At 44.4% G+C, this 230,686-nt stretch carries 202 protein-coding genes, 4 tRNA genes, 4 pseudogenes and 2 riboswitches (2 of these 212 only partly in view); of the genes and pseudogenes, 132 read left to right on the top strand and 78 right to left on the bottom strand.

The genetic code is table 11. The features are described from left to right. The 10 genes from KO533_RS03415 to KO533_RS03370 form a co-directional block, all read left to right on the top strand. Positions 1-711 carry the 3' portion of a DNA polymerase II gene (locus KO533_RS03415; protein ID WP_219252866.1) on the top strand. 1,737 nt of this gene lie to the left of the window's left edge, so the window shows 711 of its 2,448 coding nt (coding positions 1,738-2,448); its start codon lies beyond the left edge, outside the window; it ends in the stop codon at positions 709-711. 222 nt (positions 712-933) lie between these two features. Next, on the top strand, positions 934-2,145 hold the full coding sequence (locus KO533_RS03410) for a porin (RefSeq protein WP_113938841.1): 1,212 nt from the start codon (positions 934-936) through the stop codon (positions 2,143-2,145). A 270-nt stretch (positions 2,146-2,415) separates the two neighbouring features. After that, entirely contained in the window at positions 2,416-5,052 is a 2,637-nt protein-coding gene (locus tag KO533_RS03405; RefSeq protein ID WP_028760444.1) for a TonB-dependent receptor, read from the top strand. 820 nt (positions 5,053-5,872) lie between these two features. Then, entirely contained in the window at positions 5,873-8,863 is a 2,991-nt protein-coding gene (locus tag KO533_RS03400; RefSeq protein WP_219252863.1) for a TonB-dependent receptor, read from the top strand. A gap of 1,138 nt (positions 8,864-10,001) precedes the next feature. Next, entirely contained in the window at positions 10,002-10,784 is a 783-nt protein-coding gene (locus tag KO533_RS03395; RefSeq protein WP_113938838.1) for a DUF3450 domain-containing protein, read from the top strand. After that, positions 10,784-12,139 carry a MotA/TolQ/ExbB proton channel family protein gene (locus KO533_RS03390; RefSeq protein ID WP_173496514.1) on the top strand — a complete coding sequence of 452 codons (1,356 nt, stop codon included), beginning with the start codon at positions 10,784-10,786 and terminating at the stop codon, positions 12,137-12,139. Before KO533_RS03395 ends, KO533_RS03390 begins: the two co-directional genes overlap by 1 nt. Continuing rightward, positions 12,139-12,666, top strand: coding sequence for a MotA/TolQ/ExbB proton channel family protein (locus tag KO533_RS03385; RefSeq protein WP_113938836.1), 528 nt, complete (start codon positions 12,139-12,141; stop codon positions 12,664-12,666). Before KO533_RS03390 ends, KO533_RS03385 begins: the two co-directional genes overlap by 1 nt. Before the next feature lie 13 nt (positions 12,667-12,679). Continuing rightward, entirely contained in the window at positions 12,680-13,084 is a 405-nt protein-coding gene (locus KO533_RS03380; protein ID WP_037428129.1) for a biopolymer transporter ExbD, read from the top strand. A gap of 1 nt (position 13,085) precedes the next feature. Continuing rightward, a complete protein-coding gene (locus tag KO533_RS03375; protein ID WP_131524316.1) occupies positions 13,086-13,709 on the top strand; it encodes an energy transducer TonB in 624 nt (207 codons plus the stop codon). Then, the gene (locus KO533_RS03370) at positions 13,709-14,956 is read left to right on the top strand and encodes a tetratricopeptide repeat protein (protein WP_219252164.1); all 1,248 of its coding nucleotides are present in this window, start codon (positions 13,709-13,711) and stop codon (positions 14,954-14,956) included. Before KO533_RS03375 ends, KO533_RS03370 begins: the two co-directional genes overlap by 1 nt. Positions 14,957-15,026: 70 nt before the next feature. Here KO533_RS03370 and KO533_RS03365 read toward each other — a convergent pair whose 3' ends face one another. Beyond that, positions 15,027-15,536 carry a diguanylate cyclase gene (locus KO533_RS03365; protein ID WP_219252163.1) on the bottom strand — a complete coding sequence of 170 codons (510 nt, stop codon included), beginning with the start codon at positions 15,534-15,536 and terminating at the stop codon, positions 15,027-15,029. Positions 15,537-15,615: 79 nt separating this feature from the next. Here KO533_RS03365 and KO533_RS03360 point away from each other — a divergent pair, with 79 nt between their 5' ends. From KO533_RS03360 to KO533_RS03340, 5 genes are all read left to right on the top strand, one after another. Continuing rightward, the gene (locus KO533_RS03360) at positions 15,616-17,445 is read left to right on the top strand and encodes a DUF885 domain-containing protein (protein ID WP_219252862.1); all 1,830 of its coding nucleotides are present in this window, start codon (positions 15,616-15,618) and stop codon (positions 17,443-17,445) included. Between the two features lie 171 nt (positions 17,446-17,616). Next, the gene (locus KO533_RS03355; RefSeq protein WP_028760433.1) at positions 17,617-17,895 is read left to right on the top strand and encodes a peptidylprolyl isomerase; all 279 of its coding nucleotides are present in this window, start codon (positions 17,617-17,619) and stop codon (positions 17,893-17,895) included. An 83-nt stretch (positions 17,896-17,978) separates the two neighbouring features. Beyond that, the gene (locus tag KO533_RS03350; RefSeq protein ID WP_219252860.1) at positions 17,979-18,515 is read left to right on the top strand and encodes a GNAT family N-acetyltransferase; all 537 of its coding nucleotides are present in this window, start codon (positions 17,979-17,981) and stop codon (positions 18,513-18,515) included. A gap of 74 nt (positions 18,516-18,589) precedes the next feature. Continuing rightward, entirely contained in the window at positions 18,590-18,820 is a 231-nt protein-coding gene (locus tag KO533_RS03345) for an RNA-binding S4 domain-containing protein (protein ID WP_028760431.1), read from the top strand. 22 nt (positions 18,821-18,842) lie between these two features. Next, on the top strand, positions 18,843-19,238 hold the full coding sequence (locus tag KO533_RS03340) for a ribonuclease E inhibitor RraB (protein WP_105252914.1): 396 nt from the start codon (positions 18,843-18,845) through the stop codon (positions 19,236-19,238). Between the two features lie 153 nt (positions 19,239-19,391). Here KO533_RS03340 and KO533_RS03335 read toward each other — a convergent pair whose 3' ends face one another. After that, positions 19,392-20,279: a LysR family transcriptional regulator gene (locus KO533_RS03335; RefSeq protein ID WP_168823676.1), complete on the bottom strand. Its 888-nt coding sequence runs from the start codon at positions 20,277-20,279 to the stop codon at positions 19,392-19,394. 156 nt (positions 20,280-20,435) lie between these two features. Between KO533_RS03335 and KO533_RS03330 the strand changes: the two genes are divergently transcribed. The 4 genes from KO533_RS03330 to KO533_RS03315 all read left to right on the top strand — a co-directional run bounded on the left by KO533_RS03330 (position 20,436) and on the right by KO533_RS03315 (position 27,356). After that, positions 20,436-21,209, top strand: a complete 774-nt coding sequence (locus tag KO533_RS03330; RefSeq protein ID WP_219252858.1) for a TSUP family transporter — start codon at positions 20,436-20,438, stop codon at positions 21,207-21,209. A gap of 382 nt (positions 21,210-21,591) precedes the next feature. Beyond that, entirely contained in the window at positions 21,592-22,737 is a 1,146-nt protein-coding gene (locus KO533_RS03325; protein WP_219252856.1) for an exonuclease SbcCD subunit D, read from the top strand. Continuing rightward, positions 22,734-25,790 (top strand): SMC family ATPase, encoded by a 3,057-nt coding sequence (locus KO533_RS03320; protein ID WP_219252854.1) that lies wholly within the window; start codon positions 22,734-22,736, stop codon positions 25,788-25,790. Before KO533_RS03325 ends, KO533_RS03320 begins: the two co-directional genes overlap by 4 nt. 264 nt (positions 25,791-26,054) lie before the next feature. After that, a complete protein-coding gene (locus KO533_RS03315; protein WP_028760425.1) occupies positions 26,055-27,356 on the top strand; it encodes a peptidoglycan DD-metalloendopeptidase family protein in 1,302 nt (433 codons plus the stop codon). Positions 27,357-27,728: 372 nt separating this feature from the next. Here the strand turns inward: KO533_RS03315 and KO533_RS03310 are convergent, their stop codons facing one another. From KO533_RS03310 to KO533_RS03295, 4 genes are all read right to left on the bottom strand, one after another. Beyond that, positions 27,729-28,184 (bottom strand): hypothetical protein, encoded by a 456-nt coding sequence (locus tag KO533_RS03310; protein WP_028760424.1) that lies wholly within the window; start codon positions 28,182-28,184, stop codon positions 27,729-27,731. 90 nt (positions 28,185-28,274) lie between these two features. Continuing rightward, positions 28,275-28,799, bottom strand: a complete 525-nt coding sequence (locus KO533_RS03305) for a M48 family metallopeptidase (RefSeq protein ID WP_219252852.1) — start codon at positions 28,797-28,799, stop codon at positions 28,275-28,277. Between the two features lie 48 nt (positions 28,800-28,847). Continuing rightward, on the bottom strand, positions 28,848-29,285 hold the full coding sequence (locus tag KO533_RS03300) for a DUF3010 family protein (protein ID WP_028760422.1): 438 nt from the start codon (positions 29,283-29,285) through the stop codon (positions 28,848-28,850). 203 nt (positions 29,286-29,488) lie between these two features. Beyond that, the gene (locus tag KO533_RS03295; protein WP_173496518.1) at positions 29,489-30,844 is read right to left on the bottom strand and encodes a DEAD/DEAH box helicase; all 1,356 of its coding nucleotides are present in this window, start codon (positions 30,842-30,844) and stop codon (positions 29,489-29,491) included. A gap of 250 nt (positions 30,845-31,094) precedes the next feature. Between KO533_RS03295 and rssA the strand changes: the two genes are divergently transcribed. Continuing rightward, complete coding sequence (rssA, locus tag KO533_RS03290; protein WP_219252851.1) at positions 31,095-32,042, top strand: patatin-like phospholipase RssA; 948 nt, start codon at positions 31,095-31,097, stop codon at positions 32,040-32,042. Between the two features lie 135 nt (positions 32,043-32,177). On the opposite strand, the gene KO533_RS03285 is transcribed toward rssA, so the two are convergent. Beyond that, positions 32,178-33,188, bottom strand: a complete 1,011-nt coding sequence (locus tag KO533_RS03285; RefSeq protein ID WP_219252848.1) for an NADP-dependent oxidoreductase — start codon at positions 33,186-33,188, stop codon at positions 32,178-32,180. A 146-nt stretch (positions 33,189-33,334) separates the two neighbouring features. Here KO533_RS03285 and KO533_RS03280 point away from each other — a divergent pair, with 146 nt between their 5' ends. From KO533_RS03280 to KO533_RS03250, 7 genes are all read left to right on the top strand, one after another. Then, positions 33,335-33,823, top strand: coding sequence for a MarR family transcriptional regulator (locus KO533_RS03280; RefSeq protein ID WP_105252906.1), 489 nt, complete (start codon positions 33,335-33,337; stop codon positions 33,821-33,823). Positions 33,824-33,942: 119 nt separating this feature from the next. Then, positions 33,943-34,632, top strand: a complete 690-nt coding sequence (locus KO533_RS03275; RefSeq protein WP_173245565.1) for a hypothetical protein — start codon at positions 33,943-33,945, stop codon at positions 34,630-34,632. 261 nt (positions 34,633-34,893) lie between these two features. Next, positions 34,894-37,011: an anaerobic ribonucleoside-triphosphate reductase gene (gene nrdD / locus KO533_RS03270; RefSeq protein ID WP_219252846.1), complete on the top strand. Its 2,118-nt coding sequence runs from the start codon at positions 34,894-34,896 to the stop codon at positions 37,009-37,011. Between the two features lie 113 nt (positions 37,012-37,124). Next, positions 37,125-37,586 (top strand): anaerobic ribonucleoside-triphosphate reductase-activating protein, encoded by a 462-nt coding sequence (gene nrdG / locus KO533_RS03265; RefSeq protein WP_105252903.1) that lies wholly within the window; start codon positions 37,125-37,127, stop codon positions 37,584-37,586. Between the two features lie 114 nt (positions 37,587-37,700). Next, positions 37,701-38,057 carry a YibL family ribosome-associated protein gene (locus KO533_RS03260; RefSeq protein WP_028760414.1) on the top strand — a complete coding sequence of 119 codons (357 nt, stop codon included), beginning with the start codon at positions 37,701-37,703 and terminating at the stop codon, positions 38,055-38,057. Positions 38,058-38,329: 272 nt separating this feature from the next. After that, entirely contained in the window at positions 38,330-38,944 is a 615-nt protein-coding gene (gene ribA / locus KO533_RS03255; protein WP_006087423.1) for a GTP cyclohydrolase II, read from the top strand. 57 nt (positions 38,945-39,001) lie between these two features. Further along, on the top strand, positions 39,002-39,946 hold the full coding sequence (locus tag KO533_RS03250) for a hypothetical protein (RefSeq protein WP_219252845.1): 945 nt from the start codon (positions 39,002-39,004) through the stop codon (positions 39,944-39,946). 52 nt (positions 39,947-39,998) lie between these two features. On the opposite strand, the gene KO533_RS03245 is transcribed toward KO533_RS03250, so the two are convergent. The 5 genes from KO533_RS03245 to KO533_RS03225 form a co-directional block, all read right to left on the bottom strand. After that, complete coding sequence (locus KO533_RS03245) at positions 39,999-40,454, bottom strand: FlxA-like family protein (protein ID WP_173245551.1); 456 nt, start codon at positions 40,452-40,454, stop codon at positions 39,999-40,001. A 169-nt stretch (positions 40,455-40,623) separates the two neighbouring features. Further along, the gene (locus KO533_RS03240) at positions 40,624-41,007 is read right to left on the bottom strand and encodes a VF530 family protein (RefSeq protein ID WP_219252843.1); all 384 of its coding nucleotides are present in this window, start codon (positions 41,005-41,007) and stop codon (positions 40,624-40,626) included. Between the two features lie 182 nt (positions 41,008-41,189). Next, positions 41,190-42,650 carry a carbon starvation protein A gene (locus KO533_RS03235; protein ID WP_219252841.1) on the bottom strand — a complete coding sequence of 487 codons (1,461 nt, stop codon included), beginning with the start codon at positions 42,648-42,650 and terminating at the stop codon, positions 41,190-41,192. Between the two features lie 199 nt (positions 42,651-42,849). Then, the gene (gene btsR / locus KO533_RS03230) at positions 42,850-43,560 is read right to left on the bottom strand and encodes a two-component system response regulator BtsR (protein ID WP_219252839.1); all 711 of its coding nucleotides are present in this window, start codon (positions 43,558-43,560) and stop codon (positions 42,850-42,852) included. Beyond that, on the bottom strand, positions 43,557-45,254 hold the full coding sequence (locus KO533_RS03225) for a sensor histidine kinase (RefSeq protein WP_028760408.1): 1,698 nt from the start codon (positions 45,252-45,254) through the stop codon (positions 43,557-43,559). The genes btsR and KO533_RS03225 overlap by 4 nt, the downstream gene beginning before the upstream one ends. 128 nt (positions 45,255-45,382) lie before the next feature. On the opposite strand from KO533_RS03225, the pseudogene KO533_RS03220 reads away from it, so the two are divergent. Further along, positions 45,383-45,625, top strand: a pseudogene (locus KO533_RS03220) (YecH family metal-binding protein). A 358-nt stretch (positions 45,626-45,983) separates the two neighbouring features. Here KO533_RS03220 and KO533_RS03215 read toward each other — a convergent pair. From KO533_RS03215 to KO533_RS03195, 5 genes are all read right to left on the bottom strand, one after another. Next, complete coding sequence (locus KO533_RS03215) at positions 45,984-46,328, bottom strand: replication protein RepA (RefSeq protein ID WP_219252837.1); 345 nt, start codon at positions 46,326-46,328, stop codon at positions 45,984-45,986. Next, positions 46,315-46,983 carry an AAA family ATPase gene (locus KO533_RS03210; RefSeq protein ID WP_028760405.1) on the bottom strand — a complete coding sequence of 223 codons (669 nt, stop codon included), beginning with the start codon at positions 46,981-46,983 and terminating at the stop codon, positions 46,315-46,317. The genes KO533_RS03215 and KO533_RS03210 overlap by 14 nt, the downstream gene beginning before the upstream one ends. 76 nt (positions 46,984-47,059) lie before the next feature. Next, positions 47,060-47,362 carry a PilZ domain-containing protein gene (locus KO533_RS03205; RefSeq protein ID WP_173245538.1) on the bottom strand — a complete coding sequence of 101 codons (303 nt, stop codon included), beginning with the start codon at positions 47,360-47,362 and terminating at the stop codon, positions 47,060-47,062. A gap of 158 nt (positions 47,363-47,520) precedes the next feature. Further along, positions 47,521-47,925 (bottom strand): phosphate-starvation-inducible PsiE family protein, encoded by a 405-nt coding sequence (locus KO533_RS03200; RefSeq protein WP_028760403.1) that lies wholly within the window; start codon positions 47,923-47,925, stop codon positions 47,521-47,523. Positions 47,926-48,182: 257 nt separating this feature from the next. Further along, positions 48,183-48,692: a DUF2062 domain-containing protein gene (locus tag KO533_RS03195; RefSeq protein ID WP_028760402.1), complete on the bottom strand. Its 510-nt coding sequence runs from the start codon at positions 48,690-48,692 to the stop codon at positions 48,183-48,185. 32 nt (positions 48,693-48,724) lie between these two features. Between KO533_RS03195 and KO533_RS03190 the strand changes: the two genes are divergently transcribed. From KO533_RS03190 to KO533_RS03175, 4 genes are read left to right on the top strand one after another with little or no spacing between them, the layout of a single operon-like run. Beyond that, on the top strand, positions 48,725-51,043 hold the full coding sequence (locus tag KO533_RS03190) for a DNA internalization-related competence protein ComEC/Rec2 (RefSeq protein WP_173245535.1): 2,319 nt from the start codon (positions 48,725-48,727) through the stop codon (positions 51,041-51,043). Between the two features lie 32 nt (positions 51,044-51,075). After that, entirely contained in the window at positions 51,076-52,884 is a 1,809-nt protein-coding gene (gene msbA / locus KO533_RS03185; RefSeq protein WP_219252834.1) for a lipid A export permease/ATP-binding protein MsbA, read from the top strand. Further along, the gene (gene lpxK / locus KO533_RS03180) at positions 52,885-53,904 is read left to right on the top strand and encodes a tetraacyldisaccharide 4'-kinase (protein ID WP_219252832.1); all 1,020 of its coding nucleotides are present in this window, start codon (positions 52,885-52,887) and stop codon (positions 53,902-53,904) included. Continuing rightward, complete coding sequence (locus KO533_RS03175; protein WP_006081200.1) at positions 53,891-54,070, top strand: Trm112 family protein; 180 nt, start codon at positions 53,891-53,893, stop codon at positions 54,068-54,070. The genes lpxK and KO533_RS03175 overlap by 14 nt, the downstream gene beginning before the upstream one ends. 137 nt (positions 54,071-54,207) lie before the next feature. Here the strand turns inward: KO533_RS03175 and KO533_RS03170 are convergent, their stop codons facing one another. After that, positions 54,208-54,669 carry a hypothetical protein gene (locus KO533_RS03170; protein ID WP_028760398.1) on the bottom strand — a complete coding sequence of 154 codons (462 nt, stop codon included), beginning with the start codon at positions 54,667-54,669 and terminating at the stop codon, positions 54,208-54,210. 131 nt (positions 54,670-54,800) lie between these two features. Between KO533_RS03170 and KO533_RS03165 the strand changes: the two genes are divergently transcribed. Continuing rightward, positions 54,801-55,490, top strand: a complete 690-nt coding sequence (locus KO533_RS03165) for an energy-coupling factor ABC transporter permease (RefSeq protein WP_219252830.1) — start codon at positions 54,801-54,803, stop codon at positions 55,488-55,490. Between the two features lie 162 nt (positions 55,491-55,652). On the opposite strand, the gene KO533_RS03160 is transcribed toward KO533_RS03165, so the two are convergent. The 3 genes from KO533_RS03160 to KO533_RS03150 form a co-directional block, all read right to left on the bottom strand. Further along, entirely contained in the window at positions 55,653-56,009 is a 357-nt protein-coding gene (locus KO533_RS03160; protein WP_028760396.1) for a glutathione S-transferase N-terminal domain-containing protein, read from the bottom strand. Between the two features lie 302 nt (positions 56,010-56,311). Continuing rightward, positions 56,312-59,692, bottom strand: coding sequence for a DUF748 domain-containing protein (locus tag KO533_RS03155; protein ID WP_219252828.1), 3,381 nt, complete (start codon positions 59,690-59,692; stop codon positions 56,312-56,314). A gap of 223 nt (positions 59,693-59,915) precedes the next feature. After that, positions 59,916-60,326, bottom strand: coding sequence for a VOC family protein (locus KO533_RS03150; RefSeq protein WP_219252826.1), 411 nt, complete (start codon positions 60,324-60,326; stop codon positions 59,916-59,918). Positions 60,327-60,761: 435 nt separating this feature from the next. Between KO533_RS03150 and KO533_RS03145 the strand changes: the two genes are divergently transcribed. The 3 genes from KO533_RS03145 (at position 60,762) to KO533_RS03135 (ending at position 62,127) form a co-directional block, all read left to right on the top strand. Beyond that, entirely contained in the window at positions 60,762-61,466 is a 705-nt protein-coding gene (locus tag KO533_RS03145) for a DUF445 domain-containing protein (protein WP_105253144.1), read from the top strand. A 102-nt stretch (positions 61,467-61,568) separates the two neighbouring features. Beyond that, on the top strand, positions 61,569-61,919 hold the full coding sequence (locus tag KO533_RS03140) for a VOC family protein (RefSeq protein ID WP_105252887.1): 351 nt from the start codon (positions 61,569-61,571) through the stop codon (positions 61,917-61,919). Further along, positions 61,894-62,127 carry a DUF1289 domain-containing protein gene (locus KO533_RS03135; RefSeq protein ID WP_028760391.1) on the top strand — a complete coding sequence of 78 codons (234 nt, stop codon included), beginning with the start codon at positions 61,894-61,896 and terminating at the stop codon, positions 62,125-62,127. Before KO533_RS03140 ends, KO533_RS03135 begins: the two co-directional genes overlap by 26 nt. A gap of 125 nt (positions 62,128-62,252) precedes the next feature. On the opposite strand, the gene cdd is transcribed toward KO533_RS03135, so the two are convergent. Next, positions 62,253-63,143 carry a cytidine deaminase gene (cdd, locus tag KO533_RS03130; RefSeq protein WP_219252824.1) on the bottom strand — a complete coding sequence of 297 codons (891 nt, stop codon included), beginning with the start codon at positions 63,141-63,143 and terminating at the stop codon, positions 62,253-62,255. Positions 63,144-63,354: 211 nt separating this feature from the next. Next, entirely contained in the window at positions 63,355-64,773 is a 1,419-nt protein-coding gene (gene sbcB / locus KO533_RS03125) for an exodeoxyribonuclease I (RefSeq protein WP_131524342.1), read from the bottom strand. Between the two features lie 176 nt (positions 64,774-64,949). Between sbcB and KO533_RS03120 the strand changes: the two genes are divergently transcribed. The 4 genes from KO533_RS03120 to KO533_RS03105 all read left to right on the top strand — a co-directional run bounded on the left by KO533_RS03120 (position 64,950) and on the right by KO533_RS03105 (position 68,466). Further along, entirely contained in the window at positions 64,950-65,825 is an 876-nt protein-coding gene (locus KO533_RS03120) for an integrase family protein (protein WP_251071094.1), read from the top strand. Positions 65,826-66,389: 564 nt separating this feature from the next. Beyond that, a complete protein-coding gene (locus KO533_RS03115) occupies positions 66,390-67,004 on the top strand; it encodes a hypothetical protein (protein WP_219252823.1) in 615 nt (204 codons plus the stop codon). Positions 67,005-67,348: 344 nt separating this feature from the next. Next, positions 67,349-68,224 carry a hypothetical protein gene (locus KO533_RS03110; RefSeq protein WP_219252821.1) on the top strand — a complete coding sequence of 292 codons (876 nt, stop codon included), beginning with the start codon at positions 67,349-67,351 and terminating at the stop codon, positions 68,222-68,224. A gap of 65 nt (positions 68,225-68,289) precedes the next feature. After that, a complete protein-coding gene (locus KO533_RS03105; RefSeq protein WP_173496526.1) occupies positions 68,290-68,466 on the top strand; it encodes a hypothetical protein in 177 nt (58 codons plus the stop codon). 70 nt (positions 68,467-68,536) lie between these two features. Here the strand turns inward: KO533_RS03105 and KO533_RS03100 are convergent, their stop codons facing one another. Together KO533_RS03100 and KO533_RS22740 are read right to left on the bottom strand one after the other, a co-directional pair. Further along, positions 68,537-68,752, bottom strand: coding sequence for a helix-turn-helix domain-containing protein (locus KO533_RS03100; protein WP_173245503.1), 216 nt, complete (start codon positions 68,750-68,752; stop codon positions 68,537-68,539). Further along, the gene (locus tag KO533_RS22740) at positions 68,749-68,874 is read right to left on the bottom strand and encodes a hypothetical protein (RefSeq protein ID WP_275956776.1); all 126 of its coding nucleotides are present in this window, start codon (positions 68,872-68,874) and stop codon (positions 68,749-68,751) included. The genes KO533_RS03100 and KO533_RS22740 overlap by 4 nt, the downstream gene beginning before the upstream one ends. Positions 68,875-69,046: 172 nt before the next feature. Between KO533_RS22740 and KO533_RS03095 the strand changes: the two are divergent. The 3 genes and pseudogenes from KO533_RS03095 to KO533_RS03085 form a co-directional block, all read left to right on the top strand. Continuing rightward, positions 69,047-69,253, top strand: a pseudogene (locus KO533_RS03095) (integrase); the annotation flags it as partial. 54 nt (positions 69,254-69,307) lie between these two features. After that, entirely contained in the window at positions 69,308-69,523 is a 216-nt protein-coding gene (locus KO533_RS03090; RefSeq protein ID WP_168823718.1) for a helix-turn-helix transcriptional regulator, read from the top strand. Between the two features lie 19 nt (positions 69,524-69,542). Then, positions 69,543-69,873 (top strand): annotated as a pseudogene (locus tag KO533_RS03085) (hypothetical protein). Between the two features lie 196 nt (positions 69,874-70,069). Here KO533_RS03085 and KO533_RS03080 read toward each other — a convergent pair. The 3 genes from KO533_RS03080 to KO533_RS03070 all read right to left on the bottom strand — a co-directional run bounded on the left by KO533_RS03080 (position 70,070) and on the right by KO533_RS03070 (position 73,519). Continuing rightward, on the bottom strand, positions 70,070-71,791 hold the full coding sequence (locus KO533_RS03080; RefSeq protein ID WP_219252819.1) for a potassium/proton antiporter: 1,722 nt from the start codon (positions 71,789-71,791) through the stop codon (positions 70,070-70,072). Between the two features lie 241 nt (positions 71,792-72,032). Next, a complete protein-coding gene (locus KO533_RS03075; protein WP_251073341.1) occupies positions 72,033-72,425 on the bottom strand; it encodes a diguanylate cyclase in 393 nt (130 codons plus the stop codon). A 92-nt stretch (positions 72,426-72,517) separates the two neighbouring features. After that, a complete protein-coding gene (locus tag KO533_RS03070; RefSeq protein ID WP_219252818.1) occupies positions 72,518-73,519 on the bottom strand; it encodes a hypothetical protein in 1,002 nt (333 codons plus the stop codon). A 92-nt stretch (positions 73,520-73,611) separates the two neighbouring features. After that, a riboswitch (yybP-ykoY riboswitch) is annotated at positions 73,612-73,723 on the bottom strand. Positions 73,724-74,274: 551 nt separating this feature from the next. Between KO533_RS03070 and KO533_RS03065 the strand changes: the two genes are divergently transcribed. Continuing rightward, positions 74,275-75,015: a carbonic anhydrase gene (locus tag KO533_RS03065; protein WP_219252817.1), complete on the top strand. Its 741-nt coding sequence runs from the start codon at positions 74,275-74,277 to the stop codon at positions 75,013-75,015. A gap of 984 nt (positions 75,016-75,999) precedes the next feature. Beyond that, positions 76,000-76,188, top strand: coding sequence for an Arm DNA-binding domain-containing protein (locus tag KO533_RS22830; RefSeq protein ID WP_346014696.1), 189 nt, complete (start codon positions 76,000-76,002; stop codon positions 76,186-76,188). Positions 76,189-76,523: 335 nt separating this feature from the next. Here the strand turns inward: KO533_RS22830 and KO533_RS03055 are convergent, their stop codons facing one another. Beyond that, on the bottom strand, positions 76,524-76,985 hold the full coding sequence (locus KO533_RS03055) for a Fur family transcriptional regulator (RefSeq protein ID WP_219252816.1): 462 nt from the start codon (positions 76,983-76,985) through the stop codon (positions 76,524-76,526). A gap of 211 nt (positions 76,986-77,196) precedes the next feature. On the opposite strand from KO533_RS03055, the gene KO533_RS03050 reads away from it, so the two are divergent. Beyond that, positions 77,197-79,461, top strand: coding sequence for a TonB-dependent receptor (locus tag KO533_RS03050; protein WP_219252814.1), 2,265 nt, complete (start codon positions 77,197-77,199; stop codon positions 79,459-79,461). Positions 79,462-79,634: 173 nt separating this feature from the next. On the opposite strand, the gene KO533_RS03045 is transcribed toward KO533_RS03050, so the two are convergent. Next, complete coding sequence (locus tag KO533_RS03045; protein WP_219252812.1) at positions 79,635-80,558, bottom strand: hypothetical protein; 924 nt, start codon at positions 80,556-80,558, stop codon at positions 79,635-79,637. Between the two features lie 452 nt (positions 80,559-81,010). Here KO533_RS03045 and KO533_RS03040 point away from each other — a divergent pair, with 452 nt between their 5' ends. From KO533_RS03040 to KO533_RS03025, 4 genes are all read left to right on the top strand, one after another. Beyond that, positions 81,011-81,418 carry a DUF1398 family protein gene (locus tag KO533_RS03040; protein ID WP_028760378.1) on the top strand — a complete coding sequence of 136 codons (408 nt, stop codon included), beginning with the start codon at positions 81,011-81,013 and terminating at the stop codon, positions 81,416-81,418. Between the two features lie 288 nt (positions 81,419-81,706). Then, positions 81,707-82,534: a hypothetical protein gene (locus tag KO533_RS03035; protein ID WP_028760377.1), complete on the top strand. Its 828-nt coding sequence runs from the start codon at positions 81,707-81,709 to the stop codon at positions 82,532-82,534. A gap of 39 nt (positions 82,535-82,573) precedes the next feature. Further along, the gene (rlmA, locus tag KO533_RS03030; protein ID WP_219234557.1) at positions 82,574-83,389 is read left to right on the top strand and encodes a 23S rRNA (guanine(745)-N(1))-methyltransferase; all 816 of its coding nucleotides are present in this window, start codon (positions 82,574-82,576) and stop codon (positions 83,387-83,389) included. A gap of 307 nt (positions 83,390-83,696) precedes the next feature. Continuing rightward, positions 83,697-83,906, top strand: a complete 210-nt coding sequence (locus KO533_RS03025; protein ID WP_011789734.1) for a cold-shock protein — start codon at positions 83,697-83,699, stop codon at positions 83,904-83,906. A gap of 1,005 nt (positions 83,907-84,911) precedes the next feature. Here the strand turns inward: KO533_RS03025 and rne are convergent. Continuing rightward, positions 84,912-88,352, bottom strand: a complete 3,441-nt coding sequence (gene rne, locus KO533_RS03020; RefSeq protein ID WP_219252810.1) for a ribonuclease E — start codon at positions 88,350-88,352, stop codon at positions 84,912-84,914. 542 nt (positions 88,353-88,894) lie between these two features. Here rne and rluC point away from each other — a divergent pair. Both rluC and KO533_RS03010 read left to right on the top strand, forming a co-directional pair. Continuing rightward, complete coding sequence (rluC, locus tag KO533_RS03015) at positions 88,895-89,854, top strand: 23S rRNA pseudouridine(955/2504/2580) synthase RluC (RefSeq protein WP_219252808.1); 960 nt, start codon at positions 88,895-88,897, stop codon at positions 89,852-89,854. Between the two features lie 22 nt (positions 89,855-89,876). Continuing rightward, positions 89,877-90,596, top strand: coding sequence for an HAD-IA family hydrolase (locus KO533_RS03010; protein WP_219252807.1), 720 nt, complete (start codon positions 89,877-89,879; stop codon positions 90,594-90,596). Between the two features lie 172 nt (positions 90,597-90,768). Here the strand turns inward: KO533_RS03010 and KO533_RS03005 are convergent, their stop codons facing one another. Further along, positions 90,769-91,353, bottom strand: a complete 585-nt coding sequence (locus tag KO533_RS03005; protein WP_219252805.1) for a nucleoside triphosphate pyrophosphatase — start codon at positions 91,351-91,353, stop codon at positions 90,769-90,771. Positions 91,354-91,615: 262 nt separating this feature from the next. On the opposite strand from KO533_RS03005, the gene yceD reads away from it, so the two are divergent. The 11 genes from yceD (at position 91,616) to KO533_RS02950 (ending at position 100,200) form a co-directional block, all read left to right on the top strand. Next, positions 91,616-92,140: a 23S rRNA accumulation protein YceD gene (gene yceD, locus KO533_RS03000; protein ID WP_028760371.1), complete on the top strand. Its 525-nt coding sequence runs from the start codon at positions 91,616-91,618 to the stop codon at positions 92,138-92,140. A 16-nt stretch (positions 92,141-92,156) separates the two neighbouring features. After that, entirely contained in the window at positions 92,157-92,327 is a 171-nt protein-coding gene (gene rpmF / locus KO533_RS02995) for a 50S ribosomal protein L32 (protein WP_006081226.1), read from the top strand. Positions 92,328-92,342: 15 nt separating this feature from the next. Next, a complete protein-coding gene (gene plsX / locus KO533_RS02990) occupies positions 92,343-93,371 on the top strand; it encodes a phosphate acyltransferase PlsX (protein WP_028760370.1) in 1,029 nt (342 codons plus the stop codon). Between the two features lie 9 nt (positions 93,372-93,380). Continuing rightward, positions 93,381-94,340, top strand: a complete 960-nt coding sequence (locus tag KO533_RS02985) for a beta-ketoacyl-ACP synthase III (protein WP_028760369.1) — start codon at positions 93,381-93,383, stop codon at positions 94,338-94,340. Between the two features lie 62 nt (positions 94,341-94,402). After that, positions 94,403-95,329 (top strand): ACP S-malonyltransferase, encoded by a 927-nt coding sequence (gene fabD, locus KO533_RS02980; RefSeq protein WP_173245461.1) that lies wholly within the window; start codon positions 94,403-94,405, stop codon positions 95,327-95,329. Positions 95,330-95,338: 9 nt separating this feature from the next. After that, positions 95,339-96,085 (top strand): 3-oxoacyl-ACP reductase FabG, encoded by a 747-nt coding sequence (fabG, locus tag KO533_RS02975; protein ID WP_006081230.1) that lies wholly within the window; start codon positions 95,339-95,341, stop codon positions 96,083-96,085. Between the two features lie 164 nt (positions 96,086-96,249). Next, on the top strand, positions 96,250-96,483 hold the full coding sequence (gene acpP, locus KO533_RS02970) for an acyl carrier protein (RefSeq protein WP_006081231.1): 234 nt from the start codon (positions 96,250-96,252) through the stop codon (positions 96,481-96,483). Positions 96,484-96,719: 236 nt separating this feature from the next. After that, positions 96,720-97,958, top strand: a complete 1,239-nt coding sequence (gene fabF / locus KO533_RS02965) for a beta-ketoacyl-ACP synthase II (RefSeq protein ID WP_006087466.1) — start codon at positions 96,720-96,722, stop codon at positions 97,956-97,958. 232 nt (positions 97,959-98,190) lie between these two features. Further along, complete coding sequence (locus KO533_RS02960; RefSeq protein WP_168823881.1) at positions 98,191-98,559, top strand: hypothetical protein; 369 nt, start codon at positions 98,191-98,193, stop codon at positions 98,557-98,559. 117 nt (positions 98,560-98,676) lie between these two features. Beyond that, on the top strand, positions 98,677-99,156 hold the full coding sequence (locus KO533_RS02955; RefSeq protein ID WP_219252803.1) for an acyl-CoA thioesterase: 480 nt from the start codon (positions 98,677-98,679) through the stop codon (positions 99,154-99,156). A gap of 168 nt (positions 99,157-99,324) precedes the next feature. Then, entirely contained in the window at positions 99,325-100,200 is an 876-nt protein-coding gene (locus KO533_RS02950; RefSeq protein WP_105252854.1) for an NAD(P)-dependent oxidoreductase, read from the top strand. A 182-nt stretch (positions 100,201-100,382) separates the two neighbouring features. Here KO533_RS02950 and KO533_RS02945 read toward each other — a convergent pair whose 3' ends face one another. Continuing rightward, entirely contained in the window at positions 100,383-101,231 is an 849-nt protein-coding gene (locus tag KO533_RS02945) for a D-hexose-6-phosphate mutarotase (protein ID WP_219252801.1), read from the bottom strand. 246 nt (positions 101,232-101,477) lie between these two features. Between KO533_RS02945 and KO533_RS02940 the strand changes: the two genes are divergently transcribed. From KO533_RS02940 to KO533_RS02930, 3 genes are all read left to right on the top strand, one after another. Further along, entirely contained in the window at positions 101,478-103,268 is a 1,791-nt protein-coding gene (locus tag KO533_RS02940) for an acyl-CoA dehydrogenase C-terminal domain-containing protein (RefSeq protein WP_219252799.1), read from the top strand. A 396-nt stretch (positions 103,269-103,664) separates the two neighbouring features. Then, a complete protein-coding gene (locus KO533_RS02935) occupies positions 103,665-105,911 on the top strand; it encodes a TonB-dependent receptor (RefSeq protein ID WP_219252914.1) in 2,247 nt (748 codons plus the stop codon). Between the two features lie 242 nt (positions 105,912-106,153). Then, a complete protein-coding gene (locus KO533_RS02930) occupies positions 106,154-107,248 on the top strand; it encodes a patatin family protein (protein WP_219252798.1) in 1,095 nt (364 codons plus the stop codon). 192 nt (positions 107,249-107,440) lie between these two features. On the opposite strand, the gene asnB is transcribed toward KO533_RS02930, so the two are convergent. From asnB to purM, 7 genes and pseudogenes are all read right to left on the bottom strand, one after another. After that, on the bottom strand, positions 107,441-109,105 hold the full coding sequence (gene asnB / locus KO533_RS02925; protein WP_219252797.1) for an asparagine synthase B: 1,665 nt from the start codon (positions 109,103-109,105) through the stop codon (positions 107,441-107,443). Between the two features lie 589 nt (positions 109,106-109,694). Then, the gene (locus tag KO533_RS02920; RefSeq protein WP_219252796.1) at positions 109,695-111,371 is read right to left on the bottom strand and encodes a M28 family metallopeptidase; all 1,677 of its coding nucleotides are present in this window, start codon (positions 111,369-111,371) and stop codon (positions 109,695-109,697) included. A 343-nt stretch (positions 111,372-111,714) separates the two neighbouring features. Continuing rightward, complete coding sequence (locus tag KO533_RS02915; RefSeq protein WP_219252795.1) at positions 111,715-112,623, bottom strand: hypothetical protein; 909 nt, start codon at positions 112,621-112,623, stop codon at positions 111,715-111,717. A gap of 59 nt (positions 112,624-112,682) precedes the next feature. After that, positions 112,683-112,916, bottom strand: a pseudogene (locus KO533_RS02910) (hypothetical protein); the annotation flags it as partial. Positions 112,917-112,949: 33 nt separating this feature from the next. Then, complete coding sequence (locus tag KO533_RS02905; RefSeq protein WP_028760358.1) at positions 112,950-113,696, bottom strand: HAD-IIA family hydrolase; 747 nt, start codon at positions 113,694-113,696, stop codon at positions 112,950-112,952. Positions 113,697-113,855: 159 nt separating this feature from the next. Continuing rightward, positions 113,856-114,500 (bottom strand): phosphoribosylglycinamide formyltransferase, encoded by a 645-nt coding sequence (purN, locus tag KO533_RS02900; protein WP_028760357.1) that lies wholly within the window; start codon positions 114,498-114,500, stop codon positions 113,856-113,858. After that, positions 114,500-115,537 (bottom strand): phosphoribosylformylglycinamidine cyclo-ligase, encoded by a 1,038-nt coding sequence (purM, locus tag KO533_RS02895; RefSeq protein WP_113938786.1) that lies wholly within the window; start codon positions 115,535-115,537, stop codon positions 114,500-114,502. The genes purN and purM overlap by 1 nt, the downstream gene beginning before the upstream one ends. A 330-nt stretch (positions 115,538-115,867) precedes the next feature. On the opposite strand from purM, the gene upp reads away from it, so the two are divergent. Next, the gene (gene upp / locus KO533_RS02890; protein ID WP_011789711.1) at positions 115,868-116,494 is read left to right on the top strand and encodes a uracil phosphoribosyltransferase; all 627 of its coding nucleotides are present in this window, start codon (positions 115,868-115,870) and stop codon (positions 116,492-116,494) included. A 255-nt stretch (positions 116,495-116,749) separates the two neighbouring features. After that, positions 116,750-118,165: a GGDEF domain-containing protein gene (locus tag KO533_RS02885; protein WP_219252792.1), complete on the top strand. Its 1,416-nt coding sequence runs from the start codon at positions 116,750-116,752 to the stop codon at positions 118,163-118,165. A gap of 153 nt (positions 118,166-118,318) precedes the next feature. Here the strand turns inward: KO533_RS02885 and KO533_RS02880 are convergent, their stop codons facing one another. Beyond that, positions 118,319-119,638: a Na+/H+ antiporter family protein gene (locus KO533_RS02880; protein WP_028760354.1), complete on the bottom strand. Its 1,320-nt coding sequence runs from the start codon at positions 119,636-119,638 to the stop codon at positions 118,319-118,321. A 385-nt stretch (positions 119,639-120,023) separates the two neighbouring features. Here KO533_RS02880 and KO533_RS02875 point away from each other — a divergent pair, with 385 nt between their 5' ends. Then, positions 120,024-120,629 carry a peroxiredoxin C gene (locus tag KO533_RS02875; RefSeq protein WP_006081247.1) on the top strand — a complete coding sequence of 202 codons (606 nt, stop codon included), beginning with the start codon at positions 120,024-120,026 and terminating at the stop codon, positions 120,627-120,629. 101 nt (positions 120,630-120,730) lie between these two features. On the opposite strand, the gene rnt is transcribed toward KO533_RS02875, so the two are convergent. After that, the gene (gene rnt, locus KO533_RS02870) at positions 120,731-121,399 is read right to left on the bottom strand and encodes a ribonuclease T (RefSeq protein ID WP_028760353.1); all 669 of its coding nucleotides are present in this window, start codon (positions 121,397-121,399) and stop codon (positions 120,731-120,733) included. 141 nt (positions 121,400-121,540) lie between these two features. On the opposite strand from rnt, the gene motY reads away from it, so the two are divergent. The 13 genes from motY to KO533_RS02805 all read left to right on the top strand — a co-directional run bounded on the left by motY (position 121,541) and on the right by KO533_RS02805 (position 131,393). Beyond that, positions 121,541-122,410, top strand: coding sequence for a flagellar protein MotY (motY, locus tag KO533_RS02865; RefSeq protein ID WP_028760352.1), 870 nt, complete (start codon positions 121,541-121,543; stop codon positions 122,408-122,410). Positions 122,411-123,169: 759 nt separating this feature from the next. Continuing rightward, complete coding sequence (locus tag KO533_RS02860) at positions 123,170-125,353, top strand: prolyl oligopeptidase family serine peptidase (RefSeq protein WP_219252789.1); 2,184 nt, start codon at positions 123,170-123,172, stop codon at positions 125,351-125,353. A 171-nt stretch (positions 125,354-125,524) separates the two neighbouring features. Then, positions 125,525-125,926 (top strand): tol-pal system-associated acyl-CoA thioesterase, encoded by a 402-nt coding sequence (ybgC, locus tag KO533_RS02855; protein WP_006081251.1) that lies wholly within the window; start codon positions 125,525-125,527, stop codon positions 125,924-125,926. Then, positions 125,916-126,602 carry a protein TolQ gene (tolQ, locus tag KO533_RS02850; RefSeq protein ID WP_028760350.1) on the top strand — a complete coding sequence of 229 codons (687 nt, stop codon included), beginning with the start codon at positions 125,916-125,918 and terminating at the stop codon, positions 126,600-126,602. Before ybgC ends, tolQ begins: the two co-directional genes overlap by 11 nt. Next, positions 126,602-127,036: a protein TolR gene (gene tolR, locus KO533_RS02845; protein ID WP_028760349.1), complete on the top strand. Its 435-nt coding sequence runs from the start codon at positions 126,602-126,604 to the stop codon at positions 127,034-127,036. The genes tolQ and tolR overlap by 1 nt, the downstream gene beginning before the upstream one ends. After that, the gene (gene tolA / locus KO533_RS02840; protein WP_219252787.1) at positions 127,037-128,104 is read left to right on the top strand and encodes a cell envelope integrity protein TolA; all 1,068 of its coding nucleotides are present in this window, start codon (positions 127,037-127,039) and stop codon (positions 128,102-128,104) included. Positions 128,105-128,113: 9 nt separating this feature from the next. Beyond that, complete coding sequence (tolB, locus tag KO533_RS02835; RefSeq protein ID WP_028760347.1) at positions 128,114-129,442, top strand: Tol-Pal system beta propeller repeat protein TolB; 1,329 nt, start codon at positions 128,114-128,116, stop codon at positions 129,440-129,442. 46 nt (positions 129,443-129,488) lie between these two features. Then, positions 129,489-130,022: a peptidoglycan-associated lipoprotein Pal gene (pal, locus tag KO533_RS02830; protein ID WP_028760346.1), complete on the top strand. Its 534-nt coding sequence runs from the start codon at positions 129,489-129,491 to the stop codon at positions 130,020-130,022. 24 nt (positions 130,023-130,046) lie between these two features. Beyond that, positions 130,047-130,793, top strand: coding sequence for a tol-pal system protein YbgF (ybgF, locus tag KO533_RS02825; RefSeq protein ID WP_028760345.1), 747 nt, complete (start codon positions 130,047-130,049; stop codon positions 130,791-130,793). Between the two features lie 142 nt (positions 130,794-130,935). Beyond that, positions 130,936-131,011, top strand: a tRNA-Lys gene (locus tag KO533_RS02820). 58 nt (positions 131,012-131,069) lie between these two features. Further along, positions 131,070-131,145: transfer RNA gene (locus KO533_RS02815), tRNA-Lys, on the top strand. A gap of 37 nt (positions 131,146-131,182) precedes the next feature. Then, positions 131,183-131,258: transfer RNA gene (locus KO533_RS02810), tRNA-Lys, on the top strand. A 59-nt stretch (positions 131,259-131,317) separates the two neighbouring features. Then, a tRNA-Lys gene (locus tag KO533_RS02805) sits at positions 131,318-131,393 on the top strand. Positions 131,394-131,770: 377 nt separating this feature from the next. Here the strand turns inward: KO533_RS02805 and KO533_RS02800 are convergent. The 3 genes from KO533_RS02800 to acs all read right to left on the bottom strand — a co-directional run bounded on the left by KO533_RS02800 (position 131,771) and on the right by acs (position 136,021). Continuing rightward, positions 131,771-132,031 carry a GrxA family glutaredoxin gene (locus KO533_RS02800; protein WP_028760344.1) on the bottom strand — a complete coding sequence of 87 codons (261 nt, stop codon included), beginning with the start codon at positions 132,029-132,031 and terminating at the stop codon, positions 131,771-131,773. 60 nt (positions 132,032-132,091) lie between these two features. Next, positions 132,092-133,846, bottom strand: a complete 1,755-nt coding sequence (locus KO533_RS02795; protein WP_219252785.1) for a DEAD/DEAH box helicase — start codon at positions 133,844-133,846, stop codon at positions 132,092-132,094. Positions 133,847-134,068: 222 nt separating this feature from the next. Further along, positions 134,069-136,021: an acetate--CoA ligase gene (gene acs, locus KO533_RS02790; RefSeq protein WP_219252783.1), complete on the bottom strand. Its 1,953-nt coding sequence runs from the start codon at positions 136,019-136,021 to the stop codon at positions 134,069-134,071. 174 nt (positions 136,022-136,195) lie between these two features. Here acs and KO533_RS02785 point away from each other — a divergent pair, with 174 nt between their 5' ends. Then, a complete protein-coding gene (locus tag KO533_RS02785) occupies positions 136,196-139,636 on the top strand; it encodes a PAS domain-containing hybrid sensor histidine kinase/response regulator (RefSeq protein WP_219252782.1) in 3,441 nt (1,146 codons plus the stop codon). Positions 139,637-139,777: 141 nt separating this feature from the next. On the opposite strand, the gene KO533_RS02780 is transcribed toward KO533_RS02785, so the two are convergent. After that, complete coding sequence (locus KO533_RS02780; RefSeq protein ID WP_219252780.1) at positions 139,778-141,379, bottom strand: methyl-accepting chemotaxis protein; 1,602 nt, start codon at positions 141,377-141,379, stop codon at positions 139,778-139,780. Between the two features lie 379 nt (positions 141,380-141,758). Further along, complete coding sequence (gene bioA / locus KO533_RS02775; RefSeq protein ID WP_219252779.1) at positions 141,759-143,114, bottom strand: adenosylmethionine--8-amino-7-oxononanoate transaminase; 1,356 nt, start codon at positions 143,112-143,114, stop codon at positions 141,759-141,761. Positions 143,115-143,236: 122 nt separating this feature from the next. On the opposite strand from bioA, the gene bioB reads away from it, so the two are divergent. The 4 genes from bioB (at position 143,237) to bioD (ending at position 147,605) form a co-directional block, all read left to right on the top strand. Continuing rightward, the gene (bioB, locus tag KO533_RS02770; RefSeq protein ID WP_028760338.1) at positions 143,237-144,289 is read left to right on the top strand and encodes a biotin synthase BioB; all 1,053 of its coding nucleotides are present in this window, start codon (positions 143,237-143,239) and stop codon (positions 144,287-144,289) included. Positions 144,290-144,441: 152 nt separating this feature from the next. Continuing rightward, on the top strand, positions 144,442-145,674 hold the full coding sequence (locus KO533_RS02765; protein WP_219252778.1) for an 8-amino-7-oxononanoate synthase: 1,233 nt from the start codon (positions 144,442-144,444) through the stop codon (positions 145,672-145,674). Between the two features lie 64 nt (positions 145,675-145,738). After that, the gene (locus KO533_RS02760) at positions 145,739-146,698 is read left to right on the top strand and encodes a methyltransferase domain-containing protein (RefSeq protein WP_219252777.1); all 960 of its coding nucleotides are present in this window, start codon (positions 145,739-145,741) and stop codon (positions 146,696-146,698) included. A 166-nt stretch (positions 146,699-146,864) separates the two neighbouring features. Continuing rightward, positions 146,865-147,605 carry a dethiobiotin synthase gene (bioD, locus tag KO533_RS02755; protein WP_105252838.1) on the top strand — a complete coding sequence of 247 codons (741 nt, stop codon included), beginning with the start codon at positions 146,865-146,867 and terminating at the stop codon, positions 147,603-147,605. A 152-nt stretch (positions 147,606-147,757) separates the two neighbouring features. Here the strand turns inward: bioD and KO533_RS02750 are convergent, their stop codons facing one another. The 5 genes from KO533_RS02750 to KO533_RS02730 all read right to left on the bottom strand — a co-directional run bounded on the left by KO533_RS02750 (position 147,758) and on the right by KO533_RS02730 (position 151,942). Continuing rightward, on the bottom strand, positions 147,758-148,039 hold the full coding sequence (locus KO533_RS02750) for an HU family DNA-binding protein (protein ID WP_219252776.1): 282 nt from the start codon (positions 148,037-148,039) through the stop codon (positions 147,758-147,760). Positions 148,040-148,379: 340 nt separating this feature from the next. After that, positions 148,380-149,291, bottom strand: coding sequence for an ABC transporter ATP-binding protein (locus KO533_RS02745; protein ID WP_219252775.1), 912 nt, complete (start codon positions 149,289-149,291; stop codon positions 148,380-148,382). Next, positions 149,288-150,118, bottom strand: a complete 831-nt coding sequence (locus KO533_RS02740) for an ABC transporter permease subunit (RefSeq protein ID WP_113938767.1) — start codon at positions 150,116-150,118, stop codon at positions 149,288-149,290. Before KO533_RS02740 ends, KO533_RS02745 begins: the two co-directional genes overlap by 4 nt. Before the next feature lie 176 nt (positions 150,119-150,294). Then, entirely contained in the window at positions 150,295-150,966 is a 672-nt protein-coding gene (locus KO533_RS02735; protein WP_113938766.1) for a DUF480 domain-containing protein, read from the bottom strand. A 133-nt stretch (positions 150,967-151,099) separates the two neighbouring features. Further along, positions 151,100-151,942: a S1-like domain-containing RNA-binding protein gene (locus KO533_RS02730; RefSeq protein WP_105252833.1), complete on the bottom strand. Its 843-nt coding sequence runs from the start codon at positions 151,940-151,942 to the stop codon at positions 151,100-151,102. A 598-nt stretch (positions 151,943-152,540) separates the two neighbouring features. Between KO533_RS02730 and KO533_RS02725 the strand changes: the two genes are divergently transcribed. The 8 genes from KO533_RS02725 (at position 152,541) to KO533_RS02690 (ending at position 159,434) form a co-directional block, all read left to right on the top strand. Next, positions 152,541-152,693: a hypothetical protein gene (locus KO533_RS02725; RefSeq protein WP_011846564.1), complete on the top strand. Its 153-nt coding sequence runs from the start codon at positions 152,541-152,543 to the stop codon at positions 152,691-152,693. Between the two features lie 487 nt (positions 152,694-153,180). Next, positions 153,181-155,094 carry a biosynthetic arginine decarboxylase gene (gene speA / locus KO533_RS02720; RefSeq protein WP_028760330.1) on the top strand — a complete coding sequence of 638 codons (1,914 nt, stop codon included), beginning with the start codon at positions 153,181-153,183 and terminating at the stop codon, positions 155,092-155,094. Between the two features lie 159 nt (positions 155,095-155,253). Beyond that, positions 155,254-156,195: an adenosylmethionine decarboxylase gene (locus KO533_RS02715; RefSeq protein WP_219252912.1), complete on the top strand. Its 942-nt coding sequence runs from the start codon at positions 155,254-155,256 to the stop codon at positions 156,193-156,195. Positions 156,196-156,223: 28 nt separating this feature from the next. Next, positions 156,224-156,862: a pyridoxamine 5'-phosphate oxidase gene (gene pdxH / locus KO533_RS02710; protein ID WP_219252774.1), complete on the top strand. Its 639-nt coding sequence runs from the start codon at positions 156,224-156,226 to the stop codon at positions 156,860-156,862. A gap of 68 nt (positions 156,863-156,930) precedes the next feature. Beyond that, positions 156,931-157,383: a YaiI/YqxD family protein gene (locus KO533_RS02705; protein WP_006081277.1), complete on the top strand. Its 453-nt coding sequence runs from the start codon at positions 156,931-156,933 to the stop codon at positions 157,381-157,383. A 155-nt stretch (positions 157,384-157,538) separates the two neighbouring features. Beyond that, positions 157,539-158,114 (top strand): YceI family protein, encoded by a 576-nt coding sequence (locus KO533_RS02700; RefSeq protein WP_028760327.1) that lies wholly within the window; start codon positions 157,539-157,541, stop codon positions 158,112-158,114. A 176-nt stretch (positions 158,115-158,290) separates the two neighbouring features. Continuing rightward, the gene (locus tag KO533_RS02695) at positions 158,291-158,647 is read left to right on the top strand and encodes a DUF3802 family protein (protein WP_113938764.1); all 357 of its coding nucleotides are present in this window, start codon (positions 158,291-158,293) and stop codon (positions 158,645-158,647) included. A gap of 424 nt (positions 158,648-159,071) precedes the next feature. Beyond that, positions 159,072-159,434 (top strand): STAS/SEC14 domain-containing protein, encoded by a 363-nt coding sequence (locus KO533_RS02690; RefSeq protein WP_028760325.1) that lies wholly within the window; start codon positions 159,072-159,074, stop codon positions 159,432-159,434. 11 nt (positions 159,435-159,445) lie between these two features. On the opposite strand, the gene KO533_RS02685 is transcribed toward KO533_RS02690, so the two are convergent. The 3 genes from KO533_RS02685 to nhaB all read right to left on the bottom strand — a co-directional run bounded on the left by KO533_RS02685 (position 159,446) and on the right by nhaB (position 164,455). Continuing rightward, positions 159,446-162,076: a PAS domain-containing protein gene (locus tag KO533_RS02685; RefSeq protein ID WP_219252772.1), complete on the bottom strand. Its 2,631-nt coding sequence runs from the start codon at positions 162,074-162,076 to the stop codon at positions 159,446-159,448. A gap of 160 nt (positions 162,077-162,236) precedes the next feature. Continuing rightward, entirely contained in the window at positions 162,237-162,764 is a 528-nt protein-coding gene (gene dsbB, locus KO533_RS02680) for a disulfide bond formation protein DsbB (RefSeq protein ID WP_028760323.1), read from the bottom strand. Between the two features lie 89 nt (positions 162,765-162,853). Beyond that, positions 162,854-164,455, bottom strand: coding sequence for a sodium/proton antiporter NhaB (nhaB, locus tag KO533_RS02675; RefSeq protein WP_028760322.1), 1,602 nt, complete (start codon positions 164,453-164,455; stop codon positions 162,854-162,856). A 301-nt stretch (positions 164,456-164,756) separates the two neighbouring features. On the opposite strand from nhaB, the gene fadR reads away from it, so the two are divergent. Further along, positions 164,757-165,473, top strand: a complete 717-nt coding sequence (fadR, locus tag KO533_RS02670) for a fatty acid metabolism transcriptional regulator FadR (RefSeq protein WP_028760321.1) — start codon at positions 164,757-164,759, stop codon at positions 165,471-165,473. A gap of 84 nt (positions 165,474-165,557) precedes the next feature. On the opposite strand, the gene KO533_RS02665 is transcribed toward fadR, so the two are convergent. The 4 genes from KO533_RS02665 to sodB all read right to left on the bottom strand — a co-directional run bounded on the left by KO533_RS02665 (position 165,558) and on the right by sodB (position 171,234). Further along, complete coding sequence (locus tag KO533_RS02665; protein WP_198572694.1) at positions 165,558-167,084, bottom strand: SpoVR family protein; 1,527 nt, start codon at positions 167,082-167,084, stop codon at positions 165,558-165,560. A gap of 9 nt (positions 167,085-167,093) precedes the next feature. Continuing rightward, on the bottom strand, positions 167,094-168,362 hold the full coding sequence (locus KO533_RS02660) for a YeaH/YhbH family protein (protein WP_006081286.1): 1,269 nt from the start codon (positions 168,360-168,362) through the stop codon (positions 167,094-167,096). Between the two features lie 66 nt (positions 168,363-168,428). Further along, on the bottom strand, positions 168,429-170,363 hold the full coding sequence (locus KO533_RS02655; protein ID WP_131523897.1) for a PrkA family serine protein kinase: 1,935 nt from the start codon (positions 170,361-170,363) through the stop codon (positions 168,429-168,431). A gap of 286 nt (positions 170,364-170,649) precedes the next feature. After that, positions 170,650-171,234: a superoxide dismutase [Fe] gene (sodB, locus tag KO533_RS02650; RefSeq protein WP_028760317.1), complete on the bottom strand. Its 585-nt coding sequence runs from the start codon at positions 171,232-171,234 to the stop codon at positions 170,650-170,652. Positions 171,235-171,459: 225 nt separating this feature from the next. Between sodB and grxD the strand changes: the two genes are divergently transcribed. Continuing rightward, positions 171,460-171,792 (top strand): Grx4 family monothiol glutaredoxin, encoded by a 333-nt coding sequence (gene grxD, locus KO533_RS02645; protein ID WP_011846572.1) that lies wholly within the window; start codon positions 171,460-171,462, stop codon positions 171,790-171,792. A gap of 161 nt (positions 171,793-171,953) precedes the next feature. On the opposite strand, the gene KO533_RS02640 is transcribed toward grxD, so the two are convergent. After that, complete coding sequence (locus KO533_RS02640; protein ID WP_219252770.1) at positions 171,954-173,204, bottom strand: uracil-xanthine permease family protein; 1,251 nt, start codon at positions 173,202-173,204, stop codon at positions 171,954-171,956. 215 nt (positions 173,205-173,419) lie between these two features. Here KO533_RS02640 and KO533_RS02635 point away from each other — a divergent pair, with 215 nt between their 5' ends. After that, entirely contained in the window at positions 173,420-174,511 is a 1,092-nt protein-coding gene (locus KO533_RS02635) for a DUF2066 domain-containing protein (protein WP_105252829.1), read from the top strand. 62 nt (positions 174,512-174,573) lie between these two features. Further along, complete coding sequence (hda, locus tag KO533_RS02630; protein WP_168823935.1) at positions 174,574-175,284, top strand: DnaA inactivator Hda; 711 nt, start codon at positions 174,574-174,576, stop codon at positions 175,282-175,284. Between the two features lie 118 nt (positions 175,285-175,402). Here hda and KO533_RS02625 read toward each other — a convergent pair whose 3' ends face one another. The 4 genes from KO533_RS02625 to KO533_RS02610 form a co-directional block, all read right to left on the bottom strand. Next, a complete protein-coding gene (locus tag KO533_RS02625; RefSeq protein WP_219252768.1) occupies positions 175,403-177,358 on the bottom strand; it encodes a hypothetical protein in 1,956 nt (651 codons plus the stop codon). Positions 177,359-177,660: 302 nt separating this feature from the next. Then, complete coding sequence (locus tag KO533_RS02620; protein ID WP_028760312.1) at positions 177,661-178,035, bottom strand: DUF2069 domain-containing protein; 375 nt, start codon at positions 178,033-178,035, stop codon at positions 177,661-177,663. 52 nt (positions 178,036-178,087) lie between these two features. After that, positions 178,088-178,438, bottom strand: coding sequence for an arsenate reductase (glutaredoxin) (arsC, locus tag KO533_RS02615; RefSeq protein WP_105252827.1), 351 nt, complete (start codon positions 178,436-178,438; stop codon positions 178,088-178,090). Between the two features lie 128 nt (positions 178,439-178,566). Continuing rightward, a complete protein-coding gene (locus KO533_RS02610) occupies positions 178,567-180,036 on the bottom strand; it encodes a M48 family metalloprotease (RefSeq protein WP_105252826.1) in 1,470 nt (489 codons plus the stop codon). A gap of 111 nt (positions 180,037-180,147) precedes the next feature. On the opposite strand from KO533_RS02610, the gene KO533_RS02605 reads away from it, so the two are divergent. From KO533_RS02605 to KO533_RS02595, 3 genes are all read left to right on the top strand, one after another. Then, positions 180,148-180,381 (top strand): sulfurtransferase TusA family protein, encoded by a 234-nt coding sequence (locus KO533_RS02605; protein ID WP_219252765.1) that lies wholly within the window; start codon positions 180,148-180,150, stop codon positions 180,379-180,381. Between the two features lie 225 nt (positions 180,382-180,606). Continuing rightward, positions 180,607-181,689: an AI-2E family transporter gene (locus KO533_RS02600; protein ID WP_028760308.1), complete on the top strand. Its 1,083-nt coding sequence runs from the start codon at positions 180,607-180,609 to the stop codon at positions 181,687-181,689. Between the two features lie 510 nt (positions 181,690-182,199). Beyond that, positions 182,200-182,550: a cytochrome c3 family protein gene (locus KO533_RS02595; RefSeq protein ID WP_105252823.1), complete on the top strand. Its 351-nt coding sequence runs from the start codon at positions 182,200-182,202 to the stop codon at positions 182,548-182,550. Positions 182,551-182,647: 97 nt separating this feature from the next. Here KO533_RS02595 and KO533_RS02590 read toward each other — a convergent pair whose 3' ends face one another. Next, entirely contained in the window at positions 182,648-183,394 is a 747-nt protein-coding gene (locus KO533_RS02590; protein ID WP_105252822.1) for a cytochrome b/b6 domain-containing protein, read from the bottom strand. A 297-nt stretch (positions 183,395-183,691) separates the two neighbouring features. On the opposite strand from KO533_RS02590, the gene KO533_RS02585 reads away from it, so the two are divergent. Continuing rightward, positions 183,692-184,327: a LuxR C-terminal-related transcriptional regulator gene (locus tag KO533_RS02585; RefSeq protein WP_028760305.1), complete on the top strand. Its 636-nt coding sequence runs from the start codon at positions 183,692-183,694 to the stop codon at positions 184,325-184,327. Positions 184,328-184,445: 118 nt separating this feature from the next. Here the strand turns inward: KO533_RS02585 and KO533_RS02580 are convergent, their stop codons facing one another. Then, a complete protein-coding gene (locus tag KO533_RS02580) occupies positions 184,446-186,212 on the bottom strand; it encodes a PDZ domain-containing protein (RefSeq protein ID WP_219252763.1) in 1,767 nt (588 codons plus the stop codon). A gap of 144 nt (positions 186,213-186,356) precedes the next feature. Here KO533_RS02580 and hinT point away from each other — a divergent pair, with 144 nt between their 5' ends. The 6 genes from hinT to tsgA all read left to right on the top strand — a co-directional run bounded on the left by hinT (position 186,357) and on the right by tsgA (position 190,517). Further along, positions 186,357-186,713 (top strand): purine nucleoside phosphoramidase, encoded by a 357-nt coding sequence (gene hinT / locus KO533_RS02575; protein ID WP_006081303.1) that lies wholly within the window; start codon positions 186,357-186,359, stop codon positions 186,711-186,713. Then, positions 186,710-187,237, top strand: a complete 528-nt coding sequence (locus tag KO533_RS02570; RefSeq protein WP_028760303.1) for a PaaI family thioesterase — start codon at positions 186,710-186,712, stop codon at positions 187,235-187,237. Before hinT ends, KO533_RS02570 begins: the two co-directional genes overlap by 4 nt. Continuing rightward, positions 187,224-187,721, top strand: coding sequence for a PaaI family thioesterase (locus KO533_RS02565; RefSeq protein ID WP_168823948.1), 498 nt, complete (start codon positions 187,224-187,226; stop codon positions 187,719-187,721). Before KO533_RS02570 ends, KO533_RS02565 begins: the two co-directional genes overlap by 14 nt. Positions 187,722-187,890: 169 nt before the next feature. Then, the gene (locus KO533_RS02560) at positions 187,891-188,286 is read left to right on the top strand and encodes a YcfL family protein (protein ID WP_028760301.1); all 396 of its coding nucleotides are present in this window, start codon (positions 187,891-187,893) and stop codon (positions 188,284-188,286) included. A gap of 300 nt (positions 188,287-188,586) precedes the next feature. Then, the gene (gene deoD, locus KO533_RS02555; RefSeq protein ID WP_219252761.1) at positions 188,587-189,291 is read left to right on the top strand and encodes a purine-nucleoside phosphorylase; all 705 of its coding nucleotides are present in this window, start codon (positions 188,587-188,589) and stop codon (positions 189,289-189,291) included. Between the two features lie 50 nt (positions 189,292-189,341). Then, the gene (tsgA, locus tag KO533_RS02550) at positions 189,342-190,517 is read left to right on the top strand and encodes an MFS transporter TsgA (RefSeq protein WP_219252759.1); all 1,176 of its coding nucleotides are present in this window, start codon (positions 189,342-189,344) and stop codon (positions 190,515-190,517) included. A 67-nt stretch (positions 190,518-190,584) separates the two neighbouring features. Here tsgA and KO533_RS02545 read toward each other — a convergent pair whose 3' ends face one another. Beyond that, entirely contained in the window at positions 190,585-191,265 is a 681-nt protein-coding gene (locus tag KO533_RS02545) for a Crp/Fnr family transcriptional regulator (RefSeq protein ID WP_012196926.1), read from the bottom strand. A 197-nt stretch (positions 191,266-191,462) separates the two neighbouring features. Further along, positions 191,463-191,601, top strand: a riboswitch (TPP riboswitch). A 54-nt stretch (positions 191,602-191,655) separates the two neighbouring features. On the opposite strand from KO533_RS02545, the gene KO533_RS02540 reads away from it, so the two are divergent. The 13 genes from KO533_RS02540 (at position 191,656) to KO533_RS02480 (ending at position 202,510) form a co-directional block, all read left to right on the top strand. Further along, positions 191,656-193,875 (top strand): TonB-dependent receptor, encoded by a 2,220-nt coding sequence (locus KO533_RS02540; RefSeq protein WP_219252750.1) that lies wholly within the window; start codon positions 191,656-191,658, stop codon positions 193,873-193,875. 97 nt (positions 193,876-193,972) lie between these two features. Continuing rightward, positions 193,973-194,233, top strand: coding sequence for a hypothetical protein (locus tag KO533_RS02535; RefSeq protein ID WP_028760297.1), 261 nt, complete (start codon positions 193,973-193,975; stop codon positions 194,231-194,233). Between the two features lie 46 nt (positions 194,234-194,279). Continuing rightward, positions 194,280-194,933 carry a nicotinamide riboside transporter PnuC gene (pnuC, locus tag KO533_RS02530; RefSeq protein ID WP_028760296.1) on the top strand — a complete coding sequence of 218 codons (654 nt, stop codon included), beginning with the start codon at positions 194,280-194,282 and terminating at the stop codon, positions 194,931-194,933. Then, a complete protein-coding gene (locus KO533_RS02525) occupies positions 194,933-196,045 on the top strand; it encodes a phosphotransferase (protein ID WP_219252748.1) in 1,113 nt (370 codons plus the stop codon). The genes pnuC and KO533_RS02525 overlap by 1 nt, the downstream gene beginning before the upstream one ends. A gap of 193 nt (positions 196,046-196,238) precedes the next feature. After that, positions 196,239-197,096, top strand: coding sequence for a DUF6279 family lipoprotein (locus KO533_RS02520; protein ID WP_219252746.1), 858 nt, complete (start codon positions 196,239-196,241; stop codon positions 197,094-197,096). An 81-nt stretch (positions 197,097-197,177) separates the two neighbouring features. Then, positions 197,178-197,771 (top strand): DoxX family protein, encoded by a 594-nt coding sequence (locus KO533_RS02515; protein ID WP_219252743.1) that lies wholly within the window; start codon positions 197,178-197,180, stop codon positions 197,769-197,771. A 186-nt stretch (positions 197,772-197,957) separates the two neighbouring features. Next, positions 197,958-198,506 carry an NAD(P)H nitroreductase gene (locus tag KO533_RS02510; protein WP_113938744.1) on the top strand — a complete coding sequence of 183 codons (549 nt, stop codon included), beginning with the start codon at positions 197,958-197,960 and terminating at the stop codon, positions 198,504-198,506. Positions 198,507-198,534: 28 nt separating this feature from the next. Further along, positions 198,535-199,032, top strand: a complete 498-nt coding sequence (locus tag KO533_RS02505) for a GNAT family N-acetyltransferase (RefSeq protein WP_131525839.1) — start codon at positions 198,535-198,537, stop codon at positions 199,030-199,032. A 193-nt stretch (positions 199,033-199,225) separates the two neighbouring features. Beyond that, positions 199,226-199,849 (top strand): 2OG-Fe(II) oxygenase, encoded by a 624-nt coding sequence (locus KO533_RS02500; protein ID WP_105252810.1) that lies wholly within the window; start codon positions 199,226-199,228, stop codon positions 199,847-199,849. Positions 199,850-200,259: 410 nt separating this feature from the next. Continuing rightward, complete coding sequence (locus tag KO533_RS02495) at positions 200,260-200,865, top strand: GNAT family protein (RefSeq protein WP_219252740.1); 606 nt, start codon at positions 200,260-200,262, stop codon at positions 200,863-200,865. 19 nt (positions 200,866-200,884) lie between these two features. After that, the gene (locus KO533_RS02490; RefSeq protein ID WP_219252738.1) at positions 200,885-201,349 is read left to right on the top strand and encodes a GNAT family N-acetyltransferase; all 465 of its coding nucleotides are present in this window, start codon (positions 200,885-200,887) and stop codon (positions 201,347-201,349) included. Positions 201,350-201,381: 32 nt separating this feature from the next. After that, complete coding sequence (locus KO533_RS02485; RefSeq protein WP_105252762.1) at positions 201,382-201,786, top strand: hypothetical protein; 405 nt, start codon at positions 201,382-201,384, stop codon at positions 201,784-201,786. 328 nt (positions 201,787-202,114) lie between these two features. Then, positions 202,115-202,510, top strand: coding sequence for a hypothetical protein (locus tag KO533_RS02480; RefSeq protein ID WP_105252761.1), 396 nt, complete (start codon positions 202,115-202,117; stop codon positions 202,508-202,510). 65 nt (positions 202,511-202,575) lie between these two features. Here the strand turns inward: KO533_RS02480 and KO533_RS02475 are convergent, their stop codons facing one another. Further along, the gene (locus tag KO533_RS02475; RefSeq protein ID WP_219252736.1) at positions 202,576-203,391 is read right to left on the bottom strand and encodes a transporter substrate-binding domain-containing protein; all 816 of its coding nucleotides are present in this window, start codon (positions 203,389-203,391) and stop codon (positions 202,576-202,578) included. A gap of 137 nt (positions 203,392-203,528) precedes the next feature. Between KO533_RS02475 and KO533_RS02470 the strand changes: the two genes are divergently transcribed. From KO533_RS02470 to KO533_RS02455, 4 genes are all read left to right on the top strand, one after another. Further along, on the top strand, positions 203,529-204,626 hold the full coding sequence (locus KO533_RS02470) for a DUF2157 domain-containing protein (RefSeq protein WP_219252733.1): 1,098 nt from the start codon (positions 203,529-203,531) through the stop codon (positions 204,624-204,626). After that, the gene (locus KO533_RS02465) at positions 204,613-205,776 is read left to right on the top strand and encodes a DUF4401 domain-containing protein (protein ID WP_219252731.1); all 1,164 of its coding nucleotides are present in this window, start codon (positions 204,613-204,615) and stop codon (positions 205,774-205,776) included. The genes KO533_RS02470 and KO533_RS02465 overlap by 14 nt, the downstream gene beginning before the upstream one ends. Beyond that, positions 205,776-206,291, top strand: coding sequence for a GDYXXLXY domain-containing protein (locus tag KO533_RS02460; protein ID WP_105252757.1), 516 nt, complete (start codon positions 205,776-205,778; stop codon positions 206,289-206,291). Before KO533_RS02465 ends, KO533_RS02460 begins: the two co-directional genes overlap by 1 nt. 292 nt (positions 206,292-206,583) lie before the next feature. Next, the gene (locus KO533_RS02455) at positions 206,584-209,418 is read left to right on the top strand and encodes an ExeM/NucH family extracellular endonuclease (RefSeq protein WP_219252727.1); all 2,835 of its coding nucleotides are present in this window, start codon (positions 206,584-206,586) and stop codon (positions 209,416-209,418) included. Between the two features lie 694 nt (positions 209,419-210,112). Here the strand turns inward: KO533_RS02455 and KO533_RS02450 are convergent. Continuing rightward, positions 210,113-210,355 carry a thioredoxin family protein gene (locus tag KO533_RS02450; protein WP_219252911.1) on the bottom strand — a complete coding sequence of 81 codons (243 nt, stop codon included), beginning with the start codon at positions 210,353-210,355 and terminating at the stop codon, positions 210,113-210,115. Between the two features lie 744 nt (positions 210,356-211,099). Between KO533_RS02450 and KO533_RS02445 the strand changes: the two genes are divergently transcribed. After that, the gene (locus KO533_RS02445) at positions 211,100-212,416 is read left to right on the top strand and encodes a hemolysin family protein (RefSeq protein WP_131525558.1); all 1,317 of its coding nucleotides are present in this window, start codon (positions 211,100-211,102) and stop codon (positions 212,414-212,416) included. A 703-nt stretch (positions 212,417-213,119) separates the two neighbouring features. Next, positions 213,120-213,512, top strand: a complete 393-nt coding sequence (locus KO533_RS02440; RefSeq protein ID WP_173245331.1) for a DUF6678 family protein — start codon at positions 213,120-213,122, stop codon at positions 213,510-213,512. Between the two features lie 197 nt (positions 213,513-213,709). Here the strand turns inward: KO533_RS02440 and KO533_RS02435 are convergent, their stop codons facing one another. From KO533_RS02435 to ppk1, 6 genes are all read right to left on the bottom strand, one after another. After that, complete coding sequence (locus KO533_RS02435; protein WP_219252725.1) at positions 213,710-214,606, bottom strand: hypothetical protein; 897 nt, start codon at positions 214,604-214,606, stop codon at positions 213,710-213,712. Positions 214,607-214,617: 11 nt separating this feature from the next. Beyond that, on the bottom strand, positions 214,618-215,376 hold the full coding sequence (locus tag KO533_RS02430) for a hypothetical protein (RefSeq protein ID WP_173245325.1): 759 nt from the start codon (positions 215,374-215,376) through the stop codon (positions 214,618-214,620). Next, complete coding sequence (locus KO533_RS02425) at positions 215,376-215,903, bottom strand: hypothetical protein (protein ID WP_115015148.1); 528 nt, start codon at positions 215,901-215,903, stop codon at positions 215,376-215,378. Before KO533_RS02425 ends, KO533_RS02430 begins: the two co-directional genes overlap by 1 nt. Positions 215,904-215,926: 23 nt before the next feature. Further along, a complete protein-coding gene (locus KO533_RS02420; RefSeq protein ID WP_006081330.1) occupies positions 215,927-216,211 on the bottom strand; it encodes a J domain-containing protein in 285 nt (94 codons plus the stop codon). 403 nt (positions 216,212-216,614) lie between these two features. Continuing rightward, positions 216,615-218,159, bottom strand: coding sequence for an exopolyphosphatase (ppx, locus tag KO533_RS02415; protein ID WP_028760274.1), 1,545 nt, complete (start codon positions 218,157-218,159; stop codon positions 216,615-216,617). A gap of 42 nt (positions 218,160-218,201) precedes the next feature. Next, positions 218,202-220,373 carry a polyphosphate kinase 1 gene (ppk1, locus tag KO533_RS02410; RefSeq protein ID WP_028760273.1) on the bottom strand — a complete coding sequence of 724 codons (2,172 nt, stop codon included), beginning with the start codon at positions 220,371-220,373 and terminating at the stop codon, positions 218,202-218,204. 376 nt (positions 220,374-220,749) lie between these two features. On the opposite strand from ppk1, the gene yegD reads away from it, so the two are divergent. Together yegD and KO533_RS02400 are read left to right on the top strand one after the other, a co-directional pair. Next, entirely contained in the window at positions 220,750-222,216 is a 1,467-nt protein-coding gene (gene yegD, locus KO533_RS02405) for a molecular chaperone (RefSeq protein ID WP_219252722.1), read from the top strand. A 45-nt stretch (positions 222,217-222,261) separates the two neighbouring features. Beyond that, on the top strand, positions 222,262-222,750 hold the full coding sequence (locus KO533_RS02400) for a CreA family protein (protein WP_113941505.1): 489 nt from the start codon (positions 222,262-222,264) through the stop codon (positions 222,748-222,750). A gap of 156 nt (positions 222,751-222,906) precedes the next feature. On the opposite strand, the gene KO533_RS02395 is transcribed toward KO533_RS02400, so the two are convergent. The 3 genes from KO533_RS02395 to pdsR all read right to left on the bottom strand — a co-directional run bounded on the left by KO533_RS02395 (position 222,907) and on the right by pdsR (position 227,279). Further along, entirely contained in the window at positions 222,907-224,106 is a 1,200-nt protein-coding gene (locus KO533_RS02395) for a cystathionine beta-lyase (RefSeq protein ID WP_219252720.1), read from the bottom strand. Between the two features lie 229 nt (positions 224,107-224,335). Further along, on the bottom strand, positions 224,336-226,495 hold the full coding sequence (gene pdsS, locus KO533_RS02390; protein ID WP_028760269.1) for a proteobacterial dedicated sortase system histidine kinase: 2,160 nt from the start codon (positions 226,493-226,495) through the stop codon (positions 224,336-224,338). 91 nt (positions 226,496-226,586) lie between these two features. Then, complete coding sequence (gene pdsR, locus KO533_RS02385) at positions 226,587-227,279, bottom strand: proteobacterial dedicated sortase system response regulator (RefSeq protein ID WP_006081337.1); 693 nt, start codon at positions 227,277-227,279, stop codon at positions 226,587-226,589. A 258-nt stretch (positions 227,280-227,537) separates the two neighbouring features. Here pdsR and pdsO point away from each other — a divergent pair, with 258 nt between their 5' ends. Continuing rightward, positions 227,538-228,368, top strand: a complete 831-nt coding sequence (gene pdsO / locus KO533_RS02380) for a sortase-associated OmpA-like protein PdsO (RefSeq protein ID WP_219252717.1) — start codon at positions 227,538-227,540, stop codon at positions 228,366-228,368. 87 nt (positions 228,369-228,455) lie between these two features. Next, positions 228,456-230,686, top strand: the 5' portion of a protein-coding gene (locus KO533_RS02375; protein ID WP_219252716.1) for a marine proteobacterial sortase target protein. It continues 76 nt past the right edge of the window; the window shows 2,231 of its 2,307 coding nt (coding positions 1-2,231); its start codon is at positions 228,456-228,458; its stop codon lies off the right edge, out of view.

The following is a 230,686-nucleotide window of genomic DNA, read 5'->3' as shown; positions in this document are numbered from 1 at the left end:
GATTCGACCTTTGTCTGGCTTGGCAGCGAGCCAGATCTCTCAGACATTAACGCCTTAGGTAACACTCTGGCGCGGGAAATTAATGCTAAGTGGCAGGCTAAGATCGGTGAAGATCATCAAGTTGAGAGTTTTCTCGAGTTACAGTTTGAACGCCACTATGAGCAGTTTTTTATGCCGACCTTAAGAAGGTCGTTAGAAGGCAGTAAAAAACGTTATGTTGGCGCGTGGCGTAATGCGAGCGATGAACTTGAGCTTACTTTTAAAGGTATGGAGCAAGTGCGCAGTGATTGGAGCCCTTTAGCGCGCAAAGTTCAAGAGTCACTCTATGAACGGATGTTTAACCAAAGGGATATCAGTGTTTATTTGGCCAGTGTGTTTGAAAAGCTGCTTGATGGTGAGTTGGATGATGATTTGGTATTTCGCAAACGTATGCGACGCAATATTGAAGATTACACGGCTAAATCTTCTCCCCATGTTAAAGTCGCTCAACAATTATGCGACTTAACAGGAGATGCCTCTTTTGGCAAGCGTGGGGCGCAGATTGATTATCTGATTACTGTAAATGGACCGGAATCCTTACTGTACAGAACGTCACCAATTGATTACCAATACTACATTGATAAGCAAATTGGCCCTATTGCCGAGCCTGTTTTTTCGATAATGAAACTAAACTACATGGATATTGCGTCAAAGCAGTTGCTGTTAATATAGTGTTTTTAATGTTCTTTATGTGTTGCGCAGGGTGGCGAATGTAGCGTTTTAACCTGTTTTGTAGAGGTTAACTGGTTTGTTTTTGTGATGTTAATCGACATATTCTTTAGGTTTAGCTTTGAGGGAATATTGAAAGTTTGCTACCCTTTAAGAGGAAATTGTAAGGAAATATAACAACGGAATGACGTTGACAGAACATAAACAAAAAAGGTTAAGCACCAAATGAACAAGACGTTAGTAGCAACTGCGCTTGCAGCAATTTTTTTAGTTCCATCAGTCTCAGCTATCGAGATCTATAAAGATAATAAAAATGCCGTAGAAATCGGTGGTTTTATTGATGCACGCGTGATCAACACTCAAGGGGAAACAGAGGTTGTTAACGGCGCATCTCGCATTAATTTTGGTTTTAATCGTGAGTTGACTGACGGTTGGAAAGCATTTGCTAAATTGGAATGGGGTGTGAACCCTGTAGGTAGTAGCGACATCGTCTATAACAATCGCTTCGAATCTGTTCAAGAAGAGTTCTTTTATAACCGTTTAGGTTACGCTGGTCTGTCCCATGACACTTATGGAACACTGACTATTGGTAAGCAGTGGGGCGCTTGGTACGATGTCGTTTACAACACTAACTACGGTTTTGTGTGGGACGGTAACACTGCAGGTGTTTACACTTATAATAAAGATGATGGCGCGGTAAACGGTGTTGGTCGTGGTGATAAAACAGTTCAATATCGCAATGCATTTGGCGATGTAAGCTTTGCAGTTCAAGCACAGTTGAAAAACAGCAGCTTCTATACCTGTGATACAACGGATGATATTTCACAAGCTCAGTGTCAAGAGAACTGGGAAAGCGGTGATAAAGCTGCTCAACAAGTAGAATACAATTATACTTATGGTGGCGCGCTGACCTATAAAGCCACTGATATGCTGACCTTAACTGCGGGTGTTAACCGCGGTGAGTTTGATGTGAGTTTTGGTAACGGCGAACAAACCACAGCGGTTGATCTTATCTACGGTGCGGGTATCACTTGGGGTAACTTCGATAGCAATGGCTTATACGCTGCTGCAAACGTTAACAGACAAGAAAATCATGACACAGACAATATTGGTCGTTTGATTAAAGACGCCTATGGTATTGAAAGTTTAGTTTCATACAAGTTTGACAATGGGTTACGTCCATTCATTTCTTACAACGTGCTTGATGCCGGTAAAGACTACGTCATTCAACCTAACTTTAATGCCGATCCTAACGATGAGTTCAAACGTCAGTTTGTCGTGGTTGGTTTGCATTTTGTATGGGACCCAAACACAGTGCTTTACGTAGAAGCACGTAAAGATTACAGCGATTTTACCAGTGCAGATAAAGAACAAGAAGCTAGAATGGCGCTTTCAGAATCTGACGGGGTTGCCATCGGTATCCGTTACACACTTTAAGTTTCCAGTTTCTATATAGTAGAAACCACTGTTTTAACAAAAAGCCAGTCAGTAATGACTGGCTTTTTTGTTTTTAACGATAAGTCAATTTGTAATAAAAATACATTGTGCATTATTTGTTTGTATTTGGTTATCTTTTTGTTGATTAAATGTCTCTCATATGATTTTATGCTCCCGCAGCACTTCGGAATGTTTAAGGTGCTCTTGTTTAAAACTGCTTATTAAATAAGCAAATTATAATAAAAACATGATTTTCCCGGGAGATTGACAATGCATAAAAAAAACTTGATAGCAAAATCTGTGCGCTTTGCACTGATTAGCGGTGTGACTGCTACGGTATTAAATGTACCTTTTACATTTGCAGATGATAAAGATGGAGCAAAAGTTGAGCGTATAGCTGTAACTGGTTCGCGAATTAAACGCGCAGATATGGAAACGGCTAGCCCTGTTAGCGTGATTGATGCTTCAGCCATTATTTCCTCTGGTGCAATATCGATTGATGATGTTTTGCAGAAAATGACTTCGGCTGGCGGTGCTATGACTAACGCTGGCATAAATAATGGTTCTGGTGGTAATTCTCGCATAAACCTCAGAGGATTAGGCACTAACCGTACTCTAGTTTTGGTTAATGGTCGTCGAATGATTGCTTCTGGTACAGGAGCTGCTTCTACTGTTGACCTTAATACGATTCCAGTTTCTATGATCCAAAGAGTTGAAGTACTTAAAGATGGTGCTTCTGCGGTTTATGGTACAGATGCTATTGCTGGTGTGGTTAACGTAATTTTGAAAAGAGACTTTGAAGGTTTTGAAGTCAACGCCCAAACCGGCATTTCTGGAGAAGGTGATGCTGACGAGTCTACGATTGATATGACTTTGGGTAACACCTTTGATAAAGGCAATGTCGTTATAGGCGCACAGTATACAAAGCGTGGCGAGGCAAGCCAAGCTGATCGTGATTTTTCTGATTGCCCTGTAACAGAAACTAAGCCTGATGCAAGTGGTAAAATTAGCTTGTTTTGCGGTGGTAGTGGTTATTCTCAAGGTGGTCATATTTGGGGCGATACTGCAGATCTAAGTGGTAGAGGTGGTACTTACCATGATTATGTTACTGCAAATGATGCATATAACTATGCGAAAGATAGTTATCTATCGACGCCAATGGAACGCTTGAATCTCACGGCTGCTGGAACCTATGAGCTGACAGATACAACTCGTTTCTTTACTGAGGCTATGTATTCAAAGCGTTGGTCAAATCAACAAATGGCTCCTCAACCAATTTGGAACAGCGATGCATGGGTTTATAATCCTATTTCAGCTGGTGGTTGGATGACCGATGACCTGCTGCCATGGGTTAAGCCTGGAGAGGAACTCTCTTATGGTCGTCGCATGGTTGAGTCCGGTACCCGTGACTTTAGTCAAGTTGTAGACACTATTCGTATTGTTTTAGGCGTAGAAGGTGAATTTGATAATGGCTGGAGTTGGGATGCCTCTTATAATAAAGGTCGCAACGACTCTGTCGATACTCTGGCAAATCTACATAATTTAGGTTCAATTAATGCAGCAGTTTTAAAGGGGGAGTTTGATCCTTTTTTACAGTCTTCATGGGAAGGTGAGAGCATCACTCCATTCATTTATACCGAAGTAAATAGTGGTGGAAGTGAGTTAGATATTATTGCTGCAACCTTATCGGGTGATATTGTTGAGTTACCAGCGGGTATGATGGGCTTTGCTGCTGGATACGAGAATCGTAAAGAAGCTGCAAAGTTTACACCAGATTCATTAACAGCACAGGGGTTAGCTAATGATCCTAGGGTAGAACCTACCGGTGGTGATTTTAGCGTTAATGAAATTTATGCTGAATTGGCTATCCCATTGTTAAGTGGGTTACCACTAGTGGAACAACTCGATCTAAGTGCTGCAATGCGTTATTTTGATTACAGCACGTTTGGTGATGACACTACATGGAAACTAGGCTTAACTTGGCGAGTATATGATGACCTTATGTTCCGTGGGGGGTTGTCTACTGCATTCCGTGCTCCAACTGTTGATGAGTTATATGGTGGTAAGTCACCATCCTTCGAACAAATTGTTCATCCTGCAACAGAACAAGACCAAGCTGAAGTCACTGTTGGCGGTAATGGGTTATTAACCCCAGAAGAAGCCGACATTACGACGATAGGTTTAGTTTATTCACCAAGCTTCGTAGATGGTCTGTCTATGACTGTTGATTACTACGATATTGAATTAACAAACACTATAACTTCTGTTGACAACAATTATATTGCTAACCAATGTTTAGATGCTGCAGGTAATAAGATCAATACTGATACTGTATTGTGTCAATCTTCTAATATTCAGATTGATAACAGTGGTCGTATTAAGTTTGACAATGGTCTACAAAATATCGGTGCGACGAACACTGCGGGTTATGACATTAATGTTGCTTATGCATTTTCAGCTCTGGGATTGGATTGGAAAGCAGGTTGGGATACATCAATTCTGACCGAATATGAAGAATTCGATCCTGATGGTGTTGCTGTGGATTATCGTGGTTACATTACCGGCGGTACGGGAGCATATGCTAAATTCAAGAGTAATATGAACATCACTGCTAGTGCAGATGACTGGAGCTTTACTTATGAAGCTCGTTATATTGATGGGATGGACTCATTTGCTTGTAAAGGCAAAGAATCTAGTTGTTATGCGCCAACGGTAGGGAGTGTTATATACCATGATCTATCAGGATCTTATGATTTAACTCAAAATATTCGCCTATCAGGTGGTATCAATAACCTGTTCGATAAAGAGCCTCCCTATTACACAGGTAATAATGACTCAAACACAGATCCATATACTTATGAAATGTTAGGTCGTTATTTCTTTGTTCGTGCGAGTATGAAGTTCTAAATCCTCGTTAGCGGGAGTCATTATTCTGTTCCAGCTTTAATAATAAAAACCCTGAGGCAACTTGGGGTTTTTTATCATCAGAATGAAAAAATGGAAAACTAACTGGTAATAGCGTAATGGTCATTTAGATTAAGTCATTTATTTCAATGATTTGGTCACCTTAAATAACGAGTTCTTCTCAAATGGAAGGTAATTAAATTTTTTATTGTTATCTGTTCGACACATTTTCAGAACTCGTCAGTTCTGCCCGTGCACGTTAAATATTACAGACGTCTTTGGTCATTGTTCTTATTGGCAATCAAGGACAAGTCAAATCCAGTCAAATATCGGTATTAAAATCACTTTGGTTAAAAGTGCATGTTTAAGCAGAATTGAGGTTGTTTGTTGAAAATTATTCCCATGTTGTAATGATCTCCCCATTTTTTGCTGAACAAAATTTAGCCATAAAATGTCAGGTTTTTTGAGCACTTATACTTAAAAGTGGTTTTAAGTGTTAATTTTTTGCAAGTATTTGTGTTTGAGTTGTTTTTCAATTTGATAATGGGTAACTCTCCATCACTATAAAATAAATGCTTAAATTTCAAGCTATTATGATTTTTATTCAATTTGGCACTAGACAAAGCTTATGGCTAATCATCAGTTTTAAACTATTCACAAACAGCCGATGGCTGTGTTATTTCCGTTTCAATTGTTGATTAAGTGTTTTAAATGTGATTTTATTGGGATGATTTAGATTGTTGTGTTGCGTTTGCGTGTGACCTGTCGTGTGATGACGATGGGAATATTATAATAAAGACATACTTATATAGGGAGATTGACAATGTATAAGAACAGCTTTTTAAGCCATTCAATAAAGTACGCATTAGTTGGTAGTGCAGCTGTTGCTGCTCTAAGCACATTTTCTGTTGCTGCAGCAGAAGGTGATGCAGTTGTTGCGGAAAAAACAATTGAGAAAATTGAAGTAACAGGATCTCGCATTCGTTCAACAGACTTGCAAGGTTTCTCACCTGTGCAGGTTATTGGCGCAGATGAGATTGACACTTCGAGTGTTGCTAACGTTCAAGAATTGCTGCTTAAAAACCCAGCATTTGGTGCCCCCGCGCTTAGCCGTACTAACTCTAACTTTTTAACCTCAGGTTCTGGAGTTGCTACTGTTGACTTACGTAATCTAGGAACAGCTCGTACCTTGGTCTTGGTTAATGGACGTCGCTTTGTGTCTGGCGTACCAGGTGATACTGCTGTTGACTTAAATACAATTCCAACACAATTCATTGAGCGTGTTGAGATTATGACGGGCGGCGCTTCAGCCGTTTATGGTTCAGACGCTGTGGCTGGCGTAGTTAACATCATCTATAAAAAAGAATTTGAAGGTATTGAATTTGATGTTCAAAAAGGTCAAAGCGCCGAAGGTGATAGCGAAGATGATCAAATTCAATTTACTATGGGTACATCATCTGCTAACGGTAAAGGTAACATCATGGTGCATGGTGCTTACACTAACCAAGGGGCCGTCTACTCACGCGATCGTGATCGCTCGGCAATCGATCAAATTTCTTTAGGTGCAGCCGTGACAGGTTTGCCTGAGGATATGTTTACACCGTATCAACCTTTCTACTCAAGCTTTGCGCCACAAGGTCGTTTTGTTGTGGGTAAAGGTGCGGATGCTAAACCATATACTTATGATAAGAACGGTAACTTTATCTCTGGTTTCTCAACCAATGGAACAGATACCCGTGAAGCTGACGGCTATAACCGCAACGCTATACGTACAATTGCGGTACCGACGGAGCGCTACCTTTTTGCGGCGACAGGTAAGTATGAGTTTGCGGATGGATGGAACGCTACACTTGAAGGAACCTATGCGTCAACGCAAACACAAAGCCAGTTAGAACCCTTTGCACTGTCTTCTGTTGATATTTTTAAAGGTTCTGGTGGACAGCTTCCTGTAGAGTTTGAACAATTTATTGAAAGTGCGACTAATCCCGGTGAATATGAGCGTACTTTAGTTCGCAACTCTGTGATACCTGATGAGCTTTATAACTTAGCTACAGATACAAATGGTGATGGTTTAAGGGATATCTCTTTCACTCGCCGTATGTCTGATATAGCTAACCGTGGTAGCAGAGCTGACCGTGATACATTCCGTATTATGACTAGTATTGATGGCGAATTAGCTGACGGCTGGTTTTTAGATACTTATTTCTCATACGGTCAAAGTAAAGAAGGACAAACTGGTACTGGGCAAGTTAACGTACTGAATTTTAAATCTGCGTTAGAAGCTGTTACTGATGAATATGGTAACAAAGTATGTCGTGATGCTACTGCTCGCGCTCAAGGTTGTGTGCCGATCAATATATTTGGCGCAGGCACTGTGTCACCTGAAGCCGCTAATTATGTGAATGCACCTAGCTCGTTAAACACACTTGCAACACAAACAGTTGCAGGTATGAATATCTCTGGTGATGTCTTTGAATTACCTGCTGGTTTCGTCGGTGTTGCAGTGGGGGCCGAGTACCGTGAGGAATATGCTCGTAGTGAATTTGATGCGTTACAACAAGCTGGCTTAAATGCGGGTAATGCTATACCAAGCACTGAGGGCGAGTTTGATGTGATGGAATATTTCACTGAGGTGAATGTGCCATTGATTGCTGATGCATTTATGGCTAAGCAGTTAAATTTACGTGGTGCAGTACGTTTCTCTGATTATTCTACCGTAGGCAATACTGAAAGCTGGAACGTTGCTCTTGATTGGGCACCTATTGATGAGCTTCGTTTTAGGGCAATTCGTGCGATATCAACTAGAGCACCAAACATAAATGAGCTGTATTCACCACCAAGCCAAACTTTCCCACCTGGTTTAACTGATCCTTGTCAGGGGGTGACAGCAACAACAACAGGCGCGCAAGCTGAGGCATGCCGAACAGATGCTGGTGTGATGGCAAACATTGCTCAAAATGGGGCATTCACTTTAAATCAATCAGATATTCAAGGTATTAGTGGTTTTAACCGTGGTAACCCAGATTTAGACGCTGAAAAAGGTAAGTCATGGACTTATGGTGTAACCTACTCACCTGATGGTATTGCGGTATTAGAGGACTTTGATTTTAATATTGATTATTTCGACATTGAAATTGAAGACGCTATAGTTAGTACTGACCGTCAGTACATTTTGGATCAATGTTACGGAGGTAATGCTGCATTATGTAGTTTTGTTACCCGTCGACAAGCACCTGAAGGCCCGAACAGCGCTGGTTCTTTAGAGTATATTGACTCTGCTGTAACCAACAGCGGTGGTTATGCTACATCGGGTGTTGACTATGTCATAACTTACGCTAAAGATTTAGAAGATTATGGTTTAGTCGGTCAAACCAATGCACGTCTAGCATATACCCATGTGATTACAGGTTATGAAATACCGTTGCCAGGTGCTGAGCCCGATAATTTTAATGGGGAAATTAATGCTCCACAAGATAAGTTTTACTTATCACTAGGCTATGAAATTGGTGATTTCAATATTGTTTGGAATACGACCTATATTGGTGAGTCATTCTTAGATGATTCATTCCTGTCAGGCTACGACTTAGCTCCCGAGTCTGTTGGTGTTGGTTCTGTTACTTACCATGACTTAAATGTAGCATATCGTCCATTTGATATGGCTGAGTTTTATGTTGGTATTAATAACTTATTCGACCAAGATCCTCCACCAATTATCAGTGGATTGCCAGAAAGTAGCACTGGTGTAGAAACTGCAGCGAGTACTTATGATCCAATTGGTCGTCGTTACTATGCGGGTGTAAGATTTAAGTTTTAGTTGGTATAAAGCCCTCTGGATGCCTAGAGGGCTTTTTCATATTTACGGTATTTAATTTGGTTTTGTCTGCTAGCGGGTTAGTTAACATCAGTTCTAAATGGGTATTTTCTTTTCTAGTTGATTGATTTTTATGCCCACCTTTTTAGCCTGGAAGTCATAAGCAACTGGATCTGCGATGAAGTTCACTAAAACTCAGGCCGCTGCATCGCCTTGGATGTGTTACCTGAGAAATATTTTTCAGTTAGTCAGAAACGTTATTGATCATAAATCGGTTACGCAACATCAAGTCCAAGCATTCTTATCCTGAGTTTAAGTTAGTTAAGTTATTAAAAGCGATGCCAGTTGGCTTGAATTAGCTGTTAAACAAAGACTCATGGCGCTAAAGTTGTTCATAACAGCTTAAGAATGCCGGTATCGCTGGTGAATTAAGGAAGTGCTTCTGGCAGATAAATTCAGTTAAATAGGTTTTGAAATTGCTATATTCAGACTGATGTAAGGCCACAGCTAGGGAGTGATGACTTTATTGCAATTGGGTTTTGTTCGCTTTTATCCGCAGTTCGGATGAGTCAAATTAATGAAAGCTTCCTCTAAATTATCCATTCTAAATTCTTCTACTATTAACATTTCTCGAAAAAACGGGGTCTTCGATTTCTTTAATACTGTTTCACTCCTAATCCTTAAGTAAATTTTATTGAGAGGAGTAGGATATGAGTAAAGAGCATCTATTTGAGTCGTCTTTATGTTAAAAAATGTTAATTTTAATAAACAGGACACACAAAGTTGGTCGTTAGCTATCATTATGATTTTATAGGGTTTAAATTAATTTATTGTTTTTTGGAACAAAAAGTAATAACCCTAAAGATTCATTTCTGCCTAAAAAAACACCTTTCGTAAAAAATTTCATTATTAACGCTTCTTTACACTAGTTTTTAGTCGTCTGAAATGTTGACACAGGTCAACATTTTGTGAAATGATGCCAGCGGGTCTATGCCTGTAAGGGCGTAGGAAAGGGAAGAAAAAACTAAGAATCACAAGAGAAAGACGAACTTACAGAAATTTTTTCGGCAAGTATTTACTCCTTGTCGTTATGTTGCTGGTAAGTTAAACCTTTTTATTCACTTCAAATTGGTTGGGAACTATGTCCAAGGTAAGCAATAGAACAAAAATCGCTACTGCACTTGTTGGCGTGCTGGCATTAGCGAGCAGCAACTTAGTAGTTGCAGATCCTCTTACCGACGTGCAGAAAGCGGATAGTATGATCCATGCTGATGCTGCTGCGTCGCAAAAGAACGTTGATAAGTATTTCGATCAAGCACAAGACATGCTTTTTGAGTATGGTTCTGTCGCAGATGAGCGCGAATCACTGAAATCATATAACGATTACGTTGCAAGCTTAGTCGCTGATCAACAAAAGACAATGGATTCAGTGCAGGGTGACATCAATGGTGTTGATAAACTTCGCCAAGGTGTTGTGCCATTAATGTTTAAAATGGTTGAGTCATTAGAACAGTTTGTTCAATTAGATTTACCTTTTAATTCTGAAATACGCACTAATCGTGTTAATGAACTGAAAAAACTTCTTAATACTGCCGAAGTCACACTAGCAGAAAAATACCGTCTAATTCTTGATGCTTATAGTATTGAGCGTGAATACGGTAGTGCTGTTGCCGTTAACCAAGGTAAGTTAAACCTAGATGGTAAAGAAGTGTTGGTTGACTTCTTTAACTTAGGTCGTGTTGCTCTTTATGCACAGAGTTTAGATCAAAAGACTGGCTGGATGTACAACCCAGAATCTAAGGGTTGGGATAAGTTAGATGACAGCTATTTGCGTGAACTGACCAAAGGTATCCGCATTGCCCGTAAACAAGGCGCTCTAGATCTATTCGCGTTACCAATTCCTGCTGCGGAGACTGCACAATAATGAAGAAGTTAATTACTACAGCTGTGTTGGCTGCAAGTTTCTCTTTAACTGCTGGTATGGCGAGCGCTGCTGATGCGCCTAAGTCAATTGACCAATTATTGCAACAAGTTAAAGTTGAACGCGCTGCAGAAGGTAAAGTCAACAGTAAGCGTGAGCAAGAATTCCAAGCAGAACGTGGCGACAAAGCTGCATTATTAAAGCGTGAAAAAGATGCTTTAGCTGCTGAAAAGCAACGTGGTAAAGATTTAAACCAAGCGTTCTTAGATAACGAGCGTAAAATTGCTCAGTTAGAAGAGGATCTAAAAACGGCTCAAGGTGACTTGGGTGAAATGTTTGGTGTAGTTAAAGGTGAAGCCGGTGATTTCGCTGGTAAACTGGCAAGTTCTAACATCAGTGCTCAATTCCCAAATCGCGATAAATTTATCGCTGATTTAGGTGCCCGTAAGCAATTGCCCAAAATTGAAGAGTTAGAACAATTTTGGCAAGAGCAGCTATTTGAAATGGCACAATCTGGCAAAGTGGTTAAGTTTGAAGGTTCTGTTACCGAAATTGATGGTAACGTGAAAACGACGACTATTCATCGTATTGGTGCTTATAACTTAACGGCTGACGGTAAATACGTTGTATATAACCCTGAATTAGGTTTAATTCAGCAGTTATCTCAACAACCTGAAGGCTATCAAGTTAGCGCTGTTGCTAAATGGGAAGAAACGGCTTCTGGTACAGCACCTTTCTATATTGACCCTGCACGTGGCGTACTGTTAAACATCTTTACGAACAAAGCTAGCATGGAAGATCGTATCGAGTCAGGCGGTACCATTGGTTATATTATTCTGATATTACTTGCTATTGGTTTATTAATTGCGGTTGAGCGTTTCATTGTGCTGGCAGCTATCGGTGCAAAAGTTAAACGCCAAGCTAAGAATGTTGATAATCCAGGTAACAATGCCCTTGGTCGTATCTTGAAGGTTTACCATGAAAACAAAGATGTTGATGTTGAAACATTAGAGTTGAAACTGGATGAAGCTATTCTGAAAGAAACGCCTGCATTAGAAGCTCGAATTTCAATTTTGAAAGTCATTGCAGCTATCGGCCCAATGTTAGGTCTGCTAGGTACAGTAACTGGTATGATTGCGACCTTCCAAAGTATCCAACTGTTCGGTACTGGCGATCCTAAACTGATGGCGGGTGGTATCTCTATGGCTCTGGTTACTACAGTACAAGGTCTGGTTGCAGCTCTGCCACTGATGTTACTACATGCAATACTCGTTGCGCGTAGCAAATCAATCACCCAAATTTTGGAAGAGCAAAGTGCGGGCATTATCGCTGCACATGCTGAGAAGAGGGCTAACTAATGATGCTATACCTGATGGACATATGGGATTCCGTCAGGGGCTTCATGGCCGCTGGAGGAAACGTCCTTTGGTTGGTTGCGTTTGTATTGTTCTTCATGTGGGTATTGATGCTTGAGCGTTATTGGTATCTTAATTGGATATCACCAAAGCAACATAAAGCTATCATATCTGCGTGGGATGCTAGAGAGGAAACAACCTCTTGGTACGCACACCGTATCCGTGAAGCTTGGCTGTCCCAAGCGAAGCAAGATTTGAATGCACGTATGCTGATGATTAAAACCTTAGTAGCTATTTGTCCTATGATAGGTTTGTTAGGTACCGTAACCGGTATGATTTCAGTGTTTGATGTGATGGCAGTTCAGGGGACGAGTAATGCTCGTTTAATGGCGGCTGGTATTTCAATGGCGACTATGCCCACGATGGCGGGGATGGTTGCAGCATTATCGGGAGTATTCTTTAGTACTCGTCTGGATGTAAAAATGAAAATCAGTTTAGAAAAGCTAAAAGACAGCATGCCGCACCACTAGAGAGAGATTGAACATGGCACGTAAAAAGCATTCCAGTGTAGACGAGGAAGCGCAAATTGATATGACACCGATGCTCGACATCGTGTTTATCATGTTGATCTTCTTCATTGTAACAACGTCATTTGTGAAACCTTCTGGTTTGGATTATAACAAACCAAAAGCTTCACAAGCGACTTCAAAGCCTTCGGCTAACATCTTTATCGGCGTCAGTAAAACAGGCGTGATCATGATGGAAAACCGTCAGGTTGATATCGAACGTGTAACGGCAAACGTTGAGCGCATGCTGGCTGAAGCTCCTGAAGCTGCTGTATTGATTCAGGCTGATAAAGACGCAATGCACGGCTTAGTTGTTAAAGTTCTAGACCAAGTCAAAGCGGCTGGTATAGATAAAATTTCGGTATCTGCGGGGAACGATTAATATGCTAAGAGCACTAGTATCGATCATTATTGGTGCTGCTGTGACTTTTGGTCTGTTCGCTTTTATGGCGTTCTTGGTCGGTGGCGGCGCACAGCGCGGCGAAACATCGGCCGAGACCCCTGTAATTGAAATCACTATGGATAGACAGGATTCAAAAGCACAGAATAAGCCAAGGGTAGTGCCTAAGCCGCCGCCACCGCCAGAACAGCCACAGAAGCCTGAGGCAACGCCGCCAGAATCTTCGAGCAATATTGACACAGCAATGTCGTTCAATATGGGGGGTGTAGAAGCTGGTGGTCCAAGTACCGGTTTTAAATTAGGCAATATGATGACTCGCGATGGTGATGCTACACCTATCGTTCGTATCGAACCTCAGTATCCAATTGCTGCGGCGCGTGATGGTAAAGAAGGTTGGGTACAACTTCGTTTTACCATTAACGAACTCGGTGGTATCGACGACGTTGAAGTTATTCAAGCAGAACCAAAACGCTTATTTGATAAAGAAGCTATTCGTGCACTGAAGAAGTGGAAGTACAAGCCTAAGATTGTTGATGGCAAGCCATTGAAACAACCTGGTATGACAGTACAACTAGACTTCACCTTAGATAAAGGAGGCAACCAATAATGCGTAATGTTAATAAAATCGCAGTTCTATTATTGCTTTCTGTTTGTGGAGGTTCATTAACTCTTTCATCTGCAGTCGCAGAAGAAAAGTGTGCTATCGACAAACGTCAATCTAAAGCCGTGGGCGAAGGTGCGGCGAAGAAAGTTCAGAAGTCATTTGAAGCTTATACCAATGGTCAGGTCGATGAAGCTATTGCTATTTTGCTAGAGGCAAATGCCAAGAACGACTTCGATAAAGCCTATGTTGCACGTATGTTGGGTAACTTTTATGCCGAGAAAGGCAAAATGGATACCGCGATCAAGTACCTAAAGCAAGCTGTTGAAGCTGATATTTTAGGTGGTACAGATCATGCAGCAACTATGCGTCTTTATGCTGATTTGCTATTACAAGAGAAAAAGTTTAAGGAAGCGATTCCTTATTATTACAAGTGGATGGAATTTACTTGTAAATCTGATTCTCAAATGTATCGCCGTATTGGTATTGCGCATTCAGAACTTAAACAGTGGGATAAAGTGATTGAAGTGGCCGACAAAGGTCTTTCATTAGCTGAATCTCCTGACAAAGGTCTGTATCAAATGAAACTGACAGCTTACTTCAATCAGAAGAAGTATAAGAAAGCTGTTGGCGTGTTAGAAGTCATGGTGCCTTTATTCCCGGATGATGGCAGATTGTGGGTTCAATTAGCACAGTTTTATTTGATGGTTGAAGACTATGACAAGTCTCTTGCAACTTACGATTTGGCTTATAGAAATGGTTTCTTAGATAGCGCGGGCAACATTACGCGTTTAGCGCAGTTAATGGCACAAAAAGGTGCTCCTTATCAAGCCGCTAAAATTTATCAGAAACATATGAAATCAGGCATGATCGCTGAGGACGCTAAGTCTTTAGAGATTTTGGCGGGTTTCTATCAAAATGCGAAAGAGTTTAAGCAAGCTGCTGAGTATTATGGTAAAGCTGCAGCCATCACCAATGATGGCAAGACTTACTTGAAACAAGGTCGCTTATTAAACTTGAATGAACAATATACAGCTGCGATTCCTGTGCTTGAAAAAGCCATATCAATGGGTATTGATCATCCTGGTGAAGCAAACTTCGAATTAGCTTTGGCTCATTTAAGTTTGAAACAGTATAAGTCGGCTTATAACCGTGCAGTGTTAGCTGCTAATGATAAGAAGACACAGAAGAGTGCAAATAGCTATATCTCTTATATTAAAGAGAAAGCACGTATGCATAATATCACGCTGTAATTACTTCGCAGTTTAGTGTTTGAATCGAAAGCCCCGCAAGGGGCTTTTTCTTTGGTATCAATAAGCCTATTTACTGTAAGCGGATTAAGACTTGGGATTGATCATGATTTTTTTCAAGTTGTTGTGAAAGTTGGCTGACATTACTGAAGAGTGACTCTATTTTACTTTCCTGTGTAGGTAGGCAAATACAGGCAGCCAGTTTATAGTCGATTGTCAGTTTATGATGTTTACCAAAATCTTGATTAAAGTCAGATATTTGTTGTTCTATTCGCTTTAACACTACTTCCGTCCCCACCTCATCTATATTGAACAAACCCAACGCAAAGTGATTGTGATCTAGTCTAGCAATCATATCAGTTGCTCTTAATAGCGCTTCTTGCACTTGTTTGGTAAAGAATTCGAGTAAATGGGGTTGTTTGACGGTTTCATGAATGTGAGGGCACAGATACAATAGTGCCAAGCTTTGGTGGTCTCTCATGTGACGATGCCATTCTCGGTTGAATACTTCCATGAAATAGGTTTGGTTATAGACTCCAGTTTCAGGATCCCTGAAACCTGAGTTGCGGAACGAGTAGATCATAGATTAACTCCGATAGCAGACCTTGCACTAAGTATAGAAACAGTTCTGCAATAGCGGGCCAAAAAGGAGAAATATTAAAATGAAATTGGGTTTATTGGCAGGTTCGATAGCGTTAATCCTCACCCTTCAAGGTTGTTCTAAGCCTGAAGCCACTGCAGTTCAAGAAAATAGCTCGGCTAATACGACAGCTGTGCAGGGCGAAACTCAAACGGCAGAGCAGCGTTACTTAGCGCTTGTGGATGCTTATTTTAAAGATTACCTAAAGCTTGAGCCCATCTACGCCACTTTTGTCGGCGTTAATGACTATAACGCCGATTTCGGCGGAGATTTAACTGAGGATTACCTTAAGGCTCGTCATGATCTTAACACTCACTATTTAGCTCAGGTGCGTGCGATAGATCCAAAGCAACTGCCTGCGGATCTACAGTTGAGTTATGACCTGTTCGTCTATGACCGTGATATGGCGTTAGTAGACGAAACTTTCCCTTCACGCTTTATGCCGATAAGCCAGTTCTATAGCACTGTCATTACTATGGTGCAGCTGGGAAGTGGCGAAAGTGCACAACCTTTTAAGACTGTCCAAGATTACCGTAATTGGGAACAGAGAGTCGATGGTTTCATCAAGTGGGTCGCACTTGCTGAAAATCGTATGAATCAAGGCATTGAAAGTAAAGTGGTACTACCTCGAGTGTTGGTAGAGCGCATTATTCCTCAGTTAGATGCTATGTTAACGACGGATGCGACTCAGAGCATTTTTTACTCGCCAATCCAGCATTTTCCCGAAAGTTTTTCAGAGCAAGATAAAGCGGAATTGACCACCCGTTATCAAGCCATGATAGCCGAGCGTATCGTGCCAGCGTTAACGAACTTACGCGATTACTTTAAGCAAACCTATTTACCTAAATCGCGGGCGACTGATGGTTGGTCAGGTTTGCCTAACGGTAAAGCTTGGTATCAGCATCTGGCGAACTCTCATACGACCACCACTATGTCTGTAGATGAAATTCATCAAATTGGTTTAGGTGAAGTGGCGCGAATTTTATCTGAGATGGATAAGGTGCGTGAGCAGGTTGGTTTTAAGGGTGATTTGAAGGCGTTTTTTGCATCTTTATCTTCAGATCCGCAGTATTTCTATAGCGATCGCCAAGGCTTGATTGATGGCTATATGGTATTAAAAGATAAAATCAATCATGTATTGCCTAACTACTTTAATGTGATGCCAAAGGCTGATTACGTGGTTAAGCCGGTTGAAAGTTTTAGAGAACAATCAGCAGCGGGTGCCTCTTATGAAGCGCCTGCGGTGGATGGTAGCCGTCCAGGGGTGTTTTATATCAACACTTATAACCTCAAAGCACAGCCTAAGTGGGGGATGACGACCTTATCTTTGCACGAAGCCGCTCCTGGGCATCACTTTCAAATCGCGATCAAACAAGAGCTGACTGGTGTGCCTGAGTTCCAGCGTTTTAGCGGTTATACCGCTTTCGAGGAAGGTTGGGCACTTTATGCTGAATACTTAGGTATTGAGATGGGGCTATTTACCGACCCTTACCAGTATTTTGGTAAGCTTTCCGATGAAATGCTGCGTGCAATGCGCTTAGTGGTTGATACTGGCCTTCATTCTAAAGGTTGGAGTCGTGAACAGGCGATTCAGTACATGAAAGACAACTCGCCTATGGCTGAGAGTGACATAGTCGCTGAAGTGGAGCGCTATATGGCGATCCCTGGTCAAGCTTTGTCTTACAAGGTCGGTCAGTTGAAGATTTTGGCACTGCGTGCCCGCGCAGAAAAAGCCTTGGGTGATAAATTTGATTTAAAAGCATTCCACGATCAAATCCTCACCTCAGGTTCATTACCCATGGCGGTCATGGAAAACAAGATCGATCGTTGGATTGCGTCGAAACAAGCTTAGCCGTGTAAGGTGCCGTTACTTGACTTTGTTGTCAGTGACGGCATTTTAAGACTTTTTTATTCAACAGAAAGTTTTTATACTGTTGATTCAAAACCTGTTAAAACGAATGTTTTAGTGGGAACTCAATGATATTTGGGGCAAATGTCTCATGATCCTTACAGGAGTTTTACTATGGTCCAGGCAACAGCAAGACATTTGTTAGTCAGCAGTGAAGAGCAGTGTCAAGCGCTGAAACAGCAAATAATGGAAGGCGCAGATTTTGCTCAAATTGCTCGCGCGCACTCTTCTTGCCCATCAGGTGCCCAAGGCGGCGAATTGGGGTCATTTGGTCCTGGCATGATGGTCAGAGAGTTTGATGAAGTTGTTTTTAGTGCACCATTAAACGAAGTACAAGGCCCCGTGAAAACGCAATTTGGCTTTCATTTACTTGAAGTGACCAGCCGCGCGTAAGTTTTGCCGCTTATCTAATACAGCTTGTTTGATACGGCAGCGTTTGCTGCCGTTTTGTTTTATATGCTCATCACGGAGTCACTATGCTGGAACTCTACACTGATAGATTGAAACTCAGGAGCTTACAAGATAGTGATTGGGAACATTTTTATGCACTGCATAACGATCCTGAGATTAATCGTTTTGTACGCGTTCCAGAGTCGCAAGAGGTGATCCGCAGTAAGTTTCAGCAGCGTTCCGATACTTGGTTCTACGGTTCTGGCGATTGGCTGACCTTAGTGATTGAGACCGTTGATACTGGGCAGTTTATCGGTTTAACGGGCCTCTATTGTCAAAGTTTCGAGGAACAGCGTGCCGAAGTGGGTTATTTACTGGTGGCCGAGGGGCACGGTAAAGGTTATGCGACTGAGAGTTTAATGGCGGTCATTGATTGGGCCTGTTTAAGTTTTAATGTACATAAATTTGTTGGGCATTGTGCTAAAGATAATCACGCATCGGCACGAGTACTCGAAAAGTGTGGCTTTCGGCTTGAAGGTTTACTCAGGCAGCAATTCAAAATAGGTGAAAACTGGCTCGATGAATCAGCCTTTGGCCTACTCGCCGATGAAAGACGTCTCTAGCCAAATTATCTTCAGCGAATTTTGTACTGTGCTGGTATAATGCCGCAGGTTTATTTTTAGAAGGCGTGTATTAAGTGGCGCAAATTAATCAATTGGCTTTGCATTCTGGCGAAGATTTCATTGAATTGTACAAAGTATTAAAAGTGCAAGGCATGAGCAATGCGGGTGGTGAAGCCAAACATTTTATCGACGAAGGTCAAGTCACTGTGAATGGTGAAGTTGAAACTCGTAAACGTAAAAAAATTATCGCGGGCGACATCGTCAGCTTTAATGGTGAATCAGTTCAAATCATTGCGGCAGAATAAGCCTGAAACAGTGGAGCAAGAAATGCAATTTCCAGATGATGACAATGGTAAAATGCTGGCCGCAATGGCTGAAGCGGGAATCGATTTAACTAAAGAGTTAGATGTTGATTTCTTTTTGGTTTTTGATGACCAACGCGATGCTGAAACTGCGTTAGAAGAATTAACAAATTCTGACTTGGAAGGCGAGCTTGAGCTGAATCTGAATGATGAGCTTGGTAAGTGGGAAATCATTGTTTGTCTCAATATGGTGCCTGAGTACGATACATTGGTTGAACAAGAAGTCATGCTAAATGATTTTGCTGCCGAATTCGGCGGCATGACCGACGGTTGGGGCGTAATGCAACATCAAGACGGTGACGATGAGTTTATGGACGATGATGACCATGACCATGTTCACGGTGAGCATTGCAATCACTAATTCTGATGCGCTTTAAGCCTTGAATCTAATAAACCACCTTTTGGGTGGTTTTTTATTGGTGTTTTTCTGCGCTCAGTTAGTGATCTCAATAGCCTCGTTTGGCATTTATAGCGTTACTGTGCCTCGTTTGAACTGAGATACGTTTAATGCAGATTAATGACGATAGGGCGCAAAAATCTCTAATAACCAGTCGATAAAAGCTTGAGCTTTTAACGGCAGGCTTGGGGATTTTGGGGTGAGTAAATAATATCGATAGGGACTGGTGAAGGGGGCGTCGAAGGGGATGACTAAGCTGCCGTTTGCCAGTTGTTCTTCGATGAAGAATCGCGGAATAAGTGCTGCGCCCATGCCACTCGCAGCCGCTTGACTCAACATATAAAAATGCTCGACACCAAAGGTTTGTGCTTGGGTGAGTGTTAAACCCACCTTTTCCGCCCAATACTCCCAAAGTTCGGGTCTTGTGGTGTGTTTCAGTAACGTGACGTGATTAATGTCCTCGATATTTTGCAGCTTAGGCGCTAACGAAGGCGCGCAAACTAAGCATAAATCCTCATCCATCAGCTTGATATAATTCGCGCCCTTAGGGATAACTGTGCTACTACGGATCGCAATATCATAACGACCTTGGCTAAAATCCACGGCAAAGTCGCCAATGGATAAGTCGACATACAAGTGTGGATGGCGGGATTTAAACTGCTCCATTCTTGGAATGAGCCAATTGATGGTTAAGCTTGGCAGCACATTAATAGCTAAGGTTTGCGGTTTAGTGGGCTGACGGCGCAAGTCACTGGTAGCACTAGATAGTGTTTGCAGAGCGGCTTGAACATGGGGTAAATAGCGTTTGGCTTCATCGGTTAAACCGACTTTTTTGTGTAAGCGTACAAAGAGCGCAAAACCTAAATAATCCTCCAATACTCTGATTTGTTTGCTGACTGCGCCATGGGTGACATGCAACTCCTTACTGGCTAATGTCATGCTCTGTAAACGTGCTGCGGCTTCGAAGGCACGGAGAGAATTGAGGGGCGGTAGTTCGGCAAACATTTTATTTCCTACTGCTGGAAAATCAGAACAGGACTCGGGATTTTGTGTGAGTTTATCTCACGCTGTGCCGACAATAACTCCTTTGCGTTTATTTGGCAAACGCAGTCTAATGTTCGGCAATCACTCTCTTTTTTATCAGAAGAATAATAAATCATCATGGAATTTGAACTGACTCTACAAATCGCAGCGATACTTTTTGCCGTCGCTATGGTGGCTGGTTTTATTGACTCAATCGCCGGTGGCGGAGGCTTGCTGACCATTCCTGCACTTATGTGGGCAGGCTTGCCGCCTGCGGTTGCCTTAGGGACAAATAAGCTGCAGGCCTGTGGCGGCAGTTTTTTTGCGAGTTTGTACTTTGTCCGTAAAGGGCTAGTTGATCTTAAATCCGTTAAGTTAGCCTTGATTTGTGCATTTATCGGTGCGGCATTAGGTACGATTCTAGTTCAACTCGTCGATACTGATGTGCTGGAGTTGATGTTACCTTTTTTGATTTTGGCTATTGGTTGTTACTTTTTATTTTCGAAAAAGATTTCTGAAGATGATAAACATCAAGTGCTGACACCTACCGCATTTGCCTTTACTGCGGTATTGGGCGTGGGATTGTACGATGGCTTTTTTGGCCCTGGTACTGGGAGCTTTTTTGCGCTGGCCTTTGTATCGCTAGCGGGGTTTGGTTTGGCGAAAGCAACTGCCCACGCAAAACTACTTAATTTCTCCACTAACATTGCTTCGCTGATCTTCTTTGCCTTGGGCGGAAAAGTGATTTGGTTATTAGGATTAGTCATGCTGGCAGGGCAAGCGATTGGTGCAACCTTGGGTTCTCGTCTCGTGGTCACTAAAGGTACAAAGATTATCAAGCCATTGGTGGTGACTATGTCCCTTGCTATGAGTTTTAAACTTTTGGCGAGCCAATATAATTTATTTTTGTAAACTATTTGATATTAAGCATTTTATAAAACTCACTCATCAATAGACGCTCTTTAAGCTGCGCATGAGTGTATCTTAGTGGCGTCCATCTTGGCTCAAAAGTTAAGCCGAGGTGGATATCACCCAAAAGATCCGCTAAATGACGACTTAAAACGTCTCATCCTACTTTGAGTTAGGTGTACTCTTTCAAGTTTTTTGAATAGTATTACCTGTCATTTTTAATACACTTTTTAGGCTTCTTATTGTTTTGGTGTGTATTTTAAATATTGTGTACATATTTAATCCGATTGATATAAGTGCAGTGTCTATCTTGCCAATCTTATTTGCATCGACGGGCGGCATGTGCGCTCGGGTTTAGCGCCACCACTTCTTTAAAAGAGCGATTATGAAATTTATCCACACCTCGGACTGGCACATAGGTCGTCAATTACACAATCAATCACTACTGGATGATCAAGCCTTTGTGCTCGAGCAAATTATTGCTCTAGCGGATGAACACAAGGTGGATGCCGTGATTGTGGCGGGGGATATTTATGACAGATCGATTCCGCCTGCGAATGCGGTTGCGCTGTTAGATGATGTGCTTAACCGCTTAGTGCATGATTTAGGCCTGCAAGTCATTATAATTGCAGGTAACCACGATGGTCACGAGCGCTTAGGTTTTGCAGCAAAACAAATGGCGGCAAGTGGGTTACATATTATTGGCCCTTTGAGTGCTGATATTCATCCCATTACTTTGTCGAGTTCAAGCGGTGATGTGGTGTTTTATCCCTTGCCCTATGCCGAACCTGCCACAGTGCGCCAAGTTTTTGAGTGTGAGGCGGCAAGCCATGAGGCCGCAATGACGCTATTGCTTGAACAAGTACGCCAGCACGATAGCCAAGGTTTGCCGAAAGTGGTAATAAGCCATTGTTTTTTGGATGGTGGTAGCGAGTCAGAATCTGAGCGGCCATTGAGCATTGGTGGCGCCGATAAAATATCGCCAACGCTATTTACTGAGTTTGATTATGTCGCCCTTGGGCATTTGCACGGACCGCAATACAAAGGTGCAGAGCATGTGCGCTACTCAGGATCGATTTTGAAGTATTCCTTTAGCGAACAACATCAACATAAGTCGGTGACCTTAGTCGAACTTAGTGCAAAAACGCCAGCAAATATCCGCTTATTGCCATTAACGTCGATACGCGATGTCCGTATCTTAGAAGGGGAGTTAGCCACATTACTCGCCCAAGGTAAAACGGATATCAAGCGTGAGGACTACCTTATGGTCAGACTCCTTGATAAACATGCCATTTTAGATGCTATGGGTAAATTGAGAGCCGTTTACCCTAATGTGCTGCATTTAGAGCGGACTGGTCTGATGGCGGGGCAGCAACAAGTCACCTTGAGCCGAGATCATATCAAAAAAGGCGAGATGGACATGTTCCGTGACTTTTTCTCTCAAGTGTCCGGCGAGTCATTAACACAAGCACAGCAAGACGTGATGGATGAACTCCTGACTAAGCTACACAATGAGGAGCGCCAAGCATGAGACCACTTAGCCTTTCCATGTCAGCCTTTGGCCCCTTTGCATCGACTCAAGAACTTGATTTTACGGCCTTAGGGACTAATCCGTTATTTTTGATTAATGGACCCACTGGTGCGGGTAAGACGACCTTGCTCGATGGTATTTGCTTTGCTCTCTATGGCAAAACCACAGGTAATGAGCGTGAAGGCAGCCAGATGCGCTGCGATATGGCCGATGATAGTCTGCTAACAGAAGTCACTTTTAGTTTTCAGTTGGGTAATAGCAGTTATCGTATTCGCCGTGTGCCAGAACAAGACAGGGTTAAAAAAAGCGGTGACGGCTCAACGGTGCAGAAGCCCGAAGCACAGTTATACAAGATAGACGCCGAGGGTAATGAAAGTTTGCTTGTTGCGAGCAAAGTCTCTGAGGCAACTGCTGAGATTGAAGCTTTAACTGGCCTCGATGTGGAGCAGTTTCGCCAAGTGATGGTGTTGCCACAGGGAAAGTTTCGCGAATTGTTAATGGCAGACTCTAAAGCCAGAGAACTGATATTTAGTCAGCTATTTCAAACGCATATATACCGACGTATTGAAGATTCCTTAAAAAGTAAGGCTGCAGATATCCGCGCCTTAGTGAAAGATCAACGCAGCCGCCGTGATGGCATCTTACAAAGTGCGGGTTTAGCATCCGATGACGAGCTTCGCTGTGAATTAGCCAAGCTTACGCCAGAACTTGAAACAGCCCAAAGTGCGAAAGAACAGGCATTACAGCAGCAACAATGGGTGATAAAAACCAGCGATGCCGCCCAGCATTTATTGGCCGAATTTGCGCAGTTTGATGCCTTAACTCAAACGGTTGCTGCGCTTGATGCACAGCAAGAAAACATGGCTGCGCAAACCTATAAACTGAATTTGGCTAAACAGGCGCAGCACTTGGCACCCATGCTTGAGGTGTTTGTGGCCCGTGAGCAGGAAGCCAAGGCGGCAAGTATCGCACTTGATCATGCGAAAACAGCATTAATCCATGCTAAACAAGCCTTCGATAACGCAGAGCTTAAGGCTGCTGATTTGCCCGTGTTGGAAGCGTCGTTACTCGAACAGGAACAGGTTAAACAGCAACTGAATGCGTTAGGGCCGCAGCTTAGGGAATTGGATAGGCTTAATAAAACCCTTGAACAAGAGCAAGCGCAGCTCATTAGCGCGAAAACACAACTTCAGAACAGCAAAAATGAGTTAACCACCGTAGTCCAAAAACGCCGTGAATTAGAATCCGCTCTGCCGCAACTACAGGCCAACAGCGAAACTCGCCTCTCATTGCAACAAGCGCATCAGCAGCAACAGCAGTTATTGTCTACCTATCAGCAATGGCAACAAGTGGCGGCAAGGGTATCGTCGACACAGGCAAAACTTGTTGAGGCTAAAGTCAAAGGGCAACAACTCAGTGCTCAGCATCAGCAAGCACAGGTTGTATATAAAGCCTTATTGTTGACTTGGCATCAAGGACAGGCCGCTATTTTAGCGCGGCAATTACAGCAAGATGAACCTTGCCCTGTTTGTGGCAGCCAAACACATCCACAGCCAGCACAAAGCCAAGAGCCACTCCCAAGTGATGAAGCGCTGCAATTAGCACTTGAGGCTGAAACGAATGCTCAAGAAATCCTGAGCAAAGCCAGAGCGGAATATCGTGGGCTACAAACGCAGTTAGAAACCTTGCAACAGCAAGCACAAGATCTCGCGGTCCAATTGGGCACTGCGGTTGATATTCCTTTAGACGAACATACACATACCTTGTCGCAATACGCTTTCTCACTCACTCAAGCGGAGCAAGCCCATCAGCAGTTACAGCTGTTACAGCAAGAGATTGCATTGTTGCACGCACAGGAAACGCATCTACAACAAAAGCTAGAGCAAGGACAAACACACGACAGTGCACTGCAATCTAAAGTGGATATATTGCAGGGGCAGTTAGCGCACATGCAGCAAAGTGTTCCATCTGCGCTTGTAACGCTTGAGGCCTTAACTGCAGCAATCGCGCAAAATCAGCAAAGTATCAGCCAAATTAAGCAACAGATCACTAGTGTTAGGGATCTCCAACAACAGACTGGCCAATCTTTTGTTGCGGCTAAAGCGGCACTTAATGGTGCTGAAAATGCTGCTGAGGCGGCATTAGCCCAGCAAACGCGTGCACAGCAGCAACTCAATCAGCAATTAGTCGCAGCAGGTTTTGCCGATCAACAGGCCTTATTTGAGGCCATGCTCGATGAAGAACAACAGCGTGCATTAGCCAGCGAAATTGAGGCTTACCAGCAGCGCAGTGCTTTGACCAAGGCACAGTGCGAGCAGTTAGCGCTTAAGCTTAAGGATAAAGTACTACCCGATAGCATTAAGCTGGCTGCTGAGCTTGAGTTCGCGCAGCAAGCATTACACGCTGCCGAGCAGGCATGGCAGTTGCTTCACACTCGCACAGTATTACTGATGCAAACCCAAACCCAGCTGAGTATTGCCGATGCAAAAGCTAAGGTTTTGGAAGATGAATATGCGGTTATCGGCACCCTTGCAGATGTCGCTAATGGAAATACAGGTAATAAGATCAGTCTGCAACGTTTTGTGTTAAGCGTACTGCTTGACGATGTGTTGTTAGAGGCAAGCCACAGGCTACACCTAATGAGCAAAGGGCGTTATCGTTTACTACGTAAGGAAGATAGGGCCAAGGGCAACAAAGCTTCTGGGCTCGAATTAGAAGTAGAAGATGCTTATACCTCCAAAGTGCGTCCTGTGGCTACCTTAAGCGGTGGTGAAAGTTTTATGGCAGCATTATCTATGGCGTTAGGCCTATCAGATGTAGTGCAAGCCTATGCAGGTGGTATTAAACTCGATACTTTATTTATCGATGAAGGCTTTGGCAGTTTAGATCAAGATTCTTTAGAACTGGCCATTCGGACCCTGATGGATTTGCAATCCTCTGGCCGCATGATAGGGGTGATCTCGCACGTGTCGGAAATGAAAGAGCAGATAAATACCCGCATCGACATCAATAAAACCTCACATGGGAGCGAAATGACGATAGTTTTGCCTTAGTTGCTCTTTCTCACAGAGTGCGATAAATAACAAATTGTTTTATAAGTGTTATTTATTGTATCTCCAGTGTGTTTAACATTCGGATAATACACGCAAAGTGAGTTGGAAATGCCAACTAGCGCATGTTTTTCATTAATGGTGCAACAAAAGAGTGAAATAGCGTTTGTCATAATCGGTTTTTTGATATAAGTTGGGAAAAATTCGGGCTTCCCTCAAAGGGACTGGTCAAAAATAGAACGCAAAGTTAACGAAAGGTGAAAAGCGTTGCAAACAGGCAAACCCAACTTTATCAACTTATCGCAAACCCGTTTGCAGAACTTATCATCGACCCAAAAGAACATTCTATTAATGGGTAGTTTGTTGATGGGTGCTGCTATGTTGATGCCGAATAATAACCATGTTACGCCAACTGCTCAGCGTATCCCTGTTGTTCTCGATATTGAAAATATTCTCCCTCAAGTTTCTGAACCTGAAGTCCTAGATCAAGCTGCACTCATTAATAATGCTCCCCAGTTTGAGCGAATTATCGTTTCCGGTGATACCTTAAGTGGGTTATTTTCCAAGGCGGGTGTTGATCAGCAGACTATGTATAAGGTTTTAGAAGCTGATTTAAACATTTTGGCACTTGATACCTTGTTACCTGGTAACAGAATGCAATTTTGGCTTGATAGTGAAGGTCAGTTACAAAAATTAGAACTTTATTTTAACGCTGCCCGCCAAGTGGTTTTTACGCGTTATGAAGACGGTAGTTTTAATGTTGAAGAAGTGAACGTTGAAGGTGTTTGGCAAAATCGAATTTTGACTGGCGATATTAAAGGTTCTTTCTACGTTTCAGCCCAAAAAATGGGCTTAGCCGCTGCAGATATTCAGCGAATTGAAGATTTACTCAAAGAAAAATTGAATTTTGCCCGTGATTTACGAGCTGGCGACAAATTCTCAGTTTTGGTAAATGATCAATATGTTGAAGGTGAACCGACGGGAAGTAGCCAAATTTTAGGCGTCAGTATTAAAAGTGGCCGTTCTGAAATTAGTGCATATCAATATTCTGATGGTAGTTATTATGATGCTAAAGGTCAGAGTTTAGTTCGGGCATTCCAACGTTATCCGTTAGCTAAACAACCGCGTATGAGTTCACGTTTTAACAGCCATCGCAAACACCCAATCACAGGGCGTATTTCTCCCCATAATGGAACAGACTTTTCTGTGCCGATCGGGACTAAAGTTGTTGCACCTGGTGATGGAATTGTCAGTTTAGTGACGGACCATCAGTTTGCTGGTAAGTATATTGTGATTGAACATGGTGGTAAGTACCGTACCCGTTACCTACATTTGTCTAAGGCGTTAGTGCGTAAAGGTCAACGTGTAACTCGCGGTCAAGTGATTGCTTTATCTGGTAATACAGGTCGTTCGACTGGCCCGCATTTGCATTATGAATTCCATATCAATGGTAAACCTGTTGATCCGTTGAAAGCCGATATTCCTATGTCGAGCAAGTTAGCGAATCAAGATTTACGCACATTCACTAATATGGTGAAGAGTCGTGAAGCTATAATGAACTTAGGTTAGCCAAACCTAAGCTAATAGAATTTATAGTATCAAAGTTTGAATAAACAATAGCACTGGCTTTCTAGAAGAGTTTATCAATGCCGATGAAATGAAAGTTTCATCGGCATTTTTGTTTCCAAAATGCTTATTGTGGTAGACATTTTCCTGCTATCACGAGTACTGTTCGAGTTGTATAAAAGCTTAAAATTTGTTCGATTCGAAGTCGTGGCGATAAAACATAAGGGGATAAAATAGATAGGATCTTCAGTTAGAAGTGTTATAGCGAGTCATTCAAAAGGTTGTGAAGAGGAAAATTGTGCGGCTGAAGAGCTTATAACGTTTTTTATTAAGGACTGAACAGAGAACCAAATATGCAGTGCTAAATTGTGCCTATCAGCTTGCGTGGCGCCTTTGCATCACTTTTAATGCGCACTTGCACAATTTACCTTTTAATGCGGGACAGCCACCACAGGGTGATTTTTTAAAAGGACGTAATGCAAAGCTGTGTTCCGTGGGTAAAGGAGAAAGTCGAGTAATAATAGTCGATGAAAATGTCGCATCATTTGCGGCAATAAACTTAGCTTTCGCGAGTTTTAATTGTTTTTTGAGTGTTGATTTATTGCTATGGGCAAATTCTTGCTGAGCAATATGCTTAGAGAGTAATTGGGTGAGGTGCTTTCGTTGAGCCTTTTTATTCGTCAAAGATTTATCAGTCTGCGCGCGTAGATGTGATGAGGATGTAATAGCGTTCCCTGTGTTTGAAACAGATTTAACCTGTGTTTTGAGTAGCTTTTTAGCTTGCTTTTTACACCACTTGCTTAAGAGTTTGTCAATATTCTGTTTCGTCATTGTCATTACAGTATTTTGCTGCGCTAGATACTATAACATTCTAAATGAAAACTATTATCAGTCAAGTTTTGGACGAAAAATATACGAAGGTCAGGTGTCGACTTTATCTGTAGAATAAGGGGATATGTTAGCGTCGATACAAGTCAATAATAAGCGCAAATCAAATTCAAACTGGTGATAATCCGGCTCCATATGAGTACACAAATTATAGAAAGCTTTGTTGTGATCTTTTTCTTTTAAATGGGCTAATTCGTGTACAACGACCATACGCAATAAGGGTTCAGGTACACGCTTCAAACGTGAAGATATGCGAATTTCGTTCTTAGCTTTGATTTTATTGCCTTGAACTCGCGCGACATAGGAATGTAAGCCAAGTGCATGATGACTAATGTTAATTTTGTCATCAAAGATCACTTTCGAGAGTGGTGACGACTGGCGTAAAAATTGGTTTTTAATCGCTTGAGTATAGTCGTACAGCGCTTTATCGCTACGAACGCTATGTATGACAGGATGACGTTTCAGCAATAGCTTGGGTAATGTGCCAGCATCGAGATGTTGCTGTACCTGCTGCTGAATATCAAGGCTGTAACCGTTTAAGTACTTTAATGGATTCATAGAGGATTTAGCTCCGAATGACTTCGGAGCCTGAGTTCATCACATTACTTAGACTTTGCCAAAAATTCGGCGATTTTGATGGGCATAAGCGGCTTCGAAAGCTAACTGCTGTACTTTTTTAAGATCTAAACTATCGAAATCAACTTGGGGTGGATTGCGCTTGTTTTGCTCTTTGATAGTGACAGGAGACAATAGACTGACGGGTAATTCCCCTAATTGAATGGCTGCTTCAAGTTTAAAACTTGTCGCTGAACCCGCGAGTTTACCTTTTTGCTCACGTTCTATGATGACAACTTCATCAACGCGATAATCTTGCATAAGCTTATGAAAAGCGAAGTGAAACTCACGAATAGCTTCTGTGGTAGCAGATTGGGAAACGGTGAAAGACACCTTACGGCATTCTGGCACATTGAAGGTTTCACCTTCATAGCTCAATAAACTGATAATGGCTTCGCCACCTTTTAATTCAACACCACAAACTCTCATGTTACACCTTCAAAATATCGATAATAGCGCTATTGTAGCTGGAAATGACATGAGGATCAGTGTTTACCATGCGCTTTTGATTCGCTTGGCGACAGACTGATAATTTTAGTATGTCAATTTCCAGTATTAGATCATGCCTATGTGATTTGTATCAGAGATAATATCTGATGTTAAATCCACCGGCCTTTATGCATAAATTAGTTTTAAACTTCTTCAGTATCATTGTCTTGCAGTAATTGTGCCGCAGCAGGTTTTCTACGCATAGGAGCATCGCCGACATCCACGCCCGTGATGAAACGCTTATCCCGCGACGGTGCTGGTGTGGTTGCTTTGGTTCTTTTGCTCTTACCTTTAGCAAGCTCCGCTTTAGCAACACGTTTTACTGGCGTCTGTTTAGCTTTGCTTTTTAGACCACTAAATTTAGCTTCTAGGCCTGGAATTGTGCTGATCTCAAAGGTTTTTCTGAGGAAGACTTGGACTTTCTTAAAGTTGTCCCAATCTTTTGGCCCGACGAGCGATATCGCATCACCTTTTGCGCCTGCACGACCAGTACGGCCGATACGATGCACGTATTCTTCGGCAAATTTAGGCATGTCGAAGTTAACGACCAAGGACACATTGAGCAAATCCAGGCCGCGAGAGGCGACATCGGTTGTCACTAGTACTTGTTGTTGGCCACGGGCAAATTGGTCCATGATTTGGTTTCGTGCGGCCTGCTTTAAATCACCGCTGAGTGCGGCGGTTGCAAAACCTTGCGTGGTTAATTTAGCGGCTAAGCGCTCAGTATCTGGACGCGTCGCGGTAAAAATAATCACTTGTTTATGGGTTTCATCTTTGAGCAAACGGGCTAATAACGCTTCTTTATGGTCTAAGTGGTCACATAAAAAGATACGTTGATGAATATCGTTATGCTCAGAGTGAGCCGCGCCAATCGCCACGTGCGCTGGATTTTTTAGTAATGTTGCTGCGATATCATTGATTTCGTCGTGATCTAACGTGGCAGAAAACATCAGCGTTTGACGGCGTTTATGATCGGCTGCATCGTTGATGGCTTTTAACTGCGGGGCAAAGCCTAAATCTAACATGCGGTCGGCTTCATCGAGGACTAATAACTCTAAGCCATTGAGAAAAAGATGCTTCTGTTCTAAATGATCGGCGATACGGCCTGGAGTCGCGACAATAAAATGCGGTTCTTTCGCTAAGGCTTTGGCTTGGTCATTAAAGTTTTCACCGCCCAGTACGCTGATGGCCTTGTATTGGGTGTTGGCGACAAGGAGGCGAAGCTGACTATAAACCTGATGTGCTAGTTCGCGAGTCGGTAATAAAATCAAGACTCTAGGATCACGTTTCGACAGTGAGCGGGTAGAAATGACTCTTTGCAATGCGGGTAACAAAAACGCTAAGGTTTTACCTGAGCCCGTTTTTGATGACGCCATTAAATCTTTACCTGCCAATGCGATAGGCAGTGCTTGTTCCTGGATGGCGGTGGGTTCTGTGATCCCCATATGTTTTATGCTTTGAAGCAGACGCTGGTCCAGAGAAAAATCGGTAAATTGCAAAGGTATATCCCCTAAATCTTAGTAAGGGCAGATTATAGCCTTAATCGCCCTTGCTCAGCTATCCACATCGGTGATTATCTCTGCTTCATGCACGGATTGATGTAGAAAGTGTGCCATTTATGCTCTGTTGATTGTATTTATTTACATTGGTATTACAACCTCTTAATTGTGTCGTTTTTACCGATTGACAGTGGATATGGCAGGATTTTACGTTATCGTGTACTGCATTGAGTTACAGGAGAAATGATTTATGGCTAACGGAACAACCCCTTTGGTAGGTATTGCCTTGGGTAGTGGGGCGGCGAAAGGTTGGGCACATATAGGTGTATTGAATGGTTTAGCTGCCATGGGTATTAAGCCCGATAAAGTGGCTGGATGTTCGGTAGGGGCTTTAGTGGGGGCCGCTTACGCCCATGATCATTTACCCGAGTTAGAAAAATGGGTGCGCGGTTTTTCTAGTTGGGACGTGCTTGGCTTGATGGATATTCGATGGCGTAAGGGCGGGCTTATCGGCGGAGACAAGGTGTTCGATGTGCTGCATGCACGTATAGGAGATGTGAATATTGAGAATCTCAATCGTCCCTTTGCAGCCGTCGCGACTGACTTATACTCTGGTCAGGAAATTTGGTTTACTGAAGGGGATTTACGGCAAGCGGTACGGGCCTCTTGCTCCATGCCGGGGATTTTAGCTCCTGTCAGACAAGGAGAACGCTGGTTAGTTGATGGTGCTGTGGTGAATCCTGTTCCTGTTTCGGTCAGCCGCGCCATGGGCGTTGATGTGGTGATTGCAGTGGATTTATATGGCTATCATTCTGGGCGTATCCAAGTGTTACCCGTGAATATGACCAGCCAAAGGACTGTCCAAGCTGAAATGGATATGCCAGCGCGACAAGAAACGGGCTTTATGGATTTATTCGCCCGTGGCCGAGATTATGTCAGCAACCTAACCGATAAGTTTTCACTCGGCACTAAATCGAATCCGGGGATGATTGCTGTGATGTCGCAATCTATGGGTATTTTAGAGCAAAGGCATAAACGGGCGCGGTTGATGGGCGATCCACCAGATATTTGTATTGTGCCAGAGGTGGGAAATATCGGCACTATGGAGTTTCACCGTGCTGATGAGGCGATTGCCGCCGGCGAAGCTGCGGTGGAGAAAGTCGCCCACTTGATTGAAGCTGCGCTCTGGAAAGGCTGATGATGCAAAATGTAGAGTCAAAAGCTTTCATATAGATAGCGTTTGATTGCAAGATAAACAAAAGTCGGTATCACTTTTGCGATACCGACTATTTGCTATCTCATATTGAGATGTTTATACCGCTTTGTTGGTGACTTAGGCTAGTTTGACCAACATTTTACCGCGATTCTTACCTTCAAATAGACCGATAAAAGCATCAGGTGCTTGTTCAAGCCCTTGATAAATTGTTTGTTCTGCTTTTACTTTGCCTTCCGCTAACCATTGAGTCATTTTTGCGGTGAACTCAGGATAATGCGCCCAATGTTCGGATACGATAAAGCCTTCTAACTTGAGTTTTCGCATTACAATTAGGGCTAAGTTGTCAGGGCCAGGTGTTGGAGTTGTGTTGTTATATTGTGAAATCATACCACAAACAGCGATACGTCCATGATCTTTCATATTGCTCAGCGCTGCGGCTAAATGCTCACCACCGACGTTCTCAAAATACACGTCAACCCCTTCTGGAGCTGCTTTTGTCAACGCTTGGGTAAGATTGCCACAAGTCTTGTAATTGATGACCGCATCAACACCATAACTTTTTAATAATTCAGCTTTTTCATCTGAACCGACAGAGGCTATTACACGAGCACCTATTAGTTTACCAATTTGGCAGGCTACGCTACCTACTGCGCCAGAGGCTGCGGAAACGAACAGTGTCTCACCCGCTTTTAAATCTGTAATGCGAGTCAGTCCTGTCCAAGCTGTCATGCCTGGCATTCCGAGTACGCCGAGGAAATGTGAATTATCAAGCGTAGTTAGTGGTAAAGCTGTCAGTCCTGCGGTATCTGTGACTGCGTGTTCACGCCAACCTAGCATGCTGCTGACTTTAGTACCAACCGGGAACTCGGTGTTTTTTGACGCGATAACTTCACCAATCGCACCGCCTTCTAAGACTTGATTTAAGGCGAAGGGCGGAACATAACTCTTGCGATCAACCATGCGCCCGCGCATGTAAGGGTCAACCGACATCCATAGATTTTTAATCAGCACTTGTCCATCAGCGAGCGGTGCTAACGCTTTATTTACTAAAGTAAAGTTCTGTGCCGTAGGCATGCCTTCTGGGCGACTAGCTAGATGGATTTCACGGGTTTCTGTCATACTCTTCATAAAAACTCACCTTTTGTTTGTGCGCAAACTAATGATGTTAACTCTACGTGGCTTTAAGATTGAATGCAAATAGTTTGCGCGCAAACTAGATGGGGTGGGACAGATCGGATAAGATAGCGTTATGTTTAAATGACAGGCGCTTAAACGTGCAGAATTGCTTACCTCAACCTGAGCTAGACGCTACAAAACAGACTCATAGCCAAGCTTCTAGCGATCCACTCTGTTTATCCGATAATGTTTGTTTCGCGTTATATTCTGCGAGCAATGCATTAGTGCGTGCTTATCGGCCTCTACTCGAGGCATACGAGTTAACTTTCCCTCAATATTTAGTGATGCAAACCCTGTGGCGTCAAAACGGCTGCAGCCAAACCCAGCTATCAATGGCGACTAAACTCGATATGGGAACCCTAACGCCAATAGTCAAGCGGTTAGAGTTGAAGGGGTTGATTACGCGATTAGCCTGCGTTGAAGATGAGCGGAAAAAACTGATCACTCTGACAAGTCAAGGAGAGGGTATCAGGCACGAAGCTCTTGCCTTGAAGCAAACCTTGCTTGATAAAGTGCAGATGGACGCTGAGGCACTCGATTTACTAAGGCGGCAATGTCTTGCCTTGATCGAAGATATTCAGTCCTAGATATAAGTTGGTTTATGCATAGTGATGCTATTAACTCAGGGGTTGCACTGATTAATACTTGATTGGCTTAGTTTTTGCTTTAAAACCGTCATTGAGTCTTAGACGCCGAATTTTTGACGATGAATTCTATTTTAAATGCCTTTAATCTTAATCGCAGCAGTGCCAGTATCGCCGATGCCTATGGTGCCAATAGCCAAAAGACGAGCACGGCTAAAACCGATACTACGACAGAAACGAATAAAACGCAGACGGATGCTACCAAACCCGATAAAGGTAAAACCGATGAGATAGCGCTGTCGCCACGGGCGCAACGCGCACAGAAAATTCAATCGATGGCGAAGGATTTTTTTGCCGATGGTCAATTTGGCGTCGCCGATATTCCTGCATTGGTGTCGCGCTTACAAAAGGATGGCATTTTATCGGATGTGCAACTCGAGCGTTTATCGAAAAACGGTATTACAGTGCCGAGCACAACAACGCCGACTAAACAATCGTTGCAAGATTTTTTAGATGATGAAATAAAATCATTAGCTAAAAAATCACCCAATAATCCTCTTATCAATACCTTAGTAGATGCTAAGAACGTCTTAACCAATATGGATGATGCTCAGTCGCCGGTGCTAGCCCAGAAGGCCACGAAAGTCCTTAGCCAATTGACGGATTATTTGAATTCTGAACCTCCGCTTACGGATGCTCAAAAGCAGCAGTGGCAGGGGCTAAAATCTATGATGCAACTCGCTTCATCTATGGGGGCACATCAATCTGCATCGGGCCAACTCAGTAGTTATCTTGCGCTTGCTAAACGTTAATTCACATCCATAGTGCGTGATAAACACAAATTGTCACGCATTCAACTAGCTGGGTTTAATCAGCAGGTCAAGGCGCAATTTTCAGATAATTGGGCCTAGCTGCAGTTCTTGTTTGTTCTTTTATTTCATCCTAAAAACTATGATCTGGATCATGGACTCCTTACCGTCATTGTAGCCTAATGCTCTACATATTGTGTTTTGTGCTTTTAAAATCACTAGATGTAGTGTTAATTTTTAGGCGAGATGGAGAGGAACTGAACAATGCCAGTCGTAATTAAGCGTGATGGTTGCCGCACACCTTTTGATGAAACAAGGATACGGGATGCAGTGAATGCCGCTGCAAACTCAGTTGGAATAGAGGATGGCGACTATGCAGCGACAGTGGCAGCGTGTATCAGTCAGAGCGTCGCGCCATTAGCAGAAGTCGATATCCACCATCTACAAGATGCGGTTGAGAATTTACTGATGGAAGGGCCGTACAAGTCCCTGGCGCGGGTGTATATCGAATACCGTCACGACAGAGATGTGTGCCGTGAAGCGACCAGTAAACTCAACCTCGAAATCCGTGGTTTAGTTGAGCAAAGCAATGCGGCTTTACTCAATGAAAATGCTAATAAAGATTCAAAAGTCATTCCTACTCAGCGGGATTTACTCGCGGGCATAGTCGCGAAACATTACGCCAAGAGTCATATTTTGCCAAAGGATGTGGTCGCTGCCCATGAAGCGGGCGAGATCCATTACCACGACCTAGATTACTCGCCGTTTTTCCCGATGTTTAACTGCATGTTGATTGATTTAGCTGGCATGTTGACCCACGGCTTTAAAATGGGTAATGCCGAAATTGAAACCCCTAAGTCTATTTCAACAGCGACAGCGGTGACCGCGCAGATCATTGCCCAAGTGGCGAGCCATATCTATGGCGGCACTACTATCAACCGTATCGATGAAGTGTTAGCGCCATTTGTCGCTAAGAGCTACGACAAGCATTACCAAATTGCACTGAATTGGAAGATCACCGACGCCAAAGCCTTTGCCACGGCGCAAACTGAAAAAGAATGTCACGATGCATTCCAGTCTTTGGAATATGAGGTCAATACCTTACACACTGCCAATGGCCAAACACCGTTCGTGACCTTCGGGTTTGGTTTAGGCACGTCATGGGAATCACGCTTAATTCAGCAATCAATGCTCAAAGTGCGGATGGCGGGATTGGGTAAAAATCGCAAGACTGCAGTATTCCCTAAGCTAGTGTTTGCGATTCGTGATGGTATTAATCATAAAGCGGGCGATTGCAATTACGATGTAAAACAGATGGCGCTCAAATGCGCGACAATGCGTATGTATCCCGACATCCTCAATTACGAGCAAGTCGAGAAAGTTACCGGTTCATTTAAAACCCCAATGGGCTGCCGTAGCTTTTTAGGCACCTATGAAGAAAATGGCGAGCTTGTGCATGAAGGGCGTAATAATTTGGGAGTGGTCAGTTTAAACCTGCCGCGGATTGCCTTAGAAGCCAATGGCGATGAGGCTGAATTTTATCGCATTTTAGATGACAGATTAGTAATAGCCCGTAAAGCACTGGATACCCGTATTGAGCGACTGAACGGTGTTAAAGCCCGCGTGGCACCTATCCTCTATATGGAAGGCGCCTGTGGTGTACGTTTACGGGCTGATGATGATGTGGCGCAAATCTTTAAAAATGGCCGCGCATCAATTTCACTCGGTTACATTGGCTTGCATGAAACTATGAATGCACTCTATGGTCCCCAAACCCATGTCTTTGATGATGCACAATTAAGGGAAAAAGCCGTTGCTATTGTAGCTTATCTTAAAGCGGCTACCGATGCGTGGAAGGCCGAAACAGGTTATGGCTTTAGTCTGTATAGCACGCCAAGTGAGAGTCTCTGCAGCCGTTTTTGTAAACTGGATGCGAAGCAATTTGGCCTAGTCACAGGGGTGACGGACAAGGGCTATTACACTAATAGTTTCCACCTTGATGTGGAAAAAAGCGTAAATCCTTACGATAAAATTGATTTTGAACAGCCATATCCCGCTATCGCGAACGGTGGTTTTATTTGTTACGGCGAATATCCCAATATGCAGCATAACCTCGAAGCGCTGGAAAACGTCTGGGATTATAGCTACAGCCGCGTGCCTTACTATGGCACTAACACACCAATTGATGAATGCTATGACTGTGGCTTTACCGGCGAATTTAGTTGTACCAGTAAAGGGTTCACTTGCCCTAAGTGTGGCAATCATGAGCCTAGTCGGGTTTCAGTGACGCGCCGTGTGTGCGGTTACTTAGGCAGTCCTGATGCGCGGCCCTTTAATTATGGCAAGCAAGAAGAAGTAAAACGCAGGATCAAACACTTGTAACACTATTACCTTATTCTGCCTGTTAGACTTATTCCGTGGCATCACGTGGCATCAATGGTGCCATGGGGTAAATACCAATGTTAAAAGATGAAATGCACTGTGAGTGACCATCAATGAATTACCATCAGTATTTCCCTATCGATGTGGTCAATGGCCCAGGTACCCGTGCGACCTTGTTTGTCTCTGGCTGTGAGCACCAGTGCCGCGGTTGTTACAACCAAAGCACGTGGGATCCCCGTTCTGGGCATGTGTTTGATAGGACGATGGAAGATAGGATTATTGCCGATCTCAATGATCAGCGGATTGTGCGCCGTGGTTTATCGCTTTCGGGCGGAGATCCTTTATTGCCTGTCAATCTCAGTGCCATTTTGACGCTCGTCAAACGAGTCAAGGCTGAGTGTAAGGGGAAGGATATTTGGCTGTGGACAGGTTATGTGCTCGATGAGTTGAGTGATGAACAGCGCGCCGTGTTGGCCTATATTGATGTGCTGGTGGACGGAAAATTTGAACAAAGTCTTGCCGATCCGAGTCTTGTCTTTCGCGGTAGCAGCAATCAGATCATTCGTTTGTTATAAAAGCGGTAACGAGGATCTGTAACTTGCTGCTATAATCTCAGGCCTTGACACAGACGCTAGCATAATCAGGCTAAGATTTTACTGTGGCTAACTTAGGTAATTTAAGGTAACAGAATGAATTTAAAGCAAGAACTGCAGCAGCTTAACGATAAATTAGATAAATTTCGTCGTAAACTTGCTGCGGCTGAACAAAGAGGCGATGACGTCATTATTGCCCAGTTCAAACGCGAAATCGCTGCGGTCACTAAGCAAATCGGCAGTGTGAAAGGGCAACAAACCCGCTTATTGAATAAGCAAGGGTCAGATATCAAAGGTTTGCCTTTCCATCGTGCTTTGACAAAAGCGGAACAAGCGGACATGGGCAAACTGAAAAAGTCTGTCAAAGGGCTTGTGGTAATCCACCCTATGACGGCTATCGGCCGTGAAATGGGGCTAACGGAAGTTACTGGATACGCTCCCGCAAAATTTTAATGTGGGATAGGATGTCACTGGCACGGGATCGAGTGTCGATCGCGTGTTTGTGCTCCTTGTATTTATGCACTGCTTCGTTTTAATCCATTCCTTCGTGCTGCCCATCGAAAAGACATTCATGTTTGGTTTAGTTGATTAAAACACTAAAGTATTTCTGGATTGTTCGAAAACACTTTAGAATAGTGCGCTTAGTTGGCTAAGTGCCTAATCCTCGTTTTGTTTCTAGGGATCTTATTCGTCTCATGGAATGAGAGTTGTCGTTAAGGTTAAGTATGTCGATAAAATATGTCGCGACGTCAAAGTTACCCACTCCTTGGGGCGTGTTTGCCATGCATGGTTTTGAAGATACCGAATCAGGTAAAGAGCATGTTGCGCTCACATTCGGTACTCTCAGTGCGGATGAACCTGTGTTGGGCCGTATTCATTCCGAGTGTTTAACCGGCGATGCTTTATTTAGCTTGCGTTGTGACTGTGGTTTTCAGTTACAAGCTGCCATGCAAAATATTGCGGAAACGGGCAGTGGCTTTATCCTCTATTTACGCCAAGAAGGCCGTGGCATTGGTTTGCTGAATAAAATTCGCGCCTATGAGCTGCAAGATAAAGGCGCCAACACGGTTGAAGCCAACGAGCAACTCGGTTTCGAAGCGGATATGCGTAAATACGACATGATCAAGCCTATGCTGGAACAGATAGGGGTGAAGCATGTGCGTTTGATGACCAATAATCCGCGTAAAGTGAAAGCGATGAAGGAGTTTGGCATCGAAGTGGTTGAGCGCGTACCACTGCAAGTTGGTAAAAATCGTTATAACGAAGCGTACTTAAAAACTAAATCCACTGAGCTTGGACACATGATGTCTGAATATCATTTTATGGATGAAAATAAGTAATTTTGTCATCATGATGAGTCAACCGATTGAGTTAAAAATGAGGAAGGTTTAAGTCAATTGAGCCATTTTTTCAGTCGGTTGCTATTAAGCTTGTCGCTAATGTGCTTGGCATTACTGAGCGTTATTCCTACCACCTTTGCCGATAGTGTCTCTGCTACAAATACATTCGTATCTGCATCTCAAGCGGATTATTCCGACTTTTCTATCAATCATGCACCTAATAATGCTAATGGTAGTAATCCGATAGAAACTAGCACTAATCCAAATTCCGTTTACGCCTTTGGTAGTTATCTTGGCACTGGCGTTTACCGCGCTGCAAACCAAAATGCGACCGTCGTTAGTATTCCGTTAACTTTTGATTTGAAGAAAGATAGTGGTAGCCAAACTTGGTTACGTTTACCTATCTCCTTTGGCTTTTTTGATTATTTAGCCAAAGATATCACTGAAGGCGAGTTACCGTCGTCGATAGGTACTATGACAGTTACCCCAGGTTTTGAGCATCATTGGCAGGCGAACGAAAATACTCGAATGGAAGGGTATTTAGATATCGGTTTTGGCACTAACTTCGATAAAAACGATAACGTTGCTATTATCGCCTCAGGGATCAGTAGCTTGTATGACTTTACCTTAGCAGGGCAGGATGCTGTGTGGGTATCGAGATTACGCTTTGCAGGGTACAGCGAGCACTATGGTAAGTTTTCGGATCAATTTGCAGTACTACAAACAGGTGTTGATTTAGGGTTAGCACCACGCTGGCAATGGTGGGATCTGCAGGTGCAACCAAGGATCTTTGCTGTAGGCTATTGGTATTTCAATGAACTTAGATTTATTAGCGAGATAGAGCAAGATACCATAGTTTCAGGCAGTTATGAGGCCGGTTTTTCCCTCGCGTTTTCTAAGCCGTTAGGCGGTGAATTATTGAGTGTTGATCGCATCGGATTCAGTTATCGTCGTGGCGATGGGCTCAATGTTTGGCGTTTAATGTTTAGCTTTCCTATCTAGGTTATCATCCATTACGGGCTGTATTACAAAGACTATTGGTCAGTTATCTTGTCTAAGCTGACTTTTGCGCGTCGCGCATCTTCTTATCAGTCAAGGTTGCTATTTGACTACTTAGCTGCATTATTTGTTCTTGGATTAGCTTACGTTGTTGCTCTGCAACCTCAGAGTCATCTCCTTTAAGTTTGGCCAGCATTTTTTGTAGTGCTTTGATCTGCTCTTTTATTTTCTGGATTTGTTGGTCGATTAACGTCATGGGCTCTTCTGACGCATCATTTTCTGTTCCATCTTTTTTGGCTGCAGCATTGTCTCTTAAAGGGGCACCTACATCTGCGGACAATGCGGCGCGGCCGGCTGAAGAAATGGAGACTGTGTCTTGAGTATCCTGCGCATCTGCTGTCGATTCATTAGTCGCCGTTTTTGTTGTGGCAGGAGTTGCTGCGATATATGCGCCCGATACCGGAGTGAAAGTTGAGCCGATTGTGGCACTGTTTATTCCATTAATGCTCATTCCATACTCCATTAGATGCAAACTGTGTTGATACTCAAATCGCTATCGGCCATTAATTGGAAAACTGAAGCTAATTTTTGGCTTATTTGGCAAAAAGCGCGATATTGCTGATGACAATACAGCCCTCAAGTGAGGACTGTTCACGTTTTATGGCTGCAGAGGGCGAAGATTAACTGTTACCCCAAATATGACTATTTACTTTGTCATCTGTGCTAGGTTTATCGCTTTTAACAGACTTGTCAGGGGGAGTTTGATTGGTTTTCTTCGTCGCAATTTTTGCCGCAGGCTTCTTAGCCGCTTGACTAGAGTCTGCTTTGGGTGGCGGCAAGGGTAATTTATTGGCTCTTAAATAAAGATATTCGACTTTATCCCGCGCCCACTCTGTTTTTCTCAAAAAACGTAAACTGGATTTGATGCTGGGATCGTGGGTAAAACAGCGGATATTAATTCTTTCCCCTAATTCTTCCCAGCCGTATTTCTCGACTAAATAAGTGATGATCGTTTCCAGTTTAATGCCGTGGAGCGGGTTATTCGATTGATTCATATTATGCATGTTGCAATGTGCTATGGCGGGAGTATAGCAGTTTTGTATGCCTGATACAGTGTGGAATGGTATCGAGTCAAGCTTGAATACCTTGCTAGCTTAAACCTGTGATAGCTGTTATTGGTGGAGCAGTATGATCAAAACAGGCGCAATAAAGCGCCTGTTTTAGGTTGGTCATTTGGACTGTTTGACTAGTCTTTGACTGGCTCTTTAAGCTCAGTTTCAACCGGTAAATCAATTTCGCCTTTACCTTTGGTTTTCACAATCAAGAGTGCTGTAATCACTAAGGTTGTGACTATGCCCGCTATGGTTGATACCGTCATAGGTAAACCTGCGCCTAAGGTTGACGAGTTCAGTAGGAAGGTGATTACCACAGTGGTCATAAACATCGCTGGAATTGTCGCAATCCAATGCAGTTTGTTATGTCGTAGCAGGTAAGCCGAAGCCGTCCACAGCATTAATACTGCAGTGGCTTGGTTTGCTACACCGAAGTAGCGCCAAATCACACCAAAGTCCACTTGGGTCAATATGCCGCCGATAACAAATAGTGGGAGAGCTAACACTAAGCGCTTTGGTAGTGAGATTTGTGGCATATTGAAAAATTCAGCCAGAATCAAACGTGCAGAGCGGAAAGCCGTATCGCCTGAGGTAATCGGCAGAATAATCACCCCTAGGATAGCCATAAAGCCACCGATAGCGCCTAACAGACCGGTAGAGGCCTCATAGACGACGTTGGCAGGGTTACCTGACATACCCGCACTCAACCCTTCTACTCCGCCAAAGTAAGACAACGCGATGGCACACCAAAGCAATGCGATTATGCCTTCGCCAATCATGGCGCCAAAGAAGACGAAGCGACCATTTGTCTCGTTTTCAACGCAGCGGGCCATTAACGGTGATTGAGTAGCATGGAAACCCGATACCGCGCCACAGGCAATAGTGATGAATAGGGCAGGCCAAAGTGGCATGTCGTTCGGATTTAAGTTTTGGAAGAAATCGCCCGCTTGTACGTTAGGCAGTAAGGTATGCTCGCTTGATAGCATAATTGCGAAAGCTAAACCAAACGACATGAAGAACAATAAAGCGCCAAAGAAGGGGTACAGACGACCGATAATTTTATCGACAGGTACCACAGTTGCAATCAGGTAATAGACGAAGATTATACCAACGAAGATACTGACATCCCAACCAGTAAGCTTGCCAAGTAAGCCAGCAGGCGCAGAGATAAAGACCACACCGACGAGCAGTAACAGCACAATAGCAAACACGTTCATGAAGTGTTTGGCGCTCTTACCTAAATACTTACCCGCAAGGTTTGGCACGGATTGACCGCCATTGCGCACTGACAACATACCGGAGAAGTAGTCATGTACTGCACCTGCAAAGATACAGCCAACCACAATCCACAACATGGCTGCAGGACCATAGAGTGCACCTAAGATAGGACCAAAGATTGGGCCTACGCCTGCAATGTTTAATAATTGAATTAGATAGACTTTGCCTTTAGACATAGGCACAAAGTCGACGCCATCAGTTTGACTGAAAGCGGGTGTTTGACGATTAGCGTTAATGCCGAAGACTTTCTCGACAAAGGCGCCGTAGATAAAGTAGCCGCCGATCAGTAGACCGACACAGAGTAGGAACCACATCATTTTTGTTATCTCCCCATTTGAGTTCTGGCGAGTGTAAACAAGTTGTTGATATAAAACTTTGTAATCTCAATGAGTGGTCGAAAATGCAGTGTGAGCGGCAATAGGCGAGCTTAAGTGGTTACCATTGTATGTTAACGGTGAGTGTTGTTGGCCATCTTATGGCTAAAAATACGTCGCTAAGATGACTTTTTAATTGTGTTTATTGAAAGCCAAATAGCTGTTTAAGGCTTTTAAGATAGCGGCGTGATACGGGGACTTTATCGCCTAAATGAGTGGTGACTTCAGCCCCTGTATCTAACAGCTCAATTTCAGCAATCGCCTTAGGTGAAATCAAATACTGCCGATGGCAGCGCACCAGTGGGGTTTTTTCTTCGAACACTTTCAAGGTCAACTGGGTATGGACTTTGCCTTTCGTGCTGGCCACATGGATGCCGCTTAAGTCACTGAACACATATTCCACATCTTGGATTGCAATGACTTTGAGTTTATTGCCGCTGTAACAGGGAATATGTTCAAGATTCTTTGGGGTAATGGAGTCCATAGCCTGAGGCGTTAGATTTTTACGCACACGAGTGAGGGTTTTACTGAGTCTGTCGGCATCTATGGGTTTGAGTAAATAATCGAAGGCATGATTGTCGAAGGCTTTGACGGCAAATTCGTCGTAGGCGGTGACAAACACGATTTTCGGCATGTCATCGGGGTCGAGCATTGCAATAAGTTCCATGCCCGAAATGCGTGGCATTTGGATATCAAGAAAGATTAACTGAGGTTTTTCTTTGGTTATGCTCTGTAATGCCTCAATAGCATTGGCGCATTGACCGACGATTTGGATGTCGTGTTCTTGCCCCAAAAGGTCAGCTAATTCTTCACGAGCAAACAGCTCATCATCGACAATTAAACAAGTGATCACGTGCGGTTATCCATATTTGATGTTTCAGGGCTTTCTATGGGCAATCTTATGGTGACACGAGTCAATTGATCGGGCTCGCACTCCACTGTCACGCCGTATTGTTCGCCAAAAATATTCTGAATTCGCTTATGCACTAAGTTCATCCCTAGGCCTTCTGAGCCCTCTATGGGCTGATACAACCCGGCATTGTCTGTGACTTCTAGCTCCAGCACATCATTTTCGAGCTTGCCAGTTACTTTAATCTGCCCTTGCTCAATCATGTGCGAAGTGCCGTGCTTTACGGCATTCTCAATAATTGGCTGCAGGGTAAAGGCGGGGACTTTACAGTGGTAGAGTGATTCAGGTATCGCGATACTGACTTGTAATTTATCAATAAAACGCGCTTTTTCAATGGTGAGATAGGACGCTATGTGATCTAGCTCATCCCCAAGCGTCACTAAGCCTGTCGTTCGCTTTAAATTGATCCGTAAAAATTGCGATAACTGCTGCAGTAGCTGCTTAGACATATCAGGATCACGTTTGATAATCGCGCTAATGGTATTCAGTGCATTAAATAAAAAGTGCGGATTGACCTGAGCCTGTAGCAATTTAAGTTCGGCTTGAGTCAGTAGATTTTGCTGTTGCTCAAACCGGCCATAAAGAATTTGGTTTGATAATAGGCGGGCAATACCTTCACCTAAAGTACGGTTGATATTCAAAAAAAGTTTATTCTTAGGCTCATAGAGTTTAATCGTGCCAATGACTTCAGTATCACTGCGCAGCGGGATCACTAGACTTGACCCTAGACGGCAATGAGAAGAAATAGAGCATGCATAGGGCGTTTCAACGCCATCGGCGAACATGACCTTATTTTGATTGATGGCTTCTAAGGTGATTTTAGATGAAATCGGTGTACCAGGGAGATGGTGATCGGCGCCTATGCCAATAAAGGCTAACAGTTTTTCCCTGTCCGTGATGGCCACAGCACCCACATTGGTTTCTTCGATGACGATTTGGGCGACATGACTACTACTTTCTTCGTTAAATCCTTTGGATAGTAATCCGACACTGCGTTCGGCAATTTTTAATGCCTTAGTCGAAAAGCTCGATGAGAGTTTATCAAACATGGTTTTTTGGTCACGGATCATGCTCATAAAGAGTGCAGCTCCCACGGAGTTCACTAACAACATGGGCGGCGCGATTTGACGTACTAATTCCCATGCATCATCGAAGGGGCGTGCGACCAAAAGTATGATGCTCATTTGCATCATTTCAGCATAAAAAGTCACTAGGCAAACGAGTAATGGATTGTAGATGAGCTCACTTTTATCTGCGCGTCTTAAGTAGAAGCTTATCATCCCAGCGGATAAGCCTTCTAAGGTGGTGGAGATGGCGCAGGCTATATCAGTAAAGCCGCCCATACTGTAGCGGTGTAGCCCACCAGTCAGCCCCACCAGAAAACCAGTAACCGGTCCTCCTAATAATCCGCCTAAAACGGCGCCCATAGCACGAGTGTTGGCAATCGCTCCTGAGGTTTGCTCACCAAAATAAGTGGCCATGATGCAGAAACTCGAAAAAATCAGATACATAAAAATCTTATGTGGCAGACGAGGAGACGTTTCGGCAAACAGTTTAAACAGTGGCGTTTTACTGACTAAGTAAACGATCACTAAGTACAGCGACATCTGTTGGGTCAGTAATAGGATCAAAGACATAATGGCTCACATTATCGTCACAGATGTCGGCGCAGTCGTCCCCATTTGAAAGTTTGTGCGCGAGATCAGGGTTCGAATTTAACCGTTAGGATATAAAGAACAATAATATTGCATCTTTAGGAGGACATATGTCCAATTCTGTTCACGGTCATGATGTTATGGCGCTGATGGTAGCTCAAGGGGCCGCTATTATAAAGCCTGAATTAATTTCCATGATGGAGTAAAAGTTTGGCTCGGCGGCTCGATACCATACTTGTAGTGCAACTGATTTGAGTGCCGAAGCATTAATTGAGTTACTCATAGGTAAAGGTAAGTTTTACGAAACGTCCCAAGGTATACAACTTGTAGCAGGGCGAAAGTGTGAGCATTAATACCAATCGTATTAACTATCTGTTTATTCAGCGGGAATTTAACTCGCTTTAGACAAGGCGAAGGCTTGAAGGCATAGCGGTGCTCTGTCCAAAGCATTAAACGCTGTATAAGCGTGTTGCCATGCAGTGAATATCAGCCGTCCTTCGGGAGCCACAGGCATTCCACTCCGGTGTTGCATTACTTAAAAGGGAATGACCATTTCTGCGTCAATGCGTCTTGGATTGAGATGCCGGTGAGGCTCTGAACTGACTAACTATTTAATGTGATTGGTATAATACACAGTGACAATAGCGTGTACTCATTTTATTTCGTTGATTAGTTTTTAGCCACTTAGACGTGTAATCGTTTTGTTGAAGCTCAGGTTTCATCGTGGCGCTTATTTGCAATTTGCTCCTGCTGTGCGGGAGTGAGTAGGGTAAACTCATTGATCAAAATACGCAGTAATCGAGATTTTGCAATATTGGTGGATTTCGATAGGGCGTCAAGCTGAGAAATACTGTTTTCAGTGAGGGTAAAGGTCGCGTGGCGATAAATCTTAGTCGATTTTTTATCTAAGCCCTTAACTATGGTGTGTGTGGTGGGCGCAGCTAATAAACTCGCCTTACCTAAGGCGTAGTTATTGGCATCTTCAATGAAATCATCGACAGAAACCGGCTTGATGATTTGCTTAGGTTTCTTACGTTTAAGATCAGTTAAGCTCATAGCTATTTTCTGGTGGCATTGCGAATAACTCATCCGCTATGGCGCGGATCTCATCAGCTGCTTTCCCATCGGGTTCTATTTCGACGACTGAAGAGCCTCTTTCTTCACTGTCATCATAAATATTTCGACAAAATGTAACTGAATTTAGCACCCTTAGTCCAAAGGATTGCACCACATCTTTGGCTTCTAAAATGCGTTTAAACTGTGTAGGAAGCGCTGGACATTGGGTTAGCACTATAGTCGCGATCATTTTAGGATTCACCATTTTACAAGTGCTTAGCATGTCTTCCATGTGGGGTAATGTTTTGAGATCGCGTCTTTTGGGTCTGAGGGGGATCACAACATAAGTCGCTACCGACATAGCTGCGCGCATGGCTAAGTTATCTTGGCCACCACAATCTACAATTACGTAGTCAAAACGCTCATTGAGGCTGAGTAAATCATTACGAATCTTGCCGTAAAGTTGGATGCAATTAATACTTGGGAGGCTTGGATCATTATTTCTTGCTTGGATCCAATCTGAAGTCGTGCGTTGGGGATCACAATCGACCATGAGGACGTTTGCCTGAAATTTTTGCTTAATATAAACGGCAAGATTTTGAGCGAGACAACTTTTTCCGCTACCACCTTTTTCACCACCTACCAGCAAGATCATACAGACGCCCCTTAATGAATTGTTCAATTCATTAAGTGTAGAACAGAGCCATTAAAGCTGCGAAATTTAAGTTAAATTAAAGCAGTTGCATAGCAATATGGTAGCTTTGGTCATGGCATCTCGCGCAACGGCAGACTTGTCCTTTAACAGTATTTTGTTGGGTTGAATTGGGATTAAAGGTCACTTCGATGAGTTCGCCCAGTGCAAACGGATTTTTATAATCGAATAAAATGCCGCGTCTTGCTAAGTCGATACATACACCTTCATCAGTTTGCCTCATGCCTTGAGTGTCGATCCAATTCAAGACCACGCGCTCTGCTTCCATGTCGACTCGCAGTGATGTGCGTTTTTCTTCAAAACCAGTAGTATGGTCACCCATAACTCAATTGCCCCGTAAATTATTGATCTCAGTAAAACTAGCATAATTGCTTTTTGGCAGAATACCAATGTGAAAGCTAGGTCTTTGATAATAGTTTTAAAACGAGAACAGCAGGTGCCATTGATTTAGGTTTCAATAGCACCAACTCAGGTATTTGATTAATTGTCGTATTCTTGATTTTTTGGATAAGGCATTTTTAATTGGCCCCAACGAATCACAATCACGGTTGCCGCTAAAATTAGCGTCGATAATGATATTGCTGCGATACGCCAGTCTTCCATGCTCTTCATATCTAAGATTAGGTAACGGGCCAAGGCGACAATCGCAATATAAAGCGGCATACGTACTGGTAACTTACCGGATTCATAGTAGTTAGCCACCATGGCTAATACTTCTAAGAAAATAAATAACAAGAGTAAATCAGCCAGTGCGACCATACGTACAGAGATGATATGCACAATTTCTTGGCCTATTGCGACAACGGTGGCAATGGCAATAATAAATAGGACTAAGTGTTCAACGGCTTTAAGGCTTTTAGAACCATATTGATGATAAAAAGGCATGGATATTCCCTACTTGATGTTTTTATAAATAGTAACAGCAAAAATCTATTTTTAGGGAAAAGCTAGGCGCCGCTGTGTGATTTAATTCACAGATATGTACGATCTTAAATTCGGCGCAAAGTGGAGTTAACGTGCTTGTATGTAGAAGGTGATTCACATGATGAACAAAAGGGAAGCGAGAGCGAATGTGTTAATCCGCTTATGCTGTTATCTCGACTCAATCGTTGTACCAACATAAGCGGTTTGAATATAAGAGATTATTTATTCTTGCGTTTCTGCCACTTAAACATAATTGAATATTTCCACAGATTATTAATCAGCAAATAACCAACAGCGGAAAAAACCACTCCTAGCACGAGACACCCGAGTAAGAATGCCGGACCTATGGTCGCAAGCGATGCTTCAATCCATTGCCAACTTGCTTCGAAGGCAAAATCTTGCGGAGCATGGCCGAGTATTTTAGCACCGAGTAAATACGCACCATAAAACATCACTGGCATAGTTAAGGGATTGGTTATCCATACTAATGCAACTGAAACAGGAATATTAACGTTAAATAGAATGGCAAAAGCCGCTGCAACAACCATCTGAAATGGCATGGGGATCCAAGCGACAAATAACCCTACGGCAAATGCGCCTGGGGCGGATTTTCGATTAAGTGCCCATAGATTGGGATTATGTAACAAGCGTCCGAACATGCGTAAGTGTTTATGCTCACGCAAGGTTTCAGGCTTAGGCATAAATCTTTTAATTAATTTTTTTGGCATATGCTGAAATTGCTGTCTTAACTTAATTCACTATGAATCGATTCATGTTTGGCTTTAGTGCCATCTTATTATCAGCGATGTTATGGCCTTCGCTGCCGCCAGTCAGTTACATACCCTACCTTGTTGTTGGGGCGTTAATCTTACACCGAAAAATCCCTGTCTGTGCAGGAGGGCTCTTTGCGGTAGCATGGCTAACTGGTTTTTGCTTAGGATTATCTAGGCAGGATTTGCCAGTGTTACAACAACCTATACAGGTAAGGGGCGAAATCATATCACTAGTTAGTCGAAACAGCGACTGGCTAAGTTTGGATATATCGCTCATTAAACCAAATTTAATCTTAGGGCCAAACGCAAAATTGCGACTCACGTGGAAAGATCCGCCAGAAGTCGATGTGGGTCAGGTTTGGCTGTTTACCTTGACACCTAAGAGCATTGCTAGCGTGCTAAATCAAGGCGGCTACAACGAACAAAAACAATTAATCAGTCAACATGTGGTCGGTAAAGGGCGAGTGATTGAGGCGCAGTTACTTGCGGTTTCGCCTTCATTGCGTAATGACCTCATAAGCGCATTGACACCTGAATTAGCCTCTTTACCTCAAGGTGACATTTTACTCGCCTTGCTTTTGGGGGATAAGCATTTGATCTCACAAGCTCGTTGGCAAGCACTAAGGCAGACTGGCACTGGCCATTTAGTGGCGATTTCCGGTTTGCACCTCTCCGTTGTCGCGGCATGGGTATACGCTTGCCTTTTGTTTGGATTGAGTCGTTTGGTGTCACATCAGAGTCGACGTAATATGACTTTTGCGTTAGTCGCGGCAGGTATAGGCGCAGCATTTTATGCCTATCTTGCAGGTTTTGGTGTATCGACTCAGCGTGCACTCGTGATGATTTTACTGTTAATGCTACTGAGTTTATTAAAGCGATTTTCTACTGCGTGGGAGCGCTTGCTGTTTGCATTGTTTGTCGTATTGTTACTCGACCCGCTTGCTTGTTTAAGTGCGGGATTTTGGCTGTCGTTTTGTGCTTTAGGGGTGATTTTATATACCTTAGTCATCCAGCCCAAAGAGTTCACGGCTGTGTCGACTCGAAGGACGCGTGTAGGCGCGGGGCTTTTACAATTTTGGGCCATCCAGTGGCGCTTGAGCCTTGGGCTTGGATTACTGCAAGGAGCACTCTTTGGTGGTGTGAGTTTACACAGCTTGTGGATGAATATCCTAGCTGTGCCATGGTTTAGTTTTGTTGTTATCCCATTAGCTATGGCGGGATTTATATGCTGGTGGGTTGGTACTGCGTTTGGGTTCTCTTGGTTAGGACTGCTTCGCCTAAGTGATTGGAGTTTATCACCCTATGCGCAGTTGCTAGACATAAGCCAGCAATTGCCAGCCCATTGGTTAGCGCTTTCAGATACGATATTAGCCTTGGGGTTATCTGCGTTCATCGGTGGTGTGTTATGGCGCTATGTGCCTAAAAATAAAAATTATACTGCTTGGTTAAGCCTGCTGAGTTTACTGTTTATTCCCGCTTTGCTTTTCTGTATTACGCTGTGGTCACCCGTTCAAAATAATCGATGGGCTATGCATTTACTGGATGTGGGCCAAGGTTTAGCTGTGGTTATTGAAAAGAATGGTAGAGGGCTGGTCTACGACACAGGTGCCGCCTTTGGTGATGACTTCAGTTATGCGGAGCGGGTGATATTACCTTTCCTAAAAGCCAAAGGCATTCAAGATATTGATTATATTGTTATCAGCCATAGCGATAACGATCATGCAGGTGGTGCCCCTGTTTTGATTGAGGCTTACCCTAAGGCTTTAGTGATCACAGACATGGCTGGCTTTAGTGGCCAAGATTGCCGCCCAAGGCAGATTCAATGGCAAGGGCTGAGCTTGAATTTGCTTTCTCCGCCTCAAGCGTTAGTGGGTAATAATGGTTCCTGTGTTATACGCATTGATGATGACAGGCAGAGTCTACTGCTTACGGGGGATATCGAAAAGCAAATCGAAACTTCGCTATTAAGTCGTGCCTTAAGTGGTGAGTATGAGTTACAAAGTGAAGTGCTCGTTGCGCCCCACCACGGCAGTAAAACCTCGTCAACTGAAGCCTTTATTGATGCTGTGGCCCCCAAGTTAGTCTTGTTTCCTGCTGGTTTTGCTAATCGCTGGGGGTTTCCAAAATCCACAGTGGTTGAACGGTATCAGCAACGGGAGATTATGGGCCTAACTACAGGTATAGAAGGGCAGATTAGTGTGATTTTTCAGCAGTCTGAGCGAGAGGTTAAGACCTATCGTGGTGATTTAGCGCCATTTTGGTACAACTCTCTGTTTAGATTTGGTGACTTGATTAATCCAGAGTAGAATGCCTACTTTGCCATAATTTAGTGTTATCAATGACAACATCTCCTAAAGACGAAATGTGGACAGTTTTCAAACGATTACTGGGCTATATAAAACAGATGAAAGGCATGTTTATGCTTTCAGTTGCGGGATTAATTATTTATGGTCTCGTCGATGCCGCCTTTATCGCTTTCATCGGCCCCTTTATTGATAAGGGTTTCTCCGGCGGCGCACCTGCTGCGGTGACCAACGGCATCGCATTGCCAACCAGTGAAGGTTTCCACGCGAACAACGACGTGCTAATGATGGCGCCGCTTGTGGTTATCGTCATGTTTTCCCTGCGCGGTTTTGCCAACTTTGTCTCGACCTACGGCATTTCATACATGAGTGCGCGTTTGATCATGGACATGCGTCAGCAAGTGTTTGAGCATTATCTGAGCCTGCCTGTCAGTTATATGGATAAGGAAAATACCGGTAACTTGATCTCAAAAGTGACTTTTGATACTGAGCAAATCGCTCGAGCATCGGGAAGTGCTTTGATTTCCATCGTCCGCGATAGTGTGACTGTGTTTGGTATGTTGGTGCTGATGTTCTATAACTCTTGGAAGCTATCCCTCTGTATTCTTGTGATTGGTCCTATCATGGGCATGGTCATTGCGGTGGTTAGTCGTCGTTTCCGCAAGGTCTCTAAGCAAATTCAAACCGCTATGGGCGGGGTGAGTGCGACTACGGAGCAAATGATTAAAGGCCATAAAAACGTATTGGCCTTTGGTGGACAGGAAACCGAAGCAACCCGTTTTGCTAAAGTAAACGATCAAAACCGCCATCAAAATATGAAGTTAGCTGTGGCACAAGCCATTAGTCAGCCTCTGATCATGATTATTGGTTCATTCGCCTTAGCCTTTGTACTTTATGCGGCAAGCTTAGACAGCATGAAAGCCGATCTTACCGCGGGTACTTTCGCGACGATTCTTGGTGCCATGATGGCCATGTTACAGCCAATCAAAAACTTAACCCGAGTGAATGCCGAATTTCAACGGGGTATTGCGGCTTGTACCACAGTGTTTGAATTACTGGATACGCTGCCTGAGTCAGATACGGGAACTTATACTGTTGAGCGTGCTAAGGGTCATCTACGTTTTGATAATGTGTGTTTTACCTATGACAGCCAAGATCGTCGTGCTCTTGAGAATGTCGATTTTGAAGTCAAACCCGGGCAAACCTTAGCCTTAGTTGGACGTTCTGGCTCAGGTAAGTCGACTATTGCGAGTTTAGTGACCCGTTTTTATACGGGCCTTGAATCCGGCGATATTCTGCTTGATGACGTCAGCATCTACGATTACTCGCTAAAATCGCTGCGTAATCAAGTGGCACTGGTATCGCAACAGGTGACCTTGTTCAATGACACGATAGCCAATAACATCGCTTACGCCTACCCAGGTGAAGCCACTCGTGAGCAGATCATTGAAGCTGCGACCTTGGCCTATGCGATGGAGTTTATTGATCAGCTGCCCCAAGGCCTTGATACCCAAGTGGGTGAGAATGGCGTGTTATTGTCCGGTGGTCAAAGACAGCGGATTGCGATTGCACGCGCTATGTTGCGTGATGCGCCTGTGTTGATCCTCGATGAAGCGACCTCAGCACTGGATACTGAGTCAGAAAAAGCCATTCAAAAAGGGTTAGATAACCTCAGACAAAACCGCACATCTGTAGTGATCGCCCACAGGTTGTCGACCATCGAGAGTGCCGATCAGATTTTAGTAGTCGATCAGGGGCGTATTGTCGAGCGCGGGACGCACCAAACACTATTGGAATTAGATGGCATGTACGCCAAATTATACCAAATGCAATTTGGTAGTTAGATGCAGGCCTTAGTGAATAAAATTTGGTATCAGGGTCATCCACTGCGATGGCTCTTGTTACCTTTATCTGGCTTATTCGCGGTTATCACTTATGTGCGCCGCGCTTTGTTTCACCTCGGGATGAAATCACAAACTGCAATGCCTGTACCTGTCATCGTCGTCGGTAATATTACCGTCGGTGGCAGCGGTAAGACGCCAACTGTGATTTATCTGATTGAATTACTGCGCCAACATGGATTTCACCCCGGTGTGATCAGTCGTGGTTACGGTGTTGATATTCAAGGTGTTAAATCGGTTTGCTTAGGTGCAAGTGCGGCAGAGGTGGGTGATGAACCTGCCATGATAGTGGCGCGTACTCAAGTGCCTATGGTGGTTGGCGCTAAACGGGTCGATGCGGCTAATGCGCTTATTGCTGAGTTTGGTGTCGATGTCATCATCTGTGACGATGGCCTACAGCATTATGCTCTGGCACGCGATATTGAGCTGGTGGTGATTGATGGTCAGCGCGGTTTAGGTAATGGCTTGCTATTGCCAGCAGGTCCATTGCGTGAAGGTGCGTGGCGTCTCGATACCGTGGATTTTATTGTCAGTAATGGCGGCTCAGCGGCAAAAGGGCAGTTCGAAATGCAACTGACACCTACGGCAGTGAAGCCTGTTAAATGTGATGCGACATCTGGTGAATATACTTTCGATAAGTCTCAGCCGCTCGTTGCGATGGCGGGCATAGGTAATCCAGCGCGTTTCTTTGAATCGTTGCGCGCACAAGGCTATCAACTGGCCTTCTGCCATGGTTTTGATGACCATCAGGCCTACGATAAAACCCAGTTAGGTGATTTAGCCCAAGGCTTGCCACTGTTGATGACTGAAAAAGATGCGGTTAAATGTCGCGATTTTGCACAAGAAAACTGGTGGTATTTGGCGGTCGATGCCAAGCTATCCCCACAATTTGATGAACAGCTGCTCGCACGTCTTCGTGAAGTGGCTGCAGCTAAACAAGGAAACTTCCATGGCATTCGATAAAAAATTGTTAGATATAGTGGCTTGCCCTGTGTGTAAGGGTAAACTTGAGTACGATAAAACGACGCAGCAGTTGATTTGTAAGGCAGATAAGCTTGCTTATCCGATCACTGAAGGTATCCCTGTGTTATTGGAAAATCGTGCTGTGCCACTGACCGAATCAGTCTAGTGTGATGTGAATGCGCGTATTGTCTCATACGCGCATGCTTGCTTTTTATTCTGCTTATTATCGTTTTAGCTATTTTTAGCCGATTTCAGTTTTTTGTATTAGCAACTGTGCATGTTTCTTCATTACTTTGAGTTTAGTTAATAGCTCATAAATTTTTGTTTATCAGCATTGGTTGCACCCTCTTGGCACTCACCGCGGATTTCTCCTCGACCGGGCTCGATAATTCGGCTTAATTCAATATAACCTTCGCGGCAATAACCCGTCATTTCAAGGGTTTTGATTAAACCTAAATCAACCTGTCTCCCCCAAATTTCTAATGAGTCCTGTAGATCTTGCATCGCGCGACGTTGCTCACGGGGATCTTGCATATTACGTATGCGTGCCTCGTGTGGAAAAGGGCGCTCTGTATCATTCATTGTCGACTTTTCATCGACCAGACGCGCTTTGTAGCTGAAGAGTTTAAGGCCATCGCTTTTAATATCTGTCGTCAACTTATCCCGTAATTTTCCGGCGAGTTCACTCGGGTCAATTGGCGCACTGCTGCAGGCGATGAGCGAGAAACAACTTAAGATGGCAAGGCTGAGATATCGAAACGGCATAATCAAATTTAACTCTTAGTTATTAACTGACAGAAGAATACCTTAATATGGCCCTAAAGTTCATGGATTTATGGCATTCTCATAGGCCGAGTACGCGCCGATAGGTGTAATGGATTAAGGATGGGCGAGTAATGTGGGCGTTTTGGTCGAATAAATGGGCGCAAATCGAATGGGATATGAGCCTGACTCAAGGTATATGCCTTATGTTCTTGGCGTTATGGATCTACGCCATATGGCCAAAAGAAGAGTTAGTGCAGCTCCGGCGGGATAAACATCTCCAATTACGTTTGTTGCTGACGTTGGTGGGGATCAATGCGCTGTGGTCGCTAAATGCCAGTATTCAAACAGGGTTGCATCTGCATTTTCTGGGAGTTGTCACTTGTATGCTGATGTTCGGCTGGCGTCTTGCGACCCTAGTGTTGCTGTTGCCGAGCGCTTTTTTTAGTCTTTTTGTATTAAAGCAGCCCGCTGATTTTGGTGCTTTTAGTCTGTTTGCTATGGCTGTGCCGCTGTTTCTGTGTTTTATCCTATACAGTCGCAGTTACCATTTATTTCCTAAACATATTTTTGTATTCATCTTCGTCGGTGGTTTTATCAATGCTGGCCTCTCAACTGTGTTTCATCAATTGAGTTGGGCTATATGGTTGTGGTCTGCAGCGGATTACGATTGGAATGTGTTAGTGGACGACTACCTGATGCTCATCCCTTTGCTGGCATTCCCTGAGGCATTGCTTAATGGCATGGCAGTGACGCTATTGGTGGTGTATCAGCCCCAGTGGTTATTTGATTATTCTGACCGTGAATATTTGTGGCGTAAGTAAATGTGATAAAAGAATGTGGTAAAACAACGCAATAAAAGAACTGCGCCCGAAACCTTGTCATTCCAACGTAAAGCTCCTTTGTAAGGAGCCCATTGAACAGACGATTGAAAAGGTTACTGGACGCTCTTATTTGTATATTTGCGCTGACCGTTGCGCCGTGATTTAGGCGAAGCGTTGGTCTAAGTAGTTAATGATTTCTTTTGATTCATATAACCACTGTACTTGACCGTTTTCTTCAATCCGCAGACAAGGCACTTGCTGTTTGCCGCCTTGAGCGATGAGTTCATCTTTATGCGGCGCTTTTTTAGCGTCGTGGGTCACTATGTTGAGTCCTTGGCGACGCATTGCACGGCGGACTTTTACACAAAATGGGCATGCAGGATATTGATACAGGGCTAATGCTTGAGTTTGAGCATCAATTTTTTGTTGCTCAGCCAGTGGACGTTGGCGCTTCTTAGGGCTAAATACGAAGTTTAAAAACAGAATAATCCTGCCTAAAATCCAGCGAATGATAAACATGTTATTGACCTTAATGATAATTTTTGTGGAAGAACATTTGTGCGTTATGGCGCCACAGAAAGTGTGCGGCGAGTCTGAGAGCCAGTCGTTTAAAAACTGTGATCTCAGTTGTATAAAGGTCGCAGAGTGTAACCTATGGCACCAAGCACGGCCAACATTTTAGAGTGAATTAACAGATAGATGATTTGATTGTAGAAGAATGGTTTTTTGATTGGTTATGACGCTTAGCCATAAGGTAAAAGCCCGCTAAAGTCGAACTTTAGCGGGCTTAGTTTTATATAAAAAGCAGTTAATTGGCTAAGTTATTGAGCATCAATGGTAAGGCTCACTTGGGCTGCATTCTGGGTTAAACTCACTCGGCTTTCGAGCAAGAAGATCCGCTCTGGGGCTATTTCTTTCACGTCCACAAGGTAAGCTTTAACGGCTTTGGCTCTTTCTTGGGCCAAATTACCCAACATGCCATCGTTAACATTCTGCGCTTTTACCGACAGATTATATAAAGCGATATGCCAGCGGGTGGTGATTTCGTCATCGGAAAGCTGCGCGTTTTTGGCCTCTGCGATAACAGTGTCTTTGATTTGGGCAGGATCGGCTTTAACTTCTTGTTCATAAAGCTTTACTAGCGCATCGGCAAGCGGCCCTTGGGTCGGGAATTGGCTCGGACTTAAATCATCAGGTAACGCACTAAATTCAATATTGGCTAATTTAGCCAATTTACGCTTCATGATGCGCTCAGCAATGGCTTGGCTGTCATTGATGGCATCGACTTCCCCTTCAACGCTGAGCTTGAGCATAGGTCTGTCGAGTAAGGCGCTAGCGAGTTTGTCTAAACTTTTTTGCTCATCTTCACTTAGGCTGAATTTGCCTGCGGCAAAGCTGATCTTATCTAAGGTTTCGTCAGAACCTATTAGTCCTGCTAAGAAAGTGAAGGGCGCAGTGACGGCTTTAGTGATCACATTGGTAATCGCCGTCATTATGATGCTGCCGACACTAAAGCTGGGTGAGTCTAAATCGCCTGAGACCTCCATACCTAAATCAATCACGCCGTTACGGTCCTGCAGCAGGGCAATCGCGAGCGTGATGGGTAAGCTAGTGGCAAGGTCACTGTCACTGGGTTTACCAAGTTTCAGTTGGTCTATGACCAGATGGTTACTGCCCTTGAGCTTGTTCTTATCGAGTTGATAGTTCAGCGATAGTGATAGCTGCCCTTTATCTATGTAGTAACCCGCATAGGTGCCTGAGTAAGGATTGACTGAGGTTAACTCAACGCTCTTAAAGACTAAGTCGAGATCTAAATATGGCATATCTAGCAAAGGGTTAATATCGCCTTTTAGAGTTACAGGCGCATACTTGTCTATCTTACCTTTGATATCAACCGAGGCCTTAGTCCCTGGCGTGGACGACAGGTGAGTGATATTGCCTTCAAGCAGCTCAATTCCCGAAGCAAAATTCGGAGTCAGTGAGTTATCGGCAAAGTAAGCCGAGCCTTGGCTAAAGCTAATTTTTTGAATATCGAGGCTTAACTCAGGCGTTGTCTTGCTTGCCGTTTGCAGCTCGGTTTGCTTAGCACTGGCTGTGGTTGTGTTTTTAGTTGTCTTGCTCTTTGCAGCCGGAGCCTCAACGATAAGATCGCTGATATTAGTGGTTCTATCTTTGGCTATCACCACTTTGGCGTAGGGTTGATTAAAGGCTAAGTGATCAATTTTGATTTGATTTTTCTGTTGGTCAAAATCCAGTTGATTGATATTCATCTTTTGCCATTTGACCAGCGGAGCATTACGCAATTTGTCATGAATAGCTAAATCATCGAGCTCAACACTACCACCGTAAATGGCTTTGCCTTTAGCATCGGCGGTCAGCTTGCCTGCTGAGCTTAATAGACCGCTCTTGAGCTGGATATTTACGTAGGGCGCTAAATAGGGCTGAAATTGGGTTAATGCTAGCTTATCGAGTTGGATATTGGCATCTATGGTTTCGCCCGTCACATCGACTTGGCCTTGAGAGCTCAAAGTACCTTGATCATTGAGGCTGAGTTGTAGCTCATATTCAATCGGAGCGGTTAAGGTACTCGTTATGACCTTAGTTGAAAAATTAAGCGGATACACTCGCCATTGCTGCGGCGTTGCCGTTAGCTTTTGTTCCGATAGATTAAGGTCATAGTTTTCAATATTGAGCGCATCAAGTTGCACTAACCAAGTGTCTTTTGAAGGTGTCTTAGGCGCTTGCTTGACTGGCTGTTGAGGATTTATCTCTGAAGCGATGTCTGCAGCGGTTTCTTTAGTGGCATCAGCTGTAATGTTTGCGGCGGACTCAGTATTTTTCTCCGTTTTATTGTTCTCGCTGGCCGTGGCTAATTCGCTTTCTGTTGGTTTGTCTGCGCTATCGCTTGCATCAGTGGCAGTCTCTGCTAGTTGACGTTTTTCTTCGACTTGCGCAACTTGTACGCGTTCTAGCGATTTAGCATCGGTTGGTTTAGCAACCGGCTGCGTAGTCGTTGTGGAGGCGCTTAACGATTTAGGCATGAATAAGCCAACAAGATCGAGCCCGTCTTGGTTCAAAATGGCACTCATTGTTAGGCCATCGCTGTGGAGTTTGTTGATATGCACTTTCTGCTGCTTCAAGTTGGCTGAAATGCCGTCGAGGGCAAACATGGGGAGCTTGACCACTGAGCGATCTTTGTCGTTAACGTTAAGTTTTTCAACAATAAACTGGCCATTGTTGCTGATGACTTGTAACTCGCCATTCTCGGCAAGATCCACTTGATACTGAGTTTTAATACTGAGCTCGCCATCCGTGAGGACGGGATTAAATTGATCGTCGATAAATCGCCATAGTGGTGTCAGTTTCAGTTTGGCGACTTGGATGTCACCCGCAACTTTTAGCGGGAACAATTGGAATTGCCCCTGCAAACTGATTTCACCAGCATGATCATCACTGAGTTGTATCGCATAGTGATTGTGCTTGATAGGCACAATGGGTGAGTCAGACGTTGATTGGGCGTTTGGTGTCGTATTATCAACTTTGTTTACTTTTATGGCTGGTGTTATCGATGCCGATGATGCCGCCATCAAATATTCAGTATCAAGGGAACTGAGTTTTAGATTGATATTGGGGTAGTTCACTTGAGCATGGGTAATTTTGTCATCGAAGTTAAATTGTCCCGCATCCAACACAAATTGGCTGAGCAGGACACGAATGGGTGAGCTGGCTTCTGTGGGAACTGTTTCTGTGCTCGTGGATGAATGCCCGTTCAGGGTCTGCAGAATATCGTCGAAGTTGAATCCAGCTTTCCCTTTTTTCTCCACGCGAATGATATGTGCGTAGGGCGCTTGTATGTGTATGTTTTCGATAACGGCGGCGCGATTAAAAACAGATCGCCAAAAGTGTATTTCGAATTGGACTTGTGCAATACCAGCAAAAGGTTTGTCGTCTTTTTCTTTAATGGCCAGTTGGTCGATTTCGACTCTGAAATTAAAGGGGTTAATGCGTATATCACCGAGGGTGACGGGACGACCGAGCAGAGTTGAGAGTTTTTCTGGTGCCAGCGTGGTTATCGCATAGGGGAGGATTAAACCTAATGTGCAGACATAGCTAAGGTAGACTGCTGTTAGGTAAATAATCACTCGCAGGTATCTTGGGAGGGCAAAAAAAGAGTGTCTGAATTGCGATAACTGGGTCAGCATTAATATCAAGGCTCCAATGCATAAGACAGGGAAAAACTTCCATAAGTACGGACATTCTAGCGAATAATGCTAATGTTTCCAGAAATTATTTATATTTTTACCAATGAAATCTTGGTATTACACAGACAATAACGTCTTCTGATCTAAGACATTCCTGAGTGGTAACCTATCATCTACATTGATAACTACATGTGTTTCAGCCTATGGCTAATGTTTTGAGTCGTCAATACTCGCTATGTTGGACGCCATTATTGCAGCGATTTAAATAACTAATCGCTGCAATAATGGCGCCTTGTGGATCTTTTATCCAACAAAAACGGCCTACTTCGGGTATATCTTCAGGACCAAACAGAATATCCCCGCCAAGTTTTTTTGCGCTGATAGCGACTTGATCGACATCGTTAACGGTAATGTAGCCAGTCCAATGTGAGGGAAGCATTGGGAGCAAACTATCGGTGATCCCCCCAATGCTGACGCCCTGATTTTCAATAATATGATAATTGCCGTGGGGCATTTTGACGGTTTTAAAGTGCCAGCCAAAAATCTCAGCATAGAAGTGCATAGCTTCTTCGGTATTATTGGTTGTCAATTCATGCCAACTTAACGCCCCTGCAGTGTTAAAAGCCGATTCCATAAGCGCATCCTTTATTCTATTTTGGGTAAATTTTGTGTATTGAGCCGAGGTTAACTGTCAGTGTTCAGTACCGTCTGTATTTTGAGCCATATTTTTTGTACGTTATCTTGATTGAGTGTAGTTGAGGCAAGTTGATAATTCACAGACGGTAAATTAAAATTTTTGCGTTTTTTAGGTCGGCAAACATTAAATTAACTTAATGTTCTACAAGGAGATTCACTTTATTTGGTGCTGGCTAATCAGCTTCTTGTGGCTCAGTGGCGCTGCGGCTTAGTTGATGGGCTTCATCTTGCCCCTCGCGCCAAGACTTAGCACTGAAAACAGATTTTAAAACGGGTTTGTTTACTGTGGTTTGAGTGTTAGACCTGACTCCCGTTAACTTGTTAATATAGGCGAGTTTTGCATCTTATCGATGCCACCTTAGGGGATATGAGATTGAATAAGAGTTTAGTGACGAATTTATTGGCGGCTGCTTTGGTCGTTGTGGGTTACCTGATGAATTCGGCAATTGTCCTGAATGTCGGATTATTTGCTTTATCGGGTGCAATTACCAACTGGGTTGCAGTTTATATGTTGTTTGAGAAAGTCCCCGGACTCTATGGTTCGGGAGTTGTGCCTTCTCGTTTTGAAGAGTTTAAGGCGGGTATTGCTCATTTGATGATGAAACAGTTTTTTACCACTGAAAATATCGACCGATTCCTATCTGAAAAAGAAGGGCTGAGTAAAATAGACTTGGCGCCAGTGATTGAAAAGGTTGATTTAGCGCCTTCTTTTGATGCGTTAATTAGCACAGTCGCCCAATCTTCCTTTGGCGGCATGTTGTCTATGTTTGGTGGCACAGATGCCTTATTGCCGTTAAAAGAGCCGTTTATTGTGAAGATGAAAGCTTCTTTAGTTGAAATGGCACAAAGCGATGCATTTCACGAGTTGCTGAAACAAGAAATTGAACAGCCAAATGTGATGGCCGATCTGCAAACTAAAATTGCTAACATAGTGGAGCAAAGATTAAACGAGTTAACACCGCAAATGGTGAAACAAATCGTTCAGGACATGATCCAAACGCACTTAGGTTGGTTAGTGATTTGGGGCGGCGTGTTTGGCGGTCTGATTGGACTTGCCGCAGCCTTAATCCAAGGTTAACCTGAGTTAAAGCCGCGAATAGAATGGGAGCTTTGGCTCCCATTTTTAATGACGCATTTTATGTCCATCATTTTGTGTCCTGATTAAATAGCAAGGAAGTCTATGAACCGTCACCACAGTATCAATTATTTGGAAATCCCAAGTCGCGACATTGCGAGTTCTAAGGCTTTTTTTAGCCAAGTTTTTGGATGGACCTATGTCGATTATGGCCCTGAATACAGTTGCTTTATGGATGTCGGCATTACTGGGGGATTCTATCAAGCCGATGTGAATTTCACCCTCGCAAAAGGTTGCCCGCTGATTGTGATCTACAGCCAGAACTTAGAATTGACTCTGACGGCTGTCGTAACAGCTGGTGGCATTATCACAGCTGACATCTTTAGTTTTCCGGGAGGCCGTCGATTCCATTTTGTTGAACCTTGTGGCAATGAATATGCCGTCTGGTCAGAATGATCCTAATGTCACTCCTTGTATTCGAAATTGTTGTTTAGATCAGCAAGATATTTGTTTAGGTTGTTTCAGGCATCTTGATGAAATTTTAGCGTGGCGCGTTATGTCGGAAGTGGAGCGGCAAGCTTGTTTTATTAGGATGGAGGAGCGTAAGGGGGAGTATCTGGCTAAGTTCAATGACGTGGTTAGTAGAAGACAGGATGGAGTATGATTAGCCGTCAGAATTGCTTACGATAATTGATTTTTAAGCTTTAAGTGGATAATCGAACGGCGAAATACGCATTAACGTATTTCGCCGTTGGCATTTTGAAACACCCTTGGCATTTGAAGCAGGAGTTACACTGGATCTACCACTATGTGCTCAAGTTCGATGGCGGCAACGGTATGGAGCGCATCCATAGTCGCGCCAACTAAGCTGATTTTTCCTTGAGATGACTCAATTAAAACCGCACGGCTGATATCGCTAAACTCACGATTGTGGCGTGCAAGGTTTGATAAGGCCATCTGCATAGGCAGCATAGAAGGATTGAATGCCGCATTTTCTGCGTAGCGACCACAATAGGTTGCACCATCGTGAGTTTCTAATACCACAGCGGCATAACTTTGGGTGTAAGGTGCATAGCTTAAACCTGCATGATCTAAGCCTTCTATGATCATAGGATCGGCACTATCTAGTGCAAATTCAGTTTGTTGCTTGGCCATTAAGGGCGAAGTGACATTTAAGTCTTTTGGCCCAAAAGCATAGGGTAAATAATAGGCCAGAGGATGGCTTTCCTGTGCGGGTAGATGAATGCTGATCTTGCTCCCTTCAACCAGTTCATTCATAAACTGACGACAATGACCGCAAGGACTGGCATTAACTATGATATCAATAATTTGGCTTTCACCACTGAGCCATGCGTGGCTGATAGCGCTTTGTTCTGCATGGACAGAATGAAATAACGCTTCACCGGGTAATTCTAAGTTGGCACCCATGTAGATATCGCCACTTTTACCTTTGGCTATCGCGCCGACATAAAACTCACTGATAGGCGGTTTGGCCAATGCCGCTGCTATCGGCAGTAATGCTAATAACACTTCTGCTTCGGTCATTTTGCTTGCACTTGTTAGCGTAGCAAGTTGCTGCGCATCAATGTGTCCAGCAAAATTCTGGTGCAACATTGGGATAAGTGCATCGGCTAACGGCGTTGGCAGTTGGGTTATGCTACGAATGAATCTATCTTGCATTTCCCTATTCCTTATTTGTTAAGTTCATGGAAGAACATTCTAGTAATTTTGTTACAGCATAAATGCGAGTTAGCTCGCGTTTATACGCTGTCAATGTCAGTGCTATCGAGAGTGATAAACTTATGTTACTCACGTATAGAGTGAGACTATTGGTGCACAAAAATAAGCTTAAGACTATAAAACAAAAGACTTAAGCTTGAATTTACACAACTTAAAGTTCACGCAAATAATGACAAAGGGCAGCAAGTAGCTTTTGCTTAGTCTCATCCGCTTGTGTTTCTTGTAGCAAATTTTCTAATTTAAGTACGTAGTCTTGATCGGCTAAGCGACTTTGACAGAATTCACGCCAGCGCTGCGACTCTGTATCATCGAGTAGTTCAGGGTAATTACGGGCGCGGTAACGAAACAGCATCTCAGGAATACGTGGATCATCAAACTGCAAATCTAACGCCGCTAGATTTTGCGGTAGGGTATGACGGATGATTTCCATTTTTGCTTTATCAGCTTGGCTAAAGAACCCACCAGAATACAGCATCAAATCGGGATCTGTGGTCGCTCTGCTGTCATCGTGCTCAAATAATAGCGCCAGTTTTTCGCGTAATTCTGGGTGACGTTTTAGGCGTTTATACTGCTCTCTGGCAAATTCTTTATCTATGCCTAAACGAGCGGCATGCTCATCACTGAGGATTTTTGCCGAGGTGATAAAAGGGCACTTATTAAGATGAATTTGTTTTACTGCGATAGGTAATTCATCTTCGGCAAGATCAGCCCTTGACGTATACATGCGCGTTTTAATTTGCTCGACATCTAGCTCGAATAGCGGCGTTAAATCCATGGCTAAATTAACGCAAATAACGGCATTTTTGTTAGTAGGATGGTGCGCTACGGGTGAGATCAACGTTGCACAACCATTGCGCGCACTAATTTTAGAGCTCACATGGACCAAAGGCTGCATATTGAGCACATCGATTTGATCGCTAACCGCTTGCTTACGGCGCAGGTCAAAATAGTACTGATATAACTTAGGCTGTTTCTCGCGAATGAGTTTTGCCATAGCGATGGTCGCATACACATCAGACATAGCATCATGGGCTTTCTCATGGCTTAAACCATTCGCTTGGGTCAGATGTTCTAGCTTAAAACTCGGAGAGCCATCTTCCTTTGTCGGCCAGTTAATACCTTCGGGCCTAAATGCATAACAAGCGCGCACTAAATCAATGATATCCCAACGAGAGTTGCCATTTTGCCATTCACGGGCATAGGGATCGATAAAGTTCCGATAAAAGCCATAACGGGTCACTTCATCGTCAAAACGCAGTGAGTTATAACCTGCAACACAAGTGTTTGGTTGGCTAAATAGCGCTTGAATTCGTCCCATAAACTCAGTTTCAGGGATGCCTTTTAAATTAGCTAACTGTGGAGTGATCCCTGTGATTAATATTGCTTCCGGAGACGGCAAATAATCAGTGGCTTGCTTACAATAGAATGTCTCAGGCTCGCCGATGATATTGAGATCTAAATCCGTGCGAATACCAGCAAATTGCGAGGGTCTGTCTTTCGCTGGGTTCGCTCCAAATGTTTCGTAGTCGTGCCAAAAAATCGACCCTGCTTTATCGTCTTTCATCTTCATTTATTTTCGTTCTCTAAAGCATGTAACTTCATGTTATCAGTAGTTAAATTGCTTTAATTGGATTCGTTGTCATTCACATCAATTTAGTATGCAGCTCTTCGATGTGAGTACATAATCTGTATATATTGGGTTCTGCGTCAGATTAGCTAAAATCACATGTACACAGGGTAATTAAAATGTCTTTATCTGACAATTGGTTACGTGCAATAAACGGCAATCCATATTTAGAGAAACCAGAGCTTGCAGACCGCGACGGCTTAAGCGTTCGTATTACCCCTGCAGGGACTATAACATGGCAGTATCGATTTAGGATTGATAATCAACATGGACGCTTAACCCTTGGTCGTTATCCTGATTTGAAACTAGCTGACGCAAGGAAACTGATCTCTGAGTTACGGAACTCAGTGGCAAATAATATAGATCCACGTGTGTTTTGGAAACAGTGCAACACATTTGTGGGCCAGACAACACTGAGGGATTGCTGTGAACAGTTTTTATCGGCGCGAAGTGCAGCACTTAAGCCGGGCACTGTTGCTACGTACCAATCCTGCTTTAGAGCACATCTCTATGATGCCTTTGCTGATCGTAAAGTCGAAAGTATCACACTCGGCGAGTGGATAGATTTTTTCGATAAAAAGGCAATTCATAGTCGAGTCACCGCAGGCGCGATACTCAAACAGTTAAAGACGGTACTTAGCTGGTCCGTTCGCCGGCAAATGATATCGCTTGTTGATGTCCTTCAATTACGAGTCAGTGATGTGGGTTCTGCGCCCGAAGTCGGTTCGCGAGTACTCACCATTCTAGAGTGTGGCAAAATCATCCGTGAGCTTGATAAATGCCGCGCGACCAAAGCCGTAACCAATGCCATCAAGGCATGTTTACTAACAGGGGCGCGGATATCAGAAATATTAAAATCCAAACGGGCTGATTTTGATCTTGAGTCGATGGTCTGGACCTTCCCGATAAATAATAGCAAAACTAATTTGCCAATCCGAAGGCCAATCAGTCCCGCCTTACTCGAACATATTGCAAGAACAGTGGAACCTCTATAACTCACTATGGAGTTTTCCCGCAGCAAACGATCTTAAGCGCCCAGGCAACATCGCTTCAGAAAATAAGCTGATCCGCGAGATCAAACTAAGACTAGAAATCCCTGACTGACGTATTCAGGATTTTAGACGCACATTATCGACCAGAATGTTAGAAGCTGGGGTGTTGCCCCAGGTGACAGAGAAGATGTTAGGCTATCTATTAGGCGGGGTGATGGCGGTGTACAACAAACATGATTGGTTAGATGATCAAGCTGAGGCCTATGAAAAATGGACAAATAAGCTGAGATTGGAAGCTCTGGGTGATAGCAAAATAGTCGTGTTAGAAAGAAGGGGTTAGGCATGTTTGTCGCTGACAGCAGAAAATGGTGAGCTTATTCAGTATGTAAATCAGTTGCGTTGCAGTGCAGCAGAAACACCTCTTTGTAATTAGGTGCATTGGAGCTCAATTCGGCACAAGGTAAACTGTTATCTATTCAATATCAGCTTTATTTATGGTTTAGTCATTTCAACTCAATTAATCATACACTTGGCACAGTGTTCGGATTAACGTTAAGCAAGGACGTCATGGAACTAAAATTTTTAATCACGCGGGAACAATTAATCACAATCGCGGAAAGAATAGATTCAGCACGCATTGCAAACCATGCGCGATTAGCTAAGCGGATGCATGCCTTTATCGTGCGTGCATTACTCCTATGGATCCCGTTATTATCCCCGTTGCTATTGTTTTATTTTTTCGCAGAAAGTCACACCCCAGAGACATATATCGCAATCGCAATATGTGCAATTGCTTACCTTATTGTGTGGCAATTAGTATTAAAAAACATCGCCGAAAATCAAGCTAACAAATTTGCAGGCAAGATAACCACTCTGGATCGAACGATTGAAAACACAACCTTACAGAGCCTTGCGAGCCTAGAAGGGTGCCATACAGTGACCGCCACAGCCTCGACGCTAACGTTTGTGCCCCCTAGCGGTAAATCCATCACCATACCGTGGAAAAAGTTTTGTGCTTTCAAGCAAGACGATGATTTTTATTATCTTACCATCTGTAATCTGATGATGTTTAAAGCCACTTATTTAATAGCCAAAAACGGTGACACAACAGAAACCGCAGGCTATCAAGCAGGTTTAGAGTACATAACGTCTCGGCTGCAGCCCGATAAAATGGGACGGTAAAACATCAAAATATCGCATGAATGATTCAATCAGTTCACTATTGCCACTAACGCGATTGTTGTTGAACATCCAGCGAAGCGAGCCTTTGTTAAAAGTCACATTTGAACTAACCTTAAAAATGATGAACTGATCGCTACAGCCTTCTTTTAGGGGCTGCTAGATGCAGTTTTTCAGCTCATTAAAACGCTATGTTATCAATGACGATGTATAGCTTTGTTAGTTAACTAAAAAGGACTTTTGTTATGAGCACGTTTAACACTTCTGCCTCAAATAGTGATCCAATATTCCCCTCAACATTTCCTGTCATGATCAGATCCAATCAATTTCCACAATGCTTATTGAGAATGTCTGGACAGGATTCACCACAGTTCAATGGTAATGGCTTTGGTACCGTTAATTGTCAGGCAGACCAAAATGATCCAGATAAAAACCCATGGGAAATTTTTAACGCTATTCGTAACGGCGATGGCACAGTCTCCTTTGAGTCTATGGCGTTTCCGAGTAACTATTTACGAATGGCGGGTGAAGCTTCGCCAGTTTTTAATGGGAATGGATTTGGAACCGTTAACTGCCAAGCATCGATTGGTCCTTGGGAAAAGTTCAATGTTGCAGTGCTTAGCGACAGCGCCAGTGGGGTCTTAACCTCCATAGCGTCAAATGCGTTTCCAAGTAACTATCTTCGTATGGCCGGAGAGCAATCGCCCTCGTTTACTGCTGCAGGGTTTGGCACCGTAAATTGCCAAGCTTCTGTCGGACCTTATGAGCAATTTCATCTAGGTGCAGTCCTTAAAGAGTCAGTTGAGACTCTTGGACAGTGGTTCCCAGACTCACAGCCTACACCTGCTCAGATAGAGAAGCTTGTGGCAGCCATTATCACAGGCCAACAGCCAAGTAATGTCGAAATGCAAGCGGCCACTGAAATGCAAAGTTTTTTAACGTTAACTGAGAACGAAAGTGTAGCAATAGAAGCAATTGATTTAGAGGCAATTTCACCTTGCACTAAATCAATCGCAACATTCTGTATTGATGTGTTATTGCTTGCTCTGCAACTTGCAAGCATACGCATTATGCGAACTGACAGCATGGTAAAAGCGGCAGTACAGGCGCTGGGGGCTGAAGCTGTAGGCTTGGAGAAACTGATCACTGGTATAAGCAGTGCTTCTACCACGTTAAAAAAGGCGACATTGATATTTCAGTTCATCTCACAACTATTCAAATAGGATTTATTAAAGGCGTCATTAAAACAATCGTCAGTGGCCTAAGCTGGTTTGGAGCCATAGTCGCGGTGGTATCATTCATCGCTACAGTCGTCGCATGGATATCAACCGATGGTGTCTTGTTAATTGCCCAAATAGTACTGGTCGGCACAGGACTCGCTGCTATCATCGCTGATGCTGTAGCAGTAGGCACTAACTGCGGTAGTAAAGGCTGTAATGTCGAAGGCGATGAGTTTATGGCCTAATAGTCAATCGATAAAGGTCTAAAAATAAAGCCCCAAAAATGGGGCTTTATCTTAAGGCTTAAAAATTAATTCAAGCAGCTACTTGCTGTTTTTCATCCCACTTATCGAGCGACGCTTTTAAGTAATGGCGGCCATTATGGATAGGAGCAGGGAAACCGTCGTTTCTTCGCCACTTCCAAAGCGTTGCTGATGAGCTAATCCGGTAGCGTGTCATGACTTCCTTAGTGGTAAGAAAGAGCGGCACTTGCATTTGCTGATCCACGGTCGGTTGGGTCGAAATCATCATTTACCTTCCTTTGCCAATTCCTCGGTGAGTCGTTTTAAAAATTGTTGGCAGCTGCCGGCTTGTTTGCGGGGCAGGGTATACCACTGGCGCAAAGTGTCTTTGATGACTGCAGATTGCTTCATGCCGATTCTCCTTGGTGCTGTTAAACGCCGTGAAGGTGAGAGCAGGGCGCAGTGATAACAGTCGCTGTTTAAAGGCTTCGGCCTTAGCATTGTGCTGCGCAATGTCAGCTTACTTTTGTGAATGGCCCGCCGCGTTGCAATAAAACGCCTCGCCGATGCAGATCACCGCTTCAATGTCCGTCGTATGAGCGTTTTGTTCCCTTACGATGTAGGGCCGGTGAGCATTCGCACTGCGCAATATTGGAGTGAAACGATTCGGTTTAAGGCATTTACCTCCCACACACACTTAATCACACTGGGGTTTGATGATGTGGCGCCCGAGATTATGCGCCAATCGACCACTGAGACGGACGAGCCAATGTTAGTGGGGTGGTTATGACAATGACAATAACAAATAGCACAACTGGGTTATGGACTTCACGCAGGAGGATTTATGGCTAGTCGCGCCGCGGATTTACTGAAAGTAGGGCGCCGTTTACGGGGCATGACCCAAGACGAAGTGGCTGAGATTTACGGCATCAGTCGCAGCACTTATCAACGTTGGGAAAATGGCCGCACTAATGCGCCCTATGACGATGTGACATCGATATGCATTGATGTGTTTAAGCTTTCGGTTAAGAAGATAAATGAGGTAGCTAATGGCCTTTAGCGATGACCCCGAGTAGAGGATGAACATTAAGGCGTTACGGTTAGGGTTATATCGCTGGGGCTGTTATTGGGTGTACCAAGAATTGGGCAAGGTTTTTTCAAACCGCTGCGCCAGCGACCGTTTAGGCGAAGCCTTGGGCGGTGGCAACTTAAAGCATGAACTCAACGTGCCTGCCCACGTCGCCCATTTTGACCACCTCGTTGAACAGTTATCGATTAACTGCAAACGTGCTATTCGCGCCCATTACTTGTGTAAAGAGCAGTGGGCTTTAATGGGATTTGACCGCAAAAAGTCTTATATCTTCTGGCTAAGATAAAGCCGAAATGGCACTGCTAGATAGGATGAATTAGAAGGAACGCCCTCTTACGAGGGCTGGCGGGTTAGCCGGTTGTCCACCAAGACTGCTAACCCGTTGACTGGATTTTATCAAAGGTTCGGACAGATACCTATGCGAAATCATTAGCCATCAAATGATGCGCTGAGCTTAGGTGTGATCTCTATATTGATCACAATGAAACTAGGCTTTTACAAATCATTGTTTTGGTATCAGTTTTCATTGGCTGAGTTCGGTACGATACCCACCGTCGCAATCCTCGATCCCACCATCTCACGAACATGCAATATTACTTCCCCAAAATCTTTACTTGCACCTAAGGTCGGCTCGTCAGTCAAGCTCTGACGTAGCACTTCATCTAATGACAAATTATCATTAGCAGAGAGTTCAATACCGTAGGAGTGCTTTAAATCTGCTACTTTGGTGTAGCCTTTCAACTTCAATTCACTCGTAGGTAATTCATAATGATTGGCTTCTGCAACACCAGAGCAAACCAGATCAACAAACTCACGCACATCGGGTTTCATCACAATAAATAAATGATCGCCAGCATACAGGAGGGTTGATCCCCTAGGTGGAATTACATTGTTTCCTCTGGTTATCATCGCCACTACTGTACCGTCAGGTAAAGCCATTTGGGATAAACGGCGACCAGAAGCGCGTGAGGTATCGCCCAATTGATACTCGACAATGTCAGCATCCACATCGCCTAAAGCAGTAATTTCCAGTGTCGCTGCAGGTGTCGCAGGAGGCGGTTCCGTAAGTCCTAAAGCGCGTGCAACCCAGGGTAATGTTGACCCCTGTATTGTCGCTGAAATTAACACGACGAAAAACACTACGCTAAAAATAAGACTGGCACCAGGCAGACCATAAATCAGCGGATATATAGCCAGAATAATAGGCACCGAACCACGTAACCCAACCCAGGATACTAGGGTAATTTCACGCGCATTAAAGCCAAAAATCTTCAGTACAGGGATTACCGACAAGGGGCGCGCGATTAAGGTCAGGACGATTGCAATCATCAGTCCTTCCTGCCAGACATCCAGCAAAGACGAAGGATTAATCAGCAAGCCTAAAAAAACAAACATAACAATCTGGCCTAACCATGCCAAACCATCGTGAAATAAAAAGGTACTGCGCTGAAAAACAAAACGACTATTCCCTATCACCACACCAGCGATAAAAATAGCTAAAAAGCCGCTGCCGCCAAGATTAGCTGCTACGCCAAAGGACAGTAAACCAAATGCCGCGACCATCACAGGATATAATCCAGAGGTCGTCAGATGGATACGATTAATAATACGTACTGATAACCAGCCTGCCGCTAAACCCACTGCGGAGCCGATACCCATTTGCTGGATAAACAGCATCAATAATCCAGTCCCTGGTTCAAGCCCTTTGACCATGACCTCCAATAAGCCAACTGTTAAAAAAATTGCCATAGGATCGTTAGTCGCACTTTCAATTTCTAATGTGGCTTTAAGGCGTGGGTTGATATGAATACCTGCATTACGCAGTAATGAGAAAACGGCGGCGGCATCGGTTGAACCAACAATGGCACCAATCACTAAACCGTAAAGTAAGGAAACATCTAGAATATAAGCAGCTGCAGCACCAGTGATCATCGCAGTCACCAATACGCCTAAAGTCGCCAACACAGAAGCAGGCTTCCACACTTGCTTAATCGACGCGATGGGTGTTTGCAAACCACCATCAAACAAAATAATGGCTAAAGCTAAAGACCCAAGCGCGTGAGCAATTTGTGCATTATCAAAAACAATACCTCCAGGGCCATCCTCACCAGCTAACATGCCCACCATGAGAAAGAGCACCAGTACGGGTAAACCCAATCTCGCAGATAATTTACTGGATAAAATACCAAGAATAATCAAAATCGCGGCGAGGAGAATAATTTGATCGATCACAAACATAAATAGTTTCTCTTTAATTAATGTAGGGAAATTAAACCACTACAGAGCTTTCAATGACTGCGCCAGCTCTGAAAATATACTTCACTAAGCCTGATTGTCAGTTAGAAATCGTCAAATGCATGATGCATTTTGGTCTTGTAGTCAATGATTCTATTTATCCAAACACTACATGATTCATCTCACATTTCAACTTTGATAATTTCAAAAATCAAAATTTACGATTGGCACTCAATAATGATGTTTACCGTAGCAAGCTGGCCCTGCTGACTTGATTACGTCCATACTTTTTAGCTACGTATGATTGCTTATCTGCGGATTCGATAAGCGTTTGCCATTTCAAATGCCGATAAGGTTGAATACGCGCAACGTCAGTTAATGGTGACCGCTTGGAAACTAGAATAAATGTAAAGCTAGCACTGCGTTGACGATGAGTTATGTTCATCGCGCCTAAATGCTGAGTGTCCGGTAATAGACAAATAAATTTCTCACCACCATAGTGCGCAACCAAATCGTTCGGGCGGTGTATCGCTGTGCGTAGTGCTTTTGTGACGAGATATATACATTGATCATCACTACTGATGGTCACAAGGATCGCTGAAAAGTTTAATTCATTTAAATCAATTTTTTGCAACATTTACAAAATTTAACATTACACTCTTGGCGTGTTGGGCAAATTTAGCCAAATAGGAACGCCGTACCACACGGCGTTCTCTGACACTTTGCTCCTTAGAGAGGGAAGTAGAACGCAATCAGCAAGGCAAATACGCCGTACAATGAGCTTACTGCGACCAATGCACGCGCATCGACAACGCCTCGTCGAAATAGCTGCCACAGAAAAATAATAGCCAAAGCAGTAATGACTCCTGCCGCCATCAGTGGGCCATCAAAAAGCCATGGCGTAAAGAAGATACCCAACGCACTGGGAATCGTTGCCTGAATCATCATGGCACCAGAAATATTGGCCAATGCCAAGCGTTCCTTTCCTTGCCGTATCCATATAAGTGTGTTCATCATCTCGGGCAGCTCCGTCGCCACTGGACTCAGCAGCAATGCTACAAAGTGTGGTGACCATTGTAGCGCTGTGCCAATGGCCTCAAGTTGACCTACAAATATATGGGATGCAATGCCTATGACGATCAGGGACAACACGGCTTGCAGCGCCGCCCATTTTAACGATGGCTCCGTCACGGAAGGTTGAATTTTGAGAGGTTCAATCTCTTCTTCAGGCGCTGTGTCGCTCTCCTGAATTTCACGCCAGACATAGATTGCGTAGGCTACGAGAAACAAGACACCCAGCCACGGCTTGATGGCAAAGGCGATTAGGCCAAGTGCCACTTTCACTACAAACACTGCGAGAAAGGCGAGCTGGTCGTGACTCATACGGGCGTGATCGGCACGTACATGATACGTTTCCCGTTGAAGGCGGCGATGGTGGTAAATCAGTGCCAAGCCGACCACTGCATAGGCTAAGGTTGCGAGCACGAGCGGACCGCCCATGGCTGCGCCGACGCCAATGTCCTTTTGCTCTGGTGTTTTGCCGAAGACAACGGCAATGAAGGTCACCGCCGTTTCAGGTAGTGCTGTACCGAAGGCAGCAAGTACTGAACCCACTGCAGTCGCGCCAAGATTCAAACGGCGGCCGAACCATTCGATGCCGTTGACGAAGTATTCGCAGGCCAAATAAATGGTACCTGCCGAGAGGAAAAACAGAGTAAGAGTAAGGATCATGTGAGCAATCCGGCCGGGCGAGCAATAATCCAATGGCACGACAACACTGCTCGCCCGGCTGGGAAAGCGTATTGCGGCCAAAGGTCTCGCCTGGCTCTCCGCATTCGCAGAGGCTGACCACGCCATGAGGTGTTAGACCTCAATTTTGTTGACGTGGACTCCTTAGTGGGAGGCTAAGGATGGCTACTCCCCAATGACAATGGGGCATTTTACCGTTCTTGCAGGTAAATGTCGCCATTAGGTTTTAGTGTGCTCATAATTTCAAACTCTGTGTATTGTATTGATTTTGCGTTGTTATTTTGTTTTTCTGCTCAGAAGTTGAAAATAGTAGGTATACGGGAAACAATAACTTTGACAGATCTATTTTGTGATCCTTTGATCTTTGCTTTATGCGCCCTTTCTCTTAGCTTTGTTAGACTTATGGTAGTTGAGCTGCGAAATTATAGGCAGCATATGAAGAAATTTTCGATAATCGTATTCATACAAATTTTGGAATATTTCGTTTATCAGGAATGTTACAGGCATCAGTGGAAGAACCTAGGTGTGGCGGCTCGCAATCGAAATCCCTCGGGCTAGCTATCCATTGCTTCTGGCTCACAATAACTGCAAATGAAAAACGCCATACTTGTAACCCTGCCGCCCGTATTTAATCGCGTTGACTGGGTCTCCACTATCATTAGGTTGAAGCTGTGATTTGTTTAACAGTACTATCGCAACAACCTTTGTTAACTCAACAAACTGGACTGCAGAACATTATGAAAAATAACCAACCGGCTCAACCCTCACGCCGGACAATCCTGAAACAAACACTTGCTGTCTCGGCCCTTTCGGTGACTGGGCTGGCGGCCTTATCGGTGCCCTCTATCTCCTTTGCGGCATCCCTCAGTAAAGATGAACGTGATGGTATGACACCTGAGGCTGTGATTGAACATTTTAAGCAGGGCAATCTGCGCTTCCGGGAGAATCGCACGGCGAAACATGATTATTTGGCGCAGAAACGCAACAGTATCACGGGTCAGTATCCTGCTGCAGTGATCCTTAGCTGCATTGACTCACGTGCGCCAGCGGAAATTGTGCTGGATGCGGGGATCGGCGAAACGTTCAATTCCCGTGTTGCGGGTAATATCAGTAATCGCGATATATTGGGCAGTATGGAATTCGCCTGTGCTCTTGCTGGTGCGAAATTGGTGCTGGTTATGGGGCATACCCGCTGTGGTGCGATACGTGGCGCTATTGATAATGCAGAACTAGGTAACCTGACGGGCCTGCTGAATGAAATTAAACCTGCTATTGAAAAAACAGAGTACACCGGAGAGCGTAAAGGGAGTAATTACGATTTTGTCGATGCTGTGGCAAGGAAGAATGTTGAACTGACTATCGAGAATATCCGCAAAAACAGCCCGGTACTGAAACAGCTGGAAGACCAGAATAAAATTAAAATCGTTGGTAGTATGTATCACCTTACTGGCGGTAAGATTGAGTTTTTCGAGGTATAACTGCAACAGAAGTCCGTAGCCCAAAAGTCAGCCTTGCACTCTACTAAGAGATTATTAAATTTTATCTCTGATGCTAATGTATGTTTTGAGTATACCTAAAGCATACATCCAAATGAGACGGTTTTTCTGTCTCATTTGGATGTTATGTTTTCCTCATCTAAAGCCTAACGAGACATTTTTAATAACAATGGCCTTTTACGGTTATGCTCGGGTTTGAAGCAAAGATCAGGAGCTCGCTTTGCTGACGCAAACTCTGCGCGACAGAACACTATTGTGAACTGAACACTGCATTGAAATTAAGCACTACCAATAAAGCTGACCGTCATCTGTCTATCACTTAATGTGAGCTCAGTAAGATTTTATTGTCACTTAATCTGAGCCGAAGATTGCGCTAATTGCGAGCACAAGGGATTTCGATTGTGAGCCGTTACACCTAGGATTTGTTATCTACTTGCAGAGCTTATGAGCACTGATGGTTGGTCTGAGCTTAATTTAGAATTAGAACACTCTGCTAAAGTAATCAGAAGTATTGAGCCGGAAGTTCTTAAGCACTTGTCATACAAACCACTTTTTAATAGATAAACATAATTAGACAACATTTTTTTGCAATTAAAAATAGTATCGAATTTAGAAGTGATTTTGTTGTTTAGCAGCTGTGATATTGGAAGGTTCTTAAACGAAGTGTGTACATATATTTATTATAAATCAATGGTTAATCTTACATGGTTCCGTAGTCGTGCTAAAATATTGACCCAGCTTTATCATCTTTCATCTTCATTTATTTTCGTTCTCTAAAGAATTTAACATGATGTTATTGAAAGTTAAATAGCTTTACTGGGATTCGTTGTCATTCACATCAATTTAGTTTGCTACAACTTAGATGTGAGTACATATCTGTATATATTGGGTTCTGCGTCAGATTAGCTAAAATCACATGTACACAGAGTAATAAAAATGCCTTTATCTGACAATTAGTTACGTGCAATAAACGGCAAGCCATATTTAGGGAAACCAGAGCTTGCAGACCGCAACGGCTTAAGCGTTCGTATTACCCCTGCAGGGACTATAACATGGCAGTATCGATTTAGGATTGATAATCCATCAGGGTGTTTAACCTTTGGTCTCTACCCGGATTTAGGACTTGCTGACGCACGTAAGCTGGTCCCTGTGTGACTAAATTCATGGGTAAATATTATAGATCCCTATGCGTTTTGGAAACCGCTTAACACATTCGAAGGCCGATCAGTTCCGCTTTACTCGAGATATTATAAGAACAGTGGAACTTATATCACTCGCCATGGCGCTTTCCCACGGCAAGCGACCGGGTAATGTTGCTTTCATTAATGAGCTGGTCCGCGATATTAAACCAAGACTGGCATATCCACGATTTTAGACGGACATTATCGACCAGAATGTCGGAGGCTGGGGGATTTATAGCGTTACTGTGAGTATGGGATAAGTTCAGCAACCATGATAAATAGCGTTCCAAATTAGTTAATGTACATAACTTAACTATTATGTTGCTGCTGACATTCATGACACCATCCCGCTAATTCAAGCTGTGGGCTCGATAAGGTAAATTCTGCTTGGCTAACATTCAACTGTAACTGTTCAACAAGAGCAGTGGGCAATGCTATCTCCGTGACTTTTTGACAAGTATTACAAATTAAAAATTGATTGTGAATGTGATGATCGCATACATGATGGCAGGCAATATACTTATTCACCGTTAATAACTTATGCACTAATTGTTCCTGTACTAAGAAATCCAACATGCGATAGATAGACATTATGGGTAAACTCTCGCCCAAACTTTGTTTTAACACATCGGCAATTTCATAGGCAGACAAAGGAACATCATGTTCCTGTAATACGATAAGTACTGTTTTGCGCTTACTGGTAAGATTGATGCCTTTTTCTTCACACTTTTTCACTACTTCACGCAGTAAATCAAGATTTTTTCCCGTCATAGAACTGCCAATTTTTTTGAAATGATCATACTTGCACAGTTTACCTGATCCACCCCTTCTAATGACAATCTTTGTTAGCAATCATCAGTCACCATACCGAGTGTTGTTCTGATTGCCATTTACAATCAGTAACTTAATTTACTTTCATTTATATTGAACCCGATTGATACATAATGATACGTTATAACATATCATTTTTAGCAGTAATCATATGGAGACGACCCACAAAATGAACTTCCACAAATACCTTCTGTTATTAGGTGTTGGCACTTTAGCTGTTTCAGCAGAACCTATTGAACGTATCAATGTCACTGGGCATGCTTTAGAAAAACCACTAAGTCAAAGAATACAAGCCAGTAAAATCGAACTCAGCGGCGATGAACTTAATAATCGTAAAGCCGATACCTTAGGAGAAACTTTAAGCCAATTACCGGGGGTAGACAGTGGTTTTTTTGGTAGCTCATCGGGTAGGCCACAAATCCGTGGATTTGGTGGAAACAGGGTTAAAATGTTGCTCAATGGAACTCAAGTTGAGGATATGTCGTCGGTGAGTGAGGATCAATACATCCCCATCGAGCCCTTTCTTGCTGACAGTATCTTGGTCATTAAAGGTCCTACAGCTGTTATTGCCTATGGTGGGCAAGCGATGGCAGGTATTGTTGATCTCCAAGATGGTCGTATTCCATTGAGCCCAATCAATGGGTTTAACAGTCGCGCTGAAGTGAAAGCTGGCTTCAATAGTACAAGTACCGCACTGGCAAAACTTACCGCAGGGAATGAATCTTTTAACTTTGCGCTGAATATGATCAACAAAGACCGTGGTGACTATGATATCCCTGGATATTCTAAAGACAGCGATTGTAAAACGTGGTCAAAAGTCGTAGGTGCCGCACAGTTTGCCGATCTATGCCAAATCAAATATGCGCAACCTGTGTGGCAGATGAACAATCAATTAAAACGCTATGAAGATGCTACACCTTTAGAACAACAAATTATCACCGACTACTCAATAGATAGTAATGGCACTGTACTTAACAGCAGCCACCACACATCATCATTCTCGGCAGGCGGAAGCTACACTGGCCAACAACGTCTTTTGGGTTTGGCTTATGGTTATACGGACACTCATCGCGGTATTCCGGGATTTATGCGTCGTGGCAGCAGCGCACCAGTGGATTTTGATCAACGGGGTAATATTCGAATTTTCTCCCGTGGTGATCGCGTAGATATGAAGTATGTCGAAAACTGGGATGACAATTGGATAAACTCATTTAGCCTCGATGGCGCCTATTCGAATCAAGTCGATGATGAGCATATGGCAGAGGTATCCGTCAACCAATTCGAACTTACCTCTTGGGTCATTAGCCCTAAGCTCTATCATAGTTGGACATCAAACTTCGATGGTGTCTTAGGATTACAGTACGACACTAAAGCCTATAAAGGGGAGGGCTATGACAATTACATGCCTGATGTCGATAGTCAAAACTATGCAGCCTATACGCTACAAACCCTGCACTTTGGTCCGGTTACTTTTGAGTTTGGAGGTCGTTATGATGCGATTAAGCACCAAGTAAACGCAGAGGGTTACAAGGTAGGTCGAGGCTCAGGAGCGAATGTTAAAGATAGAAATTTTTATCTCCAAAGCTACTCAGGATCACTGCAATGGGACATATTGCAAAATTGGTCAACACGAGTCAATTACGTTCATGCCGAGCGTGCTCCTGAAATGAATGAGCTTTACGCCAGTAACCCACACTATGCTCTGTTAATTGAAGAACAGGGCAGCTCAAATCTTAAAAAGGAAATTAATCACTCCTTTGAAATAAATACCACCGCTAAAATCGCCGATTTACAGCTAATGGCAAGTTGGTATCAAAATCAATTCAATGATTTTATTTATCTTGGTAGTACAGGCCTTGAGCGTAACGGTACTTATGTTCGTGAATGGCGCCAAGCAGATACAAACAATCAAGGGTTAGAGGTACAAGCTATTTATACCTTCCCGTGGCAAAGGTGGGGAGTTTTTGAGCTCAGCGCATTTACTGACAGAGTGAGAAATACTCCTCGATATCAATATGATGGTAGTTACGACATCTTTAGTACTCGCCCACCTCTCGCAGGTGAGCGGGACGAATACTTTCGCCGCAGGTTAGAAGGCACTTCAATGCCTCGAACACCACAATCCAAAACAGGCACTGCACTAAATTGGCAGTATGATGCGCTTACTGTGTCCATCGATTATGTTCGCTATCATTCACAAGGTGACGTTAGCAGATTTGAGAGGCCCTCTGAATCTTATGCTTTGCTCGGAGCCAATATCACTTTAGATCAAGTCATTTCGAAAGTGCCGACTCAATTCTACCTAAGCTTAGATAATCTTACCGATGTAGATGCGCGCCCACATAACAGTTTCCTAAGGCATTTATCCCCTATGCCAGGTCGCTCAGCGGCTATTGGTGTCAGAGTGCAATTCTAAAAAGTTTCCTTCAAGGCTAATGGCCTTGAAGGTTTTCATTTGATTTCTTGATACCCAAGGCCAAAAATCTAACCTCCTTCAATTCAAGCCGCGACTTGCTGTTTTTTATCCCATTTTCCGAGAGATGTTTTTAAGTCATGACGGACCCAAAGCGTTTATCTGATGAAGCCTATTCAATGATATTTCTTACATAATATGGAAAAGTCATCCATTGGATTGAGTAAGAAATCTTTACCGACAATGGAAGTCATTTCTGATTCAGATATAAAAGGATTGTCAATTTTAAAAACTAATCGTTGATTCAATTTACTTTTTATCAAAAAATCACAATGGCGTTGATAAAATAACTGGTCAAATTGACCATTATCGATAATTCTCTGGAGGCCAATTTGTATTCGCTGAGCTAAGCGAGGTTTGTTAGGTGAAACATAATAATATGTCGCTAGCGGAATATGTAGCATGATGCTTTCATCAACAACGAGATCTGGATATTGTTGATTAAACTGCTCAACCTCTTGAAATACTTCATTCACTCCGCGGCCAAATGTTATAAACCGTCCTTTTGATAACATATTAAATAAACTGTCATATTGATTGCTTTCTATAATCTTAAATCCTGCTTGTTGCATGGCAACTTTAGTTGACCATTGGCTACCTGAACCAGTATCAAGAGCAGTTAACTGCGCTAGCGAGGTGATTTGGGCTAACCTAGGTACATTTTCCTTTTTAATAATAAAAATTCTAAATCCCTGAATGCCTTTTCTAATAGGAATTTTTATTGGAATAAGCTGTTTATTCCACTGTAGGTTAGAGGCTTCAGCAATAACATTGATGGTTTCACCCTCTTGTAATGCTCTGAAGATACGATTTCGACTCATTATTAGATCTGAGACTTGCAGTGATGCTTCACCAAAATCGGCTTTGGTTGCATCAATAACTAATTGTAAAAGGTCATAAGTATACTGATATCTGTGATCAAGCTTGGATTCTGACTGATTGATAATGAATTGATCATTAGCATAAGTGATGGGTATGTTTGCCAAGACCCACAGGGAAAGAATACAAAAAATAATGCCCAGTCGCTGTAAATTATCCATCAATAAACTCATTTCTAGAGGTTGAAATTGATTCGGTGTGCTTATTTTAGCAGTAGCCTAGATGGCTTGCGGGATAAAGAAACAGATGATAAGCGTAAATGATACATTTTTTTAGTTTGGGTTTATGTGAGTTGTAAATCAATTTAGACAGCCCAACGGTGTTGGCACTGGGTGCGAGTGGGTCGCAGAATATTTTAAAGTCCTTATGTTGTTTAGCCATAGTGTTTTTAATATGGCTTTACGTTATATATGCATAAACGTGTTTGTAGTCTGGCAACGATTTTGGGGGAAGTTTGAAGGTCGTGTTTATTGCGTTAATCATTTATGAGAACGTGCTTTGAGCGTTTAACCAGCGCTGGCGTATGCTCCAGGTTTTTACAGTGCTATCACTTTGGCTCTACTGCTGATGTTGAACATATAAATTGACCACTCAAGACCCAGAGAGGACATCAATGAACTCGGATAAAATTTTAGAATCTGCACAAGCAACCTTGTCTGGATTAATACCATTTCCTCAAATTGTCGGCAATCTTATTGCTGAAGGTGTCGAGTATTACTATGTAGACTATGCCTCGAAGTCATTTACTTTCTATAGCGCAGCAGGTACTACAGTGCAATCACCTTTCTCATTTGAGGGACTTCCATTAATTGCTGAAAATTTTAATGTGATTGAACTCAGAGCTGCCATCTTGGATAGTCAGCAGCATGGGCAAACATTTCGGCTTTTCTGCCAGCGCGCTATGAATGCAGGAGTTCAAGGTTATTTCGTGTTTTTGCGAGGTAAACGTGTAACCTATTTTGGCCGTCAAGGTGACCAGCATACCGAATGGTTTTCTGGCGCTAAGCCGAGCGATGCCTAATAACGCTGACTAGGTTCGTCACTTTCTGGGTCGGGTGCATCGTGAGTTTTACATTGGGTGAATGGTTACGTGAAGTTCATTGTATACGTCACTTACATCTTCCTGTGCTTAACGTTATAGATCACTGGAGGCATAAATATGCTACCACGCAATGTCACTACTATTTCTCGAATGCCGATTTACGGCATCATGAAAATTAAGTCATATCTTGCGATGGTAATGGTTTACGGGGTGATTTTAATTGGTATTGGACGGTACAATTGCGGTTAAATAGGAGAATAATGTCTTATGTACCATCAATTTCTAAATGAACCCATGGTGCTTGATATTGAAAAGGCATCAATACTCACATTACGGCTACCCGACGATGTGAGTGATTTTATTGTGTCACAGGCGATCAATGCCCCTTTACTAGAGATTATCGTCATAGCTGAAGCCGGAATTCAGCAAAATATAGTCATCCGCTTCCAGCCGTTTATGGGTCTTAAGGTCGAATCGTTACCGCAAAGCCCTCAGGCTTTCAATACACCAATAACCCGCAGCCTTGGGCAAGGTTTTAGGCTTTATACACGGATGGGAACAGCTGCGAAATTTTGTGCGGCAGAATTGAGGCGAGGTGTATCTTTTACCTTAGATACGACTCGTCATTTAGGTGCAGATAATGACTTAACTTTTGCCTTACAAGCCAATTCAAAGTTTGAGTTAGTTCCCTTAGAAGCGGATTTACGGGTTTTGCATGAGCCCAAAGCGTTAATGGTTGCTAAAGCACTGTTAGCAAGGCACTACGACTATGCCGCATCATCTGAATCTCTTGCAATTTACATGACCGAAATCGAGCAGGTTAGATTAGAATTGCAGTCGTTTATGCGCGGGGAGCTTGGTCAATGTCACGCCAGCCTTGCTGATGAAGTATTAAGGATCGATCCCTTGCTACTGCAGAAACAACAATGGTTATTTAGAACCTATACCCATATGTTTGAGCGACCAAACTACAGCCGCGCTGCTAATGATGTCGATAACACTGATAAGCTATTAAGAAAATTAGAGTGTTATGAATTACTCGCTTCACCGGAATTGACCCTGATGGTAGATCGATTGATGGAAGACGAAACATAAACTTTTTACCCAAATTTAGCTAAATGATAAGAGTCCATTATGTATTATTTATGTCCCCTGTGTGCCGCCCCACTGACGTTAACGGAGCGAACTTGGGGTTGTTCACAGCAACATAAGTTTGATATGGCCAAAGAAGGCTATGTCAACTTATTGCCTGTACAGAAGAAAAACTCAAAAGATCCTGGTGATAATAAACAGATGATGTTTGCTCGGCGTGAATTTTTAAACGCGGGTTACTATCAAGGTTTGAGTGATAGAGTGAATGAGCTCGCACTTGAGTTTGGTGCCGAAGCAAAACAAATCCTCGATATAGGCTGTGGGGAAGGGTACTACAGTCAACGTTTATTCCATGAGTTGAGCCAGCACCATGATTGCAATTTACAAGGTATAGATATTTCTAAGTCTGCGATTAAATATGCAGCTAAACGTTACCCTAATTTGCAATTTTGTGTCGCAAGTGCCTATGAAATGCCAATCGCATCCCAAAGTGTCGATCTTGCCATTCGTATTTATGCCCCTTCAAAAGTAGAAGAGTTACAACGGATTATGGCTGATGGAGGCTTACTGATAACGGTTTCTCCGGGACCTTTACACCACTTTGCGTTGAAACAACAAATTTATGCTGAGCCAAGATTACACCCCGTTTCCACAGCGCATATTGCTGGATTTGAGTGTCTGCATCAGGAGCGCTTAATCTCCCAGTTAGAGCTGGCAAACAGTGAACATATCGCTCATTTTTTAGAAATGACGCCCTATGCTTGGAAGTTTACTCATGCCCAAAAGCAAGCATTTGCGTTGCAAGGACTGAACTGTGAATTGGATTTCCAAATTGAGGTGCATCGGATTTCAAAGTAAGCGATAAGATTAAGCTATTGAAATAAGTTATTTAAAATGCTTAACTGTACTTGCTAAACAGCATGAACCTAGTGTTCTGCTAGCCGGTTGCAAAACCGTAAAGTAGATTTAGGCAAAATAAATAATCCAAAGTGTCGCAGTGTGTTGACTTATCTTTAGAATGGTTTATAGTCTTATCAGCTTGAAGGTTGGGCTTATATTTATGTGTTCAATACGACCAGTTCGTCCTGTAAACATAAGTAATACCGGCATTTTCCAGCTCCACCCGCCGTTAAGGCTTTAATTTTTTATTTACAGGATTTATATTATGTCTCAAGTTACTGGTGTTGTTAAGTGGTTCAACTCTGACAAAGGTTTCGGATTCATTGAGCAAGAATCTGGTCCAGATGTATTCGTACACTTCCGTGCGATTAACTCTGACGGTTTCAAAACTCTTGATGAAGGCCAAAAAGTGTCTTTCACTGTGACTCAAGGTCAAAAAGGTCCACAAGCTGAAAACGTAACTATCATTGGTTAATTTTCAGTGCTGTTAGCCTAGAGCTGATAGCAATGGATTAAAGGGCTATGGTTAATTCCGTGGCTCTTTTTATTTGTGCGAAAAATAAAATTTCATTTAGTTTAGATTGTTGAATCCAGTATAAGCGACGAGATCCACTTAACATGTCGCATTAATTTAATGCTTAAATCTGAAGTTAATCCTCTAATCTTTCTCTGTTAGAATCCAATTCTGATATCTCCAATATTTTCAATAAAACCATTTGATACACTCTCCTTATTTTTACCCCTGTAACATTCAATTCCATTATATGTTAACTCTTAACGCTTGCTCTTATCGAGTTTATTTTTTGCGTAATCTTATATTCAATGTCGAACGCGAATGTGTCTAATCATTCATTTGTTGTAAATCAGTGACTTCAGATATTGCCGAATATGATTGGTGCATTTACATTTCTTGCACTTAGTTATCCTACATATACTAAGCTGCACCTAAGGCTGAAAGCCTTGTAGTAAAGAGTTGAGGCTGGCAAAGCATTTAGTGCTTGATATTAAAGAACACTAGCTTATTTATGATGTAGTTTGGAGCCGACCAAAAAATGAATATTGCTATTGAGATGCCTTGCATTTCGTACATTTAAGCATTTCCGACGGAAGCTTTAGGTTGCTAATCCAACTTAATTATCGGCTACTTTATAGCGGAATAATGTTCTCCCTCGACTAGTTTCCCTAACTTATAAAGGAGAGGTCTACAGTTAGCACTAAATGGATTAAGTGCCCTTTCTACTGGCGGTATTGGCCTAATATTTTGTTAGCATGTTTATTGCTTCTAATGTGACGTTAGTGACAATACAAGAATACTTAAAGTTGAGAACTATATACCGAGGATCTTTTGATGGGTTATGTTATTCAAGGGACTACGATTAAGCCGAAAAATTGATAGAGCTAAATTTAAATATTGTGGAGTATTACAGTGTAAATAAAAAAGCCATGCAATTGCATGGCTTTTCTGGTTTAGCTTAAGTGATTATGGACGCGCCATATCCGACTCTGCACCATTAGCGAGTTTGATTTTGGCTGTAGACTCTTCGTTCGCAGTATTCTCATACTCTCGTCCTTTAGGGACTGCCACTTGTTCTCTCACCTCAACGACAGGCTTGGTCATATCCGAAGACACCATAGAGCCAAAGCGGCTGGCGGCTTTCGGCTTGCTGACAACAACGGCATCCGTGATTTGCGGTGTTGTTGGAGCCGTTTGTATTGTGGCTTGAGGCTTAGCGATAGCAGCCGGTCTGGCCATTGGCGCAGAGGCTGTTGCTTTCACGGCTTCTTTTACTTCAACGCTCGGTGCAACACTTGGCTCGACAAGTGTTTCTGTTTTAGCTGCTTCAGCTTTGGGTACTGCTACTGATTTAGTCACTGAGCTTTCAACTGATGGTACTGCAACGACTACGGCTTCAGCAGTAACGCTGGTCACCGGAGTTTCAACGATTGACGCAAGGTCAACTTTTACGTCAGCAGCCTTTGGCTCTTCCGCTTTCGTTTCAGTGGTTTTAGTCACAACAGGTTTAGTTTCAACTTGCTGAGTTTCAACTGCTGCAACGTCATTTGCTTGAGGCTGAGGCTCAACTTTTGCTTCTACTTTAACAACAGCAGGAGCTTCAACAGCTGGAGTTGAACTTGTTTCAGCTATTTCGACGTCAGCAGTTTTAACTGCCGGTTCAGTTACCGCTGTTGTTTGAGTTGCAACAACAGGAGTTTCCACTCGAACACTGACGATTTCGCTTGGGTACTCTTGGTCAGCACCTAATTCGTCATTAGGAACGAATTGCGCTGGCGTTGATGTACCTTGGTCATCTTCGTCGCGACGACGACGTTGACCCGCTGCACGAAGGTGGCGAGGGCTACGACGGCTACGACGTTGACCATCTCTTTGCTCGCGTTTTGATTGATCATCAGCATTAGCATTTTCGTTGTCTGCATCAACTTCGCTATCTTGCGATACAGCATCCGCTGCTACAGTATGAGCTGCTATGTCAACCAAGGAGTTTTCAGCTACGTTAACAGCATCAACAGCAGGTGTTTCTACTACAGTAGAAATTACAGTTGTCTCTTCTAGCACAATATTTTCTTGCGCTTCTTGAGCCGGTGCAGCTTCTTTACGAGGCTGGCGACGTGTTCTTGGCGCTTTAGTTTCTACTGGCGTTTGGGCAATGACTTCAGCTTTGGCATTAACACTGATAGTACTTGCCGCTGCGGCGTTAAGGGCTGCAATTTCCGCTAACACTTCTGCTGCATCTTCAGGTGCAATTGGGATCGCATTATCTGGCGTATTATGGCCATTATCGATACGCACCTTACGACGCATGTTACGGCGCTGACGACGCTCGCGGGCGACTTCTTGCTTAGGGGTATCATCTGCTTCAATGTCGGCAACAACATCTTTTGGCGCTTGTACGCGTGGCTTCGGTTCAGCTTTAGCTGGACGTTTAGCCGCTTCTTCTTTTTCGCGTACTGGACGTTCTTGTGTGCTGACTACTGCATCAGTTGGCTTTTTTGGATTGCGGCTACGCGGCTCACGAGTGCCTTCTTTTGCTTTGTCGGCATCTTGGGCATTGCGTGGGCGGCGAGTGTCATTACGACGGTTACGGCGATTTGCGTTAGCCGCACTGGTATCCGTTGCTTTAGTTTCAACAACTTTTACGGGTTCAGCTTTTTCACTTGGCGCAAACATGGCACTGATTGCACTCACAAGCTTGCTGAAGAAGCCTGGTTGTGGCGCTTCAACTTTCACCGTTGGTGATGGGGCTTGTTCTACTTTTTGTGGCGCTGCAAAACCTTTTAATGCCGGGATAGGCGCCGCAGTACGTTCCAGTTTGCGTGGCTCATACAATTTGGCTTCAGGATGCTCTATACGCTTATAGCTTGATTCACTGATTTCATCATCACTACGGTGACGGATCACGCGGTAATCAGGCGTCATCATGTGTGCGTCAGGTATCACATACACTTCGACATCGTGACGCTGTTCTGTGATGCGAATGGCTTTGCGTTTCTCGTTTAACAAGAAAGCTGCAACATCCACAGGCACAATCGCTTCGATTTGTGAGGTGTTTTCTTTGATGGCTTCTTCTTCCATCAAACGTAAAATTGACAGTGCTAAAGACTCGGTACTGCGAATCGTGCCTTGGCCATGACAGCGAGGGCAGATATGCGCTGCAGATTCTTCTAAAGAGGGACGCAGACGTTGACGCGACATTTCCATCAAACCGAAACGAGAAATGCGACCTAACTGCACGCGAGCACGATCATGGTGCACAGCATCACGTAAACGGTTTTCAACTTCACGCTGATGACGCACTGGCGTCATATCGATAAAGTCGATAACCACTAAGCCACCTAAGTCGCGGAGACGCAATTGACGGGCAATTTCATCGGCGGCTTCGAGGTTAGTGTTCAGTGCTGTTTCTTCAATATCGCCGCCTTTAGTGGCACGGGCAGAGTTGATATCGATTGAGGTTAAGGCTTCAGTTGGGTCGATAACAATCGAACCGCCAGATGGCAGACGTACTTCGCGTTGGAAGGCGGATTCAATTTGTGATTCGATTTGGAAGTGAGTGAATAATGGCACTTCAGCTTCGTACAGTTTTACGCGCTCAACGAAATCAGGGCGAACTAAGGCGATATGTTGCTTCGCTTCTTCAAAAATACGTGGATGATCGATGAGGATTTCGCCCACGTCACGGCGTAAATAGTCACGAATAGCGCGAACTATCACATTGCTTTCTTGGTGAATTAAGAAAGGTGCGCCTTTAACTTGTGAAGCTTCGGTGATCGCCGCCCAGTGGTGTTGTAGAACTTTTAAGTCCCACTTTAACTCGGCAGATTCTTTGCCTACACCCGCAGTACGCACGATAAGACCCATGCCCGCAGGCACTTCTAAGTCAGCCATCGCTTCTTTTAGCTCAGTGCGTTCATCACCTTCGATACGACGAGAAATCCCGCCAGCACGTGGGTTATTTGGCATTAATACTAAGTAAGAGCCTGCAAGGCTGATGAAGGTCGTTAAGGCTGCGCCTTTATTGCCGCGTTCTTCTTTGTCAATTTGGACAATAACTTCCTGTCCTTCACTGACCACTTCTTTGATGTTTGGGCGACCTTGGAACGAATATCCCTTCGGGAAATATTCTCTAGCGATTTCTTTCAGTGGCAAAAAGCCGTGACGATCGGCACCGTAGTCGACAAAAGCGGCTTCTAAAGACGGTTCTACTCGGGTAATTTTACCTTTGTAAATGTTTGATTTTTTTTGCTCATGACCTGGGCTTTCAATGTCTAGATCATACAGTTGTTGCCCATCAACAAGGGCAACACGCAACTCTTCTGATTGAGTTGCATTGATTAACATACGTTTCATGATGACGTCATTCTTCTTTAAATAGAGGTCATCAAACATCGCGCTTCGCTGCATTACGGGCCTAGCAGTAGGTCAACTGAGCCTCACGGCTGGTGGCTAGGCAAGAGGTGCGCATTACTGTTAGACGCAGTCGCTGCGTGTCGCATCCTATTTATGGCTTATTTTTTAATGATTACAAAAACAAGGAATTCGTTGTAAAACATCAACCAACCCCATAAATTCTTTAGTTTCGTTCCGGTAATGCCCAAGTCGAATCGGTTTGTCTGACGACAAGTTAAAATATCCTTCGAAATCGGGGAGGAAAACCTAGGGTAAACCTTATTAAAGTAAGGTGACTTTCTCGATTTAATCGTAAAAAACGCATTTGTGGTATTTTTACTCTGTATACGATTTGCAAATCAATGATTTGCTATCAAGAAAATCTTTTTTTATCCGTTAAATTTTCCGCTTGGGATCAGGGCGTTGTGAACACTTTATTCACGGCTTATCCCTAATCGCTGGTGAAATATAGCAATAATCAAAAAATTCAGCAATGGAAAGGCACAATTCTTCTCAGTTGTTGTACAATGGCGACCGTTATAATTAGATGGCGCATCATGAATATAGAATCCACCCCACAACAGGTTCAGTTGATCACGATTGATGAAGATCACCTCGAACAGCGTATCGATAACTACTTAATGACCAAGCTGAAGGGCGTGCCGAAAAGCATGATCTATCGCATTGTCCGCAAGGGCGAGGTTCGAGTGAATAAGAAACGCATCAAACCCGAGTACAAGTTGCAGATTGGCGACATAGTACGTATTCCGCCAGTCCGCGTGGCAGAGCCGGATAACCGTACCGCACCATCGGCGAACTTAAGTAAAGTCTCGCAACTCGAAGATCGTATTTTGCATGAAGACAATCATTTGATCGTGCTGAATAAACCTGCTGGCATTGCCGTGCATGGTGGTAGTGGAGTCGATTACGGTGTGATTGAAGCATTGCGTTCACTGCGTCCTCAACAAAAGTTTTTAGAGCTAGTACATCGTCTCGATAAAGATACTTCGGGTGTATTGTTGGTGGCGAAAAAGCGTAGCGCGCTTAAACATCTGCATGATCAGCTTCGGTATAAAAAGATGCAGAAAGACTATTTGGCCTTAGTTAAAGGGGAATGGTCTGCTCAAGATAAAGCCGTTAAACAGCCTTTATTGAAAATCACCCTTAAATCGGGTGAGCGCATTGTGCGTGTTAATGCTGAGGGTAAACCTTCAGAAACGCGCTTTAAAATTATGCAGCGTTACCAAGGTTGTACTTTAGTGAAGGCAAGCCCAGTCACTGGACGTACTCATCAAATTCGGGTGCATTGTCAATTTGCGGGTCATCCAATCGCCTGTGATGATAAGTACAGCGAGCAAGGGTTTGACGATAGTATGCGTTCATTAGGCTTAACTCGACTCTTTTTACATGCCGCTGAATTGATGTTCATTCATCCAGAAAATGATGAAGTAATGCGGGTTTCAGCGCCTTTAGATGAAAATTTGTCGCAATTACTCGATAAATTAAAGCGTGCGTAATCGACGGGGATAGGTTTCAAGGATGAAGATAAAGCAATACGATTTAGTGATTTTCGATTGGGATGGCACTTTGATGGATTCTATCGGTAAAATTATCACTTGTATTGAAAATATGGCTAAGGCATTGCAGTTACCTATCCCAACTGAAAGTGACATTCGCGATATTATTGGTCTTTCTATGACAGAAGCGCTGCGAGTCCTGTTCCCACAGGGACTTAATTGCAGCGCTTCTTCTGCCAATTCTCAGCATCAGCAGCATTCTAAAAATGCATTTAGCCAAGGCGAAGATGATCCATATCAGCAAATGCGCGCTGAGTTTAAAGCACAATATTTGCATTTAGACACCACGCCAACTCCCTTGTTTGTACAAACTCCAGCGTTAATTGATGACTTGCATAGCCAAGGCTATAAGTTAGCCGTCGCAACTGGTAAAGCCCGTGCAGGGCTTGATCGCGTCTTTGAGCAAACAGGCTTAGGTCGATACTTTGTTGCATCACGCTGCGCCGATGAAGTGCACAGTAAACCCCATCCTGAAATGATCTCAAGTTTGCTGAAAGAATTGAATATTGCCCCGAACCGAGCCTTAATGGTGGGTGATTCTCTTCTGGATTTGACCATGGCGGCCAATGCCGGGATTGATAGCGTTGGCGTGACCTATGGCGCCCACAGTGCTGAAAAGTTGCTGCGGGCAAAACCTATTGCCTTGATAGATTCACCAAAGCAATTACTGCAATACCTCTAACACTGCTATTTAATGCTGGAGCGGCAATACATGCCGCTGCGCATGAGACTTCCTTATCACTTTTATTTACGTCTCATCTTCTCGTCGATGAAACGGCTCAGTAGCCCGGTATTTTTGATGCGTGTCATCGATTCAATAAACTGAGCAAATAGAGCAAAGCCTTGGCAAACGTTTAAGCGAGAACGTCTACACCTTGGGCTAACAGCATTTCCGTCAGTAATATCAGTGGTAAGCCAACTAAGGTATTGGGATCGCGACCTTCGAGCGCTGTAAATAACGCGATACCTAAACCTTCGCTCTTAAAACTCCCTGCGCAATAATAAGGCTCTTCCTTTTCTATGTAGGCCACAATCTGCGCATGGCTAAGGTGCCTAAAATGAACCGTAAAGGGTTCAACCTTGGCGGCCATAGCGCCAGTTTTGGCATTATAGAGTGCAAGACCAGTATAAAAGGTGATGGCCTTGCCTGAGGCTTGAGTGAGCTGCGCGACGGCATTATTAAAATGATGGGGTTTACCGATAATCTTGTCATCAATGACGGCAACTTGATCGGAACCAATAATCAGACCATCGGGGAATTGTTCTGCTCCCGCGACGGCTTTTGCTTTGGCTAATCGCAGCACTAAAGCATGGGCCGATTCTTCGAGATACGCTGTTTCGTCAATATTAGGATTGCAGCATTCGAAGGGTAACCCGAGTTTTTGCAGTAAAGATTGTCGATATACAGACGTCGAAGCTAAGATTAATGGGGTTGGCATAATGAGATATCCGCAAAAGAGTGACTCATATTGTGACCAATCAATGCGGGAGAGTGCAAGAGTTTCGTCTTTTACGGTTTCTTTTCAATGAATGCGACTATTTTAGGCGGCTTGCGCTTGTATGCGGCCCCATGCTTGGGTACTATTTCGCTTCCGTCAATTTCAATGTTGGGGCAGGGGAAAGGCTTAAGTCGCAAACTGGGACTTAAGTTAGTATTTTTTCTTTGACTCTAGCGTTTTCAAACTATAATATGCGCGCCTTATGCAAACAGTAAAGATACCGGTTTCAATTGATCCATTTCGCGCCGCCTCGAGTCGCCTAGTTTATCAGGGCGTTGTTCCTGGTGTGCAACTGAAAAGATTAACTGAGTTATGTGCCGGCGACTGTTCCGATGTGGCAGTGTCGCTTGAATGTGGCGTAGATTTACAGGGGATAGTCTACCTGAAAGGGAAGGCTGTGACGGAGCTCACTCTGATATGTCAACGTTGCATGACGCTATTTACCACTGAGGTTACGGTCGAGTTTTGTTTTGGTCCATGTCGGACTAAGGCAGAAATCGATGAGCTCCCGGATGCGTATGACCCAATTGAGTGCAATGAAATTGGCGAAGTGCGTCTACATCAATTGATCGAAGATGAATTGATAGTCGCTATGCCGATAATCCCAATGCATCAAGAAATTGATTGCAGTGCAGGATCTAAAGACATGGTTGTAGGCGAGATAGAACCCGCTCAAGAGGAGCGTCCAAATCCGTTTGCAGTGTTAGAAAAACTGAAGAGCAAGTAATCGAGGAGACAGGCCAATGGCTGTACAACAGAACAAAAAATCACGTTCAAAGCGCGGAATGCGCCGTTCACATGACGCACTGAGCACTGCTCAGCTGTCTGTAGACGCTACCAGCGGTGAAATCCATATGCGTCACAATGTGACTGCAGATGGCTTCTATCGCGGTAAAAAGGTAATCAACAAGTAATTTGTTGGTTTCCTAATGACGAATCTGACGCTTGCGTTAGATGCAATGGGTGGTGATCATGGCCCCCACGTCACGGTGCCTGCAGCCTTGCGGGCACTACAATTACATTCTTTTCTTAAAATCATTTTAGTCGGTGACAAGACTGAAATTGATGTCTATCTACGTCAAGCCGAAGCGAGTTTACTTTCGCGCATAGAAATCATTCATACCGATGAAGTCGTTAGTATGTCCGATAGGCCTGTGCATGCCTTGCGTACACGTAAAAACAGTTCCATGCGATTGGCTATTGAGTTAGTGCGTGACGACCGCGCACAAGCGTGTGTGAGTGCCGGTAACACAGGGGCGCTGATGGCAATGGCGAAAGTATTGCTGAAGACCTTGCCTGGTGTTGATCGACCCGCCTTAGTCAGTTGTTTACCTGCGGTGACTCAAAAACCGGTTTATTTGTTGGATTTGGGCGCGAATATTTCCTGTGATTCTGAAACCTTATTTCAATTTGCCGTGATGGGCTCAGTCCTGTGCGAAGCGGTAGATAAGAAATCTCGGCCAAAAGTCGCCTTGCTCAATGTGGGCGTTGAAGAAATTAAAGGTAATGACCAAGTTCAGCAAGCCGCGCAGTTGCTGCAACACACAGAACAAATCAATTACACAGGTTTTATCGAAGGGGATGAAATCTATTCCGGTAATGTGGATGTGATTGTTTGTGATGGGTTTGTGGGTAACATCACGCTCAAGACCTCAGAAGGTATTGCCAAGTTATTAGTACATCAGTTAAAACGGGGACTAACCCAAGGTTTATTCGTTCGTTTTCTGGCTAAACTTATCGCCCCTCGTATCCAGGCGGTCCTTAGTCAGATGAACCCCGACCACTATAACGGTGCAAGTCTGATAGGATTGCGCGGAATAGTTGTAAAAAGCCATGGAAACGCGGATGAAACTGCCTATTTACAAGCAATTAGTTTGGCAGTAACGGAAGCTCAACGTCGACTCCCTGAAATGATAAAAGATCGTTTGGAGTCGATTCTTTTAGATATAAATAACTGATCCCTCCTTATGCATACAAAAATTCTCGGAACTGGTAGTTATCTACCGGTGCAGGTGCGTAGCAATCAAGATTTGGAAAAAATGGTGGAAACCACTGACCAATGGATTGTTGAACGTACAGGTATATCAGAACGTCGCATTGCGGCTTTCGATGAAACCGTTTCAACTATGGGCTACCAAGCGGCATTAAAAGCGCTAGAAATGGCTGGCATAGAAGCATCAGATTTAGACATGATCGTTTGCGGCACCACCAGTGCTCCCAATGCTTTTCCTGCTGCGGCCTGTGAAATTCAAGCCATGCTTGGCGTGCATACCATTCCAGCTTTTGATATCGCAGCGGCGTGTTCAGGCTTTGTTTATGCTTTATCTGTTGCCGATCAATTTGTAAAAACGGGCGCGGCTAAAAAAGTATTAGTGATTGGTGCCGATGTACTGTCTCGCTTATGTGAGCCAGAAGATCGTTCAACGATTATTTTATTTGGTGATGGTGCGGGCGCGGTTGTGATAGGCGCATCCGAAACGCCAGGGATCATTTCGACCCACATTTATGCCGACGGTCGCCAAGGTGACTTATTGAAATGCGCTTTCCCACCACGTAAAGGCGAAACCTCTGAAGCGGTCGGTTTTATGACCATGAAAGGCAACGATGTCTTTAAAGTGGCTGTGACTCAATTGTCCCATGTGGTGACTGAGACGTTACGCATTAACAATATCGATAAGTCAGAAATTGACTGGTTAGTGCCACATCAAGCTAACTTCCGAATTATCAATGCTACCGCTAAAAAGCTCGATATGAGTCTTGATAAAGTCGTATTGACCTTAGCTAAACACGGTAATACTTCTGCCGCGTCAGTGCCCATTGCATTGGATGAAGCCGTACGTGATGGCCGTATTCAGCGCGGACAACTACTGCTGCTTGAGGCCTTTGGTGCTGGGTTTGCGTGGGGCAGTGCGCTCATTCGTTTCTAAGTTCTACATGTGTGTTCCACATGATTTTTCAATAAATTAAGTTAGCCATAGGTAATTTGAATATGGAAAATGTTGCTTTTGTATTTCCGGGTCAAGGTTCACAAGCCCTAGGCATGTTAGCCGAGCTTGCCGAATCTCATGCTGTTGTTGGACAAACCTTTGCTGAGGCGAGTGACGTCTTAGGTTATGATCTGTGGGCATTGGTTCAGCAAGGTCCTGTTGAAAGCTTAAATGAAACCGATAAAACTCAACCAGCCCTATTAGCGGCGAGCGTGGCGATTTGGCGTACCTACGTGGCTTCAGGCAAACCTATGCCTGCTATACTCGCGGGTCACAGCTTAGGCGAGTATTCTGCTTTAGTTTGCGCCGGTGTGATGGATTTTAAAGACGCGATTAAGTTGGTGGAATTACGTGGTCAACTGATGCAGCAAGCGGTTCCAGCTGGCACGGGTGCTATGTATGCGATTATCGGTTTGGACAACGAGAGTATCGCTAATGCCTGCGCCGAAGTGGCTCAAGGTGACGTGGTGAGTCCAGTTAACTTTAACAGTCCTGGTCAAGTGGTCATTGCAGGTCAAAAAGACGCAGTTGAGCGCGCTGCAGTAGCTTGTAAAGCAGCGGGCGCTAAAATGGCGGTGGCTCTACCTGTCAGCGTGCCATCACACTGTGCATTAATGAAACCTGCGGCGGATAAACTGGCCGTGGCATTAAACGATGTACAGTTTAATACCCCAACAATTACAGTGATTAATAACGTTGATGTGGCATCACCCACCTCTGCTGATGACATTAAAGATGCGTTAGTGCGTCAGTTATATTGTCCTGTCCGCTGGAGCGAAACTGTTGAGCTAATGGCCCAAAAAGGCATTACCCAACTGGTGGAATGTGGTCCTGGTAAAGTATTGACAGGATTAGCAAAACGAATTAATAAATCACTATCAGCCCAAGCGGTTAATGATGTTGCTTCATTAGCAGCATTAACTGAGTAAGGAGTTTATATGAGTTTCAACCTGAATTTAACAGGCAAAGTGGCTTTGGTGACAGGTGCGAGCCGCGGTATTGGCCGTGCGATCGCTGAGACACTGGTCGAAGCAGGTGCAGTGGTTATTGGAACCGCAACCAGTGAGAAGGGCGCTGCGGCAATCCAAGAATATCTGGGTGACAAAGGTTTTGGTTTAGTGCTTAATGTCACAGATAGTGAATCTGTTACACATTTATTCGCCTCGATCAAAGAAAAAGCGGGTGATGTTGATATTCTAGTCAACAACGCGGGTATAACCCGTGATAATCTGCTGATGCGGATGAAAGATGATGAATGGCAGGATATTATCGACACTAACCTGACATCGTTATTTAGACTGTCAAAACCTGTGATGCGTACCATGATGAAAAAGCGCTTTGGCCGAATCATCAATATCGGTTCAGTGGTAGGCACCATGGGCAATGCAGGTCAAGTTAACTACTCGGCAGCAAAGGCGGGTTTGATTGGATTTACAAAATCTCTTGCAAGAGAGGTTGCATCTCGTCAAATTACAGTTAATGCTATCGCTCCTGGATTTATCCAGACCGATATGACAGATGAGCTGACCGAAGAGCAGCAAAAAGCTATCATGTCACAGGTTCCGATGGAACGATTAGGGCAAGCGCAAGAAATTGCCAATGCAGTGCTCTTTTTGGCCTCGGACTCAGCCGCTTACATCACAGGCGAAACTTTGCATGTGAATGGCGGCATGTACATGGTTTAAGGGCGAATGGCAGGGATTTCTGTCGCAACTGAGTAGTGATCTGTATCAATTGATAGTGAAATTTCGTGGTTAGACCACGAAAACTAAGCTTGCATTGTCAGCCAAATCTAATAAACTACTCGCAATCTTACGCAAGTGCGTAATTTGAATAGGAAAGAAAACTAATGAGCAACATCGAAGAACGTGTAAAGAAAATCATTGTAGAGCAACTGGGCGTTAAAGAAGAAGACGTTAAGCCAGCGGCATCTTTCGTTGACGATCTGGGTGCAGATTCTCTGGACACTGTTGAGTTGGTTATGGCTCTGGAAGAAGAGTTTGATACCGAGATCCCTGATGAAGAAGCTGAAAAGATCACTACTGTTCAAGCAGCGATCGACTACGTTTCTAAGAATCAGTAATTCTGAATTCTTGAAGACAGGCGGCATTTTTGCCGCCTGTTTTTGTTTTACCCCCGTCAAATTCTGCCTCCGTGCCATTCAATCGTCTCTGGATCGTGTTTTAATTGTTATCCACGAGATGCTCGCCGCAGATTGGCGAATTTTTCTAAATAAAAATTATTTAAGAAATTGTCTAATGATAGAAAACACTGTGTCCTCTATCTGAATTAACAAATTAGCATTTAAAGGTGACTGCCGTGTCTAAACGTCGTGTAGTGGTAACCGGTTTGGGGTTAGTAACTCCAGTGGGCAATACTGTCGATACTACTTGGAAGGCTTTACTTTCGGGTAAGAGTGGTATTGCACCGATAACCAAATTTGATGCCAGTGAATTTACCACTCGTTTCAGTGGTTCAGTAAAAGATTTCGATGTTGAGCAATACGTAACGAAAAAAGACGCCCGTAAGATGGACCTCTTTATTCAATACGGTATGGCGGCTGGCATCCAAGCTATCCAAGACTCAGGTCTGGACATGAGCAAAGAAAACCCTGGTCGTGTCGGTACTGCTATTGGTGCAGGTATGGGCGGTATGTGGTTGATTGAACAAGGTCACAGCGCATTGATGAATGGTGGCCCGCGTAAGGTTTCTCCTTTCTTCGTACCTAGTACCATCATCAATATGATTTCGGGCCACTTGTCGATCATGTTTGGCATGAAAGGTCCAAATTTTGCCGTGACGACCGCTTGTACTACGGGTGTGCATAATATCGGTTTCGCGGCGCGTACCATTGCCTATGGCGATGCAGACGTGATGGTTGCGGGCGGTGCTGAGGATGTCACTTCTCCTTTAGGCGTGGCAGGTTTTGGTGCAGCGAAAGCGTTATCGACACGCAATGACGATCCTACTGCGGCGAGCCGTCCATGGGATAAAGACCGTGATGGTTTTGTGATCGGTGATGGCGCTGGTGTGATGGTGATGGAAGAGTACGAACATGCAAAAGCGCGCGGTGCAACCATTTACGGCGAATTAGTCGGTTTTGGTATGAGCGGTGATGCGTTCCATATGACATCGCCTCCAAGTGACGGAGCAGGCGCTGCGGCTGCTATGGTCAATGCCATTAATGACGCTAAGTTATCACTGGAGCAAATTGGTTATATCAATGCCCACGGTACTTCGACGCCAGCGGGTGATAAAGCGGAAGCGGCAGCGGTTAAGTCAGTATTTGGCGACCACGCTTATAAAGTACTGGTTAGCTCGACTAAATCGATGACGGGTCACCTGTTAGGTGCTGCGGGTGCGGTTGAAGCGATTTTCACTTTGCTAGCACTGCGCGACCAAGCCGTACCGCCAACCATCAACTTGGATAATCCAGATGAAGGTTGTGACTTAGACTTTGTCGCCCACACAGCCCGTGACGTGAAGATGGATTACGCTCTGTGTAACTCCTTCGGTTTTGGTGGGACTAACGGTTCATTACTGTTCAAGAAAGTGTAAAACACGCATTTATGGTGTAAAAAATAGTGAAAAAATGCGCCTGAGGGCGCATTTTTTATGGGTCAAATTCATTGCTCATGTGAGTTGAACTCCGTTATCTTATGACTTTATTGTGATGGATGTCACTTTATAACTGTATGATATCCATAGTGTTAACATTTGTTCATCAAGCTTGTTTAATTCTAGTGACCACAGATAATGACAGACATATTCAATCTTAATGGAGTGTGTCATGTTAAATCCTGCGGTGATCCCGCTTGTTCCCCTCATTGGCGCATTAACTGCCAATCTGACCGAATTGATCCGTGGTGAGTTTAAAGTGTGGCATCCAAACATGGACATTGGGATCAAGACTTTTACCTTAGCAATCGCTGCTTACGTGGTGGTTTGGTTTGCCTTATTGGTGACGGCGATTAACGTCGGTGGCGATAGCAATATGTCCTCGGGCCTCGAAGTGCTGGGTTTCTTTATGTTTGGCTTAGGCGTTTACACTTTTGCTAAGGGTACGCGTTTCGTCAGTAGTGAACTTCAACTATGGATTTATCGTTTAGCGTTGCCGAGTTTATTGCTTTGCTGCGTGCTTATTAGCCACTTTGGTTAAATCGAATTTTTTGACGAGGTCAATCGTAATTATTTTTACGCTAATGGGGCTTTCTATCGTAAACTCAGCCTATTGCACGAAACATTGAGCCACAGTGGCTGAATAAGTTGAGGTTATATGGCTGGTATAGATAGACAAAGTACCCTGAGATTTTTGTCAGAGCCTGCGGATGTGAATTTTGGTGGTAAAGTTCACGGCGGTGCTGTGATGAAGTGGATCGATCTCGCAGCCTATGCCTGTGCAGCGGGCTGGAGCGGTAAATATTGTATTACTGCTTATGCGGGCGGTATTCGTTTTGTGCAACCCATTTTGGTGGGCAATATCGTTGAAGTTAGCGCAAAAGTGATTTATACGGGTAAAACTTCTATGCATATCGGTATCGATGTGCGAGCGGGCGATCCTAAAGTTTCTGAGCGTCATCTCACCACCCATTGTATTGTGATCATGGTAGCAGTTGGTGAAGATGGCCTACCTACGCCTGTGCCTGAGTGGATACCACAGACGGAACATGATATTCATTTGCGGGATTCTGCACTGCGCTTGATGGAAATGCGTAAAAAGATTGGCGCCGAAATGGAAGCCCATGTGGTGAAATAGCTCCATAAATTAAATCAGCAAAGGCGCTTAAGGCGCCTTTGTTGTTTGTAGCGAAAAGTGCGTTTATCACTCGCTCCGATTTCACTCTGACGTTACCGTTGATGAATGTTAAACTGCGGCCACTATTTTGAATCGATTCACTTTGTTTATCTATTTAAGGATCAGCTCATGGCAAAAGTTGCATTTATTGGTTTAGGCGTAATGGGATATCCCATGGCGAGGCATTTACTGAACAAAGGCCATGAGGTCACTGTTTATAATCGTACTTTTGCCAAGGCGCAAACTTGGGTCGACACCTATGGCGGTCGCTGCTGTCCAACACCAAAGGAAGCGGCAGAGGGTCAAGATATTGTGTTTACTTGCGTGGGCAATGACAACGACCTGCGGGAAGTGGTATTCGGCAGTGATGGCGTTATTCATGGGATGGAAAAGGGCACTGTGCTGGTTGACCATACTACGGCTTCGGCCGATGTTGCTCGTGAGCTTCATCAAGTGTTAGCGGAAAAGGGCATTGATTTCCTCGATGCGCCTGTGTCTGGCGGTCAAGCGGGCGCTGAAAATGGCGCCTTGACTGTGATGGTCGGCGGCGATGAAGCGGTATTTGAGCGTGTTAAACCCGTGATTGAAGCCTTTGCCCGCTGCGCCGAGCGTTTAGGTGAGGTTGGTGCAGGTCAGTTAACTAAGATGGTGAACCAAATTTGTATCGCGGGTGTGGTGCAAGGTTTGGCGGAAGCGCTGCAATTTGCCCGTAAAGCGGGACTCGATGGCGAGAAAGTCATTGAAGTGATCAGCAAAGGCGCGGCGCAAAGCTGGCAGATGGAAAATCGCTACAAGACGATGTGGGGCCAGAGCTATGATTTTGGTTTTGCCGTCGATTGGATGCGTAAAGACTTAGGCATAGCCTTAGAAGAAGCCCGCCGCAATGGTTCACATTTGCCATTGACCGCTTTGGTGGATCAATTCTATTCAGAAGTGCAGGGCATGGGCGGTAACCGTTGGGATACGTCTAGCTTGCTGGCGCGCTTAGAGAAATCGGCGAAATAAGTTTTACCTTAAGTTTCATCGTTATAAAAACTTAGGTTTCGTAGTGATAAAACTCTGGTTTCGCAGTGATAGGTTTTGCAATGATAAAAATGCCCAGTCCCGATTGCGTTGGCAAATAGGACTGGGCATTTTTGTGTGTATCGTTTTTTGACTAGGACATTAAGTGCTAGGATATTTAATCGTTAGTCTTTCCAGCGAATATGGGTCACTAAACTGTGAGTTTCACCTGGAGCAAGCACGACTTTATCTTCTAATACATTGGCCGCTTCTAGGCAGACCATGGTCAGATAATCCTCTGGATTAAATCGGCCCAGGCGTTGTGACTTTTCAATCCATGGGTTCCATAATACGGCGGATTGGCTGTTTTCACGGCTGACTTCGATTGTCCCCTGCGGCGTATGCAATAACTGCACTGGGCCGAGATCGGTATAGACACGATCTGTCTCGCGATCAAACAGCACTTCATCCGTGGTTTGCGGATAAGGCCCTTGTGCAAATTCGATGTATTTTGACCCACTAAAACCGCTGGCTTTGAGTTGGTGGATATCCTCAATCGGAAAATAGCTGTGCAGCGCTTGGGTAAGTGTGACGGTTTCATCGCCTAAGTTGGTATTCACAAGGCTAATGCTTAGAGTGTCGCTTAGGGTGAATAACACGCTGACCTCAGTGTTATGCGGCCAATAGATTTTATCTTGCTCACTGATTTTTAAGCTAAAACGTAAATCCACTAACTGGTTACGCATTTCTACCGATTCCAGCGCCCAAATGCGGGTACGGGCGAAACCGTGTTGGGGAAAGTTCACTTCACCACTCATGCCAAACCAAGGCCAGCATACGGGCACACCGCCACGGATCCCATTACCGGGTTGATAATCGTCAGCCGATGAAACCCACAGCAAAGGTGGTTTGCCTACGGGTTGAAAATAGTCTATTTGCGCGCCCTGCAAAAAAATTCTTGCCTGACATAACGCCGTATTCACTTCGACATAATCGAGCCCGTTGGCGTGCTTTTTAGTAGTGACAGAACCCATAGTAGCAATATCCTTAACTCTGCTGGCATATCAGAAAAACAGGCAGTTAGCTTACAAAGTTTTCCGCGATAACATAAGGCTTTGTTGCGATCAATTTACGGTTTCGCTGTTCGTTTGTGTAAACAAAAGTCTGTGGCGGATACTGAGGTGCTTTCTTTTTCGGCAGATTTAGCTAAAGTGGTCAGAGCACCAAAGTGGTCAGATCACTTAGTTGAGTTGCAGTCTAACAAGAAAAGGGAAGCGATTATGCCAGTTTATCAAGCGCCGCTGCGCGACTATCAATTTATCCTCGATGAAATGTTACATATTTATCAGCAAGATGCACTCAAGGGGTTCGATGAAATCGATCCAGATCTTGTCGATGCGATCCTGCAAGGTATGGCCGACTTTAGTACTGAAGTTATGTTACCGCTCAATAGTGTCGGCGATCTGCAAGGCTGTAAGTTGGTCGATGGTAAGGTGATTACACCGGAAGGATTTGATAATGCCTATCGGCAGTTTGTTGATAATGGCTGGCCGACGCTGACCTGCGATCCTGAATATGGCGGCCAAGGCTTACCCGAAGTGGTGGGGATTTTTGCCACTGAGATACAAACGGCAACTAACATGGCCTTTGCCATGTATCCCGGTTTGACCCATGGCGCTTATGCCGCCATCCATACCCACGGCAGTGATGCGCTCAAGCAAAAATATTTAAGTAAACTGGTCAGCGGTGAATGGACTGGGACCATGAACTTGACCGAGTCCCACGCCGGTACGGACTTAGCCTTATTACGCACTAAAGCCGTGCCAGTATCCGAAGGTGTTTTTGCTATCAGCGGTGAGAAAATTTTTATCTCCTCAGGCGATCACCAACTCACCGACAACATAGTGCACCTCGTATTAGCTCGTTTGCCCGATGCACCTGAAGGTGTGAAGGGCATATCTTTGTTCGCCGTGCCTAAAGTATTAGTGAATAACGATGGTAGTTTAGGCGCGCCGAACACTTTATATGCCAGTGGCCTTGAACATAAGATGGGCATTCACGGTAACTCAACTTGTGTGATGGTATTTGAAGCTGCGCTGGGTGAGCTTGTCGGCGAGCCGCACCAAGGACTGCGCGCCATGTTTACTATGATGAACCAAGCGCGTTTAGGCGTTGGCGTGCAAGGTCTGGGTGTCTCTGAGATTGCCTATCAAAATGCGCTGGCCTATGCCAAAGACAGATTACAGAGCCGCGCTTTAAGCGGTGCCAAAGCACCCGAAAAAGCCGCCGATCCGATTTTGGTTCATGGCGATGTGCGCCGTATGTTGCTGTCGCAAAAAGCCTTTAATGAAGGCGCAAGAGCCTTAGTTGGACAACAAGCTTTGTGGCTAGATGAAGCTGAACGTCATACCGATCCCGCCAAAGCCAAAGTTGCTTCCCAATTAGCGGCACTGTTCACGCCAGTGGTGAAAGGTTTTATCACTAACCGTGGTTTTAATGCCTGTGTCGATGCACAGCAAGTGTTTGGTGGACATGGTTATATTCATGAGTGGGGTATGGAGCAATTTGTGCGTGATAGCCGTATTGCACTGATTTATGAAGGCACTAACGGCATTCAGGCGCTGGATTTAGTGGGGCGTAAGCTGCTTAGCGACCGCGGTGCGGCGATGCAGCAATGGTCAGCGTTAGTGACTGAGTTTATTAAATCGCATAGCACGAATGCGGCGATGCAACCTTACGTGAGTGGTTTAATGGATTGTGCGGGTGATTTGCAAAAGGCCAGTGGTTATTTAGCGACCCATGCTGCGACCAATCCAGACATTATCGGCGCAGCCTCTATGGCTTATCTGGAGTTATTTGGGGTGACTGCACTGGCATGGATGTGGGCCAGAAGTGCCGCGGTGGCATTAGCGGCGTTGGAGCAGGGCACCGAAGAAACCGCATTTTACCAAGCTAAATTGAAAACTGCCGATTTCTACATGGCTTACTGGGCGGTGCAAGGTCGCAGTCTGCGTAAGCAAATTGAGCAGGCGAGTGAAATGCTCACTCAATTGGATGAAGCTATCTTTTAAGCATTACCTTAATAGGCTGAGTTAAGCCTTTGCTTAAAAACAGCTCAACAACAGTCAAAACCAGCGCACTGTCGCTGGTTTTTATTTCTATATCGTTTAAATATTTAACTTTTTGTTTTTATTAGGTTACACACAAATGCTCAGCTTGATGCTGTGAGTCTCTGTCTCATTCCACATTAAAACTTTCATCGAAGGTCTGTGTTACTGGCGCTCTCTTTCGTTTGAGTCATAACCAAACATAACGAGGATTATGTGAGTTGATGTCGATGATTTATTAAACGCGTTTCACAATTGTGTAAATTCAAATGATAATTATTGTCATTCGTAAATCATTCTTTATAATGACGGCCAATTCGTTTGAATACATTTGTAAACCCTTTGGTTTATGCCATTTTTATGCGCTCGCGCTGGGGACATTCTGTGAAGACTCGTTTCGCCTACTCATTAATCGCACTTGCACTCGCTCAACATCAGTCGGCATTTGCCGCTGAAACTGTACTCGATAAAGAGGCTCCACAGCAGACCTTGTCTACGAGCTCACCAGTCCCCAGTCCTGCATCGACTCAATCCGCAGCAAATGAGGAGATAAAACTCGCAGCACCTGAGCGTATTGCCGTCCATGGCCGCGCAATGCAAATGTACGTCGATAAAGAAACGACGGTTGGTACTAAGACGGCGATTAATGTGATGGAATTGCCGCAGTCGGTGCAAGTGCTGACCGAGCAATTAATCGTCGACCAAGCGGCGCGCAATATTACCGATTTATATCGCTCAATCGCGGGTGTGAGTGAGTTCAGTTATTCTGGCGTAACCTTTCGCGGTTTCCGCGACGATGCCAACGTCTTTTATGATGGCGTAAGGGGCGATCCCTATTCGGGATTTTCTGTGCCGCAACTCTTTAACGTGCAGCGGGTTGAAGTGTTAAAAGGCCCTGCATCCGCACTTTATGGCGGCGGTGAACCTGGCGGTATGATCAACTATGTCACTAAAAAACCAACCTTTGTCGAGAGCAAAGAGCTGACCTTAAGCACAGGCAGCGAGGATATGATGGGCGGCTCGCTGGATTTGACCGGCGGCTTAACCCAAAATCTCGCCTATCGCTTTGGCGCCTATTATCAGCAGGAAGATAGCTTTCGCAATAATGCCGATAGCCAAAATGCCGAAGTGGCGGGTGGGTTACTCTACGAAATCAGTGACGATACTAAGCTCACCACCACTTTCGATATTATTAAGCAGGATTTAGGCGGTAACCGACTGCGCGGTGTTCCCGTCGATGATGCGGGCAATTTTCTTGTCGCACCTTCCTATAATGCCAATGAGAAGAGTGACTTTCAGAAGATGGATGCACTGGTGCTGCAATCGATTCTCGATCATCAATTTACCGATAATTTCTCGGTCAAGACTCAGATCCGTTATCTGAATAATGATTCGACGCAGCAATATCATGAATCGAGAGGTTGGGCGACCTTAGATGCCAATAAAAAGCCCATTATGGGTGATGGCACCATTAAGCGTGAATACCGAGTTCAAGCACGTGCTAATGATGAAATCAGTTTAACCAATGATTTTGTCTATGCATTCGATGCTTTAGGTTTTGAACATGAATTCCTGTTCGGCGGCGACTATCACTATGTCGAAACCGAATATCAGTACAAATTGGCGACTGATAAGGATGGTGTTGGTAACTTGAATATTTTTGACCTTAACTATGGTGATACCGACCCTAATAGTTACAACTTGAAGGATAAAAATACCGATGGTACCCGCGCTAACCGTTACGGCATTTATGTACAGGAACATCTGCACTTTAATGAACAGTGGTCATTGATTGCCGGTCTGCGTTTTAGCCAGTTTGATGATTATGATAAAAATACCGGGTTCTCCTTCAGCGATAACGCGATAACGCCAAGAGCAGGGCTTAATTATCGTCCAATCGATTCAATGTCCTTTTATTTGAATTACTCAGAGAGCTTCAATCCAGCATCTTTAACCAATCAAGCAGAAGATATTGGTGACGGTTTCCTCGATCCAGAAACGGGCAATCAAATTGAACTTGGGATGAAAAATGAATGGCTTGATGGCCAGTTTATGACCACGCTCGCTGTGTATCGGATTGAAAAACAAAATGTCGCCCAAGCTAACCCTTTAGATACTGGTGATGACGATGGTATTCCCGCTTTACTTAATTTGGGTGAAGTACACAGTCAAGGCATTGAATGGACGCTGGTGGGGGATTTAACCGATAACCTGACCGTCACGGCAAACTATGCCTATAACGAGACCGAAGTGGTTAAAGGGGTAACGAACGACAGTTTAACTAATACGTTTGATAGTAAGCACTTTGCCAATGCGCCGCGCCATCAAGCAGGGATATGGACCCGTTACGATATCAATGTACTTGATTCGGCGATTGCTTTTGGCATGGATTACGTGGGTGAACAGTTTAGCCTCGATGGCCAAACGGTGAAGCCCCATACCATTTTTGATATGAGCTGGACGACCCAGTGGGATCAAACTCAAGTTCGCTTAAATCTTAAAAATATCTTCGATAAAGAATATGCCGTCAGTGGTTTTAGCGAGCGTAATGGCCATTTCCCCGGTGAGCCGCGTAATATTACGCTTGAACTGAGTCATAAGTTTTAATGCATTGATGTAAAAATAGCTTGTTCGTTAATGATGATGAGCAAGCTGGAGCGAATGGGTTAATCTTGTGCGAATAACCGCCGTAGCTCTCTGTCTGTATTCGTGCCTTTAGCATGGATTAACCTTGTGTAACTATCATCTTAATAGTGTTTACCTATTAAGATGATAGTTTCTATCCGTTATATTTTCTCATTCAGCTTATTTAGACTCGCCTTATATAAATTATTCGATAAGGTTTTCCTATGCACGCCGTCAGCCACTTAACCTCCAAAGACGCTCAATCTAACGCTAGCCCACAGGTGGCCTTGATTGCAGAAGGGGGGGGCCAGCGGGGCATTTTCACCGCAGGCGTGCTCGATGCTTGGCTTGATGGCGGATTCGATCCCTTTGATTTGTTTATCGGTACCTCAGCAGGCTCACAGAATCTCAGCAGTTTTTTGGCCCGCCAAAAGGGTTATGCCAAACGCTTAATCCGCGGTTTATCGCGCCATAAACGTTTCTATCGACTCGGTCGCGGGTTAGTCGGCGGCAATGTGGTCGACTTAGATTGGTATTTTGAGCAGACGCGACAAGGGATGTTTAAATTAGATCTTAACGCGGCGACAGCCTCACTCGGTCATCGGCAGTTACTGATCACCACCACCAATGCCAGTGATCGCAAGGGTTATTTTTTAAGTCCAAGCAGTAAAAGCCAGTGGCGCGAATTGCTAAAAGCTTCTAGCGCATTACCATTTTTGTATAAACAAGGGGTGAAACTCACGCCTTGGCTGAGTGACAACGCCTGTAATAGCGACAAGGCTTCTAATCACGGCGCAGCATTAAGCGAAGGTATTGACAGTGATTTTTATCTCGACGGCGGTTTAGCTGCGCCCTTACCTGTGCGTGAGGCCTATCGTCGTGGTGCCCGCAAAATTGTGGTGATCCGCACTGTGAGTGAGGATTTTCAGGCGCAATCGGCTTGGGTGCATAAACTCAAATCTTGGATTTGTGTTTCTGGGTTTTGCCCGAAAACCATAGATTACTTAGTGCAGCACGAACAAGCCTATCAGGATGAATTGGACTTTATCGCTAATCCGCCAGAGGATGTGGAGATAGTGCAGATTTTTGCTGCTGAAAATTTGCAAAGTAAATTGCTGGGCAGTACCGATGCGGATTTACGCCATGATTATCATGTGGGGCTGAGTGCTGGAAAGCAGTTTTTAAGCCTAGATCCGATGGCGTTGACGCAGATGAATGTTCATTTTCAAACTCAAGTGCAAATCAACGACAAGACTCAAATTCATACTAACGCTCATACTCAGGCTCAAATCCAGCCATTCAGTGCGCTGTCGGCCTAGTTTGGTATTTTAGCTAAGTCACCATTTTGTACGTGAGTAAGCAATAAAAGTAAAAAGCATTAAAATACAAGCGCCACCCTAGGGTGGCGCTTGTGGTTTGCAGTTTTAACCAGTTCATCAATCTAATTAATTTATATGATTAATCTAGCTCATCAGCCCAGTTTATTAACCTAGGCCTTCAAGGTTAAGTCATTAATAACTTGAGGTATGCACAGAGCGTACAGCTCGGCCCGATGGGTCGATAATGCCGCGTAAGCTTTCGTCCCAAGCCAATGCTTCTGGCGTTGAACAGGCGACGGATTTACCACCTGGAACCGTTTCTGCAGCGCCGCTCAGTGGATAATGTTCCTCAAAGAAGCAGCGATAGAAATAGGCTTCTTTGGTTTCTGGAGTGTTGTATGGGAAACGGAATTTCGCGTTCGCCAATTGTAAATCATCCACCCGCGCCGCAGCTTGTTCTTTCAAACCGTCAATCCATGAGTAGCCCACGCCGTCACTGAATTGTTCCTTCTGACGCCATGCCACTTCTTTTGGCAATTTGTGCTCAAAGGCTTTACGCAGAATGTGTTTCTCAATACGTCCATCCTTAGACATTTTCGCTTCAGGGTTGATGCGCATTGCCACATCCATAAACTCTTTATCGAGGAAGGGCACGCGAGCTTCTAATCCCCAAGCGGCCATGGCTTTGTTGGCTCGCAGACAATCGAACAGATGCAGTTTATCGAGTTTGCGGACTAACTCCTCGTGGAACGCCTGTGCGTTTGGCGCTTTATGGAAGTATAAATAGCCGCCAAATAGCTCGTCAGCACCTTCGCCCGATAACACCATTTTAATGCCCATCGCTTTGATTTTACGCGCCATTAAATACATTGGCGTGGCAGCACGTATGGTGGTGACATCATAGGTTTCTAAGTGATAGATCACTTCTTTAATCGCATCTAAGCCTTCTTGGAAGGTGAAATGGATCTCATGGTGAATCGTACCAATCGCTTCGGCGACCTTTTTGGCGGCGATTAAATCTGGCGCACCTTCAAGGCCGACGGCAAAGGAATGTAACTGTGGCCACCAAGCGTTGGTTTCGCCATCGTCTTCAATGCGGCGTTTAGCAAAGGTTTGTGTCACGGCGGAAATGATCGATGAATCTAAGCCGCCCGACAGCAACACACCATAGGGCACGTCTGACATTAATTGACGTTTGACCGCCGCTTCTAATGCGTCATGCAATTCTTCTTGGCTGGCTGGATTATCTTTAACCGCATCATAGCTTTGCCAATCGCGAGTGTAGTATTTCACCGCAGCGGCATCGCTTGAGTACAAATATTGGCCCGGTAAGAATTCTTCTACCGTTTTACACACTGGCATCAAGGCTTTCATTTCGGAGGCAACATAGAAGTTACCCGCAGCGTCCCGACCTGTGTATAGCGGGATGATACCCATGTGATCGCGGCCGATAAGGTATCTGTCTTGGGCTTTGTCATATAACACAAAGGCGAAGATACCGTTTAATTTATCAAGAAATTCAGTGCCGTATTCTTGATACAGCGCCAAGATCACTTCGCAGTCAGAGTTGGTTTGATAGCTGTACTTATCGCCTAACTGGGCTTTCAATTCTTTGTGGTTATAGATTTCGCCGTTGACCGCGAGGATCAAACTGCCATCTTCAGTCAGCAGCGGCTGAGCACCGTGTTCAATGTCAACAATTGCTAAACGTTCGTGGGCAAGAATCGCCTTATCACTGGCATAAATACCTGACCAGTCAGGGCCACGGTGGCGCATGAGCTTAGACATTTCTAGCGCGACTTGGCGCAGTTCTTTGGCATCAGATTGGATATCTAAAATCGAAAAGATTGAACACATAGTACAACTCCCACACTGTCTGTCATTTGAGGATGTCTCAATTGAGGTTTAATGTGCCAGCAATTTAGGTATTTGCCAAACACTATTTTTGACGTTTTATCTGTTTATTGGTGTTTTTGTTGATTTAGATGTTTATGTTTAATGATTTTATTTGAGAATAATTCATTTAATTTGCGTTATTTTTGATGATTTGTTTTTATTATCTGATTTGGCATGAGGGGTTTTGGGGAATTCACAATGTGTTTTGAAAAAGTGTCGATGATAGAAAAACCGCTAAAAAAGACCATAAATAATGAGTTGGCTCGTTTAAGTGTTTTATTTTTAATCAATTAATGCGCTGAGTTTGACATCAACCAATGGCATAAGCCTATTCAGAATGGTGTTGTGGGATGGATATTTCGCGATAACGGCATTTTTTATGAGCTGAAAACAAAAAAGCACGTGAATGGTTCACGTGCTTGTAGGTCTTGTTTGGCGCTTTGGCTGGCGCAGGAGGCTCTTTATTTTAGCTGGCGCTTTATTTCAAGCAGACGTCAATAAGAGATGATTAACGCAACTGTCTCTCGCAAGAAGCCACTGACTTAGCCTGTTATTTTGCGTCCGTTACAAGCGTCGTTTTGGCTGGGCGCAGGCTATTAAACTCTGTGCCTTGATAGTATCCCGGCCAATCTTTACTGTTGCCCAATGTGCGTGTGACTTGGTAGTAGATTTGCAAATCTTGCAGCGCGCCGCTCAAATCCCAGTCTTCACGGTATTCATCGCAGACATTGTGATAACAGCCTTTCATTGTAGCTTGCATCTGAGTTTTATAAGCAGCCGTGGCTTCATCAACGGGGTCGCTACCGCCGCCGGCAAAGACGGCGGGCACGCCTAGTTTGGCAAAGCTGAAATGATCTGAACGGAAGAAACCGCCCGAGGCGGGATTTTTCTCACCCATGGCGATGCGGTTTTGTTGTTTAGCCGCATCGATAAGATAAGTTTCTAACTCAGATTTACCTTTGCCGACGATGGTAAAGTCTTTGGTTTTGCCATAGATATTAGCGCTGTCGAGGTTTAACACTGCCACGGTTTTGTCGATAGGATAAAGTGGATTAGCGGCGTAATAGCGTGAACCGAGTAAGCCCTGTTCTTCACCTGTGGTGGCAATAAAGGTGACCGAGCGCGCTAAACCATGGCCTTGTTTGGCATTGTCGGCTAATTGTCTGGCGATTTCGAGAATGCCGGCAGTGCCTGAGGCATTATCCATGGCGCCGTTATAAATTTGATCGCCTTCTTTCGTCTCGTCTTTACCTATGTGATCCCAATGGGCTGTGTAGAGGATTTGCTCGTTGGCTTGTGTGCTGCCGGGGAGTGTGGCGACCACATTGTAGCTATTTGCGTATTCGGCTTTATTTTTAAAGGCGATGTTGGCCGTTTGTTCAAGGGGTAAATTGATTGAGCTGTCGGCGGCGCGCGCCATTAAATTAGGCAGTGATAAACCGGCTTTATCGAACAGTTGCGTAGCCGCGTCCAGTGTAAGCCAGCCTTCGACTTGGATACGGCTATCTTGTTCTGCTTTACTGAGGACCAGATCTTGCTGTGGTCCAGTCCAACTATTTTCTATCACGGACCAAGGGTAAGAGGCGGGCTCGGTATCATGGATAATCAGTGCGCCGAGTGCGCCTTGACGACTGGCTTCTTCAAATTTGTAGCTCCAACGGCCGTAATAGGTCATGGCTTTGCCGTTGAATTTACCCGAGTCAGGGCGAGCAAAGCCGGGATCGTTCACTAAGATCACCGCGATTTTGCCTTTCATGTCGAGATCTTGGTAATCATTCCAACCATATTCAGGGGCGTTCACCCCATAGCCGACGAAGACTAATGGTGCGTTCTCAATACTAATACCACCGTTATCGTGGCGACTGCTGAGCACTAGATCTTTTCGGTATTTAAAGGGTAATCCTGCCAGCGTAACTTGCTGCGCTTCATCTGCTGTATAGCTCACCATAGGCACTGGTTGTAAAAAGCTGCCTTGGTACGCGCCCTTGAGTCCCATCTCTGTAAAGGCTTTGGTCAAATAATCCAAGGTGAGTTTTTCACCGTGAGTGGTGGGCGCGCGGCCTTCAAATTCATCGGATGACAGGGCTTTAATATCATTTCTAAAGCGCGCTTCATTAAACTGCACTGGTTTGAGTTCAGCCAAAGTGCTGTTGCCATCAGGCTCTGGTGCATTAGGACTACAGGCACTGAGCATGGCCAGCGCACAGAGTGGATACAGACGTCGCATAGGTTAATCCTACTGTTGTTTTAATTAAGGTATTTTAGATTTATGTTAATCAATCAGAAGCGAGACTTATCATGAAGCAAGCCGCGGTGAGCCACAAGGCTGAGCGGCAGGTGAATGTGTTACTTAATGTTGCTTTACCCTATGCAATACGCCTTTGGGTGAGGCGTATTGCATAGGTCATATTTCCCAATTGTAGGAGCGGGTTTCGCCGACAATTACAAAATCGGGGTTAGTCATTAGTAATGAGCAAGCCAGAGAAAATGAGTTAACCATTACTGTAACAACAAAAAACAGATGTGTTTAGCAAGGACAGTTGATGTATATTTTTAACTGGATTATTACATCAATAAGGTTCATCAAACTCAAATGATCTCTTATTGGCTGTGTTAATAACTTTAAGATTAAGCCCATCAGTTAACTCAAGTTTGACATTTAAATTTGTGTTCGATTCATTAAAAAGTAGTCGGCTGTTGATATTATGCTCATTATTCAAAACTATTGACTCTAACTCTTCTGTTCTTCTAATCATGCGTAGTGTGTTAATTGCAGCTTTTTGGGTGTGTTTACTAGATGTAAAGCCTCCACCAATCGGCATGTATTCCGTTCCATCTGCGACTGTTACGCTGGTATTAGCAGCTTTTTTCCTCATAGTCTTACGTTCTTCCTGACTTATAATTTCTTCGCTATCGGTTTTGAAAATCATATGTGAAATAACGTGAGGCCAGTTGTCGTGTAATATTTGTATCAAATCAGTATTAGTCCAAGTGATGTGGTGAGCACCGTTTTTTTCATGAAGTAATATGTCTAGCAAGTAAGCTTCATTGCCATCAAAATACACGAATAGCATTTCATCACCTTTACCTCCTTCCTCAAAATGAATATGGTAGATCCCCCACTCAAAGCGAAGTAAGTCAGTTTTTTTATTTTGGTGTTGGCCTTTAACTTGTTTACTAAGAAACGGATTTACATCTTCACCCTTAGATAGCATGGTGACTAGGTTTACTATTTCAGTGCGATTCTGTAGCTGTGGAGATATGTGAATGTTCCACTTTTTGATCGGTATTCTGCGTTCAGTCACCGTAAGAAAGTGAAGCACTAAGTTTTTTATATCGTAATGCTTATAGCTCAAGTGAGCTTCTGCAGCACTAATGTGTTGCTTTCTTAGCTCTTCAAAACTAGGTATTGGGTAACCAAAATCTTTTAGCTTTTCTTTGATTTCAGTTTCTAAATCCTTAAAGAAATCTACTTCCATGTCGTGCTCCGATTGCTGTGCAAAATGTTATTAGAAGCATTCTATCTCGTTATGCGGATACGGAAAAAATCGGCGGTTGGTATGACGGAGGTGCAAAAGCATTCTTCATGATTATCCATACCTGCCGCGCTTAAACGGTTTTGAAGATCTTTACCCGTTTGTACGGAATAGTGAGTCAGAACGACCAACGGATTACCTTGCTCTAAAATGTGCTGGATAAATGTGTCGTCACCGAAGATCCGTTTATTTAAGGTATTTTGTTTATGGTGCCCAGCGCCGTAAGCACTGGGCACATATTGGGAGATGAGCTTAATTAAAATGAAGATTTAAACAACGTCGATATCGCCAGCGCAGGCAAACACATGGTTCGGGCGGAAGGGTTCTTTGTCGATATCTTCAAGCTTACTCACGCCACTGGTAACCAGAATGGTTTCAAGCCCTGCTTGGAAGCCCGCCAAAATATCGGTACGCATATTGTCACCTATGATGACAGTGTCTTCCGAGTGTCCATCAATATGATTAAGTGCAGAGCGAATAATCCAAGCACTCGGTTTGCCCACGTAGAAAGGTTTCTTACCGGTAATACGTTCGATGGGTGAGCAGAGTGCACCACAAGCAGGGCTGTAGGCTGGACCGTGAGTATCGGGGTTAGTGGCAATAAAGCGCGCGCCGCGTGCGATGAAGCCTGCCGCTTTATGGATCATCTCCCAGTTGTAGGAGCGGGTTTCACCGACAATCACAAAATCGGGGTTAATATCGGTAATGGTAAAGCCTGCTTTGTAGAGTTCGTGGGTGAGGGCGCCTTCGCCAATGACATAGGCCTTGCTGCCTTCTTGGTGTTTTAAAAAGTCGGCGGTGGCCATGGCGGAGGTGTAAAAGCATTCTTCAGGAATATCAATACCGGCGGCACTTAAACGGTTTTGCAGATCCTTACCCGTTTGTACGGGATAGTTAGTCAATATTACTAACGGATTGCCTTGCTCTAAAATGCGCTGGATAAATTTGTCGCTGCCGGGGATCAGTTTATTGTCGTGCAGTAGTACACCATCGATATCGCAGATAATATTTTTCATCTAATAGTCTCTTGTCATGCCGATCAAAAATCACTTTTTCGTTAAGTTATCTAATGCCACATTGCCTAAGAAAACAATGCTTTTGTTGAAAATAGTTAAAAAAATAGAGACCCGAAGGTCTCTATTTTTTTGATTGGTACAACTTACGGTCAAGTGGAACTAATCGGGCGCGTAACCGCTTGGGCCGATAAGGTTGCCATCGAGATAGGCTTGGCCATTTTGCATGTTAAGACGTTGCTGACTAAACCATTTCACCACGAGCGGATAAATAGCATGTTCTTGCTCATGCACGCGGGCGGCGAGCATATCAGCCGTATCGTCTTCATAAACAGGCACTTTGGCCTGTAATATCACTGGGCCCGCATCCAGCTCTGGCGTGACAAAATGCACGCTGGCACCATGTTCGCTATCGTTCGCGTCTATGGCACGTTGATGGGTGTTTAAGCCAGTGTATTTCGGTAGCAGCGAAGGATGAATATTGATCATGCGACCTAGGTAATGATTCACGAAATCATCAGTTAAGATCCGCATAAATCCCGCCAACACGATTAAATCGGGCTGATACTTTTCAATCACTGTCATTAAACGTGCATCGTATTCAGAGCGAGATTCACCTTGGTGAGCTATCACGCAGCTGGTATCAATTTCGCCATGATGGGCGCGCACTAGGCCATAGGCATCGGGTTTATTACTGATGACTCCGACAACTTCGGCCTGCAGATTATCGTCGCAACCGTCGATAACCGCTTGCAGGTTACTGCCATTTCCGGAAATTAATACAACTACACGACAGCTCTGGGGCATTACAGGATCTCCACTTGCTCTTCATTGCCTTCACGATGTGCGATAGCACCGATAAGCCATGCTTGTTCGCCTTCTGCAGCCAGTAATGCAAGTGCTGCATCCACTTTATCGGCTGGCAGCGCGACTAACATGCCGACGCCACAGTTGAAGGTGCGATACATTTCGTATTCTGCAATGTTGCCATTTTCCATTAACCAACTGAAAACAGCGGGCCATTGCCATGAATCGCCTTGGATAACCGCTTTTAAATTATCTGGCAGTACGCGCGGGATGTTTTCCCAGAAGCCGCCGCCAGTAATGTGCGCCATCGCATGGACATCAGATGCTTCAATCAGTTTGAGCAATGATTTTACGTAAATTTTGGTTGGCTCAAGTAGATGTTCAATCAGCGGTTTGCCGTTGAGATCTTGTTGAGGGTCTGCTTGGCTCACTTCTAATACTTTACGTACTAAAGAGTAACCATTTGAATGAGGGCCGCTTGAGGCTAATGCAATAAGCGCATCACCCGCTGCCACTTTGCTACCGTCAATAATGTCGGCTTTTTCAACTACACCCACGCAGAAACCCGCTAGGTCGTAATCTTCACCTTCATACATGCCTGGCATTTCAGCGGTTTCACCGCCAATTAACGCACAACCAGATTGGAAACAACCTTCGCCGATGCCGTTGACGACGGACGTTGCCGTTTCAACATCGAGCTTGCCTGTTGCGTAGTAATCGAGGAAAAACAGTGGCTCAGCGCCTTGAACGATCAGATCGTTTACACACATGGCGACTAAGTCTATGCCGACCGTGTCATGTTTTTTATAGTCGATAGCTAAACGTAATTTAGTCCCAACACCATCGGTGCCAGACACTAAAACCGGTTGTTTGTATTTAGTGGGGATTTCACACAGGGCGCCAAAACCACCTAAGTTGCCCATAACTTCTGGACGACGGGTACGTTTAACGGCTGCTTTAATGTTACTTACCAGTGCATTACCTGCATCAATATCAACGCCGGCATCTTTATAGCTCAGTGGGGTAGGTGTGCTCACGGAGGGATCCTCTCGGGTACATCGTTATTGGATTTTATGCGGCGGTATTCTACCAGCTTGTGCTAGGGGTCGAAAGTCATGATTTGGATTTATGCCCCTCGGCGGAGTTTTTTTGGTCTGAATACGAAATATTCTATTTTTAGAGGTCTTGAGTTTGGTCACAAAATAGTAAATCACAGTAGGTATCTTAGACGATTGGGGATTATTCTTGGGAGATAGCTCACGATTAGACCGAATGGCAAAACTTTCTGTTTTACCTAGTAAACAAATCAACTAGAATCTGAAAAATTTGCCTAAAATAATACGCCGAAAAATAAGCAGGAGAGAAAAATGAAAGTTGTCGAGGTTAAACATCCTTTAGTGCGTCACAAAATCGGTTTAATGCGCGAAGGTGACATTAGCACTAAACGTTTCCGTGAACTAGCCGCCGAAGTGGGTAGTTTATTAACCTATGAAGCTACCGCAGATTTCGAAACTGAAACGGTGACGATTGAAGGCTGGAATGGTCCGGTTGAAGTCGATCAAATCAAAGGTAAAAAAGTCACTGTCGTGCCAATTTTGCGTGCGGGTTTGGGCATGATGGACGGCGTACTCGAGCACATTCCCAGTGCGCGTATCTCAGTTGTCGGTATTTATCGTGACGAAGAAACCCTTGAGCCAGTGCCTTATTTTGAGAAGCTGGCCAGCGACATGAACGAGCGTATCGCCTTAGTTGTCGATCCTATGTTGGCGACAGGTGGTTCTATGATTGCGACCGTCGATTTATTGAAAAAGCGCGGTTGTACTTCAATTAAGGCCTTAGTGCTAGTGGCTGCGCCTGAAGGCATTAAAGCCTTAGAAGCGGCGCATCCGGATATCGAATTATATACTGCCGCTATCGATAGATGCTTAAACGAGAAAGGTTATATCCTGCCAGGTCTGGGTGATGCGGGCGATAAAATCTTTGGTACTAAATAGCCAAAGTTGCTAAAGAATTAGAGTTGCTGATGCTCAATTGAGCGGATGTGGTCAGTAAGGGGAGCCTAGGCTCCCTTTTTGTTTTTGTTCAATACAGTAATAACAACTTTATCTTAAGCTGCTAAAGTTTAGGATTAAGGCAAATAATAATTCTTTATTGAAGTTGTTTTTATTGGCTTATTTTGCAATTTTATTGATCGCAGTTTACGTTTTGTGCAAGGTACATTGTCGGTAGAACAGGGATTAAGAGGAATTATGGGAAATTCGGCTCTCAACTGGTTATTATTGCGTCGATCATTTGAATTTGCGACCCTCTTGTTTGTCGTACTCCTACTTATTCTATTACCGTTTAAAATCGATAGAGAGCATAAATCCTTTGTGTCTTTTGTAAAAAACGAGCAACTTACACCGAGTTATATTGAACTGCTCGGTAAAAGCTTATCTCTGCACGATATTATTGATTTCAATAAATCCTCTTTAGCGCTTTTTCAACTCGACCCTTCTAGATTAATGCTGCCGCAAGGGGGAGTGCTTTCCGCAGAAGAAGAGCAAGTATTACGCTATTTTGATTATCTCTATTCCAGTAAAACCAGTAAAAAGACCAATGTCGAAGATATATTCCTGTATGTGGGACTTTATCGCAGTGATGCCATGTATTTTGCCTCCCCAATTCCTGAGGACGTAAAAGCGCGGCTGATTAAAGACCGTACTTCAACGAATGAGTTTTGTCAGAGTCTGCAATATTGCGCGAAAGACGCGACCCCAGAGTCCTTAGGCGATGGAATCGTATTATCCATTCCTTATCAAGATGAAGTCAGTGGGAAAGTCATTTTATCGATGGCATCACCGATTTCATCATCTAATGATCCTAATCATTTCATCGGTGATGTTATTGCCGACACGGCTCTAATGACGTCGGTTTTTATGCGTAATAAACATGTCGAATTGCAGAAAACGGATTATGGTACTGAGTTGGTGATCACGACAGATAGCCTTTGGGCTGAACTGACGCCGGAGTTCTTGTTTTATTCGATGACAAATCATTTAGATAACATGACTTCACTGACATATAAAATCAGTATATTTCGTTTCATTGTGTGGAATTTGCCCCTGTGGTTTTTGTTATCTATCGTGATCTTCTTCGTTCAAATTAATATCAATCGTTTTAGGAAACTTCGTACTGAGCGTCAACGGTTTAGTGAAGCGATGTTATTGGATGCTTTTACTCGAACCTATAATAAGAAAGTCTATGAGACCACACTGTTTGATGTCGCAACTAAGGGGCATTACGCGGTGATTTGCGTGGATGGCGACAAAATCAAGACCATTAATGATACCTATGGGCATAAACTCGGGGATATGGCGATCATGCAAATTGTTGATGCGATGCGCAGTGTATTTCGAGAAAATGATTTGTTAATCAGAACCGGCGGTGATGAGTTTGTCGTCATCTTGGCCAATTGCACTTTTGAACGGGCCTTATTGTTGGCTGAACATTTACGTCAGGCGGTCGCAGAGCGGCAGTTTTTAAATGTGCTGACAGTCTCCTGCGGTGTGGCTGATTCGCAAGATTATGCTTCCTTTGAGGCAGTGCTACAAGCGGCGGATAAAGCGTTATATGAGGATAAAAAGAATAAGCAAGGGAGTCGCAAACTTGACCCGACATCTTAATTATCACGTTAATTATTACGTGAGTTATTGAGTGAATCAGTGAGTTAACCTGCTGCCCGCAATAAAAGTGAATACCCACGATAAAAAACAGCGCAGAGAATGCCACGCTGTTGTTACTTTCTAATACGGTAATGTAAACATCTGCGATAACACTTACAACACCATGGCCGCAATCCAACCAAACACTAATAGTGGAATATTGTAGTGGATAAATGTTGGGATCACGCTGTCACGAATGTGGTCGTGTTGACCATCGGCATTCAAACCTGCAGTGGGACCTAAGGTGGAATCTGATGCTGGCGAGCCCGCATCACCCAGCGCGGCGGCAGTGCCAACTAACGCGATTGTGGCCGCTACTGAAAAACCAAAACTTAATGCCAATGGTACATATATCGTCGCGATAATTGGAATGGTGGAGAAAGACGACCCAATTCCCATAGTGATCAGTAGACCAACCAGTAGCATTAAGAAGGCTGCGAGGGCTTTATTGTTACCAATAATCTCACTAAGCGAGGCCACAAGCGTACCTACTTCACCGGTTTCTTTCACTACAGCGGCAAAGCCTGCGGCTGAAATCATGATAAAGCCGATATTGGCCATCATTCGCACACCTTGGTTGAAAATATCTTGGTCGGCGACATGCTTCAAGGCACCCGAAAAACTGAAAATCATGAAGCCGACTAAGGCACCAAAAATCATAGAGTCAGTTTCGAGTTGTACGACGAGAGTGGCTAATATTGCTAGTGCAGCAATGATGATATTGCGTTTGTTGAGATTTTCTTCAGGTTCAGCGACCAACACTTTTGCCTCGTCGTAAGTCCGAGGTTTACGATAACTGATGAATACTGCAGTGAGTAACCCTACGACCATACCCGCGGCAGGGATTAACATGGCTGGCGGAATTTGCTCGCGAGCAGCGGCTAAGCCATTGCTGGTTAAGTTGGAAAGCAGAATATCATTTAAGAAAATGCCACCAAAACCAATCGGTAAAATCATATAGGTGGTGACTAGGCCGAAGGTTAGAACACAAGCCACAAGGCGACGGTCGATGTTCAGCTTGGTCATCACATGTAAGAGTGGTGGCACTAAAATCGGAATGAAGGCGATATGGATGGGTAAAATATTCTGTGAAGCCATCGACATGACGAGTAGTGATAACAGCAGTAACCAGCGTACCCAGTTAGTATTAGTGGGATTAGGATCTTGTCCAAGGCTACTAATGATGCTTCTAGAAATCAGCGTCGTTAAGCCTGAATGCGATAGTGCGACAGCGAAGGCGCCTAATAATGCATAACTGAGCGCAATTTGTGCGCCGCCACCTAAGCCTGTATTAAAGGCATCTATAGTTTGGTGCAGATCCATTCCGCCTACCAATCCCGCCACGAGGGCGCTCACGGTCAGGGCAATAACCACATTCACCCTAGCTAAACTGAGTGCTAACATTAAGCACACTGCAATTACGACTGCATTCATTATCAATTTTCTTAATTCTTTAAGCCAAAGGAGCTATTTTCGACTGCAAAGGCAGTGGATGTCCAGTTTGCCGAGGGCTTATCTGAAAAATATCTGAAAATGTGATCATGCTGGTTTTTGTCTGTTAGCTGAATGTGGATTGCTCCGCACACAGGATACACAGATTGCTCTATCCTTAGTCAGGTAAAATGGAAATACCCTTGAAAAATGTGATATTGGTCTTAAATAGGTTGTAAGGCACAGCACACGACTTATAATGCCTAAGGATTTGATTGGTAAGAACACCTTTTAATCAGTAAAGATTTAACTTGACCTAGGTTGAGAACATACTGGCTAGAAGGCATCTTGCCTTACACTTAGTTCAACTCATAGATGGAGATATAAAATGAGCGTATTAGTAGGCCGTCAGGCTCCTGATTTTACTGCTGCAGCTGTATTAGGTTCTGGCGAAATCGTTGATAGCTTTAACTTGACTGCAGCCATCAAAGGCAAACCAGCCGTCGTATTCTTCTATCCACTTGACTTCACTTTCGTTTGCCCATCAGAGTTGATCGCTTTTGATCACCGTATGGAAGAGTTCACTAAGCGTGGCGTAGAAGTGATTGGTGTGTCTATCGATTCTCAGTTTACCCACAATGCATGGCGTAACACCCCAGTTGAAAAAGGCGGTATTGGCCAAGTTAAATACACGCTAGTGGCTGATGTTAAACATGAAATCTGCAAAGCATACGATGTTGAGCATCCAGAAGCGGGTGTGGCTTTCCGTGGTTCATTCCTGATCGACAAAGAAGGCATGGTTCGTCACCAAGTCGTTAACGATCTGCCATTAGGCCGTAACGTTGATGAAATGCTACGTATGATCGATGCACTGCAATTCCATGAAGAGCACGGTGATGTTTGTCCTGCTGGCTGGGAAAAAGGCGATAAAGGTATGAATGCAAGCACTGAAGGTGTTGCTGCTTACCTGTCTGAAAACGCAAGCTCACTGTAATTAGTACTTTTCTAATCACAGTCGCCTGTTAAATGAAAAAAGCTGCCAATGGCAGCTTTTTTGTTTTTAAATGGCTTAAGATCTAGTGAGAACCGCTAAATTTATGCCTTAGTACCACTTGCATCCTGCTCATCCTGGGCCAGTAATGGCCAGCCACCTAATGATTTCCAACGGTTCACGATATGACAAAAAAGCTCCGCGGTACGTTCGGTATCATATAGCGCCGAATGGGCTTCTTTATTATCGAAGGGAATACCCGCCATAATACATGCCTTGGCAAGTACGGTATGACCAATGGCGAGTCCGGCGAGCGTTGCTGTGTCAAAGGTGGCAAAAGGATGAAACGGCGAGCGTTTTAAGTCGCAACGTTCTATCGCCTTACTCACAAAACCATGATCGAATGCCGCATTGTGCGCCACTATGATACTGCGATGGCAGTCGGAGGCTTTTTGGGCTTTCTTCACGGCTTTAAAGATTTCCAAAAAGGCTTCTTTCTCGCTCACCGCTCCCCGTAACGGATTAGTGGGATCAATACCGTTGAATGCTAACGCTTCGGGTTCTAAATTTGCGCCTTCAAAGGGCTCAATGTGGAAGTGTAGGGTTTTATCGATTCCTATCACACCTTCATTGTCCATTTTTAGTAGGGTGACGGCAATTTCTAGCAACGCATCGGTTTGAGAGTTGAAGCCCGCAGTTTCGACATCAATGACTACGGGAAAGTAGCCTCGAAATCGGTATTTCAATTTGTTCGCGTCGCAAATGTCACTCATAAAGTACTCAAGAAAATTCACAGGGCGCTATTATGCTAAATGTGTTGGGGTGTGTCATGCTTGATTGGTGGTTTTATGAGCTAAAGGAACTAAATAGTTTGCCGATAAAGCCATGTAACCGATTAAACATGAGTAAAGGCTATGTGGCGAAAACTGATATTAGTATCAATTTTATGCGTTCCAGCAACTGCAATGGCAGAGTTGCGCCATTATGTCGCCTCTTTAAGTGATTCCCAGTGGCGAGTGAGTGAAAATACTCCCATCGTCTGTCGCCTTGAGCATGATATTCCTTCTTACGGTAAAGCGATTTTTACCAGTGAAGCGGGTAAGCAGCAGAATATGACTTTTACCTTAGATATGTGGGTAAAACCTGATCAAGTGACGCAGGCTAAATTAATTAGCCGCGCGCCGCAGTGGCGTCCTGGTGTGGTATCGAAAGAGATCACGTCATTACATTATCAAAAGTACTTTAACGGTGAAGTGCCTAAGCGTGCAGCTTGGTCTATGTTGGCAGAGTTGAGTCGCGGTATGGAACCAACGTTTTACTATGCTGATTGGTATAACGAGTCGAATAAGATAGCTGTGGGTTTGTCTTCAGCTAATTTTGGCCGTAAATATACTGAGTTTAAAGCTTGTTTAGCGCATTTATTGCCCTATAGCTTTGAAGATATCGCTTTTACTGTATTAAATTACGATGAAGGCGGAACCGATTTAACTCGTTTCTCCCAGCAACAACTGTCTCGGGTGCAAGAATATTTAGCCTATGATCCCTTGGTAGAGTTAGTGCTGGTGGATGCATATACCGACAGCTATGGTGGCCGTTCAGTAAACCAGAAAGTGTCGGATACACGAGCTGCGTCGGTAAAAGAGTTCTTTGTTGCCAGTGGTATTCCTCAAGATCGTATTGTCACATTCGGGCATGGTGAGCGTCGTCATGTGGCTTCCAATGATGATATGGATGAAAGGGCGCGTAACCGTCGTGTTGTTATACGGATAAGTAAACCTTTTTAGTGTTTGTTTTACCTAGGTTTTAAGTGTTTTCCAATGCCAAGTTTATGACTTGGCATTGTCGTTTTTAAAAGAAGGAGAGTTCAGGCAGTATGCCACTTTAATCGAATGATTCGCTCAATTTGCGCGTATGGGTAAAATAATGAGATTTTTTAATTTGTAGATATGACATATCCACCTCAACAAGTACTGCAGAAAGCGAGAGTGGGATAAGTACGAATAATATAGATGAAGTATAAAACTTGGCCGTTGCAATAATCAGGATAGTGTTTGAAATGCTAAAAAAAAGCCCGCTTAAACTAAGCGGGCCGCAAAAATAATGCATTTGCAATCAACAAATTGAAGGAAGGAAGTCAAGCATAAGAACCAGAAAAGAAACTGAAGTGTTGGGAACACACCAGTTTAAAAGTTCTTTGTTTTCGATATCTGCAAGCAGTTATCTCCTGAAAACAAGCACATACTATTGGGAAACCTGTTGTAAAACAAACGAGAAAAATTGCCCATAAACATTAGTAATTCTAATGACTACAAAGGTGATTTATATCACTTAAGTCACTATTTACCTTGATTAATAACTTATAACTCACTATTAATGCATAATAATACACTTCAATAAGCTTATCCTTGCTGCTATTTTGTTAAATTCACGATACAGCTTAAAAAACTTCATATTAAGTTACGCCATTGCCATGATTTTTTTTGCTTGTATAGTACTTGCTGAAAAGGCCTTAAGCCCGAAACCATAAGAAGGACGACAACACGATGGCATTAAGATTTCGCCTTGCAAAGCAAGGTTTGTTAGTGGCCACATTGGGGATGGCACTCGGTGCCTGCCAAAGTGGCAATTCACCTGAGCAAAATTCGACTGAGCAGGCAAGCGCAACTAAACTCGTTTACCCTGTCACTGAAAAAGATGACCTCGTCGAAACCATTCATGGTGTCGCAGTGGCCGACCCTTATCGTCATCTGGAGGCCAATACGCCTGAAACTGAAGAGTGGGTAAAAGAACAACAAGACTTTGGTCAAGCCTACCTCGCTAAGATCCCCAATAAACAAGCTGTGGTCGAACGTATTACAGAACTTTGGAATTACGAAAAAGTCTCTGCCCCGTTTGAAAACGGCGACAATCAATTTTACTACCGTAATGATGGCCTACAGGCGCAATCGGTTTTGTACGTTAAAGGTTTAGATGGTGTTGAAAAGCCTGTTCTTGACCCAAATAAACTGTCTGCGGATGGCACTGTTGCCTTATCCGGCGTGGCTGTGAGCAATGACGGTAAAATTTTAGCCTATGGTGTGTCAAATTCTGGCTCAGATTGGCAGCAATGGCAGTTCGTTGATATTGCAACCGGTAAGAAACTGGCCGATGAACTGAAATGGATTAAATTTTCTAGCGCAGTGTGGGATAAAGAAAATCAAGGTGTGTTCTACGCCCGTTATGCTGCCCCAGCAGGGGGGGATGTCTTAGCTGACGTTAATTTTAACCAAAAAGTGTATTACCACAAATTAGGCACAGACCAACATCAAGATCTATTGATTTATGAGCGTCCACAGAATAAAGATTGGGGCTTTGGCATTGATGTCTCTGAGAAAGGTGAATACTTATTACTGTCGATTTCTCAAGGTACGGATAAGCGTAATCGTTTCTTCTATAAATCGTTATTTGAGCCTAAATCCCAAGTGGTGGAATTGATCCTCAAATTAGAAGCTGAATATGAGTTTCTCGGTAATGATGGTTCAGTGTTTTATTTCAAAACCGACTTAGAGGCGCCTAATGGTAAAGTGATTGCGATTGACACCCGCAATAGTGATAAATCGCAATGGCAAACGATTATTCCTGAGTCTAAAGATCCGATTAATAATGTCGCCATTATTAATGACCATTTAGTGGTGAGTTATTTACATGATGTGTTAGGTCAATTATCGATTTACAGTATGGGTGGTCAGAAGCGTCAAGATGTGGCATTGCCTGGTCTTGGCAATGTGGCAGGGCCTTTTGGTAAAGCCAGCAAAGATTATTTCTATTATGTGTTTAATAGTTATATTCAGCCTGAAACCACCTATCAGTTTGATTTTAAAACTGGCGGTTCAACCGTTATTGCTAAACCCAAAGTCTCGTTTAATCCCGATGACTATGTTTCTGAACAGGTTTTCTATAGCAGCAAAGACGGTACGCGTGTGCCTATGATGCTCTCCTATAAAAAGGGCTTAGTGAAAAACGGTCAAAATCCGACATTACTTTATGCCTATGGTGGTTTTGCCATTTCGATGACACCACGTTTTAGCCCTGCCAATATCGCTTGGTTAGACATGGGTGGCATTTATGCTGTGCCGAGTTTACGTGGCGGCGCTGAGTATGGCGAAAGCTGGCATCAAGCGGGGATGTTCGACAAAAAGCAAAATGTGTTTGATGACTATTTTGCTGCTGCTGAATATCTGGTCAGCGAAAAATACACCAACAGCTCTAAACTCGGTGCCTATGGCCGCAGTAATGGTGGTCTGTTGATGGGCGCTGCTGTGACTCAACGTCCTGAACTTTTTGCTGCCGTATTACCTGCGGTGGGCGTGTTGGATATGCTGCGTTTCCACAAGTTCACTATTGGTTGGGCTTGGACGAGTGAATACGGCAGTGCCGATAAAGCAGAGCAATTCCCTGCGCTATTGGCTTATTCGCCCTATCACAATGTAAAAGCGCAAGCTTATCCTGCGACTATGGTAATGACTGCGGATCATGATGATCGTGTTGTGCCATTACACAGTTTCAAGTTTGCGGCCATGCTGCAGGAGAAACAGCAGGGCAATAAACCAGTCATTATGCGTATCGAGTCAAATGCTGGTCATGGAGCGGGTAAGCCCACGGCGATGAAGATCGACGAATTTGCCGACATCTACAGTTTCTTGTGGCAGAGTTTTGGCTTAACCTTGCCACAAGCTATCGCAAAATAACTAACTATGTTAATAAAATGGGGTCGTTTGACCCCATTCTCTTTTACAATTGCCCCTATTCATCTGAAACCCGCGCTATTCCTATCTATATCTTCATCGGGTCATTCACAAGTCTTGTTTCCCTAGGTATAGTAAGCGTCAATTTTTCAACCAAAATTTGCTTATTTTCAAATGATGTTTCATTGGCCAATTTCAGTCTATTACGAAGACACCGACGCTGGTGGCGTTGTCTATCATTCGAACTACCTCAACTTTTTTGAGCGCGCGCGAACCGAGTGGCTAAAAGCCCTTGGCGTGAGTCAGACTGCGTTATTAGCCGACGACACCGCTTTTGTCGTAAAGCGTGCGGAACTCGATTTTCGCAAAGCAGCACGTTTTGAACAGAACCTTATTGTTGAAACTAAGGTCATAGAGTTGAAAAAGGCCTCGTTGATCTTTCATCAACGCTTGGTCGATAAACAGGGAGACTGTTATTGTGAAGGCACAGTGCTGGTTGTTTGTGTTGCGCTATCACGTATGCGTCCCCGAGCTATTCCCTTAAATATTGTGCAGGAGTTTGACAGTGCAAGCTGATATGTCGATTGTTGGGTTATTTTTACAAGCCAGTTTATTAGTGAAATTTGTTATGTTCACTTTACTTTGCTTGTCGGTGATGTCTTGGACGGTGATTTTACAACGCCGTAGCTTACTGACATCCGCAAAAAGTAAATCGGCGAAGTTTGAAGACAAATTTTGGTCAGGTGTTGATTTAAATCGTTTGTATAAAGAATTATCATCTCGTCCAGATAATAGCGGTTTAGAGTCATTATTTGTGACTGGCTTTAAGGAATATTCACGCCTGAATAAATTAAATAGCAAAGTGCCCGATGCCGTCATGGATGGTACATCGCGTGCTATGCGTGTGACCTTGTCTCGCGAAATGGAAAAGTTAGAAGCTAACTTACCGTTATTAGCAACGATTGGTTCGACTAGCCCTTATATCGGTTTATTTGGTACGGTATGGGGGATCATGAATTCTTTTATCGCTATTGGTTCGATGGAAAACGCCACCTTAGCTATGGTTGCCCCCGGTATTGCTGAAGCTTTGATTGCAACGGCTATGGGTTTATTTGCTGCAATTCCAGCGGTAATCGCCTACAACCGTTTCTCGACTCAAGTCGATAAATTAGAAATGGCTTACGCAAACTTTATGGAAGAGTTCTCCAGCATTTTGCATCGCCAAGCATACAGTGAGAAGGAAGGGGCATAATGCAACCAGCTTATCAGCGCAAACGTCGTCGCCCCGTTGCTGAAATCAACGTGGTGCCTTATATCGACGTCATGCTCGTGCTGTTAATTATTTTTATGGTAACAGCACCCATAGTGACCCAAGGGGTCAAAGTGGAGCTGCCTCAAGGGGCGGCAGAAGTTTTACCCAATGACAGTAAGCCGCCCATTGTTGCTTCAATCGATGGTGATGGTGATTACTTCCTCAATAAAGGCGGTTCAACGAATGTGCCTATGGATTTGGAAGAATTGGCAACGGAAGTGGCTGCACTTATCGTGACTGAACCTGAGCGTCCTGTTGTGGTTAAAGCCGATAGAAATATTCCTTACGATAAAGTGATTCAGTTGATGGTGACACTGCAGCAATCTGGCGTGCCATCAGTCGGTTTGATGACGGATTCACCCAAGGAGAAATAGGTGGCAGATAAGTCAGATGTAACATTACCTCTGTCAATTTCAGCGGGTATTCATATTGGCGTGATAATTATTCTGGCATTAGGAATAGATTTTTCTCACAAACCTGAGCCTATGCAACAAGTTAGCGCACCAGCAATCAAAGCGGTTATGGTTGATCAGCAAAAAGTGGCTAATCAAGTTGAGAAACTTAAGCAAGAAAAGCGTGATGCCGAACGCCGTGAGCAAGAACGTCAAGCCGAGCTTGAACGCAAAGCTCAAGAAGCGAAACAGGCACGCGAGCGCGAACAAGCTCAGATTAAACAGCTAGAGCAAGAACGTAAGCAGCAGGAAATTGAGATTCAAAAAGCCAATGAAGCGACCAAATTAGCCCAGGTGAAACAGCAGCAGGAAAAGGAAAAGGCAGTCAAAGCCGAAGCCGACCGTAAGCTGAAAGAGCAGGAGCGTAAGGTTGCTGAAGACGCCGCACAAAAAGCCGCTGAAAAACGTAAGGTTGAAGAAGCTGCTGCAGTGAAAGCTGAAACTGACCGTAAGCAAAAAGCAGATGCGGAAGCTAAAGCTAAAGCGGAGGCAGATGCCAAAGCTAAAGCAGATGCCAAAGCTAAAGCAGATGCCAAAGCTAAAGCAGATGCCAAAGCTAAAGCAGATGCCAAAGCTAAAGCGGATGCCAAAGCTAAAGCGGATGCCAAAGCTAAAGCGGATGCCAAAGCCCTTGCCGATCAAGAGCAGGAAATGGCTGATGCATTAGCGGCTGAGCAAGCGGCGCTGTCGCAAACCATGAATAAGCAGATGCAGAGTGAAGTCGGTAAGTATCAGGCAATGATAAAATCAACTATTCAACGTAATTTGGTAGTGGATGAATCTATGCGTGGAAAGACTTGTACTGTCTCTGTGCGTTTAGCGAATGATGGGTTTGTGATCAGCAGCCAAACAAAAGGTGGTGATCCCAACGTTTGTCGTGCAGCAAAAGCGGCGATTTTGAAAGCGGGCAAACTGCCTGTGTCTCCGGATCCTGCTGTTTATAACTTGATGAAAGAAATTAACTTAATCGTTGAACCAACGTTTAATTAAAGGAGCACCATGAAAATATTGGCAAAATGGTTAGCACTGGCAGTTCTGCTGTGCACCACCCCCGCGAAAGCGGCATTGGATATTGTGATCACAGAAGGTGTTGACGCAGCGCGTCCCATCGCTGTGATGCCTTTTGTATGGCAAGGTCCTGGCGCACCGCCACAAGCGATTGCTGATGTGGTGATGTCTGACTTAGCTCGTAGCGGTACCTTTAAACCTTTAGACGAGCTCGGACTACCTCAGCGTAATATTGGTGCTTTGGCTCAGTTTCAACCTAGTTCATGGTCTAGCGTTGGCGCAGAAGCTGTGGTGTTAGGTACTGTGAAACCTTACGGAACCGATCAGTATTTGGTGAGCTTTGATTTAATCGATTTAGTTAAAGCACAAAACCAAGCATTGAAAGGCTCTGTCAGTGCTACAGAATTTTTGATGGACAGTCGCCAAACTGTGATTTCAGCAGCGCAATTTCGTCAATATGGTCATAGAATTAGCGATATCGTCTATGAAAAGTTAACCGGTATTCGCGGTGCATTCTTAACGCGGATCTCCTACGTCGTGGTCAATCATACTCAAAAAGCACCTTATCAGTTGATGGTTGCGGACTATGATGGTTTTAACGAGCAAATGTTACTGCGCTCACCTGAGCCATTAATGTCACCTACTTGGTCGCCTGATGGACGTCGTTTGGCGTATGTTAGCTTTGAAAATAAAAAAGCAGAGATTTTCGTACAAGACCTTTATACCCAAGTGCGCACTAAAGTGAGCTCTTTCCCAGGTATTAATGGTGCGCCGGCTTTCTCTCCTGATGGTAAATCTTTGGCTGTGACGCTGTCTAAGGACGGTCAGCCTGAGATCTATGTTATCGATATTGCGACAAAAGCGATTAAGCGTATTACCAATCACTATGCTATCGATACTGAACCATCATGGTATCCTGATGGGAAGTCGTTGATTTTCACCTCTGAACGTGGTGGTAGACCGCAAATTTATCGCGTAGAGTTAAGTTCAGGTAAAGTGAGTCGTGAAACATTTGAAGGTGAATGGAACCTTGGCGGTTCAATTACGCCAGATGGACGTAGTATGATTTTTGTTAACCGTACTAACGGTAAGTTTAATATTGCGCGTATGGACTTAAATACGCGTTTTATGCAGGTGCTAACCTCTACACGCTTGGATGAATCCCCAAGTGTGGCGCCTAATGGTACTATGGTCATATATGGCACTACACACCAAGGTAAGCAAGTATTAGCAGCTGTTTCTACGGATGGACGCTTTAAAGCGAGATTACCCGTGGGTCAAGGCGAGGTGAAATCACCTTCTTGGTCTCCGTTTCTCTAATGTTATACCTTGATTTAATCACATTTAATTTTATAAGGAACACGTAATGGATCTGAATAAGTTGTTAAAAGCTATGTTGGTAGCACTTCCAATTATGGCTATTAGTGCATGTAGCTCAACTTCAGAATCAGAAACTGATGCAATGGGCTCAACAAACGGTTCAGGTAGCGAACTGAATGGTGGCATTCAAACTGGTGGTGTGGGTGCTATGTTGTCATCTGAAGAGCAGCAACGTCAGCAGTTAGAAGAGTTGAGAAAAGAACACATCATTTACTTCGATTTCGACCGCAGTGAAGTTCAAACTGAATTCGCCGCTGTATTAGAAGCTCATGGTACTTACTTAGTTGAGCACCCAAGTGTGCGCGTACTGATTGAAGGTCATGCGGACGAGCGTGGCACTCCTGAGTACAACATTGCTCTGGGCGAACGTCGTGCTAAAGCCGTTGCTAAATACCTACAAGGTATGGGTGTGCAGCCAAGCCAAATGAGCGTAGTCAGCTATGGCGAAGAAAAACCACTTGATTTTTCTCGCACTGATGAAGGTTTTGGCAAAAACCGTCGTGCAGTTTTAGTTTACTAAGATTGAATCTCGGAGAGTAACACAATGAAACGTGCCGTCTTAATTACGGCAATGTTCCTTGGTGCGGGCGCTGCAGTTGCAGCGCCTGCTCCTGTGGAAGATATTGCTGGTGGTTCGGGTGATGACAGACTTGCTCGTATCGAACGTATTGTAAAATCGAGACAACAAAGTGAGCTCGAGATGCAACGTCGTCTTGATACACTGCAGCAGGAAGTTCTCGATTTACGCGGTTTAACCGAACAACAGAATTATCAGATTGAGCAGATGCAAGAGCGTCAGCGTCAGTTATATGATGAGCTTGCTAATTTATCCTCAAAGGCATCTGCCGCACCTGCAGCTGCAGCGACATCAATCCCCTCTGTGGTATCGACCAATGCTGCCGCAAGTAGTTTAAGTGAAACTGCAAGTTATGAAAATGCCGTTAACTTAGTCTTAAAAGAGCGTAAGTATGACGATGCCATTCCTGCCTTCCGTGCTTTTATCAAACAATACCCAGACTCTGTGTATGCCGCGAATGCGAACTATTGGTTAGGACAGCTATTATTTAATAAGAGCGAATTTGCAGAAGCTAAACAAGCCTTCAAAACTGTGGTTGATCGTTTTAGTGATTCTAATAAACGTGGCGATAGTTTAGTGAAGCTTGGCATGATCGCCGAGAAAACCGGTGATAAAGCTGGTGCGATGCAATACTACCAACAAGTTGTCAAAGATTACGCAAACAGCGCCGCAGCACGCATTGCACAGCAGCAACTGGCTGCAATTAAAGCGTAATTAACTAAAAAACATACTCTTAGTCTGTTTTTCATGCAAACGACAAAAATTTGGGAATTTGCGCTTGCATGAGAAGATGAAAAAGGTATTATAGGCGCCCTCAGAGCGGCGAGGTCGTTCGGGGCGTGAAATACCAGTAAATGGGTCGTTAGCTCAGTCGGTAGAGCAGTTGGCTTTTAACCAATTGGTCGAAGGTTCGAATCCTTCACGACCCACCACTTACTCTAATGAATAGAATAAGTTAGTGGTATTTAATGAGATAGTCAGTAGTACAATGGGTCGTTAGCTCAGTCGGTAGAGCAGTTGGCTTTTAACCAATTGGTCGAAGGTTCGAATCCTTCACGACCCACCACTTTACTGAAAGTGCATAAATCAGCGCAACACCAGATGGGTCGTTAGCTCAGTCGGTAGAGCAGTTGGCTTTTAACCAATTGGTCGAAGGTTCGAATCCTTCACGACCCACCACTTATTATTCGCATTGTTGATGCCAAAATAAGTGAACATTTTTATCGTAATACCTAGATGGGTCGTTAGCTCAGTCGGTAGAGCAGTTGGCTTTTAACCAATTGGTCGAAGGTTCGAATCCTTCACGACCCACCACTTATTTCTTCAGCTGTATCTCTCTCGAATTTCCTCCTGAATGTCCCACGTTAAACTCCAATACTGAGTACAGAATTTAATACCTTCGTTTTACTTCTTCCACTGCAAATATTTTTCTAACATAATTATTGGCATTAGCAAGTTCGACTAATGCTGCATCTTTAAAAAGAAACGTATCTTGAGTTTGGTGATTATATTAAAGCTGACATTATGTGCAGTGATGATGACAATGGTGCGCTGGATTCAAGGGGGCTTTTTAGGCAGTTTTGTACCGAGCACTATTTATGGAAAGCTCTAATCCCACTGGGTTGTGATAAAGACTAAAAAGGAGACCTTAGGTCTCCTTTTGCATTAAGCGGATCACATATCTATAGCGCTTAATCTAACAGATTGTTTTCACGAACATATTGCTCGAAATCTGTGCACCCACCGATGTGCTTCTCATCGACAAAAATCTGCGGTACTGTTTCAACTGGCTTACCGACAGTTTTTTCTAAATCTGCTTTAGAGATGCCTTCTGCATGGATATCGACATATCTGAACTTAAAGTCATCACGTTTTTCAACGAGTTGCTCAGATAATTGCACAGCACGAACGCAATAAGGACAGCCTGGACGGCCAAAAATAACAACGAACATAATAGCTCCTTAGGATTACTTTAGTCGTTTTATACCATAGGCCTAAGTGAATTGATAATGTCAGCCACGTTTATTTTCAGTTTGATAGCGACCTTGATAATCAAAATAGCTTTCGAGCAGATCCCAGCCTTTTTTATGTTTCTTCAGCAGCAAGAGATCGGGCATGCGGAATTTATCCGCGTCGCTGATTAACTCTGTCACCTTAGTGTATTTTTTCGGTTTTAATCCCGGTGTACGGCTATGGGGAAAGATGAATAAGGCATATAGGGCTCGCCACTGGGCCGGTGTTTGTAATTTAAAGCGGCGATTGAATTTATTACCGTCGATATCGAGGTACTGCACTTTCAGATTGCCGTCATCGTCGATGAGGCTCATATGCTGGCAGCGGAATAAATGATGGTGCTGCAGGCTGAGCACTTGGCGTAGGCGTTTATCGGGATCGATGAGGGTCGATTGGCAGTGCTGGCAAATGCGTGCCGCGATATCATTCTCTTCGCCGCAATCAGGGCAAGATTTAGATCTAAATCGAAAGTCGCACTGCAGCTTTTTACCTTGCTGTTCGACTATGCCCTGACAGCGGCGACCAAAGTGTTCGATAATGTCGCCATCGTCGTCTGTGAGTCCCCAGAATATATTGGCAAAATCGCATACAGGGCAATGCACTTGCACGGGTACCGATTTACTGTTGGGTTTAGCTTGGCCGACCTCGGGGAAATACAAGTCATAACCATTGGCTGCATAGTCGATGATAAGACAATCTTTTTTGCCTTCAGCGATTCGCAATCCACGGCCGATCATTTGCTGAAACAGACTGACTGAGGCGGTAGGGCGCAAAATTGCAATCAAATCCACATGGGGCGCGTCGAAGCCTGTCGTCAACACAGCCACGTTGACCAAAAACTTCAGCTCTTGGGCTTTAAAGCGTTCAATCATCGCGTCACGTTCATTGTCGTGCGTTTGTGCTGTGATAATGGCACTTTGTGCAGCGTGAGCTTGGTTGAGTATGCCAAAAATCTCATTGGCGTGACGTACCGTTGCCGCAAAAATGATAATGCCTTTTCTATGTTGGCTCAGTTCAATGAGTTGTTTCACAATCGCAGTGGTCGCGCGGCCGTAATGTCCCAGTAAATCGTTAACCTCGGCTTCGGCATATTCGCCATTCTCGTTTGCTTTAAGTTGGCTGAAGTCGTACTGGGCACTTAGGCCATCAAACAGGGTTGGCGCCGTGAGGTAACCTTGCTTAATGAGCGGCCTGATGGGTAGCTCGAACACACAATGTTCGAACACGGCATGTTCAGGAGACCCCACTTTGCCGTGATAGTGATGCTGATAAATCCAGCCAGTGCCAAGGCGATAGGGCGTGGCGGTGAGACCGAGCAATCTTAATTGGGGATTTTTCGTGCGTAAATGCTTGAGTACTTGCTGATATTGGCTGGTTTTTTCTAGGCTGACTCTGTGGCATTCATCAATAATGACTAACGAGAACGGCTGATCGAACTGCGTTAATCCCCGCGCTGCCGATTGAATACTGGCAACGACGGTTTTTCCGTCGGTGGCTTTTTGATTGAGTCCCGCCGCATAGATACTGGCTTGTGCTGTGAGGAGGCCGACTTTCTCGGCATTTTGCGCAACTAATTCTTTCACATGGGTGAGCACTAAGACTCTGCCTTTGGCGATGCGTGCCAGTTCGGCGATCACTATGCTTTTGCCGGCGCCTGTGGGCAATACAAGTACGGCGGAAGCTTGGCTTTGCCTAAAATGGGCGATGGCGGCATTAACCGCTTGTTGTTGATAGTCTCTGAGTTTGACTGACACGCTGATAAAAAATCTATGCTGAATAAAAGTGAGGTCGCAAGCTTAACATAACAGGCAAAAAAAATGCCCCTGGTTGGAGGGGCAAGCTAGAGAAAGGAGCAATCACACACACTCTCTCAACAGGATTCACTTTTAACCTGAGGTTTAAAAAGGGAGGTTCAGGTTACACTTAGCCTATTGGGCATAGACTAAGCGTTGTGGACGTTGTTCGTCACTCGGATATTACTCAGTACGATTCAAGCGTGATTCAATCAAGGTCTCGATCACCGCTGGATCGGCCAAGGTTGATGCATCCCCTAAGTTGGTCACTTCGTTAGCGGCAATCTTACGCAGGAAGCGGCGCATAATCTTGCCTGAACGTGTCTTAGGTAAGCCCGTCGCCCATTGGATGAGATCTGGGGTTGCCAGCGCACCAATTTCTTTACGGACCCATTGACGCAGCTCTTGACGTAGCTCTTCGGTTTCTTCAGTGCCGCGGGTTAGCGTGACATACGCATAAATACCTTGGCCTTTAATATCATGTGGGTAGCCAACTACTGCAGCCTCGGCAACCAGTTCATGTGATACCAGCGCACTTTCAACCTCTGCTGTACCTAATCTGTGGCCGGATACGTTGATTACGTCATCAACGCGGCCAGTGATCCAGTAGTAACCATCTTCATCGCGGCGTGCACCGTCACCGGTAAAATACATGCCGCGGAAGGTTTTAAAGTAGGTCAGTACAAATCGTTCGTGGTCGCCATACACAGTACGCATTTGGCCCGGCCAAGAATCGAGTAACACTAAGTTACCTTCGTTCTCACCTTCTAAAATATTCCCCATGTTATCCACTAAGGCGGGTTGAACGCCAAAGAACGGACGGGTAGCTGAGCCAGGTTTAGTATCGGTCGCGCCTGGCAGTGGCGTGATCAAAATGCCGCCCGTTTCAGTTTGCCACCAAGTATCGACGATAGGGCAATGCTCATGACCTATGACCTCATGGTACCAACGCCATGCTTCTGGGTTGATAGGTTCACCTACCGAGCCCATGATCCTCAAGCTGCTACCATCGAACTTATCGAAGTGTTGTTTACCTTCGGCCATCAGTGCGCGAATTAAGGTTGGCGCTGTATATAGAATGTTCACTTTATGGCGGTCAATCATTTCGCCTAAACGGGCAGGGCTTGGATGATTTGGTACACCTTCATGGATAAGCACCGTCGCACCATTGGCGAGCGGGCCGTAAACCATGTAAGAGTGGCCAGTGATCCAACCCACATCCGCGGTACACCAGTACACTTCACCCGCTTTGTAGTCGAACACATATTCATGGGTCATAGACGCATAAACCATGTAGCCGCCAGTGGTGTGCAATACGCCCTTGGGATTACCGGTTGAACCTGAGGTATAAAGCAAGAATAACGGTGCTTCGGCGTCCATTTCTTCTGGTTGGCAGTGCTCTGATGCGGTTTCCATCAGTGAATGCCACCACACATCACGGCTTTCTACCCAATCTACTTTGCCACCCGTGCGTTTAAGTACGATGACTTTTTCAACCGTAGTGACATCAGGGTGCTTTAAGGCATCATCTATGTTGCGCTTCAATGGGATAGCACGGCCACCGCGCATACCTTCATCGGAGGTAATGATGACTTTGGATTTACCGTCAATCACGCGAGAGGCGATTGAATCCGGCGAGAATCCACCAAAGACCACAGAGTGCACTGCGCCGATACGGGCACAGGCAAGCATAGCGACTGCGGCTTCTGGCACCATAGGCATGTAAATTGTGACTATATCCCCGCGGCGCACGCCTTGGCTGCGCAGTGCGTTGGCAAACTTACACACATCTGCATGTAATTCACCGTAGGTGATTTTGCGTTGTTCGCTGGCGTTATCGCCTTCCCAAATAATCGCCACGCGATCACTGTGCTCGGCTAAGTGACGGTCTAAACAGTTGGTTGAAGCATTCAGGGTGCCATCGTAAAACCAATTGATCGATAAGTTATGGTCATCAAAAGAGGTTTTTTTAATTTTGGTATAGGGTTTAATCCAATCAATACGCTTGCCGTGTTCTCTCCAGAAACCTTCAGGATTGACAATCGACTCTTGGTACATTGTTTTATATTTATCGTTGTTTACAAGTGCATTGGCAGCGATATTGCCGGAGACTTTGTAGAGAGACTGCGAGCTCATAGGGCTTCCCTTTTGAAAAATTGCGTGGACTGAGTATGGTATGCAAGGGGGCGGCAACTCCATTAGACCTTGGTCTAGTGTTAAATTTTCCTTTATATTTAGTCTGTTGCATTAAAAATCCGGCTAGATTTTAGACAGGTTTTATCGCACAATAATCAGAAAAAAGAGCAAAGTATGAATTTAACCTTAGTTGTTGCTGTTATTGCCGTCTGTTATGTCTCGCTTTTATTCCTATTGGCTTGGGGGGCGGAGCGTTGGTTTACTCAGATCACTAAAAAGCTTCAGGTCGTTATCTATGGTCTGAGCTTAGCGGTTTATTGCTCCTCGTGGAGTTTTTTAGGCACAGTTGGGCAATCGGCTAAGGATTTTTGGTCTTTCTTACCGATTTTTATCGGCCCTATTCTGATTTTTACTCTAGGTTTTGGCATGTTACGCAAGATGGTATTAGTGTCTAAGGCGCAAAATATCACCTCAGTGGCCGACTTTATTGCCGCCCGTTATGGCAAATCTCAAACTTTAGCCGCCTTAGTCACCTTAATCGCCTTGTTTGGTATCATGCCCTATATCGCCCTGCAGCTTAAGGCGATGGTGTTCAGCCTTAATTTGTTTCAACCCGCAGACGATCCCCTCGATGGCGTGACGATTCCGTTACTGATCACTTCGCTGTTAGCCATATTTGCCATTTTATTTGGTACTCGCAAACTCGATGCGACCGAGCATAATCCCGGCATGATGCTTGCGATTGCCTTTGAGTCTCTGGTGAAACTTGCCGCATTTTTGTTGGTCGGCATCGTCATCAGTTTCGGAGTGTTCGATGGTTTTGGGGATATTTGGCAGCAGGCCAATGCGCAGTCACTAATTAATTATCCCAATCCACGTATTGAAGCTTTAATGCCTGAGTTACTCGTCGGAATGGCGGCCTTTTTATGTATGCCAAGGCAGTTCCATGTAATGGTGGTGGAATGCGCCGATGAGTCCGTGTTGTCAAAAGGGCGTTGGCTGTTTCCCATTTATTTAGCACTTTTCGGTTTATTCGTTGGACCGCTCGCCTTGGCTGGGAAGCTCATCCTCGGCGATTCAGTGTCGGCCGATACCTATGTGATTAATTTGCCGCTGGCGTTAGATCAACCCTTGTTGGCTGTTATTGCTTTGCTGGGTACCTTATCTGCGGCAACGGGTATGGTCATTGTTGCTGTAGTGACTATCAGTGTGATGGTAAGTAACGAATGGCTGGTGCCAGTGATGTTACGTACAGGCCATATCCGCGAGAAAAACTTCAGTCAGTTCTCGCACCTGTTACTTAATGCCCGCCGCTTAGCCATCGTGATTATTCTGGGCTTAGGCTATGGCAGCTATTTGGCATTATCAGACAGTGATTCCTTGTCCCATTTAGGCATGTTGTCTTTTGGGGCTTTTGCCCAACTCGCGCCAGCTTTAGTCGGTGGACTCTATTGGAAACACGGCAATCGTGCTGGGGTATTTTTAGGACTCGGCGTGGGCTTTTCGCTGTGGTTCTACATCATGTTGCAGGGCATGACCGATGTGCAAAGTTCATCGGCGTTCTTGTCTAGTGTCGCGAGCGAGAAAGGCCTGCTAGATGCGATAACGCCCAATGTGCGTGATGCGCTGACGGCTCTTTTTGCCAATATCGCCTGTTATATTTTGGGTTCTATTTGGTTTAGAGCCGGTGTGGCTGAGCGTATTCAGGCCAGTGCTTTTGTGAGCCCTGGCAAATTGAAAAACAGTGCCAATAAGAAAAATGGTCCGATTTCACAGCAAGATTTACTGATACTGGCGAGTCGCTTCGTTAGCCCAACACGCGCCTACGAGAGTTTTAGCCGTTTCTCGATTGATGCGGTAAAAAGTGATAGTTGGCATAAAGCGGCGCCGCCTGAGCTGATTTCCCACACTGAACGTTTATTGGCGGGGGTGCTTGGCGCTTCAAGCGCAGCGCTAGTGATGGATTCCGTGCTGCAAGGGCGCGATTTAGCGCTGGATGAAGTCTTTAGTCTGGTCGATGAAGCCTCATCGAAAATCATGCTCAGCCAAGACATGTTGCGCGGCGCGATTGAACACGCCTATGAAGGCATGAGTGTTATCGATAACGATCTCAATCTTGTGGCATGGAATTACAAATATGTGGAGCTGTATCAATATCCCGATGGATTTTTGCAGCAGGGCATGCCGATCAGTGAAGTGATCCGCTTTAATGCGGCGCGGGGTTATTGTGGTGAAGGGGAAATAGAACAGCAGGTTGAGCAGCGGGTGCAGCACATGCGTAATGGCACGCCGCACACTTCTGAGCGCCATCGCAGGGACGGTAAAGTGATAAAAATTCAGGGAAATCCTATGCCAGATGGCGGCTTTGTGATGACCTTTACCGACATTACTCAGTATCGCGAACAGGAGCGCGCGCTGCTTGAGGCCAATGAAACCTTAGAGAGCCGTGTTAACGAACGTACCTATGAATTGGCTATGTTAAACAGTGAGTTACTGGAGGCTAAAGCGCAGGAAGAAATCGCTAACGCTTCTAAGAGTCGCTTCTTGGCCGCCGTCGGCCATGATTTAATGCAGCCACTTAATGCTGCGCGATTGTTCACTGCGTCGTTATCTCAGTATCCCAATCTAGATCGTGAGGCCAGAACCACCTTATCCCATGTGAATAGCTCGCTAAAAATTGCCGGCGAGTTGCTCACCGATCTGCTGGATATTTCTAAACTCGATTCTGGCATGGTGGATGTTAATCGCCGTGACTTTGCGATTTCAGAACTGATCAATGGCTTATCCGTTGAATTTGAAGCGATGGCGGCGGATAACCAAATTCGTTTTAAGATGATCCCATGCAGCGCAACCGTTAATTCCGATCCTTCGCTGTTAAGGCGTGTCCTGCAAAACTTTTTAACGAATGCCTACCGTTATGCTCGCGGTGGCAGAGTGTTATTTGGTTGTCGTCATCGAGGTCATTACCTTGAAATCCAAGTGTTAGACACGGGTTGTGGTATTGATGAAAAAGAAACCCAAGAAATTTTCAAAGAATTTAAGCGGTTGAATAATCCTAAGAGCAACAATGTTAGCGGCTTGGGCTTAGGTCTGGCGATTGCTGATCGCATTAGTAAAGTGTTAGAACACGGTATTCAGGTTTCGTCCCATTTAGGGCGCGGCTCGGTCTTCTCCATTTGTGTTCCGCTTGGAGAAACTGTGCGTCAGCCACAAGTGAAAGCGTTACCGTCGCTGCTGCAGCCGTTATCGGGTATCAAAGTGTTGTGTATCGACAACGAAGAGGCCATTTTAGCTGGATTAGAAAGCCTATTAAGCCGCTGGCAGTGTGAGGTTATCTGTGCAAAAGATTTATCTGATGCACGCATTAAACTAGGACTGAAAGGCGTCGCGCCTGATATTGTGCTCGCGGATTACCATTTAGATGATGGCCAAAATGGCGTCGATGCGATGGACGGTATTCGTGCTCTGTATGGCAAAGATTTACCCGGCATTTTGATTACCGCCAATACCCGCAAAGAGCTGGTGGAAGATGTGCAACGCCGCGGCTATCACTATATGGCGAAAATGATAAAACCTGCCGCGCTACGTGCCTTGATTTCTAGCTTGGTAAAATAAGCTTGGTATACGTGTTCGGTAACATGAGTTTAGTGACGTCGGTACGTTTAACGAAATGCCAAGATAATCGCGTAATTTTTTATGCGGCTTATCTTGGCTAAACGGTTTGACACAGGTTTGTGGGTGTAACTAAATACATGACTAGAGTTTGAATACGGCCAGTTTATTGTTTAAATTCAGTGATAATTCGGCCAAACTTTCACTTTCTTGAGCCAAATAAGTTGCCGATTCAGAGACTTCGAGCGCTGAGTTATTAATCCCGCACACGTTTCTGTTCATGTCTTCTGCGACCACACTTTGTTCTTCTGCGGCGGTGGCGATATGGGTTGCCATGTCACTCACATGTTTTATATGAGCAACGATAAGCGATAAGTCCTTCCCCGCTTTTGCCGATTGACTCACACTGTTTTCTGCCAAAGCTCGGCTTGCATCCATTGCCTTAGCGGCGCTCACGGCCCGTTGTTGCAATAATGAAATCGTGTTTTGAATTTCTTCGGTCGATTGCCTAGTGCGACTGGCAAGTTGCCTCACTTCATCGGCGACTACAGCGAACCCTCGCCCTTGCTCGCCAGCGCGGGCGGCTTCAATTGCCGCATTCAGTGCCAGCAAGTTGGTTTGGTCTGAAATCGCGCTGATAACAGAGGTGACCTCGCTGATCTGCATGACTTCCTCTTTAAGCATATTTACTTGATCCGTCGCTTGCTCCACTTCTTTGGCAAGTGCATGAATACCATCTACGCTGGCGTGAACATCTTGGTCGCCAAGGCCAGCTTCCCAAGTGGCTTCTTTGGTATCTTTGGCTGTGCTCTCCGCATTATTCGCGACATCGGCGATAGTGGCGCTCATTTCATTCATGGCTGTGGCAAGTTGGGCGAGTTGATCCCGCTGATTATTTACCGCTTGATTGGTTTCCTCTGCAGTTGAGGCGATCCGAGCCGAGGCCTGTGCAACATTGTCAGCGCTATGACTCGCTTGAAGTAAAGTGCTACGAATGGAGTCTATGCTTTGGTTTATATTGTGGGCTAGGATGCCAAGTTCATCTTTACCATAGATTTTTAGCTGAGTCGTTAAATCACCTTTTGTGATGGCGAGCATAGCCAGATTCACATCATCCAATGGCTGAGTAATAGAGCGGCTAATGGCATAACCTAGCCAAGCCATAAGCACAATAATGACAAATGTAATGCCTCCCATGGTGAGGTATTCATTCCAAATGGTGGCTTCGATATCTTGGAGTAACATACCTGAGCCTAAGATCCAGCCCCAAGGTTTAAATCCCATGACAAGTGAGATTTTCTGCGCTGATTTGCCATTCGCCGTCGTCCAGCGGTATTCGACTAATCCTTGTTTGCCATCACGGCCGAGTTCGACCATTTCAAACCAATAATTCTCTTCGCCTCGATTACCCATTTGTTGGCCAACCAGTTCTTTTTTGATGGGATGAACGATAACGTACCTCGATTCATCAATTACAAACAAGTAGTTATCACCATCAAAACGCATGTCGTTTAACATGTCTTTAGCGGCTTGCTGTGCTTGCTCTAGGGGGAGCGATTGCGACAACGCTTGGATACGGGTGCTGGCGAGGGACAATACGGCATTAAGTCGTGCTTCACGCTCTGCCATCAGGTTGTGCTTTAGGGCTGTGACGGAAATAGTGAGTAAAATTAAGGCACCTGCGAGGGCGATAATGAGCTGTAGTGCGAGTTTTCGATTAACGGGGATGTCAGCGAGTTTGAACATATGATCTCCTTTTCTTTGTGTAGCGATTTAAGCCATTCCCTCTGCTCAAGTTGTTGTCAGCTTTTGGCGAAAGATATGTTGTGTAAAGTGAGTGATATAAGCATCGTTGGCTTTGATAAAATTTCCAGTTGGCGGATTAAATAAATGCACTAAATTACAGAGTTTTAATGGAAATTGTGAGCAATATTGCAATTGCAACCTTAGCGCGTTTATCTATCGAGAGGATGCGAGATTCGAACAAGGGAAGGGCTGCTGAGTCTGATATAAGCCAAGCAGTTCGAACCCTTAGCGCACAGTGCGCAGGGGTTCGTTTATTCGACGTTAAAGGCTTATTGAGTTGAAAGAGCGTTAAGCTAAAAGATGGTCAAGTGTTAAAGCATCAACCGTGGCTGATAAGTTGCGGCTCGAGATTTTTTGATACCGCGCTAATACCTGCTGCGACTTGCTTCATCGCACTGGTGAGTTGGCTTAATTGTGCTGAGCTAATGATATAGGGCGGCATGATATAGATAAGGTTGGCGAAGGGACGCACCCAGACGCCTAAATCGACAAATTGCTGCTGTAGCTCTGCGGTATTGACGGGTTCGTGCATCTCTAACACGCTGACAGCGCCGAGCACTCGCACATCTTTTACGCTCGGCAAATCAATCGCATCGTTAAGTTCAACGCGCATTTGCTGCTCGATAGCGGCCACTTGCGCTTGCCATTCATTGCGATTGATTAAGTCTAAGCTCGCACACGCCGCCGCGCAGGCCAGCGGGTTGCCCATAAATGTCGGCCCATGCATAAACACGCCTGCGGGAGATTGGCTTATGCCTTGGGCAACTTTATCGGTACATAGCGTTGCCGCTAGGCTGATATAACCGCCAGTCAGCGCTTTGCCTAAACATAAGATATCAGGGGTAATATGGGCGTGTTCATAAGCAAAAAGCTTGCCTGTTCGACCAAAGCCAGTGGCTATTTCATCTAAGATCAGCAGGACATCAAATTCATCACATAGGGCACGAAGACCCGTTAAATAATCTGCGCTGTAGAAACGCATACCGCCAGCGCCTTGCATTATCGGCTCTATAATCACTGCGGCAATATCATGGTGATTAATGCTTAATATGTCGCGCATTGCGGTTAAATCATCGGCTTGTAAGGCTTCGCCAAAGGCGGTTTGTGGCGCGGGCACAAATGATTGCTTGGTTACTGCATCGCCAAACATAGTGTGCATGCCGCCTTCGGGATCGCATACGCTCATCGCGGCAAAGGTATCGCCGTGGTAACCCTTCTTAACGGTAAGAATGCGTTGTTTTAGCGGTCGCTCTTCTCCATGTACACTTTGCCCTTGCCAACTCTGACCTTGCCAATATTGCAGCGCCATTTTAATTGCCACTTCGACTGAGATAGATCCAGAGTCGCACAAAAAGACCTTTGTTAGCGGTTCGCAGGTCATAGCGATAAGTTTTTTACACAGTTCAATGGCGGGTTCATGGGTGATACCGCCAAACATCACATGGCTCAGTTGATGCAACTGTTTTTCCATCGCAGTTAATATCTCGGGATGTGCATAGCCGTGCACACAGGCCCACCACGAGCTAGTGCCATCGACCAACTTGCGGCCATCAACTAATTCCAATTCACAGCCTTTGGCGCTGTGTACACCAAAAACAGGAAGAGATCGGGTCATTGAGGTGTAAGGATGCCAAATATGGGCGCTATCAAAGTCAAAATCGAGTAAATTGCGCATAAATGCTCACTTCTTTGATTATAAAGTAGCCATTAGTAAACTTGGTTCACTGGTTGGCGTTGACAGTTTAAGGGCTGAGGTTATCCTAGCCAAGATAAAAAACAGAATAAAAAGGGTGTTCAATGTCGCAGTTGCAAGTTCGTCATGATTGGAAGCGGGAAGAAATCGAAGCCTTATTTGCGCTGCCGATGAATGACTTATTATTTAAAGCACACAGTATTCACCGTGAGGTATACGATCCTAATGAAGTGCAAATTAGCCGTTTATTATCGATTAAAACCGGTGCTTGCCCTGAGGATTGTAAATATTGCCCGCAGAGTGCTCGCTATGACACAGGTCTAGAGAAAGAGCGTTTGCTGGCAATGGAAACTGTGCTGACCGAGGCGCGCAGTGCTAAAGCCGCGGGTGCCTCTCGTTTCTGCATGGGCGCTGCTTGGCGTAATCCAAAAGAAAAAGACATGCCGTACCTTAAACAAATGGTGCAAGAAGTTAAAGCCTTAGGTATGGAAACCTGTATGACGCTTGGCATGCTTTCTGAAGATCAAGCGAACGATTTAGCCAGTGCTGGCTTAGATTATTACAACCATAATTTAGATACTTCGCCTGAATATTACGGCGATGTGATCACGACACGTACCTATCAAAATCGTTTAGATACACTGACACATGTGCGCGCTTCTGGCATGAAAGTGTGCTCGGGCGGGATTGTCGGCATGGGTGAAAAGGCGACGGATCGCGCAGGCTTACTACAACAGCTGGCTAATTTACCGCAGCATCCTGATTCAGTGCCTATCAATATGTTAGTTAAAGTGGCGGGCACGCCGTTTGAGAAGCTTGACGACCTCGACCCACTCGAATTTGTGCGTACTATCGCCGTAGCGCGTATTTTAATGCCGCTTTCCCGTGTACGGTTATCGGCAGGCCGCGAAAATATGAGTGATGAGCTGCAGGCCATGTGTTTCTTTGCTGGCGCTAACTCGATTTTCTATGGTTGTAAATTGCTGACCACACCAAACCCAGAAGAAAGCGATGATATGGGGCTATTTCGACGTTTAGGCTTACGTCCCGAGCAGGGCGCAGCGGCAAAACTGGAAGAAGAAAGTGCTGTTTTAGCAAAAGCCGCGGCCTATCAAGATAAGTCATCGGCACAATTCTATGACGCGGGTGCTTTGTAATACTGCTGAGCGCATGTTGTCCGACAAACAGGTCGAATAGCCTGTAAACCTTGTTGGCTGCAGCCTATTTTGATTGCGGCCGATAGCTTTATTGGCCGCACTCCATTTTTCAAGCAAGCATTTTTAAGACAATCATTCTTGAGGCTAAATCGATGAGTTCTCTGCTCGAGATGAAAATTGCCGACCGTCAGCAAGCCTTACGTGAGCAAGGTTTATTACGGCAACGTAAAATGCTGAGTGTTGATCACAGCTTTGATGTTAACGCACCCACTTCGAGCCCGCGCTTTGTGTTCGAAGGGCGATCCTATGTTAATTTTAGCAGTAATGATTATTTAGGCTTATCCCGCGTTCCTGAGTTGGTTGAAGCGCTGCACCTTGGCGCGCAGACCTACGGTGTGGGTAGCGGCGCATCGCCCTTAGTGACAGGGTACAGTGATGCGCATGTCACACTTGAACGTGAACTCTGCGCCTTAACGGGGCATGAAGCGGGATTACTATTCTGCTCGGGCTTTAGTGCCAATACGGCGTTAATGAAAACCTTGTTTGATCAGCAAGATACTGTGATTGCCGATAAACTTGTGCACGCCTCAATTATTGATGGTTTACAAGATAGTGGCGCGCAGCTTAAACGTTTTTTACACAATTCGCTTGAGAGCGCTGAGCGGCTTCTGACTCGAAATCACGCATCGGCGTTAATCACAGAAAGCGTGTTTAGCATGGACGGGGATTGTGCGCCGATCACGCAGTTATCGGCGCTTTGTCGTCAACAGAATACTTGGTTGATTGTTGATGATGCCCATGGTTTTGCGGTGCTCGATGGCTATCAAAATAGTGATGTAAGAGATAAAGCCGCCAAGCTTATCGATGTGCAAGTGGTGACCTTTGGCAAGGCATTAGGTTGCCAAGGCGCAGCGGTTTTGGGGAGTCAGGCGCTGATCGACTTTTTGGTCAGTAATGCCCGCGAATATATTTATTCGACCGCCTTATCGCCCGCCAATGCCGCATTAGCGTTAGCCGCGACTCGGTACTGCACTGCACATCCTGAGTTACAGCAGAAACTGCTTGAGAATATTTCGCTATTCAAACAGTTATGCCTCGATGCTGCCGTGCCCCTTTTAGGTTCGGATACCGCAATTCAGCCGTTGATCATTGGCGATGCGCAGCAAACCCTGCAAGTCGCAGAAGCGTTAAGAGCAGCGGGCATTTGGGGTGGGGCGATTCGCCCGCCGACGGTGCCTGTAGGGTCGGCGCGGTTACGCATTACCTTAACGGCGACCCATACCGCTGAAGATATTGCTGCTTGTGTTGAGCAATTAGCCCAAGTGCTCAGTTGTGTTGGTATTCCGCTTGTCAGTGAACGAGAATCTGCCGATGAGTACAGATAAATGTACCCTATAGATCGCGTTATTTTATTGAATGTTAAGTTTTTATGGTTGAGTGTTAGTTAAAATGCCAAGCCTGATAAAGTCTAGTGATCCAAGCTGTAGTGAGTTTGCTCATGAGTCAAACAAGTTTATAGCTTGCGATCTTAAGCTGAGTGAGCTTAATGCGGGCGTTTCTTATGGGGGCGTTCTCGCGGGGACTGTGTCCAATGTGCACGGGACTCAAATTGCTGAACGTTTTTCCGCAGCGGCCCATAGTTACCAAGATCATAATCAATTACAACGCCTGAGCGCTGCCAGTTTACTCAGTGAGTTTTCGGCAGCAGGTTATCTGTTAGACATAGGGGCAGGCCCTGGCACGGATTTTTCTGCGTACCATAGTGTGTCTCAACCAGCGGATCTCTCTACGCAAAATTCATCCACAACTGTATTTGCCGTGGATATTGCCCTTGGCATGCTACAAAAGCTAAAACAGTCTTATCCCGATTATCTCGGCGTATGTGCCGATGCGCAGTGTTTACCTTTTACCAATGGCTGCATGGATGTTATTTACTCTAATCTAGCCCTGCAATGGTGTGCTGATTTTCCTGCTGCGGTAGCCGAAATGGCGCGGGTACTTAAGCCGAACGGCGAGTGTCATTTGAGCCTAGTAGCGCAGGGGAGTTTGAATCAATTAGCTGAATTAGGGTTAAGAGTGAATGACTTTTCGACGCTGGAGGTGCTAAAAGCTGCATTTAAACTCGATACATGGCAATTACTTGAAGTGCGACTCGTCCCTATGACAGTGTATTTTGACACTCTTAAGGCACTACTCTATTCAATTAAAGGTGTGGGGGCTTCTGTACATGTCGCCAGTTCAACAACTCGGGTTTCAGGTTCAACAGTGAGTGCTTCAGAATTCACTCCACGGCTGCGTGGTCGTCAAGATTGGCAGGCCATGCAGGCCAAAGCTGAATCGCTACGTTTACCCCAAGGTTTGCCTTTAACCTATCAGATAGTTCAAATACGTGCACGGCGCAGGTTTTAAAGTTCACATATTATGCCTTTAGTCATGGCATTATCAATTAGCACTAATATCTAGAAAACGTTGGATTTTTAACATTACGTATAGAGATCGTTAGCTATATGGACATTTAGCTTATGGAGAGTGGGCTTAACAAAGCACAACTCATAGCAACAGATAAGGATCTAATATGTATTTTGTAACAGGTACAGATACCGATAGCGGTAAGACTTTGGTTTCGGCGGCATTATTAACCGCTGTGAATCGTTTAGGGCTCATAGCCAATGCTGACTCCGCTGTGAGTATTCTTGCAGCCAACACTATGTTGACTTTAGGTGTTAAACCCATCGCCTCGGGCTGCGCGCAAACCTCTGAAGGATTGCGCAATGCCGATGCGTTACAGCTGATGACGTCATCATCATTAAAACTGGCTTATCCACTCATCAATCCTTTTTCCTTCGAACCTGCGATTGCACCGCACATTGCCGCTGCCCAAGTGGGCGTGAGTTTAGCGCCTGAAGCTATCATTGAAAGTTTAGATTTAGTGGCATTTGCTCAAGCGGATTTTTGCTTGATTGAGGGCGCGGGAGGCTGGCGTTTACCCTTAGGTGATGGTAGGTATCTTTCGGAAGTCGTACAGAGATTAGAACTGCCAGTGATACTCGTGGTTGGCATGAAACTCGGCTGCTTAAATCATGCATTGCTGACTCAAGAGGCGATATTGGCCGATGGGCTTAAGATTGCAGGCTGGGTTGCTAATCGTGTCGATCCGAACATGAGTATGTTTGAGGAGAATCTGACGAGCCTTAAAGAGATGATGACAGCACCTTTCCTCGGTTGTGTGCCATTTCTCGAGGATCCAAGTGCTGAAAATGCTGCTGACTATGTCGATATTGCGCCACTTTATCAAGGTGAGGAGAGCAATACTTAGCGACTACTTAATTGTTTAAGACTTTCCCCTAAGCGGAACGGTTATTTTTCTTTTGATAAAAAATGAGCCTCAAATTATGTTGAGGCTCATTTCTATCAAGGCTGCTGACTAATATTCGCAAAATCTCGCAAAATAGTGCCTGCACATTGAAGCTAAGCGCCGCTATTGATTTGCTGCTTCAATGCGGTTGAGGCTTTAAAGCTGGGCTGATTGTAACCGTCGATTTCTATGGCTTCGCCCGTTTGTGGATTACGCCCCGTTTTAGCGACATGGTATCTGAGTTCAAAGGTGCCAAATTGTGGCAGGAAAATTTTCTCGCCTTCGCTCAAGGCGACGTGGATCTGTTGCAGTATCTGCTCAACCACAGGTTTAGTGCTCGCTTGCGATGCATTGAGCTCGGTGGCAATACGTTGGATAAGTTGTGCTTTGTTCATAGAAACCTCTGAAGTCAGCTTAGGTTCAATCGAAGGGGAGTTATAACAAGCTCGTCCCGAGATTGAAAGCCATAGCAAGCTCTGCGCGGTTGATTGGTGTTTTATTGACAGGCTTGTGAAGCTTTTGGTGATTGTGTGTTGCTAAAGTAAGTACAAGTTTGTCGGATTGAGTGGCGGGCTGATTTTACTGGGCGAAGTGACGGACTTAATTTAAAGGCTTATTGAAAGCCTTAGTTCAAAACCTTAGTTAAAAGGCCTAAGCGCAAGGCGTATTGCGCTTAAGCTATAAATTGAACACTATTCAACCGTTGGATGATGAGACATCCCTTTTAACGCTTGCCTATGAAAAGAGTGTTTCTTCCAGAGTGCGACCTTTCAGCAGCATCTTGTATTGCCATTGATGCTGATTGAAGAGGGCGAATAGGCGCATCTCAATATCACTGTTGTGCGCTTTTTCTGTATTTGTGTCTAGCTGGATAATAAACACATTACTTTGTTTTGAGCTGATGTTCACCACTCCCACCAGTTTTGCCACTTCCGCTTGCAATGCATCGCTGTCACAGTTTTGCATGGTTAACGTCAGGTAATCGCTGTCGGTCGACGCATGCATTGACACAGCTTGACTCAGTTGGCCTTTATCTAAATACAACACTTGATCGCACAGCTTTTCGAGCTCATCGAGATTATGGGAGCTGATCATAAAAGTTGTGGTGGGTGATAAGGCTTTGACCAGTTCACGGACTTTTTTTGCATTGGCAGGGTCGAGTCCCGCCGTTGGTTCATCTAATAATACTAATTCTGGCGAGCCAATCAGCGCCTGCGCAATTGATACACGTTTACTCATACCGTGGCTAAGGCTAGGCGGTTTTTGCTCGGCAACATCCGCCAAATCGACTAAGGTCAATACGCGAATGGCTTCTTGCTTTGCTTGCTCTAGGTTCATGCCCTGCAGGCGAGCGAAAAATATTAACTGACTGACAATCGTCAAGTTGGAATCGAGTACTGCATCCTGGGGTAAAGCGGCAATCTTGCCTAAGAGTTTAGGGCTATTGGGGGCTTCACCGAGTAGGGTTATGGTTCCAGAGCTGGGTGATAAATAGCCGCATAACAGGCTAAAAAGTGTGGTTTTACCCGCGCCATTGGGACCGACAAGGGCAATGGGGGCACCTGCTTCAAGATTGAAGCTCACATTGTTCAGTGCCTTTTTGCTGCCATAAAGCTTTGACAGCCCTTGGCATTGGATCAGACTCATAGCGAGCTCCTTTGCATATAAATTCTGCCGAGCAAGAGGGCCACAGCGGTTTGTAACAGTGGAATTGGTGCATAGACTAAGCTATTGAGTCCATTGGTATTGAGCATGTCCGACAGTTGAGCACCGGGTAATACCCACTGGAGTTGTGCGAGTAGGCTAGATTGATTCGCTAACACCACGATAGTGATGGAAATCACTGTCCATAAAATGGTGGCAAACACCATAGCTTGGCGTGCCGTGCGTGCATACAGGGACAATAAAGTCATCACAGCCGTGTAGGGCAAGATCACTATGATGAGGTTAAGGCCCACTAAGGCGCCAGACGTTAACGCTGATAAAAACAGTTGGCTGTCGCGGCTGAGCGCGAGGGCGACAGTGGCGATAATCGTTAATAGGATCAGTAAACCTTGGATCAGAATTTGGCCAAGGAAACGGCCGAACAATAAGCTGTCACGGCTAGTGCGTATGGTTAAGAAGCGCAGCGTGCCGCGGGTTTTATCCGATGAGAACTGATCGGCGGCGATAAGAATACTGAACAGTGGAAACAAATACAGCGCAAAGCACCAAAACACCGCCATTTCGGCCACGGGCCACTCAAAGAGCACATTGAGGGTATTGGCACCAAATAAACTGTCGATGATATCTTTTACATTGGGCTGCAATAACATGGCCGATGCACTTTGAATGGGGTAAAGCAGAAGTACACCCCAAACTAAACCAAAGGCGACCAAGGCGATGATCCCGCGGGTATTAAATAAAAATTTGCGCAGTTCAAACATGGCGATAATAAACATGTTGTTGAAACTGCTGGGTGGATTATTGGTCATGTGCTGTCTCTATTCTTTTTTGCGCTAGGTTCAGGGGGCTATGGTGCTTGGCGCGACTATGTTGGTGCGGTTAAGTTTCTCACCCTTGGGTAGACAGTGGATCGGTCGATAAGTGCCATGTTGCCCACATAGCACTTATTATCCATCGGTATTTATCAGTCATTATCTATCGCTAATTAGCTCAATGAGGCGATTAATTCATCGAGCTTTTGCGTCAGTTCAGCGACTTGTTGCTCAAGCTCTGTCACTCTGTTCACTAATTCAAGCGGCTCTGCGTCTACAGACACAGCGACATGGGCTAAGGTATGACTTGTGCTATGGGATTGACTAGCACTTTCGTGCGATGACGCTGCAGAGAATAATTCCACATAACGGGATTCACGGCGACCAGCTTCTCTGGGTAATTGTTTTAAGAAGGGCTTTTCACGGCTCATTAATTGACGGATGCAATCTTCCACGTCGATCACGTCTTTAAATTCGTGTAGGCGGTTGCTGCGGGTCCGAAGTTCTCCCGGTGTTTGTGGGCCACGTAATAGCAACAAACAGACGATGGCGAGTGCGGCGGGGGACAGTTGAAGTTCGCTGAATTCGGTATTGCAGAATCTGTGCTTGTATTTAACGACGCGGCTACCGAATCCCGACTGTTCGCTGATCAAACGTTTCCGATTTAGGGAATCAACGGCGATTTGCACTTGGGTTTCGCTGAGTTCGAGTACCGGCTCGCGGCTGGTTTTTTGATTGCAGGCTAAGGTCAAAGAGTTTAGCGAGAGTGGATATTGCTCAGGGGTGGTGATTTCTTTCTCAAGCAGGCATCCGATGACTCTGGCTTCGTGTAACGTGAGTTCCATATAAGCTCCAAAGAAAAAAGCATGGCTTTGTTTATAACAGAGCCATGCTTAATATCCTAGGAGTTGTCAGTCAAACTCTGTCTTAGTGGCGGTAAACTGTACAATTTTAACGCTAAGTCCTGAATAGAGTTGATTATTCTGCGGTTTCAGTTAAACGCAGACCATCATTATCTATGCTCAGTTGGCCATTCTTAAATAAGCCACCTATGGCTTTTTTGAAGGCTTTTTTACTCATACCAAGCTGATCGTAAATGATTTCAGCATCGGTTTTATCGGTCAGGGCTAAGAAGCCGCCAGCCTGTTTGAGTTTGATCAGAATGATGTGGGCGTGCTTATCTAACTCTTGTTTACTGCCTTGTTGCAGTACAAGATCGATTTTGCCGTCGCGGCGCACTTGTTTGATGAAACCTTTGAGTCTTTGGCCGAAACGCAGTTTTTGGAACACTTCGTTTTCGTAAATCACGCCCCAATGGGCATGATTAATAATGGCTTTGTAGCCTAAATCTGTGGTGCCGCCGATGTATAAATCGACCTGCTCACCGACTGTGTAGTCCGGCTCAGTCTTATCGAGGAACTTATCGATTTTTGATGAGGCCATGATGCGTTCATCGGCGCGGTTGGCGTGTACATAGACCAGATATGAGCGGCCTTCTTCAATAGGCTTATGTTGCTCACCGAAGGGCAGTAATAAATCTTTATCTAAGCCCCAGTCTAAAAAGGCGCCATAAGGGCCGGTTGCAACGGCTTTTAAGTAGGCGAATTCGCCTACCTGTGCCAATGGACGGCGAGTGGTAGCAATCACGATATCTTCAGAATCTAGATACAGAAACACGTCAAGCAGATCACCGACTTGGCAGTCTTTTGGGGTGACTTTGTTTGGCAGCAGTACTTGCCCTAATTCGTGGGCGTTTAAATACACGCCAAAGCTGACTTGTTTTACAACCTCAAGTTTGCAGGTTTTACCTATCTGTACCATGGATCTCTCTGTGCATAATGGAATGTGATTCGATTGCGATTATACACTTCGGTGCTGAAACTGCAGCATTATTGTCTTTGAGCTTTATCTTAGCGTGTGTGAGTCGTCACTTAGCGCAGGCTTGACCACGCATTGTGTCTCGGAGGAACCACTGATTTGTGGCGGGTTTGGCGCCGTGATAATTGGTTGTTTGGCTTCACTTAATATTGGCAAATGTGCATCACTTGAGTGACACACAAAAATCAGGGATATTTGCAGGGGTAAATGTCAATAAAAGTGACAAAGGTGATATAAAAAATATTGAACAGACGTGTACGACGTTTATGGGTTAACTAACTAATATTACTCTATTTAAAACCAATGGGTGGCGGGTGGTTGTTAAGCAAGTGTTTATTATATTTTAATGCAAAAGATTAAATGAGATTCTTGCTTGCATTCTGTGACATTGCGCGGTTTAATTGCGCCGTTCAACGATTCCGCTCGTTGCAGACATTACAAATATTACGTGAGTAATAAAGGTTTTATGGTTCACCAGTCATTAACCGTGTAATTGACAACATATCGATTTACATGGGGTTAAGAGGGTTTTTATTAGCTAATGCACAAGCATCCATTTTTTGCACTTTGCCTAAAAGTGTCACAATGCCAACGCTCGATTGTCGTACCATACGATGATACTGGCCTTAAGCATCTCACGTTGATCCGCATCAATTCTGGCCGCGAAGAAGCCAATAGTCCCCTGTTAAAATAATCTTGCCTAGCGATAAGCTGGTTTGGCGTTTTCGCTAGTTCAGTGTTATCGGTTTTCGTTTTCTACTTGTGTAATCGGTTTCTGAAGGTCTTAACCTCTTTCAAACGTCTTTAAGCTACTTATTAGCTTGATGTTTTAAGGATGCGACTCAGGATCTTATTTGGCTTTTTGGCGGTATTTGCGCCCTTTAGCCTGAGGATAAATGCAAGCGAGGTAAGTAAAGATAGCTTTACTGAGGTAAGGGAATAAGCTTTCCCTTCAATATGATACGATGTATTGCGCTAAGATGCGTTGTCTCTTGCGCTATTAATGAAAATCGCAGCAATGTCACTTACACTAGCGTGACGTTGCGGCATTAAGGAGAAGGTAAAATCTACCTTCGTGTATGTCAGGTAAGGTGTCCCTTTGCCTGGGTTTGTCGAACGGGCGGTTGTGCTATTAAGCCATAACCGTTTAACCCATTTTTTAATAGACGGGCTAAATAATAATGAATGATTGGTCTATTGATGATGCTCGTGCTGGGTACAATGTTACTCACTGGAGCCAAGGTTTTTATGGGATTAGCGATCAAGGTGAGGTGACTGTGTCACCGGACCCCAAAAATCCTGATTACAAGATTGGCTTAAATGAGCTAGCCAAAGACATGGTTAAGGCGGGAGTCGCTTTACCTGTACTAGTTCGTTTTCCGCAGATCCTGCACCACAGAGTGAACAGTTTGTGCCAAGCATTCGACCAAGCGATACAGAAGTACGAGTATCAGGCGGATTATTTGCTGGTTTACCCGATTAAAGTAAACCAACAGCAAACTGTGGTGGAAGAGATCCTGGCGAGTCAGGCATCAAAAGAAGTACCACAACTGGGTTTAGAAGCGGGCAGTAAGCCTGAGCTGATGGCTGTGTTAGCCATGGCGCAAAAAGCCAGTTCAGTCATTGTATGTAATGGTTATAAAGATAATGAATATATCCGTTTAGCACTGATTGGTGAAAAGTTAGGCCACAAGGTTTACATCGTTTTAGAAAAACTGTCTGAACTGAAAATGGTGTTAGCTGAATCTAAACGTCTGGGTGTGACACCGCGTTTAGGTCTACGTGCACGTTTAGCGTTCCAAGGCAAAGGCAAGTGGCAGGCGAGCGGCGGTGAAAAATCTAAGTTTGGTTTATCTGCTGCGCAAATTTTGCTGGTTGTAGAGCAACTTAAGCAACACGATATGCTGGATTCGCTGCAATTGCTGCATTTCCACTTAGGTTCGCAAATCGCTAATATCCGTGATATTCGCCAAGGTGTGAGTGAAGCGGGTCGTTTCTACTGTGAATTACGTGAATTAGGCGCAAGCGTTAACTGCTTTGACGTCGGTGGTGGTTTAGCGGTGGATTACGATGGCACTCGTAGCCAAAGTAATAACTCGATGAACTATGGCCTGACCGAATATGCCAACAACATAGTTAACGTATTGACTGACATCTGTAATGAATACGAGCAACCTATGCCACGTATTATTTCAGAATCGGGTCGTTACTTAACGGCGCACCATGCTGTGCTTATCACCGATGTTATCGGTACTGAAGCTTATCAGCCTGAAGATATTCAACCGCCAGCGGAAGATTCACCACAGTTATTGCATAACATGTGGCATTCATGGTCTGAGATCAGCGGCCGCGCCGATCAACGTGCTTTGATTGAGATTTACCACGATAGCCAAAGTGACTTACAAGAAGCGCATTCGCTATTCGCTTTAGGTCAATTGACCTTAGCGGAGCGTGCGTGGGCTGAGCAAGCTAACCTGCGCGTGTGTCATGAAGTGCAAGGGCTATTGAGTGCGAAAAACCGTTATCACAGACCTATCATTGATGAACTCAATGAAAAGTTAGCCGATAAGTTCTTTGTTAACTTCTCATTATTCCAGTCATTACCGGATGCTTGGGGTATTGACCAAGTGTTCCCAGTATTGCCGTTATCGGGCCTAGATAAAGCCCCTGAACGCCGTGCTGTCATGCTCGATATCACCTGCGACTCTGACGGTATTGTCGATCAATACGTTGATGGTCAAGGGATTGAAACCACGCTGCCAGTGCCAGCATGGAGTGCGGATAGCCCGTACCTGATTGGTTTCTTCCTTGTGGGTGCATACCAAGAAATCTTGGGTGATATGCATAACCTGTTTGGTGATACAAACTCAGCAGTGGTTCGCATTGAAGATAATGGTGTGACTAACATCGAATCGGTATTGGCGGGTGACACGGTTGCTGACGTATTGCGTTACGTTAACTTAGATGCGGTGGCCTTTATGCGCACTTATGAAGAGTTAGTGAATCTGCATATCGCCGAAGGTGAACGCGCACAAATTTTAGAAGAATTGCAACTAGGGCTGAAAGGCTATACCTATTTAGAAGATTTTTCTTAATTTCTAGCGTGTTAAAATAAATCAGCCTTGGGTAACCTCGGCTGATTTTTGTTTTTATAAGGACAGATTTTTCACTTTTATTGCCGTTTTAGTCGTGTAAAATCGCGTTGTTCTAGGATCAAGTAAAGGATGAGTGACGATCATGAGGTCAAAGGGTTGATGTTTTTTGAAGGTTCAGAAAAAAAACTCGAGATTATCGTGACGGCGTCTGCGCCGAATTTACGAGAACTCGATGTGAGTTTTTGGTCTGCCTTAGTCAACTGTGCCCACGCCGAGATACTGTCGCAGTTAAGTAATGCGGACTGTGATGCTTATCTGTTGAGTGAATCCAGCTTGTTTGTATGGCACGACAGATTTGTCATGCTCACCTGTGGTAACAGTACCTTAGTGGACGCCGCCTGTTACTTTATCGACGCGCTTGGCGCACCTGCGATGGTCTTGGTGAGTTATCAGCGTAAAAACGAATACCAAGCTCATCTGCAAACCACGAGTTTTGCCGAAGATATTGGCAAACTGCGCCAACGTATCGCCGGTAAAGCCTTTCGAGTAGGCCATCTCGACAGCCATCATCACTATTTTTTCTGCTCTGACAGTGATTATCGAGCACCAAATGATGATCAAACCAGTGAGCTGTTGATGTACCACATTCGTGGCGAATTTGCCGACTATCTTAATGGCGGCTCGCAGAGTAAAGATGAGATTTACGCCGCACTCGAGCTTAACGATTTACTCCCTGAATTTGAGATTGACGCCCATTTATTTGATCCGTCAGGCTTTTCGATGAACGGTCTTTGGGGCAAATATTATGTTACTTTGCATATTACGCCTCAAAGCGAGAATGCGTGCGCTAGCTCCTATGTGAGCTTTGAAACGAATCTGGATTTAGCGCAGTATCCGCAAGATCTATTAGCGCGTCTATTAACCTTGTTTGCTCCTGTCAGTTGGGACACAATCCGCTTTAACACCGACGACTCAACGCAGGGATTTCCTGCCCATTTATGCTTAGGGCGGTGTTCATTAACGACCGAGCAAGGTTATGACATTGGTTTTAGCCACTATCAGCAGCTTCAGGCTGAAGTGCTGATCCCTGAACTCATGTGAATTTTTGGCGTTTGCTTAAGGAAACCCTATGACAGATCTCAGTGATATCCGCCGCGAGTATGCCAAAGGCGGCTTAAGACGTGCCGACTTACCGCAAAACCCGATGGACTTGTTTGAATTGTGGATGACGCAGGCGAGGGATGCAGAGCTTAGTGATCCCACCGCCATGTGTGTGGCGACTGTGGATGAGCACGGCCAACCTTTTCAACGAATAGTATTACTTAAGCGTTTTGATGACACAGGTTTCGTATTTTTTACTAACCTTGGCAGCCGCAAAGCACAGCAAATTGCTGCTAATAATAAAGTCAGTTTGCATTTCCCTTGGCATCCTCTAGAGCGTCAAGTATCTGTGCTTGGTGAAGCGCAGGCACTGTCCACCGCTGAAGTGCTTAAATACTTTATGACCCGTCCTAAGGACAGCCAAATTGCGGCTTGGGTATCGCAGCAGTCGAGTAAACTCAGCGCTAGACAAGTACTTGAAGGCAAATTCTTCGAAATGAAAGCTAAGTTCGCCAAGGGCGATGTGCCTTTACCCAGTTTTTGGGGCGGTTACTTAGTGAGACCTTCGAGTATCGAATTTTGGCAGGGTGGAGAACACAGGCTGCATGATCGTTTTATTTATTCTTGCCATGATGCAGAGTGGGAAATCGATCGTTTAGCGCCATAGTACGGCGCATAGTTCGATAGCTCAGCATAGAACTGAGCTCGTGAACCTAACAACAGAGCTAAAAGACATTGAGTGATTATAAAATTTGGGTTGATGCGGATGCATGCCCTAATCCCATCAAAGAAATCCTGTTTCGGGCGGCGGAGCGCAAAGCCCTGCCGTTGGTGCTGGTGGCTAATCAAATGATCCGCGTACCGCCATCTCCCTATATCAGCCAAATTCGAGTCGGTGCGGGATTTGATGTGGCCGATCAATATATTGTCGATCATGTGGAACCGACGCATTTAGTGATCACTGCGGATATTCCCTTAGCGGCTTTAATCATTGAAAAGGGCGCCTTGGCGCTCAATCCCCGTGGCGAGCTTTATACCGTCGATAACATAAAACAAAAACTGACGATGCGTGACTTTATGGAAGATTTACGCGGTTCTGGCGTGCACACCGGCGGGCCTGATTCGTTTTCTCAAGCGGATAAACAGGCTTTTGCCAATAGCTTAGATAAATGGTTAGTGCGCGTATGAATCATAGTTTACTGGTCGCTAATGGATAAACAGAGTATCTTTAGCTTAAGTTAGGTGATGTTGATCACGTTTAACTGGGCAGGATTTTAGTCTGTTGCGGATGTCGATTTTCTTTACGACATGGCTTTTAAACTCACTCTTTAAGGACGGATACGATGAAAAAATGGATGGGAATTGTCGCCTTATCTGCTATGGCCAGTTTTAGCTGTGCCGCGCAATGGCAAGTGATGGAACAAGATTCGCGAGTCAGTTTTATTTCGGTAAAGAAAGGTGATATAGGTGAAGTCCATCACTTTAAACAACTCAAAGGTACGCTAAAAGATAACGGTCAATTTGAATTAACAATTCCACTAATCGGTGTGGCAACGGGTATTGATGTCCGCGATGAGCGGATGCAAAATTTGTTATTTGAAGTGTCTTTGTATCCAGAGCTGAAACTGTCATCACAAGTAGACCCTAAGATACTAAAAAATCTTGGCGTCGGTGAGAGTAAAGTTTTTGATATTGATGGAAAAATTGCGTTACACGGCAAATCGCAAACTAAGGCTTTTTCGGTGATTATCACTAAAGTTTCTGATAACAAACTTTTAGTGAACAGTTTTCAACCGGTAATTGTTAATGCCAATGAGTTTGATCTTGTGGCTGGGATTGATAAATTACGTGAAATTGCGGGTTTATCGAGCATTAGTCAAGCTGTTCCTGTGTCATTTGTACTAACCTTAACTCAGTAACTTCAATAAGATTGGTATAGATCAATACGTCTGTTATCGAAGATAGGCTAGAGTTAAATAAGTGGCGTATGCGAGATCTTGATAAGAAGCCGAGCCTTTGGCTTCTTTGATATTTTCTGATGTGCTATTAATAGCATCACAATAGATATTAAGTTAATGAGTTTAAAGGGTAAAAAATGGTCACAGATAAAGATGGTTACATGCATTTGGTCCAGTATTTAACTGAACATCTTGGCTTATTTGAAACACCAAGTTCAGAGGTAGTTTCAGACGATACTGTGATGGAGTTATTTGAAGAGCAATTGTCGGCACAGATCATTATGGTGTGTGGCCAAAATCCATCGTTGTCTTTTACGCAACGTAATGTGATTATCCGTGAAGTGGATGCAATTGTGTATGATTTAGAAGAGATTTTAGCTTCAGTTGCCAACCATAAAGCGACTCCCGCACAAACTTTATTTATTACTGAGTTTTCTAGTTTGATTAAGAATTTGTTCGATCAAGAAATCGCTAAACTTCAAGTGAGTGCTTAGTCAGAATAGCAATTAGATTATTTATTAATGCGTGATTTCAGGTAAGTCAGGACTAATACTAATTTTTAGCGGCGTAAATCATCATCGTTTGAGTACCATGTGTTTCCTCACTCTTATTGTTAAGCTCGAGCTGCAGCAGCTTTGAGTGTGAGGTAAATATCTGCTCTTTGCTTCACCTCATGTTATTTCGTATGGCCACCATTTTTCATCGAGTTCTGCGACTAAGTTTTGTTGCTGTGTTATGCGAGTCATCGCTGTGGATTAGCTCCTTTTGGCGTTATTTGCATCACTGATGTGTATGTATAAAATGGTGTTTTTTTTAAAATAAAAAGCCCATCTTTCCCGCATTTATGTCATTGTCTGTGTATCTTTAGTGTATGAGCTTTAACTATTTTTCCCTTCATGTATTGATAAGGAGTGTTCAATGCTAACGATTTCTTCGGGTCATGCCGATGATATATTGGCTGTGGTCGCATCTGGCCGTGTTAACCATGGGGATGTTGAAGGCTATTTGGTTCCCGCCATAGAAGCCAAGCTGCAAGACCACGCCAGTATTCGCCTTTGGTACGAGTTTTCCCCTGAATTTGAAGGTATATCCGTTGGGGCCCTGTGGGATGATGCGGTATTAGGTTTATTTCATTTAAGTGATTTTTCAAGGGTCGTGATGATTGCCAATGCCACTCAAACAAATGCTATGGTTAATGCGCTAGCCTGCATGCTGCCATGTCCGGTAAAGGTATTTACCGCCGATGAACATAGCCAAGCCAAGGCATGGTTAGATCAATAACGCACCTTCATTTATTGCGGTTCTAAACCTGTACTCAGTGGCCAACGACATTGAATGTGTGTGCCTTGGTTCAAGTGGCTACTGATGCTAAGGCTGCCATTGAGATCATTTTTAAGCCACAGATTTATACAGGTCAGCGTTCCAATGCAGAGTTCTTGTGTTAGTTCTTGTCGTAACTGTGCGAGTTGCGGTTCTGTCATACCTATCCCATTATCGATAATACTGATGTGTAACTCTTCGCTCGACTTGTCGATATTAATGGTTATTTCACGCTGTTCATTGTGAGCTTTAAATGCATGATTCAACGTGTTGGTGATTAGACGATAAAACAGCTGCAAATATTGCCAAGAAGGGCCATCAATGATGATATTTTCTTCGCAATTTAACGCTATTTCCACATTTGTTTTAGCTAGTTGTACCTTTAGTAACCCTAAGAGATGGCGCATAAATTGTGCGAGATGCAGTGGCCGAATGTCATTTTGATGATTCGTTAATAACTGGGCAATATGTCGCAGTTTATCTGCCTGAGTCACCATGATTTCGGTGATCTGATTTTGGTCGTTAGCATTATCTATTGGCTGAAGTTGGCACACTTTGGCGAGTAGCTGATCTTGCTCATGCATAATTTGCGTCATCATTTCAGCTAGAAAATTTTGCATTAGCTGTTGGCTTTGTTCACGACTGAGATTGAGTTGGTGATGCTTCTCAAGTAATTGGGTTGATTTGTCTTGGAGCAGATGGAGTTCATGGCTATGTTGATTACTGAGGCGAACTTGTTCTTGTAGGTGATTAAGCGCCTCGACTTGCCCTAAAAGTAACTTTTCTTGTTCTTGCTCTTTAATTTTTTGTAAGGTGATATCAAAGGCGATAGCACCGACTGCAATAACGGTATCGTCATCATCTTTGATCTTAAATTTAGTCACGATATAAATAAGATTGCCTAGGGGCGATGGAATAGCTTCTTCGAAGTTTATGGCTTCATGATTATGCAGAACGCGTCGATCATTTTGTTGATACTCGTGGGCAAATTGGCTGGGAAATATCTCAAAATCAGAGGTGCCAATAATGCGTCTGCGTTCTATACCTAAGATTTCACAATATTTGTCATTGACGAGAATATATTTACCGTGAAGATCTTTGATATAGATGAGATTTTGAGAAAATTTAAGTAAAGCCCTCAATTGTTCTTTATGGCGCTTTAACTCCAGTTGAAACAGGTTTTGGCTCTGCAATTGCTGTTCTAGTGCCAGGTTACTCGCATCTAAGCTCGCCATTGCCACTTCAAGCTGTCGAGTACGCGACAGGAATGTTTTTGCCAATAAGCCAATTTCGTCATGGCTGTTATTGGCTTTGAGTTCGATAGAGGCGGAATCATTACGTTTTAAGGCTTGGACGATTTCAATAATGGGGGTGATAAATAGTCGGTGCTGGAGTAAGAATAATAGAATTAAGCCTAATAGTTGAATACAGACTAAATAAACGCCGACCTTTTCGATTAAATGTTTAGCGGTATCCTGCAGCGGTGAAATTGGGGTGACGACAAGTACCTTCCAATAGGTATTTGGCATGAGAAATACCGAAACGAGAGATGCCGTTTTAAGGATTGGATCATGGGTCAAAGTTACCGACGTCAGTAATTTCGGGGCAGTAAAATGATTTAAGGCATTGTTATTTACGATGGCCGCTAACATGTCACGCTCATTTTGATGACTTAGTCTCGTTAGATGCTGCATCTGTTCTTGGGTAAAAACGCGCTCGGCAATCGCCGCTTCTATAAAGGCTTTATCTGCACTCTGTAATGCGACTTCGACGGGGCTGAAATCTGGCTGTTGGCTGGCGAGATGATTGAAGGTGACGAAAGAATGATTGGTATTGGTTTGCTGCTTAAGATTGTTATTGGCATCTGGATAGGCGAGTACTTGGTTTTGATGATCTAAGGCTATGACATAGCCTCTGACATTAATCATAGCATTGCGTAACAGCACATTGAGCTTTTCTAAACTGATATCCACAGTGGCGGCACCAATAAACTGATGGTCCATCCACATAGCGCCTGAGGCTGTGATCATTGACTCATGGGTTGTCGGATCGAAATAAGATTTTGACCAGAAAATTTTACCTGCAGGAAAATAGCGCGTCGGGCGATACCATTCTTCGGTGTGGTAGCTTGGGAACGTGTCTTTGTTATAGGAATCAATGGCGACTAATTCATCGTTTACATTGTGTGCCCAAAACAGGCTATCTCGAAATTTTTGCTGATTAAACGCGCCGGGTTCCGGCCAGACGCCGCCACCAGAGATGATGCGTTGTTGACTATCGAGCTTCAGCAACGTGGGAATGGTTTTCACCAGTTGCTCATGATCATAGCGGTAAAGTTTGGCAATACTGGAAATAGAGTCGACTACGGTTTCAACCTGTGAAGTCATTTCTTGCAGTTTGGCGATAATCAACTGGCCATAGTTTTGGTTTAACACGGCTTGCTGATCAAGAACTTGTTGGCGTTGAATGCTTAGCATCACCCAAGCTGTACTACAAATCAAAATAGCGGCAATGACGAGCTGAATAAGGCTAAATTTGAATGGCAAACTGTTTTGCCATTGGGTTAATGGCGTGTGTGGCTCAGATGTCGAACTTTTTCCCATAATCCCCAGTTTCCAAATCACCACTTTTCATTGAGCCAGTGTAGCGCTTTCTCACTGTTTTGCTATTGGCATATGTTTAAGTTGCGAGGATTGAATAGGATAAGTGGAATATAATCGTCAATAAAAAGGCAGGTTTTATGCCTGCCTTATCTCAAACTCGTTATTTATAAAGAGATGGTTTATTTGAACCACTTAGGACAGGCACAATAAAGAGTAACCAAGCGACTAAGAAGCCACTGAAGGCCACTACCATCCATTCGGGCATCGTTACACCCATAAAGACCCAAGGTACATCAGTACACATGCCAGTAGGCATCATAACGGCAGGGAACCATTCGTGTAATGGCATCCAAGCTGGAAATTCAGGTAAGAATGAACAGGTTGAAAAAGGGGATGGGTTGGCTTGCATATCTACGAGCGATAAGGCTAGTTTTAATCCCCAAGTTGCACTGATGGCCCAGAGCACGGCAGCTAAGATCCTGACTATTCGATATTTGGGTGCTGTCATGCCAATGAGACCTGCTGCCAATAAACCAAAAATAGCGAGTCTTTGGTAAATACACATGACACAGGGTTCCAGTTTCATAACATATTGAAAATACAGGGCGGCTGCTTCTAACCCAAGGGCTGTGCCTGCGAGAATAAACCAAGATGAACGGGAATGGGCAAAGCGAGTCATTACAGTCAAAGTGAGCTCCATATCAACAAAAAACGCCCTCAGACATGGGGCGTTTTTTGGACTCTACTTATTAAATAAAGTTCAGTCAATAAAGAAGATTAATGTCCAGTCATCGGCTCTAAAACTTCACTAGCGCTGTGATGGATGATTATCTGGGAATCATAGAAATATTGGGTAGCTTGTTCTAAGAAACCCGTTTGAATCGCCATGACACCTACGATAGACAGCACGATAGTGTAAGGCAATGCCATCCATACCATTCTGCCATAGGATAAGCGAATAAGTGGCGCTAGTGCTGAGGTTAGTAGGAATAAGAACGCCGCTTGACCATTGGGCGTGGCAACCGAAGGTAAGTTAGTTCCAGTATTAATCGCAACGGCCAGCAAGTCGAATTGATCACGGCTGATTTGACCGTTAATCAATGCCGCTTTCACTTCGTTAATGTACACAGTGCCGACGAACACGTTATCACTCACCATAGACAGCAATCCGTTGGCGATGTAGAAAATCACCAACTGAGTATTGCCTTGATAACTCAGTGCCCATTGGATCACTGGTGCGAATAAGTGCTGGTCGATAATCACGCCAACAACCGCAAAGAAGACTGCTAATAACGCGGTAAAAGGCAGTGCTTCTTCGAAAGCTTTACCGAGGGCATGCTCATCGGTAACGCCGTTAAAGGCTGTGGTTAAAATAATCACAGAAAGACCAATTAGGCCCACTGAGGCCAAGTGCAATGCAAGTCCAGCGATCAACCAGACACCCACTAAGGCTTGGACGATTAACTTCATGTTGTCTTTATTGGTACGGCGCGCATCTTCATGGGCGGCATATTCACATAAGATCCGATGAACGGCCGTTGGCAACTTAGCGCCATAACCAAAAATGCCAAATTTTTCAACTAAGTAACAAGTTAAGATGCCCGAGATTAATACAGGAACAGTAACGGGTGACATACGCACGGCGAATTCACCAAATTGCCAATTTGCTTGCGCGGCGATAATAAGGTTTTGTGGTTCACCGACCATAGTACACACGCCGCCCAGCGCAGTACCCACACCCGCATGCATTAACAGATTACGTAGGAAACCACGGAATGCACTGAGTTCTTCTTCGTTTAACTGATCTTCACCATCATCATTTTTACCTTCAGAGGTATGATCGTGATCGGCGCCGAAATCTTTTCCAGAAGCGACCTTGTGGTAAATAGAATAGAAACCCACAGCGACCGCGATAATGACGGCAATAACCGTTAACGCATCTAAGAAGGCTGATAAAAAGGCTGAAGCCAAACAAAACATTAATGACACTAAAATTTTAGAGCGCACTTTAGTAATGATTTTCGTGAAGCCAAATAGCAGCAATTGCTTCATGAAATATATACCAGCGACCATAAACACCAAGAGTAATAATACTTCGAGGTTGGCTTCTATTTCATGTAAGACTTGGCTTGCCGATGTCATTCCGATCGCGACGGCTTCAATTGCCAATAATCCGCCGGGCTGTAATGGATAGCATTTTAATGCCATTGCTAAGGTAAAAATAAATTCTAGAACCAATACCCAACCAGCCACAAAGGGGTCGACATAGAAAAAGAGTATTGGATTGATAATTAAAAATGACAGTATTGCGGTTTTGTACCACTTAGGAGAATTTCCTAAGAAGTTCCCAATAAACGCCTGACTCATTGTCGCCGGCATGGCAGCCTCTCTTCTAATTATGTTAAAAATTGCACGTGATTATTATCAATACCTGCGTTAGTTAAATGAGTCTAGCCTAAAGAGAAAGCTAATGTAATGAGTTACTGATACCGACATTTCAAAAAGCGGAGCTAAGCGGCAAAATTGGCCCATCCTGTATTGACCTTGGTCGTTTTTTTGAACGATTCTGTGACATTTACACGGCGATAACACAGTGATTTTAAGTGAATGGTTTCCATTTTTTACCGCTCTGGTATGATCAGTGACCATTACGACGCACAACAACTGGATAAGTGGGCTGATGATTATCAATGCCAAAGGACCTGCAAGTTTTGCAGAGAAGTATATTGTGAGATCAATTTGGGAAAACAAATTTCCTCCAGGGTCCATTTTACCGGCTGAACGTGAGCTTTCAGAATTGATTGGTGTGACTCGCACCACTCTGCGTGAGGTGCTACAGCGCTTGGCGCGTGACGGTTGGTTGAAAATTCAGCATGGCAAACCAACACGGGTTAACAACTTTTGGGAAACCTCAGGCTTAAACATTCTCGAGACTATTGCTGATTTGAATCCCGAGGGTTTTCCGGTATTGGTTGACCAACTCTTGTCAGCTAGAACGAACGTCAGTGCTATCTATTTTCGCGGTGCTTTGCGTTATAACCCGGATACCGCTGTGGAGGTACTTGCAAAGATTCACCAGCTTGAAGATACGGCTGAATCCTATGCTGAATTTGACTACTTACTGCATCACACCTTAGCGTTTTCGTCCGGAAATCCACTTTACGTTTTGATATTAAACGGATTTAAAGGTTTGTATAGTCGAGTTGGTCGTTATTACTTTACCAGCTCAGATGCGCGTTTATTAGCATTGAACTTTTACAAAGAATTAGAACTGTTGGCTCAGGCGAAAAATTACCTCGATGTCTCTGCGCTAATGCGTACCTATGGCATGAATAGCGGTAAGATGTGGTTACAATTACGCGAAGATATGCCAGCTTCTATTGCTCAAGATCATTAATCTCTGTGAGTGATATCGCGTTAAGATAGCGCTAAATAAACAAAAAGGCCGTTTCAATTGGAAACGGCCTTTTTATTGTGCTTATTATTCTGGTTTATTGGCTTCAGGGCAGGATGCTAAGACACTAATACTCGCATCTGCATTTTTTTGCTCTAAGGTGACAGTGAAACCCCATAATCGATGTAAATGCTTTAATACTTCTTTATGGCTGTTGGCTAAGGGAATATCGTTATTTGGCACATAATGTAAGGTTAAGGATCGATCACCGTTGATTTCTACATTATGTACTTGGATATTCGGCTCAATATTAGACAGGTTATATTGTTGTGATAGTAACTGGCGAATATCTTGATACCCCCGTTCATCGTGGATTGCAGATACCGAAAGATAATTGCGTTTCTCATCATCATGGATACCAAACAATTTAAATTGGCGGATAACTTTAGGTGAGAGATATTGGCTAATAAAACTTTCATCTTTAAAGTTTTGCATCGCAAAGTGTAAGGTTTCAATCCAATCGCTGCCAGCAATGTCGGGAAACCAAGCTTTATCTTCATCGGTTGGATTTTCACAAATACGCCGAATATCGGTGAACATGGCAAAACCTAAGGCGTATGGGTTGATGCCACTGTAATAACGACTGTTGTAATCGGGTTGAGCCACAACGCCTGTATGACTTTGCAAAAACTCGATCATGAAGCGGTCAGTAACCACGCCATCGTCGTATAAGTGATTCAAGATAGTGTAATGCCAGAAGGTTGCCCAGCCTTCATTCATCACTTGAGTTTGTTTTTGCGGATAAAAATATTGCGCCATTTTACGCACAATACGGATTATTTCCCTTTGCCATGGTTCAAGCAAAGGAGCGTTTTTCTCGATGAAATATAAAATATTTTCCTGCGGTTCGGCGGGGAAACGACGTTTTTTCGATTGAGACTGCTCATGTTGATGGGTAGGAATGGTGCGCCATAAATCATTTACTTGGCTTTGAAGGTAAGCCTCGCGATCCTTTTGTCTTGCTTGTTCTTCCCTGAATGAGATTTCAGAGGGACGTTTATAACGATCGACACCGTAGTTCATTAGCGCATGACAGGAGTCTATGACGCTTTCGACTTGTTCTACACCGTATTTTTGCTCGCAGTCACTGATGTAGTTTTTAGCAAAGACAAGGTAGTCAATAATCGAGCTCGCATCTGTCCATGTCTTAAATAAGTAATTGTTTTTAAAAAAGCTGTTATGTCCGAAACAGGCGTGAGCTATCACCAGCGCCTGCATTGTGATGGTGTTTTCTTCCATTAAGTAAGCGATACAGGGGTTAGAGTTAATTACAATTTCATAGGCGAGCCCCATTTGGCCACGTTTGTAACCTTGCTCGGTTTCGATAAAACGTTTGCCGAAAGACCAATGGGTGTAACCTATGGGCATGCCTATGCCAGCATAAGCATCCATCATCTGTTCAGCAGTGATGACTTCAATTTGATTTGGGTAAGTGCTGAGTTTATAGAGCGCTGCCACCCGCTCAATTTCCTTGAGGTAGTCTTGCAGTAGCTCGAAGCTCCAGTCGGGACCATCGCTCAGTGGTGTCCAAGATGTTGATTTAGTTATCCCCATAGTGCCCCCTTAAACCGCTTGTTTCTTGAATAGCTCCCTAAAGACAGGGTAAATATCTTCGGCTTGACGTATATGCTGCACGGCGATGTTGTCGTAATGCTGTTGCAGGGATTCATATTCGCGCCACAGGGTTTGATGGGCGCGATTGGTGATTTCGATATAGCTGTAGTAGCGCACGAGTGGCAATATTTTTTGTTCTAACAATTGCCTACAGGTAGGTGAATCGTCAGCCCAGTTATCACCGTCGGATGCTTGGGCTGCGTAAATATTCCACTCATCGGCGGGGTAGCGGGCTTGTTGAATTTCATGCATTAATTTCAATGCACTGGACACTATGGTGCCGCCTGTTTCTTGCGAGTAAAAGAACTCGTGTTCATCGACTTCTTTGGCTTGGGTATGGTGGCGAATGTAAACCACTTCTAAATTTTTATAGGTACGGGTGAGGAACAGATACAGCAAGATATAGAAGCGTTTTGCCATATCTTTAGTTGCCTGATCCATAGAACCAGACACATCCATTAAACAGAACATCACAGCTTGACTAGAAGGGATTTCCCTTTTGGAATAGTTATTAAAGCGTAGATCGAAGGTATCGATAAACGGCACTCTGGCAATCTTTTGTTTTAACTCCTCAATTTGGGCTTTTAAATCCAAAATCAACTCGGCCTTAGTGCCTGGAATATTTTCCAGTTCGGCAAGTTCTTGTTCTAACTCTTTTAATAGTTTCTTTTTACTGGCAGACATAGCAATGCGACGAGCAAGGGATGAACGTAATGAACGGACAATATTGATGTTAGCGGGGACGCCATCATTGGTGAACCCAGCACGGTAGATTTGGTATTCCACCAGTTTATTGAGGCGATTTTTTTGTAGATTGGGGAGTTCTAAGTCCTCAAACAATAACTCTAGATACTCGTCTTTAGAGATTTCGAACACAAAGTCATCGTCGCCTTCACCCGAGTTTGAGGCCTCACCTTTGCCCGAACCGCCGCCTGAACCACCAGGTGGTCGGTCAATTTTATCGCCACGGGTAAATTGGTCATTACCGGGATGCACTCTATCCCTGACACCGCCTTTGCCTTGGTGAAACATAGGTTCACTGATATCCCGTGTTGGGATACTGATTTTTTCGCCTTTATCTACATCCGTTACGCTGCGACGAGTCACTGCATCGCTGACGGCTTTTTTAATTTGTTGCTTATATCTATTGATAAAGCGTTGGCGGTTGACTGTGCTTTTTCCTTTCGCATTCAACCGTCTATCGATAAAGTTCGCCATACGCACCTCCCAAAACCCAGCGAAGGCTTTGGCAACACCAAAGCCCTGTACTTAGTTAGCGCAAGTTTAAGAAGATTTACGAACTCGTAAATACCACTCAGACAAGAGTCGGACTTGTTTTTTGGTATAGCCTTTCTCCATCATGCGATTGACGAAATCATCGTGTTTGCGTTGATCGTCGTTCGACGTTTTGGCGTTAAAGGAAATAACAGGCAGTAAATCTTCTGTGTTGGAGAACATTTTCTTCTCGATCACAGTGCGAAGTTTCTCGTAGCTGGTCCATAGCGGATTGTTACCCTCATGGTTCGCGCGGGCGCGCAGCACAAAGTTAACGATTTCATTACGGAAATCTTTAGGATTGCTGATCCCCGCGGGCTTCTCAATCTTCTCAAGTTCAGCATTAAGGGCAGCGCGGTCGAATAGCTGACCCGTTTCTGGGTCGCGGTATTCTTGATCTTGGATCCAAAAATCGGCGTAAGTGACATAGCGGTCGAAGATATTTTGGCCATATTCAGAGTAAGACTCTAAGTAAGCGGTTTGAATCTCTTTACCGATAAACTCCACATATTTAGGGATCAAATAACCTTTTAGGAATTCAAGATAACGTTCGGCGGTATCGCCGGGGAACTGTTCTTGTTCAATTTGTCGTTCGAGGACATAGAATAAATGTACTGGGTTGGCGGCGATCTCTGAATGGTCGAAGTTAAATACCCGCGACAAAATCTTAAAGGCGAAACGGGTGGATAGTCCATTCATGCCTTCATCGACACCTGCGTAATCACGGTATTCTTGGTAAGACTTAGCCTTAGGATCGGTATCTTTCAGGCTTTCACCGTCATATACCCGCATCTTAGAGTAGATGGAGGAGTTTTCAGGCGGCTTGATGCGTGACAACACACTAAATTGCGCTAAGGTTTCTAAGGTGCCGGGAGCGCAGGGTGCTTTCGATAACTCAGAGTTGATTAGCAGTTTTTGATAGATTTGCAGTTCTTCTGAGACCCGTAAACAGTAGGGCACTTTGACTATGTAAACACGGTCGAGGAAGGCTTCGTTGTTTTTGTTGTTTTTGAAGGTTGACCACTCGGATTCGTTTGAGTGAGCCAGAATAATCCCGCTATAGGGCAGGGCCGATAAACCTTCTGTGCCGTTATAGTTACCTTCTTGCGTTGCAGTCAGTAGTGGATGCAGCACTTTAATTGGTGCCTTAAACATCTCGACGAATTCCATCACCCCTTGGTTTGCACGGCACAATGCGCCTGAATAGGCGTAAGCATCGGGATCATCTTGGGAGAAATGTTCGAGTTGCCGAATATCGACTTTACCGACAAGGGACGAAATATCTTGGTTGTTTTCATCACCAGGTTCAGTTTTCGCTATTGCCACTTGGTCCAGAATGGATGGAAAGACTTTTACTACGCGAAATTTGGAGATATCGCCACCAAACTCATGCAGACGTTTTACCGCCCAAGGTGACATGATGGTTTTCAGATAACGGTTGGGAATGTTGAATTCATCTTTTAACAGCTGTCCATCTTCTTCCACATCAAACAGGCAGAAGGGGTGATCGTTGACTGGGCTGCGGACTCCATTCGCGCTCAGGATGTAAATGGGCACTTTTTGCATTAGTGCTTTGAGTTTTTCGGCTAGCGATGACTTACCGCCGCCCACTGGGCCCAGTAGGTATAGAATTTGTTTGGATTCTTCTAATCCTTGAGCCGAGTGCTTTAGGTAAGCCACAATTTGCTCTATGGCGTCTTCCATGCCGAAGAAATCTTTAAATGCGGGATAGCGTGAAATAAGTCGATTCGAAAAAATACGGCTAAGTGTTGGATTTTTTGCGGTATCAATGACTTCTGCTTCACCAATTGCAAGCAGTAGTCGCTCTGATGCTGACATGTAAGCGCTGCGATCTCCCTTGCAGATGTCCAGAAACTCCTGCAAAGAATATTCTTCATCGAGTTTTTGTTCGTAGCGCTTTTGGTAATGCTCGAAAATGCCCATATAAACCCCCTGAAACGCCAGTGATGTCATGGAACGGATAACTGGCTAGCCAGCCTCCTACTCTAATCTTAGACACAAACTCACTATCTGTGTCAAAAAAATATCAAATAAAAACAATAACAAATAGTTGCAAACGCAATTATTGCACTTGTAGTTAGCGGAGGATAAATCGGTGGGATAAGGGATGGGCGGCTAACGAGGGGCATAAAAAAAGAGCCACTAGGGCTCTTTTTACTGGGATTAACCCACTGCTTATTCGGCAGTAAACAACGTTAGGTTAAATGAATTAACCTGCGAAGTTTTGGTTAACGAAGTCCCAGTTAACTAATTGCCAGAAGTGGGCAAGATAGTCAGGACGCACGTTACGGTAATCGATGTAGTAAGCGTGTTCCCACACGTCAACTGTCATGATTGGCGTTACTGTGCTGTCAGTCAGTGGCGTCGCTGCATTGCTAGTGTTAACGATAGCAAGAGTGCCATCGGCTTTTTTCACTAACCATGTCCAAGCGCTACCGAAGTTGTTTACTGCTGAATCAGTAAATTGCGCTTTGAATGCGTCGAATGAACCGAAAGCGGCATTGATTGCATCAGCAACTGGGCCTGTTGGTTCGCCGCCAGCATTAGGGGCTAAGCAGTTCCAGTAGAAAGTGTGGTTCCACACTTGAGCTGCGTTGTTAAATACGCCACCGGTAGAAGTCTTGATGATATCTTCTAAAGATTTGCCAGCGAAATCAGTTCCTTCGATTAAGCCGTTTAGCTTCACAACATAAGTGTTGTGGTGCTTGCCGTAGTGGTATTCTATGGTTTCTTGAGAAATGTGTGGTTCTAGTGCGTTCTTTGCATATGGTAATGCGGGTAATTCGAAAGCCATTAGTATCTCTCCATGGTCTTAGGTTATCGTTTCTTAAACGTGCTCACTTAGGACTATTGTACCGATAAAATTTGTGATGTGAATCATTGTTTAGCTAATTGACTAGATAGACGCCATCGAAAAATCAAATGTCGACATAACCTTACAAACTGTGGGATTTTGTTCTGCGTCTAGCTGACGTACAATAGTCGCATTGAGTCAATGTCATCCTACTTAGGAATCAAAATGGAAACAGTAGAGAAAATTAAGCAACAGATCACGGAAAACCCTATCATTGTTTATATGAAAGGTTCTCCAAAGTTGCCTAGCTGTGGCTTCTCGTCACAGGTCGCTCAGATCATGATTAACTGCGGTGAGCAGTTTGCATTCGTGGATATTCTTCAGCATCCAGACATTCGCGCAGAATTACCTAAGTTTGCTAACTGGCCGACTTTCCCACAATTGTGGATTGAAGGTGAGTTGATTGGTGGCTGTGATATCGTAGTGGACATGTTCCAAAAAGGCGAATTACAACCTTTGATCAAAGCGGCTGCCGCTAAGATCAAGACTGAAGAGTAAGAGTTAATTCTTACTTCATAAAAATATTGCTTCATAAAAAAGCCGCCGTGATTGATATCACGGCGGCTTTTTTGTGGTGGTATTTTAAGAAACGATCAATTTTATAAAGTGGTCATTTTTCAACGACCTACTTCGAAATTGATCGTGTCTTCAAGCCGTAATTAATGAGGCGTCACATCAGAGTCGTGGTGTTTATTGTGTGGCTTAGTCGCGGGTAATAGTAAGTTCATGGTAATAGCGACAATACCGCACAAGCTAATACCGGTCAGACTGAATGAACCAATGCCAAATGCCATGCCGCCGATACCAAAGACTAAGGTAACACCGACAATACTTAAATTACGTGGCTCAGATAAATCCACATGATTACGAATAAGGGTGTTGAGGCCAACTGCGGCAATGGAACCAAATAGCAAACACATAATACCGCCCATCACTGGGACGGGGATAGTTTGCATCAGCGCACCTAGTTTGCCAACGAAGGCTAAAGTGATGGCGGTAATGGCAGTCCAAGTCATGATTTTCGGATCAAAATTTCGGGTTAAGGTTACTGCACCTGTCACTTCTGAGTAAGTCGTGTTCGGTGGACCACCAAAGGCTGCGGCAGCAATCGTGGCAATCCCGTCACCCGTTAGCGTGCGATGCAGGCCGGGTTTTTTCATAAAATCTTTACCCGTGACGTTGGATATCGCCAGAATATCACCTATGTGTTCTACCGCTGGGGCGATTGCCACTGGGATCATAAATGCGATGGCATACCAGTTTAATTCTGGCGCGACAAATTTAGGAATAGCAATCCAGCTTGCAGCGGTCACGACGGCAAAATCAACAATACCAAAGGCTAGGCTTAAGCTGTAACCTACTATAATACCTGCTAAAATCGGCATCACTTTGAGTAGGCCCTTTGCGAAAATCGCCACCGCGATAGTGGTACCAAGCGATGCGAGCGAAATAAATAACGCCGTATTTGTAGCGACTAAAGTCAAGCTACCATCACCACTCTTGCCTAATGCCATATTCACCGCAACGGGGGCTAAGCCAAGGCCGATAATAATGATCACGGGTCCCACTACGACTGGGGGCAATAATCTGTGAATAAAGTCAGTACCGCGCACTTTAACCAAGGCGCCGAGCATGACGTAGACCACGCCCGCGGCCATAATGCCGCCCATTGTGGATGGAATTCCCCAAGTCTGCACGCCATAAAGTATGGGGGCAATAAAGGCGAAGGAAGATGCGAGGAAGATAGGCACTTGGCGTTTAGTAATCAATTGGAAGAGTAGGGTACCGATACCTGCGGTAAACAATGCCACACTGGTGTCGAGCCCTGTAAGTAGCGGCATTAGTACTAGGGCACCGAAGGCCACAAATAGCATTTGCGCGCCCTGTAGGGGGATAGCGAGTCGTCTCATTTATTATTCTCGTTAATTTAGGGTAAACCGCCAAATGATAACAGTTTGTTGGATTTTGAGCAGGAGAAAATCGCCTGTTTTGCCGACGTTGATCACTGTTTGGGTTTTCTGTGCTATGGCTGGCACGGAAATGGGGCTAAATTTTGGCAAGACTCGCTTAAGGCGCTAACTATGGTACAATTTGCCTCATCTGACGCTACTTCAACTACTCAAAGATGCTGAAATTCCTATTGAAGCCGAGCTTAATTGCATTTCTATATTGTCTGTTCACGATTAATAGCGTCAATGCTGTTGAGGTGAGTAAATTAGATGAGGCCAATGTGCCTGTGTCTTCGCGCGCAGTTGCCGAACGCGACAAAGCCTTAAAAAGTGCACTTGAGCAAGTCATTATCAAGAACACTGGGACTGCGCGATCCCTCGATAACAGTCTGATCCAATCTCAGCTCAGTAATCCTGATACCTTGCTGAGCCAGTATGGTTATATCGAGCAAAATGGCCAATTGCTGTTGACCGCGAGTTTTGAGCACCGCCGCATAGTGGCGTTACTGCGTCAGGCACAATTGCCTGTTTGGGGAACTCAACGCCCGTTGACCTTATTTTGGGTCGCTATGCCTGGTGATGGCGACACTATGATATTGGGTGACTCATCTGCGTTAGCCGAACGTAAGATTTTTAGCGATTTTTCCTATGCCCGCGGTATACCTGTACTCCTGCCTATCTTAGATCTTGATGAGTTGATGGGTATTAATCCTAACGATATTAAAGGGATGTTTGCCGACATCGTGGCGAGTGTGTCTGGCCGCTATCAAGCTGACTTTTTGGCGCTAGTGGCAATTGATGCCGCCGGGAATCAGGTTCGTTATCGTTTAAATCTTTATACTAAGGCTACCATTGATTCTTTGACGCCACCGTTATTCAGTTACAACGGTACTGCTGAAAATTCGGCCCAAGCGATTACCGCTATGATGGCGGCGTTAGGTGAATACTATTTTACTAAGTATGCGATTGCCGATACTGGTACTCAGCTTGGTGCGAGTGTTACTTTCGTTAATATCCAAAAAATGGCGCAATTAGTTGAAGTTGAAAAATATTTGAAGCAACTCAGCGCGATTAAAAATGCCACGTTAACGCATATTCAAGGTAATACTGTGACTTTCTCGTTAGATTTATTTGGCTCAGAGACGGATTTACAACGCTTATTAAGCTTAGAGCCGCGTATTTCTGTGGTCGCACCTGTGAGTGCAGGTGAATTTAGCCCTGTCTCTAATCAAACTGGCAAACCTGTGTATGAATGGCGTTTACATTAAGATGTTATCGGCCGTGCTTAGTTAAGCACGGCATTGTTTTTATTTAATATTGAGAAGACCGAGTGCCCTTAAACTCACCTCTGCAACTCTCGTTACCTGTGCATTTGCCAGACGACGAAACCTTTAATAGTTATTACCCCGCCGCGGGTAATGATGAACTTATTCAAAAATTGAGAGCGAATGCCGAAGGGCATGGTGAAGCCGCCATCTATTTGTGGGGCCCAGTTAAATCGGGTCGAACCCATTTAATGCACGCTGCTTGCGCGCACGCTAATGAAGTGGAGCGTCGCAGCTTTTATATTCCCTTAGGCATACATGCGAGTATTTCGACCGCATTGCTTGAAGGCCTAGAACAGTTGGATTTGGTTTGTATCGATGATGTCGATGCCATCGCCGGCCACCCCGTTTGGGAAGAGGCGATTTTTGATCTCTACAATCGCGTCGCAGAAAATAAGAATTGCGCCTTAGTGGTCAGCGGCAGCTCGTCTCCTGCGGATGCTGGGTTCCTCTTGCCAGATCTTGTTTCACGTATGCAATGGGGGTTGAATTACCAACTGCAACCCATGGCAGATGATGAAAAACTTGCCGCACTGCAACGCCGCGCCGCTATGCGTGGCCTGCAATTACCGGAAGATGTCGGGCGTTTTTTACTGAACCGTATGGCGCGGGATTTGCGTACCTTGTTTGATGTATTGGATAAGTTAGATAAAGCCTCATTAGTGCATCAGCGTAAGCTCACGATTCCGTTTGCCAAAGAGATGCTACACCTTTAGATATAGCATGGTTTGTGTTCGTTCTGAAGATACAAAACCTACTGGCATTAAAGCCAAAAAGAGTAAAGCCCGTCATGTTGAATACATACGGGCTTTTGTTTATCTAAAATTTAAAACGCTATTGTTGTGGATGTTGGTGACGATCACCACTTAAGCGAAGTTCGGCTTCAAAACGAGACTCGGCATTAATTGCAGCTGCATTGCTTTGGCCTTTGAGATGCGTATTCGCAGGCGATATTGCCAGTGTTTGACGCCAGCTTTGACCTTGCACCATATTAATTGGCTCGGGTAGGCTTTCGATCAGACTGATCCCATTAAGCTCTGGCAGCATTTCATCAATCACCAACGCGGCGCGATTTTCTAGACTGTCTTTTGCAATTCGTCCCCTTTGTCCCCAGTCAATAATCAGCGAATCCGCAGTTAATATCGCAGGTTTATTGGTGACGGCGACATCACGCAATATTTGATAGCGATAACTCATCATGGCTTCCTCAAATAACATGGCCGTGTCTTCACGGGTACTGGAATAGGCATAGAAGTCGCTGGCGATATCGGCAGAAAAGAAAGTACTGACATCCGATGCTTGATAGGTCTTTTGCACATTACTCGCCGCTGCGCCGAGGAAACTAACATTGGCAAGTCCCATCATTTCAGTACTCGTTAATGGGTAGGTTTTGCTGACTTGATCTGAAATTAGACTCTTGTTGGCATTGCGGCGGCTGTAGTCATCTAACAGTCTTGGCCCTGTGAGTGTGGCATGCACGCTGCGTGGAAAAAAGTCATTGGCATGGGCGAGCTCGTGATACAACAAGGAGGCCAGATCGGGGTTGATTTGCGCTAATGTGCGGTTTGCTCTGACGGTGATAGGCACGCCAAGGGAGGCATATTGGTTATCTTTTACATAACGCCAAGGCATCACAAAGTTAAGATCATTTCCAAAATTACTGCGGTAATCCGGCGCTTCATTAATAGTGTCGCGTTGGCTTGGCGTAAGCCATAAATCATTGGGATCGAGATAAATCGCCCCTGTGACTACCCAATAAAAAGAGGGGCGTACATCATAGCTAATCACCACGGCCGTGACGGATTGTAACAGGCGAGCAAAATCGCTGTTGGGGTCCATCTGAGCTAAAAAGGCGGCAAAGTTATCACCCATCCAGTCGTGTGAAACCTGTACACGATTTAGAATGGTCTCGCGATTTAGATCGCTTGAGGTTTGACCTATCAAAGGTAAGGTATTGATAGTGCAGCTATCATTAAGCTGATTGGAGTAAACACAGTTTGCTAGCACATTGGCGTAAGGTGAATCCGGACGATAGGCATGGGTGTGCGCAACTGGGGTATCGAAGTATGGTGAGCTGATCGCTGGCGCCGAGGTTGTTAGCACAAAGACATCATCGCTAAGCTGATTGCCATTGACGTTGGCATTCACTTTGAGCCGAGTGATTGTATCCTGGGTGACCGTTGGCGCGGTAAACAAGGGTCTAAACGGATCGCTCACATCGACCATTAAATCTGGGCCAGATGCTACACACCAAGAGATATTTGCTGCGCTTAATTCCGATTGTTGTCCGAGTCTTAAGCTCACATTATTGCCTTCAACCACTTGGTGATCTTGACGGACGTTTAGCACACCCGTCGATGCGGGATCGACATTAATGCCAATTTCTCCGGTGACATCTAGATTACTGCCCGTCACATGCAAGCTAAAACGGTAGCCGCCTGCGGTGGGAGTATCAAAGGCTAATACTGGGCTGTTTTGACTGACGAGTACTATGTTAGGGCCATCGATTTGCTGCCAACGGAAGGTTAAGTCTTGGCTGTCACGATTTAGGATATTGGCAATGATAGTACTGGATTGACCCGCCACATAATTTGGCTCGGTTTGAAAGCGAATTGAGGATGACGTGGTGGTAATGAGTGGCGAAATGCTATCTGTGCAGCGTGCTAGTGAAGTGGAGGGGGGCGTAACTACACTATCATCTGGTTGACTATCACCACCGCCCCCGCATGCCGCAAGTAGGCCCGAGCAGGCCATAAATCCGAAAAATTTCAGTGGTATCGACATTCCCATTACACCATTCTCCCTTGTTAACTCTGCTGTGCTATTTAGACTTTTGTGGCGCCATAGGACGCTTATACTGTGAGAAACTGACTATAGCACGGGCACTTAGTTGCAAAAAGTCAGTGTAAGTATAATAAGTGTTAATTTTGTCGTGATGGGAATTGACGTCGGAACAGAGGTTAGAACTAATGTTAAAATGGGTATTCAGACTGAGATCATAAGGGATATTTGAGCCAAGGTTTGGCCTTCTAATATAAAAAATGCCGCCATACCTAGCAAGGTTAAACGGCACTGAAAATACGTTGAACTGACTATTCTTTAGATTTTTTCTTCAGGCCTAATCCCAGTTCACGACCACGTATGCGGGCATAAAATGGGAAAGCGATTAGCAGTACGCCAATCAATAATACTTCGATTAAGGCAAAAGCGAAGGCGTCATTGGTGACATAAAGCAGGGTGAGCCCATGTAACATATATAAGCACAGAATAAAACTTGCCCAAGCGTAAGTGTATGGATTACCTTGGAAAACTCCCTTTGCGGGTAGTAATAACGGTACTATCCATAAGAGGCTAAATAGCAGGGTGTATTCACCGCTAATCCCTTGGCCAACAAACCAACCGCCTAACAGCAGCACTAGCGCAAAGTAGCCTAAACGGCTAAGGATAAATAAGGTGTTGGACGTCATAAGTCTACCTAAGGGTTGAAAATAAAAGCCATTTTGGTTTAAAAATCATGGGTTAAAGAATAGTGAGCACATTCTCAGGAGGACGGCCGATGGCTGCGCTTTGATTGGCGAGCACAATTGGCCGTTCGATGAGTTTAGGTGTGTTGACCATAGCCTCAATTAACTGCAATTCTGTTAGTGATGAGTCTGCAAGTCCCAAGGCTTGATATTCTGCTTCCTTGGTGCGCATTAATTCGCGAGCACTGATGCCTAATTTAGCCAGAATGTCGCCGATGTCTTTAGCCGTAGGGGGATTTTTTAAGTATTCCACTAGGGTAATGTCGCAGCCTTGTTGCTCGAGTAAAGCTAAGGTTTCACGGCTTTTTGAACAACGTGGGTTATGGTAAATCGTCGCTTGGGTCATAGTACTAGAGGCTCAATACGGGCTGAAATAACAATGGCGCGGATAATAACAGAAAAAACTGCGCCCCGTCAGTGTGTTCGGGGCGCATAAATGGGTTATTGTCTTTAATCTATTTGTAAACCAACTTATTACTTAAGCGCATCCATTTCTTTATCAGCCATTTTAAACTGGCGAATACGTGCTTCAATACGTGCAAGCTGTAATGGATTATTTTCGGATGCACGGTAGGCAAAGTTAAGTTGATCGATTGCGCCCTTATAGTTAGCACCTAAGGCCATCAGCTCTGCGGTGGAAAAATATTCCAATGCTTGATTGCCGGTTTTTTTATACACCATAGTCAACAATTGATAGGGCAGTTCATTTTGTTTATCGAGGAAAATCATATCTTCCAGCAAAGGGATTGCTTTGGTGGCTTGATCGGCTTCGATATATATATTGGCTAAGTTGGCATTGATCACTTGAGACGTTGGTTTCATTTTACGCTGGGCTTCGAGCATAGTAATCGCTTTTGCATAGTCCTTACGTTCGATCAGTAAATCAGATTTAGTGTCTATATAAAACAGGTTGTTATCATCGATTTTTAACAGCTCATCGACGATTTTTTCTGATTCATTAAACTTCTTCAATCTATATAAAGCCAGCGCTTTGCCATAAAGTGCCGCCTCTTTGAAGCTATAGGTCTGTTTGTTGAGTTGCCGATCAAACATGCTTAATACTGCTTCGTCGCTATAGCTGGAAAAACGGACTTGAATACGAGCTTTTGCTAGCTGAAAATTAAGATTATCAGGGATATAACGTTTAGGGTATTGCTCGGCACGGTTACGGGCTTCAGTGATCCGCGATTCAGGTAATGGGTGAGTTAATAACATTTGTGGTGGTGTTGTGGTAAAGCGATAACGACTGGCTAATTTACCAAAGAAATCCGCCGCAGCATTGGGATTAAAGCCTGCATCCACTAGAATTTGCATTCCGATGCGATCGGCTTCCTTTTCATGCAAACGGGTGTAGTTGATTTTCGATTGTGTCGCCATGGCTTGGGTTGTCGCAAGCGCCGCCATACCTGCTTGTGGTACTGCAATAGTTAACAAAATGGCGCCAAGTAAACCGGCAATTGTTGCAGGATTACTTTTTTGCTGTGCTTCAAGGGATCGGGCAAGGTGACGTTGAGTAACGTGAGTCACTTCGTGGCCTAATACTGAAGCCAGTTCGCTTTCATTGTCGGCATTGAGAAATAAGCCTGTGTGCACGGCAACATGGCCGCCAAAGAAGGCGAAGGCGTTGATTTCATCATTTTGTAATAGGAAAAAATAAAACGGCGTTTTTACGCCTGTGGCATGGGCGACCAGTTTATTGCCAAGCTCGGTAAGATATTGACTCAACACGGGGTCATTTAGCATAGGTGCCGATGAGCGAATGATGCGCATATAAGCATCACCGTAAACCATTTCTTTTTCAAGGCTGAAGGTGTTAACTGCGGCCGTACCTAAATCCGGTAAGTCATTGTTGGCAAAGCTTTTGGCGGCGAAGGTTAGCAGCATCAAGGAGAGTGCGCCTGCAACAAAAGGTTTTAATCGAGTCAAAAAAGTCAAGTTACGCAAGCGGATCCTTTTATTTCTAATTATCTCAACTAAAGGCAGATACTGCACTTAGCTTGTAGTTTGAGGTGCAACTTAGGATAATGGCCCAAGTTCGTCTATAGCAAGTTCATTATGATTTTTATTGATTTAACGCTCTTTCGTTGTCCAGTACCCTTAGTGAAAGTGAAGCTTGCATTGAAGCTAATGCGAGATGGTGAGCAGTTGCATATCTTACTCTCAGACTCTGGTTCGCGGCGAGATGTTCCCCAATATTTAAAAAAACAAGGGCATGTCGTGCAAGAGTTGCGTAATGATGCAAGTCTGTTAGCCTTGATGGTCACCAAAGTTGATCTATCTCAGGGATAAATTGAGGATTTTTATGTTTAAATCCTCTTAGACTAGCATCAAGCGCCTAATTTTGAGCCAGAGTGCCGCTCAGGCTAAGTTGTTTACTCCTATCAGTTTATTTTTTGATTTAGCTGACGTGTAGGAGCGAAAGTCTAACTGAGTAAAGTCTCGAATAACATCATGATAAATAAACTTTCCTGAGCGTTTGGGAAGCCTCGCCAACCATCACTATTGGAATGATCCATGTTTACTGTTTTTTCTCGTTGGTACCAAGAGCGCTTTAGTGATCCACAAGCTGTGACCTTAATGGCTATTCTTGTCGGGCTCGCGCTAGTGATTTATTTTGCGGCAGGTTTACTTGCTCCGCTGTTGGTCGCTCTTGTGTTGGCATTTCTATTGGAATGGCCTGTGGCGCAAATGCTTAAATTGGGGATTAATCGCACCGCTGGTGCGTCCTTGGTTATTGTGTTGTTTTTGGGAATCGTGGTTTTACTGACATTTGGCTTAATTCCGAGTGTGTGGCGTCAAGGTGTTAGCTTAATTGCCGACTTGCCTAGCATGATAGATAAAGGCCTGCTGACAATACAAACGCTGATCAATCAATATCCACGATTTATCAATCCAGAGCAGTTAGATCTGATGGTTGGTGAGCTTAAAAAACTGCTCGATACTCAACATGTGTTGGATATTGCTAAGCAATTAATCGGTTATTCAGCTTCTTTACTCGTCTTGATGGTGTACGCGATTTTAGTCCCCTTACTGGTGTTTTTCTTTTTAAAAGATAAAGACCAACTGATTAGCGGCAGTAAGCGATTTTTTCCCGTAAATCGCCAGTTAGCCCGTAAAGTTTGGTTTGAAATGCACCAACAGATTTTTAATTACATTCGTGGCAAAGTGATCGAAATCGTGGTTGTTGGTGTCGCAACTTATATTTTGTTTGCCTTGATGGGACTGCGATATTCGGCGTTGCTTGGTGTGTTAACGGGGTTATCGGTATTGATCCCTTATGTCGGTGCAACCTTAGTTACATTACCTATCGCCCTAGTGGCATTTTTTCAGTGGGGTTTTAGTTCTGAATTTGGCTATTTAATGTTGGGTTACGGTATTATTCAGGCGCTCGACGGTAATTTACTCGTGCCTATTTTATTCTCCGATGCTGTGGATTTACATCCGGTGATCATCATAGCGGCCGTTTTAGTCTTTGGCGGTTTATGGGGTGTATGGGGAGTATTCTTTGCCATTCCATTGGCATCGTTGGTCAAAGCCGTGATTAACGCTTGGCCTAAAACAGAGCTTGAGGCTGACAATAAACTTGATGCGAGTTGATGCTTACCTGTCTAACCGCCATTTGTATTATTGGTTATAGTGGGCGAGTTAACCGTTATCGCTAATTCCTCTTGGCATTTGAATTAAGTGCCAGAGGCGTTTGGGTTGAATGTTGTGCCTTCACAATTTAAAGCATCCTCGTCTAGTACTCTGTACCCATTCACTTATTGTCATTCCTTTTTATTATCACTTTGTCTTAAGTATCACCATGAATCGAGCTTTTAGTTTTAGATTAAGGGGGATTTATTCTGTCGCTTGCCAGTTTAGGGATTTACATTATGTAGCCTCTAGGTTAGGTAGATGTAAAACTCTTATATAAGCATGTGGTTACATGATGCAGCGCACATTTTACCCTTGAGTATGTTGATAAAGTTGTGTCGCTTAGTTTGGGTTTGCTTATTCGTTCATCCTTAGCTAAGTTATATCGAGTCGTGCTATTTATTTTGGTTGAGAGATGGAAGTCACCCTGACAAGAATTTCCACTGACAATCGCCATTGGAGGATACTATTGTGAGCAAAAAACTATTAAGTGCGCTTTTCGGGGCAAGTCTTGCAGCGTTAGCGCTGTCGCCAACCGCATTTGCTGCAGATCAAAAATTGTCTGATTTCCATGCTGAGTCGGGTGGATGCGAAAGCTGTCATAAAGATGGTACACCTTCTGCGGATGGTGCTTTTGAATTTGCACAGTGCCAAAGTTGTCATGGTACCTATGCTGAAATGGACGCTGTGCATAAGCCACATGACGGTAATTTAGTCTGTGCAGATTGTCATGCGGTACATGATATGAATGTCGGTCAAAAACCTACCTGTGAAAGTTGCCATGATGATGGTCGTACCCCAGCAACTGTTCTGAAAAAATAATCTCAAAAATACGTTTAGAAAAGTTGGTATATACCTTCATGTCTAAATAAATAACGCCAGCAAATGCTGGCGTTATTTTTATCCGTTTACTAACCGATTACTCGTCTTTTGGCTGACCTTGGATGATCTTCTTGCCGGAGAACATGGCTGAAATAATCCCTGGTTGACGTTTTACTTCAGTATAAATCACCGCGAATACATGTAATAACATCAGCAGTAACAACACATAAACCGCATAGACGTGCACTTGACCTGCCAATCCTTTCATTGGTTTAAGTGCATCCGCTTTTTCTGCATTCACACCCGTTGCATCATAGGGTTTTAAGCTTGTTGGTTCGACATTGGTATCAGCAAGATAACTTTGTACAGCACTACCTAGCGGCGGATAATAAATATCTGTACCTGCACGCAAAAGTCCAGTGATCATTATGGTCACTAATAGCAACATGATGGCCAGCACGGCAAATTTACCTTTAGGGTTATGACCTAAATACTGCGGATTTTTCCCCGCGGCTAATTCAGTCTTATAAGCTATTAATTCGCTTTTGCTATTAGCATTGGGAAACATGTGGCTGAAACGCGCATATTTGTTACCGATAAAACCCCACACAAGGCGGACGATGAGGTTTATTGCAAACGCATATCCTATGCACACGTGTAAAGTTTTCAAGCCAATTTTACCTGTTAACTCAGATATGCCTAGCTCAGTGCGATACATCATGATGCCACCGACTAAGATGAGTGCGAGCACAAGAATGACATTAATCCAATGAAATAATCGCGTCGGTTTGTCCCACACAGGATAGGATTTTATTTCAAAAGCGGTGGGGTTACTGCTGGACATGGAATTTCCTTATTTTTTGTGTTGGTATGATCTTACGCTTTTATCCTAAAATTTCAGTAACTTTTTTCAGTTTCAATTAAGACTTCTGATTGATAGTGTAGTCAACGAAAGTGTTAGAAGTTTTTGATTTGCGTACGGTAAATATTTTTTACGTAAGTCTTTTTAATCTGTTTTATCTAATGCTAATATCGTGACCACGGTAGACTTGGAAGTCTATTGAACGGATGTTGAAGTCGTATTTGGAGGATCTTAGATCCTTAAAGTGAATAATCGTTAACCAGACAGGGAGTGAGCAGGATGTTCAAAATATTACATTGGATTGTAGTGTCACGATCGCAAGTATTGATGGAATTGCTCGCAGGACGTTGGCCGCAGGAGTTTCTCGTTAAGTTGACCCAAGTCAGCCCTGATGAGATGTGTGAGAAAATCAAAGATAATAATGCCTCCATGGTCGTGATCGATTTAGCGACTGTTGATCTTCAAAAAGCCCATCAATTTCAGCGTTTACTTGCCCGTGAGCAACCGAGTGTGCGGGTTGTCTATTTGCAGTTCCCTAAACAAGTGGATGCACGTTTTTTAATGCAAGCTGCCACAACTGCAGGGGTGTTTTATCTCGATGCAGGTTTAACTGAGATAAGCCTCGGACTCTCGAATATTTTACGAGGTCATAGGGTCATCCCAATACAGCTCATTAATGGGGTAAATGATGATTTTGGATTGTTCGAAGATACTGAACCGTTAACTATCCGTGAGCGTGAAGTATTACAAGCATTGTTGACGGGAAGTACTAATTTAGATATCGCCAATCAGTTGTTTGTCAGTGAAAGCACGATAAAAACCCATTTGTACCGAGTATTCCGTAAAATTGGAGTGTCTAGCCGTGGTCAAGCGATTGCGTGGGCACAAACCTATTTGCACGATGTGGTGGTTTAAGTCGATATCAGTATTGATATACAAACGGATATACATTTAAGTTAAGTCTTATCTCAGATAAAAGGGGCTAAAGCCCCTTTTATTATTTCTCAAAAGTTGTTCTTAAGCCGAAAGCCTATTAATGTCCAAGCCAAGCCGCTATTTTGCTTTTGTCACGAATAGATAGGGCGACAGTATCCTTAGGCGCGGCAGCAACAGTTAACTCACCGGTCATCAATTCATCCCGTCTAAACCAATGTAAATTCAACGATTCACCCAGCGGATACTGCTGTAGCTGCGCCTCAAATTGTCCTGAGACTTGTAGGTTATCCGCGGCAATTAACACATCACCTGCACTTAACCCTGCAAGGTGTGCAGGGCTGCCTTGGGTGACCGTCACGATTTTTAATCCTATAGGTGCTGCTTGGGTTTTCGCGCCGAATGCAATCTCATAACCTTTCGCTTGTCCGCCGCCCACATCTTGCGCACCTTGACTGGATCGAAGACTCAAGTTGACCCCAAATTCGGCGAGTAAAGCCGCTAACGGAATATCGTCCGTACTATCTAAGTAGGCAAACAGATCTTGGCAATCACGACCAAGGAGTCGTTCCACGATGGCTTGATGGCAAGTATCTGTGGTGCCTTTATCTTGCAGAGCATATTCCTGCCATAAAATCTGCATAACATGGTCTAGATTGTATTTGCCCTGGGTTTCGCTGCGCAGGGTTAAATCTAAGTACAGCGCAAATAGAGCCCCTTTAGTGTAATAACTGATGATGGCATTTTGTGCGTTTTCATCCTGCTTGTAGAACTTAGTCCAAGCATTAAAGCTTGAGTCTTTAACACTTTGTTTAAAGCGTCCCTGGCTGCGATAGACACGGGTGAAGGTCTCACTCAGCATATCTAAATAGCTTTGTTCATCTACCAGACCTGCACGATAGGTAAGAAAGTCATCGTAATAGGAGGTGATGCCTTCATAGGCCCATAATTGTGGCGTATAGGTTTCTGCATCAAGTTTATAGGGTAAAAAGCATTCAGGCTTAATGCGCTTAACGTTCCAGCTGTGGAAATACTCGTGGCTGCACAGGGATAAATAAGTGCGATAGTCGTTATTGATTGGCGCATCGAGCGACAGTGGTAAGTCTTTGCGTGAACACATTAATGCAGTAGAAGCTCTGTGCTCTAAACCGCCAAAGCCATTGTCTAATACTGTGGTCATAAACAAATAACGTTTAAACGGTGCAGGCGTACCAAAGAAGTTAATCTGATACTCACAAATGCTCTTTAAATCTTGGCAGAGTCTTGGCATACAAGCACGGTGGCGACCATTGAGTACGATATCATGCCGCACGCCACAGGCATCAAAACTCCCTAAGGTGAATAAGCCCATTTCCACCGGATGATCGATGAGCTCGTCATAGTTTTTAGCTGAAAATTGGCCGAAGGCAAAATCGTCACCACTGGTGCGGGTCATGCTGGTAGCAAGGCGCCAGTCACTTAATGTTGGCTCTGTGGGTGGCTCTATAGAGACGGTATGTAAAGTGTCTTCGAAACCATGGGCGGATAAAAACACGCTACTGCCATTAAAGAAGCCGTGGGTCGTGTCCAAATGCGCGGTGCGCACCGACAGATCCCAAGCATATACTTGATAAGTCAGAATAATTTCGCTGCTATTATGGTCAATCGACCAAGTTTGCTTATCTAGTTGGGTGAGCTTAAGCGTTTGGCCTTGTGCATCTTGTGCCTTGAGTTCAATGATATTTTTGGCAAAGTCGCGCACCATATAACTGCCGGGCAGCCAAGCGGGTAGGCTAAAGACCTGCACTGGCTTGGGTTGTGATAATGTCATAGTGACAGCGAATAAATGGGCTTTCGGATCGACGGGGATTATCTGGAAATGGATCATATTTATCCTACAAAACCTGAGTGTTTTAATGGTGGCCATGCTGCCAAAAATGCCTGCAACTGGCAAATGAAAAGCAAAATATCTGCAGACACAAAGTATTGAATTGCTAGTATACTATGCCAACTAACCCAAGGAGGACGCCCCATGGCCGAAGAAACGATTTTCAGCAAAATTATTCGTCGCGAAATTCCCGCGGATATTCTGTATCAAGATGAACTTGTGACTGCCTTTAGAGACATTTCCCCTAAGGCGCCAACCCATATTTTGATTGTGCCGAATCATTTGATCCCTACGGCGAACGACATGAAAGCCTCTGATGAGCCGGTGCTTGGCCGTATGATGACGGTTGCAGCTAAATTGGCGGCGGAAGCGGGTATCGCTAAAGATGGCTACCGACTGATCATGAACTGCAATCAACACGGTGGACAAGAAGTCTATCACATTCATTTCCACCTTGTGGGCGGGGAGCCTCTGGGGCCCATGTTGAGCCAAGGCAAATGAAGGTCAATTCGGATTTTTTCCCGCTGACCCAAATGGCGCAGCGGTTTGTGGATCAACTCGCTCAGTGTCGTCGCCTCGGTTTAACGGTACTGGAGGCGAGTGAGCACCATGTGTTGATTGAGTTGCCCTACAGCACTGAATTAATTGGGTATCCCGATACCGGTGTTATCCATGGTGGGGTGATCACTACCTTAATGGATACCGCGTGTGGCAGTGCAGTCGTGAGCGCTATTTTCCATAAATTCAAACTATTAGAAATCTCACCTACGCTCGATTTGCGGGTGGACTACATGAAGCCCGCTCAGCCCCATAAGCCTGTATTTGGATTTGCGGAATGCTATAAGTTGTCTTCTAATATTGCCTTTACCCGTGCAATTGCTTACCAAGACAGTATCGACGATCCCATCGCCCATGCCGTCGGCTCTTTTATGCGGATAAGCCCTGAAATGGTCGGTGATGCCTTTAGGCAAGCGTTAATGGGTGAAGCCGTGCCTGCGATAGGAGAGAGTGATGAGCGCAAATAATTCGATACTAGATGCAGCCAGTACAACTCAAAACGCACAGGTTAAAGCGCCTATTGATGTGCAAGGCATAGTTAAACGCGCCACTGAACTTAATGATTTTGGCCATTTACTTGAGCACGTTCCCTATGCCAAATTTATTGGCATGAAGGTGGAGCGTTTTGGTGATGAACTGATTTTTAAATTGCCCGCTAAAGACGACAATATCGGTAATCCTGTGTTGCCCGCCATTCATGGTGGCGTGATTGCGGGCTTTATGGAAATGTCGGCGATAGTGCAGTTAATGGTATTTATGCAAACGGCAAAGGTGCCTAAAGTCGTTGATTTTTCAATCGACTATTTACGTGCAGGCCTGCACAAGGATAGTTTTGCTGAGTGTCGTATTACCCGTCAGGGTCGACGAGTCGCCAACGTGAATATTGATTGTTGGCAAACCAATCGTAAGCAGCTTATTGCTACTGCACGGGCACATTTTTTGATTGATTAATCTGATTAAGTTTAGATTGATGAAGCATGACTGATTCACTATTTTAGATTGAGAATGCTTTATTTAGCCTATGTTATTAAGCATGAGTTCAGCACTGTTCGATTAGTTTGTCGTTTAATGGGAAATGATGCGCTAGCTGCGTATTTTGTGGCGTGACTAGGAGAAATATATGAAACAAGTTTATACAGGGTTATTACTGGCCGCAGCGCTTACCTTAGGTGCTTGTGCCTCACATACCGCAGGGATTTCAGTGAGTTCACTGGGTGAAACCCGCGTCGATAATTCCAGCTTTGCTCGAGATATTGCGGTACAGAGTGTGGATGCACGCCGAGTCGGTGATTTAGTGCAGGGCTCAGCGTTGATTGTTAGTAAATCCTCGTCCGATATGCGTGTGCAATATAAATTCACTTGGTACGATGCCAGCGGCTTTACTATCGAAGATGAAGCGACCAGCTGGAAATCGGTGAAATTACACGGCAAACAGCAATTGCAAGTCGGCGCCGTAGCACCTAATGCCCAAGTGGTTAAATTTGATGTATACGTGCGTGAAACCTTTTCAAACTAAGCTTGAGTTTGCTTCTGTTTAGTTTATTCCGTGTTTAATTGATTTTTTGATATTAAACCCGTTCTAAAAAGGCTTACTTCTTTTAAGGAGTAAGCCTTTTTATTCGTTTTACATCAACGTTCAATGACCTTAAGGTCACTCAAATGTTATTAGCTTTCGTCTTTTTGACATTGAAAGTTGCGATAAATTACCCATTTTTAAGCAAAAAGGTTTACGGCAAGATGAAATCCGGACTTTAGTCCTAAATACATTCAGTGATTGAGCACTACTATCAGCATATTACCACATGAGGATAGAAAGATGACTGCTCATATTAATGCTCAACCTACTGATTTTGCTGAAACTGTTATTATGCCGGGTGATCCACTACGTGCTAAATATATCGCTGAAACCTATCTCACCGATGCCGTAGAAGTCACGAATGTTCGCAATATGCTTGGTTACACGGGCTTTTACCAAGGACAGCGCATTTCCGTTATGGGTCATGGTATGGGTATTTCATCTATGGTGCTCTATGGCCATGAGCTGATTAATTATTTTGGCGTGAAACGCATTATTCGTATTGGCAGTTTAGGTGCAACACAAAAACATGTACAAATGCGAGATGTCATTTTAGCCCAAGCCGCAGGCACGGATTCACCTACTAACACTAAGCGTAGTAGTGGCTACCAAATGGCAACTTCTGCGACCTTTTCTTTATTGCATAAAGCCTATACAACAGCGAATGAGAAAGGCATTAGTGTAAAAGTTGGCAATATCTTTAGTGGTGATCTTTATTACGATCCCGATGAAGATATGATCCCCGCACTTGAACGTTTTGGGGTATTAGGTATTGATATGGAAGTGGCGGGGCTTTATGGATTGTCACACCAACAAGGTATCGAATCATTAGCCATTTTAACGGTATCGGATCATTGTTTAACCGGTGAAGAAACTACGGCCGAAGAACGCCAACTCTCTTTTAATAATATGATCGAGCTCGCGTTAGAAACCGCCCTCAATTAGGTTTAAAGCCATCCTTTGAACCCTTAGCATTTCACTTATGGAATGACATAATGAATAATAAAATTACTTTAACAGCCATCAGTTTTCTCGCCAATTTTATTATGGCGGGCTTTGCGACCCAATTTGGGATGTTGATTGAACCCATAGCTGAGAAATTTGCTGCTAATGTTAACGAAGTTGCATCAATTTTTTCATTGCTTAATGGCGGTGCACTCGCGGGAACGATTGCAGCATTTTTCTTTATTGAAAAAATGGGTATCAAAAGAATGACCTTGATAAGTTACAGTCTGGTTGCTCTTTCTGCTCTGGCTTTACATCTAACCAGTTCCCTACAAGTTGTTATGGTAGCAATGACCTTAATTGGTTTTTGTGGCGGTATCGGTCTATGTATTGCTGGTACGATTGTGGTGTCTGTGTGGCAAGAGAAATTACAAAGCACAATGTTAGTGGTGCAAGATGCAACGTTTAATATTGCAGGCGTTATTTTTCCATTGATAACGACTTATGCATTAACAAATTCATTATCATGGAGTTATAGCTATTTAGCCGTAGGTTTAGTGGCGTTCGGTACAGTCATTATTACCTTGTTCACTCATTTCTCTATTTGCGAGCAATCGTCTACAACACAAGAGAAACAACAGTCTGAATGGAATCTCGGTATTATTAGTGGAGGTATTGGTTTATTTTTAGGAATGCTGGCTTTATATACTTTTTTAACTTGGGCACCTTTATTTGTAAAACAAAAATTTGATATTCCGTTTGAAGATGCCGGTAATATTATTACCCAGTATTGGTCCGCTGCGCTAATTGGTGCATTAATTTCGACTGTGATTGTGACTCGTGTAAAAATTCACCATTTCTTAGTCGGTATTATTGCTTTAGCTATGGTGATCACCGCTGCCATTGTCAGTACCAATAATCTTAATTGGATAGCTTATTTAACCTATGGTTACGGTTTTGTGTGTGCTGCTCTTTATAATGCATTTATTGCTTATGGCGTGTCTTTTGTAAAAAAAGCCAGTAGCAAAAATGTGTCATATATTCTTATTAGTGGAAGTGCAGGGGCGATGTTTAGCCCAGCCATCAGTTCTTTCTTTGAACGTATTATCGGATTACAAACAGTGATGTATGTGATACCTCTGCTTTACGCAGCGATATTTATGCTATTGATCGTTTCAAGTCGGATGAAATCGGCTATGGAACAACACTCGCCATCGGTAAGTTAATTTACCTGTGCATCCATCCCACACTCGGTTGTTAAATTAAGTCGAGTGTGGGTTATGTTGAAAGCGGTTATATACCTGCTTCAACAAATTTCTTGAGTGCGTTGAGATCACAAATCCGAATGCCATCTTTTTTCCGCTCAATTAAGCCTCGTTCCTCAAGATTTTGTAGCGCCCGACGGTAGACTCGGTCGGTAGTGCCAAATCGTTCTGCCTCTAAATAACGTTTACTAAAGCCATCTACGGGCAAGTCATTTAAGTATTCATGGTAAATATCAAATGCCACGTTATAACTGATGGGATAGAGCAGTCGCCGAGTAAAAATATCCACTGTGTCTTGGTAGTCAATCGCAATTGCACTAGCGAAAAATAGCGCGAGTTGAGGGTGTTGACCGAGGCAATGTTGCAGTTTTTCAGCGCTAATCAACATGATTTCTAAGGGTTCACTGGCAATAATGTCTAGTTGACAATGGTACTGGGTGAAGAACTCCATTTCGCCAAACAGCTGTGAATCACAATCAATAGTACCTAATTGAAAACACCGACCATTTCTCGCGGTATGGCCGAGTGATACGCGACCTTGCTTCACCAATACAAGTGATGCCATCGCTTCCCCCTGCGTCATGAGGTGAGCGCCTTTTTTGAGCATTTTTATTTCGCTGATACAGCTAAGTACAACCGCTTCAATAAGTGGATAGTCTTGCTCCCATCGCTGGCTATAACGTCCTTTCGATAAAGGTTTTAGCTGCATCGACTATGATCCTCTTACTGTGTTCGAAATTGCGACCTTCTATAGCATTATCATGATAGGCGGTCAAATGGACGAAAGGATTTAGGCGGCTACTAAAGATATTTTCATCATACGAACTGAAGGGCAGTGGTTTTCGCGACATTTAATTGAATCGCAGAGATAAGAGTGCCCACTTTTTATTTCCGTCATGTATACTAGGCGCCGCCAAGGGGTGTTTGTTGTGCATTAATGTTACTCTGATTTTAACGTTAACGGCTGCAAACTGAGATGTCATCTGACGAACCCTTAGAACCTGATCCGGCTAATACCGGCGTAGGAATGGGCCAATTAACAGCACACTTCTGAATCGCTTATTCGTTGCCGGATCTCAAACATTATATTTGAGGTCCTATGTCAAACCGTAAAACGTCAAACCATCAATCCCCATTTTCAACCGTATCGCCAAGCTTATTTTTAGCCCGAGCGCCGCTGGCATTAGCCATCGCCGCAGCGCTGAGCACCCCTGTTTTTGCACAAACCGACGCTATCGATAAACCTGATCCCAGCCCTGAGATGGAAGTCATGGTGGTGACGGCGGATTTTCGCAGTTCAAGTTTAGAAAAAATGCCTTCAAGCATTACCGTTATCGACAGTCAAAAAATTCAAGATGAAAGTGCGCAACACTTTGAAGATCTGCTTAATTCTATCGCCAATTTTAACTGGTCAGGTGGAAGCTCGCGGCCGAAATATTTTCAAATTCGCGGTGTAGGGGAGCAGGAACAATACCAAGGTGCACCTAATTCTTCCGTGGGCTACATCATAGATGATATCGATTTATCCGGTATTGGTATGGTGTCGAGTATGTACGATTTACAGCAGGTCGAAGTGCTTCGTGGACCGCAGGGGACGCGTTACGGCGCGAATGCCTTAGCGGGATTGATTTATCTGAAAAGTAACGATCCCACCGATGTGTTTGAACATGGCGGCGAAGTGTCGTTAGGCGATGATGATTTACGCACTTTTAGCGGTTTCAGTTCTGGCCCATTAACGGATTCTGGCAAGCTGCTTTATCGTGTGTCAATGCAGCAACATCAGCAAAATGGTTACCACGATAACCTGTATTTAGGCCGTGATGATACCAATGGTCGCGATGAATTCAGCGGCCGCGCTAAGCTGCGCTGGTATGCGACAGATGATTTGCAGTTTGATTTAACTGTGCTGCATGCCGATTTTGATAATGGCTATGATGTGTGGAGTTTAACTAATTCACCAACCCAGACAACATCGGATCAACCGGGTGTTGATAGTCAGCGCACCACAGGCGCGGGTTTTAAAGCGACCTATTCTGGCGCAGAAAACTTCGAATTAACTTCGTTAACCTCTTTTGCGAATACCGATCACCATTACAGTTACGATGGCGATTGGGCTAACTCAGAATATTGGGCCTCTAAGCAATGCAATGATGACAATGGCAATCTGGCGCCGTGTCAATACGATTATTTTTGGGATAAAACGGGTCAGCGTAAAACCGCGTCGCAAGAGTTTCGCCTAAGTTCTACCGAGCAGGGCCGTATTTTTGCAGAGAGTACTGATTGGTTGCTTGGTGTGTATGCCATGAATCTGAAAGAAGATAACCAATTGTATTCTGAGTACAATACTTCGCTAGATGAAGTCTTAGACTCAGAGTATGAGGCGACAAACTATGCACTGTTTGGCCAGCTTGATACGGATTTGGGCTCAAATTATGCTTTATCTGTGGGGCTACGTTTAGAGCGCCGCAACAGCCATTACTCTGATACGAATAACGATAATTTCGACCCGAGCGAAACCATGTGGGGTGGTCATATTGCTGTGAGTAAAGTGCTGAACGACTCACACAATGCTTATGTCCGAGTCGCACGCGGCTACAAGGCGGGCGGTTTCAACATGACTTTGCCCGTCGAATTGAACGATAAAAAAGAGTTTAGTACTGAGACGCTCTATAACTATGAAATCGGCCTTAAATCCCATTGGTTAGCGGGACTTATCGATACTAATTTGGCGCTGTTCTATATGGACAGACAAGATCAACAGGTGGCTGCATCACAGCAAGATCCCGATAAACCACAGCGTTTTATCTTGTTCACTGAAAATGCAGGCAGTTCGAATAACTATGGCGCTGAGTTAGATGCAACCTGGTATGCCACGGATAATCTGCAAGTTTACTCAAGCTTAGGTTGGTTAGAAACGGCCTACGGTGACTACCAGTATCAGGACAAATATGGCACTGAGGTGGATTTAACTGGCCGCGATCTAGCCCATTCTCCACATGTTACCTACAGCCTTGGCGGGACTTATCGTGCTAATTCGGGTTGGTTTGCTAACCTGAATCTTAGCGGTAAGAGTGAATTCTATTATTCAGACAGCAATGAATCCCGCTCTGAACCCTACACTATCGTCAATGCCCGCGTGGGTTATGAGGCGAGCGCCTGGTCGGCATATTTATGGGGACGCAATCTGTTTAATGAAGAATACGGTGTGCGTGGCTTCTATTTTGGCAATGAGCCAGATAACGGTTGGGCGGAAAAGCAATATATTCGTTACGGCGATCCGCGTCAGATTGGCGTAACCTTTAACGTTAAGTTTATGTAATAGCTCATTTTAAAGTGAGCATAATCATTTAAGTGTTTACTGAACTGTAGCCCAGTATTTGGGCTACAGCCTTACTTCAGAATATCAAGGAATTAAAATGAAACTGACCGCAGAAATTAGCATGTATCCCTTTAATGAAAATTACCTCGATCCTATCAAGTGGTTTATTGGCCGCGTGGATAGTTATCCCAATATCGAGCGCGTGACTAATGCGATGGCAACTCAAGTGTGCGGCGATTATTTAGATGTGATGACTATGCTAGCGACCGAGATGCAAGCGGCCCATGAGAAATGGGGCAAGGCAGTATTTGTGTGTAAGTTTATCGGTGGTGAGCTGAATTTAGCCCACAGCGAATAATGATTGACCGCCATGTAAGCGACAAATAGGCAATGAGAACAACACTATGACAGATTTATGGTTAACCTTGGTCGAGAGCGTTAATACGGCCTTTGGTGAAGTCCATGTGATGACCGTATGGGAAGCCCTCGCGGTATTGCTGGCGATGGCATATTTACTGCTGGCGATGAAGGCCAGTGTGTGGTGCTGGGCGGCGGCCTTTGCCAGTACCGCCATTTACACTGTGTTGTTTTGGAAGGTGTCGCTACTGATGGAGTCTGTGCTTAACGTCTATTACATGGCGATGGCGCTCTATGGATATTGGCTCTGGACCCAAGGTGGTGATAAGCATCAAGGCGTAAAAGTGACCACTTGGCCATTGAAAACCCATTTAAAGTTGATCGCAGCGACGGGCGTGATTTCGCTTTTGGTTGGTCACGGTATGGCGACGTATACCCAAGCCGCATTCCCGTATCTAGATGCGGCGACAACCTGTTTCGCCGTGATGACGACTTATTTAGTGGCAAAAAAGGTACTTGAGAATTGGCTTTATTGGGTGGTTATCGACATAGTGTCGATTTATCTTTACCTCAGCAAAGGCTTGATGCTGACATCCTTGTTATTCGTGCTTTATGTGGGTCTGGCGGTCGTGGGGTATTTCCTGTGGCGAACCGCGTTAGCCGACGCCCGTGAAGCTAATACCTTGAAGTTACTCAGTTAATGCTCGATATAAACGCCTCGATGCAGCGCTCAGTGGGCGAGCCATTCAAAGCACTTTACTCCATACTCAAAAGTGCTGGGCTAGTTAACGTGTTAAGTATTCATGAGCTTGCGGGCGGCTTAAGTAATCACAACTATAAAATCACTACGCCCACAGGCAGTTATGTACTGCGGGTGAATGCGGGTGCGGCGGACAGTTTTTGCAACCGCCAGCAGGAGCGTTTTTACTGGCAGCAATTGGCTCAAGCTAAACTTGCTCCTGAACTGTTGTGGGTGAGCGAAGATGAGCGTTATTACCTCAGTGATTTTATTGAAAGTGATTATATTGAAAGTGACGATATTGAAAACGAAGGCTTAATCCACTGGCCAGCGTTAGAGCGCCAAACGAGTGCAGCTGATTTTGTGCTGGGGCAATCGACGTTTAACTATTCACAGTTTCCGGCAGCAGAACAAGAAACGCACCCTAACCAAGCCCATTGTTTGCTATTGGCGTTATTGCTGCAATTACGCGATCTGCCTACAGGGCCTTATGCTATTAGTATCACTGAGCAGTGGCAGGAATATCACCAGCAAATGCTTGCCTATCAGGCTTCTGCAACATTTAGTGAGCCAGTATTAAGGCGAGCTGTGCTATTGAAGCAGGGTAGTGATATTGGTTATAGCAATACTCACGATTGGAATGAGCGGGTGGCTAAGCTGCTTGCAATTCAAATCGAAATCAAACATTGGTGTGATGAGTTAGCAGCCTGCATAATCAAACCGCAGTTTTGCCATCGCGATCTTAATCCCCATAATTTGTTACTCAAAAGTAACCGCTTGTGTTGTATCGATTTTGAATATGCGACGGCGTCGCATCCACTGTGTGAGTTAGCTGTAGTGTTAGCGACCCATGCGTTAACGCCCTATCAGCAAAGTGTGTTGGTGAAACAGTATCTGAGTGGACATCCTTATGTTACTGCACAAGCAGTAACTGCAGTGCCTGCTGCTATTGACATGTATTGGGTATTTGCTTGTTACTGGGCATTATTGATGGCAGCGCAAACAGAACCCAGTCGTAGCGCCGACTACCTTGCTTGGTTTGATTGCTTCTGGCCGCTGATCACCCCCAAATAGTCATTATTGCGTGTGCTTAGTTTCCATCTGATGATAATGGTTCATTCCCTTATGGCATTGACCGCGCGATTGGTGGGACATGCGGGTAGAACATACTGAAAACCTTTATTAGACAAACTTATTTGATATAAAAAGCAACTTTATATGGTCTCAAGCGTCTTATTAGCAACAATTCTAGGATGGATTATTCAGTATGAAAAAAGGCGTGATGCTACTTGTGTGTCTCTTAGGCTTAAGCGCCTGCTCCACTAAATTCAGTTACCATTTCCTCGACTGGGCCATCGGCTGGGAGCAAGAGGATTATGTTACCTTAGATAAATCTCAGCAAAAGGCATTTGATGCCCTCATTGAAAAATTTGTCATTTGGCACCAATCCAAAGAGTTAGCTCATTATGTGGTGCAATTGACCGAAGTCGAAGGCCTCATAAAAACCAATACGTTAACGCCAGTGCTATGGGCAGACCATGTGAATATTGCTAAGCGGCATTGGTTTCGATTGTTTGAGTTCGCCTTGCCCGAGCTTCTACCTATCATAATGTCTTTGTCCGATGAACAGGTGAAGCAGATCCTCACAAAATTACGGGAGGAAGAGCAGGAGCTCGTTAAAGAATTTGCGGGTAAAACCCCTGAACAGTTACAAAAAGATGCCGATGAAAACCTTCAAACCCAATTTGATGATTGGCTTGGAAGTGTAACTGCGGAGCAAAAAGTGCTTATTCACCAATATAATCAACAGCGTTTATCCACCTTAGATATGTGGCTTGAGTACAGACACGAATGGTTACGCCAGTTTGAAGTTGCACTGGGTCAGCGCGCCGATAAAACATTATTAACCGAGCGTTTAACCTTGCTGATGACGCAGCCCGATGAGCTTAAGTCAGAGCAACATAAAGTGTTTTTACGTAAAAATACTGAGGCATTTGGGACTTTGTTGTTGGCGATGAATGCGAGCTTATCGGAGCAGCAGTCTAAGCATTTTTATAAAAAGTTAGATGGACTCATTCAAGATCTCAAGGAACTGAATCAGGAAGCGATTGAAAAAGAAGCCTAGGCCATGAAAGATTTATTGCCTTGCTTGGGTCTATTCCTGCAAGCCAATAAATCAGCCTACTAACGACTAAATAGAGACCTTATGCCACTCGTATCCCTTTATCAGAAACTGCTCAATATGAGCCGCTATTTCGAAGGCTTAGCGCCATTAGCCCTTAGGATTTACCTTGCACCTGTGTTAATGCAAGCAGGCTATAACAAGCTCGCTCACTTTGAAGATACGGTTGCTTGGTTTGCCAATCCCGATTGGGGCTTAGGTCTGCCAATGCCGGCGTTAATGGCAGGACTGGCGGCGGGAACTGAGTTCTTTGGCGCTATCTTGTTACTGCTTGGGCTCGCGACGCGACTGATTTCAATCCCTTTAATGGTCACTATGTTGGTCGCCGCTTTGACTGTGCATTGGCCAAATGGCTGGTTAGCGATTGCCGATGGCAGTTCTTGGCTTGCGAATGACAGAGTGCTTGAGGCAGGGGATAAACTGATAAAAGCCAAAGAGTTATTGCAGGAGCACGGTAACTATGACTGGCTGACCAGTTCAGGTAATTTTGCTGTGCTTAATAATGGTATTGAGTTTGCGATCACCTATTTTATTATGTTGCTGGCGCTTTTTACCTTAGGCGGTGGTCGTTACACTAGCCTAGATTATTTCATCGCTAAGCGCTGTGGGATTAAGTAAGTCTTTCTGAAGCGGGCCCAATTGTTAACGGCATCGGATTTTCAAGCGCATTTAATTTTTAAGCCCACTCAATTGTTAAGTGCACTCAACAAGTTAAATCCCACTCAAGCGGTGGGATTTTTTTATGCCTCTTTGCCTGCAATTTGCTATGCTTGAGCGCAATTTATATCGAACTAGGATAAGAACTTGGACGCTATTGAACTTTTACTCACTCGCCAATCAACCCCACGATTAACTGCTCCTGCTCCAGATGCGAGTCAATTAAAAATCATCTTAGATGCTGCCATTCGTGTGCCAGATCATGGCGCCTTAGCGCCATGGGAATTTATTATTGCCGCAGGACAAGGGTTAGATACCTTGGCAGATATCTTTGTTGAGGCAGCGAAAGCGAGCGGCGCCGATGAGGATTTTGTCAATAAAGCTAAGGGTATGCCAATGCGTGCGCCTATGGTGATTACTGTCGTGGCGAAAACGCAGCAACATTCCAAAGTCCCCGTACTTGAACAGCTCATTGCAGCGGGTTGCGCGACCATGGCGATGCAGCAGGCTGCCTTCGCCTTAGGTTTAGGTGCCGTATGGCGTACAGGGGATTTTGCCTTTGATGCGAATGTGAATGTTGCTTTAGGTCTTGAGCCACACGATCAAATTGTTGGCTTTTTGTATGTGGGTACGCCAGCCGTTACTGCTCCTAAGAAACCGCAAAAGGACGGCAGTCAGTACGTCCGTTATTTATAAATCCGCCTCTTTTTAGTGGAGAAATTCTATGCAAGTTGCGCGTACTCCTAGACTCATCCTGCGGCAGTTAACCCCAGCCGACGCTTCTTTTATGTTAGTCTTGCTCAATAGCCAAGGTTTTATAGAGAATATCGGGGATAGAGGAGTACGCACACTTGTGCAGGCTAAGGATTATATCGTCAATGGACCGATGAAAAGTTATGCCGAGTGCGGTTTTGGTTTTTATGCTGTAGTGCTCGCCGAGAATGGATTCACTATTGGCATCTGCGGTTTAATCAAACGGCCGACACTGGACAATGTCGATATAGGCTATGCTTTTTTGCCGCAATATTGGGGCAAGGGCTATGCATTCGAAGCGGCTAAAGCCGCTTTTGACTTAGGTAAAAGTTTAGGTATTGAGCGTATTGTCGCGATTGTTAGCAGTCATAATAGTGCTTCAAAAGCTTTGCTGAACAAACTTGGATTACACTTTGAGCGTTGTTTGCAGCTTAGTGATCATGATGCGCCTGTTGAACTGTTTGGTTAATGTTAACGTGTTGTTTATATAGGTTTTTATTTTATTGTAATTCCGTCTTCTTTATTCTAGAATTTCGCAAAATTTATCGTTGAGATATGGCAATCATATCTCTTATCGACGCCCCTCGAAAATCAGGCTCACTTAATCCCTCCTTGAGCCCTTGAGTACAGCAAAAGCGTAGCCCTTTTTTGGATGTAGCATAATGGTTTCGCAATTAAGTGAAGCAATGCTGGACGTGATCGCTGATGCCTTGGTAGACAAAGGCTATATCTTTTTATCTGACTTAGTTCCTTCCTGTATTAGCCAAGTACTATTGGAAAAAATTCAATCAACTGAAATATATGAATTAAAAGCTGCCTCTATCGGTCGAGGTTCTGAACAGCACTTAAATCCAGACATTCGCCGTGACAGAATACAGTGGCTAGAAGAGCAAAATGAGCCCGATGCCCAGTATCTTGAGTTGATGACACAACTCAAAAATGGCTTGAATCGTCGCTTGTTTATGGGCTTATTCGATTATGAAAGCCACTATGCGGTATATCAGCCTGGGGCCTTTTATAAAAAACATGTTGATGCACTTAAGGGCAGCCAAAATCGTATTTTAACCACAGTGTTTTTCTTAAATCCTGATTGGAAAGCGGCAGATTGTGGTGAGTTGATTATCTATGATGAAGCTGACATTGAGATTGAGCGCATCGCACCTAAAATGGGCCATTTTGTGATTTTCCTCAGTGAGCGTTTTCCCCATGAAGTGACCAAAACCATGGCCCAGCGCAATAGCATTGCGGGTTGGTTTAGGGTCAGTAACAGCGTGCATGGCTTTTAACTTTAGCTTTTAACTTCACCTTATAACAAACGCCTAAATGCTGCCCACAGGTTTAGGTGTTTTTGCTCTCGATTGCCGCTTTTGGTCATCGTCATCATCAATCATCAATCACCAATCACCAATTACTTATCGCGACTGCGCAATGTCATTGGCTATTTCTCGGATATTGATTGGCCATCACGGCGTGTTCTTCCGCAGCAGTATTTATTCCAACCTGTTTTAACTGTCTTCTACTCATTTTTTCAAATTTTTTTACACTCTTAAGCTTTAGGTAATCTAAGCCGCCAACAATGGAATGAATTTGTCCAATCATGCTGAAAATAGGGTGTTTTTTTATTCTCGTTTAATGTTAGGCTAGATAAAAACGTGCGCTACAACACACTTTTCTATCATCTAACGGAGGCGATACTGTGGGCTGTGAAGATAACTTAGGTTGTTTAAGTGGTGAGCATATTGTACTTGAGCCCTTATCTTTGTCCCATGTGGCGGCATTGAGTCTAGCCGTGACAGATGGTCAACTTTGGCGTTTATGGTTTACCAGTGTCCCTGAGCCAACTGAGATGAAGCTCTATGTGGCTAAAGCACTCGAAGAAAAAGCGCAGGGCCAGAGTTTTCCCTTTGCGGTGCGGGATAGAGTGTCAGGGGAAATCGTCGGATGCACGCGAATTTGCAACTGGGAGTCTGATAATCGCCGTCTTGAGATTGGATACACTTGGTATGCTAAACGTGCCCAGTGCACTGGGATTAATACTGAAGCTAAACTGCTGTTATTGACCTTTGCTTTTGAAACCTTAGACGCCATTGCCGTTGAGTTTCGTACTCATTGGCATAACCAAGCTTCGAGACAAGCCATTGCAAGACTGGGCGCTAAGCAAGATGGTGTATTGCGAAATCATAAGATTCTTAAGGACGGCACTATCCGCGATACCGTGGTGTATTCCATTATTGATACCGAGTGGCCAACGGTGAAAAACAGTCTGCAATTTCGATTGCGACAACGACCGCCAACACTCTAATGATAAATAGGAAAAGCCCATGGCAAGCATCATAACTCGAGTAGATGTGACTCATGTCCATGAGGTTGCAGTGTTATTCAATGAGTACCGACAGTTTTATGGGCGTAGGGATGATCTCGCGGCTGCGGAGCAGTTTATTTATTCAAGAGTGTCAGATGGCTCATCGGTGATATTTATAGCTAAGGATAATCAAGGGCTTGGATTAGGTTTTGTTCAAATGTATCCCAGTTTTTCATCGTTACGTTTGGCCCCTATGTTGATCCTCAATGATGTGTATGTGACTCAACATGCCCGATGTGTCGGTATTGGGCGGGCGTTAGTGCTACAGGCCGCCAGTTATGCCAAAGCGCATAATATGAGTTATTTGATGTTAGAAACACAGCAAAAAAACCAGCGCGCGCAGGGCTTGTATGAAAGTTTAGGGTTTGTACGTAACCAAGATTTTTATATCTACGAACTTGAGCTCCACCGAGGGCTTGAGTAGGTTTATTTATGGCGATTAAAAGGAAAAGTAACATGTTAACTCAGGTAAAAACGTTAGTATTAGGTGGTTTAGTCTTAAGTGCCAGTACTGCAGTTTGGGCTGATGAAGCAGAAAAAGCGTTTAGTAAAGAAGCCATTGAATGTGCCGCTTACTATCAAATTAGCTCAGAAGCCATTGGCGCGATGAATGCACCACAAATGCAGGCCGTGGGTGAGCGTTTAAAAAGTTCTAAAATTGAGTCTGAGAATTTAGCTAAGAAATACAGCTCTGAAGCAGAGGTCACTCAAGCGGTTGCCGATGCTAAAGCCCGTCAAATCGAAAGCTTAGGTGGGTCAAGCAACTTAGGTGCGTTAATGGGTAAATATAAAGAAGAATGTAAAAACCTGTTAGCCGATCCACAAAAGCGTTTAAATTATTGGACTATGGCGACGATGTAATCGTAGGTTTTAGTCAGGGTAATCGTTTACGGATTGTGAAGAGAAGGAGCCTGATGGCTCCTTTTTTGCTTTAAAGTACAAGCACTAAGGAGCTGATGGGGTCATTCATATTGAGTCGGTTTTCCCATAGATTTTAGCCCCGTTTGGTTTAGGGGCTGAGAACCAAGTTGCTTATTTTCGCTTGGCTGAAACTCAATCGCAGTTTTTAGGGTCCTAGTTACATGGCCAAGAATTTAAGCCTTGGGTTTAAATTCTCCCCAGTTTTAAATTCTTAATTCAGTTTACGATATTCAAAGATAATCACATATGAGTACTAAATGGGAGCACTATGGTATTAACAATAATGGCAGCGACTGTTTTGAGTGCTGGAGTCTGTGGCTACCATTTAATCTATGGTAAGCGGGTTTTATTGGCGCCGCTCTTGAAGGCAAATGTGTCACAGCAAAGCAAGCAAATGCTACTGTGCTTATTTCACTGCCAATCGGTATTTTTTGTGGTTTCAACGGCTGCACTTTTAGCCTGTGCACTAAAGGTGATCCCTGGGATGTATGCCTTTAGCCTGTTGTTATTCCTCGGGATGAACTATGGGATCTTTGCGATTTGGCAGTTTTACATTGCCACTCTGAGTCCACCCAATAGTGGCCAGATGATCATAGTGCAAGCGCTGATTTTCTTACTCATTGGTATTTTGGCTATGCTAGGGCCACTCTTGTCTGCCGCGTAAATTGCTCATGATAGTTTGTAAATCATCGCGATTGAAGCATCAGAGTTTGAAAAACAAACAGCGAATTATGGGGTTAATTGAATACCGTATTGGGCGGCGAGTTCAGCGAGTTTGCCATTATTGATGAGCAGTTCAATCCAGTGTGAGAGCCTTTTGCTATCGAGCTGTGAACTGGGGTTGAGTAAAATGCCATTGGCGTATTTTTGGTCCCATTCATCTGATATTAAAAGTAATTTTCTCTCTTCTGGATGAACCTTTAAATAATACTGCAGGTAAGAGTTAGTCACGGGCGCTATGTCGGCGCGTTCACGCAGAATACTTTCGATAGAGGCGTTATTGTGACTGACGAACAAGGGGCGAAATTGCTTTGCCAGCGTGTTCGCATCGGTTTCAAAGTGGGCAAACTGGTAGTGATATCCTTTGATGAACGCAATTGACTTGTTGGTTAAGTTTTTGAAATAGCTTTGGTTATGAGCTTTAGTTTTAAGTGCAATAAAGACTTCACCATCTATCATATGTAGCGGAATAAACTGAGTCGCTATTTTTTGCCATCCCCAAGCGGGATTCTCAAAGAGCATCATGTCGAAGCGACCTAAGGAATAGGCTTTATATCTGTGCTCAATACTGGTGACGGCAAATTTAAAGACCACTTCTTGTTGTACTTGATTTAATGCATTAATGATATCGAGTGTGAGACCTGTGTAACGGCCGTCTTGTTGTTGATGGACATAGGGAGCAAATTGATAACCACCGACATGAATTGTCGGAATTGACTTGGGAATCGCTGGCGACTGAACTTTCTCTTGGGCGATAGCCGTGGTAAATGCGCTAATGCTTAAGGCTAAACAAAAGAGTAGACGACACAACTGGCTCAATATCATAGTCACCCCTTGTTATTTTTAGCATGAATGATTTTTTACAAGTATACACAATTTAATTTGTTCAATGCTGTCGATAAAGTGCGAATTTTAAATCTGTCATAGTAAGCTAGCGCAAACAGGATGAGGGAGATTTCACATTGAGCAAGATAAAATCTCAAGTGTGTGGTTGGGTTGAACAGGGACATATCACGCAAGAGCAGGCGAATAAGCTTTATCGACAGGTGACAGTCTTGCCGGATGGGTCGAGTTGGCGTCGCTTAATCGCTCATTTATTACTCTGGTTTGGTGCGTTAAGTTTTGCCTGTGGGGTGATTTTTTTCTTTGCCTATAATTGGCAATCTTTGGGGCGATTTGCCAAATTTGGACTGATTGAAGTGGCGATAATACTCGCTATCAGCGCATTTGCTTGGCTCTATTATCGTGCCAACATTTATTCCCCTGTTAGTTCTTATCGTAAAGACAGCACTTTTGGTGCGACGACCGCCAATGGCGTGCTACTGGCCGCAAGTGTGTTAGTTGGTGGCTTATTAGCGTTAGTTGGGCAAACCTATCAAACGGGCGCCGATCCTTGGCAGTTATTCGCGCTATGGGCATTCGTTATCTTACCCTTTGCTTGGGTGGCGGGATTTGATGGTTTGTGGCTGTTGCTGGTGGGATTGCTAAACCTCAGCATAGGGATATTTCTGGATTCCTTTTCCCATTTCTGGGGATTATTTTGGGGCGCTCAAGGACAATTGCTGATCTTTATCTGTTTGAATTTATTTATCTATTATGCTTTTGTACTTTTAGACCACAAAGTCGCGGGGCGCTGGCATGCGCCAATCCTTGAATATGCCTGTTCATTGTTTGCTATGGGCTGTTTTACTTGGTTAATCACTTGGCTTATTTTCGACGATTTCCTTGAACGTGATAGCTTCAGCACTGGGATCTTCTGTGGTTATTTTGCCCATCTGATATTCGGATTCGTTATTTTTCGTTATAGATTACCACGCATATATCCCTTGGCCTTGGGCGGTTTTAGCCTGATTGCCGTAGGTGCCGCGTTACTGATAAAGCTGATGTTTGAGGATAATGACCCCATAGGTGGATTTTTGTTTATTGGGCTTTATATCATTTTGGCAAGCACAGGTTTGAGTATTTGGTTGAGGGAGCTAAGCGGGAAACTTAAACCTCAGTTTGTAGGAATCGCCAGCCAAGGGTGCGTGGGCGTGGGAGATGTTCATGAGCAACAATAATGGTTTACAGGATAGCGAAATGATCACTCGACCCTGCACTGATAGTGTTACGTCAATCGACGCTTCGAGTGAATTAAGTCTAATCAAACTCTGGCAAGCTTTGTATGCCGAAGGCAATGTTAGTGCAGTTCAAATACCAGAAGACCATGATATCCCTTGGTATATTGCCACTATGCAGGCGTTTGCTGCTTGGATAGCGGCGTTGTTTTTATTGAGCTTCATGATGGCAGTGTTTGGTGCCATTTTTGAGCATGTTGAAGAAGATGTCATTTTATTTATCGGCTTAACCTATTTAGCCTTGGGGATTGGGCTGTATTTTTTACCGCGGCAACAGATTTTTATTGAACAATTTGCTTTTGCCGCCTGTTTGAGTGGTTTGATCAGTGTGGCATGGGGATTATTTGATTTAATTAACAATGATTTTAGCCTCACATGGTATCTCTGTATGGCGGGTATTACATTGTTATTGTGGTGCTTGATTGCCCATGGGCTAGCCCAGTTTGTATTCGCTTTTTGCTTAAGTTGGTGCGTGATTGGCCTGATGGCAAAATTTGAACTGCTCAATTTTAGCCCGAGCCTTTTTGCCGTAGTCATTAGTCTAGTGTTATTAAATATCAATCAGTTCGGGCGTCATTATCGCAGGGCTCGGATGCTCATCTATGGTTTCGCACTCGCGTTGCTTTCGTTGCAGTTGATGCACGCTTTTAGTATGGACAGTATTTTTGAAGTCTTATTTAGCCCTTGGCAGCAAAGCCTGTGGCTGACACTGACTCATCTGTTGATTATTTTCGCTATTTGCGGATTTTTATTGGTGACAATCTTGCGCGAGCGCCAGCAATCACTAAGCTCACCAGCGGCGCTAGGGTGTGTTATCGGTTTAGTCATCGTTAGCGGTTTATCTTTACCTATGCAGGGTTTATCAACGGCTATTCTATTGATCTTGCTTGGTCATTATTGCAACGAGTCTTGGTTGAAAGGTATGGGAATGGTGTCGGCGCTGTTATTTGTCAGCGGGTATTATTATTCCCTAGAGACGACTCTGTTACTTAAATCTGGTTATTTGATGGGCTTAGGCGCCTTGCTGTTGGTGGCAAGGTTAGTGATGTGGCGGTTATTTCCTGCCAATGAAAATGCCAAGGAGACTGTGTGATGGGCAATGTGATGGGAAAACTGTCGGCTTCACATAAATGGGCGCTTGGGCTCGTATTATTCACAACAGTGGCGATTCTCGCTGGCGTGAATTGGCGCATTTTCAAATTCGAACAACTGCTTAATCACGGCCAAGTGGTGCGTTTTGCATTAGCACCGGTCGATCCGCGCTCATTAATGCAGGGTGATTACATGGCGCTTGAATATGCAATCGCGCGCGATGTGCGTAGCGCCTTAGCGCCGCAACAAATGCAGGGGCAGTTATTGCTGGCTGTCGATGGGCAAAAAGTGGCGCGTTTTGTGGACTTTTATACCGACCAAGCACTCGGTAAAGATCAATTACGAGTGCAGTTTCGTGTCCGTGGTAATCAAATTAAACTCGCATCGAACAGCTTTTTCTTTGAAGAAGGACAAGCCGATCATTTTAGTGCAGCAAAATACGGTGAGTTTAGAGTGAATTTGCAAGGTGAGTTACTGCTCGTCAGTTTACTCGATGAAAAGCTTCAGCCCTTATAACCCTGTGTCATGGTTGTCAGGATTGCCATCCATTTGTTCTGCTTACTTGATTAACCTCGATTTATCTCTGGCCGCACTGTGTAGTGCGGCCAGCATCTCCCGTACTGCTTTCTTCCTAGTTCTGATCGCTAAATCGCACGAATAATATCCACCTTAAGTTGCAACTTTGATGCAACCAATTTGTAACCTTGACCGCCTATAGTATTGTCAGTCTTCGAGGTGATATCACCTTGAAGCATCTAAGCGCATCAATTAAATACCAAATATTAAAACAATACATTTAGGGGTCTCAATGTTTAACACTAAAACTGTGCTGGCGTTAGCCATCAGCAGCGTTTGTGGGCTTGCCCATGGCGCGGATAATGTGATCATTTCTGAATACGTCGAAGGCAGCAGCAATAATAAAGCTATCGAACTGTATAACCCAACCGCGGGCGCTATTGATTTAAGCCAATACCAATTGCGCTTCTATTTTAATGGCAGCACAAATGTCGGCACGACCATTGCGCTCACTGGCTCATTAGCGGCGGGGGCGACTTATGTGGTTGCCGATAATGACTCTTCTGCCGATATCCTTGCGGTCACAAATCAACAGAGTAGCGCCAGCTTCTTTAACGGCGACGATGCGATTGAACTGACCTATCAAAATCAAGTCATTGATAGTTTAGGCCAAGTCGGTGTTGATCCCGGTGCCGAGTGGGGCAGTGGTGATCTCTCCACTCAAGATAATACCCTGCGCCGTAATCCTGATCTGCTGATTGCCGATCCTATCAGTACCGATGCAGTAAGCTTTAGCACTTGGCTAGGTTTTGCTAAGGACGATGTTTCTGATCTTGGTAAGTTCAGTGCGGGTACACCAACCGATCCAGTCGACCCTCCACCAAGCTCTTTAGTGTGCGGCGAAGAAGCCACAGCAATTCATGCGCTTCAAGGCGCGGGCGCTGCCAGCCCTCTTAATGGTCAAACTTTAGTGGTTGAGGCGGTTGTCGTCAGTAATCAAGAAGCTGGTCTTAAGGGCATTTTTGTACAAATGGCCGATAATGAAGCCGATAGCGATCCCCAAACCTCGGAAGGTGTGTTTGTATATACCGGCACTGCGCCCACAGCTTATGTGGCAGGCGATCGTATTCGTTTAAAAGCCAAAGTCACTGAATATCAAGGCTTAACTGAACTAACGACTTTATCTGATCACAAGTTGTGTGCCACAGGACAAACGTTACCAACGGCCGCGCTAGTGACCTTACCTGTTAACAGCAGTGATGATTTTGAGCCCTTTGAGGGCATGCGGGTTCGTTTCAGCCAAGATTTAGTGGTGAATGAAGTCTATAACCTAGGCCGTTATGGCGAGATTTCATTAGGCAGTCAGCGTCACTTTATTGGTACGCAGGTGGCTGCGCCGGGCGCGGATGCGCTGGCGGTGAGCGCAGCCAACCAACGTGACAGTATTTTATTGGATGACGGTTTAACGGCGCAGAATCCTGATCCTGTGCAATTCCCCGCTCCTGGTTTGAGCGCATCAAACACTGTGCGTGTAGGCGATAAAGCCACATCGCTTACGGGTGTAATGCACTATGGCTTTAATCTGTATCGCATTATGCCAATCGAAACGGTGAACTTTGTGGCGGAAAACCCACGCCCTGTTGCGCCCACATTGAATGAAGGTGGTAATTTAAAAGTCGCTAGCTTTAACGTGCTTAACTACTTCAATGGCGACGGCCAAGGCGCAGGTTTCCCAACCGCCCGTGGTGCCAATACCTTAAGCGAGTTTGAGCGTCAAAAGGCGAAGATTGTCAGTGCCATGGTGGGCATTAGTGCCGACGTATTTGGTTTGATGGAAATTGAAAACGATGGCTTTGGCGCTAATTCAGCCATTGCCGATTTAGTCGCAGGTTTGAATGCCGCTGTGGGTGAAGCACGTTACGCTTATATCGCGCCAACAGGCATGAATGCGATTGGCACCGATGCCATAACAGTCGGCTTGATTTATCGCAGTGATAAAGTCACGCCGCAGGGCGCTGCACGTATTCTATCTAGTGCAAATTCGCCATTAGATAGCGATCAACAGCCCCTGTTTGACGATAGCAAAAACCGTCCAATGCTGACGCAAGCCTTTAGCGTGAACGGCAGTGAAGAAGGCGTGGTTGTTGCGGTTAATCACCTTAAATCTAAGGGCAGTGAATGTGCGGGCGAACCTGATCTTAACGACGGTCAAGGCAACTGTAATATCACTCGTACCCGTGCGGCGACGGCTGCAGGTCAATGGATTAGCGAGCAATATCCAGATCAAGGCGTATTGCTGATTGGTGATTTGAACGCCTATGCGAAGGAAGATCCATTAACTGCTTTAGGTAATGCAGGCTTTAGTGAGCTGTTTGCCAAACTTGAAAAGCCAAATCCTTATTCCTATGTGTTCTCGGCTGAATCGGGTCAGTTGGACCATGCTTTAGCAAACGCTGCCCTGGTGGATAAAGTGGTGGATGTGACGCAGTGGCATATCAATACCGACGAACCACGCGTTTTGGATTACAACGAAGAGTTTAAAACGCCTGCTCAAATCCAAGACTTATTCGCAAGTGATGCTTACCGCTCATCGGATCACGATCCTGTGGTGATTTCACTCTTGCTCGAAGCGGAAAAAGTCGCGCCAGTGGCCAGTTTCACTCAAGTGGTGAATGGCGCCGCGGTGCAACTGACATCCACTTCAACCGACAGCGACGGACAAATCGTGTCAGCTGAGTGGAGCTTTGGTGATAACACTGCCGCAGTGGGTGAGGTAGTGACTCACAGTTACAACCAAAGCGGTGAGTATCTAGTCACGCTAACTGTGACTGATAATGACGGCCTAACCCATAGCACGTCGCAAATGGTGACAGTGGTTGCTGACAACGTGAAACAACCACCCGTTGCGCAAATTCAGCGTATCAATTTACTGTTCGTCGATATGTTTATCTCGACTAGCTATGATACCGATGGCGTGATCAAGCAACATAAATGGACGTTCGACAATGGCACCCGCGCTAACGGTCAAGTGGTATTGCGCCTTGCCCGTCGTGGACAACACACTGTTGAACTGACCGTTAAAGATAACGACAAGTTAACGGATACCACAACGCTGACTTACCGTTAAACCAGTCCTTGTATTCCGCTGATATTTAAAGTGACGCCAAGCCCGCAGCCGCGGGCTTTTCTTTTTGCCCAAAAGCAAAATAAAGTTGTTGTCAGTTGTGACGCATCAATTTTCATTGTTTCCCCAGTGACTCGCCGCCTCTTTATTTAACAAGAAGCTTCCCTGAGGGCTCTAATAAAATATCCCTGTTTTAGAAGGTTACAGGTGCAACAATGCCAATCTTAACTAACCCTTCTGCTGTTCGTTTAGCTAAAAAGCTATTGCCCCAAAGTTTACTACAGCTTGAAGTTCAGCCATTTGTTGTCTGATAATTTGAGATACATAAAGTAATGACTACCAAAAAGTAAGGCCTGACCATCAGGGATTGCATAAACCGTTACAGTTGATCAGACTTTGAAGTGATTCTCGGGAGCAAAATCTAGTATTTGGCGTTAGCTTTGGGTAAAGCACTTCTGCCCCATTCTTAATTGAAACCAGTAGACTCGTCGTATCAAGCTTGAATATTTGACCGGCCTTTGTTAATGAGTATTGTTGTGCTTACAGCTATTTGGGAAAAATAAGGTAACAAATCAACAAATAATAATGTGTGATTTTTCTTTGTTTTCTATATGTATAGAATGTTAATTGGGATCTGAGGTGACGGTAAAACAAGAAAGTAATCGGTTGATTTATTGAGCAGTGATAATGCAACAATTCAGCGCAAAATGTTTAGCCATGATTCAACCATGTATGGTTGGGGAGTAGAGCCCCAATGCATTAACCTTTCGTTAATAACAACCGCTGGTGAGCTCACCACTCTATAGTCCATCATCACTTCTGGATTTGATTCCATAATCAAGTTAATACTGATGCCATGATTAGTCGCTATAGTAGTGATTAACGCTGCTGTACTTGTGCATTTTGTGCATCCATTGCCCAAAATTTTTATGTATAGCATTTTTACACTCTCACAAAATGGATCATTCACTCAGTGCCACTGTTATTGGAGATCGGATAAGGACACTTTGCAAAAATTCACTTCAATGTGATAACGGTTAAAATCTATGTGCGCACTATGCCTTTTGGTTTTATTCTAATCAACTAGAGCTTCATTAAAATTTAGGTGTTTTTCTTAAATTTTTGTTAACCTTAGTGTGCTTAAGTAAGGTAAAAACGTAAGTGCTCCATACAACTGATGACCTAAGTAGTCTTCACTACTCATACACTTAAGCTATAATATTTTTAATATCAGAGCTTAAGTATTCGTACTAATTATGTTAATTACTAATACTTTACAACTCTCTCTTTTCGTTTAATATGCGAATTACAATCACTTTTTTATGTAGGATTATGGACCCTCACCGACGATACGCTGTAACTTCAGTTGTTGCAGCCATTATCAATAAACATTGTCTTTCCATTTATTTTAATGAGTTAAGACAACTTTCTACACAATCAAATACACGGCTAATCAAAAAGTTGATAGCAGCTAGTAGATGGTTTGTTCTGAGAATTTCAAATCATACCCCAAGCCCGTTCTGGGAAAGGTCATTTCGTTATATTCTTTTGTTTTTTAAGAAGATTATTTCATGAGTTGTATCTAAGCTATCTTTCGATATTTAGCTGAGCTCATTGAGTTTCAGTATCAATTGTCTATTCATTTTTTCTTGTTCAACTTAAAGCGGAACCCAGAGCCACTACTATGGAAATTTTTATTCTTATTGGTTTGATTGTGTTAAATGGCTTATTTGCTATGTCTGAAATCGCCATTGTGACTGCTCGCAAGTCACGGCTAACAGCCCTTGCTCATGGCGGTAGCAGCACTGCTAAAGCAGCGCTCAAACTGGCAGAAGATCCAACGCAATTCTTGTCAACTGTGCAGATAGGCATAACATCAATAGGGATCTTAAACGGAATATTTGGTGAATCCATCCTCGCCGAACCTTTGTCACTTTGGCTTCAGACTTTTGGTCTAAGTCCAGATTTAACCAACATCTTTTCAACCGTTCTAGTGGTTATCATTGTCACTTATGTGTCAATTGTCATTGGTGAGTTAGTTCCCAAGCGAATTGGTCAAGTCAGTGCGGAAAGTATTGCCTGTCTAATGGCTAAACCAATGGTATTTCTAGCAATAGCAACCAAACCATTTGTATGGATGTTATCCGGTTCAACTCATGCTCTTATGCGTCTAATGGGATTTTCGCATAGACTTGACGACAATGTGACTCAGGAAGATATTCAGGCTATGTTGCAAGAAGGTTCATCTGCAGGGGTGATTGAGCACAATGAACATGCGATGGTCAAAAATGTTTTTCGATTAGATGAACGTACTATTTCTTCTTTGATGGTGCCACGGTCTGATATTGTATTTCTCGACTTAAACCTGCCTCTTGATGCAAATCTGCGAACTGTTATGCAGTCTCCTCACTCACGATTTCCTGTTTGTCGTAACAATGTTGATGATATGGTGGGTATTATTTCAGCTAAACAACTCCTTTCACAGTCTATCGCGGGTGAACGTTTAGAACTGGTGGATCTCGTTAAGAATTGTAACTTTGTACCCAACAGCTTATCTGGAATGGAGCTACTTGAGCATTTTCGTACTACAGGCTCGCAGATGGTGTTTGTTGTTGATGAATATGGTGATTTGAAAGGGCTGGTAACGCTTCAAGATATGATGGATGCACTGACTGGTGAGTTTTTTCAGGAAGATGTGAATGATCAGATGGTGATAAAAAGGGAAGATGGCTCATTATTACTAGATGGTCTAATCCCTATTTTTGACCTAAAAGATGCTTTAGGTATAAAGCAATTGCCAAATGAAGAGGATGGGCGTTATCAAACGCTAAATGGATTTTTAATGTATGAATTAGGGAAAATACCTCAAACCACAGATATTGTTGAAGTTGCAGGTTGGCGACTCGAAATTATGGATATGGACGGTAAAAGGGTAGATAAAGTCCTTGCTCAAATGTTACTTGATGCCGATTCTTCAGAAGAATCTATATTTGTTGATTGATAAATTCAAAAGCATAGTAGTTGTCAGCTTTAGTGCAAAAAACACGTCTAAAGAGCGACCAACTAAATCTGCTCGGTGAGTCGAGCATTAGCCATAGATTTCCTCATGGTTGTTTAACTAAAAATCGTGCCCGTGAATCACTCTACATCAGACTGATTCACGCTATCCCCAATGCCCCGTTTGCAGCTATTTTGGGGCGCTTTTTTCCCTTGAGATGAATCAAATCTTTATAGAATTGATTCATCTCCCTGCTATGCCTATTCCGACTAGTAATATCGAGAGTTGATTAATTTACAGTCAACAGAGATGTTACTAATAGAATGGCTAATCCGAATCTGACTAAGCAGAGTGAATTATCTAACAAGGTTTTGTCCAAAAGTATGTTACGTATGCCTTTTAAACCTACAGGTTACGCGAATGCTCGAAAGGTGAGCCGTGGTGATTTGCGATACGACCGTTCGCCCTCCATGGCTCTCGTTCATAAACTTAGAATCCTAGGCTTCTATTCACCCTGTCGACGAGTAAATACGATGGCAAGCTTATATGAGTAGGTCAAACCAATAAGCGCTCCACGGTTTAAAATGGATGGCCTAATTTATTGTCCATCATTTTATCTGTCATTTTAATTAGTTTTTATTGGCAATATATATCTATTAAAGCTATATCATTTAGTTTTTCACTTAGTTGCTTGAGACACTAAAAAATGAATTCTGAAGTTTTGAAGTATGTAAACGAGCATCAGCTTTCGTCTGTAATGAATAAAACAAAGTGGTGCGAGCTTGAAAAGGTATTAAATGGATCTGAAGACTTTATTCCCTATGTGCGATACAAATTGATTTATGATGAAAACCCTAATGCAGGTTTTACTGCCGTGTGGTGGCACGAGTTACTTGAAATAGCAGAAACCATTGAGTGGTTAGAAGTTGATCCATTCAAAAGAGAATGGCTAGGCAGATTAGTGGCGGATCGAGTGACGGACTTTTCTGATGTTGTAAGCGCACAATTAGCCCAATATTCAATTCCTTATTCGATAGAAAATGGTATGTTTCGGATTTGGGGTTATCTGAGGAGGGATGAATCTCCAGAATTTATCTAACTGAAGAGTTTTATCTCTGTAAGTTACTTATTTTCAAGCTAAAACCACTCAAAACTGAGACGTCAATACTGATTGTTGGGTTTGAGCATAGAGACAAAAGACATTAAAAAAGTGCTTTATTTTTCAATAAAGCACTCATTTTTAAGCGACTCAAGTACTCGTTAACCTACTGAACACATTACTGATTAAAGTCCCGATCAAAGTACTATGTAGAGTGGCCAGCCGAGGAGGCCGACGAGACCTTCTTTATGTTCGAATCTTTCTAAGCGCTCGGGTGAAGCGTCGCTGAGTAAGAGTTCGCGGTAGCTTTTCGCAAAGTGCAGGGTACGCAGTAGGGCGGGGACAAAGTTTTTACCGAGATCTTTACTGATGGTTTCAGCGAGTTCTGCGGGTAATTCTGCTAACGCTTTCTGGGTTTCCAATTCGATACGCTCACGGGTAAACCACTCCTCTTTTAAGGTGATTTTGCCGATACGCTTTTTCAAATCCTGTCTGACTTTGGCGCCATCAAACAACAATCGATACAGTACCGCTTCGGCTAATACACTCTCTAGATTGAGAAAATCTAGCGGATCATAGCTCGATTGCGCGTAAAACTGTGCCAATAGGGCTGCAATTGACTGTTGGCGTTGATGCTCAAGCAGGGCATCTTGATAGGCTTCATAGCCTAACCATTCTTCCGCATCGGGCGGGCTAGACACTTGTTCAAGCAAGAACTTGTCGACATCGCCGTACAGTGACTTGCCGTTGACGAGTTTGTGCTTGCTGACGGTGCTGAGCATGCTCCAGCCTTTTTGAAAGCATTTGACTACGCCATCGGCGGTGATCAACAGGCGTATCGCCTGCTGCGGATTCTGGTTTGATAACTCCATCAAACCAAGACTCACCACACCAATGACATCGTGCGCCGCTTGTTCGAGCAGGTGCATTTTGTACTTGTTGTAAAACTTATCGGCCAGTTTGAGGCTCATCAAAATGGCTTTGGATTTGATTTGTGACAGCTGTTCACCGCTCAGCGTTTCGTCTGCTTGGCCTTGGATCAATACCTTGCTCAGGTAGGGTCCTTGATCTACATCACGCAGTACCAGTTGCATCAAATAATTCCTTAATCCAAAAAGCTAAACATATCATCGACTTCAGCGTATTCATCCGTCACTTGGTTTTTCTCTTTGGCTTGAATAACCAGCTCGTTGACAAACTTGCTGATGATCATTTCCCAACCTGAGCTTTCGTTTCGCAGCAGACTCTTAATAGCTTTTTCCACATCGGGCGCGAGCTCGTGGATCAAGGCCATTAGGCTGCGTGGGTCGTCTATGCTGAGGCTGTGTGCATCTTCACTGGCGACGCGGCTGTCGTAGCCGATGGTTTCAGTGTCTTCTTCGTCATCATAGAGATCTGTGTAGCCGTCATCATCTTCATGTTTCTCGCCTAACATCATTTCGATGAAAGGGATCGACAGGTAGAACAGGCCCGCTGGATCTTCGGCGATACATTCTAGAATCGCAGTTTGCTTTTCTTCGCTATCTTGGATGCGAATTAAATAGGTCAAAAAATCAAAGGTATGCTGAATAAGTTCTTCGGCATTGTTTTTGATTTTTTCTTCCCAGTACAAAGGTTGCTGACAGACGATGTCGCGAATTTGTTCTGGGGTCATGAGTTCAGACATGATCGAAGGACAAGAGATATCATGGTGACTGTTGATTTGGGTCAGCGTGACGATATCCATGTGCTCGATAACTTCGACTAATTGCTCGTCGCTCATGGTATTTGCAATGATTTCAAAGCGTTTGCTCGCTTGTTTTGGCTCTACGTCCGCCAACTCTTTAATTTCGGCGACGGTAATCTCAATGAGACTAGTGTTCATTAGCGGTCCTCATCATCGTAGTGATCGTAGTAGCCATCTTCCTCTTCGCCTTCATCATCATCGTCGTTATCTGAGGTGCCAACATAATCGTTGTCATCATCTTCATCGTCGTGATGTTTTGCTGCTGGCGTTGCTTTACCTTGAGTTTCAAGTAAATACAGCACGGCGCAGCTTTCAATCAGTAAGGTTTCCGAGTAACCACGCACGGCTAACACTAAAGGTAAATCAGCATTGTTAAAGCCAATCGTGACTTTAAACTCATCCCACTCGGGTTGAGTTGCCGTGTTTATCCAATGTGCCCACTTGAGTTTGGCTTCGGCGGGAAACTTAATTCGACCGTAAAGCGCGACAGGCAGGTACTCAGGCACAGTATCGAGCATCTTAGGATCGGCTTCTAACACCTTTTTGATTTGGCTAGTAAATTGCTCTAGCGCTTTAGGTGTATCGGGATCGTCGTAGGACTCGATATTGTCGTAGGCATTATTTTTTAGCTCATTAATGCGTGAGATATTCAGTTTTTTGACCATTTGGCACTTACTCTAGAAAACGCTCAAGGATAAAATTGATCCCACAGCTCGCGCATGGCACTAGCGGGATCGGTCACTATGACGTTATTGAAATCTTTGATAAACGCATTTCGTCGCTTAGGATCGGACAACACATCATAAGCATTTTTAACGCGTTCAAGTTGTACGGCGGCTTGCTGCTTTTCCTCTTCCGAGGCGCCTAACAACTTGTCGGGATGATATTTGTTTGACAGCCGTCGATAGGCTTTTTTAATGTCGTCTTCTTTGGCACTGGGTTTTATACCAAGCACACTAAAGTGGTTAATCATACTTGTACCTGCAGGCGATGGGGCTGATATCGCGAGATAAAAAGGGTTTGACTCTGATTATCTTTAAATTCGTGGAATTATGATTAGTCAGCCGTGGATGATAGCAGAAATTCCCACTCAGCGGCAAACGCGCGAGCAGGAATTTGTGCTTTAGTGAAGGGTTAAAAATCCTTTAAACTTTAATCTGTTGTGGCGCATAGATTAAGTCTACCGCTATGCTGTTGAAATCCGGTTACCTAGCCAGATTGACAGCTAACTTAACCTTGTTTTAGGCGAGATAATGGCCCTCGATTAAGGGCAATATTTTAGCGCCGAACAGTGCCGAATCCTTCGCTAAATACACTCACACAGAGCTAACCCACACTCGCCTCGGCCACGTTAGGCTGAGCTAACGCCGTAACAGCTAAGTCAGACTAGACACTAAACGCAGGTTCATTCCAAGTGTGAGCATTTGTTTTTGTTCTCGCTGTAAATCTTTCATAAACAAGCTGATTTTCCGCTTATGGCTTGGTAGTACTAGCATGAGTCCATCGGGGATCACTTTAATATGATCTAAGGTCAGCGTCTTAGCGATACGGCCAAGATTGAGCAAGACAGCGAGCCTAAGCAAGCAGAGCAGGCGATTGAGCGTGAGCTTATGGTTGGGATCGAGCTCAGCGAGCATTAATTCGTTAGGCTTTTTTCTGTGATTGGTGATAAGTCGTGCTAAATCCAGCTGTAATGCTTCGCTAAACCCAGGTAAGTCACTGTTACTGATAATGTAACCGCCGTGTTTGTGCAGGGATTTTGAATTAATGTGTAATCCGATTTCATGTAAGGTCGCGCTATAGGCGAGCAAGCGCGCATGGGGCCTTAATTGCCATTCATCGGCGACCTGTTCAAACAAGGCCATAGCAGTGTCGCGTACCTTAGCCGCGTGGGCCATATCGATATGATAAAGCTGGGCAATACTGTCGACGGTGCGGTGGCGAATATCCTGATACTGACCAATCTTTGCCAGTTCATAGAGTACGCCTTCACGCAGTGCGCCTGGGCTAAACTCAAGTTTTTGAATAGGTAAGCGCCTAAAAAAGCTGATCAAAATGGCAAGTCCGGCGGGCACTAAGGGAATGCGTTTATCATCGACGTTGGCAAATTGGATTTGGCTAATATGGCCACATTTGATCAACTTGATTTTGAGCTGTTTGAGTCGTGGCAGCGTGATAGTTTCATCGCCGTGTTCTTCTTGAATCGCTTCGCAGATGGCTTTCACTGTGCCTGAACTACCCAAGGTGAGTTCCCAGCCGCCCGCGAAATATTCCTTTGAGAGCGACGCGAACTGCTTATCGGCCGCACTTTGGGCATCGCGAAATGAGGCTGGGGTGATGAGCCCATCAATAAAGAAACGCTCATTAAAACTCACACAACCGCAGCGCAGGCTAGATAACTGAGTTGGGGTATTTTTCTGGCCGATCACCACTTCGGTAGAACCGCCACCGATGTCGATGACTAAATTACTTTTTCCTAGCACTTGGCTTTGGGCAATACCGTTATAAATCAAACGCGCTTCTTCATGGCCCGAAATGACCTCCACCGGATAGGGCATGATGGCGAGCGCCGCCTCGATAAACTGATCGCGGTTTTTGGCGATTCTCAGAGTGTGGGTGGCGACTAATCGCACTTGCGCTTGGTCGAGATTGGAAAATCGTTGGTTAAAATCCCGTAGGCAATTGAGCCCACGTTCTATGGCGTCATTGTCGAGAATATTTTGCGCATTGAGTCCAGTGGCGAGCTGAACCTGTTGTTTTTCTTTATGTAAAATCTGCAAACTACCATCTTGCTCGCGTGCGATGACCAGATGAAAACTGTTCGACCCCATATCGATGGCGACAAAGTGGCGCGATTTAGAGTTTGCGAGTACATTGCTGGGCGTAGCGTGTGACTGTGTGTGCGAATATGTGGTTACCAATCGGATTATCCTTAGGCAATCAAAGCGATATAAAGCCAGCGATTAGCTGGCTTTGGCCCGTAACTCAGGTGTTATGTCAGGCTGAGTTTTCACTTCTCGCTCAGCGTCACCCTCATGGGTGGACATACGTAAGGCATTAAATTCTTGCAGTTGGCGCTTCTCATAATTAATCAGATATTGATAAATGGCAATTTGAGAACGCACTTTTCGTTTGTTACCGCGATTCCGATAAGGATTACTTTGTTCCTTGTTAATGACACGTGCTTTAGTGTTGTCATTGAACTGTAAGGATAAAATATCCATTATCATCTGTTTTAGGCGCAGATCATAAATCGGCACACTCACTTCAACGCGATTATCTATGTTGCGGCTCATCCAGTCGGCGGAGCAGATGAAGAGTTTGTTCTCTCCACCCGCGTGGAACAGCATCACCCGCGAGTGTTCGAGGAATCGGTCGACGATACTATAGACTTCGATGTTGTCGCTGATCCCCGGAATTTGCGGGATAAGCGAACACATGCCGCGAATAAGTAACTTGATTTTGACCCCAGCCGCCGAGGCTTCATAGAGCTTTTGTACTAAGGATTCATCGAGTAAGTTATTTAGTTTTAAGGTAATCGCCGCCTTCATATGGCTTTGGGCATTGACGATTTCATTATCAATCAAGTGACTCAGTTTTTGTCTGGCATCGTAGGGCGACACGATTAAATGCTGGAAGTTATCGCGGCGATACGGATGCTCAATTAAGTCAAACACTTGCTCCACTTCACGGGCAATTTCTTGATTGGCGGTGAACAGTGACAAGTCAGTGTAGACCCGCGCCGTGCCTTCGTTAAAGTTGCCTGAGCCGACGTGACAATAAAGTTTGATTTCCCCTTGTTCTTCGCGGCCAATTAAACACAACTTGGAATGCACTTTTAAGCTGGTGATACCGTGGTGAACTTTGACGCCCGCTTCGGCCAAGATGCGGGTCCATTCGATGTTGGATTGCTCATCGAATCTGGCCCTGAGTTCAATTACGGCGGTGACTTGTTTGCCGTTCTTCACTGCATCGATAAGCGATTGCATCACATGGGATTTTTTCGCCACTCGATATAAATTAATTCGAATAAAGCGCACCGCCGGATCGTAGGCCGCTTGGCGCACCATTTCGGTAAAGTGGGAAAACTTATGGTACGGATAATTGAGCATGATATCGCCCATCCGAATCGCATCGAAACTGTTGGCACTGCGGCCAAAACCTGCACTATTGAGCGCCGGTAGTTTTTCGTTTTCGAGGTAGTCGCGGCTCGGGTTGGGGAAGGCGATAAAGTCTTTAAAGCTATGGTAACGCCCGCCTGGGATCAAACATTCGGTCGAGCTGATGTTCAGGTTTTCTTTGAGCATCACCAACATGTGTTCGGGCATTTCTTTGTCATACACTAAGCGCACAGGCTCGGCGGTAAGACGTTTTTTCAATCCCTTGGTCATTTTCTCCAGCTGGGTTTGTTCAAGCTCGTCAGTGATATCAAAATCGGCATCGCGGGTTAACTTCATCGAATACACTTCGATAGCATCGTACTCGAAGAAGGGACCAAAGAGTTCATCCACGCAGTGGCGAATAATGTTATCTAATAAAATCAGATATTTTTTCGCTTTACTCTTTTCGGCTGGGAGTTCGATAAATCGCGGTACATTTTTAGTCGGCACTTCGACTAAGGCGTATTGGCGGCGAGCTTTAGTGAACAAACACACACACAAATAGGTGGCGTCGTCGTTGATTTGCTTGATCAGATCGCGATTATTATTGACCATAAGCGGCGCGATATGGCGTTTGAAATGGTCTCTAAAATGCTTTTTCAGCCAGTCGCTGTGGAACTCGCTTAATTGTTTCTCATTGATTAACAAAATATTACGGCGCACAAGTTCGCGCATTAAATCCGTGTATATGCCATCGAACCTTTCTTGCAATGCCATGACTTTCGATTGGATCTTGGCCATTAAATGGCGGCTATTACTGCGACCTTCCTGCAGGGATGACAGCAAAATGGAGCGTCTGACCGCAGCCACACGCACCCTAAAAAACTCATCCATGTTATTGGAAAATATCCCTAAAAAGCGCACTCGCTCCACTAAGGGAACATTGTGATCGCAGGCTTCTTGCAATACCCGCTCATTAAAAGACAACCAAGAGAGTTCTTTATCAATCGAAAGTTTATCGGTATTCGGGGACACTGCACAGCTCCTTTAAGCAAGCGTCATGGCGCAATATACAATAGCATTCATCCGCCGTTGTGCAATCAGATTTACTGCCGACAAGTGAAGGAATTTCAATGATAAATATTGCGTACACGCCAAAATCAGTCTGGGATTTATCTGGGATAAAGATACGAGGGAAATATGTCAACTTGATGACGAGTGTGACAGAAATATGACCTTATGATGATCATCTTGGATTGAGCTTAAATTCTGTTCGCGTCACTGCGATTTAAGCCTTGAGAAACTGTGCAAGCGTGGCTTACTGGAGAATAAATCCGTCAGTGTTAACTCCTTGGGCATTATCGCAAACTATGTTATCTTGCTCGGCTTTTTTATCGCGGGAGTAAAAGGTATGTTTGTTGGATTTGATTATGGTAGTGCTAACTGCGCCGTAGGGATCATGCTGGATGATGGTGTGCAGTTATTGGCGTTATCAGAGCAATCAGCTTATTTGCCTTCGACCTTATACGCGATGGACAGGGAACTGATCGCCGAGGCGGTTTATCGTGGCCTTCCCACTGAATTAAAAGCCGATTACGCCAAAAAGCGCGCCGCGCAATTGAGTCGCGCCCGTATGGTGCGCCATGAGTTAGATCTCGATGCCGATGTTCAGGCTGTATTTGTTGGCGAGCAGGCGGTGAGCGCGTATTTAGAGATGCCGGAGGAGGGATTCTATGTCCGTTCGCCAAAATCTTTTTTAGGCGCGACAGGGCTTAGACCCGAACAAGTGGCCTTGTTTGAAGATATTGTTACCTTGATGATGCAGCACATTAAAGTGCGCGCCGAATCTGTGTTAGTTGAAAAGGACCTTGTTAAACAGGGTAGCACTGCGATGATCACCCATGCGATTATTGGTCGTCCGGTGAACTTTCAAGGTATAGGCGGTGAAGAGAGTAACCGTCAGGCCGAAGCCATTTTGACCTTAGCGGCAAAACGCGCGGGTTTCATCGACGTTGATTTTCTGTTCGAGCCGTTAGCGGCGGGGATGGATTATGAAGCGACCTTGACCGACAACAAAACGGTATTGGTCGTCGACGTAGGCGGCGGTACAACGGACTGCTCTGTTGTCAAAATGGGCCCAGCCCATAAACAAAAAGCGGATCGCAGTGAAGATTTCCTCGGCCATAGTGGTCAGCGTATCGGCGGTAACGATCTCGATATCGCCCTTGCAATGAATGCCTTTATGCCGCACTTTGGTTTAGGTTCCTTGATGATCAATGGCAAACCTATGCCCAGTAAAACCTTTTGGAATGCGGTCGCAGTGAATGATATTAGCGCCCAGCGAGAATTCAGTACCTTAAGTAGTCGTAAATTGATTGATGAATTGGTTAAAGAAGCCGAGCAGCCACAGTTACTGAAGCGATTGTTAAAGGTGCAACAGCAGCAGTTAAGCTATCAACTGGTTCGCCAAGCCGAGCGTGCGAAAATTGCACTGTCAGATACCGATAATACTGATGTTAATCTGGATTTTATCGAAGCGGCGCTGCACGCAGGTGTGAGTCGTGAATTGTTTGAAAATGCCATTGAGCCGTCGCTGACGAAAGTGGAAGCCCTGATGCACCAAGCGCTCACGCAAGCTGCAAAAACTTTGGCTGCAACAAATGTTGCGGTAAACCGCTCAGCAACTGAGGATTTATCCGCTGAAGCAGAGTGTAAACCCGATGTGATTTACGTGACGGGGGGGACGGCACGTAGCCCTGCGATTTATGCAAAAATCGCTGGTATTTATCCCGATATTCCGGTCGTGGTCGGCGATCACTTTGGCTCTGTGACAGCCGGATTAACTCGCTGGGCACAAAAGCTATTCGCTACGCATTAATATATAAGCGCTAGCATATCAGCACTAATGTAAAAGGATGTATGAATGAAAACTCTGTTGAAGTGTGCGTTTGCGGCCTCTGTAGGTTTATTGCTTGCGGGTTGTGGTGACGATGTGGGTAAGGTGAGCTTAGGGCTTTTTACCACTAAAGATGTGATTATTGATGCTAAAAACGATCCTAAAATACCTGGGGTGACTTGCCATATCAGTCGTATCGAAGCCAATTTAGATTTTGCCGATCCGTCCGATATGGGAATCAGTTGCCGTCAAACTGGGCCAATTACTGCGGCCGATCTGGCGAAGATAGACATGGGGAAACACGGCGAAGTGATTTTCACTGAATCCCTGAGTATTTTATTTAAGTCATTAAAAGTGCGCCGGATTTATGATGCACAAAATCAGACTCTGTTGTATTTGTCCTATTCGACGAAAGAGACCAATGGCAGCCATAAACATGCGCTCTCAACAGTGCCGCTTTATGGCTCTGCGGCTTGGGTTGATCCTGCATTAAGTATTGGAACGAAAGCGCATTAATCGCTGTAGAGTTTATGGTTTAGCGGTTTATTTGCTATAAGCATAATGATATTGCAATAAAAATTCGTATTTGTGTCAGTATCGATAAGAGAAGGGGCGGAATATTTATTCCGCCCCTTTTTTATATTCTGCTAGCACTTAGTACATTAAATATCGTTACTTAGCTTTGGCCGCCAATACTGCGTTAAAGCGTTCAAACCCAGCACTGAGATCGGCGATTAAATCAGCGGGATCTTCTAAACCAATATGCAAACGAATTAACGGTTTGCTCGCATCCCATTGCGTCGCCGAGCGGATTTTTTCAATGCCGAAAATGCCGAGGATTAAACTCTCGTAGCCGCCCCAAGAAAAGCCCATCTTAAAGTGACTCATATTTTCAACCAGTGCGGTGACGGCATCGGCATCGCCCTGTTTTAAGATAAAGGAGAACAAGCCGTTGGAGGCACTAAAGTCGCGTTTAAAGAATTCGTGCCCAGGGCATGTCTCGAACTCGGGGTGACGCAGATGATCGACTTCTGGCCGGGTTTTCAACCAGTTGGCTACTTGCAGTGCATTTTTTTCATGCTGCGCCATACGCACGCCTAAGGTACGTAGGCCGCGGGCAGCAAGGTACACATCGTCTGGCGATGTGGTTTGTCCCATTAAATAACTGTGTTCACGTAATTGTGGCCAGTATTTTTCGTTGGCCGTGGCCGTGCCTATCATCACATCCGAGTGACCGACGATGTATTTGGTCGCCGCTTGAATTGAGATATCTACACCCATTTCAAAGGGTTTGCTATTGATGGGCGAGGCCCAAGTGTTGTCCAGCATAGTGATCAACCCATGTTCGTGGGCGATGCGGCACAAGGTCGGTACATCTTGCACTTCCATTGTGATGGAGCCCGGAGACTCTAAAAACAGTACCTTAGTATTGGGGCGAATGAGGTCGCGAATGCCTGCGCCAATCAGCGGATCGTAGTAAGTGGTTTCGATACCAAAACCGCCGAGAATATGGGTGCACAGATCCCGCGTTGGCTCATACACGCTATCAACCATTAACAGGTGATCGCCCGTTTTTAAAAATGACAGTAGCGCCGCACTGATCGCCGCAGCGCCAGAAGGATACAGCGCCGTACCGACGCCGCCTTCTAGTTCGGCAATCGCAGCCTGAAAGGCAAAATGGGTTGGGGTGCCACGGCGGCCATAAAACATCTCGCCATTGGTTTTATTTTTCGCGGCGTGGCGCATTTCATCCATTGTTTCGAAGACGATAGTCGAAGCGCGAAAGACGGGCGGATTGATCACGCCTTTGGTCCATTTTTTGTCTCGACCTAAGCTGACGATTTGAGTGGCTTGATGATGTTTATCTGTCATTGGATCATTACCTTGGCATTTAGGTTGAACGAATAGGTTGAACAATTTGGGAGAATAATTGGCGTTTCTTATCGATTGTTATGGCGGTCATCTTAGCATCTGCACGCATAAATGACAGGAGGCGCGTGATGAGTTTGGCTCATGTTATTGGCCTCCTGTATTTTAGCTGTTGAGATTATGACGCAGGGCTTAAAAGCTGTAACACGCTTAACTTAAAGCCCGCATGTTCTTAATTTAAAGGTAAGGTAACAAGGATATCCACACCATTATGTTCGCTGCGATTACGGGCAAGGATTTGTCCTTGGTGGAACTCGGCGACCAATCGCGCGATATACAGACCTAAGCCTAGGTGGGGTTTATCTTGGGCTTGATTAATCCGCACCGACACCATGGAATCGAAAATCTGCTCCGACATATCAATGGGCAGTTCAGGCCCTAAGTTACTGATAAGCAGAGTTGCTTGCTTACCCACTTGGGTGAGTGTGACTTCGATAGCACTGTCTTTATGGCAAAACTCAATGGCGTTGGCGATAAGTTTGTCCATTAACTGGGCGATATATTCTGGCACACCTTGCATCATCAGTGGTTGTTCGGGCACTTTCACACTAAAGCCTTGTTCTGGATAGGTCATTTGATAACCTTGCATACAACCGCTGACCACTTGGGAGAGTGGGAACTTAGTGATATCGGCCTGCGTTAAACTCTGTTCTAAGCGTGTTGCCTCGCTCATGTTGTTTAAAATCATGCTTAAGCGGCTGACACCTTCTTGGGCGCGGTCGACATATTTTTGCGTGTCTTTATCTAAGGTCTGCAGGTTTAAATGCTCAAGGGATGAACGCACCACAGCCACGGGCGTGCGCAACTCATGGGACAGGCGCGACGACATGTTTTCTAGATAGTGAGTGTACTGACCCAGTCGCCCCACAATGCTAGAGAAGCTACGGGACAGATCGCCAATTTCATCCCGAGCCTTCGACGGTTTGAGGTGATTACGCACACGGCCTTGGCTGTCGATGGCATTTTCGGCTTCATCGCGCAATTTACGAATGCGGTTAGAAATACTCGAGGCGAAGAAGAACAGCGCCAAGGTGCCCATACTCATTATGGTCAAAATCACGTTAAAGAGTTTTTCCAGCGCTCGGTTGCGTAGGGTTCTAATTCCGTGGGTGGTTTCTTCGGCGACGACGGCACCCATCACATTGTTATCAATCCAAATGGGGCTCGCAGCGGCGAGTACCACTGCTTTGTTGTCTGGGGTTAACCGCCAAGTCGAACTTTGCTGACCCGCGAGGGCTTTTTGGATATGACTGCCGTCAAGCTCGGTGGAATCTTGTAAGGAATCAATAAAGTCTTTGGGCGGTTTAGTGAGAATTTTATAGTACAGCGGATGCAGATAATCACGCTTGAAGGTATCCCACAGCGCGGTGCTCTTTTCATCTTCTAAGGTGCGAGTCCATACACTGTCATTAGCGCGAATGTCGCCGGATTTTGCCAGTACGCGACCGTGTTTATCTACCACCCAAATACGTGAGCTATAGTGGCTCATGCCTTTGATAATACTTTCAATTTCCGGTGATGGTACCAGCACAGTGCCGAGATTGTCGACCGTATCTAAGGCCGAGGTGCCGACAACTGCAGCGACATCACGGTATTTGCTGTCGTTGACATCGGCAATGGCAAATCCGAGTTTGCTGCCGACCATGTCTAAGGGAATACGCAGCTCGACATTGTAGCCCACATCTGTCGTCGCCCATTGTCCTTGGATGCGTACCTCAGGTGTAACAGGCACAGTTTGCTTAGGATTAGCGGGTAATTCGAAGGCGCTGATCCAGCCGGGTTGAGTCGTGGCAACGATATAGCGTTTGAATTTATTGTCGGGCGCGAGTGTTGCAATCGAGAGATGATCGTTTCTATCGACACTTAGAGCATTTTTACCCCGCAGTACCACGGTTGGATCAATGACTTGAAAAAAAGCATACAGATAACCATCGTATTGGCCGACCATGTGGGTAAAGCTTAAGGTCAGGGGGGCGTTCGGATCGGCACGCATAATTTGGTGCGCCTCACCGTATTGGATAAATCTGTGCTGATATTCCTGCCATTCGTTGAGTTTGCCGTCGAGTAGAATCGCCCCCGCCAGTGGATAGGCGTATAGATCGCGGCTTTTTTCCACTTGCTTTAAAAAACTCGCTTGCCCATCGAACAATTTCGGCCGCTCGTGCAGCGCGGTGGCCAGTGCTTGAGTGGTGCCTTCTAAGGTGCGTTCTTGGCCGTGGCGAAGATACTTTTCCATTTCCCACACATATTGGTACCCTAGCCAAGGTAGGCAGAGCAAGAACAGGCTAAGGCCGATGACTTTAGTGCGTAGACCAAAGGGGAAACGTGTCATAAGTTAGGGATCAGCATTAATGGGTTTAAAAGTTCATTCATCCAAGGTTATCTGGTTCAACGCCGCGCTTAAAGGTTTGTTAAGCCATAGATCAGGCTAAGCTGTCCCAGCGATAACCCATACCATAGACAGTATCAATACAATCAAACTCTGGCGCGGTAGCGATAAACTTTTTGCGAATGCGTTTCACATGGGAGGTGATAGTGCTGTCATCGACAAAGATTTTAGCCTCTTGCATTAATTCATGGCGACTGCGTACATGGCCAGGATGTTTGGCTAACGCATGCACCATCCAAAATTCGGTTACGGTAAGCTCGATTGGTAACTGGTTCCAATAGACTTGCATGCGGTTGGCATCAATGGTCAGTGGGCCACGTTCGAGCAAGTTTTCCTGCGCCGTTTGGCTGGCCGCAAGTTCAGAACGTCGAAACAATGCGGCTAGCCGTGCGGTTAAATGGGGAAAACTCACTTCTTTACTCAAGTAATCATCGGCGCCTAAACGCAGGCCACACACAGTATCAAAGTCACTGTCACGGGCGGTTAAAAAGATGATCGGCAGCGTGCTCGACATGGCGCGCAATGACTGACATAGCATAAAACCGCCGTCAATTTCATTACCTAAGCCGATGTCGATAATGGCTAAATCTGGTAAACGGGTATTAAAGGCTAGCATGGCCGATGGTCTGTCGGCGTAGGTTTGCACGCTGTAACCGTGTTGTTGCAGCACGTCCTTGTAATTCTCGCGAATGGCCGCTTCATCTTCCACTATGGCTATACGCTTCATAGAGCCGTATTCCTATTGACTTGGGGGAGTAAGTTTTCGTGACTATACAGGATTTTACCCGAGAAAAAAGGCCACAAATGCAATTGCCATTTTGTTGCCACAATTGATAGTTGTATTGCCATTTTCCATCCCTGCTCATGCCATTCCACTTGTGTTTAATAGCCCCATTCAGTTTTGTACCCGTTTGACCTGATGTGGTGTTGAGTGGATTGCTTCAGGTACGAGTCCAAGCTCAGCTAATAATCAAAAAGGAATGAGATGATGAAAAAGACACTAATTAATCTATTGGTTTTGAGTTTATTAAGCGCACCTGTAGCCAGTGTGTCGGCGCGGGTTTCACTGCAAAACCAAGTGATAGGACAAGACCTCACCCTAGAAAATGATGTCTATGCTAGCGGTATAGCGATGGATGACGAATACGCAAGCGAGGACGAACAACCGGAAGCCCTCATTGGCCTCGGTGGTGGAGCCTTAGTGGGGGCGTTAGTCGGTGGTCCAGTGGGGGCCATTATTGGTGCGTTCACAGGCACCTTAATTGGCAAATCGGTCAGCGATACAGACACATTGCATGTTCAGCAAAGACAGATCCATTTGCAAGAGTCCCAGTTATCCGAGTGGAGTGTAAAACAGCAAGCCGCCGAAAAACGGGCGAGCGAATATACCAAGGCGCAGCAAGAGCTGGATGAGTTGCTGTCAGCGCAACGTCAATTGCTCAGTGAACTCGCCTTGGGGCTTAGCGTACAGTTTCGTACCGGTTCCTCTGAGGTTGAATCGCATTTTTTACCTCAATTAGATGATGTGGCTGAGGTGATGAATTTGTCACCAGAACTCAATCTTGAGCTGAAGGGTTATGCCGACCGCCGTGGTGATGAGAGTTACAACCAAGCCCTTTCTGAGCAGCGTCTACTGGAGGTACGTGGCTACCTGATTAAGCAAGGCGTCACTGCCGAGCGTATGACCACTCAAGCCTTTGGTGCTTTATCGCCTTTGAAAGCCGACCAAGACAGAGAATCGGATGTGTTCGACCGCCGCGTGACATTAACACTACAGCCTCATTTGGCCTTGACGGCAAGGCACTCTGCTGACTAGCGGTCAATTTAAGCAGTCCATTTTACGTCGTTCATATTAACGACAACCAACATCAGTTCATATTTGTTAATAGAGGAAGCCTTTGTGATGATCACAGGGAAAAGGGTAAAAGAAGTGAGTGAAGCGGTAGCGGTATTGCTGATCAGTGCCGCCGTGTGTTGGGGTTTGCCCTTTGTGGCATTGGCTTCGCCGAATAGTACCGGCACATTATCTGTGCCACAGAATATGGCTTCGGCATTGGTCGGGCAAAATAGTGCTGAGTCACACATCATTAATTACGATGATATTACGCAGGGGCTGTTGCTTTATCGCCAGCCGAGCGGTGCTTGGGTGCCATCTTTGCCGCTCGATACACAAGTGTCGATGCAAGTCTCTGGCTTAAGTAATCGCGTGAGCGTGAAACAGGTTTTTCGCAACAATACTGAATTTGTGTTGAATGGGCAATATTTGTTCCCGCTGCCCAATGAGGCTGCGGTGGATTCGTTGCGATTACATATAGGCCAGAGAGTGATCGAGGGGCAAATTCATCCTAAGGCTGATGCCAAGCAGATTTTTGAGCAAGCGAAAGCTGAAGGCAAACGTGCCAGCTTAGTGAGCCAAGAGCGGCCTAATATGTTCACGACCGAAGTCGCAAACCTAGCACCTCAAGAGGAGCTGATTGTAGAAATCAGCTATCAGGAGACCATTAAATATGAAGATGGTTTGTTTAGTTTACGTTTTCCGCTGGTGGTCGCGCCCCGTTATATTCCGGGATTAACATCGGATTCAAGTGCTAGCGACTCACATGATCCTATGGCACAGGTGCGCCAATCAAGCCGAGTGACAAGTTCGCAGGTGTTTGATGCTGACCGGATTGTGGCACCAGTGCGGGACGGCGCCAGTGGACGCGACCCTGTGCTGAAGGCAGACATTCAAGTCTTACTTGCAAAGGGGGTTGATAAAGCGTCCATTGAGAGTCCTTACCATGACATCAAACTCAAGCAAGACAACAGCGGCGCGGTCGATGTATCGCTGGCGCAACGTGTGCCCGCTAATCGTGATTTTGTGCTGCAATGGCGAGTACAGCAGGGCACGAGCCCAATGGCTTGGGTGTTTAATCAGCAAGGTAAAACCCATAAGCTCGATGGCGAAAATCTGTCTCAGGATACACTTGAGACAAGTAAAACCAGCGGCGTAAATGATGATAATTACAGTCTCGTCATGGTGTTGCCTCCTAAGGTTGAAAAGAGTACTCAGCCGAGTTTGCCCCGTGAATTAATTTTAGTGATTGATACTTCGGGCTCTATGGCGGGGGATTCTATCGTTCAAGCTAAAAATGCACTGTTATACGCGTTAAAAGGACTGAAGCCGGAGGACAGTTTTAACATTATCGAATTTAACTCCAGTTTGTCTCAGTTCTCAACAGTGTCATTACCGGCGACCTCGTCGAATTTGTCACGGGCCCGTCAGTTTGTGAGCCGTTTACAGGCCGATGGTGGCACTGAAATGGCGTTAGCACTGGACGCTGCCTTGCCAAAATCCTTGGGCAGTGTATCGCTTGATGCAACGCAGCCTTTGCGCCAAGTGATCTTTATGACCGACGGCTCTGTGGGCAATGAACAAGCGTTATTTGATTTGATCCGTTATCAAATAGGTGAAAGCCGACTATTTACTGTCGGTATAGGTTCGGCACCTAATTCTCACTTTATGCAAAGGGCGGCTGAACTCGGTCGTGGCACTTTTACCTATATTGGCAAAGTGGATGAGGTCGATGAGAAGATCAGCGCCTTACTCAGCAAAATTCAATATCCAGTGTTAACCGATATTCAAGTGCGTTTTGATGATGGCAGTGTGCCCGATTATTGGCCATCACCGATTGCCGATCTGTACCGCGGTGAGCCAGTGCTCGTGAGTTTAAAGCGCAGCGCCCGTGAGCCACAGGAGTTAGTGATTTCAGGACGCCAAGGGCATCAAAACTGGCAACAGTCGCTCTCGCTGCAGGATAACTCCGCAGGATTGATGACCCATCAAGGTGCAGGTTTAGACTTACTGTGGGCGCGTAAACAGATTGGTGCATTGGAGTTGAGTAAAAATGGCGCGAATGATGACAAGGTCAAACAGCAAGTGACGGCCTTATCAATGAATTATCACTTAGTCAGCGCCTATACCAGCTTAGTGGCGGTGGACTTAACCCCAATTGATTCAACTGCAATGAGCCGTGATGCCGTGGTTCGTCAGTACTTGCCCTTCGGTTGGCAACCTTTTGGAGCCTTGCCGCAAACCGCGACGTCAAGCCGTTTGGATATGTTATTAGGTGCGCTGACCTTGCTACTCGCCTT

This window comes from Shewanella sp. NKUCC05_KAH, assembly GCF_019345585.1.
Taxonomy (GTDB): Bacteria; Pseudomonadota; Gammaproteobacteria; order Enterobacterales; family Shewanellaceae; genus Shewanella; species Shewanella oncorhynchi.
Note: the sequence above shows the minus strand (reverse complement) of the source record. Positions and strands in the feature narration are given on the sequence as shown.

Coding starts and splice junctions, on each gene's coding strand:
- KO533_RS03400 (WP_219252863.1), top strand. CDS start 5,873: ATGTATAAGAACAGCTTTTTAAGCCATTCAATAAAGTACGCATTAGTT.
- KO533_RS03245 (WP_173245551.1), bottom strand. CDS start 40,454: ATGAGCATTAATGGAATAAACAGTGCCACAATCGGCTCAACTTTCACT.
- sbcB (WP_131524342.1), bottom strand. CDS start 64,773: ATGAAGATGAAAGACGATAAAGCAGGGTCGATTTTTTGGCACGACTAC.
- KO533_RS02460 (WP_105252757.1), top strand. CDS start 205,776: ATGGGCAATGTGATGGGAAAACTGTCGGCTTCACATAAATGGGCGCTT.
- KO533_RS03025 (WP_011789734.1), top strand. CDS start 83,697: ATGTCTCAAGTTACTGGTGTTGTTAAGTGGTTCAACTCTGACAAAGGT.
- KO533_RS02505 (WP_131525839.1), top strand. CDS start 198,535: ATGCAAGTTGCGCGTACTCCTAGACTCATCCTGCGGCAGTTAACCCCA.
- KO533_RS02695 (WP_113938764.1), top strand. CDS start 158,291: ATGGTCACAGATAAAGATGGTTACATGCATTTGGTCCAGTATTTAACT.
- KO533_RS03305 (WP_219252852.1), bottom strand. CDS start 28,799: ATGAATCCATTAAAGTACTTAAACGGTTACAGCCTTGATATTCAGCAG.
- KO533_RS03355 (WP_028760433.1), top strand. CDS start 17,617: ATGGTCCAGGCAACAGCAAGACATTTGTTAGTCAGCAGTGAAGAGCAG.
- KO533_RS03100 (WP_173245503.1), bottom strand. CDS start 68,752: ATGATGATTTCGACCCAACCGACCGTGGATCAGCAAATGCAAGTGCCG.
- KO533_RS03225 (WP_028760408.1), bottom strand. CDS start 45,254: ATGTCTTTGATCCTATTACTGACCCAACAGATGTCGCTGTACTTAGTG.
- KO533_RS02620 (WP_028760312.1), bottom strand. CDS start 178,035: ATGACGTCCAACACCTTATTTATCCTTAGCCGTTTAGGCTACTTTGCG.
- KO533_RS02640 (WP_219252770.1), bottom strand. CDS start 173,204: ATGAGACGACTCGCTATCCCCCTACAGGGCGCGCAAATGCTATTTGTG.
- upp (WP_011789711.1), top strand. CDS start 115,868: ATGAAAGTTGTCGAGGTTAAACATCCTTTAGTGCGTCACAAAATCGGT.
- KO533_RS03070 (WP_219252818.1), bottom strand. CDS start 73,519: ATGATCCTTACTCTTACTCTGTTTTTCCTCTCGGCAGGTACCATTTAT.
- KO533_RS02430 (WP_173245325.1), bottom strand. CDS start 215,376: ATGAACACTAGTCTCATTGAGATTACCGTCGCCGAAATTAAAGAGTTG.
- KO533_RS02685 (WP_219252772.1), bottom strand. CDS start 162,076: ATGGGAAAAAGTTCGACATCTGAGCCACACACGCCATTAACCCAATGG.
- KO533_RS02935 (WP_219252914.1), top strand. CDS start 103,665: ATGCGCTCGCGCTGGGGACATTCTGTGAAGACTCGTTTCGCCTACTCA.
- KO533_RS03065 (WP_219252817.1), top strand. CDS start 74,275: ATGAAAAATAACCAACCGGCTCAACCCTCACGCCGGACAATCCTGAAA.
- KO533_RS03335 (WP_168823676.1), bottom strand. CDS start 20,279: ATGTTTGCCGAACTACCGCCCCTCAATTCTCTCCGTGCCTTCGAAGCC.
- nrdG (WP_105252903.1), top strand. CDS start 37,125: ATGAATTACCATCAGTATTTCCCTATCGATGTGGTCAATGGCCCAGGT.
- cdd (WP_219252824.1), bottom strand. CDS start 63,143: ATGCAAGATAGATTCATTCGTAGCATAACCCAACTGCCAACGCCGTTA.
- KO533_RS02625 (WP_219252768.1), bottom strand. CDS start 177,358: ATGGGAATGTCGATACCACTGAAATTTTTCGGATTTATGGCCTGCTCG.
- KO533_RS02760 (WP_219252777.1), top strand. CDS start 145,739: ATGCCAAGCCTGATAAAGTCTAGTGATCCAAGCTGTAGTGAGTTTGCT.
- KO533_RS02600 (WP_028760308.1), top strand. CDS start 180,607: ATGTTTACTGTTTTTTCTCGTTGGTACCAAGAGCGCTTTAGTGATCCA.
- KO533_RS03260 (WP_028760414.1), top strand. CDS start 37,701: ATGAATTTAAAGCAAGAACTGCAGCAGCTTAACGATAAATTAGATAAA.
- KO533_RS03410 (WP_113938841.1), top strand. CDS start 934: ATGAACAAGACGTTAGTAGCAACTGCGCTTGCAGCAATTTTTTTAGTT.
- KO533_RS02465 (WP_219252731.1), top strand. CDS start 204,613: ATGAGCAACAATAATGGTTTACAGGATAGCGAAATGATCACTCGACCC.
- KO533_RS02545 (WP_012196926.1), bottom strand. CDS start 191,265: ATGCAGCTAAAACCTTTATCGAAAGGACGTTATAGCCAGCGATGGGAG.
- KO533_RS03340 (WP_105252914.1), top strand. CDS start 18,843: ATGCAATTTCCAGATGATGACAATGGTAAAATGCTGGCCGCAATGGCT.
- KO533_RS03285 (WP_219252848.1), bottom strand. CDS start 33,188: ATGAAGAGTATGACAGAAACCCGTGAAATCCATCTAGCTAGTCGCCCA.
- KO533_RS02480 (WP_105252761.1), top strand. CDS start 202,115: ATGGTATTAACAATAATGGCAGCGACTGTTTTGAGTGCTGGAGTCTGT.
- KO533_RS02800 (WP_028760344.1), bottom strand. CDS start 132,031: ATGTTCGTTGTTATTTTTGGCCGTCCAGGCTGTCCTTATTGCGTTCGT.
- rpmF (WP_006081226.1), top strand. CDS start 92,157: ATGGCTGTACAACAGAACAAAAAATCACGTTCAAAGCGCGGAATGCGC.
- KO533_RS03090 (WP_168823718.1), top strand. CDS start 69,308: ATGGCTAGTCGCGCCGCGGATTTACTGAAAGTAGGGCGCCGTTTACGG.
- ybgF (WP_028760345.1), top strand. CDS start 130,047: ATGAAACGTGCCGTCTTAATTACGGCAATGTTCCTTGGTGCGGGCGCT.
- KO533_RS03175 (WP_006081200.1), top strand. CDS start 53,891: ATGGCATTCGATAAAAAATTGTTAGATATAGTGGCTTGCCCTGTGTGT.
- yceD (WP_028760371.1), top strand. CDS start 91,616: ATGCAAACAGTAAAGATACCGGTTTCAATTGATCCATTTCGCGCCGCC.
- KO533_RS02765 (WP_219252778.1), top strand. CDS start 144,442: ATGAGTTCTCTGCTCGAGATGAAAATTGCCGACCGTCAGCAAGCCTTA.
- KO533_RS03165 (WP_219252830.1), top strand. CDS start 54,801: ATGTGGGCGTTTTGGTCGAATAAATGGGCGCAAATCGAATGGGATATG.
- KO533_RS02690 (WP_028760325.1), top strand. CDS start 159,072: ATGCTAACGATTTCTTCGGGTCATGCCGATGATATATTGGCTGTGGTC.
- KO533_RS02520 (WP_219252746.1), top strand. CDS start 196,239: ATGAAAAAAGGCGTGATGCTACTTGTGTGTCTCTTAGGCTTAAGCGCC.
- rne (WP_219252810.1), bottom strand. CDS start 88,352: ATGCAGCGAAGCGCGATGTTTGATGACCTCTATTTAAAGAAGAATGAC.
- KO533_RS02950 (WP_105252854.1), top strand. CDS start 99,325: ATGGCAAAAGTTGCATTTATTGGTTTAGGCGTAATGGGATATCCCATG.
- KO533_RS02780 (WP_219252780.1), bottom strand. CDS start 141,379: ATGTTCAAACTCGCTGACATCCCCGTTAATCGAAAACTCGCACTACAG.
- fabG (WP_006081230.1), top strand. CDS start 95,339: ATGAGTTTCAACCTGAATTTAACAGGCAAAGTGGCTTTGGTGACAGGT.
- KO533_RS02875 (WP_006081247.1), top strand. CDS start 120,024: ATGAGCGTATTAGTAGGCCGTCAGGCTCCTGATTTTACTGCTGCAGCT.
- KO533_RS03370 (WP_219252164.1), top strand. CDS start 13,709: ATGCGTAATGTTAATAAAATCGCAGTTCTATTATTGCTTTCTGTTTGT.
- KO533_RS02750 (WP_219252776.1), bottom strand. CDS start 148,039: ATGAACAAAGCACAACTTATCCAACGTATTGCCACCGAGCTCAATGCA.
- KO533_RS02395 (WP_219252720.1), bottom strand. CDS start 224,106: ATGACAGATAAACATCATCAAGCCACTCAAATCGTCAGCTTAGGTCGA.
- KO533_RS02580 (WP_219252763.1), bottom strand. CDS start 186,212: ATGATCCATTTCCAGATAATCCCCGTCGATCCGAAAGCCCATTTATTC.
- KO533_RS03320 (WP_219252854.1), top strand. CDS start 22,734: ATGAGACCACTTAGCCTTTCCATGTCAGCCTTTGGCCCCTTTGCATCG.
- KO533_RS02885 (WP_219252792.1), top strand. CDS start 116,750: ATGGGAAATTCGGCTCTCAACTGGTTATTATTGCGTCGATCATTTGAA.
- nhaB (WP_028760322.1), bottom strand. CDS start 164,455: ATGCCGGCGACAATGAGTCAGGCGTTTATTGGGAACTTCTTAGGAAAT.
- KO533_RS03115 (WP_219252823.1), top strand. CDS start 66,390: ATGGAACTAAAATTTTTAATCACGCGGGAACAATTAATCACAATCGCG.
- KO533_RS03120 (WP_251071094.1), top strand. CDS start 64,950: ATGTCTTTATCTGACAATTGGTTACGTGCAATAAACGGCAATCCATAT.
- KO533_RS03055 (WP_219252816.1), bottom strand. CDS start 76,985: ATGACGGGAAAAAATCTTGATTTACTGCGTGAAGTAGTGAAAAAGTGT.
- KO533_RS02880 (WP_028760354.1), bottom strand. CDS start 119,638: ATGAATGCAGTCGTAATTGCAGTGTGCTTAATGTTAGCACTCAGTTTA.
- tolR (WP_028760349.1), top strand. CDS start 126,602: ATGCAACCAGCTTATCAGCGCAAACGTCGTCGCCCCGTTGCTGAAATC.
- KO533_RS02605 (WP_219252765.1), top strand. CDS start 180,148: ATGATTTTTATTGATTTAACGCTCTTTCGTTGTCCAGTACCCTTAGTG.
- KO533_RS02425 (WP_115015148.1), bottom strand. CDS start 215,903: ATGGTCAAAAAACTGAATATCTCACGCATTAATGAGCTAAAAAATAAT.
- KO533_RS02590 (WP_105252822.1), bottom strand. CDS start 183,394: ATGTCCAGCAGTAACCCCACCGCTTTTGAAATAAAATCCTATCCTGTG.
- acs (WP_219252783.1), bottom strand. CDS start 136,021: ATGAGCTCGCAGTCTCTCTACAAAGTCTCCGGCAATATCGCTGCCAAT.
- KO533_RS03045 (WP_219252812.1), bottom strand. CDS start 80,558: ATGGATAATTTACAGCGACTGGGCATTATTTTTTGTATTCTTTCCCTG.
- KO533_RS02455 (WP_219252727.1), top strand. CDS start 206,584: ATGTTTAACACTAAAACTGTGCTGGCGTTAGCCATCAGCAGCGTTTGT.
- grxD (WP_011846572.1), top strand. CDS start 171,460: ATGGAAACAGTAGAGAAAATTAAGCAACAGATCACGGAAAACCCTATC.
- KO533_RS03140 (WP_105252887.1), top strand. CDS start 61,569: ATGAACCGTCACCACAGTATCAATTATTTGGAAATCCCAAGTCGCGAC.
- bioD (WP_105252838.1), top strand. CDS start 146,865: ATGTATTTTGTAACAGGTACAGATACCGATAGCGGTAAGACTTTGGTT.
- rssA (WP_219252851.1), top strand. CDS start 31,095: ATGGCTAACGGAACAACCCCTTTGGTAGGTATTGCCTTGGGTAGTGGG.
- plsX (WP_028760370.1), top strand. CDS start 92,343: ATGACGAATCTGACGCTTGCGTTAGATGCAATGGGTGGTGATCATGGC.
- KO533_RS02450 (WP_219252911.1), bottom strand. CDS start 210,355: ATGCTATACATAAAAATTTTGGGCAATGGATGCACAAAATGCACAAGT.
- KO533_RS03170 (WP_028760398.1), bottom strand. CDS start 54,669: ATGCCGTTTCGATATCTCAGCCTTGCCATCTTAAGTTGTTTCTCGCTC.
- KO533_RS03385 (WP_113938836.1), top strand. CDS start 12,139: ATGATGCTATACCTGATGGACATATGGGATTCCGTCAGGGGCTTCATG.
- KO533_RS03010 (WP_219252807.1), top strand. CDS start 89,877: ATGAAGATAAAGCAATACGATTTAGTGATTTTCGATTGGGATGGCACT.
- KO533_RS03360 (WP_219252862.1), top strand. CDS start 15,616: ATGAAATTGGGTTTATTGGCAGGTTCGATAGCGTTAATCCTCACCCTT.
- KO533_RS02920 (WP_219252796.1), bottom strand. CDS start 111,371: ATGCGACGTCTGTATCCACTCTGTGCGCTGGCCATGCTCAGTGCCTGT.
- KO533_RS03405 (WP_028760444.1), top strand. CDS start 2,416: ATGCATAAAAAAAACTTGATAGCAAAATCTGTGCGCTTTGCACTGATT.
- KO533_RS03375 (WP_131524316.1), top strand. CDS start 13,086: ATGCTAAGAGCACTAGTATCGATCATTATTGGTGCTGCTGTGACTTTT.
- KO533_RS03330 (WP_219252858.1), top strand. CDS start 20,436: ATGGAATTTGAACTGACTCTACAAATCGCAGCGATACTTTTTGCCGTC.
- KO533_RS02490 (WP_219252738.1), top strand. CDS start 200,885: ATGGCAAGCATCATAACTCGAGTAGATGTGACTCATGTCCATGAGGTT.
- KO533_RS03110 (WP_219252821.1), top strand. CDS start 67,349: ATGTCTGGACAGGATTCACCACAGTTCAATGGTAATGGCTTTGGTACC.
- KO533_RS03300 (WP_028760422.1), bottom strand. CDS start 29,285: ATGAGAGTTTGTGGTGTTGAATTAAAAGGTGGCGAAGCCATTATCAGT.
- KO533_RS03195 (WP_028760402.1), bottom strand. CDS start 48,692: ATGCCAAAAAAATTAATTAAAAGATTTATGCCTAAGCCTGAAACCTTG.
- KO533_RS02725 (WP_011846564.1), top strand. CDS start 152,541: ATGCACAAGCATCCATTTTTTGCACTTTGCCTAAAAGTGTCACAATGC.
- pal (WP_028760346.1), top strand. CDS start 129,489: ATGGATCTGAATAAGTTGTTAAAAGCTATGTTGGTAGCACTTCCAATT.
- KO533_RS03190 (WP_173245535.1), top strand. CDS start 48,725: ATGAATCGATTCATGTTTGGCTTTAGTGCCATCTTATTATCAGCGATG.
- KO533_RS03035 (WP_028760377.1), top strand. CDS start 81,707: ATGTACCATCAATTTCTAAATGAACCCATGGTGCTTGATATTGAAAAG.
- KO533_RS02905 (WP_028760358.1), bottom strand. CDS start 113,696: ATGAAAAATATTATCTGCGATATCGATGGTGTACTACTGCACGACAAT.
- speA (WP_028760330.1), top strand. CDS start 153,181: ATGAATGATTGGTCTATTGATGATGCTCGTGCTGGGTACAATGTTACT.
- KO533_RS02475 (WP_219252736.1), bottom strand. CDS start 203,391: ATGATATTGAGCCAGTTGTGTCGTCTACTCTTTTGTTTAGCCTTAAGC.
- KO533_RS03005 (WP_219252805.1), bottom strand. CDS start 91,353: ATGCCAACCCCATTAATCTTAGCTTCGACGTCTGTATATCGACAATCT.
- KO533_RS02735 (WP_113938766.1), bottom strand. CDS start 150,966: ATGGAACTCACGTTACACGAAGCCAGAGTCATCGGATGCCTGCTTGAG.
- asnB (WP_219252797.1), bottom strand. CDS start 109,105: ATGTGTTCAATCTTTTCGATTTTAGATATCCAATCTGATGCCAAAGAA.
- pdsR (WP_006081337.1), bottom strand. CDS start 227,279: ATGAAGCGTATAGCCATAGTGGAAGATGAAGCGGCCATTCGCGAGAAT.
- ribA (WP_006087423.1), top strand. CDS start 38,330: ATGTCGATAAAATATGTCGCGACGTCAAAGTTACCCACTCCTTGGGGC.
- KO533_RS02945 (WP_219252801.1), bottom strand. CDS start 101,231: ATGGGTTCTGTCACTACTAAAAAGCACGCCAACGGGCTCGATTATGTC.
- KO533_RS02535 (WP_028760297.1), top strand. CDS start 193,973: ATGAAACTGACCGCAGAAATTAGCATGTATCCCTTTAATGAAAATTAC.
- purN (WP_028760357.1), bottom strand. CDS start 114,500: ATGCCCCAGAGCTGTCGTGTAGTTGTATTAATTTCCGGAAATGGCAGT.
- KO533_RS02700 (WP_028760327.1), top strand. CDS start 157,539: ATGAAAAAATGGATGGGAATTGTCGCCTTATCTGCTATGGCCAGTTTT.
- KO533_RS03155 (WP_219252828.1), bottom strand. CDS start 59,692: ATGCTGACCCAGTTATCGCAATTCAGACACTCTTTTTTTGCCCTCCCA.
- KO533_RS02440 (WP_173245331.1), top strand. CDS start 213,120: ATGAATTCTGAAGTTTTGAAGTATGTAAACGAGCATCAGCTTTCGTCT.
- KO533_RS22740 (WP_275956776.1), bottom strand. CDS start 68,874: ATGAAGCAATCTGCAGTCATCAAAGACACTTTGCGCCAGTGGTATACC.
- KO533_RS02785 (WP_219252782.1), top strand. CDS start 136,196: ATGAATTTAACCTTAGTTGTTGCTGTTATTGCCGTCTGTTATGTCTCG.
- KO533_RS02435 (WP_219252725.1), bottom strand. CDS start 214,606: ATGCAACTGGTACTGCGTGATGTAGATCAAGGACCCTACCTGAGCAAG.
- KO533_RS02420 (WP_006081330.1), bottom strand. CDS start 216,211: ATGATTAACCACTTTAGTGTGCTTGGTATAAAACCCAGTGCCAAAGAA.
- KO533_RS02960 (WP_168823881.1), top strand. CDS start 98,191: ATGTTAAATCCTGCGGTGATCCCGCTTGTTCCCCTCATTGGCGCATTA.
- KO533_RS03310 (WP_028760424.1), bottom strand. CDS start 28,184: ATGACGAAACAGAATATTGACAAACTCTTAAGCAAGTGGTGTAAAAAG.
- KO533_RS02860 (WP_219252789.1), top strand. CDS start 123,170: ATGGCATTAAGATTTCGCCTTGCAAAGCAAGGTTTGTTAGTGGCCACA.
- KO533_RS02635 (WP_105252829.1), top strand. CDS start 173,420: ATGCTGAAATTCCTATTGAAGCCGAGCTTAATTGCATTTCTATATTGT.
- KO533_RS02715 (WP_219252912.1), top strand. CDS start 155,254: ATGTTTTTTGAAGGTTCAGAAAAAAAACTCGAGATTATCGTGACGGCG.
- KO533_RS02565 (WP_168823948.1), top strand. CDS start 187,224: ATGAGCGCAAATAATTCGATACTAGATGCAGCCAGTACAACTCAAAAC.
- KO533_RS02660 (WP_006081286.1), bottom strand. CDS start 168,362: ATGGCGAACTTTATCGATAGACGGTTGAATGCGAAAGGAAAAAGCACA.
- KO533_RS03325 (WP_219252856.1), top strand. CDS start 21,592: ATGAAATTTATCCACACCTCGGACTGGCACATAGGTCGTCAATTACAC.
- KO533_RS03210 (WP_028760405.1), bottom strand. CDS start 46,983: ATGATCTTGCTGGTAGGTGGTGAAAAAGGTGGTAGCGGAAAAAGTTGT.
- KO533_RS03395 (WP_113938838.1), top strand. CDS start 10,002: ATGTCCAAGGTAAGCAATAGAACAAAAATCGCTACTGCACTTGTTGGC.
- KO533_RS02655 (WP_131523897.1), bottom strand. CDS start 170,363: ATGGGCATTTTCGAGCATTACCAAAAGCGCTACGAACAAAAACTCGAT.
- KO533_RS02515 (WP_219252743.1), top strand. CDS start 197,178: ATGCCACTCGTATCCCTTTATCAGAAACTGCTCAATATGAGCCGCTAT.
- KO533_RS03050 (WP_219252814.1), top strand. CDS start 77,197: ATGGAGACGACCCACAAAATGAACTTCCACAAATACCTTCTGTTATTA.
- KO533_RS03365 (WP_219252163.1), bottom strand. CDS start 15,536: ATGATCTACTCGTTCCGCAACTCAGGTTTCAGGGATCCTGAAACTGGA.
- KO533_RS03205 (WP_173245538.1), bottom strand. CDS start 47,362: ATGGGTGACCATACTACTGGTTTTGAAGAAAAACGCACATCACTGCGA.
- KO533_RS03160 (WP_028760396.1), bottom strand. CDS start 56,009: ATGTTTATCATTCGCTGGATTTTAGGCAGGATTATTCTGTTTTTAAAC.
- KO533_RS02730 (WP_105252833.1), bottom strand. CDS start 151,942: ATGGTACAGATAGGTAAAACCTGCAAACTTGAGGTTGTAAAACAAGTC.
- KO533_RS03350 (WP_219252860.1), top strand. CDS start 17,979: ATGCTGGAACTCTACACTGATAGATTGAAACTCAGGAGCTTACAAGAT.
- KO533_RS03150 (WP_219252826.1), bottom strand. CDS start 60,326: ATGGAATCGGCTTTTAACACTGCAGGGGCGTTAAGTTGGCATGAATTG.
- KO533_RS03240 (WP_219252843.1), bottom strand. CDS start 41,007: ATGCATAATATGAATCAATCGAATAACCCGCTCCACGGCATTAAACTG.
- sodB (WP_028760317.1), bottom strand. CDS start 171,234: ATGGCTTTCGAATTACCCGCATTACCATATGCAAAGAACGCACTAGAA.
- KO533_RS02570 (WP_028760303.1), top strand. CDS start 186,710: ATGAAGGTCAATTCGGATTTTTTCCCGCTGACCCAAATGGCGCAGCGG.
- KO533_RS02955 (WP_219252803.1), top strand. CDS start 98,677: ATGGCTGGTATAGATAGACAAAGTACCCTGAGATTTTTGTCAGAGCCT.
- ybgC (WP_006081251.1), top strand. CDS start 125,525: ATGATGTTTCATTGGCCAATTTCAGTCTATTACGAAGACACCGACGCT.
- KO533_RS02740 (WP_113938767.1), bottom strand. CDS start 150,118: ATGACCAATAATCCACCCAGCAGTTTCAACAACATGTTTATTATCGCC.
- KO533_RS03075 (WP_251073341.1), bottom strand. CDS start 72,425: ATGTTGCAAAAAATTGATTTAAATGAATTAAACTTTTCAGCGATCCTT.
- yegD (WP_219252722.1), top strand. CDS start 220,750: ATGTTTGTTGGATTTGATTATGGTAGTGCTAACTGCGCCGTAGGGATC.
- motY (WP_028760352.1), top strand. CDS start 121,541: ATGTGGCGAAAACTGATATTAGTATCAATTTTATGCGTTCCAGCAACT.
- KO533_RS02745 (WP_219252775.1), bottom strand. CDS start 149,291: ATGAGTCTGATCCAATGCCAAGGGCTGTCAAAGCTTTATGGCAGCAAA.
- KO533_RS03235 (WP_219252841.1), bottom strand. CDS start 42,650: ATGATGTGGTTCCTACTCTGTGTCGGTCTACTGATCGGCGGCTACTTT.
- KO533_RS03390 (WP_173496514.1), top strand. CDS start 10,784: ATGAAGAAGTTAATTACTACAGCTGTGTTGGCTGCAAGTTTCTCTTTA.
- pdxH (WP_219252774.1), top strand. CDS start 156,224: ATGACAGATCTCAGTGATATCCGCCGCGAGTATGCCAAAGGCGGCTTA.
- KO533_RS02560 (WP_028760301.1), top strand. CDS start 187,891: ATGAAACAAGTTTATACAGGGTTATTACTGGCCGCAGCGCTTACCTTA.
- KO533_RS03040 (WP_028760378.1), top strand. CDS start 81,011: ATGAACTCGGATAAAATTTTAGAATCTGCACAAGCAACCTTGTCTGGA.
- KO533_RS02940 (WP_219252799.1), top strand. CDS start 101,478: ATGCCAGTTTATCAAGCGCCGCTGCGCGACTATCAATTTATCCTCGAT.
- rlmA (WP_219234557.1), top strand. CDS start 82,574: ATGTATTATTTATGTCCCCTGTGTGCCGCCCCACTGACGTTAACGGAG.
- rluC (WP_219252808.1), top strand. CDS start 88,895: ATGAATATAGAATCCACCCCACAACAGGTTCAGTTGATCACGATTGAT.
- KO533_RS02485 (WP_105252762.1), top strand. CDS start 201,382: ATGTTAACTCAGGTAAAAACGTTAGTATTAGGTGGTTTAGTCTTAAGT.
- KO533_RS03215 (WP_219252837.1), bottom strand. CDS start 46,328: ATGAGCTTAACTGATCTTAAACGTAAGAAACCTAAGCAAATCATCAAG.
- nrdD (WP_219252846.1), top strand. CDS start 34,894: ATGCCAGTCGTAATTAAGCGTGATGGTTGCCGCACACCTTTTGATGAA.
- tsgA (WP_219252759.1), top strand. CDS start 189,342: ATGAATAATAAAATTACTTTAACAGCCATCAGTTTTCTCGCCAATTTT.
- KO533_RS02540 (WP_219252750.1), top strand. CDS start 191,656: ATGTCAAACCGTAAAACGTCAAACCATCAATCCCCATTTTCAACCGTA.
- KO533_RS03380 (WP_037428129.1), top strand. CDS start 12,680: ATGGCACGTAAAAAGCATTCCAGTGTAGACGAGGAAGCGCAAATTGAT.
- KO533_RS03135 (WP_028760391.1), top strand. CDS start 61,894: ATGAATATGCCGTCTGGTCAGAATGATCCTAATGTCACTCCTTGTATT.
- arsC (WP_105252827.1), bottom strand. CDS start 178,438: ATGACCCAAGCGACGATTTACCATAACCCACGTTGTTCAAAAAGCCGT.
- msbA (WP_219252834.1), top strand. CDS start 51,076: ATGACAACATCTCCTAAAGACGAAATGTGGACAGTTTTCAAACGATTA.
- KO533_RS03080 (WP_219252819.1), bottom strand. CDS start 71,791: ATGTTTGTGATCGATCAAATTATTCTCCTCGCCGCGATTTTGATTATT.
- pnuC (WP_028760296.1), top strand. CDS start 194,280: ATGACAGATTTATGGTTAACCTTGGTCGAGAGCGTTAATACGGCCTTT.
- KO533_RS02985 (WP_028760369.1), top strand. CDS start 93,381: ATGCATACAAAAATTCTCGGAACTGGTAGTTATCTACCGGTGCAGGTG.
- rnt (WP_028760353.1), bottom strand. CDS start 121,399: ATGAGTGACATTTGCGACGCGAACAAATTGAAATACCGATTTCGAGGC.
- bioA (WP_219252779.1), bottom strand. CDS start 143,114: ATGCGCAATTTACTCGATTTTGACTTTGATAGCGCCCATATTTGGCAT.
- KO533_RS03200 (WP_028760403.1), bottom strand. CDS start 47,925: ATGCCTTTTTATCATCAATATGGTTCTAAAAGCCTTAAAGCCGTTGAA.
- KO533_RS02665 (WP_198572694.1), bottom strand. CDS start 167,084: ATGGGGATAACTAAATCAACATCTTGGACACCACTGAGCGATGGTCCC.
- tolB (WP_028760347.1), top strand. CDS start 128,114: ATGAAAATATTGGCAAAATGGTTAGCACTGGCAGTTCTGCTGTGCACC.
- KO533_RS02500 (WP_105252810.1), top strand. CDS start 199,226: ATGGTTTCGCAATTAAGTGAAGCAATGCTGGACGTGATCGCTGATGCC.
- lpxK (WP_219252832.1), top strand. CDS start 52,885: ATGCAGGCCTTAGTGAATAAAATTTGGTATCAGGGTCATCCACTGCGA.
- KO533_RS02930 (WP_219252798.1), top strand. CDS start 106,154: ATGCACGCCGTCAGCCACTTAACCTCCAAAGACGCTCAATCTAACGCT.
- KO533_RS02400 (WP_113941505.1), top strand. CDS start 222,262: ATGAAAACTCTGTTGAAGTGTGCGTTTGCGGCCTCTGTAGGTTTATTG.
- KO533_RS03275 (WP_173245565.1), top strand. CDS start 33,943: ATGAATTCTATTTTAAATGCCTTTAATCTTAATCGCAGCAGTGCCAGT.
- acpP (WP_006081231.1), top strand. CDS start 96,250: ATGAGCAACATCGAAGAACGTGTAAAGAAAATCATTGTAGAGCAACTG.
- pdsO (WP_219252717.1), top strand. CDS start 227,538: ATGATGAAAAAGACACTAATTAATCTATTGGTTTTGAGTTTATTAAGC.
- hinT (WP_006081303.1), top strand. CDS start 186,357: ATGGCCGAAGAAACGATTTTCAGCAAAATTATTCGTCGCGAAATTCCC.
- bioB (WP_028760338.1), top strand. CDS start 143,237: ATGTCGCAGTTGCAAGTTCGTCATGATTGGAAGCGGGAAGAAATCGAA.
- fabD (WP_173245461.1), top strand. CDS start 94,403: ATGGAAAATGTTGCTTTTGTATTTCCGGGTCAAGGTTCACAAGCCCTA.
- KO533_RS02445 (WP_131525558.1), top strand. CDS start 211,100: ATGGAAATTTTTATTCTTATTGGTTTGATTGTGTTAAATGGCTTATTT.
- fadR (WP_028760321.1), top strand. CDS start 164,757: ATGATTATCAATGCCAAAGGACCTGCAAGTTTTGCAGAGAAGTATATT.
- KO533_RS02585 (WP_028760305.1), top strand. CDS start 183,692: ATGTTCAAAATATTACATTGGATTGTAGTGTCACGATCGCAAGTATTG.
- pdsS (WP_028760269.1), bottom strand. CDS start 226,495: ATGACACGTTTCCCCTTTGGTCTACGCACTAAAGTCATCGGCCTTAGC.
- deoD (WP_219252761.1), top strand. CDS start 188,587: ATGACTGCTCATATTAATGCTCAACCTACTGATTTTGCTGAAACTGTT.
- KO533_RS02915 (WP_219252795.1), bottom strand. CDS start 112,623: ATGGAAGTAGATTTCTTTAAGGATTTAGAAACTGAAATCAAAGAAAAG.
- KO533_RS02525 (WP_219252748.1), top strand. CDS start 194,933: ATGCTCGATATAAACGCCTCGATGCAGCGCTCAGTGGGCGAGCCATTC.